This is a genomic window from Bacillus nitratireducens, from assembly GCF_001884135.1.
GTDB classification, from domain to species: Bacteria; Bacillota; Bacilli; order Bacillales; family Bacillaceae_G; genus Bacillus_A; species Bacillus_A nitratireducens.
Genome location: NZ_MAOC01000091.1, coordinates 1 through 230,686 on the forward strand (window position 1 = coordinate 1; position 230,686 = coordinate 230,686).

General features: G+C 35.0%; 225 protein-coding genes, 11 pseudogenes, 4 riboswitches and 1 other annotated feature (1 of these 241 cut by a window edge). Of the genes and pseudogenes, 63 read left to right on the forward strand and 173 right to left on the reverse strand.

Features of this window, described 5'->3' with window-relative positions:
* Positions 1 to 27: 27 nt before the first annotated feature.
* On the reverse strand, positions 28 to 1,233 hold the full coding sequence (locus BAU23_RS24850) for a M20 family metallopeptidase (protein WP_000501384.1): 1,206 nt from the start codon (positions 1,231 to 1,233) through the stop codon (positions 28 to 30).
* An 88-nt stretch (positions 1,234 to 1,321) separates the two neighbouring features.
* Positions 1,322 to 1,423: riboswitch (SAM riboswitch) on the reverse strand.
* A gap of 75 nt (positions 1,424 to 1,498) precedes the next feature.
* Positions 1,499 to 3,808, reverse strand: coding sequence for an AAA domain-containing protein (locus BAU23_RS24855; protein ID WP_002076530.1), 2,310 nt, complete (start codon positions 3,806 to 3,808; stop codon positions 1,499 to 1,501).
* 111 nt (positions 3,809 to 3,919) lie between these two features.
* Between BAU23_RS24855 and BAU23_RS24860 the strand changes: the two genes are divergently transcribed.
* Positions 3,920 to 4,312, forward strand: a complete 393-nt coding sequence (locus tag BAU23_RS24860) for a VOC family protein (protein WP_001145281.1) — start codon at positions 3,920 to 3,922, stop codon at positions 4,310 to 4,312.
* 276 nt (positions 4,313 to 4,588) lie between these two features.
* Positions 4,589 to 4,912 (forward strand): hypothetical protein, encoded by a 324-nt coding sequence (locus tag BAU23_RS24870; protein WP_071735332.1) that lies wholly within the window; start codon positions 4,589 to 4,591, stop codon positions 4,910 to 4,912.
* 214 nt (positions 4,913 to 5,126) lie between these two features.
* Here BAU23_RS24870 and BAU23_RS24875 read toward each other — a convergent pair whose 3' ends face one another.
* Complete coding sequence (locus tag BAU23_RS24875; RefSeq protein ID WP_001120970.1) at positions 5,127 to 5,459, reverse strand: DUF1904 family protein; 333 nt, start codon at positions 5,457 to 5,459, stop codon at positions 5,127 to 5,129.
* 83 nt (positions 5,460 to 5,542) lie between these two features.
* On the opposite strand from BAU23_RS24875, the pseudogene BAU23_RS24880 reads away from it, so the two are divergent.
* Positions 5,543 to 5,919 (forward strand): annotated as a pseudogene (locus BAU23_RS24880) (transposase); the annotation flags it as partial.
* On the opposite strand, the pseudogene BAU23_RS24885 reads toward BAU23_RS24880, so the two are convergent.
* From BAU23_RS24885 to BAU23_RS24900, 4 genes and pseudogenes are all read right to left on the reverse strand, one after another.
* Positions 5,918 to 6,160 (reverse strand): annotated as a pseudogene (locus tag BAU23_RS24885) (IS4 family transposase); the annotation flags it as partial. The pseudogenes BAU23_RS24880 and BAU23_RS24885 sit on opposite strands and share 2 nt — an antisense overlap.
* Positions 6,161 to 6,371: 211 nt before the next feature.
* On the reverse strand, positions 6,372 to 6,884 hold the full coding sequence (locus tag BAU23_RS24890) for a HEAT repeat domain-containing protein (protein ID WP_244159732.1): 513 nt from the start codon (positions 6,882 to 6,884) through the stop codon (positions 6,372 to 6,374).
* A gap of 272 nt (positions 6,885 to 7,156) precedes the next feature.
* Positions 7,157 to 7,480, reverse strand: a complete 324-nt coding sequence (locus BAU23_RS24895; protein ID WP_000912130.1) for a PepSY domain-containing protein — start codon at positions 7,478 to 7,480, stop codon at positions 7,157 to 7,159.
* Positions 7,481 to 7,500: 20 nt separating this feature from the next.
* On the reverse strand, positions 7,501 to 7,971 hold the full coding sequence (locus tag BAU23_RS24900; RefSeq protein ID WP_071735336.1) for a hypothetical protein: 471 nt from the start codon (positions 7,969 to 7,971) through the stop codon (positions 7,501 to 7,503).
* A gap of 176 nt (positions 7,972 to 8,147) precedes the next feature.
* On the opposite strand from BAU23_RS24900, the gene BAU23_RS24905 reads away from it, so the two are divergent.
* Entirely contained in the window at positions 8,148 to 8,822 is a 675-nt protein-coding gene (locus tag BAU23_RS24905; protein ID WP_071735337.1) for a response regulator transcription factor, read from the forward strand.
* Positions 8,819 to 10,192, forward strand: a complete 1,374-nt coding sequence (locus tag BAU23_RS24910; RefSeq protein WP_016129878.1) for a sensor histidine kinase — start codon at positions 8,819 to 8,821, stop codon at positions 10,190 to 10,192. Before BAU23_RS24905 ends, BAU23_RS24910 begins: the two co-directional genes overlap by 4 nt.
* A gap of 860 nt (positions 10,193 to 11,052) precedes the next feature.
* On the opposite strand, the gene cypD is transcribed toward BAU23_RS24910, so the two are convergent.
* Positions 11,053 to 14,250, reverse strand: coding sequence for a bifunctional P-450/NADPH--P450 reductase (cypD, locus tag BAU23_RS24920; protein WP_071735341.1), 3,198 nt, complete (start codon positions 14,248 to 14,250; stop codon positions 11,053 to 11,055).
* Between the two features lie 740 nt (positions 14,251 to 14,990).
* On the opposite strand from cypD, the gene BAU23_RS24925 reads away from it, so the two are divergent.
* Positions 14,991 to 15,848 (forward strand): PhzF family phenazine biosynthesis protein, encoded by an 858-nt coding sequence (locus tag BAU23_RS24925; protein WP_071735343.1) that lies wholly within the window; start codon positions 14,991 to 14,993, stop codon positions 15,846 to 15,848.
* Positions 15,849 to 16,112: 264 nt separating this feature from the next.
* On the opposite strand, the gene BAU23_RS24930 is transcribed toward BAU23_RS24925, so the two are convergent.
* Positions 16,113 to 17,591, reverse strand: a complete 1,479-nt coding sequence (locus BAU23_RS24930; RefSeq protein ID WP_071735345.1) for a DHA2 family efflux MFS transporter permease subunit — start codon at positions 17,589 to 17,591, stop codon at positions 16,113 to 16,115.
* A gap of 529 nt (positions 17,592 to 18,120) precedes the next feature.
* Between BAU23_RS24930 and BAU23_RS24935 the strand changes: the two genes are divergently transcribed.
* Positions 18,121 to 18,726: a hypothetical protein gene (locus BAU23_RS24935; RefSeq protein WP_000554422.1), complete on the forward strand. Its 606-nt coding sequence runs from the start codon at positions 18,121 to 18,123 to the stop codon at positions 18,724 to 18,726.
* A gap of 544 nt (positions 18,727 to 19,270) precedes the next feature.
* Here the strand turns inward: BAU23_RS24935 and BAU23_RS24945 are convergent.
* From BAU23_RS24945 to BAU23_RS24985, 8 genes and pseudogenes are all read right to left on the reverse strand, one after another.
* Positions 19,271 to 19,669, reverse strand: coding sequence for a DUF1259 domain-containing protein (locus BAU23_RS24945; protein ID WP_000614146.1), 399 nt, complete (start codon positions 19,667 to 19,669; stop codon positions 19,271 to 19,273).
* A gap of 316 nt (positions 19,670 to 19,985) precedes the next feature.
* A complete protein-coding gene (locus tag BAU23_RS30335) occupies positions 19,986 to 20,147 on the reverse strand; it encodes a hypothetical protein (RefSeq protein WP_000441003.1) in 162 nt (53 codons plus the stop codon).
* Positions 20,148 to 20,770: 623 nt separating this feature from the next.
* On the reverse strand, positions 20,771 to 21,400 hold the full coding sequence (locus BAU23_RS24955; protein WP_071735349.1) for a LysE family translocator: 630 nt from the start codon (positions 21,398 to 21,400) through the stop codon (positions 20,771 to 20,773).
* A gap of 209 nt (positions 21,401 to 21,609) precedes the next feature.
* Positions 21,610 to 21,825 (reverse strand): hypothetical protein, encoded by a 216-nt coding sequence (locus BAU23_RS24960; RefSeq protein WP_001104090.1) that lies wholly within the window; start codon positions 21,823 to 21,825, stop codon positions 21,610 to 21,612.
* Between the two features lie 357 nt (positions 21,826 to 22,182).
* Positions 22,183 to 22,344 (reverse strand): annotated as a pseudogene (locus BAU23_RS24965) (zinc ribbon domain-containing protein); the annotation flags it as partial.
* 105 nt (positions 22,345 to 22,449) lie between these two features.
* Positions 22,450 to 23,301 (reverse strand): DUF2935 domain-containing protein, encoded by an 852-nt coding sequence (locus BAU23_RS24970; RefSeq protein WP_001078039.1) that lies wholly within the window; start codon positions 23,299 to 23,301, stop codon positions 22,450 to 22,452.
* A gap of 333 nt (positions 23,302 to 23,634) precedes the next feature.
* Entirely contained in the window at positions 23,635 to 25,080 is a 1,446-nt protein-coding gene (locus BAU23_RS24980; protein WP_071735351.1) for a L,D-transpeptidase family protein, read from the reverse strand.
* A gap of 214 nt (positions 25,081 to 25,294) precedes the next feature.
* Positions 25,295 to 25,717 (reverse strand): YhfM domain-containing protein, encoded by a 423-nt coding sequence (locus BAU23_RS24985; protein ID WP_071735353.1) that lies wholly within the window; start codon positions 25,715 to 25,717, stop codon positions 25,295 to 25,297.
* A 135-nt stretch (positions 25,718 to 25,852) separates the two neighbouring features.
* Here BAU23_RS24985 and BAU23_RS29495 point away from each other — a divergent pair.
* Positions 25,853 to 26,825, forward strand: a pseudogene (locus tag BAU23_RS29495) (IS1595 family transposase).
* 79 nt (positions 26,826 to 26,904) lie between these two features.
* Here the strand turns inward: BAU23_RS29495 and BAU23_RS24995 are convergent.
* Positions 26,905 to 27,648, reverse strand: coding sequence for a class I SAM-dependent methyltransferase (locus BAU23_RS24995; protein WP_071735357.1), 744 nt, complete (start codon positions 27,646 to 27,648; stop codon positions 26,905 to 26,907).
* 328 nt (positions 27,649 to 27,976) lie between these two features.
* Between BAU23_RS24995 and BAU23_RS25000 the strand changes: the two genes are divergently transcribed.
* Positions 27,977 to 28,267, forward strand: a complete 291-nt coding sequence (locus BAU23_RS25000) for a hypothetical protein (RefSeq protein WP_001176324.1) — start codon at positions 27,977 to 27,979, stop codon at positions 28,265 to 28,267.
* A gap of 290 nt (positions 28,268 to 28,557) precedes the next feature.
* Here the strand turns inward: BAU23_RS25000 and BAU23_RS25005 are convergent, their stop codons facing one another.
* The 6 genes from BAU23_RS25005 to BAU23_RS25030 all read right to left on the reverse strand — a co-directional run bounded on the left by BAU23_RS25005 (position 28,558) and on the right by BAU23_RS25030 (position 34,587).
* Positions 28,558 to 29,187 carry a class I SAM-dependent methyltransferase gene (locus tag BAU23_RS25005; protein ID WP_071735359.1) on the reverse strand — a complete coding sequence of 210 codons (630 nt, stop codon included), beginning with the start codon at positions 29,185 to 29,187 and terminating at the stop codon, positions 28,558 to 28,560.
* 131 nt (positions 29,188 to 29,318) lie between these two features.
* Positions 29,319 to 30,314, reverse strand: a complete 996-nt coding sequence (cuyA, locus tag BAU23_RS25010) for a D-cysteate sulfo-lyase (RefSeq protein ID WP_001046627.1) — start codon at positions 30,312 to 30,314, stop codon at positions 29,319 to 29,321.
* A gap of 200 nt (positions 30,315 to 30,514) precedes the next feature.
* Entirely contained in the window at positions 30,515 to 31,753 is a 1,239-nt protein-coding gene (locus tag BAU23_RS25015; protein WP_000710419.1) for a DUF4073 domain-containing protein, read from the reverse strand.
* 403 nt (positions 31,754 to 32,156) lie between these two features.
* Positions 32,157 to 32,615, reverse strand: coding sequence for a VOC family protein (locus BAU23_RS25020; protein WP_000615632.1), 459 nt, complete (start codon positions 32,613 to 32,615; stop codon positions 32,157 to 32,159).
* Positions 32,616 to 33,153: 538 nt separating this feature from the next.
* Positions 33,154 to 33,789, reverse strand: coding sequence for a LysE family translocator (locus BAU23_RS25025; RefSeq protein ID WP_000637404.1), 636 nt, complete (start codon positions 33,787 to 33,789; stop codon positions 33,154 to 33,156).
* A gap of 216 nt (positions 33,790 to 34,005) precedes the next feature.
* On the reverse strand, positions 34,006 to 34,587 hold the full coding sequence (locus BAU23_RS25030; RefSeq protein ID WP_000756894.1) for a DJ-1/PfpI family protein: 582 nt from the start codon (positions 34,585 to 34,587) through the stop codon (positions 34,006 to 34,008).
* Positions 34,588 to 34,729: 142 nt separating this feature from the next.
* Here BAU23_RS25030 and BAU23_RS25035 point away from each other — a divergent pair, with 142 nt between their 5' ends.
* Positions 34,730 to 35,167: an Lrp/AsnC family transcriptional regulator gene (locus BAU23_RS25035; protein WP_000372086.1), complete on the forward strand. Its 438-nt coding sequence runs from the start codon at positions 34,730 to 34,732 to the stop codon at positions 35,165 to 35,167.
* 96 nt (positions 35,168 to 35,263) lie between these two features.
* Here the strand turns inward: BAU23_RS25035 and BAU23_RS30340 are convergent, their stop codons facing one another.
* From BAU23_RS30340 to BAU23_RS25045, 3 genes are all read right to left on the reverse strand, one after another.
* A complete protein-coding gene (locus BAU23_RS30340; protein WP_000007788.1) occupies positions 35,264 to 35,437 on the reverse strand; it encodes a hypothetical protein in 174 nt (57 codons plus the stop codon).
* A 29-nt stretch (positions 35,438 to 35,466) separates the two neighbouring features.
* Positions 35,467 to 36,387: a class I SAM-dependent methyltransferase gene (locus BAU23_RS25040; RefSeq protein WP_002076561.1), complete on the reverse strand. Its 921-nt coding sequence runs from the start codon at positions 36,385 to 36,387 to the stop codon at positions 35,467 to 35,469.
* 190 nt (positions 36,388 to 36,577) lie between these two features.
* Positions 36,578 to 37,051, reverse strand: a complete 474-nt coding sequence (locus BAU23_RS25045) for a DUF4188 domain-containing protein (RefSeq protein WP_000501003.1) — start codon at positions 37,049 to 37,051, stop codon at positions 36,578 to 36,580.
* 351 nt (positions 37,052 to 37,402) lie between these two features.
* Here BAU23_RS25045 and BAU23_RS25050 point away from each other — a divergent pair, with 351 nt between their 5' ends.
* Together BAU23_RS25050 and BAU23_RS25055 are read left to right on the forward strand one after the other, a co-directional pair.
* Positions 37,403 to 37,984 carry an ATP-binding protein gene (locus BAU23_RS25050; protein WP_071735361.1) on the forward strand — a complete coding sequence of 194 codons (582 nt, stop codon included), beginning with the start codon at positions 37,403 to 37,405 and terminating at the stop codon, positions 37,982 to 37,984.
* Positions 37,985 to 38,129: 145 nt separating this feature from the next.
* Positions 38,130 to 39,266, forward strand: coding sequence for an LPXTG cell wall anchor domain-containing protein (locus BAU23_RS25055; RefSeq protein WP_071735363.1), 1,137 nt, complete (start codon positions 38,130 to 38,132; stop codon positions 39,264 to 39,266).
* Between the two features lie 72 nt (positions 39,267 to 39,338).
* On the opposite strand, the gene BAU23_RS25060 is transcribed toward BAU23_RS25055, so the two are convergent.
* The gene (locus BAU23_RS25060; protein WP_000202609.1) at positions 39,339 to 40,010 is read right to left on the reverse strand and encodes an ABC transporter ATP-binding protein; all 672 of its coding nucleotides are present in this window, start codon (positions 40,008 to 40,010) and stop codon (positions 39,339 to 39,341) included.
* Positions 40,010 to 41,074, reverse strand: coding sequence for an ABC transporter permease (locus tag BAU23_RS25065; RefSeq protein ID WP_000477779.1), 1,065 nt, complete (start codon positions 41,072 to 41,074; stop codon positions 40,010 to 40,012). The genes BAU23_RS25060 and BAU23_RS25065 overlap by 1 nt, the downstream gene beginning before the upstream one ends.
* Positions 41,075 to 41,258: 184 nt before the next feature.
* Here BAU23_RS25065 and BAU23_RS25070 point away from each other — a divergent pair, with 184 nt between their 5' ends.
* Positions 41,259 to 41,882, forward strand: coding sequence for an ArsR/SmtB family transcription factor (locus tag BAU23_RS25070; RefSeq protein ID WP_000803869.1), 624 nt, complete (start codon positions 41,259 to 41,261; stop codon positions 41,880 to 41,882).
* A gap of 216 nt (positions 41,883 to 42,098) precedes the next feature.
* Positions 42,099 to 43,358: an MFS transporter gene (locus tag BAU23_RS25075; protein ID WP_000353375.1), complete on the forward strand. Its 1,260-nt coding sequence runs from the start codon at positions 42,099 to 42,101 to the stop codon at positions 43,356 to 43,358.
* A 233-nt stretch (positions 43,359 to 43,591) separates the two neighbouring features.
* On the opposite strand, the gene BAU23_RS25080 is transcribed toward BAU23_RS25075, so the two are convergent.
* The 8 genes from BAU23_RS25080 to BAU23_RS25120 form a co-directional block, all read right to left on the reverse strand.
* Positions 43,592 to 44,062 (reverse strand): DinB family protein, encoded by a 471-nt coding sequence (locus tag BAU23_RS25080; protein WP_071735365.1) that lies wholly within the window; start codon positions 44,060 to 44,062, stop codon positions 43,592 to 43,594.
* 263 nt (positions 44,063 to 44,325) lie between these two features.
* Positions 44,326 to 45,702 carry a sensor histidine kinase gene (locus BAU23_RS25085; RefSeq protein WP_071735367.1) on the reverse strand — a complete coding sequence of 459 codons (1,377 nt, stop codon included), beginning with the start codon at positions 45,700 to 45,702 and terminating at the stop codon, positions 44,326 to 44,328.
* A gap of 1 nt (position 45,703) precedes the next feature.
* Positions 45,704 to 46,381 carry a response regulator transcription factor gene (locus BAU23_RS25090; protein WP_000781976.1) on the reverse strand — a complete coding sequence of 226 codons (678 nt, stop codon included), beginning with the start codon at positions 46,379 to 46,381 and terminating at the stop codon, positions 45,704 to 45,706.
* A 180-nt stretch (positions 46,382 to 46,561) separates the two neighbouring features.
* Entirely contained in the window at positions 46,562 to 47,401 is an 840-nt protein-coding gene (locus BAU23_RS25095; RefSeq protein WP_000747487.1) for a YitT family protein, read from the reverse strand.
* Positions 47,402 to 47,977: 576 nt separating this feature from the next.
* Positions 47,978 to 49,330 (reverse strand): MFS transporter, encoded by a 1,353-nt coding sequence (locus tag BAU23_RS25105; RefSeq protein WP_083583410.1) that lies wholly within the window; start codon positions 49,328 to 49,330, stop codon positions 47,978 to 47,980.
* Positions 49,331 to 49,370: 40 nt separating this feature from the next.
* Positions 49,371 to 50,063 carry a LutC/YkgG family protein gene (locus BAU23_RS25110; RefSeq protein WP_071735371.1) on the reverse strand — a complete coding sequence of 231 codons (693 nt, stop codon included), beginning with the start codon at positions 50,061 to 50,063 and terminating at the stop codon, positions 49,371 to 49,373.
* A 1-nt stretch (position 50,064) separates the two neighbouring features.
* Positions 50,065 to 51,477, reverse strand: coding sequence for a LutB/LldF family L-lactate oxidation iron-sulfur protein (locus BAU23_RS25115; RefSeq protein WP_071735373.1), 1,413 nt, complete (start codon positions 51,475 to 51,477; stop codon positions 50,065 to 50,067).
* A complete protein-coding gene (locus tag BAU23_RS25120) occupies positions 51,474 to 52,202 on the reverse strand; it encodes a (Fe-S)-binding protein (RefSeq protein WP_071735375.1) in 729 nt (242 codons plus the stop codon). Before BAU23_RS25120 ends, BAU23_RS25115 begins: the two co-directional genes overlap by 4 nt.
* A 183-nt stretch (positions 52,203 to 52,385) precedes the next feature.
* On the opposite strand from BAU23_RS25120, the gene BAU23_RS25125 reads away from it, so the two are divergent.
* The gene (locus BAU23_RS25125; protein ID WP_071735596.1) at positions 52,386 to 53,258 is read left to right on the forward strand and encodes a LysR family transcriptional regulator; all 873 of its coding nucleotides are present in this window, start codon (positions 52,386 to 52,388) and stop codon (positions 53,256 to 53,258) included.
* A gap of 436 nt (positions 53,259 to 53,694) precedes the next feature.
* Here BAU23_RS25125 and BAU23_RS25130 read toward each other — a convergent pair whose 3' ends face one another.
* Together BAU23_RS25130 and BAU23_RS25135 are read right to left on the reverse strand one after the other, a co-directional pair.
* Positions 53,695 to 53,964 (reverse strand): 2TM domain-containing protein, encoded by a 270-nt coding sequence (locus tag BAU23_RS25130; protein WP_000438998.1) that lies wholly within the window; start codon positions 53,962 to 53,964, stop codon positions 53,695 to 53,697.
* 180 nt (positions 53,965 to 54,144) lie between these two features.
* A complete protein-coding gene (locus tag BAU23_RS25135) occupies positions 54,145 to 54,786 on the reverse strand; it encodes a F0F1 ATP synthase subunit alpha (RefSeq protein WP_016129888.1) in 642 nt (213 codons plus the stop codon).
* Positions 54,787 to 55,059: 273 nt separating this feature from the next.
* On the opposite strand from BAU23_RS25135, the gene BAU23_RS25140 reads away from it, so the two are divergent.
* A complete protein-coding gene (locus BAU23_RS25140; protein ID WP_000905891.1) occupies positions 55,060 to 56,091 on the forward strand; it encodes a S66 family peptidase in 1,032 nt (343 codons plus the stop codon).
* 212 nt (positions 56,092 to 56,303) lie between these two features.
* Positions 56,304 to 56,699: a DUF3224 domain-containing protein gene (locus BAU23_RS25145; RefSeq protein WP_000454079.1), complete on the forward strand. Its 396-nt coding sequence runs from the start codon at positions 56,304 to 56,306 to the stop codon at positions 56,697 to 56,699.
* Positions 56,700 to 56,930: 231 nt separating this feature from the next.
* Here the strand turns inward: BAU23_RS25145 and BAU23_RS25150 are convergent, their stop codons facing one another.
* The 9 genes and pseudogenes from BAU23_RS25150 to BAU23_RS25190 form a co-directional block, all read right to left on the reverse strand.
* Positions 56,931 to 57,308, reverse strand: a complete 378-nt coding sequence (locus BAU23_RS25150) for a hotdog family protein (RefSeq protein WP_000776362.1) — start codon at positions 57,306 to 57,308, stop codon at positions 56,931 to 56,933.
* 114 nt (positions 57,309 to 57,422) lie between these two features.
* Complete coding sequence (locus tag BAU23_RS25155) at positions 57,423 to 58,670, reverse strand: DUF1015 domain-containing protein (protein ID WP_016129889.1); 1,248 nt, start codon at positions 58,668 to 58,670, stop codon at positions 57,423 to 57,425.
* Between the two features lie 13 nt (positions 58,671 to 58,683).
* Positions 58,684 to 59,856: a 3-phosphoglycerate dehydrogenase family protein gene (locus BAU23_RS25160; RefSeq protein WP_000490220.1), complete on the reverse strand. Its 1,173-nt coding sequence runs from the start codon at positions 59,854 to 59,856 to the stop codon at positions 58,684 to 58,686.
* A gap of 12 nt (positions 59,857 to 59,868) precedes the next feature.
* Positions 59,869 to 60,951 (reverse strand): 3-phosphoserine/phosphohydroxythreonine transaminase, encoded by a 1,083-nt coding sequence (gene serC, locus BAU23_RS25165; RefSeq protein WP_016129890.1) that lies wholly within the window; start codon positions 60,949 to 60,951, stop codon positions 59,869 to 59,871.
* A gap of 209 nt (positions 60,952 to 61,160) precedes the next feature.
* A complete protein-coding gene (locus BAU23_RS25170; protein ID WP_000670797.1) occupies positions 61,161 to 61,352 on the reverse strand; it encodes a DUF378 domain-containing protein in 192 nt (63 codons plus the stop codon).
* Positions 61,353 to 61,440: 88 nt separating this feature from the next.
* Positions 61,441 to 62,508 carry a glycoside hydrolase family 113 gene (locus BAU23_RS25175; protein ID WP_033656607.1) on the reverse strand — a complete coding sequence of 356 codons (1,068 nt, stop codon included), beginning with the start codon at positions 62,506 to 62,508 and terminating at the stop codon, positions 61,441 to 61,443.
* A 719-nt stretch (positions 62,509 to 63,227) separates the two neighbouring features.
* A complete protein-coding gene (locus BAU23_RS25180; protein ID WP_000018400.1) occupies positions 63,228 to 63,680 on the reverse strand; it encodes an SMI1/KNR4 family protein in 453 nt (150 codons plus the stop codon).
* A 14-nt stretch (positions 63,681 to 63,694) separates the two neighbouring features.
* Positions 63,695 to 64,150: pseudogene (locus tag BAU23_RS25185) on the reverse strand (HNH endonuclease); the annotation flags it as partial.
* A gap of 35 nt (positions 64,151 to 64,185) precedes the next feature.
* Positions 64,186 to 65,067 (reverse strand): CPBP family intramembrane glutamic endopeptidase, encoded by an 882-nt coding sequence (locus BAU23_RS25190; protein ID WP_071735378.1) that lies wholly within the window; start codon positions 65,065 to 65,067, stop codon positions 64,186 to 64,188.
* Between the two features lie 359 nt (positions 65,068 to 65,426).
* Here BAU23_RS25190 and BAU23_RS25195 point away from each other — a divergent pair, with 359 nt between their 5' ends.
* The 3 genes from BAU23_RS25195 (at position 65,427) to BAU23_RS25205 (ending at position 69,587) form a co-directional block, all read left to right on the forward strand.
* A complete protein-coding gene (locus tag BAU23_RS25195; protein WP_071735379.1) occupies positions 65,427 to 66,752 on the forward strand; it encodes an erythromycin esterase family protein in 1,326 nt (441 codons plus the stop codon).
* A 354-nt stretch (positions 66,753 to 67,106) separates the two neighbouring features.
* Complete coding sequence (locus tag BAU23_RS25200) at positions 67,107 to 67,685, forward strand: sensor domain-containing protein (protein WP_000842202.1); 579 nt, start codon at positions 67,107 to 67,109, stop codon at positions 67,683 to 67,685.
* 114 nt (positions 67,686 to 67,799) lie between these two features.
* Positions 67,800 to 69,587, forward strand: coding sequence for a helix-turn-helix transcriptional regulator (locus tag BAU23_RS25205; RefSeq protein ID WP_071735381.1), 1,788 nt, complete (start codon positions 67,800 to 67,802; stop codon positions 69,585 to 69,587).
* A 263-nt stretch (positions 69,588 to 69,850) separates the two neighbouring features.
* Here the strand turns inward: BAU23_RS25205 and BAU23_RS25210 are convergent, their stop codons facing one another.
* From BAU23_RS25210 to BAU23_RS25230, 4 genes are all read right to left on the reverse strand, one after another.
* Positions 69,851 to 72,241, reverse strand: coding sequence for a penicillin acylase family protein (locus BAU23_RS25210; RefSeq protein WP_071735598.1), 2,391 nt, complete (start codon positions 72,239 to 72,241; stop codon positions 69,851 to 69,853).
* Positions 72,242 to 72,348: 107 nt separating this feature from the next.
* Complete coding sequence (locus BAU23_RS25215) at positions 72,349 to 75,786, reverse strand: DUF4132 domain-containing protein (RefSeq protein WP_406911037.1); 3,438 nt, start codon at positions 75,784 to 75,786, stop codon at positions 72,349 to 72,351.
* A 117-nt stretch (positions 75,787 to 75,903) separates the two neighbouring features.
* Positions 75,904 to 76,674, reverse strand: coding sequence for a DnaD domain-containing protein (locus tag BAU23_RS25220; RefSeq protein WP_071735385.1), 771 nt, complete (start codon positions 76,672 to 76,674; stop codon positions 75,904 to 75,906).
* 441 nt (positions 76,675 to 77,115) lie between these two features.
* The gene (locus BAU23_RS25230; RefSeq protein ID WP_000113336.1) at positions 77,116 to 77,697 is read right to left on the reverse strand and encodes a TetR/AcrR family transcriptional regulator; all 582 of its coding nucleotides are present in this window, start codon (positions 77,695 to 77,697) and stop codon (positions 77,116 to 77,118) included.
* Between the two features lie 221 nt (positions 77,698 to 77,918).
* Between BAU23_RS25230 and BAU23_RS25235 the strand changes: the two genes are divergently transcribed.
* A complete protein-coding gene (locus BAU23_RS25235) occupies positions 77,919 to 79,166 on the forward strand; it encodes an MFS transporter (RefSeq protein ID WP_000338943.1) in 1,248 nt (415 codons plus the stop codon).
* 145 nt (positions 79,167 to 79,311) lie between these two features.
* Here the strand turns inward: BAU23_RS25235 and BAU23_RS25240 are convergent, their stop codons facing one another.
* Positions 79,312 to 79,770, reverse strand: coding sequence for a hypothetical protein (locus tag BAU23_RS25240; protein ID WP_016129895.1), 459 nt, complete (start codon positions 79,768 to 79,770; stop codon positions 79,312 to 79,314).
* A gap of 331 nt (positions 79,771 to 80,101) precedes the next feature.
* Here BAU23_RS25240 and BAU23_RS25245 point away from each other — a divergent pair.
* Positions 80,102 to 80,792 (forward strand): annotated as a pseudogene (locus BAU23_RS25245) (DNA alkylation repair protein).
* 95 nt (positions 80,793 to 80,887) lie between these two features.
* Here BAU23_RS25245 and BAU23_RS25250 read toward each other — a convergent pair.
* Positions 80,888 to 81,220, reverse strand: coding sequence for a DUF3895 domain-containing protein (locus BAU23_RS25250; RefSeq protein WP_071735387.1), 333 nt, complete (start codon positions 81,218 to 81,220; stop codon positions 80,888 to 80,890).
* Positions 81,221 to 81,700: 480 nt separating this feature from the next.
* Here BAU23_RS25250 and BAU23_RS25255 point away from each other — a divergent pair, with 480 nt between their 5' ends.
* Entirely contained in the window at positions 81,701 to 82,801 is a 1,101-nt protein-coding gene (locus BAU23_RS25255) for an S-layer homology domain-containing protein (protein ID WP_071735389.1), read from the forward strand.
* A gap of 646 nt (positions 82,802 to 83,447) precedes the next feature.
* On the opposite strand, the gene BAU23_RS25260 is transcribed toward BAU23_RS25255, so the two are convergent.
* The 6 genes from BAU23_RS25260 to phaZ form a co-directional block, all read right to left on the reverse strand.
* Complete coding sequence (locus BAU23_RS25260) at positions 83,448 to 84,179, reverse strand: M15 family metallopeptidase (RefSeq protein ID WP_033656609.1); 732 nt, start codon at positions 84,177 to 84,179, stop codon at positions 83,448 to 83,450.
* A gap of 48 nt (positions 84,180 to 84,227) precedes the next feature.
* Positions 84,228 to 85,463 carry a CapA family protein gene (locus BAU23_RS25265; protein WP_071735391.1) on the reverse strand — a complete coding sequence of 412 codons (1,236 nt, stop codon included), beginning with the start codon at positions 85,461 to 85,463 and terminating at the stop codon, positions 84,228 to 84,230.
* 572 nt (positions 85,464 to 86,035) lie between these two features.
* Positions 86,036 to 86,236 (reverse strand): NETI motif-containing protein, encoded by a 201-nt coding sequence (locus BAU23_RS25270; RefSeq protein ID WP_000166302.1) that lies wholly within the window; start codon positions 86,234 to 86,236, stop codon positions 86,036 to 86,038.
* Positions 86,220 to 87,416, reverse strand: coding sequence for an MFS transporter (locus tag BAU23_RS25275; protein WP_000062777.1), 1,197 nt, complete (start codon positions 87,414 to 87,416; stop codon positions 86,220 to 86,222). Before BAU23_RS25275 ends, BAU23_RS25270 begins: the two co-directional genes overlap by 17 nt.
* A gap of 119 nt (positions 87,417 to 87,535) precedes the next feature.
* Positions 87,536 to 87,763, reverse strand: a complete 228-nt coding sequence (locus tag BAU23_RS25280) for a hypothetical protein (RefSeq protein WP_000549478.1) — start codon at positions 87,761 to 87,763, stop codon at positions 87,536 to 87,538.
* A gap of 60 nt (positions 87,764 to 87,823) precedes the next feature.
* Positions 87,824 to 88,726 (reverse strand): intracellular short-chain-length polyhydroxyalkanoate depolymerase, encoded by a 903-nt coding sequence (phaZ, locus tag BAU23_RS25285; RefSeq protein WP_000594865.1) that lies wholly within the window; start codon positions 88,724 to 88,726, stop codon positions 87,824 to 87,826.
* Positions 88,727 to 88,914: 188 nt separating this feature from the next.
* Between phaZ and BAU23_RS25290 the strand changes: the two genes are divergently transcribed.
* From BAU23_RS25290 to BAU23_RS25305, 4 genes are all read left to right on the forward strand, one after another.
* Entirely contained in the window at positions 88,915 to 89,334 is a 420-nt protein-coding gene (locus BAU23_RS25290) for a MarR family winged helix-turn-helix transcriptional regulator (protein WP_000343682.1), read from the forward strand.
* 15 nt (positions 89,335 to 89,349) lie between these two features.
* Positions 89,350 to 90,549 carry an MFS transporter gene (locus BAU23_RS25295; RefSeq protein ID WP_071735393.1) on the forward strand — a complete coding sequence of 400 codons (1,200 nt, stop codon included), beginning with the start codon at positions 89,350 to 89,352 and terminating at the stop codon, positions 90,547 to 90,549.
* 99 nt (positions 90,550 to 90,648) lie between these two features.
* Positions 90,649 to 91,908, forward strand: coding sequence for a serine hydrolase domain-containing protein (locus BAU23_RS25300; RefSeq protein ID WP_001101273.1), 1,260 nt, complete (start codon positions 90,649 to 90,651; stop codon positions 91,906 to 91,908).
* Positions 91,909 to 92,067: 159 nt separating this feature from the next.
* Positions 92,068 to 92,439, forward strand: coding sequence for a cupredoxin domain-containing protein (locus BAU23_RS25305; protein ID WP_000111942.1), 372 nt, complete (start codon positions 92,068 to 92,070; stop codon positions 92,437 to 92,439).
* A 162-nt stretch (positions 92,440 to 92,601) separates the two neighbouring features.
* Here the strand turns inward: BAU23_RS25305 and BAU23_RS25310 are convergent.
* Both BAU23_RS25310 and BAU23_RS25315 read right to left on the reverse strand, forming a co-directional pair.
* Positions 92,602 to 93,156: pseudogene (locus BAU23_RS25310) on the reverse strand (alpha/beta fold hydrolase); the annotation flags it as partial.
* 475 nt (positions 93,157 to 93,631) lie between these two features.
* Positions 93,632 to 94,861 (reverse strand): serine hydrolase domain-containing protein, encoded by a 1,230-nt coding sequence (locus tag BAU23_RS25315; RefSeq protein ID WP_000531369.1) that lies wholly within the window; start codon positions 94,859 to 94,861, stop codon positions 93,632 to 93,634.
* Positions 94,862 to 95,286: 425 nt separating this feature from the next.
* On the opposite strand from BAU23_RS25315, the pseudogene BAU23_RS25320 reads away from it, so the two are divergent.
* A pseudogene (locus BAU23_RS25320) lies at positions 95,287 to 95,568 on the forward strand (recombinase family protein); the annotation flags it as partial.
* On the opposite strand, the gene BAU23_RS30755 reads toward BAU23_RS25320, so the two are convergent.
* Positions 95,463 to 95,708, reverse strand: a complete 246-nt coding sequence (locus BAU23_RS30755; RefSeq protein WP_016129901.1) for a small, acid-soluble spore protein, alpha/beta type — start codon at positions 95,706 to 95,708, stop codon at positions 95,463 to 95,465. The pseudogene BAU23_RS25320 and the gene BAU23_RS30755 overlap by 106 nt on opposite strands.
* Positions 95,709 to 95,836: 128 nt before the next feature.
* Entirely contained in the window at positions 95,837 to 95,959 is a 123-nt protein-coding gene (locus BAU23_RS30855; RefSeq protein ID WP_000541014.1) for a hypothetical protein, read from the reverse strand.
* 409 nt (positions 95,960 to 96,368) lie between these two features.
* On the opposite strand from BAU23_RS30855, the gene BAU23_RS25330 reads away from it, so the two are divergent.
* On the forward strand, positions 96,369 to 97,784 hold the full coding sequence (locus BAU23_RS25330) for a S8 family peptidase (protein ID WP_000743643.1): 1,416 nt from the start codon (positions 96,369 to 96,371) through the stop codon (positions 97,782 to 97,784).
* A gap of 10 nt (positions 97,785 to 97,794) precedes the next feature.
* Here BAU23_RS25330 and BAU23_RS25335 read toward each other — a convergent pair whose 3' ends face one another.
* The 12 genes from BAU23_RS25335 to BAU23_RS25390 form a co-directional block, all read right to left on the reverse strand.
* Complete coding sequence (locus BAU23_RS25335) at positions 97,795 to 99,249, reverse strand: sensor histidine kinase (protein ID WP_000914412.1); 1,455 nt, start codon at positions 99,247 to 99,249, stop codon at positions 97,795 to 97,797.
* Entirely contained in the window at positions 99,249 to 99,929 is a 681-nt protein-coding gene (locus BAU23_RS25340; protein WP_071735396.1) for a response regulator transcription factor, read from the reverse strand. The genes BAU23_RS25335 and BAU23_RS25340 overlap by 1 nt, the downstream gene beginning before the upstream one ends.
* A gap of 63 nt (positions 99,930 to 99,992) precedes the next feature.
* Positions 99,993 to 101,840 carry an FtsX-like permease family protein gene (locus BAU23_RS25345; protein WP_016129902.1) on the reverse strand — a complete coding sequence of 616 codons (1,848 nt, stop codon included), beginning with the start codon at positions 101,838 to 101,840 and terminating at the stop codon, positions 99,993 to 99,995.
* On the reverse strand, positions 101,815 to 102,594 hold the full coding sequence (locus BAU23_RS25350) for an ABC transporter ATP-binding protein (RefSeq protein ID WP_002128192.1): 780 nt from the start codon (positions 102,592 to 102,594) through the stop codon (positions 101,815 to 101,817). The genes BAU23_RS25345 and BAU23_RS25350 overlap by 26 nt, the downstream gene beginning before the upstream one ends.
* Positions 102,595 to 102,619: 25 nt before the next feature.
* The gene (locus tag BAU23_RS25355) at positions 102,620 to 103,378 is read right to left on the reverse strand and encodes an ABC transporter permease (protein WP_000646187.1); all 759 of its coding nucleotides are present in this window, start codon (positions 103,376 to 103,378) and stop codon (positions 102,620 to 102,622) included.
* 19 nt (positions 103,379 to 103,397) lie between these two features.
* Positions 103,398 to 104,228, reverse strand: coding sequence for an ABC transporter permease (locus tag BAU23_RS25360; protein WP_001214556.1), 831 nt, complete (start codon positions 104,226 to 104,228; stop codon positions 103,398 to 103,400).
* Positions 104,225 to 104,959: an ABC transporter ATP-binding protein gene (locus tag BAU23_RS25365; protein WP_071735398.1), complete on the reverse strand. Its 735-nt coding sequence runs from the start codon at positions 104,957 to 104,959 to the stop codon at positions 104,225 to 104,227. Before BAU23_RS25365 ends, BAU23_RS25360 begins: the two co-directional genes overlap by 4 nt.
* 115 nt (positions 104,960 to 105,074) lie before the next feature.
* Complete coding sequence (locus BAU23_RS25370; protein ID WP_001072911.1) at positions 105,075 to 105,683, reverse strand: flavoprotein; 609 nt, start codon at positions 105,681 to 105,683, stop codon at positions 105,075 to 105,077.
* A 25-nt stretch (positions 105,684 to 105,708) separates the two neighbouring features.
* Positions 105,709 to 107,064 carry a lanthionine synthetase C family protein gene (locus tag BAU23_RS25375; protein WP_001177658.1) on the reverse strand — a complete coding sequence of 452 codons (1,356 nt, stop codon included), beginning with the start codon at positions 107,062 to 107,064 and terminating at the stop codon, positions 105,709 to 105,711.
* A gap of 17 nt (positions 107,065 to 107,081) precedes the next feature.
* On the reverse strand, positions 107,082 to 108,965 hold the full coding sequence (locus BAU23_RS25380) for an ABC transporter ATP-binding protein (protein ID WP_000809627.1): 1,884 nt from the start codon (positions 108,963 to 108,965) through the stop codon (positions 107,082 to 107,084).
* Positions 108,937 to 112,152, reverse strand: coding sequence for a lantibiotic dehydratase (locus tag BAU23_RS25385; RefSeq protein WP_000627255.1), 3,216 nt, complete (start codon positions 112,150 to 112,152; stop codon positions 108,937 to 108,939). Before BAU23_RS25385 ends, BAU23_RS25380 begins: the two co-directional genes overlap by 29 nt.
* An 86-nt stretch (positions 112,153 to 112,238) precedes the next feature.
* Complete coding sequence (locus BAU23_RS25390) at positions 112,239 to 112,379, reverse strand: gallidermin/nisin family lantibiotic (RefSeq protein ID WP_000606628.1); 141 nt, start codon at positions 112,377 to 112,379, stop codon at positions 112,239 to 112,241.
* 239 nt (positions 112,380 to 112,618) lie between these two features.
* Between BAU23_RS25390 and BAU23_RS30345 the strand changes: the two genes are divergently transcribed.
* The 5 genes from BAU23_RS30345 (at position 112,619) to BAU23_RS25410 (ending at position 117,867) form a co-directional block, all read left to right on the forward strand.
* Positions 112,619 to 112,792, forward strand: a complete 174-nt coding sequence (locus tag BAU23_RS30345) for a hypothetical protein (protein ID WP_001030236.1) — start codon at positions 112,619 to 112,621, stop codon at positions 112,790 to 112,792.
* Positions 112,767 to 113,735 (forward strand): polyprenyl synthetase family protein, encoded by a 969-nt coding sequence (locus tag BAU23_RS25395; protein ID WP_016129906.1) that lies wholly within the window; start codon positions 112,767 to 112,769, stop codon positions 113,733 to 113,735. Before BAU23_RS30345 ends, BAU23_RS25395 begins: the two co-directional genes overlap by 26 nt.
* On the forward strand, positions 113,728 to 115,869 hold the full coding sequence (locus tag BAU23_RS25400; protein ID WP_001244598.1) for a sensor histidine kinase: 2,142 nt from the start codon (positions 113,728 to 113,730) through the stop codon (positions 115,867 to 115,869). Before BAU23_RS25395 ends, BAU23_RS25400 begins: the two co-directional genes overlap by 8 nt.
* Positions 115,841 to 116,449: a response regulator transcription factor gene (locus BAU23_RS25405; protein WP_000022202.1), complete on the forward strand. Its 609-nt coding sequence runs from the start codon at positions 115,841 to 115,843 to the stop codon at positions 116,447 to 116,449. Before BAU23_RS25400 ends, BAU23_RS25405 begins: the two co-directional genes overlap by 29 nt.
* 854 nt (positions 116,450 to 117,303) lie before the next feature.
* Entirely contained in the window at positions 117,304 to 117,867 is a 564-nt protein-coding gene (locus BAU23_RS25410; RefSeq protein ID WP_000553354.1) for a GNAT family N-acetyltransferase, read from the forward strand.
* A 319-nt stretch (positions 117,868 to 118,186) separates the two neighbouring features.
* Here the strand turns inward: BAU23_RS25410 and BAU23_RS25415 are convergent, their stop codons facing one another.
* The 3 genes from BAU23_RS25415 to BAU23_RS25430 form a co-directional block, all read right to left on the reverse strand.
* Complete coding sequence (locus BAU23_RS25415) at positions 118,187 to 118,855, reverse strand: protein kinase family protein (RefSeq protein WP_002076388.1); 669 nt, start codon at positions 118,853 to 118,855, stop codon at positions 118,187 to 118,189.
* 922 nt (positions 118,856 to 119,777) lie between these two features.
* The gene (locus tag BAU23_RS25425; RefSeq protein ID WP_000049565.1) at positions 119,778 to 121,418 is read right to left on the reverse strand and encodes a M20/M25/M40 family metallo-hydrolase; all 1,641 of its coding nucleotides are present in this window, start codon (positions 121,416 to 121,418) and stop codon (positions 119,778 to 119,780) included.
* A gap of 75 nt (positions 121,419 to 121,493) precedes the next feature.
* Positions 121,494 to 122,243: an IclR family transcriptional regulator gene (locus tag BAU23_RS25430; RefSeq protein ID WP_000250741.1), complete on the reverse strand. Its 750-nt coding sequence runs from the start codon at positions 122,241 to 122,243 to the stop codon at positions 121,494 to 121,496.
* Between the two features lie 264 nt (positions 122,244 to 122,507).
* On the opposite strand from BAU23_RS25430, the gene BAU23_RS25440 reads away from it, so the two are divergent.
* Both BAU23_RS25440 and BAU23_RS25445 read left to right on the forward strand, forming a co-directional pair.
* Positions 122,508 to 123,932: an amino acid permease gene (locus tag BAU23_RS25440; protein ID WP_071735404.1), complete on the forward strand. Its 1,425-nt coding sequence runs from the start codon at positions 122,508 to 122,510 to the stop codon at positions 123,930 to 123,932.
* Between the two features lie 174 nt (positions 123,933 to 124,106).
* Positions 124,107 to 124,454 (forward strand): VOC family protein, encoded by a 348-nt coding sequence (locus tag BAU23_RS25445; RefSeq protein ID WP_000589586.1) that lies wholly within the window; start codon positions 124,107 to 124,109, stop codon positions 124,452 to 124,454.
* 218 nt (positions 124,455 to 124,672) lie between these two features.
* On the opposite strand, the gene BAU23_RS25450 is transcribed toward BAU23_RS25445, so the two are convergent.
* On the reverse strand, positions 124,673 to 125,443 hold the full coding sequence (locus BAU23_RS25450) for a putative protein N(5)-glutamine methyltransferase (protein WP_033657020.1): 771 nt from the start codon (positions 125,441 to 125,443) through the stop codon (positions 124,673 to 124,675).
* Positions 125,444 to 125,868: 425 nt separating this feature from the next.
* Between BAU23_RS25450 and BAU23_RS25455 the strand changes: the two genes are divergently transcribed.
* On the forward strand, positions 125,869 to 127,215 hold the full coding sequence (locus tag BAU23_RS25455) for a short-chain fatty acid transporter (RefSeq protein ID WP_000490043.1): 1,347 nt from the start codon (positions 125,869 to 125,871) through the stop codon (positions 127,213 to 127,215).
* Positions 127,216 to 127,395: 180 nt separating this feature from the next.
* Here BAU23_RS25455 and BAU23_RS25460 read toward each other — a convergent pair whose 3' ends face one another.
* The 4 genes from BAU23_RS25460 to BAU23_RS25475 form a co-directional block, all read right to left on the reverse strand.
* Positions 127,396 to 127,758 carry a hypothetical protein gene (locus tag BAU23_RS25460; protein WP_001003776.1) on the reverse strand — a complete coding sequence of 121 codons (363 nt, stop codon included), beginning with the start codon at positions 127,756 to 127,758 and terminating at the stop codon, positions 127,396 to 127,398.
* Positions 127,755 to 128,330: an NAD(P)H-dependent oxidoreductase gene (locus BAU23_RS25465; RefSeq protein ID WP_016129912.1), complete on the reverse strand. Its 576-nt coding sequence runs from the start codon at positions 128,328 to 128,330 to the stop codon at positions 127,755 to 127,757. The genes BAU23_RS25460 and BAU23_RS25465 overlap by 4 nt, the downstream gene beginning before the upstream one ends.
* Positions 128,331 to 128,359: 29 nt before the next feature.
* Entirely contained in the window at positions 128,360 to 128,743 is a 384-nt protein-coding gene (locus BAU23_RS25470) for an SWIM zinc finger family protein (protein ID WP_000271519.1), read from the reverse strand.
* Positions 128,744 to 129,007: 264 nt separating this feature from the next.
* Complete coding sequence (locus BAU23_RS25475) at positions 129,008 to 129,328, reverse strand: hypothetical protein (RefSeq protein ID WP_002094492.1); 321 nt, start codon at positions 129,326 to 129,328, stop codon at positions 129,008 to 129,010.
* Positions 129,329 to 129,366: 38 nt separating this feature from the next.
* Positions 129,367 to 129,465, reverse strand: a riboswitch (SAM riboswitch).
* Between the two features lie 123 nt (positions 129,466 to 129,588).
* Between BAU23_RS25475 and BAU23_RS25480 the strand changes: the two genes are divergently transcribed.
* Positions 129,589 to 129,780 carry a hypothetical protein gene (locus tag BAU23_RS25480; protein WP_000284539.1) on the forward strand — a complete coding sequence of 64 codons (192 nt, stop codon included), beginning with the start codon at positions 129,589 to 129,591 and terminating at the stop codon, positions 129,778 to 129,780.
* A 30-nt stretch (positions 129,781 to 129,810) separates the two neighbouring features.
* Here the strand turns inward: BAU23_RS25480 and BAU23_RS25485 are convergent, their stop codons facing one another.
* From BAU23_RS25485 to rraA, 7 genes are all read right to left on the reverse strand, one after another.
* Entirely contained in the window at positions 129,811 to 130,533 is a 723-nt protein-coding gene (locus BAU23_RS25485) for a YwiC-like family protein (protein WP_071735406.1), read from the reverse strand.
* A 193-nt stretch (positions 130,534 to 130,726) separates the two neighbouring features.
* Positions 130,727 to 131,428: an ECF transporter S component gene (locus BAU23_RS25490; protein WP_000044912.1), complete on the reverse strand. Its 702-nt coding sequence runs from the start codon at positions 131,426 to 131,428 to the stop codon at positions 130,727 to 130,729.
* Positions 131,401 to 133,062 (reverse strand): ABC transporter ATP-binding protein, encoded by a 1,662-nt coding sequence (locus BAU23_RS25495; RefSeq protein ID WP_071735408.1) that lies wholly within the window; start codon positions 133,060 to 133,062, stop codon positions 131,401 to 131,403. The genes BAU23_RS25490 and BAU23_RS25495 overlap by 28 nt, the downstream gene beginning before the upstream one ends.
* Positions 133,035 to 133,913 (reverse strand): energy-coupling factor transporter transmembrane component T, encoded by an 879-nt coding sequence (locus BAU23_RS25500; protein WP_016129915.1) that lies wholly within the window; start codon positions 133,911 to 133,913, stop codon positions 133,035 to 133,037. Before BAU23_RS25500 ends, BAU23_RS25495 begins: the two co-directional genes overlap by 28 nt.
* A 28-nt stretch (positions 133,914 to 133,941) precedes the next feature.
* Complete coding sequence (locus BAU23_RS25505; protein WP_071735410.1) at positions 133,942 to 134,769, reverse strand: DUF4430 domain-containing protein; 828 nt, start codon at positions 134,767 to 134,769, stop codon at positions 133,942 to 133,944.
* Positions 134,770 to 134,892: 123 nt separating this feature from the next.
* Positions 134,893 to 136,671 carry a DUF4430 domain-containing protein gene (locus BAU23_RS25510; protein ID WP_071735412.1) on the reverse strand — a complete coding sequence of 593 codons (1,779 nt, stop codon included), beginning with the start codon at positions 136,669 to 136,671 and terminating at the stop codon, positions 134,893 to 134,895.
* A gap of 353 nt (positions 136,672 to 137,024) precedes the next feature.
* Positions 137,025 to 137,510: a ribonuclease E activity regulator RraA gene (rraA, locus tag BAU23_RS25515; RefSeq protein ID WP_000266029.1), complete on the reverse strand. Its 486-nt coding sequence runs from the start codon at positions 137,508 to 137,510 to the stop codon at positions 137,025 to 137,027.
* Positions 137,511 to 137,703: 193 nt separating this feature from the next.
* Here rraA and BAU23_RS25520 point away from each other — a divergent pair, with 193 nt between their 5' ends.
* The gene (locus BAU23_RS25520; protein ID WP_071735414.1) at positions 137,704 to 139,134 is read left to right on the forward strand and encodes a YfcC family protein; all 1,431 of its coding nucleotides are present in this window, start codon (positions 137,704 to 137,706) and stop codon (positions 139,132 to 139,134) included.
* A gap of 142 nt (positions 139,135 to 139,276) precedes the next feature.
* Here the strand turns inward: BAU23_RS25520 and BAU23_RS25525 are convergent, their stop codons facing one another.
* From BAU23_RS25525 to ybaK, 9 genes are all read right to left on the reverse strand, one after another.
* Positions 139,277 to 140,125, reverse strand: a complete 849-nt coding sequence (locus BAU23_RS25525) for an endonuclease I family protein (protein WP_071735416.1) — start codon at positions 140,123 to 140,125, stop codon at positions 139,277 to 139,279.
* A gap of 529 nt (positions 140,126 to 140,654) precedes the next feature.
* Complete coding sequence (locus BAU23_RS25530; protein ID WP_000739901.1) at positions 140,655 to 141,536, reverse strand: 5'-methylthioadenosine/S-adenosylhomocysteine nucleosidase; 882 nt, start codon at positions 141,534 to 141,536, stop codon at positions 140,655 to 140,657.
* 177 nt (positions 141,537 to 141,713) lie between these two features.
* Positions 141,714 to 141,817: riboswitch (purine riboswitch) on the reverse strand.
* A 186-nt stretch (positions 141,818 to 142,003) separates the two neighbouring features.
* Positions 142,004 to 143,029, reverse strand: coding sequence for an alpha/beta hydrolase family protein (locus BAU23_RS25535; protein ID WP_071735418.1), 1,026 nt, complete (start codon positions 143,027 to 143,029; stop codon positions 142,004 to 142,006).
* Between the two features lie 16 nt (positions 143,030 to 143,045).
* Complete coding sequence (locus BAU23_RS25540; protein ID WP_071735422.1) at positions 143,046 to 144,170, reverse strand: helix-turn-helix domain-containing protein; 1,125 nt, start codon at positions 144,168 to 144,170, stop codon at positions 143,046 to 143,048.
* Between the two features lie 285 nt (positions 144,171 to 144,455).
* Positions 144,456 to 144,749: a hypothetical protein gene (locus tag BAU23_RS25545; RefSeq protein ID WP_071735424.1), complete on the reverse strand. Its 294-nt coding sequence runs from the start codon at positions 144,747 to 144,749 to the stop codon at positions 144,456 to 144,458.
* Between the two features lie 450 nt (positions 144,750 to 145,199).
* Positions 145,200 to 145,709 (reverse strand): DUF6141 family protein, encoded by a 510-nt coding sequence (locus tag BAU23_RS25550; RefSeq protein ID WP_071735426.1) that lies wholly within the window; start codon positions 145,707 to 145,709, stop codon positions 145,200 to 145,202.
* 25 nt (positions 145,710 to 145,734) lie between these two features.
* Complete coding sequence (locus BAU23_RS25555; protein ID WP_000875168.1) at positions 145,735 to 145,917, reverse strand: hypothetical protein; 183 nt, start codon at positions 145,915 to 145,917, stop codon at positions 145,735 to 145,737.
* Positions 145,918 to 146,212: 295 nt separating this feature from the next.
* Positions 146,213 to 146,392, reverse strand: coding sequence for a DUF4177 domain-containing protein (locus tag BAU23_RS25560; protein ID WP_000272495.1), 180 nt, complete (start codon positions 146,390 to 146,392; stop codon positions 146,213 to 146,215).
* A 607-nt stretch (positions 146,393 to 146,999) separates the two neighbouring features.
* Complete coding sequence (gene ybaK / locus BAU23_RS25570; protein ID WP_000710871.1) at positions 147,000 to 147,476, reverse strand: Cys-tRNA(Pro) deacylase; 477 nt, start codon at positions 147,474 to 147,476, stop codon at positions 147,000 to 147,002.
* A gap of 340 nt (positions 147,477 to 147,816) precedes the next feature.
* Between ybaK and BAU23_RS25575 the strand changes: the two genes are divergently transcribed.
* Positions 147,817 to 149,109: a histidine--tRNA ligase gene (locus tag BAU23_RS25575; RefSeq protein ID WP_071735429.1), complete on the forward strand. Its 1,293-nt coding sequence runs from the start codon at positions 147,817 to 147,819 to the stop codon at positions 149,107 to 149,109.
* 169 nt (positions 149,110 to 149,278) lie between these two features.
* On the forward strand, positions 149,279 to 149,584 hold the full coding sequence (locus tag BAU23_RS25580) for a hypothetical protein (protein ID WP_001203060.1): 306 nt from the start codon (positions 149,279 to 149,281) through the stop codon (positions 149,582 to 149,584).
* Positions 149,585 to 149,665: 81 nt separating this feature from the next.
* On the opposite strand, the gene BAU23_RS25585 is transcribed toward BAU23_RS25580, so the two are convergent.
* Entirely contained in the window at positions 149,666 to 149,941 is a 276-nt protein-coding gene (locus BAU23_RS25585; RefSeq protein WP_001279875.1) for a DUF1292 domain-containing protein, read from the reverse strand.
* A gap of 168 nt (positions 149,942 to 150,109) precedes the next feature.
* A complete protein-coding gene (locus BAU23_RS25590; RefSeq protein ID WP_071735431.1) occupies positions 150,110 to 151,162 on the reverse strand; it encodes a pyruvate kinase in 1,053 nt (350 codons plus the stop codon).
* Between the two features lie 254 nt (positions 151,163 to 151,416).
* Here BAU23_RS25590 and BAU23_RS25595 point away from each other — a divergent pair, with 254 nt between their 5' ends.
* Positions 151,417 to 153,090 (forward strand): alkaline phosphatase, encoded by a 1,674-nt coding sequence (locus tag BAU23_RS25595; protein ID WP_071735432.1) that lies wholly within the window; start codon positions 151,417 to 151,419, stop codon positions 153,088 to 153,090.
* 83 nt (positions 153,091 to 153,173) lie between these two features.
* Here BAU23_RS25595 and BAU23_RS25600 read toward each other — a convergent pair whose 3' ends face one another.
* The gene (locus tag BAU23_RS25600; RefSeq protein WP_373560940.1) at positions 153,174 to 153,860 is read right to left on the reverse strand and encodes an NAD(P)H-dependent oxidoreductase; all 687 of its coding nucleotides are present in this window, start codon (positions 153,858 to 153,860) and stop codon (positions 153,174 to 153,176) included.
* 109 nt (positions 153,861 to 153,969) lie between these two features.
* On the opposite strand from BAU23_RS25600, the gene BAU23_RS25605 reads away from it, so the two are divergent.
* Positions 153,970 to 154,344 (forward strand): winged helix-turn-helix transcriptional regulator, encoded by a 375-nt coding sequence (locus BAU23_RS25605; protein WP_000625800.1) that lies wholly within the window; start codon positions 153,970 to 153,972, stop codon positions 154,342 to 154,344.
* A gap of 237 nt (positions 154,345 to 154,581) precedes the next feature.
* Here the strand turns inward: BAU23_RS25605 and BAU23_RS25610 are convergent, their stop codons facing one another.
* A complete protein-coding gene (locus BAU23_RS25610) occupies positions 154,582 to 154,809 on the reverse strand; it encodes a DUF3947 family protein (RefSeq protein WP_000465948.1) in 228 nt (75 codons plus the stop codon).
* A gap of 238 nt (positions 154,810 to 155,047) precedes the next feature.
* Here BAU23_RS25610 and BAU23_RS25615 point away from each other — a divergent pair, with 238 nt between their 5' ends.
* Positions 155,048 to 156,010, forward strand: a complete 963-nt coding sequence (locus tag BAU23_RS25615) for a hypothetical protein (protein ID WP_071735434.1) — start codon at positions 155,048 to 155,050, stop codon at positions 156,008 to 156,010.
* 83 nt (positions 156,011 to 156,093) lie between these two features.
* On the opposite strand, the gene BAU23_RS25620 is transcribed toward BAU23_RS25615, so the two are convergent.
* The 5 genes from BAU23_RS25620 to BAU23_RS25640 all read right to left on the reverse strand — a co-directional run bounded on the left by BAU23_RS25620 (position 156,094) and on the right by BAU23_RS25640 (position 160,621).
* On the reverse strand, positions 156,094 to 156,804 hold the full coding sequence (locus tag BAU23_RS25620; protein ID WP_000782568.1) for a hypothetical protein: 711 nt from the start codon (positions 156,802 to 156,804) through the stop codon (positions 156,094 to 156,096).
* 341 nt (positions 156,805 to 157,145) lie between these two features.
* Positions 157,146 to 157,904, reverse strand: a complete 759-nt coding sequence (locus BAU23_RS25625; protein WP_071735600.1) for an SDR family oxidoreductase — start codon at positions 157,902 to 157,904, stop codon at positions 157,146 to 157,148.
* Between the two features lie 57 nt (positions 157,905 to 157,961).
* A complete protein-coding gene (locus BAU23_RS25630; RefSeq protein WP_071735436.1) occupies positions 157,962 to 159,620 on the reverse strand; it encodes a putative ABC transporter permease subunit in 1,659 nt (552 codons plus the stop codon).
* Entirely contained in the window at positions 159,613 to 160,338 is a 726-nt protein-coding gene (locus tag BAU23_RS25635; RefSeq protein WP_000570208.1) for an ABC transporter ATP-binding protein, read from the reverse strand. Before BAU23_RS25635 ends, BAU23_RS25630 begins: the two co-directional genes overlap by 8 nt.
* Positions 160,339 to 160,426: 88 nt before the next feature.
* Positions 160,427 to 160,621 carry a hypothetical protein gene (locus tag BAU23_RS25640; protein WP_000955218.1) on the reverse strand — a complete coding sequence of 65 codons (195 nt, stop codon included), beginning with the start codon at positions 160,619 to 160,621 and terminating at the stop codon, positions 160,427 to 160,429.
* Between the two features lie 329 nt (positions 160,622 to 160,950).
* On the opposite strand from BAU23_RS25640, the gene BAU23_RS25645 reads away from it, so the two are divergent.
* Together BAU23_RS25645 and BAU23_RS25650 are read left to right on the forward strand one after the other, a co-directional pair.
* Positions 160,951 to 161,310 carry a DUF3796 domain-containing protein gene (locus tag BAU23_RS25645; RefSeq protein ID WP_000859232.1) on the forward strand — a complete coding sequence of 120 codons (360 nt, stop codon included), beginning with the start codon at positions 160,951 to 160,953 and terminating at the stop codon, positions 161,308 to 161,310.
* Positions 161,298 to 161,498 (forward strand): helix-turn-helix transcriptional regulator, encoded by a 201-nt coding sequence (locus tag BAU23_RS25650; RefSeq protein ID WP_000896301.1) that lies wholly within the window; start codon positions 161,298 to 161,300, stop codon positions 161,496 to 161,498. Before BAU23_RS25645 ends, BAU23_RS25650 begins: the two co-directional genes overlap by 13 nt.
* A gap of 94 nt (positions 161,499 to 161,592) precedes the next feature.
* Here BAU23_RS25650 and BAU23_RS25655 read toward each other — a convergent pair whose 3' ends face one another.
* The 5 genes from BAU23_RS25655 to BAU23_RS25675 all read right to left on the reverse strand — a co-directional run bounded on the left by BAU23_RS25655 (position 161,593) and on the right by BAU23_RS25675 (position 166,254).
* Positions 161,593 to 162,303 (reverse strand): YjjG family noncanonical pyrimidine nucleotidase, encoded by a 711-nt coding sequence (locus BAU23_RS25655; RefSeq protein WP_071735438.1) that lies wholly within the window; start codon positions 162,301 to 162,303, stop codon positions 161,593 to 161,595.
* 44 nt (positions 162,304 to 162,347) lie between these two features.
* Positions 162,348 to 163,292 (reverse strand): phosphotransferase family protein, encoded by a 945-nt coding sequence (locus BAU23_RS25660; protein WP_001255093.1) that lies wholly within the window; start codon positions 163,290 to 163,292, stop codon positions 162,348 to 162,350.
* Positions 163,293 to 163,520: 228 nt separating this feature from the next.
* Positions 163,521 to 164,552, reverse strand: coding sequence for a tyrosine-protein phosphatase (locus tag BAU23_RS25665; protein ID WP_000437813.1), 1,032 nt, complete (start codon positions 164,550 to 164,552; stop codon positions 163,521 to 163,523).
* Between the two features lie 90 nt (positions 164,553 to 164,642).
* Positions 164,643 to 165,482: a hypothetical protein gene (locus BAU23_RS25670; protein WP_000890612.1), complete on the reverse strand. Its 840-nt coding sequence runs from the start codon at positions 165,480 to 165,482 to the stop codon at positions 164,643 to 164,645.
* 49 nt (positions 165,483 to 165,531) lie between these two features.
* Positions 165,532 to 166,254: a GNAT family N-acetyltransferase gene (locus tag BAU23_RS25675; protein WP_071735440.1), complete on the reverse strand. Its 723-nt coding sequence runs from the start codon at positions 166,252 to 166,254 to the stop codon at positions 165,532 to 165,534.
* A 123-nt stretch (positions 166,255 to 166,377) separates the two neighbouring features.
* On the opposite strand from BAU23_RS25675, the gene BAU23_RS25680 reads away from it, so the two are divergent.
* Together BAU23_RS25680 and BAU23_RS25685 are read left to right on the forward strand one after the other, a co-directional pair.
* Positions 166,378 to 167,217: a DUF2785 domain-containing protein gene (locus BAU23_RS25680; RefSeq protein WP_000355434.1), complete on the forward strand. Its 840-nt coding sequence runs from the start codon at positions 166,378 to 166,380 to the stop codon at positions 167,215 to 167,217.
* Positions 167,218 to 167,234: 17 nt separating this feature from the next.
* A complete protein-coding gene (locus BAU23_RS25685) occupies positions 167,235 to 167,684 on the forward strand; it encodes an NUDIX hydrolase (protein ID WP_000540471.1) in 450 nt (149 codons plus the stop codon).
* A gap of 108 nt (positions 167,685 to 167,792) precedes the next feature.
* On the opposite strand, the gene BAU23_RS25690 is transcribed toward BAU23_RS25685, so the two are convergent.
* The 5 genes from BAU23_RS25690 to BAU23_RS25710 all read right to left on the reverse strand — a co-directional run bounded on the left by BAU23_RS25690 (position 167,793) and on the right by BAU23_RS25710 (position 172,459).
* Positions 167,793 to 168,173, reverse strand: a complete 381-nt coding sequence (locus tag BAU23_RS25690) for a VOC family protein (RefSeq protein ID WP_000687560.1) — start codon at positions 168,171 to 168,173, stop codon at positions 167,793 to 167,795.
* Positions 168,174 to 168,218: 45 nt separating this feature from the next.
* Complete coding sequence (locus tag BAU23_RS25695) at positions 168,219 to 169,259, reverse strand: ROK family transcriptional regulator (protein ID WP_000504458.1); 1,041 nt, start codon at positions 169,257 to 169,259, stop codon at positions 168,219 to 168,221.
* Positions 169,260 to 169,381: 122 nt separating this feature from the next.
* Positions 169,382 to 170,575, reverse strand: coding sequence for an MFS transporter (locus BAU23_RS25700; RefSeq protein ID WP_000417596.1), 1,194 nt, complete (start codon positions 170,573 to 170,575; stop codon positions 169,382 to 169,384).
* A gap of 56 nt (positions 170,576 to 170,631) precedes the next feature.
* Complete coding sequence (locus tag BAU23_RS25705; RefSeq protein ID WP_000845622.1) at positions 170,632 to 171,195, reverse strand: maltose O-acetyltransferase; 564 nt, start codon at positions 171,193 to 171,195, stop codon at positions 170,632 to 170,634.
* Between the two features lie 220 nt (positions 171,196 to 171,415).
* The gene (locus BAU23_RS25710) at positions 171,416 to 172,459 is read right to left on the reverse strand and encodes a tryptophan--tRNA ligase (RefSeq protein WP_002076670.1); all 1,044 of its coding nucleotides are present in this window, start codon (positions 172,457 to 172,459) and stop codon (positions 171,416 to 171,418) included.
* Positions 172,460 to 172,464: 5 nt separating this feature from the next.
* Positions 172,465 to 172,672: a binding site (T-box leader), on the reverse strand.
* 152 nt (positions 172,673 to 172,824) lie between these two features.
* Here BAU23_RS25710 and BAU23_RS25715 point away from each other — a divergent pair.
* A complete protein-coding gene (locus BAU23_RS25715) occupies positions 172,825 to 173,139 on the forward strand; it encodes a hypothetical protein (protein ID WP_000539692.1) in 315 nt (104 codons plus the stop codon).
* A gap of 74 nt (positions 173,140 to 173,213) precedes the next feature.
* Here the strand turns inward: BAU23_RS25715 and BAU23_RS25720 are convergent, their stop codons facing one another.
* A complete protein-coding gene (locus BAU23_RS25720) occupies positions 173,214 to 174,335 on the reverse strand; it encodes an AI-2E family transporter (protein WP_000416919.1) in 1,122 nt (373 codons plus the stop codon).
* Between the two features lie 63 nt (positions 174,336 to 174,398).
* Entirely contained in the window at positions 174,399 to 174,647 is a 249-nt protein-coding gene (locus BAU23_RS25725) for a GlsB/YeaQ/YmgE family stress response membrane protein (protein ID WP_000539733.1), read from the reverse strand.
* Between the two features lie 231 nt (positions 174,648 to 174,878).
* Between BAU23_RS25725 and BAU23_RS25730 the strand changes: the two genes are divergently transcribed.
* Positions 174,879 to 175,346: a GNAT family N-acetyltransferase gene (locus tag BAU23_RS25730; protein ID WP_071735442.1), complete on the forward strand. Its 468-nt coding sequence runs from the start codon at positions 174,879 to 174,881 to the stop codon at positions 175,344 to 175,346.
* A 33-nt stretch (positions 175,347 to 175,379) separates the two neighbouring features.
* A riboswitch (cyclic di-AMP (ydaO/yuaA leader) is annotated at positions 175,380 to 175,524 on the forward strand.
* A gap of 96 nt (positions 175,525 to 175,620) precedes the next feature.
* The gene (locus BAU23_RS30350) at positions 175,621 to 175,764 is read left to right on the forward strand and encodes a hypothetical protein (protein ID WP_000945247.1); all 144 of its coding nucleotides are present in this window, start codon (positions 175,621 to 175,623) and stop codon (positions 175,762 to 175,764) included.
* Between the two features lie 73 nt (positions 175,765 to 175,837).
* Here the strand turns inward: BAU23_RS30350 and BAU23_RS25740 are convergent, their stop codons facing one another.
* From BAU23_RS25740 to BAU23_RS25750, 3 genes are all read right to left on the reverse strand, one after another.
* Entirely contained in the window at positions 175,838 to 178,204 is a 2,367-nt protein-coding gene (locus BAU23_RS25740; protein ID WP_479370986.1) for a BC_3345 family exosporium-associated protein, read from the reverse strand.
* Positions 178,205 to 178,381: 177 nt separating this feature from the next.
* A complete protein-coding gene (locus BAU23_RS25745; RefSeq protein ID WP_000679192.1) occupies positions 178,382 to 179,137 on the reverse strand; it encodes a class I SAM-dependent methyltransferase in 756 nt (251 codons plus the stop codon).
* Positions 179,138 to 179,178: 41 nt separating this feature from the next.
* The gene (locus tag BAU23_RS25750; RefSeq protein WP_001072927.1) at positions 179,179 to 179,721 is read right to left on the reverse strand and encodes a CGNR zinc finger domain-containing protein; all 543 of its coding nucleotides are present in this window, start codon (positions 179,719 to 179,721) and stop codon (positions 179,179 to 179,181) included.
* Between the two features lie 112 nt (positions 179,722 to 179,833).
* Here BAU23_RS25750 and BAU23_RS25755 point away from each other — a divergent pair, with 112 nt between their 5' ends.
* Complete coding sequence (locus BAU23_RS25755; protein ID WP_000834827.1) at positions 179,834 to 181,030, forward strand: MDR family MFS transporter; 1,197 nt, start codon at positions 179,834 to 179,836, stop codon at positions 181,028 to 181,030.
* An 82-nt stretch (positions 181,031 to 181,112) separates the two neighbouring features.
* Here BAU23_RS25755 and BAU23_RS25760 read toward each other — a convergent pair whose 3' ends face one another.
* On the reverse strand, positions 181,113 to 182,027 hold the full coding sequence (locus tag BAU23_RS25760) for a tetratricopeptide repeat protein (RefSeq protein WP_001024435.1): 915 nt from the start codon (positions 182,025 to 182,027) through the stop codon (positions 181,113 to 181,115).
* 369 nt (positions 182,028 to 182,396) lie between these two features.
* Here BAU23_RS25760 and BAU23_RS25765 point away from each other — a divergent pair, with 369 nt between their 5' ends.
* Both BAU23_RS25765 and BAU23_RS25770 read left to right on the forward strand, forming a co-directional pair.
* Positions 182,397 to 182,777, forward strand: coding sequence for a hypothetical protein (locus BAU23_RS25765; protein WP_000727880.1), 381 nt, complete (start codon positions 182,397 to 182,399; stop codon positions 182,775 to 182,777).
* Between the two features lie 73 nt (positions 182,778 to 182,850).
* Positions 182,851 to 183,078, forward strand: coding sequence for a DUF3923 family protein (locus BAU23_RS25770; protein WP_001082013.1), 228 nt, complete (start codon positions 182,851 to 182,853; stop codon positions 183,076 to 183,078).
* 96 nt (positions 183,079 to 183,174) lie between these two features.
* On the opposite strand, the gene BAU23_RS25775 is transcribed toward BAU23_RS25770, so the two are convergent.
* From BAU23_RS25775 to BAU23_RS25795, 5 genes and pseudogenes are all read right to left on the reverse strand, one after another.
* Complete coding sequence (locus BAU23_RS25775) at positions 183,175 to 183,723, reverse strand: DUF2179 domain-containing protein (protein WP_000938445.1); 549 nt, start codon at positions 183,721 to 183,723, stop codon at positions 183,175 to 183,177.
* A gap of 235 nt (positions 183,724 to 183,958) precedes the next feature.
* Complete coding sequence (locus tag BAU23_RS25780) at positions 183,959 to 184,372, reverse strand: ATP synthase subunit I (protein WP_000616833.1); 414 nt, start codon at positions 184,370 to 184,372, stop codon at positions 183,959 to 183,961.
* A gap of 53 nt (positions 184,373 to 184,425) precedes the next feature.
* Positions 184,426 to 185,754 carry a hemolysin family protein gene (locus tag BAU23_RS25785; protein ID WP_000402261.1) on the reverse strand — a complete coding sequence of 443 codons (1,329 nt, stop codon included), beginning with the start codon at positions 185,752 to 185,754 and terminating at the stop codon, positions 184,426 to 184,428.
* A gap of 120 nt (positions 185,755 to 185,874) precedes the next feature.
* Positions 185,875 to 186,282, reverse strand: coding sequence for a MerR family transcriptional regulator (locus BAU23_RS25790; RefSeq protein WP_000285631.1), 408 nt, complete (start codon positions 186,280 to 186,282; stop codon positions 185,875 to 185,877).
* Between the two features lie 142 nt (positions 186,283 to 186,424).
* Positions 186,425 to 186,771, reverse strand: a pseudogene (locus tag BAU23_RS25795) (SH3 domain-containing protein).
* 205 nt (positions 186,772 to 186,976) lie between these two features.
* On the opposite strand from BAU23_RS25795, the gene BAU23_RS25800 reads away from it, so the two are divergent.
* Positions 186,977 to 187,864 carry a DMT family transporter gene (locus tag BAU23_RS25800; protein WP_000814752.1) on the forward strand — a complete coding sequence of 296 codons (888 nt, stop codon included), beginning with the start codon at positions 186,977 to 186,979 and terminating at the stop codon, positions 187,862 to 187,864.
* A gap of 20 nt (positions 187,865 to 187,884) precedes the next feature.
* On the opposite strand, the gene BAU23_RS25805 is transcribed toward BAU23_RS25800, so the two are convergent.
* Both BAU23_RS25805 and BAU23_RS25810 read right to left on the reverse strand, forming a co-directional pair.
* Positions 187,885 to 188,421 (reverse strand): hypothetical protein, encoded by a 537-nt coding sequence (locus BAU23_RS25805; RefSeq protein ID WP_071735444.1) that lies wholly within the window; start codon positions 188,419 to 188,421, stop codon positions 187,885 to 187,887.
* Positions 188,422 to 188,441: 20 nt separating this feature from the next.
* On the reverse strand, positions 188,442 to 189,296 hold the full coding sequence (locus BAU23_RS25810; RefSeq protein WP_000181454.1) for a pentapeptide repeat-containing protein: 855 nt from the start codon (positions 189,294 to 189,296) through the stop codon (positions 188,442 to 188,444).
* A gap of 195 nt (positions 189,297 to 189,491) precedes the next feature.
* On the opposite strand from BAU23_RS25810, the gene BAU23_RS25815 reads away from it, so the two are divergent.
* Positions 189,492 to 189,665, forward strand: a complete 174-nt coding sequence (locus tag BAU23_RS25815; RefSeq protein ID WP_071735446.1) for a DUF1272 domain-containing protein — start codon at positions 189,492 to 189,494, stop codon at positions 189,663 to 189,665.
* Positions 189,666 to 189,735: 70 nt separating this feature from the next.
* Here the strand turns inward: BAU23_RS25815 and BAU23_RS25820 are convergent, their stop codons facing one another.
* From BAU23_RS25820 to BAU23_RS25875, 12 genes are all read right to left on the reverse strand, one after another.
* Positions 189,736 to 190,797, reverse strand: a complete 1,062-nt coding sequence (locus BAU23_RS25820) for a lactonase family protein (protein WP_071735603.1) — start codon at positions 190,795 to 190,797, stop codon at positions 189,736 to 189,738.
* A 137-nt stretch (positions 190,798 to 190,934) separates the two neighbouring features.
* A complete protein-coding gene (gntK, locus tag BAU23_RS25825; RefSeq protein WP_071735448.1) occupies positions 190,935 to 192,476 on the reverse strand; it encodes a gluconokinase in 1,542 nt (513 codons plus the stop codon).
* A gap of 157 nt (positions 192,477 to 192,633) precedes the next feature.
* Entirely contained in the window at positions 192,634 to 193,302 is a 669-nt protein-coding gene (gene fsa, locus BAU23_RS25830; protein ID WP_000667683.1) for a fructose-6-phosphate aldolase, read from the reverse strand.
* A 51-nt stretch (positions 193,303 to 193,353) separates the two neighbouring features.
* Positions 193,354 to 194,247 (reverse strand): phosphogluconate dehydrogenase (NAD(+)-dependent, decarboxylating), encoded by an 894-nt coding sequence (gene gnd / locus BAU23_RS25835; protein ID WP_001263668.1) that lies wholly within the window; start codon positions 194,245 to 194,247, stop codon positions 193,354 to 193,356.
* Positions 194,248 to 194,342: 95 nt separating this feature from the next.
* The gene (zwf, locus tag BAU23_RS25840; protein WP_071735449.1) at positions 194,343 to 195,827 is read right to left on the reverse strand and encodes a glucose-6-phosphate dehydrogenase; all 1,485 of its coding nucleotides are present in this window, start codon (positions 195,825 to 195,827) and stop codon (positions 194,343 to 194,345) included.
* 488 nt (positions 195,828 to 196,315) lie between these two features.
* On the reverse strand, positions 196,316 to 196,792 hold the full coding sequence (locus BAU23_RS25845; protein ID WP_000071889.1) for a heme-degrading domain-containing protein: 477 nt from the start codon (positions 196,790 to 196,792) through the stop codon (positions 196,316 to 196,318).
* Positions 196,793 to 197,097: 305 nt separating this feature from the next.
* Positions 197,098 to 197,664 (reverse strand): SGNH/GDSL hydrolase family protein, encoded by a 567-nt coding sequence (locus BAU23_RS25850; protein WP_071735451.1) that lies wholly within the window; start codon positions 197,662 to 197,664, stop codon positions 197,098 to 197,100.
* 16 nt (positions 197,665 to 197,680) lie between these two features.
* Positions 197,681 to 198,505, reverse strand: coding sequence for an MBL fold metallo-hydrolase (locus BAU23_RS25855; RefSeq protein ID WP_071735453.1), 825 nt, complete (start codon positions 198,503 to 198,505; stop codon positions 197,681 to 197,683).
* A 29-nt stretch (positions 198,506 to 198,534) separates the two neighbouring features.
* Positions 198,535 to 199,092, reverse strand: coding sequence for a DUF7010 family protein (locus tag BAU23_RS25860; RefSeq protein WP_071735454.1), 558 nt, complete (start codon positions 199,090 to 199,092; stop codon positions 198,535 to 198,537).
* A 27-nt stretch (positions 199,093 to 199,119) separates the two neighbouring features.
* A complete protein-coding gene (locus tag BAU23_RS25865; RefSeq protein ID WP_071735456.1) occupies positions 199,120 to 199,968 on the reverse strand; it encodes a phosphotransferase family protein in 849 nt (282 codons plus the stop codon).
* Positions 199,969 to 200,078: 110 nt separating this feature from the next.
* Entirely contained in the window at positions 200,079 to 200,579 is a 501-nt protein-coding gene (locus BAU23_RS25870) for an NUDIX hydrolase (RefSeq protein WP_071735458.1), read from the reverse strand.
* A 5-nt stretch (positions 200,580 to 200,584) separates the two neighbouring features.
* The gene (locus BAU23_RS25875) at positions 200,585 to 201,334 is read right to left on the reverse strand and encodes a Nif3-like dinuclear metal center hexameric protein (RefSeq protein ID WP_071735460.1); all 750 of its coding nucleotides are present in this window, start codon (positions 201,332 to 201,334) and stop codon (positions 200,585 to 200,587) included.
* Positions 201,335 to 201,418: 84 nt separating this feature from the next.
* On the opposite strand from BAU23_RS25875, the gene BAU23_RS25880 reads away from it, so the two are divergent.
* Positions 201,419 to 201,628 carry a hypothetical protein gene (locus BAU23_RS25880; protein ID WP_071735462.1) on the forward strand — a complete coding sequence of 70 codons (210 nt, stop codon included), beginning with the start codon at positions 201,419 to 201,421 and terminating at the stop codon, positions 201,626 to 201,628.
* 35 nt (positions 201,629 to 201,663) lie between these two features.
* On the opposite strand, the gene BAU23_RS25885 is transcribed toward BAU23_RS25880, so the two are convergent.
* The 5 genes and pseudogenes from BAU23_RS25885 to BAU23_RS25905 all read right to left on the reverse strand — a co-directional run bounded on the left by BAU23_RS25885 (position 201,664) and on the right by BAU23_RS25905 (position 206,252).
* Positions 201,664 to 202,563, reverse strand: coding sequence for a PhzF family phenazine biosynthesis isomerase (locus BAU23_RS25885; protein WP_000849354.1), 900 nt, complete (start codon positions 202,561 to 202,563; stop codon positions 201,664 to 201,666).
* A 99-nt stretch (positions 202,564 to 202,662) separates the two neighbouring features.
* Positions 202,663 to 203,378 (reverse strand): annotated as a pseudogene (locus BAU23_RS25890) (SDR family NAD(P)-dependent oxidoreductase).
* On the reverse strand, positions 203,375 to 203,938 hold the full coding sequence (locus BAU23_RS25895; RefSeq protein WP_000775359.1) for a GNAT family N-acetyltransferase: 564 nt from the start codon (positions 203,936 to 203,938) through the stop codon (positions 203,375 to 203,377). Before BAU23_RS25895 ends, BAU23_RS25890 begins: the two are co-directional and overlap by 4 nt.
* Positions 203,939 to 204,082: 144 nt before the next feature.
* A complete protein-coding gene (locus BAU23_RS25900) occupies positions 204,083 to 205,585 on the reverse strand; it encodes a class I adenylate-forming enzyme family protein (RefSeq protein ID WP_001259973.1) in 1,503 nt (500 codons plus the stop codon).
* 133 nt (positions 205,586 to 205,718) lie between these two features.
* On the reverse strand, positions 205,719 to 206,252 hold the full coding sequence (locus BAU23_RS25905) for an NAD(P)H-dependent oxidoreductase (RefSeq protein ID WP_033656777.1): 534 nt from the start codon (positions 206,250 to 206,252) through the stop codon (positions 205,719 to 205,721).
* 124 nt (positions 206,253 to 206,376) lie between these two features.
* Between BAU23_RS25905 and BAU23_RS25910 the strand changes: the two genes are divergently transcribed.
* The gene (locus BAU23_RS25910) at positions 206,377 to 206,700 is read left to right on the forward strand and encodes a winged helix-turn-helix transcriptional regulator (protein ID WP_001072960.1); all 324 of its coding nucleotides are present in this window, start codon (positions 206,377 to 206,379) and stop codon (positions 206,698 to 206,700) included.
* 256 nt (positions 206,701 to 206,956) lie between these two features.
* On the opposite strand, the gene BAU23_RS25915 is transcribed toward BAU23_RS25910, so the two are convergent.
* The 10 genes from BAU23_RS25915 to BAU23_RS25960 all read right to left on the reverse strand — a co-directional run bounded on the left by BAU23_RS25915 (position 206,957) and on the right by BAU23_RS25960 (position 213,642).
* Positions 206,957 to 207,232 (reverse strand): ArsR/SmtB family transcription factor, encoded by a 276-nt coding sequence (locus BAU23_RS25915; RefSeq protein WP_000660067.1) that lies wholly within the window; start codon positions 207,230 to 207,232, stop codon positions 206,957 to 206,959.
* A gap of 189 nt (positions 207,233 to 207,421) precedes the next feature.
* Entirely contained in the window at positions 207,422 to 208,669 is a 1,248-nt protein-coding gene (locus tag BAU23_RS25920) for an anti-sigma-I factor RsgI family protein (protein ID WP_071735463.1), read from the reverse strand.
* Positions 208,662 to 209,384 carry an RNA polymerase sigma factor SigI gene (gene sigI / locus BAU23_RS25925; protein ID WP_016130000.1) on the reverse strand — a complete coding sequence of 241 codons (723 nt, stop codon included), beginning with the start codon at positions 209,382 to 209,384 and terminating at the stop codon, positions 208,662 to 208,664. Before sigI ends, BAU23_RS25920 begins: the two co-directional genes overlap by 8 nt.
* 26 nt (positions 209,385 to 209,410) lie before the next feature.
* Positions 209,411 to 209,668 (reverse strand): hypothetical protein, encoded by a 258-nt coding sequence (locus BAU23_RS30355; protein WP_165615105.1) that lies wholly within the window; start codon positions 209,666 to 209,668, stop codon positions 209,411 to 209,413.
* A 305-nt stretch (positions 209,669 to 209,973) separates the two neighbouring features.
* The gene (locus tag BAU23_RS25935) at positions 209,974 to 210,519 is read right to left on the reverse strand and encodes a hypothetical protein (protein WP_001045012.1); all 546 of its coding nucleotides are present in this window, start codon (positions 210,517 to 210,519) and stop codon (positions 209,974 to 209,976) included.
* Between the two features lie 4 nt (positions 210,520 to 210,523).
* Positions 210,524 to 211,123 carry a TetR/AcrR family transcriptional regulator gene (locus BAU23_RS25940; protein ID WP_001124458.1) on the reverse strand — a complete coding sequence of 200 codons (600 nt, stop codon included), beginning with the start codon at positions 211,121 to 211,123 and terminating at the stop codon, positions 210,524 to 210,526.
* Positions 211,124 to 211,420: 297 nt separating this feature from the next.
* A complete protein-coding gene (locus tag BAU23_RS25945) occupies positions 211,421 to 212,053 on the reverse strand; it encodes a LysE family translocator (protein ID WP_000253403.1) in 633 nt (210 codons plus the stop codon).
* Between the two features lie 196 nt (positions 212,054 to 212,249).
* A complete protein-coding gene (locus BAU23_RS25950) occupies positions 212,250 to 212,501 on the reverse strand; it encodes a DUF3963 domain-containing protein (RefSeq protein WP_071735465.1) in 252 nt (83 codons plus the stop codon).
* Between the two features lie 165 nt (positions 212,502 to 212,666).
* A complete protein-coding gene (locus BAU23_RS25955; RefSeq protein ID WP_016130003.1) occupies positions 212,667 to 213,176 on the reverse strand; it encodes a hypothetical protein in 510 nt (169 codons plus the stop codon).
* Positions 213,163 to 213,642: a GyrI-like domain-containing protein gene (locus BAU23_RS25960; protein WP_000801057.1), complete on the reverse strand. Its 480-nt coding sequence runs from the start codon at positions 213,640 to 213,642 to the stop codon at positions 213,163 to 213,165. The genes BAU23_RS25955 and BAU23_RS25960 overlap by 14 nt, the downstream gene beginning before the upstream one ends.
* A gap of 110 nt (positions 213,643 to 213,752) precedes the next feature.
* Between BAU23_RS25960 and BAU23_RS25965 the strand changes: the two genes are divergently transcribed.
* Entirely contained in the window at positions 213,753 to 214,715 is a 963-nt protein-coding gene (locus tag BAU23_RS25965; RefSeq protein WP_000755031.1) for a helix-turn-helix transcriptional regulator, read from the forward strand.
* A gap of 272 nt (positions 214,716 to 214,987) precedes the next feature.
* Here the strand turns inward: BAU23_RS25965 and BAU23_RS25970 are convergent, their stop codons facing one another.
* From BAU23_RS25970 to hcp, 8 genes and pseudogenes are all read right to left on the reverse strand, one after another.
* A complete protein-coding gene (locus BAU23_RS25970) occupies positions 214,988 to 216,307 on the reverse strand; it encodes an aromatic amino acid transport family protein (protein WP_001014147.1) in 1,320 nt (439 codons plus the stop codon).
* Between the two features lie 1,189 nt (positions 216,308 to 217,496).
* Positions 217,497 to 218,459: a tubby C-terminal domain-like protein gene (locus BAU23_RS25975; protein WP_000955148.1), complete on the reverse strand. Its 963-nt coding sequence runs from the start codon at positions 218,457 to 218,459 to the stop codon at positions 217,497 to 217,499.
* Between the two features lie 122 nt (positions 218,460 to 218,581).
* A pseudogene (locus BAU23_RS30010) lies at positions 218,582 to 218,704 on the reverse strand (short-chain dehydrogenase); the annotation flags it as partial.
* 445 nt (positions 218,705 to 219,149) lie between these two features.
* On the reverse strand, positions 219,150 to 219,899 hold the full coding sequence (locus BAU23_RS25980; protein WP_000837807.1) for an ABC transporter permease: 750 nt from the start codon (positions 219,897 to 219,899) through the stop codon (positions 219,150 to 219,152).
* Positions 219,900 to 220,661 (reverse strand): ABC transporter ATP-binding protein, encoded by a 762-nt coding sequence (locus tag BAU23_RS25985; protein WP_000063328.1) that lies wholly within the window; start codon positions 220,659 to 220,661, stop codon positions 219,900 to 219,902.
* A gap of 168 nt (positions 220,662 to 220,829) precedes the next feature.
* The gene (locus tag BAU23_RS25990; RefSeq protein ID WP_000891991.1) at positions 220,830 to 221,171 is read right to left on the reverse strand and encodes a DUF1048 domain-containing protein; all 342 of its coding nucleotides are present in this window, start codon (positions 221,169 to 221,171) and stop codon (positions 220,830 to 220,832) included.
* A gap of 75 nt (positions 221,172 to 221,246) precedes the next feature.
* A complete protein-coding gene (locus BAU23_RS25995) occupies positions 221,247 to 221,567 on the reverse strand; it encodes a PadR family transcriptional regulator (RefSeq protein WP_000429486.1) in 321 nt (106 codons plus the stop codon).
* Positions 221,568 to 222,058: 491 nt separating this feature from the next.
* Positions 222,059 to 223,345, reverse strand: a complete 1,287-nt coding sequence (hcp, locus tag BAU23_RS26000; protein ID WP_033670458.1) for a hydroxylamine reductase — start codon at positions 223,343 to 223,345, stop codon at positions 222,059 to 222,061.
* 276 nt (positions 223,346 to 223,621) lie between these two features.
* Between hcp and BAU23_RS26005 the strand changes: the two genes are divergently transcribed.
* Positions 223,622 to 224,653 (forward strand): hypothetical protein, encoded by a 1,032-nt coding sequence (locus tag BAU23_RS26005; RefSeq protein ID WP_000639899.1) that lies wholly within the window; start codon positions 223,622 to 223,624, stop codon positions 224,651 to 224,653.
* Between the two features lie 460 nt (positions 224,654 to 225,113).
* Here the strand turns inward: BAU23_RS26005 and bla2 are convergent, their stop codons facing one another.
* Entirely contained in the window at positions 225,114 to 225,893 is a 780-nt protein-coding gene (bla2, locus tag BAU23_RS26010) for a BcII family subclass B1 metallo-beta-lactamase (RefSeq protein WP_071735467.1), read from the reverse strand.
* Between the two features lie 147 nt (positions 225,894 to 226,040).
* Complete coding sequence (locus tag BAU23_RS26015) at positions 226,041 to 226,322, reverse strand: MazG nucleotide pyrophosphohydrolase domain-containing protein (protein ID WP_001026769.1); 282 nt, start codon at positions 226,320 to 226,322, stop codon at positions 226,041 to 226,043.
* A 122-nt stretch (positions 226,323 to 226,444) separates the two neighbouring features.
* Between BAU23_RS26015 and BAU23_RS30360 the strand changes: the two genes are divergently transcribed.
* On the forward strand, positions 226,445 to 226,585 hold the full coding sequence (locus BAU23_RS30360; protein ID WP_165615106.1) for a DUF3784 domain-containing protein: 141 nt from the start codon (positions 226,445 to 226,447) through the stop codon (positions 226,583 to 226,585).
* 331 nt (positions 226,586 to 226,916) lie between these two features.
* Here BAU23_RS30360 and BAU23_RS26025 read toward each other — a convergent pair whose 3' ends face one another.
* Entirely contained in the window at positions 226,917 to 227,198 is a 282-nt protein-coding gene (locus BAU23_RS26025; RefSeq protein ID WP_071735470.1) for a hypothetical protein, read from the reverse strand.
* Between the two features lie 184 nt (positions 227,199 to 227,382).
* On the opposite strand from BAU23_RS26025, the gene BAU23_RS26030 reads away from it, so the two are divergent.
* Together BAU23_RS26030 and BAU23_RS26035 are read left to right on the forward strand one after the other, a co-directional pair.
* On the forward strand, positions 227,383 to 227,577 hold the full coding sequence (locus tag BAU23_RS26030) for a hypothetical protein (RefSeq protein ID WP_000819647.1): 195 nt from the start codon (positions 227,383 to 227,385) through the stop codon (positions 227,575 to 227,577).
* A 118-nt stretch (positions 227,578 to 227,695) separates the two neighbouring features.
* Positions 227,696 to 228,733, forward strand: coding sequence for a serine hydrolase domain-containing protein (locus BAU23_RS26035; protein ID WP_071735472.1), 1,038 nt, complete (start codon positions 227,696 to 227,698; stop codon positions 228,731 to 228,733).
* Positions 228,734 to 228,769: 36 nt separating this feature from the next.
* Here BAU23_RS26035 and BAU23_RS26040 read toward each other — a convergent pair whose 3' ends face one another.
* The 3 genes from BAU23_RS26040 to BAU23_RS26050 all read right to left on the reverse strand — a co-directional run.
* Positions 228,770 to 229,018 carry a hypothetical protein gene (locus BAU23_RS26040; protein WP_000666936.1) on the reverse strand — a complete coding sequence of 83 codons (249 nt, stop codon included), beginning with the start codon at positions 229,016 to 229,018 and terminating at the stop codon, positions 228,770 to 228,772.
* Positions 229,019 to 229,297: 279 nt separating this feature from the next.
* Positions 229,298 to 230,341, reverse strand: coding sequence for a flavin-containing monooxygenase (locus BAU23_RS26045; RefSeq protein WP_000653881.1), 1,044 nt, complete (start codon positions 230,339 to 230,341; stop codon positions 229,298 to 229,300).
* Positions 230,342 to 230,477: 136 nt separating this feature from the next.
* Positions 230,478 to 230,686, reverse strand: the 3' end of a protein-coding gene (locus BAU23_RS26050) for a metallophosphoesterase family protein (RefSeq protein ID WP_071735474.1). It continues 529 nt past the right edge of the window; only the last 209 of its 738 coding nucleotides appear in the window; the start codon falls outside the window, past its right edge; the stop codon is at positions 230,478 to 230,480.

Genomic DNA, 230,686 nt, shown 5'->3' on the forward strand with positions numbered 1-230,686 from the left:
AATGAAAAACCCACTCCCTTTAACCACCTATCCCTGATTCCGCTGTTCCTCTCTAAACTCCTCCTTCACCTTCTCTAACAACCCTTCTTCCGTAATTAATCGATACGCTGTATTTGCTAGTGCTTTTGCCGATGTAATTAACGCTTTATCTCCAAGTTCTGAACGTGCTGCTTCTCTAAATTCATTCGTATGTGCAATTAAGTTATCTGGTCCGATTTTAATGTACGGATGAATTGTCGGTACGACTTGACTTACGTTTCCTGCATCCGTTGAGCCGATTCCTACTCTTTCTTTACGGTTTACATCTTCACCTAATAGTTCTAGTTCTTCGGCTACGACGTCATTAAATGTTTTTGTCACGAGCAATTCATCAATTTCATTTTGGAATTGATGAATTTTTACTTTTGTGCCTGTTGCTAACGCTGCTCCCTCTGCGATGTTTCTTACTTTTTCTGTTACTTCCGCACATCTTTTTCGCGTTGCTGCGCGGATGAAGAACCTTGCTGATGCGTAGTCTGGAATAATATTAGGTGCTTTGCCGCCTTCTGTAATGATTCCGTGAATTTTCACATCTGACGGAAGTTGTTGGCGAAGTGCATTAATACTGTTATACAGCTGGATAATCGCATCTAATGCGTTAATTCCTTCTTCTGGTGAAGCTGCTGCATGAGCTGTTTTTCCGTAAAAATGAAAATCAAGTGGATCGACCGCTAGTGATGGGCTCGTTGGAGCTGTTTTTCCGCTCGGATGAATCATAAGCGCCGCATCAATATTTTTAAATAAACCAGCCTTTACATAACTTGCTTTGGCGCTACCATTTGGCCCACCCTCTTCTGCCGGTGTTCCGAACACGACAACTTCTCCGCCGATTTCCTCAAGCGTTTCTGATAACGCGATTGCTGCTGCAACGCTAATTGTTCCAATTAAATTGTGACCACATGCATGACCAAGTCCTGGTAAAGCATCATACTCCGCTAAAAATGCGATGACCGGCCCTTGTTTTCCTGAACTTTTTCGCGCGATAAAACCTGTTTCATGTCCAGCTATATTGTGCTGTAATTGGAATCCTGCACTTCCTAGCAGCAAACTTAACGTTCTTGATGCGTAAAATTCTTGGTTACCAATCTCCGGATTCGCATGAATATTATGACTTGTTTCTATGTACTTTTCCTTACTTCTTTCTATACTCTCTTCAATTGTTTTTCTTTGTGACGTTACTCCAGTCGCTCCCATTTTTCTTCCTCCTTTTATTTTCACGTAAAAAAGCCTCTTTCTAAAAGATAGAAAGAGGCTTCTGTATATACAGTCAAAATGAGCTTCTTTCTTATCTTTCAAGTTACCTTGCTGGAATTGGCACAGTATTCATAAAGAATCCGCTGCCGAGGTGTCATAGGGCCAGTCCCTCAACCTCTCGTGATAAGAATTTTCATAAAATTATATTAAATTATTTTCATTCTAAATTCATTCCGAATAAAAGTCAAGGAATTCCTATCCGAATTTACCGAATATCTAAAAATCCTTTTAATACACCAATTGTTTCCGGTGCTTGCAGTCTTGCACATATGTACGGAAATTCCGTACTACCTTCAAACATCATTTGAGATGTGAGAGGTGCCCCTGCCCAAAAGATTTCATCATCGATTACTATAAATGGGAACGCTTTGTTTTGCCTTTGTAACTTTACATTCTTTAATGGAACTGGTCCGTCACTATATACCGTTACTTGTGCATTTGTACGCATTAACGCTTGCCATACTCGTTTATCAACTTGCCTTGTACTTGGAAGGGAAATGATAATTTTTCGTTTTGCCGCTAATATATCTTTTAATAGCCCTTTCGGCTCTTCAAGATTCATTTCCATAAACCAGCGTAAACGTTTCGAGATTTTTCGCTCCCACAATTGTCTTGATGTCGTGCGATCATACACATCTCCGTGACGTTCTATATGAGCTGTTAATTGTGATAACGCTTGTTTCCTCGAAAGATTCTTACGCATGTAGTGGCAATCTGATAATTGAATGAACTTCCCTCTCGCTCTCGTAACCGCTACATTGACGAGACGATGGTTTTTATGATCAAAGAATAACACACCAGGACGTTCTTGCGGATAACTATCAACCGTATCAAAGATCATCATATCTCTTTCAGACCCTTGAAACTTATGAACTGTTGCTGCTAAAACTGGTATGTGTTGATATTTCGTTTTCTGCAGCATTTCTCTAATACACGTTGATAAAAAGCGAGACTGTGCTCTGTAAGGTGTAACAACACCAATCGATTGAACACCATCTAACAGTCCGATTAACATCATTTGCATCGCTACTAAACCAGACATAATATTAAAACGAGAACCGGAAGCCGCGTCTTTTAACGAAAATGCTCCCATTAAGCTCGTATCAAATAAAACACTCGCCTCATTTGCGAACGGCTGCAATTGCGCAAGTTCTTTACGCTCTGAAACAGATGGATGATCGTATACTCTGTTTTTATAAATAAATGAATTCGTAAACTTCGATATATCCGCATGCATACGTCTTTGTTCCTGCAGCATAAAAAGGTTGGGATGTGCTTCTGATTTATTTACAGACTCAACAATCCCTGCGTGATAAAACATATCTTCGCCGAGCCATTTTCGAACGAGTTCATGGTTTGCCATCGCAATTGGAGGTAACTGTAAAAAATCACCACAAACGACAATACGTTTCCCAAGCGAAGCAGCTAATGCGATTTGCGGAACATAAGCCATACTTACTTCATCTACTACAACTAAATCAAATGTACGCTCATAAATAAGTGAATCAATGGCACATTTCGATAAAGTTGCGCCGATTACTTTCGCATTTTCAATGTATTCTTTTTCTACTTCTTTAATTTTCGCTTTTTGCTTTCGAAGATCACTTTCAATCTCTTGTATACGCTTCTTATCAGCAGAAGTCGCTTTATATGATAAAATCTTTTCACGAAGATCTTGGCGTGTTTCCTCTAAATAGAGTCTTTCCTCACCCCATGATCCATTCGTCGTTTCAACTAACTTCGACGTAAGTAACGTTTCATGATTTCGTATATGCTCATGTTGACTATAACCGTAACGAACGATTTCACCAGGTGTCCATTTCTTTTTCTTTTCAATTTGCTTCGTTACTTCGCTCATTAATACATCTACTGCTGCATTACTATGAGCTAACACAAGTACCGATTTTCCTTTTTGATAATGCGCCGAAATAATACGTGATAAATTGTAAGACTTCCCTGTTCCTGGTGGTCCCCACACGTACGTTGTCGGATTGTAAAATGAACGATACGCCAATTCATTTTTCGGATTTTTCATCTTCTCAATATGCTTTGGACTACTCGTCCCATCAACAAGACGCTTTATACGATTACGTTTCAGCTTATCTTTATGTGCCTCTTTCAATCGCTCTTGCAGTTGCTCTAACAATTGCCACGGTTCACTGTATAAAACGGCTTCTCGTATTTCGCCTTGTATATAATCATTTAACTTCAATTCGATTTCTAATCCATGTACGGATAATACTTCTCCCGTCGCTTCCTCACCATCGAACTCAATTCGAATTGGTGAACCTTCAGGTAAACTTACTTCCGATATAAGCTGAAATACGTATACTGTACTTTCATAATCTGTATATAAAAAACGACCGTTCATGATAGAGATTTTACTACCACCTATCGTTTTCCAATGTTTAATTTCATACGCTAATGCATAATGCCACTCTTTCATCGTTGCCGATAATGAAGGAGTTTGAGTAGGTGTATTCATCGTATAATCTCCTTCCTTCTCCCCAAACATACTTTCTCACTATACCATATAACACGCTAAAATTTGTAAGGTTTTTATCTTGCTTATTTTCTTAATTTTCAATAACATATTGTATATAATTTTCAGAAAGAAGGAATCTACATGCCAGTTAGAAGAATAGAACACGTTGGACTTATGGTTGCAAACTTAGAAACATCTATTTCATTTTATGAAGAAGTAGTTGGCTTACAGCTCATTAAACGTATGGGGCACCCGAATCCAGACTTAAAACTCGCTTTTTTAGGTGTAGAAGAATCGAAGGAAACGATACTCGAACTCATTGAAGGTTATAACTCTTCTCTTCCGGCAGAAGGAAAAGTACATCACATTTGCTTTAAAGTGGATTCATTAGAGGATGAAATCGAAAGACTAAAGAAACAAAAAGTAACCTTTCTACTAGGAGAAGAAATTGAAACATTACCAGATGGAACACGTTACATATTCTTCGCTGGCCCTGACGGAGAGTGGATTGAGTTTTTTGAAACGGAGAGATAAAGTGAAACTTTAATCAGTGGGGTTTTGTTCATCCCCCACTGATTATTAGTTGAACCAATCGGGCTTTTACGGGCAGTTGATCCCCACCTAACTTCTGTGCTTCCTCTGGATTTTGAGGTGGGGTCTTACTGCCCGTTAATGCGGGATAAAGTAAGACCTTAGGATAGAAAAGGAGCCGGAATTCCGGCCCTTGTTTTTAACTAGTAACAATGAAACATATCTTCAACCCGAAGAATCACCCAGATTAAAAAACAATCATTTTATTAGGAGTAAAGAATGATAAATACAATCTATATTATTGTTTTTTGGATACTTATTCTATTTCCAATCCTGTATGTAATTAAGATAAAGCGCTGGAATATAAAAGTGGCTGCCGTGTTTGTTGGAAGAATCCTATTAAGTATTATCTTTTTCATAAATGGAATAGTTTTAGGAATGCAACGAAATTGGGCAGAGCCTCCCTATGAAACAGAATGGGATTTCTTTATACAGTCTTTACAACATGGAAAAACTGATGCGCTTATAGAAGTATTACTTCTAATTATTATCATTACTTTGGATTTAGTAGTTATATTTTATTATAGAAATAAAAAGAAATAGGATATTCTCTCCTATTTCTTTTCTTAATGGGGTAGCGCCACATATCCATTAAGCTAATATTTTGATGTCCCCAAAAACAAAAATTTTATCTCTTCAAAGTTAGTTGTCTATGAGAATTGAGTTCATTTTTTTGTTTTTGGATATTTGCTTTACTTAGCTTGATAGCAATGTAGTTCTACCCCTTATAAATGTTATAAAAATCTTTCAAATAGCTCTAACTTGCACAATGCTTCCCGTTAATATAATACGCTGATTCTGTGAAAACCGTAAATACAACCTCTACTTCTGGAAGTCCAAAATCCATTACATATGTAGTAATGGCCTTGGCAAATCGATCACGAATTTCCTGTCCACGCTCGAACCATTTCACTTCAATAAGAGGAAACGCTTCTATTTCTTCTCCATTGAATACAAACGTAGAACTTGGTAGTTCCAAGGTGAAATTATCCGTACCACACTCACAGATATCTGCGAGCTCTTCTACTAATGGCTTGCTTATGCTTTTTAATTGTTCAGTAGTAATTCCACGAAACACAACATGCGGCATGTGAATCCCTCCGTTAGATAGCTTTATATTTGCTCATATCATAACACAATTTATTTTGCTGCACTAACATCTATTGGTACATTCATAAGGCTGGCGTGAAAATCCAACTTGAATATGACCTTTTAAGTGGACAGTTCCTTCTCATACAGGACCAGGTAAACAACATGATCGAACCTACGGTTCTTCGTGCGTTCCGACAGTGAAAGCAAATAACCTGTGTATCCGAGATTTAGGTTATTTTCATCTCAAAAATCTTCAACATATACATGATAAGAAAGCCTATTATATCTCTCGTATTAAATCCAATACACATATTTATCAGAAAAATCTCAATCCAGGCTACTTTCAAGATGGAAGAATAAAGAAAGGTACACAATACATTCAGTTAGATATGGAGAAGTTGATGAATTCCATGCAGCCAGGACAAACTTATGAAATAACAGATGCTTATGTAGGGATGATTTTCTCCCGTTTTTTTCTAAAAGATAAAACAAACACAGTAAAACTTTTGATAATTCATGGATGTCTTTTTGTAACCCTTCATAAAACAATAGATAATAATTCTTTATCATATAGATGGATTTGCATTCACTTGGCTCTTTCTTTTTCTTATCCAAGAGTAACTGACGCATTTTGAACATCGTCGATGAACAGAGTAAAATACTTATGAGTTGCCCATATAAATGACACTCTAGGTGTTCTATAACGTGAGGAGACATATGTCGTTGTAATTCTTCAGCAATCAGTTGAAGTTCACTTTGAATCGAAATATTCATAAAGAAACGCCATCCTTTCCTATGATTTTACAGAAAGGATAGCGTCTTTTTTACTTTGTGAATAGTGCAAAACCTTAGCTTTATAGCGATGTAATGGCCTCTCCATATAGCCGTTTAATATTTATTTCTATTACCTTTATTTAAACCTTTCTAGTTTTGAGATGGCTTGTTTTAATTCTTCACAGACATCTTCATTGTGTTCCTTTAGTAATCTATTATGTAATACAGGCAAAACTGACTTATCACCAATCTTACTTAATGCGTAAGCTACATATTCTCGAATTTCATCGTTTGGATCTTCAATACAAGTCAATAAAGAGCTAACTAATCTTACATCCGGAAAGAATTTAGCTAATTCTGTTCCCCAGTACCTTCTACCTTCATGTTTATCTTGTATAGTTCTAATTAGGTGTGGAACTATCTCATCATTATTAAACTCACATAATACACCTGTTGCATGGTCATATACACCATAACAACCATCTAAACTAAAGGTCATCATAATAGGCTCTATACAACTTGGATGTGGATTCTCTTCAAAATATGTAATTGCACTTGCGTATTCATCTATCATTTCTTCAGTTAAATCCTCGTCATCAGGCATAGGAGAGTATTTTTTAAGTATTTGAATGGCTTGTTCTCGATTCATAATTTTCATCTCTAATTTATTGTATACCATATTCATGTGAAGTTAACATATCATTATCAATAGTCAATAGAATTTTAGTTATGGGGAGATTATGATTCTTTAGGTTGATGGCCATGGGGTAGCGCCATCAACCTAAGATTTTTAATTACTCCCAGAACGAAAACTTTATGCATCATTGACTACTGATAATGAGAATTATGTAAATAAGCTGTCCATATGGACAGCTTATTCGATTTTTTCAAATACGTAATATTTTATTTGTCGATAATTTTTTAATCTTCTTTATTGATTTCTATTGTACCTGTTCTAGCACTAACCTTTAAAATATTTAACAGATTATCAGGTGTCTTGATTTCCACTTCATATTCAAATTTTGATTGTGCTAAGTTGTCATCTTCTAATTCGAATTCTTTTTTCACATTAATAATTTCTCCATTTGTATGAGCTAAAGAAATTTCACGAACTTGTTTCTCTGTGTAGTTTTCATTCTTTTTGGCATAATTGTAACCCATACCATAATATCCACCAACAATAGCAATACCACTTACTAAAATAGCAATTACACTTATAATTATTTTCTTTTTATGTTTTAACATTTTTATCCACTCCTTAATGATTAATCATCTATTCCAAATCTTGCTTCAAGTGCATTTTCTGCTTGCTCTAATTGATCTTCAAGTATATCTTGTTCTCTTTCTTGTATTTGATATTGTTCAACAGTTATCGTTCCAGCGTGAAAATCTGCTTCTAGCTGATCATCAGATAGATCTATCTTGTCATCTAATTGGTCAATTTCTTTTTTTGTTGCTAAGTACGTATTTAAGTTATCTTCTTTTGTTCCAACTGGTTTCGTATTATTTGCCTTTTCTACAATAGATGTGACTTCGTTTTTGAAATCTTGTGTTTGCTTAGTATCATTCATAGCAGGCCCTGTTTTGTCTGGTTCTTGTTGTAGTTGAGCACCTTCTTTTTGTGATTTATCGTTTTCTACTTTCAGTTGTTGTACTTCTGTATCGTTATCAGCTTGAGTCGAACAAGCTGTTAAGAATAAACAAGACATTGCTCCAATCATCATCCATTTCCCCATTATGTTCTCCTCCCTTTACATGTGCACCTTATCCATGTCTTTATATTACTGAACAAACATTAAAGGAAGATTAATGTGCAAAAAAATAAAATGATATAATTAAATAGTTTCTAATCTTTCTTTAATGTTCTGGAATTATAGTGATACATATAAATAAGAAGAAAAGGAGAATGTTAATGCGAGTTCTTATTGTCGAAGATGAAGAAGACTTACAAAATATATTAGTAAAAAGATTAAATGCAGAATATTATAGTGTCGATGGATGTGGGAATGGCGAAGATGCCTTAGATTATATAAGCATGGCTACCTATGATTTGATTGTGCTTGACATTATGATTCCCGGAATAGATGGTTTACAAGTATTACAAAGATTACGCGCGGACAATAATACAACTCCTGTCTTGCTTCTTACAGCTAAAGATACAATTGATGATCGCGTAAAAGGACTCGACTTAGGCGCGGACGATTATTTAGTAAAGCCGTTTGCTTTTGACGAACTGTTAGCAAGAATTCGAGTGTTGATGCGAAGAAAAACAGGAAATACATCTAATGTGTTTGAAATCGCTGACCTAGTGGTAGATTGTAATATGCATAAAGTAACAAGAGGAAACCGAGTTATCACTCTTTCCAGTAAAGAATTTGCTATTTTAGAATATATGATTCGTAATAAAGAAGTTGTGTTGACACGAGATAAAATTGAGCAACATGTTTGGAATTACGACTATGAAGGTGGCTCGAATATTATTGATGTTTACGTCCGATACCTTCGTAAAAAAATTGATAGCCAGTTTGAAACGAAGTTAATTCATACAGTACGAGGAACTGGTTACGTATTGCGAGTAGAATCATGAAAAGACTATCAATAAAAATGAGAGTGACCCTATGGTATACGGGGCTAGTTGTAATTATTATGGCACTCGTGTTAGCTTTTATTTTAACTTCTTCAGATAAAGTTTTGCTTTTTAATATGAAAAATCAATTGAAGAGCACAGTAAAAGAAAGCATTGAAGATATCGAATATAAGCATGGACAGTTAAAGATTGACGATGAATTTGAAGCCTTAGAAGATGGAGTAAATATCATCATTTATAGTAAACAAGGTGAGCTGCTGGCAGGACATAATCCAACAACCTTTAATAAAAAGGTATCGCTTAAATCCGATGAAATACAAACCATTAAAGACGGTAATAAGGAATGGATAGTATATGATTTTCTCCATAATGTAGGCGGCGATGAGCAAGTCTGGGTTCGTGGCATAATGACCATGAATCAATTATCATCGACCATGAATACGCTTATTGTGGTAACACTCATCTCATTTCCATTGCTTATTCTCATTGCAGCAGCGGGAGGATATTTTATTACGCAAAGAGCGTTTCGACCTGTGCAACAAATGAGTGATTCAGCCAGTGAAATTGGTGATGGTAAAGATCTGTCGAAGAGAATTAATTTACAAGGTTCACCAAAAGACGAAATGTATCATTTAGCACAAACCTTTGACAAAATGTTTGAACGATTGGAGACATCATTCGAAAGTGAAAAACAATTTACATCTGACGCATCTCATGAATTAAGAACACCAACATCTGTTATTATTTCGCAATGCGAATACGCTTTATCGCAGAGGAATACTCCGAAAGAAATGGAAGAATCGTTAGAAGTAATTTTAAAGCAATCACGTAAAATGTCCGCGTTAATCTCACAACTCTTATTATTAGCAAGAGTTGACCAAGGAGAGCATAGTACTTTTCAATTTGAATGTATCAATATGAGTGAATTAACGGAAATCGTTGTAGAAGAGCTTTCATTAATGGTTCAGGAAGCTTCGATTGATATAACAACTAATATAGAGGAAGACCTGTTCATTAAAGCAGATCAAACATTGATGATGCGTTTATTAATGAATTTACTAACGAATGCAATTGCTTATAGCAAAGCGAACGGCATTGTGAATATGCAACTGTTCCGTGATGAAACCAACATAATAGGTAAAGTCTCCGATAATGGCATAGGCATCAGCGAGCAACATATTGCGAAAATATGGGACCGCTTCTATCGAGTTGACGCAGCACGAACATCTTCAAACATTGGAAACACAGGTTTAGGATTGTCGATGGTAAAATGGATTGTCGAACTACACGGAGGAGAAATTACCGTTGAAAGTGAATTAGGAGAAGGCAGTACTTTTACATTTAAACTACCAATTGAAAACCGAGCATAATGTATGCTCGGTTTTCGATTTAGAATAAAGATTGATTAAAAAGCTCTCTTCAGTCCTTATTTAAAAGTAAATACAAAACTCCATTTTGAAAAAAAGCGATCAAAATGGAGTTACTCTTTTTAGCTATATATGAGATTTTACAAAACCATCTACTTAAATCCATTTTCCAAGTATACCATTCAACAATCTGAAATATTCTAATCAATACAATCACTCATTTAACTAAAAAAATTGGTTAATTGCATAACGTTCTTCTGACTTCTTTTTGTAAGAGCGCTACCCATCCTAGACATAAAATGAGCTTTTTTGTTACAAGTAAACACAAAATCTCGTTCTGGAGGTACTTTAAAATCTTAGCTTGATGGGTATGTGGCGATACCCCTACACACTAAAAGAGGCAGTAGAATCAAAACATATAATGAATGTGCAACGCTACTAATAGTGCCGACACACTCAAAATACACGTTAAGGTACGCGAGTAATTTAGTAACGTCCACCGTGATTCAAATCTGACTCTGAGTTCATCCCATACGTTATAGAAGGTATACTTAATTTGATAAATTCCCCCAGCGATTTGACACTGTCCTAAAAACTGTTCAGCCAGTGTGCAAAGGTTTATTTTAAATTTCAAATTGCGTCAAGAAATTGGTTAACACCTTGCCCATTAAGCTAAGATTATATAGCTTTGATTTCATATGATATTTTTTCTTTTTCTACAGTATCAGTCCAGCTTATTAAAAATAAGAAAATCCCGTATTCAATAAAAATACGGGATTTTTATAAATAAGTTTATTTTTAAAATTAACACTGATTCGAAAGAAGTTCATTAGTTACATATTACTTATCTAATTAAGAAAAATTCATATACCAGCCCAAACATCTTTTCCATATCGCCCTTCATCTTGCACACGATCCAACCAATTCCTTGCTTCTTGTTCACTGACTTCATGAATTTCTTGATATGCTTGACAAAGGGTGTCTTCTACATCAGGAGCCATTTTACTTCCATCACCACATATATAAAGATGAGCTCCATTATCTAATAACGAAATTAAATTGATTCTATCTTGTTTTATTAAATGCTGTACATATGTTTTAGGATTTCCTTCTAGGCGAGAAAAAGCTGCGTGTAAAGAGATTAATCCATCTCTTTCATCATTTTCTAGTTCTGTACGATAGAGATAATCCTGTTCAGGATGACGACAACCAAAATATAGATGTGCTTCTCCTAAGTTAATACCTTTTTGCTTTTGAACACGACGTGCTTGTATGAATCCACGGAATGGTGCAATTCCAGTACCTGGTCCAACCATGATAATTGGTGTTTCTGGATTTTCAGGTAATTGAAAGTTTGATTGTGGCGTTCGAATGAAACAAATAATCTCATCTTTATTATGACGCTGAGCTAAATAATTAGAAGCGACTCCTTCATATGTCCCTACCCCACTCCATGCAGGTGCATTAACAACACCAACCGTAATGCTCAGACGATTCTGTGCAACGAGTGGAGAGCTTGAAATAGAATAGTAACGCGGTTTGAGCGCAGGAAGAAGTTCTAAAAAGCGTTCAAATCGGATTTCACAAGCCTCATACTTTTCAAGAAGATTCAACATTGACATACGTTTCTTTAATATTTGTTCATGATAAACTCCCTCTTCCAATAATGATTCTAATTCCTTTTTATGAGGAGGGCATGCTGTAAATGTCACCATTTCTCGTATTTGTGCTCGGGTGGCTGCTTCTTGAACTTCTACACTATAACTAAGAAGGTCAAATAAACTAACAGGACTGTCTAAAGGTATGTGATTTACACTGCGTCCACTTGCGCTCAGTATGACTTGATCTTTCCCGTTTAATCCGAAGCGTTTTAAAATTCGGTTGACATTTTTCTCACTATTAATTGGCAGCACCCCAAGGTGGTCACCTTCTTGATACGTAGCGCCTTCTGGCAAGGATATCTCAATATGTCGCGTGCTTCTTTCACTGCTAGATGATTGAAGTTCACGATTTTCTAGTATAGATGCATAAACTGCTTCATATGTTCGCGCAAGAGGAGATCCTCCAAGACGACTAACAAATTGTAAACTTAATGTACTACGTTCTTTCTCAATGTTTTTGTTAAGTTCCAATCCAAATGCCTTCATCGCATCAGACCACATGCTTTGTTTCCATTGCTCGAGTTGTTCCTCGAAATCACCACTTGCATCCGCTTCTCCACGTGTAGAAAATCTTGTTGCTCCTTTTTGAGCCATTTGCTCATCAATGTATCTTGGAATTCGCTGATAAGTACTAGCCCAATTATGATCTCCGCAACCAAACACTGCATATTGAACACCTTTTAGCTCATCCGCTTTTAATTCCTCCAACCATTGCACAAACTGCCCTGCATTACTTGGTGGTTTTCCATTATAAGAAGAAGTTACAATAAGAACCCCTCCTTCTTTTGGCAGACTTCCAATTCGATCGTTAAGAGCTACCACTTCCGTTTGAACACCTTCTAAACTAGCCGTATCTGCTAATTCTCTTGCAATACCTTCTGCTACCCCTGTATCCGAGCCATACAAAACAAGAAGCGAAAGATTGTCGGCTCCAATAATAGAAGGAGTCTTCTGAACTTGCTGTTCGATTTCATCGTTTTTCAGTTTCTCCTCTATAGGCGCAAGAACAGTAGTATGGCTAATAGTTTGATTTCGGGGTAGAATCCTAATTTTAAAATCACCAGGCTTTAGCGTTAATGTTTGTTTTACGTCCAGCTGATAGTCTTGATAATCAATTAATTCAAAATGTTGAAGAAGCATTCCCATTACGAGTGTGGCTTCATGAAGTGCAAACTGCATACCGATACATGCTCGTTGACCATTTCCAAATGGCTTATAAGCATGATGAGGAACCTTATCCAGCTCTTCAAATCGTTCAGGTTGGAATTCTTCCACATTGTCTCCCCACGCGTCTTTATCCCTATGTAGCTGTGGAATAAGAACAGAAATACGATCTTCTCCTTTCTTAATTGGATATTTCCCACCAATCACTGTATCCTCTTTTGCATAGAGACTGAATGCTGGAGCAGTAGGCCATAGACGTAGCGATTCATTTAAAATCATCCGGATATACTTTAGTTTCATAACTTGTTGGTATGTTGGAGTGGGATCTGTTAAAACCCGATCTACTTCTTCATAGGCTTTTTTCAATTTATCTGGATTCTTTAATAAAAAATAGATTGCAAAAGATAATAATCCACTTGTTGTTTCATGCCCAGCTATTAAAAAAGTGATAATTTGGAAACGAATATTTTCATCATCTAATTTTTCACCAGTTTCCGGATCCTGCACATTTAACATACGGGAAAGTAAATCATTTTCTTCCTGATTTCCACTACTTTTACGTTCAGCAATAATATTATCTACTAAAGAAAACATAGATTGAATATCATGCTGAAATTGACGTTTCGTTCTCCACATGAGTTTGTCTTCTATATCCAGTCTCTGTAATTGGTGCATCGCCTCATCTAAAGCACGACTCATGCTAGTAATAAAAGGATGAGAGGTCTCACGATAAAAGCTATTAAATCGGTAATTAAAACCACATAGACCAATTGTATCCAATGTAAGGCGGGTCATATCCTCCGGAACATCCACATTTTCATTTGGATTAAGTCGTGCCCATTTTTGAACGAGTTGTACGGCAATATCAACCATCATGCCATGGTAATCTTTCATTGCCCGTTGACTGAATGTAGGCATCAAAATATTATGAGCTTTTTTCCAGTTAGGCTCGTCAGTCTCACTTGTAAATAATCCGTCCCCAGCAAAGGCACGAACTTTTGCTAAAGCACCATCTATACTTTTATCGAACCGTGTTTCGTCACAGACTTCTGCTACCAGTTCATGTCCAGAAACGACAATGATGGCATCACTTAAAGTTTGAATTCGAAAAATGGGACCATACTCTTCCGCTATCTTGATAAAGGATAGGGTCGGTTTATCTTTATCGATTAATGGGAGATTCCCCAGCAATCCATATGTTTTCGGTTGAGGAATAGCAGATACTTTTTTATCCATTAAAAACACCCTTTCAAAAAAGCATGAAATAAAATATCCCATTCAATAAAAAGAAGATAGCAATGAATCGCCTGGGATAAAGATATGTAATTGATTACCTTACTTTATCTTTTCCCTAACTATTCACGATTATGATTTTGCTTATAAGGTTGGTAATCTAAGTTGTTTGTTGATATTAGATTTATAACTTGCAGAGAAAATACTAAATTAAAATGAAGCGAATTATTATAATTGGAGCATTATAATGTTAGTGTTAAAAGATAATCTAAAATTATTAATGTTTATGAGAAATTGCAAAACGGATGTCATCTCTTGTATTTGTTTATAAAACGCTCATTTTGATTCATCTTTTTTATAAATCAAATTCAACCTAAAAACTCCCCACATATTTTGATCAAACTTTATTTTACAGCTACAGTTGCACTACATATCCGTCAAGCTAAGAAAAGCGAATACCCAAAACAAAGAAGTTGACGAGCTTAAGATTGTAGTATTTGGAAAGCCCATAGTTTCTAATGTCCATTCAAACAAATACGATAAGCAAGTAATTGTTTGACTAGTAAAAAGGATCTGATATGAATATCAGATCCTTTTAGACTATAGACAAACTATTTTTGGAGAGTTCAGATGCTAAAAAATAGTTTGTCTCTTGCTTTATAGCAAATTTATCCAACAACATTTATACGTAGTGCTTTCTATGCTACAATTTACTATAAGTGAGTGAGGAAGGCAGGTGTCTTATGAAAATATCCGTTTATGTTGCAAGTGCATTTAGCAAGGATCATAAAGGCGGAAATAAAGCAGGAGTGGTATTTATTGAGAATACATTGACCACTACTCAAAAAATGGCAATAGCCAAACAACTGGGCTATGCGGAAACCGCATTTATATCAGAATCTGAAATTGCTGATTATAAATTTGAGTATTTTACACCAAAAGAAGAAGTTGATTTATGTGGTCATGCCACAATTGGTTCTTTCGCTATACTGATGCATTTAAATAAACTTTTCAGGAATCGCTATACGATTGAAACGAACAGCGGTGTTCTTACTATTACCATAAAAGATGACATGATATTCATGGAACAAAACAAACCGATATTCTATGATGTTGTATCTCCAAACGAGTTCATCGACTGTTTTGACATTAAAGCTATAGACAATACATATCCAATTCAGATTGTCTCCACGGGCTTAAAAGATATTTTAATTCCTATAAAAAGCGAAACACAATTACATGCACTGCAACTTAATTTTGAAAAAATTAAAGAAATCAGCAAGTATTATAATGTTGTCGGGATGCATCTATATACTTTTAATGACAATCGAATTATATGCAGAAATTTCGCTCCACTATACGACATCAATGAAGAAGCAGCGACTGGAACTTCAAACGGTGCATTAGCTTGCTACCTTTATGAACAGCACTACTTGCAAAAAGAAGTCTATGTATTTGAACAAGGTTATTCTTTACACTCGCCTTCCGAAATATTAGTTAAATTAGCAACCAATAGCAAGAATGCAATAGAAAAAGTTTATGTTGGCGGCAAAGGCTATTACTGTGAAACTAAGTGTTTAAATGTAGAAAATATTGAGTGAAAATAAAAAAAACGAATAACAAGGTTGAGAAGGATAGAGAAATAGATAAAAAAACAAACACATTATTTAATTGAACAATGTGTTTGTCTTCAATTTGAAAGGGTCTGATATGAATATCAGATCCTTTTTACTATATATAATTATTTCACTGGTTCTTTTCCAAATTTAAATACCAGCGCCTTAGCAGCAGAAATTTGCATTTCTTCATAGTCTAACTAAACAGTAAAAACTTATAGGAATCATGATCTAAAGTTTTATTTTACTCTACCGATTTAACCTCTCGACAGCTTCCGCGCTTGTATCTACACGTTTAACGAAAAAAACTAATAGTAGGGCAACAATATTCATGCCAAGCGCTACATAGAACGAATATTGAATTCCGGATAATAAAGCCTTCTGAGTTAATATTGCCTTCGTAGTTTCTGTGAAGGTTGTTGGATCTACATCAGCCATTAGACTTTCAGCTTTTGTTTTTGTTACAGAATTCATAATCGTAACAAGGATAGCAGTACCAATCGAACCGGACACTTGTTGGGCTGTATTATTAACAGCTGTACCGTGCGGATTTAAGCGAGTTGGCAATTGATTAAGGCCGTTTGTCATAAGTGGCATCATCACCATCGCCATCCCAAACATCCGCAGTGTGTAAATAAGAATAATATGTGTGTGACTAGAGTCGATTTGCAGATTTGCCAGCATATAAGTTGAAACAGCTGTAATGGAAAGTCCTACTATACCAAGAATCCGAGGGCCATATTTATCAAATAGTTTACCTGTAATTGGTGACATAACCCCCATTATTACCGCACCTGGCAGCATCATCAGCCCAGAGCTCAGCGGCGAAATACCGCGGACGTTTTGTACATAAGCTGGTGTTAAAATCATACCCGAAAACATGGCCACTGCGTTGACAATTGCAATTACAGATGCAAGTGCAAACATTGGGTACTTGTAAACACGTAAATCCAATAACGGTTCATTCATTTTTAATTGGCGGATAATGAAAGTAATTAGGGAAATAGCGCCTATGATTAAGGTCGTTAAGACAACTTTATTCGTCCAACCGTCGGAGCTTGCAGAACTGAATCCATATAACAAACCGCCAAAACCGACAGAAGATAATAATAATGAAAGATAATCTAGTTTTGCATTTTTGTTTTGTCTCATGACATTCTCCGATTTCCAAATCCCTAACAGTAAGCTAATGATTGCTAACGGTAAAATCATTTCAAAAAGCAAACGCCAGTCATAATACTCTACAATATAACCTGATAGTGTCGGTCCAATTGCTGGAGCTGTAATCATAACTAATCCAAAAATCCCCATTGCTGTTCCCCTTTTTTCTCTTGGAAAGCTTACTAGCATAATATTCATTAACAAAGGCCCCATGACTGAAGAGCCTGCTGCTTGAACCATCCGGCCAGTAAGTAATAAACTAAAGTTCGGTGCTAAAGCCGCTAAGGCCGTACCAAGAATAAAAATCACCATAGATGTAATAAATAAGCTCCTATTGGAGAAGCGGGTTATTAAAAATGCTGATGCCGGAATTAATATACCACTTACAAGCATATACCCTGTAGAAAGCCACTGGATCGTTGAATAATCTTTAATGTCTAAATCCTTCATTATTGATGGCAAGGCTACATTTAAAAGCGAGTTGTTGAGAAATGAAACAAATGCCCCAATAAAAAGGATTACAAGCATTAAATATGGTGGTTTTCTTTTATGTAATGTTTCACTCATATATTTATTTGCCCCTTCATTATAAATTCCATTAATTCGTTTAAGTCGTTTGCATATCTGCACAAGAATACATTGTCCTTGCAGTATTTTGCCAAACTCTTCGAAGGGATATTCTCTTTTTAGCAATTCTAATTACTCAACATAACATTTTTAAATCTTTTTTATTGATTAAACCTTTATAAACATTTAAATAAGATTTTGAATGAATATTTAAATACATTTGTTAACCGAAATTACATTAGGCTAAAATAAACAAAAGGAGCAACTGAAAATACCCTTCTAAAATAAAGTGAAACTTTAATTAGTGGGACTATTACAGGCAGCCCAACCCCCATCAAACTTCTTTGCTTTCGCTGAATTTTGAGTTGGCGGCGTCTTACTGCCCACAAATAGCGGAATAAATCAACAAGACCACACACCCATTCTTTTAAATACGGGCTTGTAAATCTAGTTATGTAACCATCCATAAAAAGGAATATTACATAGGCTAAGTCTAACATTACATTTTTAAAGTGAGGGGAATAAGCTTATGCACCAATATTGGTATTTGAATGCAGAGGGAAACGGTGAGCAATATAATAACCAAATTTCAATGTCATCATTATATTCACAGCCCCAAATAACTAAAGCTGAGGAAATGAATGGTCTGAAGATTCCTGAGAATTGGAGTTGTCGAGTCTATCCATTTGGTTGGGATTCATCAGCCAATTATACGGGTTTCAATCACGAGCCCCCTCCCTTCTCTTGGGGTCAGCCAATCCATTATGCAGGGATGATGCCCCAAGGACATCCTGCTAATTGGACTCCATTACCAGGCCATGCAGGTTTTAATTTTCAAAAACCTCCCTTCCCTTGGGCCCAACCATTCAATCATACAGGGATGTTCGCACAAGGTCATATTGCCGCTTTACTATCACCGCCAGCCAAGCCTTTTCATTTTAATACCAATAATAACTGGGGTATTTTGGGGAATTCTCCAGGATGGGGAGGACAGATAAGTCCCATGGGATGGGGAAATAACGGAGGTAACGGTCAACCAGGAATGCTTGGAAACTTATTGACGGTAGGAAAAGGCACCATGAATGGAATCGGAATGCTTAGTAGTCTAATCGGTATGGGAAAATTCTTCTTTTAGTTAATTAGAACGGGAGGATAGGTCCATAGCTCAAACATGTCCCCTCAATGTATTTATTGTATGGTTCTAGTACTCCCTCCAAGTTCGTTTCCTCTCCTTTCAAATTATAAAAACATCTATTACCTTGTATGTGATAACTTGATAGAGGTGTGGTTGCATCAACAAAACGCAAATTTCGTACGCTAAGCAAAACGCTACAAAAAACCGGTTCCTTTACGAAAGAACTGGTTTTTTGTAGCGTTTATTTATTTGAAAAGTAGTCAAATCTTTTTTGAAATATTTAATGAATCTGGGCAAAACATAATAAAAAGTACAATACCAGCTAAAATAAATGAAGAAGGACACACCTCTAATACCTCATCCAGTTCTTGTTGTTGTAAAATAAGTAGCATATAATCAATTAAAATAATGTAACAACCCACATTAGAAAAAACAACAAGAAAAGACATTCCAAATATGGAACGTCTTCTTTCACTTTATAAAACCATTCAACAATCCGAAATATTCTAATTAACAAAATCACACATTTAACGAAAGAAACTTGTTAATTGCATAACGCTTTTCTAACTTTCCTTGCGAAAGTTAGTGGATCCTCAACGTCTTCAATATTAACGTAAATCAAATTCGGATCATCACATAACCACTCATTGTGTATAGATGAAACGATTATTCCTTGTTTAATAATTGTAGCAACAAATCCATTGACCTCTCTTTGCAATAGCGCTACCCGGCCTAGACATAATGCTCGTCCAGTTTTATTATCTCGTGATTCGAATGAGAAGGAAGTTGTTACTCTAAAATGTTTTCCTAAGATTGTTGCTTGTATTTCATCCCGATTTATTGTTGCCACGCATTTTCCACCGGCGAATCCTTCTTGGCCACCGATAATTCTTGCAAACTGTTGACAAATTAATTCATCATGAAACGCCATACCTTGAATCATCCCCCCTTTTACTGTTAGGTTATGAATGACTACATAGGTCTGAAACGGCAATAAATCTATTTTACAAAAAAGATTATCGCAATCTATTAACTCAATGATTCTTGATTATTTGAATTAACTCGGCTATTATATGGTAAAGCATTTTTAGAGAGCATAAAAAAAACACCCTAAGGTGCCATCCTCCGATTTGAGAATCATATCTATGTATGGAGAAATTTAGAAAAGAGAAGCTTCTAACTATAATTTATAGAGCTCTTATACCATGAATTACTTACATACATATTTCCTTATTTACCCGAAGAAGAATCCCGTTATATTACTTTCTGATCAGTCTCGTTAAAGCCATCCCAATAAATCCAGCACCCATCCCTATTAGCCATCCAGCATGAGTATCACCTAATATAGATCCCACTCCTCCGCCAAGAAACATGCAGCCAACGAATACTAATCCTCCAATTCCCCAATTCGGCCGTTCCATAATTCAATCACATCCCTTCAATAAAACATATGCGATTAACTAGCCTAACTTTCTTGCATGGGATAGTTAATTATTTTGCTTAAGTTTAGCACTTCAGGGAATTCAAAAGACGCGGAGATTGAGCCATTTGAATGGATTGCAGAAGGTGAATTTAATTTTTTTATATTATAATAACTTAACGAAATCTGTTAGCTCAATTATTCTTGATCATATGAATTGTTACCAGAGTTTAAATGGTGCAGAATTTTTTTGTTATAAGGTGTTTTTCCTTTTCAGCTTGATGGGTATGGGGTGCTACTCCATCGCTATTAAGTTAAGAAACACATTCTTTCCCAAATGTTCAGTTAAAAAATGTCTTAGACTGCATTTAGTTGGTATAACTAGATTCCTCTATTCTAGTTTTCTAAATGTAATGCTGGAAAAGATTTAACCTTGTCATTGGAGGGCACATATATTCATGACAATTAATTAAAATAGATCCTGCACTATGAAATAAATTTTTAGATAAACCAAAATAACAAGCAAAAAGCCCCTTCCAACTTGAAGGGGCTTTTAGTATATAGAAATTAGCTTAAATCAAAGATAACATTTCTTGAAAGGGGGCATTTTTATATGATTCAGGTTTATTGAGGAGCCTTCGTTTGAAGCAACTTTAACCCCATACCAATAAAAATCATTCCAGTTACTTTATTTAGAATCATTCCTACCTTTTGATTTCCTCTTAATTTTTTCGTGACATATGAAGAGAAATAAGCAACAAATAAACACCACAATAGTCCAGTTACTGTAAAAGTAATTCCTAAAATGATAAAAGGCATAGGACCTGAAGCTTTTGTATCTATAAATTGCGGAAGAAACGCAATAAAGAATAAAGAGACTTTTGGATTCGTGAGACTTGTTAAGAGTCCTTGTAAATATATCTTTCTAATGTTCAATTTATTGGATGAAGCTTGGAAAGCTACATTTGTTTTATCAAGTATCATTTTAATCCCTAAATATACAAGATAGATAACACCTATAACTTTAATGGTGTTAAATAACACAATGGATTTTGTAAGTATAATAGATAAACCAAAAGCAACCAATAACGTATGAACTAAAGAACCAGTAATAATACCAAAAACAGAATACACACCTGCTTTTCTACCTTGTGAAATACTTCTCCCCATAATATACATGGTGTCTGCGCCAGGAATTAGATTTAATAAAATCCCTGTTAGTAAAAACACTTCGTAATTAATAATACCGTACATTTTAGCACCTCTATCTATTTTTTTGGTGCCCTTATTGATATTAAATGAAATAAAAGAAAAAGAAAAGTGTTTTCTATTTATTCAATAAAATCAATGATTTTTTGATTTACAACCAATAAAACTGATGGAGTGTATCATTCGTATTGCGGACCCAAAACTCACTATTGAATAAGTAAAACCCCAGAAATCCAAAGATCTCTGGGGCTTCATTATATATTTAGCTCTTTTTGCTTTTTATTTTGTTTATGTCTATAAAGCAATTTTCGACTTATGAGAGAAATCAGTAATAAAATCAGTATTAGTATGAAAAGTTGCATAAATGATAAATCAAAATATTTAGCACCCGTAACTATTAAAAGTGTAGAAATCGTACCTTTTACAATGAAAAAAATAATAATCCATAATCCGCCTTTTTTCCAGTTCATTTTTATATTACCCTTTCCTACGTTTAAATTCTTAAATGGGACACCTTAATAGAAATCTATTATATTAATAAAAAAGTAAACTTTTTCACAAAAATCATGTCCAATTACATGTGACGATTTCATAATAAATGAAAATGATATTCACTGTCAATTTTATTGACTATTTTAATTCTGATCATCTCCATAATAGGACGACTTGAATATCCATTTTTTCATCTCAATCTCTTTCCACTTTGTTTCTTCTGGGGAATGTGTAAGGAGATAATAAAGTTCTGTGAACTACCCACCACATAGTATCTCTTATGAGCTTACTTGAAGTGGTGACTTCTCGGTTAATCGTTACTTTTGATAGCTGCATTAATCACGACTTATTTTTAGTCCACACGAACACTCATATGTTCTTTCAGATAGTGGCATTTCTTTTTTGTTTCTACAACCGCCACACACTTTTGTAGAAGGAAATCACTTATCTATTTTCACAAGCTGTTTGCCTTGGTCTTGTAGCTTATACGCTAAGTATGCTTCATTACATTGCTTGGAAATATTAAAAATTACAAAGAAAAGAAGCTAACAATAAATTGTTAACTTCTCAGCTAAAGGCAAAATAGTATCTTTTCTTATTTTTTAATATCTAGGTTGTGATTTAATATTGGTAAGATGAGCATCAAACATATCAATTATTTCAAGAAATCTATCAGCTTCACGAAATACATGGTCTGCTAATAATGGATGAATGATACTCTTTATTTTACATTGCTCAATTAAATCACGTGCCGTTTTCTTAAAATCCCGAAGAGATGTTACTGATACACGATTTTGATCTAAAAATTGATCTAAAAGAGGAACTGTTTGAGATTGTGGTTTCATAGATTCTAAGTCAATTGCTTGATACATTAATTCATCAAAATCATTGCTAAAATTCCGTGCTGTATCTACAAGCTTTCTTTCCGATGGATCAAGAAGATGACCAATAAATTTAGCATGGTCTGCCATAATCCTTAAAAAGAAAACATTTTCTTTAATAATAGCATCAGGAAGGGCATCTAATTTACCTTCATTTAATTCAATTAAACGTTTTCTAAAATAATCGGCTTCCCTACTTGTATGGTCAACTAACAGTGGAAAATTATTTTGCCCTGGCAATTTACATGTGAGAATTAATCCTAGAATTTTTCGTTTAAATCCCCAAATATTAGTTGCAGCTTGTTGTACTTCTGAATTAAATTTTTTTATTTGCCCAGGATCTGTTTCATTTGTATAGGAATACGCTATTTGTTCGATATGTTCAAACAATCGATAAAATTGATTAGCTTCTTCGATTAGTTGGGTATCCTCACATCTAAACCCCAATCGAAGAAAAAAAGAATGCTCCTTCATGATTCTAGACCAAAAACGAATCTCATTTAATGACCGTTCAACAAACATTACAGACGTAACACCCGTATCAGGATGTAATGAGGTTTCATCCCTATTCATTCTTAATCCCCCCAGTAAATACTAAGCTAGTTCTATTCTTATGAGTCAATATATATATAAATGCCATTAATAAAAATCCATGATGATATTGAGCAGGTCCTTTTGGAAATAAAGAAAAGACACCATCGGGTGCCTTTCTCTGACTTGATAACCACATTTTATGTTTAAATGTACCTAGCTTATATTTTGTATTTTTTATAACTATCCCCCTGCACACGAGAAGTGCATAGTATAAATAATAAAAAAGAAGCAGAAAATCACTCACGATTTTCTGCTTCTTTTTTTAATTTAAGTTCTTGATACATACATCGCTTCACGCAAGATTGCTATTTTCTAGTACACAATAACTGGATCATTAGTGTTCAAACTATCATATACAGTTTTTGCAACATTAGGAAGAAGGTTTACACACCCGCCTGATCCCCCTGCTAAATAAGCATTATTTGCCCAGTCTTTTCGCCAGCCTGCATCATGGAATCCTTGGCCGCTATTTGTGAATGGAACCCAGTAATCTACTTTAACTGCATAATCAGCTTTACCTACTGCGCTGCCTCTCAGCGTGTATGGAGTTCGTTTATATAAAACGTACCACACACCTGGTGATGTATCTTCACCCGTGCTATGTTTACCAGTTACTACATTTGTTGTGACTGCTAATTTTCCGTCTTTGTAAATCCAAATTTGTTGCTCTGCAATTGAAACTTCCGCATACGTGTCTCCGATGCCATTATTCGATGTTGTTTCATAACCGATACCTTCCTTCTCCCAACCATTTCCATGGATATTAGAAGCAGATAGCGATTTTTCACCCTTTTCAAAAGCTTGTTGAACTTGTTTTGTTTCTTTTTCAACATCTAGTGCCCAGCCGTAGCCTTGTCCTTTTACTGATATGACCGAACCGGAATGGGTTTTAAAGCTGAAATTTTTATTTAATGTTGATTTAGCATTATTAATTTCAGCAATCTTTTTCTTAATATCGCTCGCATCGATTGTAACCTTCATATCCTTTGACATAGAGGCATTTTGAATTAAATCTTTCGCTTTTAAAGGATAAACTTCATTCTGCACTTTATATTCAACTGACTGCCCAAGAAAATTTTGTAATGCTTCTTCCTCTTTTTTGACAATCGGATCGTCTTCTTTAATAGGTTCTATGTATGTAGACTTCAGATAAATTTCACTTTTATACTTCTGCTTGTCGTAATCTTTCAGTAGACTAGTAACGTCATACTGTTTTCCATCAACGCTCTTCGAAATAACAACTTTTCCTTGTTCAAGCTTCGCCATAGCATCTTGAGGCGCTTGTAATTTTTCATTCATAGAGATGAGCTTTTCTTCTACAAGTTTTTTCATCGTTTCACTACGATACTGATCCGCCTTTTCCGGTAGCACTGAATAATTTTTTTCCTTTGAGGAAGGGAAAAATGTCCACTGGCTTTTTAATAGTTTCTTAACTTGTGGCAAATCTTTTTCCGTAAGTTCTGTTTTTGTCTCTTTTTCATCTAAAATTTGTTGTTGATCGACATAGACTTTGTTTGCTAGTCCAGATGTTTTTAATTTCTGTATTGCCTGATCAGCACTCATACCACCAACTTTTGTGTCATTAATCGTAACATTCGAATTGAAGTGAGTTGCCTGATAATAACTCATTCCCCCAATGAGAAGTGCAATTATACCAATACCCGCTACGATAAACTTCCAATTTGTAAAACGTTTGCTTGATCTTACTCGTTTTCTATCAACTTCTTCAACTGATTCATTTACAGTATTGTTGTTCATCAATCTTTCCCCCATATACATTAACGTCAATCGATTTTAAACCAAAACCATTGACTAGTGTACCTTATTTTTCCTGAAATTTCATTATTTTTAACTAGATTTTATCGCATTTAATTAATCAACTTTAGTTTTTTAATAGAACAACACATTGAATAGTCCCTTACAAGTAATAAATCGTTACAATAAACACCAAAAAGTTAAGTACCATATACTTTTATTTAGCTAACTTCTCTCCGGTAACAATCTGAAACAAGGTGTCTGCATTTTTTCCTTCTAATTGAGCATACCGATTATCCCCCGCCATTACTTCTACTTTATCTTTATTAGGACTAATCCAAATTTGATATGACACAGCTTTCGCCTCTATTTTCGGATTTTTAAACTGCAAAATAAACTGATAATCAGCTGAACGCGACATTTCCGATTTTTTATTTTCATAATGAATATCATTTAATATTTTCTTTACTTGCAACACCTGATTATTGTCTGTCACTATCTTAAGATTTTCATATTTATCATCACCAACATGTTTTTGCACTTCGATTCTTTGATCTTCATTTCCTAGTATATTTGAACAGCCTGTTACTATGAATATACAAATAGCAACAAAAACTAAAGTCAAATTTCTAATTCGCATATTAGTCCCCCTCTTTTTAATAGCCTCTTTTTGTATAGATTGTTGCTATTTTGACCATCCTTCTGAGAGGTAATAAAATTCTCTTTCAGGAGGGATTTTATTATGTAGAAAAACGTTTATGCCAATTTTTCAGATTTGCCAAAACATGAACAAATCAAGCTATTTAATCTATTAAAAGAAGATTTTTTTCTAACGATGAAGAGAATATGAAGGATGCTTTTACCACCATTAGGGAAATGCGTTTTAAAGAAAGGTTAGGTTGTGTCCATTGCGGTAGTGTAAAGGTAAAGTGGAACGGCAAGTATAGAGATAGACAGCGTTATCTCTGTCGTGACTGTGGAAAATCTTTCAATAACTTATCTAATACCCCTATTTCAGGGACACGTTATCTTGGAAAATGGTCGAAATATTTTCAAATGATGGTCGAAGGTTATTCCCTCCCCAAAATTGTGGAACGTCTAAACATCCACTTATCCACCGCCTTCTATTGGCGACATAAAATCCTGTATTCCCTTCATTCGATGGGGTTTCAAATGTTGAAAGGGATTATCGAGAGCGATGAGACCTTTTTTAAAGGGTCTTTAAAAGGGCGTAGTAGTTTAGATAGAAAGCCCAAGAAACGCGGAGGAAGAGACGAAAAGAGAGGGATTAGCAATCTTAAAATTGCCGTTGTGGTGGCTCAGGACCGTAATGGACAAGTTATTGTCCAAAAAGCTGGAACTGGTCGTGTGAGAGCTGAAGAAATTGATGCGGTTATCGGATGCTACATTGACCCTTCTTCGTTGCTATGCACGGACACAGCAACTAACTACAAGAAATTTGCTCTAATTTAAGCTCTGAAACACGAACCTATTAATCTAAGCAAAGAAGGATATGTAAAAAAGGGCATCTACCATCTCCAAAACGTCAACAACTATCACAGGCGATTAAAAGGCTGAATGGATAGGTTTCAAGGAGTAGCAACCAAATACTTGGACAATTACCTTTATTGGTTCAACTTTCTTCAACAAAGCAAAAAATTGGCGGAAAAAGAACAGATAAATCAATGCTACTTAGTGCCTGTCAAAATTCTAATCAAATCACTGTGAATTTTCTGCGTGAATTATAAAAAACAGTCATTCCTTAGTGAAACGGCTGTTTTCGTAATTCAATAAAATCTCCCAGATTGCGGTAGATATTTTTAAATATTATTTTGTTTTTTTTGACTTGATTATAATAAAAGATGGACTTCGCGATTCGTTTATTAAATCTGGCATTTTCTCTATCCCTGCCAAAATTGATTGTGGTTCGATTATTTTATCCAGCGAAAGCCCGTGTTCAATCAAAGTATTTATTAATGTGGCAACAGTTCTATGATAAATAACCACACTATCGTCAACAAACCAGTTGTGTACTCTGATACCTTCTTCTTGATAATTATCTAATGCCCAGTGTGATTTATTACCATCCTCAGTTTTTATCCAATGGTTGCTTCCTTTGCGAGCTGTTGCTATTGGATGTTCGGTTGAAAAGATAAATTCACCACTGCTTTTTAATAGTTCATTAATCTTTTGAATCATTGCCGAGTAATCTTCAATGTAATGTATAGAGAGGGAACTTATAATCAGGTCGAACTTTTGATTGGTTAGTCCCATATCCTCCATAGGAAGGCACATAAATTCTATATTATCATCCTGATTTAACTTTTTAGCACGTTCAATCATATTTTTGGATATGTCTATACCTATTACGTTTTTTGCACCATTTTCTATACAATACTTTGAAAAATGACCATCACCGCAACCCAAGTCTAATACCGATTTTCCTTTCAAACACAGAATTAATGATTTGATTGCTGGCTGTTCTATGAAGTCATTAGCGTTTATTCCACTTTCACGCAATGCTGTGTAGTTTTTGAAGAAATTCGGATTATCGTAAATATTTTGTTTCACTTACATCACTCCTCTGATAAGGTTTTCATAGATTAAACTGACTTCTGTTTCCAAATTATCATACTAACCATAAAAATTTTGTCATCCTTTTATTATAGTAATGGTTTTTAGGAAGATATCTCGAACTCAATACTTTCACAATCCTGCCCGTTTGCTGAATAATCTGCTGTAAATATTATACCGTATTAAGAAAATTAACCTTTATTTTAATTAAAAGCAACAATCTTTATGAAAAGAGCCTTTTAATTAAAAGTATCTCTAATTGTAAAATAAAGGTAAACACCTTAAATTAGACATATAAACACTAATAAGGAAGGAGTGCCATTCCATGCAACTGAAAACATACACTTGGAAAAGTTATACGTTTCTCATTGTAAGTATATTCGTTACTATTAGTCTATTTCTCTTCTCACCTATTTTAGACAGATTTGGAGTAGAATACGTGGTTCCTTTCGCATACTTCATATTAGCTTCCACTGTTATAGCAATTATATTAGCAGTTATCTCTTTTTGTAGTCGTACCGAAAAGAAAATTTTATCTATTATCGGTTTAACCTTTACGTTATTTAATACAGCAATTATTTTATTTTCCCTTTGGTTCGGTTACCATTTCACGTAAAATATAAATATAATCCGTAACCTAAAAGAAGTATTAGTATTATAGAAATGCTGAGTATCGTGTATATGACCCATCTTAATGTTGTACTCATATAATCACCCCTCCCACATTCCAATAATTCCATTATATAACAAATGATTCATTAAAAGTTTAAAACGTGCTTTAAAATAAATTAAGCGAAGTAAGGGACGCCATTTGACTCCCCTTACTTCGCCTTTAAAGAACAATGAGTGAATAGCTTACTCAACCAACTTATTAAGTAACCTTTCACTATTTTTACACAATGGTAATTATATTGTTTTTTGACATTTGATCATTATAAATTTAAATGGAGGTTTACTTGCCATATTTTTATGTGGCTCCACAATTTCCGTAGTTTCCATCAGTCCATATTTTCCAAAGTCTTGTTGTACCGAGTCAACATCATAAAAATACATTTTTACCCCTTCCATTATCTCGAAGTAGTCTTTACCAAGTTGTTTTCCCTTCCCAAACATTGGGGCATCTTTAGAAATAGTAGTAAAAATCATATATCCGTTTGGTTTTAACTGACTATAACAATCTTTAATAAACTTCTCTCTCTCATCCCTATTCAACAAATGAATAAGTGCATAAGAAAATATGCCATCATACAGTTTGTTATCAAAAGGCATATCCGTAACTGAACCATGGAATAAATTAGCATTAATTTCATTTTCCCTCGCCAATTCAATCGCCGTTTTTGAAATTTCAATACCTGTTACATGTATTCCGTTATCAATAAAAACCTTTGCATTTCTTCCATATCCAATACCAGGAATCAATATATCCTTCACTTTCTTTTCAAGGAAAAAATCCTTCGTCAATATTGCGGAATCTGCAGCTTCAAATCCCCACATCATTTGATTTTCTATAAAACTTGCTTCCCAAAATTCTGTCATACATCAATCTCCTTTATATATATCGTTGTTTACCGTTGAATGTTGAAAAATCAGCGCATATTCACGAAATTGTATCAAATTTCAACATTAATTCAAAACAAAAAGCATTGGATACCCAATGCTTTTTACACTTACGCAAATAGAGACGTATTCGCATATAAAGCTGGTGAGCCACCTGAATGTACGAATAAAATGTTGTCCTCTTTATTAAATTTACCTTTTCTAATTAAATCGATTAGTCCCGCTACTGCTTTACCTGTATAAACTGGATCAAGTAAAATACCTTCAGTTTTCGCCAGTAACTGTACTGCTTCAACCATTTCTGGTGTTGGTAAAGCGTATCCTGGTCCTACATATTCATCAAAGCATGTAACTGCTTCGCGTGAAATAGAGTTTGGAATACCTACGTGAGCTGAAGTTTCATCTACAAGTTTTGCTACTTTCTCTTCTTGCTCCGCTTTTCCTCTACTTACGTTAATTCCGATTACAGGAATTTTGCTTTGCGTTCCAGAAAAACCAGTAATTAAACCAGCATGCATACCAGCGCTACCACTTACACAAACAACTGAACTGAAATCAATTCCTTGCTCGAATGATTGCGCCATAATTTCTTGCGCACAAGCAATATACCCCATTGCACCAGTAGGATTTGATCCACCAACTGGTATTACATATGGTGTATTACCTTTTTCACTAACTTCTTTCGCTACTTTATGCATCTCTTCCATAAGATCTGCTCCGTTTGGCACAACAATTACGTTTTCAGCACCTAATAAATGATATAAAAAATAGTTTCCGTTAAAGTCTGGCTTTTCTTCTGGCTCAAGCCCTTCTTCTAGCACAAGAATACATTTCATTTTTTCTTTTACCGCAGCTGCAAGTGTTAGACGGCAATGGTTTGACTGAATACCACCAGCTGTAATTAACGTATCTGCACCCTTTTCCTGTGCATCCGCAACTAGAAACTCTAACTTTCTCGTCTTATTACCGCCAGCTGTTAAACCAAGTAAATCATCTCGTTTAAAATAAATAGTCGGCCCACCAAGTACTTCAGAAAAATTGTTTAATTTTTCAATTGGTGTATATGATTCTGTATATTTTTTTCTCGGGAATTTAGCTAAATTCATTGTAACGCTCCTTTTGTACTTCTTTCACAATATATGTAACGATACTATTATTACATGGAAAAATGGTGAAGTCATCTTTCTGAATTTAAAATGTATTGAATTTCAATACGGTACATGAAATTTACATCGACGTTTTTTTAATATATCGACTTATTAACAAAATAAAAAGAGCCTTATCTCATTAGATAAGGCGCACCCAATCACTTATGTACCGAAAAACGAAGAAGTTGTGTTAATCCTGGCTCTAAATTCATTTCTCCTTTGTGACGTACGTATACGATTTTGTCGCCATCAAATTTCGGCGGTTTTCCTGGATTATACGTATTCCACTCGTTCGTTCCTTCTACAGAGTACTCCATATATTCTGTTGCACCAACGATTATATTTTTACTATCATCAGCGGTTACATTTGGTGCCATTTGTGCGATTTTTGCATCACTAATTGATAATTTCTTTATATCCTTATCACGTTTATAATCGTAAGCCGTTACGACTACATCGTTACCATATGCTTTTATTTGTAATCCTTGTTTGAAAGAATATCCATCCGGCGCAGTCTTCTCGCCACCATTTGGTCCAGCCGACATCCAACCAGTTTCAATTCCGCCCGTATTTACAACCGTAAATCCTTTTTCATCTCCGCCTGTAATTTTCTTTTTACCAGCCCAGTCCGGCAAATTTAAATCCCAATGCGTATGACTCGTGAAGAAAACAACTTGCGGATAGTCTTTTAATATATCGTACAATTTATCAACGTTTAAATAGTCTTGTAAATACGGGTTTTGTCTTGATCCAGATACTGTATCAGGTAAAACGTGATGAGAGAAAATGAAAATTGGCTTATTTTTATCTTTTTGACTATATTCTTCTAAATTTTGTTTTAACCAACCTAATTGCTCATCACTCATATATACTTCATCCCACATTTTTGAATCATGGTATTTCATATATTTTTCAGTTCCTAAAAATAAAAGCGGATAACCATCTAATTCTTTTTTATGATATACCTTATCTTGTCCGCTAAATTTTAAATATCGATTAAACAATGTCTCTTCCGTTACACCATTTGGCCATGTATTTTGAGAAAGTTTCCCATCAGCTGTCCATTTACCAGCGTAAAATTCATGATTCCCAACAGTTGACCATACATTTTCCGGATGCTTATTTTTGTTTAGCACTCGCTTTACATCATCATATTGTGACTGCTGTCCAGTTGGTGTTATATCCCCATTCATAATAAGCGCTCTAGAAAGTGGTGTCACTTTGTTCATATCTTTTAATACGTGATCAAAATCCCCTAAATCCCCTTGAATATCACTAATAACATTAAACATCGTCGCTGTTTTCCGTGCTTGTGCTTGTTCTTTTCCCTCAGCATTCATCGAAAACGTTGGTAATAACACTGCCATAACGGCTAACGAAGCAACTGCCTTTTTCATACAATTTCTCCCCCCTAATAATAGAATGTATAAACTGACATGTTCTGCGTTCTCTTAGTTGCTTGTCCAATTCATATTATAAAGAGGGATTGTAAAGATTAATGGAGTAAAAATTTAAGTATTTTTTAAGAGATTTTGTCTTTTTTTCGCATTCCACAATTATCGATTCGCGCCAATCTAACTTTCTACCTTTTAACATTAATTAAATGTAAATTTATTTAATACATCTTTTAGTTTAATACGTTGTCTTTTAATCTCAGTTACATTACTACAACAAAATACTCTACCTTTTTAAGTTCTCTTCATTTAATCCGAATAACTCTGGTAAAGTAAAACGTCCATCTTTTCTGTATATTTTCCACAAAAAAATAACGTTTTTCCCCTTTTATAGATACAATCTCATTTATTTTTCTTGGTGCTCCGCTTCCCACTCACTTAAATAAGATGCATATTCTAATTCATCTGGATTATCATGTAACATAGAAATAAACTCTAATTTATTCCCATCACAATCCAGAAAGTATACACTTGCAGCTGGCATCCACCTTTGGACAATTGGCTCTTGATTTCCTTTCCCTTGGCTTCCCACCACTTCTATTCCACGATTCTCTAACCACAATTTAGAAGTCTTTAGAAATTCTAAATCTACACCAAAAGCAAAGTGTTTTATCTCAAAATCTTCAATATTATGTACTTCCCATAGTCCAAGCATTTGCTTTTTACTTTCTCCTACCCAAAAGAAGGCCACCTTTCTTTTGGATAGTTTTCTTGCTAATGCTAACCCCAACTTATTTTGATAGAAATCTATCGCCTTTTCTAAATCTCTTACATGTAAATGCGTTTCATATATGTTCTGTATCATTCTGCTTATTCCTTTCTTTATTAGTTAAGTAGTTACTGTAATTCTAAATCTGAAGTATGTATAATCATTGTAATTTATCTTCATATCCGATATACCTATTTACTATTCTATCGAAATTGAAATATGATAAATCCAACTGAGGTAGTAAATTCAAGTAAAAATTCTACTAATTTTGGAGGAAAAATCTCCAATACATTCAGATGAAATCATATTTAAATAATAAAAAAAACGTTATTCTTTTAGTAAGAATAGCGTTTTTGACTCTTGGAGTTAGTTAATATTTTTCAGTAAATAGGTATGTGCAATTACCCCATCACTATCAAGCTAAGTTCATACACCGTCAATTATAGTAGAGGTTGTTTCTTTTTTAAAAGGCTATGTGTAAGGAATTTAACCCTCCCCCAGGAATCAAAAAATTTCTGAGGGGATGCCTACGTAATATAACATATTTACAATTACATTGCGTTTAGGTTTAAAATGCGTATCTTTTTCATCTATATTTCAACTACCATATTTAAGTTTATAAGAGTTATGCTTTTTAAATAAAAGTAATTACTTGTTTTATAAACTCGTAACCAAAATAACCACTAAATCCGAATAGTACTATTGCGGCAAATATAGATACCCATTTAATAAAGGTTGGATTTAGAAACCGTCTAGTAAAATGAACAAAGCTTAATAAGACCATATCATGCATAAAGATACCTAATAAAATACCTACAGCTATTAATATAAATGTTGATGTACTTGCATTACCTAATGAAGAAACTAGAACCGGCCCAAAGATCCCTATCCAAAAGACAATATTAGCCGGTGATATAGCAATCATAAAACCAGACAAATAAGCTGTTAATAAAGATTTATTAGGATCTTCTCCCTCTATGTTAACTTCTGACTTTGCTTCTTTAATACTTTCTATTCCAATAAACATTAAAAACCCAAAACCTAGTAACCACATAACTGCTTCCACCCACGGATTGGTTAATACACTAGAGAACCCTAGATAAATCAGAACTATTAAAGATAAATCTACAGTCATTCCTCCTATACCTACAAACCAACCATGTACGAAACCATTTCTCATTCCTTGTTTAGTCATTTGGACAGTCATAGCACCTGCAGGTATTGATAAAGATAAACCTAACAATATATATGTAAAGAGTGTTACAATCATAAAAATTCTCCTATTTTAATCAATTATTATTCTTTGTATTAAATTATGCATGAAAAGGGCACTTACCTTTGATCGATTCATTACCATCTGTTATTACATATTATTTCCATTCTCTTTTATCTGGAGCAGTCACCCAATTAGATGACCACTCTTTTGGACCATGTTCGTTAAGATATTTTAAAATACTCCAAGTACCCCTTTGTTGAAGAGCAATGCCTAAAACCCCATAAGATCCTTTACATGTTTAGCGTTCTTTTTAGATGTTAGTTTTTCAAGTAATAAAAATGCAACATCAAAAGCTGTACCTGGATTTGAAGATGTAATAATGTTTCCATCTTGAACGATTAAATCATTTTGTACTATTGCACCGAAATTCTTTAACTGCTCTTTTCGTTTACTCGTTGGATGACTGTATGTGGTGGCTTTTTTATCTGTAAGAATTCCGCTTTTTCCAAGCGCTAATGATGCGACACATATACTGGCAATAGGCTTCTGCTTGGCATAAAAATGTTGAATAACATGTAAGAATTCTCTACTATATGCATCCCGATAAAAACCAGCTTCTTCAAAACCTCCTGGAATAGCTAATGCATCAAACTCATCTAATTGAATATCATCAATCGTTTTTTCGGGTATAACAGTAAAATTCCAAGTACAGGTTAATTTATTCCGAAGACCAACTGTTACGACCTCAGTTGATCCATCTCCCTCCCATTTATTCCAACCTAGTACATCTGTAAATACACTAGCTTCTACTGCTTCAAATCCATCAGCTAATAATAATAAAACCTTTTTCATATCGTAAATCGCCTCCTGTTATCCTTATTTTATACAAATATATAAGGCTGATAAATAAGTTCAATAAGGATATTCGATCATTTGGCTTTATTATATAAGGAATTTAGGTTATTCTATTTTATAAAAAAAGGTTGGATGATTTATGGATCAAATTGATAAAAAAATCGTGGGATTATTACAGTCAAATGCAAAAATTTCAATGAAGGATCTAGCAGAAGCCGTTCACTTATCTGCTCCGTCAGTAACCGAGCGAGTACGGAAGTTAGAGGAGCAAAAAATTATTGAAGGTTACCATGCACATGTTTCTCTAAAAAAAATAAACCGTCCAATTTCTGCACTTATATTGTTTAAATCAAAGGATTGTAAATCATTAGCTAACTTTTGCTATAATCATCCAGATGTACTTGAGTGTTACAGAGTAGCAGGGGAAATTAGCTATATTGTCAAATTAGCAACGTATTCTGTAGAAAGTTTAGAACAATTTATTGATGATACAATGCAATATGGTACACCATCAACGAATATCGTGTTATCTTCTTATGAAAAAAAAATAATTGCTCCTTTTATTAGTGAAGAATAAAAATACTGGCACAATCAATTAACTATTACTTACTCAATAATCCTTAATCCTTTAAAAATAGCCCTGATTTTTTTGACTGTATAAAAACCAGGGTCTCTAATCATTTTTATCGTTTTTGGGTAACCCATTTTTATTAGCTGGATAACGATGTGCAATTACCCCTATATAAACATTTAAATTATTCTTCACAATCCCTCTACTTCCAATAGCAACATGCTTATTACTTCCCATCACTACACCCCATTTCCTTTTTCCCACAAAAAAAGACACAGAGATTTCTCCCCATGTCCACTAATTCCTTACTTCTTCACCGCATGCACATAATGCACCGTCTCAAAAGCTTCTAAATAATCGTTTCGTCCCTCAAAATATAGTTTATTAATATCCTCTGGTGATAAGTGCTCATAAATAAGTAAACCCGCCTTTTCTAATAGTGCTTCCATTTCGGCATAAGAAAAACATGATTTCATCGGTTCTCCGCCTACCATAGCCATTTTCACCATGTTTTCAACCCGATTAGATAAACCTTTTTCCGTAAATAAGTTTTCATCAGGGTAATCAAAAACGATAGAACTCCCTTTTGGAACCATCTCGAATAAACATTCTATTAAACTGGAAAGTTCCTCTTTCGTTAAATAGTACGTAACACCTAAAAGGCTAAAGAAATTCTTTTTATTTTCAAATCCTTCATTTACTAATTTTTGCTTAGAGAAATCCTTAGTAAAATCCATCGAAACAAAATGAAGATTGCTTGGAATTTCTAGACCTGATTCTTTCACTCTTTGTATTTTAAACCCTTGCGTAGAAGGATGATCCACTTCAAATATTTCTATTTTATTTTCTAATTCTCGGTGTCTAAAACTAAACGTGTCTAAGCCTGCACCGAGTATGACGTATTGCTTCGCGCCTAATGCAATTTCATGTAATAGCACTCTTTCACAATATGCCGCGCGTGCCAAAGGTGTTGGTGATAATTGAACTTGTGTAATCCATTTTAAAATTTCTTTCGGATTGTCTTGAAGCTGCTTTGCAATGTCTTTATTGAAAAAATGTATTCCTTGAACCATGTTCATTTCAATATCATTACGTTCTTTTTGTGAAATAAGATCTTTAGCTACATAATCATCAAAGATTTTAGAACTATCAAATTCACTATGATACGCCCTTCCGAAAGCTGATACTAACGACGTTACACTTGCTTCACCTTTTTTCACGCACATACACTCTCCTTCATTTCCACAACAAAAATAGGGTCCCCCTGGCCAGGAGAACCCTATTATACACTTTATTTTTATATTGGTAAATTATAGCATAAATAAGTTTTTTTGTCAAGTTTTTAACCTGCTACTACTCCGACACTTTGTATATTCTCTGGCAGGAAAACCGAAACTACATACGGAACTTTCCGAATTATTTATCCATTCTTTTTTGAGCAGTATTAGTATCTTGAGATACTGGTATGTGTTCGGTAGCTCTAGATAAACCGGTTTTTGGCATATTAACATAGATTGCTTCAGAAGCACCTTTTTCTATTTGATAAGTTTCGTGAAAAACACCGACACTCCCATTATCTTTAATCTTATTATTGTAGGATTTCCAAGCAGATGAATGGTTTTTTCCGTGAGCGTAGTTTACTAATTCATCGAATCCCTTCCAGTATTGAATTAAGACCACCTTTCTCCAACTAAATAAGAATTCGGTATGTAAGAAACCCCATTGTGGGTTTTGATACAATTCTTTAATCATAGGTCCCATAGCATTGAAAACTGGTAGCCACTTCCAAAATTTTAATAGGTTATTAATACGCATACCAATAATAAAAACAACAAATTCTTGATCCTTGCTATTGGCTATATGCCTGCCGTTAAAAATTTTAGCCCCCACTTTAATCCCCCTTTTTTACTGAACATAAATAATGTACAGCTCCCAAATAAACCATAACACTTTCCCCTGAATTTTCCAATTAATTTAACATAGATTATGAAAGGCCGTATTTAACAATAAAGGGTATATGTTTCCTACCTTATTATTATTTATTCTAAATCTCCTTTTCACCAGGTACATTTCCATAATATATTTCAATAACGATAGCATTGCCGCCCCCTTTCTAAACAGAATATTTTTTTGTAAAATTTTCAGCCCATTACTACTCAGCCACTTTGTATATTCTCCGGCAGGAAAATTGTCGATTCACATCGAATGTTCCAAATTATAACAATACATGTGGAGGCCAATATGAAACGATTAGTCATTATTACAGTAGGAAAAACACACAGCGGAAAAACTACATTTGCAAGAGCGTTAGAAAAAGAGATACCCAACTCTTTCGTTATGGATCAAGATAACCAAGCCGAATTTATTAACACGCATTATGAAAAATTACAGCTGACTAAGGGCCCTAATACATTTAAGCATGGTCTTTCAAAATTCATCGTTGATTATGCAAAAGAATATACAAATTTACACCTTATCATTTGCAACTCAAATAGAAGCCGAAACGGCCGGATGTATTTACTAAATGAACTGTTTAAGAAAGAGAAATATGTACGCATACTCGTTCATTTTGACATTCCAGATGATGTACTTTATGAAAGAGTAGCTCGTAGTAAGCGAAGTACAAATATATTTAGAGGTAACTATTCTAGTTTCAAAGAGGTACTCAATCGCCAACAGGCCGAATCACTGCATGAAGATGTAGTACATCCTGTAGAAAATGAGGCTGATTATTTGTTTGTTATTCGCGATAGTAAAGATGTAAAATCTACTATAGAAGAAATTGTTCATCTTGCTGAAGATTTGTCCCCTATCCCAAAATAAGAGACTATAAGAATCACATAATCATAGATTATTATGCAAATACTTCCTCTAAGCGCCGAACATGGTATATAATGATAAAATATTCTACTTCTATATGCTCAATTTTACACAATAGAGTTCACTCATAGGAAAGAGGTACAAAAAAATGAAAACAAAACAAACAATCGCTGCGTCTACACTAGCTTTAGCAATGATTGCGGGATCTACCCCTACTCATGCAGAAGTAAATGATGCTACTCCCCAGCAAAGTACGGGAGATCGCTTAGCTGAAATTAAGCAACATAGACAAGAGTTAGATGCGAAATTACAGCAGCACAAAGAAAATGTGGATCAAACATTAAATGAACTTAACCAAGTTAAGGAAAATGTTGATACAAAGGTTAATGAACTACATGAACGTAAACAAGTTGCAGATGAAAAAATCGGCGAGATTAAACAACATAAACAAGAGTTAGATGCAAAACTTCAGCAAGACAAGCAAATCGCCGAAGATAAAATTGCTGAAATTAAAGAGCATAAAAAACAAGTAGATGATAAAGTTGCTGAAATTAAAGAACATAAGCAAAATATCGATAATAAGGTTACTGAGATTAAAGAACATAAACAAACTGTCGATGAAAAGGTTAATGAAATTAAGCAACATAAAGAGAACATCGATCCAAAGGTTAATGAACTTAAAGAAGTAAAAAAACAGGTAGATGAAAAATTAGCTGAGTTAAAAAAAGCGAAACAAACTGCTGAGGACAAACTTGCTGAGCTAAAAGAAAATAAGCCGAATACTGGGAACACGTTAGAAGAACTTAAGAAAATTAAAGGCAATTTAGATAGTCTTTCCGCTAACTTAGAACTAGCTAAACAAGATGTAAAAAACAAACTTGCTGAATTACAAGAAGCTAGACAAGATTTACTAAATAAAATAAACGAAATGAAACAAGCGAAACAAACTGTTTCAGATGATTTATCAAAGAAAAAACAAGACTTAGATATTAAAATAAACGACTTTAAACATACCGAGAAAAAAATTGACGACAAATTAGCTGAGTTACATACAACGAAGCAAAATGTTGATAACAAAATTAATGAAGTATCACAACCAAAACAAACGACAGTGAATAGTAACACTACTACTACACCTTCTACTGTTCCAGCGAAAAACAATGCTAAAGAACTTCCTAACGCTGGTAGTGAGCAATCAAATAATATGGCTTTAGGTATGTTATCTATTCTAGGTGGAATTTTATTAGTAACACGCAATAAAATTAAAACGTTATTCTCAAAATAAAGCCATTATATCTATTTTAAAATAATCATACAAAGGCCAACTGCACATATATGTACGGTTGGCCTTTTTTCTTTATATTAACTGTCCATCTCTAAGTGTCAATATACGATCACATACATCAAGCATTCTTTCATCATGTGTAATCATAATTGCTGCTTTTTGGCTCTCTTTCACTTCACGTTTCATCATTTCAACAACTTCACGTGCGCGTTTTGAGTCTAAGCTTGCAGTTGGTTCATCCGCTAATATTAAATCTGGGTTGTTCATGAACGCACGAGCGATTGCTACCCTTTGTTTTTCCCCGCCAGATAGTTGATTTGGATAATGACTTTTTCTTTCTCCTAATCCAAATGCCGCTAATAAATGATCCGCACGCTTTTCTGAGTCTTGTTTGTTTTCTTTTTTAAGCTTTGCAATGTAAAGCAATTGTTCTTTTACATTTAAATATGGAACAAGATTTGCGAACTGGAAAATGAAGCCGATTTTTTTCAAACGAATGTCTGTCATTTCCTTTTCTGATAACTGCGTAATATTTTGTTCACGAATGTAAATATCCCCTTTTGACGGTGATAGTAAAGCACCCGCGATTGATAATAACGTACTTTTCCCTGATCCAGAAGGACCGACGATCCCGATAAATTCTCCAGCTTTCACATCAAGCGACATCGGATGAAGGGCTGTTACTTCCGTATTCCCTTCTCCGTACACTTTACTTACTTTGTCTAATTTTAATAATGAAGTCATTACATCCCGCCTCCAATTGCTTCTAATGCATCAACTTTTAATACTTGGTATAACGAAATAAGTGTTCCTAAAATACTAATTACGATAAAGATTGCTGCATATTGTGCAATCATCGGTGTTGTTAATAAGAACGGCATACCCGCTGGTAAAATTTGTTCTAATCCTTGTACAAGAACAATACTGATCACCATCGCAACGACTGATAAGAATAACGCCTGCACGACTAAGCTATTTGCTAAATAAGAATTTTTCGTTCCAATTGCTTTTAGTACACCTAATTGCTGTGTTTTTTGCAGTGTAATTACGTAGAAGAATACACCGATTAGTAACGCAGCGATAACAAGTAAGAATGCAATGATCATCGTTAATGTCCCTTGCTCTTCTTTAAATCCTGGAATACTTTGCAGTACTTCTTTTTTGTCGATAACATGTGCATTTTTAATTTCTTTATCTGTATTCAGCGCAATTGCACTATAATCTTTTTGGTTTGGTTGTGAAATAGCGCCCCATACGTCTTCATTTACATAAACGACTGGTGTATGGCTAAACATTTGATCTTTCGTAAATCCAACGATTGTAAATTCTTTCTTTGAAACAGGGTCGATAATTGTATCTCCAATATCGATTCCTTTTTCTTTAATTGATTCATCAGCAACCATTTCGTTGTTTGCTGTACCTAATTTCTCACCTTTTACAATTTTCGGTTCTAAAAATGAATCACGTTCACTTGAGAAAATAGCAACATCCACTTTTTTCGAACTATCTTTCTTTTCATACGTTGAAACTTTCACACGAAACGGCACTGCCTCTTTCTCGCCTACTTGACTTACTACATTATCTACATCGTCTTTCTTAATTTGTGAACGAAGTAATTTATTTTCCGCATCATCTGCTAAAACGAACTTATTTGCCTCCATATTTTGAATCGATGAAGCATTATCATATGATAGTCCATTTGCTAATCCTGAAATGACAAGGACTAAAAATGATAATAACACCATAATAAGTCCGATTAATCCATATCTTAATTTTGATTGTTTTAATTCACGCAGAGCTAAAAACATTTCGCTCGCTCCTTCCTGTTACTTTCTATGCACTTATCATAAAAAAGAAATATGAACGGAGTATGAACGGAAGATTACAGAAGAAAAATTAAATTTTCAGAAAGTATTGAAAATAATTAAAATCCTTGATACAATTCAGTCAAATAATCTTGACCGAGTAATTTTATTTGAGGAGTTGATCATTTTGAAGCCCATGTTAACACTAACTACTTATAGCCAACTAAAAGCAATAAGCGATCCACTACGTGCCGAAATGATGATGCGTCTATGCGAACGTCCTTATACAGGACAACTGCTATCTGAGAAATTCGGCATTTCAAGGGCGAAAATTCATTATCATTTAAAAGAATTAGAAAAGAATGGCCTTATAGAAATCGTATATACAGAAGAAAAGAATGGCATCATTCAAAAGTTTTATCAATCTGTCGCTAAAGGCTTTACCCCTGCTGCAGAACTATTACCTCATGTAGAAATATTAAGTGAATCAGGTCGCCAAATCTTTTTACAAATGACGGAAATGACGAAAAGCCATATTCTCGCTGCGCCAGAAGAAGCTTTTACATTACGAAAAGTAAGTGAAGATCCAGCTGAGTGGAATTACGTTTCATCTTGCTGGGAGTTTGATGCTACGCCAGAACAATTTCAAGTGTGGGTGAAAAAGTTTTATAAAGTGATGTCTGAATTAAACGAGATCACAAAAGATGCAGATAAAGATCCAAATAGTAAATCTTATTACATTTCTACTACTGCACTACAAATCGAAGAACGAGCAATGCAGCGCTTTGTGAAAAAAGAAGAAAAATCGTAATACGATTTTTTTTACACTAACGGTCAAAATTATTTTACCGAATAAATTTACCCGGCAGTAACGGGCAGTAAGAATCCCCCCTGAAAATTCAACTGGAACAAAGAAGTTAGATAGGAGATTAACTGCCCGTAAATGCCCGATTGGTTCAACTAATAATCAATGGGAATAAACCTCCCACTGATTAAAGTTTCACTTTATTATAAAGGAGTAGATTAAATGGACATATTAAAAAACCGGAATTTCCTCTTATTATTTTTAGGGAGAATTTTTACAAACATAGGAGATAGCTTGTATTATGTAGCAGCGATGTGGCTCGTATATAAATTAAGTGGCAGTCCTTTCTATTCTGGATTAGCTGGTTTCCTTACATTATTACCTTCTGCACTTCAATTTCTTACTGGGCCATTCGTTGATAGATGGTCAATCAAAAACACCCTCGTCATCACACAAGTTCTGCAATGCGTCCTAATATTAATCATTCCTATTACACACTACTTCGACCTATTAACTGTTCAACTACTACTTATCATCATGCCCATCGTAGCCTTTATCGAACAATTCGCCTATCCCGCACAATCAAAAGCTTTACCTCTTCTACTGAATAAAACACAATTATTAAAAGGAAATTCACTCTTCTCATTTGCGTATCAAGGCATCGATTTAATTTGTACGACTCTTTCTGGAATATTAGTAGCACTACTTGGCGCAATCACTTTATATGTAATCGACTCTTTTACATTCGCGATTACTGCCCTTTTGTTCTTTTCATTAAAAATGCCAAAACAAACCGAAACGGGCACATCACTGTCAACTAAGCAATATTTCTCTGATTTAAAAGAAGGTTTTTCAATCGTCTTCCGTTCATTAATGGGCGTATTCTTAATCGGTTCAGTAGTCGCTAATTTTTCAATCGGTATGACGATGGCGATACTCCCTTCTTTCGCTGATTCTTTAGGAGGCGTGAAATCATATGGCTTCTTCTTAGCTGCTATATCAGCAGGTAGTCTCATTGGTGCATTATTCAGTTCATGGGTTGGCAAACGTAATGTTGGCCGTGTCTCTATTATTGGCTTTGCGACTGGCGCTATCTTTTGGTTTCTCTCTACGATTGTACCGTTTCAATGGCTGTCTATTTTCTTATTCGGCCTAGCTTGGATTCCAATTGGTGCCACCAACATATTATTTGCGACAATTAGTCAAATTGTAATTCCAAATCAATACCTTGGACGCATCAATTCAGTCACACGGAGTATGGGCACAATCGCTATGCCGTTCGGTTCTTTAATTGGTGGATACACTGCAAATGTATTTAGTAGCCAACTCATTTTCGCGCTCGCTAGCATCGGGATTTTATTCATTTCTCTCGTATGGCTACTTCATCCGAAATTACGTTCATTGCCGAAAGCTGATGAAATTACATCGGATACTTTTGGGCTTCGGTTTAAGGAGGAACGTGGGAAAGGTGCGGCTTTATAGCAGAAAGAAAATATTATCTAATCCGTAATGTGTAGTTATAATAAAATTATTTAATTTTATTATCTCAAATAAGCATAACCCCGTTCTAAATATAGGACGGGGTTAAAAATATAATTATTTCATTTTGTATGTAAGATACTTCACTTCACTAAAAAATATATCAATAAAGTTGTTTAAAAATCTAAGTTTTATTCAACAATAGCGCCCTTTAATGGAATAACTAAAACGTTCAGTTAACGATTTGATGGCCATACCCTCTGCATTTTCCTTAATTGAATAATTTGGCCTGTATGATACGCATCATGAAGCATGATGTCCAGTAATTTACCCTCAAATGAATTTTGTTCAAGCTCTTTTTCGGAAATTGCACTCAATACCTGTCTTAAATTACTTTGAGCATCTTCAGAACGTTCAACGACTTTCTTCCATTCCTTATCATCATTAGATTGATTTGTAAGATAAAAGGTTTCATCACCGTCGAGATTATGTGTCCATTCACGGCCTTCCAAGTTTGCTGCAAGCCTCTCTTTGTAATAAATGAGATGATTAACGTTCTCCCAAATGGTTTTCGTTCCCTCTCCAGGTGGTTTCCAGATAGCCTGTTCAGCTGTAAGTCCTTCTATAGCATGTTTAAACGGTGCATACCAACTCTCTTTATCGAATGTTGAATCTAGTGCGTTTAAAAGCAAGTCAATTCGTTTCAAAGTAATCTCCTCCCTAAATAGTTACAGTTTCAATAAAACCCTTATAACTCTGTAGGGATTCTACATTTCCAAATAAACTTCCTGCTAATCTTATTCCACAAACTAGTCCAATTGTAGAATAGAATGACTCGCATTTTTTTAACAATTCCATTGCAAATTAAACACCTTTTCTCACTTTACATGTAAGTGAAAATATATCGACTAACCAACAAAAAAATGACAAAAGAGAAGAGGCTGTTTCCAAACAGCCTCTTCTCCTACACTTATTTCGGAAGCTCCACCTGAACAGTAGTCCCTTCCCCTTTCGTACTATATACCGAAACGGTTCCTTGATGCAGTTCAACAATCTTCTGCACAATCGATAATCCTAAGCCGCTACCTTCTACGTTTCTTGCTCTTGCTGTATCTACTTTATAAAAACGATCAAATATACGATCCATCTCTTCTTTTTCCATACCAATTCCGTTGTCTGATATAGAGATCATCACACTTGATTCTAATTCTTCTACAACAAATTCAACGGTTCCGCCATCGTTTGAAAACTTAATGCTATTCGTAAAAATATTACTCCATACTTGATGAAGTAAGTTTTCATCACCGTTTATAACGATATCCGGCACATCAAATTCGACAGCGATATCTTTTTCACGCCATTTCCATTCGAGCATAAAAATGACATCTTTAATTTGCTTTTGTAAATGAAACTTTTTCATTTGTAGAACTTTCTCTTCTTTATCTAATGAAGCGAGCGTAAGTAACTGTTTACATAAACTAGACATCCGCTTACTTTCGCCCTCAATAATTTTCAAGTAACGTTTTCTTTCCTCTTCACTCATATTCTCCGATTGTAATGTTTTCGAAAAACCTTGTATGGAAGAAAGCGGAGATTGGAATTCATGAGAAACGTTAGAAACGAACTCTTGTCTCATTTGATCTAATTCTTTAATACTCTTTGTCATCTTTTGAAAATTAGTCGCTAGTGTACCAATTTCATCTTTTCGATTTTCATCTAATTCGATATCATATTCACCACTTGCAATCTTTTGAGTCGCTCTCGTAAATGTTCGAATTGGACGAACGATATAACCTGCTGCAATCGCTATAAAGATAATACTTAATAGTACGATAAACCCAAGTAATACCGCTAAGAAAATTCGCATCTCGCCAAATTGGTTCTGAATGTCAGGACGAATAAATAAAGCGTACTGTTTATCACCGTGTTGCACTGGTACGCCGACACTATTTATTAATTCATTATCGAAAAAACCTGTAATAAAGAGACGTGTTGGATACGTAGAAACACCATTAAACGTTTCGCCATTCAATACTTTATGAACGGTATCATCACTAATAGACGTCTTACGAAACGCATTACCGATACGTTTTCCATTCTTTTGATCATCGACAATATAAATTTCATACCCTAATTTCGCAATAGACTGTAAGTATGCCTCTTTATTTTCTTCACTTTGTTTTTCATATAATGATTTTACTTCCTCAGCATACATTAAAATCTTTTCACTATTGTACGGTTTTAACTTTACTTGATAATATACATTTGTTAATAAAAAGCCAATTACACTACTAAGTAGCATAATCCCTACCGTCATAAAAACAAATCTAGAATACAATGATTTCATCTTACTTCAACTCCAACTTATAACCGAGCCCGCGCACTGTCGTAATTTGAAAATCATCTGTTCGTTTTGAGAAACGATCTCTAAGACGTTTTACATGAACATCAACTGTTCGTTCGTCCCCTTCAAAATCCATTCCCCATACTAATTCAATTAATTCTTCTCTCGAAAATGTTCTTCCAGGATAACTAGCAAGTTGTGATAATAACTCAAATTCCTTCAGCGGTAGTAAAATCGTTTGACCGTTACACTTCACCTCAAACCCTTTTCGGTCAATTGTCGTTCCGTGGAGTTTAATAATATCAGCACTAAGCATTTGATAACGACGCAATAGTGCTTTCATGCGGAAAATTACTTCAGCTGGTTCAAATGGCTTTACAATATAATCGTCCGTGCCAGAAATGAATCCTTTTTCTTTATCAACTAACTGATCTTTCGCGGTTAATAAAATTACAGGTATATCATGATACTTCCTAATTTCCTCACATAACGTATAGCCATCAATAAACGGCATCATAATATCCACTATCGCAAGATGAATATTTTCTTTCTCTAATATGCCTTGAGCTACCTTTCCATCTTCAGCCTCAAAAACTTTAAACCCCTCTTTTTGTACATGGTAATGTAATAACTCTCTAATATGCTTGTCATCATCAGCTAATAAAATATGTATCATCTTCATTAAACCCTCTCTTGTTCATCCTTCTACATTCTTACATTAAGAAACAATTGGTTTTTTTGCAAGAAAAAGAAAAACGAACCAACATTTTAAGATAAATAAAAAGAATCTATTTTGAAAAAAGATTATTCAAAATAGATTCTTACGTTTTAGTATTAAGATTATTTTAATGAAAAATAAGTTCTAAGCCTTAGAAATATCAACAAATCCTTCTCCAAATACGTCACGAACATCGTGTATAGCGATGAACGCAGCTGGATCTGTAGTTTGAACAATCCGTTTTAGCTTCACTACTTCTTGCTTATTAATAACAATATAAAGAATTTCTTTCGGAGTTTTCGTGTAATAGCCATGACCTGAGTACACGGTAACTCCTCTGCCCATTAAGGTAGTCACCTTCCCGGCAATTTCATTCGGGTTATCAGAAATAATCGTAATGGCCTTCTTCGGATTTAAACCTTCAATTACAAATTCCATCACTTTCGTTGCTACATATAGCATAATAATTGTTATCATCAGTTTTTCTGCACCAATGATGAAATAAGATGAAAACGCAACGATTAAATCGAAGAACAGTAGACCGTAGCTAATGCTCCAGCCTAAATATTTATGCGTCATCCTTGCTAAGATGGTAGTACCTGCTGTTGTTCCACCAACACGAATGATGAGACCAATCCCGCATCCAATAAATATTCCACCGAAAATGGCATTTACGAGCATTTCATCCGAAGCAATTGTCCATCCTTCTGTTAAATGAAGAAATAGCGAGTTCGTAACTACAGCGATAATCGTATAAATTGTTGTAATCTTATTTAAAAATTTATAACCAGCTATTAACAAAATCGCATTTAAAATTAAGTTAACTAAGCCTGGTGACCATTCAAATAAATAATACGTAATAATCGTGATACCTGTTACCCCACCCTCACCAAACTCGTTCGGGATAACAAACAAATTGACACCTAACGCAAAAAGAAATGCACCGATAATAATAAAAATAATGTCTGTCGTTCTTTTTTTCATATAGTACCTCACTTCTTATGTAAATATTTATTCTGTCATAAACTCTCACCATTATATCGTGGAATATTCAAATCGAACAGTGGTTTATTTTTATTTTAATATAGGATGATAAAACAACTTTATCCTATACCCACATGTCATTAAAAAAGTAAAACAACTGTATTTATTATGTACGACAAATAAAGTTTTGATTTCACAAGTAATTCACGCTAAAAAAAAAGAGTATGAATACTCACTCGTACTAACTTCGAATACAAAGCAAATAGGCGAAGCTATAGAATAGACTTCGCATCAAGCGTCTGATCATAGAGATTTATATGTCATTTTATCCCCGCTTATACCTCAGTATTGATTACTATCACTGATATCCTCTTAATTGGATTCTACATTTTGTCTTCCCACACTTTTGGATGTAGATTCGAAAAAAAGATTCATTCAAATGCTTTCTTTTTGTTTCATTGACCACTTCACTTTCTACTTTTTTTCTTCAAACAAAAAAACTCCATTGAATTTGCATACTTAGTATGCAAATTCAGGAGTTTTTTCATATACCACTATTCAGATTCACTTCATTACTCATTCAAAATTAGCACGAGGTTCCTCTAACCCCTTCTTATTTCTCCAGTTAAATAAGCTTTCAGTCTTAGTTTGCTGCCCTGGTTTCACAAACAACATTGCCCCCATTGCAATAGCGGCCAAAATGGCAGCTACGATAAACATAGAAGGATAGCCATAACTTACAACTAAGTATCCAGTTAAAGTCGGGGCTAAGATTGTCGCGATATTAGCGATGAAATGCATAATTCCACTATATGTTCCTGAGTAAGCAGGAGCCGTATCGACAATAATCGCCCAAAATAATGAACTCGGTAAAAAAGCAAACGCGTTTCCAAGCGACATAAGCGCTAATACAGCTACATAATTGTCCATCGCGGGAATGAAGCTAAAACAAACTGCTGTAAGGAATAAAGCAATAATTGGTAACCCTGTTCGAGCTAAACGAAGATTCCCTGTTTTACGTAAAATACGATCAGATAGCTTCGCCCCTAGCGGCAATGTTATACAAGCTCCGAGCCAAGGAATCATCCCAAGATACCAAAGGGACGATAATTGAAAATGGAATACATCTTGCAAATATTTCGGTGTCCAAGTTAGTATTAAAAAATTGATATATTGGAAGCAAAAATATGCTAGCGTAACCATAACGAATGTCGGAACTTTAAAAAAGGAGTACCATGGCTCTTTTTGAATTTCTTTCTCTGCTTTTACGGATTGAAGTACACCTTCCGTACTTCGTATTTCAGCTAATTCTTCTTTTGTCACTCGTGGATGATCCTCAGGCATATTCGTAAAAGTAAAATACCAAATAATCGCCCATACAATCCCAATTATACCAAGGATAAAAAACATTACTTTCCAGCTAGTGAAAGATAGCAACAGAACCGCTACAGGTGCAGTTAATACTGCACCTAACGGAACACCAACAAAACCAAGGGATGTTAGAAAAGCCCTTTCTTTTGGGGCTGCCCAGTTTGCTGCTGTCTTATTCGAAACCGCGAAAGATGGCCCTTCTGTTAATCCAAATAAAACTCGGAAGATAGCAAATCCTATTAAAGCAGATCCTCCAAAAACAGCGATCCCTATTTCTCCAGCAAAAGCGGTCGCGATTTCAAAAATAGACCAAGCGGTTGCTGCTACGATCCATACAAATTTCGGTCCTTTTTTATCTGAAAAAATACCTCCTAATAAAGAACCAATCATGTAACCGTAACCAAAATAACCTAATATAGCTCCCCATTCCTTCGGGTCAAAGCCATATTCTTTTATAATGAAAGACTGCGCATAAGCGATGGCCCCTCGATCAATATAATTCACCATCGTAATAAACGTGAGCATTGTAAAGACATAATAACGAAATTTATTCTTCATCAAAATCCCCACTCCCCCTCGTATTCTTTTGTTTTTCTCTCTAATCCTTTAATAAAATGACATGAACCTTTCCAGGACCATGCACTCCAAAAGCTAATTCCATCTCAATATCACCTGTCCGGCTAGGCCCAGTGATAAAATTAATACAGGCAGGTAATCCATTCGAAACCTGTTCGTGAATGCTAGTTACTCCTTCTGTTAAGCGCCTATAAATTGTATGTTCTGAGAGAATTGCTACATAAACTGCTGGCAAAACGCTAACTAAACGTCCACGTCCGCCACCATTCCATAAAACAACTGTTCCAGTCTCAGCAAGTCCCATTTCGGCATATGTAATTCCCATATCTACTTGAGCTGTATAATCCCGTAGTTCTCTTTCACCTTCTTTACTTTGCCAAATTCGATGAGAAACGAAATTTCCTGTTAAATACTTTCCTATTTCAAGCTGATGTAATCTATCATCATCCCAATACACCGCAGATTGAACATTAAATTTATGTACAACGTACTGAAGTGCACTCTCTATTTCTGAACGGTATATATGACTTACTTCTGTATGTAAAGTATGCAAATTTGCAATAAACTGCTCTACTAAACTTTCGTGGTCTATCTCTTTAGGAAAGTGTCTGAGTGGATTGTTTTTCCACCTAGGAGGAGTGACCCCCGAGCGACGTTCTCGGTTTAGTTTACATGCGATATTGTTTAAAAAAGATTCTTGTACATCCATATTCATATTATGAATCCCTCTTTTCTTTTTTCCACCAATCACGGAATGATTGTTTCGCAGGTTTTGGAAAATCTCTACTTTCTGTCCACCCTTTTAACGGGCCTGGGCCATTCGCAATATATCCATCTTTTGCAAATATCGATAAACCTGTATGTGCCATTTTAATAGCTTTCTCATAAACGAATGGATGACTCGCCATAAACGTGAAACCTTTAAAGGCCAACTGCTCAAATTTCGTTATAAACCCTAGTTCCACCACATCTTTACGATGTTCAATGAGAAGGTCATGTAAAGGAATTTTCACGGGGCAAACATCTGTACACGCTCCGCACAAACTGGATGCAAAAGGTAATTCTTTTAATTCTTCATATCCTTCTAATAAAGGCGCTAGTACTGCCCCGATTGGTCCGCTATACACACTTCCATAAGCATGGCCCCCAATATTACGATACACAGGACAAACATTTACACAAGCTCCGCACCGTATACACTTTAATACTTCTTCATAAGCAGTTCCTAAAATATCAGAACGACCATTATCTAGAATAATTAAATGAAATTCTTCAGGCCCATCCATATCATTAGGTAAACGTGCCCCATTAATTCCAGTTACATAAGATGTAATTTTTTGGCCTGTAGCACTTCTTGTTAACATCGAAACGACTACATCAAGATCTTTCCATGTCGGAACGAGACGTTCCATCCCCATAATAGCAATATGAACTTTTGGCAATGTCGTAGTAAGACGAGCATTTCCTTCATTACTTATAAGAACAACTGATCCAGATTCCGCTACCGCAAAGTTACAACCAGAAATACCAATATCAGCTTCTAAAAACTCTTTACGCAATTGCTCCCTAGCAAACTGTAGTAATTGATTCGTATCAACTGGGATTTTCCTTCCAGCTTCCTTAGAAAAAAGCTCTGCTACTTGTTCCTTCGTCTTATGAATGGCTGGAGCAATTAAATGGGATGGAGCTTCTCCAGCTAATTGAATAATATACTCCCCAAGATCAGACTCTACTACTTTTAACCCTATCTCTTCTAAGCTTTTATTAAGGTGTATTTCTTCTGAAACCATAGACTTAGACTTAATTACTGCTCTCGCTCTTTTTTTCCTTGCGATTTCAGAAACATATGATACGGCATCTTCTGCTTTGAAAGCGAAATGAACATGTCCCCCATTTTTCCGAACATTAGTAGCTAATTGTTCCAAATAACTATCTAAATTTTCAATTGTATGCATCCGAATTTCAGATGCCGCCTCACGCCATTCTTCAATATTTCCTAATTCATGTGTAGCTTGTTCCCGTCCCATCCGAAGCCTATCTTGTGTCAATGGTACCGCGCTTCTCATCTGCGGATTTTGCAACGCTTTATCTACTCTTTTCAAAAATTTTTGTTCCCCCGCCACACTCATTTATTCAGCCCCTTTGCCAGTACTTCTGCTACATGTAACACTTGAATGTTTTTATTTTTTCTGCGCAACCTTCCTCCAATATTCATAAGACATCCCATATCTGCTCCAATTAAGAGATTTGCTTCTGCCGCCTCAATATGTTTTATTTTTTCATCAACCATCGTTTGAGAAATCGAGCTCATCTTTACTGCAAAAGTGCCACCAAACCCGCAGCAATCTTGGCAATATGGTAATTCTTTTACGTCTAAACCTTCTACTTGCGATAATAACTTAAGTGGTTCGTCTTTTATCCCAAGCGCACGACTCATATGACAAGATTGATGGAAAACAGCTTTCTCAACCAACTTAGATTTCAAATCATTTTTTCCAAGTACATTTATTAAAAAAACCGTCAATTCATACGTTCTATCCGCTAAATGAACCGCTTTTTCATACCATTCACTATCATCTTTAAACATCTCTTTATAATAATGATGAACCATGCTAGCACAAGACCCTGAAGGCGTCACAATATATTCACTATGTTCAAATGCTTTTATCATTTGCTTTGCTGCTAGTTTTGCTTCTTCTTGATATCCGCTATTGTAAGCTGGTTGCCCACAACAAGTCTGTCCTTCAGGAAAATCTAGTTCCACTCCACATTGTTTCATAATTTCTACGACACTCTTACCTACTTCAGGAAAAAACATATCTGATAAACAAGTAATAAATAACGAAACTTTCATAAAAATCCCCCCTCAAAACGATACGATCTATTATCAAGTTATTACTCTATCGGTTCGAATTTTAAATTTTTAGAATTTTCTATTTTTAAAACTTTTTGTTTATGATATCATGTGGGATATTATATGAAAACTATCTATAAGGTTGTTTTTGTATACAAAAAAGGTATAGAAAGGGACTTTCAAATGGATATAAGAAAACTTCGTTACTTTATTGTAATCGCTGAAGAAAGACAGCTTACCCGTGCTGCCCAGCGGCTTCATATGGCACAGCCACCTCTAAGTAGACAACTATCGCTACTAGAACAAGAATTATCCGTAAGCTTATTTGAAAGAAACGGTCGAAATATGCATTTGACTGAAGAAGGTAAAATTTTATATACGAAAGCTAAAAATATTATTCAACAATTAGAAGAAACCATTACGGAGATTAAAGATACCGGTGAAGGGCTAAGGGGGAACCTCTCTATTGGAGCATTCCATTCTTGCATTCCTTTTCTCTCTGAAAAAATCCGCTATTTTCGAGATAACTATCCAAATGTGAACTTAAAAATATGGGAAGGTGGCCCTTTATACTTAATAGAGCAATTAGAAAATCGGTATATCGAACTTGCTATCTTGCGCGCGCCCTTTAATAAAGATGTTTTTTCTAGTATTAGTTTATCAAAGGAACCATTCGTATTAGTCATGCCTGCTAAATGGGAACTATATCACTCACAGCTTCCAATCCCTCTAACTGAATTAAGTCATATTCCCCTCTTACTTTTACATAAAGATACAGAAAACAGCTATCATCAACTCATCATTGATGAATGCAAGAACCTTGGTATTCAATTAAATATAGCATGTGAATGTCCTGACTCAGCATTTATTCTTATGCTTATCATGACTGGAATCGGCGCCTCTATCTTACCTAAAAGCGCTGTATCTCATATCCCGCAAGAATTTATAAAAATAGTAGATTTAATGGATTTTCCTTATCAGTCCGAATCATCGATTATATGGCTGAAAGATCGGAACCTTTCTAAACGAGCCCAACGATTTATAGAATGTACATGAATTAAGTTTAGAAGTATAGCGATGCATCTCTTCGCTTCTCTATCGTTATTACCTCATTTACAAAATTATTTCTCCTATTATTATTGGGCATGTTATATTAGCCACTTATGTGAATACGAGAATGGTTCATTAATCCTTTTAAACAGAAAAACAAAGACGCGAAGTCATAAAAGAGACTTCGCATCTTTGTTTATTTAAAGAGATTTATATGAATGGAGACCCTCCGTAAGGTCTTTACCACGAGCGTCACACCTTACTGCTTTGTATCCCATTTTTTTAAACTAAAACAAAACGATAACCTATGCTCAGTATTATTCTGAAAATAGAATAATCAAATTACATTCCTTATCAGCAGATTCAAGTTGATTTTTTTATAAATATACTATGTTCTAAAAGATACTTATACTATTGTAATTCATAAATTCCAGAAATAAATTTACTTATCTTTCTCCATATATTCTTTAATTTTTCGTTCTTCCCACTCTTTTCCGAATATCCCAAATGGAAAAGTTGTCAATCCGTGTATAACGATACCAATCCCCCAACCTGCAAGTGGATATAAAAACCATAATTTACTTGAATCAGAGCTTATATTTATAATAAAAAGCATTAAGTTCACTAGAATATAGACCGTTAAATGAATATAAAACGCTTGTAAATTCTCTACCCTTTTTTTAGCTCGTAAATAAACCTCATCTCGCTCCACCCTTAAACACCTCTTTCCATATTGTTTTTTTCAACCTTCGCTCCAGTATTAACATCATATTCTAATCGGAAATCCGTTATTCTCAAAAAAACATAAAACAAAAAAGTACCCATCGAATTATCATACATATGATGATTCGATGGGTACTGCATGATACATTTGTTATTTACAAGCGTCTAATTAAGACCAAATCCAAACATCATCATTATTTTCAGCGTTGCTCTTTACCTCATGAACTTTTTCAATGTTGTCCGTTGTGTTCCAGTTAATAGAACTTCCGCCCCAGCCCACATACTTCATATCAATTTTTACTTTCTCACCCGAATTAAATACTTGTCCCTTCGTTAAGAAAACATCAATAATATCTTTTTTCCCGTTTAGCGATGGATACTCAACTACGACATATTTAGTAGAACCGTCTCCCCCATCTTCCATCGTTCCTACTTTTGATACTTCCCCAATCACATAATCAGGAGAACCGTCTTCTTTCATGTGCATGCCTAATTTATTTGAAGTATTTTCAACTGTATTTGCAATCATATATTCCGTAAAATTACGCATCATAGATCCAGTAGCTTTAACCTCATCCCCTACTTTCACATTTGAAAGGGAATTTATATACACACTAACAGGTTCCTCATATTGCTTAGATTTCACAACAATTACACCGTTATCTACTTCTACTACTCGCCCTTCTAACGTCGAGAAATTTGATTCAATAGAAGCGGCACTCGCTTTTGACAGTTCTAACCCTGGTAAATTCGTTCCTGATAATGCTGCGATACCTAAAGCACCTGCTAAAATTAATTTTTTCATACCCATATGTAACATCTCCATTCATGATGATTGTATTTTTGATTGGATACGACCAACCTGTAACTATTATAGTTACAGGTTGTAGAAAATAGCAACCATCTTTCTTATGCAATGTTGCATACTGTAATTCTCAAATGCAATTCAACACTAAGACTGAATTCTTGAATCACAGCAGGTAAACTGATTAATGATGAAGAAACTAATGTCATGCATCATATTTTTTCAAAGCTACAGTTTGTATAGTCGTAGTCCATTACATTATGTAGGAGCGGAGTTAACATGTTAATAAAACCAAACAGATTACAGCCAGGTGATATTGTGGCAACAGTAAGCCCTTCATGGGGAGGCGCAGGCGATTCTGAGATAAGATGGCGGTATGAACAAGGAGTAAAGCGATTAGAAGAAGTTTTCGGTCTTACGGTTGTCCCAATGCCAAATAGTTTAAAAGGTAGCGAATTCATTTATAACAATCCTGAGGCTCGTGCGGAAGATTTAATGACAGCTTTTAAAGATACGCGCGTGAAAGCAATTATTGCGAATATTGGCGGTGAAGATGGCATCCGCTTACTTCCTTATATAGATTTTAATGTGATCCGTGAAAACCCGAAAATTTTTATGGGGTACTCTGACGTTACCGTTTCACATTTGTTTTGCCATAAAGCAGGAATTTCCTCTTTTTACGGTCCAGCAATCTTAACTGATTTTGCCGAAAATGTAGAGATGGATCCATATACTATCGAAATGGTAAATCGAACTCTCTTTTCAAATGAGACTATTGGCGAGATTCAACCAGCTCATGAATGGACGAGTGAGCGTTTAGAATGGATAGAGATAAATAAGGATAAAAGGCGTACAATGCAGCAAAACAATGGCTATGAACTACTTCAAGGCTCTACTACTGTACAAGGACGCTTAATTGGTGGTTGTATAGAAGTATTGGAATTTGCAAAAGGAACGGAGCTTTGGCCTGAGAAAAAACATTGGGAGAATAGTATCCTTTTCTTTGAAACCTCTGAAGATCATCCAGAACCAAGTTATATAAAGTATTGGTTACGAAATTACGCAGCGCAAGGTATTCTGCAAAAAGCAAAAGGCATCATTTTTGGTAAACCAAAAGACGAAACATATTATGAAGAATATAAACACGAAATACTGCAAGTAATGAAGGAGCATAATTTAGAAGATTTGCCGATTCTTTATAATTTAAATTTTGGCCATACCGAACCGAAGTTTATTTTGCCTTACGGTGCGATGGCAGAAATTGATTGTGAAAATGGATCTTTCTCTATTTTAGAGAGTGGCGTGGAATAAAGAGCAACTTTTAATAAGTATAGCCATAAGTTTTATAATTATGTTTTCCTGATCCTACAGAAAGAATAGCGTATTTTTTCATTTTAGGGAGTATTTTATTTTATTAGCTTGATAGCGATATGGCAGGACCCCAATAAATAAAATCACTCCTATGAGATATGACTGTGAATTGATACTTTTTAAAAGTATATAATTGGAGGGAGATTACGTGTATGGAAGTAACATTTACAGTAAGTAAATGGGATGAAAAACTAATTGATGATACTAGAAAAGATTTCCCTATTAATATTGCCCATGTTGAATATGATATTGATGGTGAATTAAAAGGAAAAGCTTTTGTTGAATACTTATTATATTATTTAGACTCAAATATAAATGATGGTCACTTGGCTACTGCTAAAATTTCTGGATTTTTACACTTTGAAGGAATTTATAAGGGGCAACAAGGGACATTTACAGCTATAGAGCAAGGAATATTTGATAAAGGAAATCTAGATTCCCCAGGAACAATTATTAAAGCTACCGGTAACTTAGAAAATCTGAGAGGGTCCTATAATTATCAGTTTACAGGTCAAACTAGTAAACTAATTTTAGAGTTTGAATTTTAGCGAAATATCCCATAATTTAGTGGAAAGGACATTTCTTGTAATACTAGGAATGTCCTTTGTGTTGACGAGCTTATCCAACTATTCTTCTAATAGTTAAGAAAAGAACAGAGTATATTACATAACGTCTTATTATCAGTATTCAACGATGCATAAAATTTTCGTTAGGGGGGAATTAAAAATCTAAGCCTGAGAGGCATGGGGCCCCCACTTCTTCATTACTTTTCCTACTAACTAAAGAATAATCCCCGAAAAACTCCCCTTCATTACTTCCTTTTCAAGTTGATTCCTACATATAAACATTGCAATAATCTTTGTCCGATTTTTTTCATCGGGCTCAAATTGTTCAATGGTTACGTCACAACGAATCGTATCACCACTATAAACAGGGCGTAAAAATTCAAAATCCATCTTGCGCGCTAATACGTTATAATCACCGCCCACTTTCGTAGGCAGTGTTGATGTTAAAAGTCCTTGTACAACAAATCGTCCTTGCTCATCTGGTGTAACATGATGGATACCCTCATCCTTAGATACTTCTGTAAATAAAACAACATCTTCTTTTGTAAAAGTTCGTTCAAAGGTGATTTTTTCGCCTACTTGCAATTTCATTCATTCCCCTCCTTAAAAACAGTTCCTAATTAACTAAACTGATGTTTCTTTTTTATATAAGAAAAACCGAAATTAAAAATCATCTCGGTTTTTCAAAACTATAGAAGTCTATATTTATTTTAGCGAATGAACAAACAACCCGCTGCGCAGTTTTGGTTCAAACCACGTTGATTTTGGTGGCATAACTTCTCCAGCATCCGCGATTGCTAATAAAGCTTCCATTGATGTCGGATATAATGAGAAAGCTGCTTTATAATCACCGCTTTTCACAAGACGTTCTAGTTCTTCTAGCCCGCGGATTCCTCCGACAAAATCAATGCGTGAATCAGATCGCGGATCATGTATTTCAAGTACTTGGCTTAATAAATGATCTTGTAAGATAGAAACATCTAAACCTCTAACGAGATCATTCGCATCAAACGTTTCCTCTTTCACTGTAAGCTTATACCACTTCTCGTTTACATACATACCAAATGTTTTTGGCTCATTTGGTTTATATGGAGAAATCCCTACTTCTTCTACATAAAAGTATTGTGCAATTTGCTTTAAAAACTGTTCCTCTGATAAGCCATTTAAATCTTTCACAACTCGGTTATAGTCCCAAATAGATAGTTCATCATGAGGGAATAAAACAGATAGGAAGAAGTTAAATTCCTCTTCTCCTGTGTAATTCGGATATTGTTCTCTTCGCATAACTCCTACTTTTGCAGCTGATGCTGAACGATGATGTCCATCTGCAATATAAAGGTTAGGAATATCTTCAAATGCGTTTACTAAAGTAGTAATTACATCTTCATCAACTATTTTCCAAGCAATATGCTCCACACCATCTTCTGCTGTAAATGTATAGATTGGCGCATGTTCTTCTTTCCAGCTTGCGATGATACGTTTCACATCTTCTTTTGTACGATACGTTAAAAAGATAGGACCCGTATTTGCATCACACACATCTACGTGGCGAATACGATCTAGCTCTTTTTCATGACGCGTTCTTTCATGTTTTTTAATTGTATCATCTTCATACTCGTCAATAGATGTACAAACGACAAGGCCTGATTGTGTTCGTCCTTGCATCGTCAGTTCATAAATATATAGTGCTGGCTCTTCATCTTGAATGAACACTTCTTCTTGTATAAATTGCTTTAAATTTTCACCCGCTTTTTCATATACGCGATCATCGTACGGTGAAAGTGCCGGATCTAAATCGATTTCTGCTTTATCAACATGTAAAAAAGAATATGGATTCCCTTTTACAACTTCTCTTGCCTCTTCACTATTTAATACATCGTAAGGTAAAGCTGCAACTTGCACTGCTTTTTCTTCTACTGGACGAATAGCCCGAAACGGTCGGATTTTTGCCAAATTCCTCTCTCCTTTACACAATCATTCGAACGGCTACAACACCTGTAATTTTGCTTATATTTTCTACAATATTCTCTTTAATTATATCATCAATTCCGTTATCAATATCAATCATTGTGTATGCCCAAGAATGTTTACTACGATTAATCATATCGGCAATATTAATATGATGTTCTGCTAAGCATCCTGTAATTTGTCCTACCATGTTCGGAACGTTTTGATGCATAATTGTAATACGTTTCTTTCCGATATACGGAAGCTCTACGTTTGGATAGTTTACTGAATTACGAATATTTCCTGTCTCTAAATATTCACGTAATTGACGAGCTGCCATTACTGCACAATTTTCTTCAGACTCAGACGTAGATGCACCAAGGTGAGGCGTCGCTGTTACATTTTTCATCTTTATAACATTTTCATTCGGGAAATCTGTTACGTAATGTGTAATAATATCTTCTTCTAACGCTTTTTGAAGAGCATTTTCATCTACAAGTTCTCCTCTTGAGAAATTGAATAGACGCATTCCTTTTTTCATCGTCTCTATAGCGTGTTCACCAACAATCCCTTTCGTTTGATTCGTAAGTGGAATATGCAGTGTAATATAGTCACAAGTTGCAAAAATTTCATCTAGGCTAAACGCTCTTTGTACTTGCGTAGAAAGGCGCCATGCTGTTTCAACAGATATATACGGATCGTATCCGACAACATCCATCCCTAAAGCTAACGCATCGTTCGCAACTAAAGCACCGATTGCGCCAAGACCGATAACACCTAAACGTTTCCCCGCAATTTCTGATCCAACGAATTGCTTCTTCCCTGCTTCAACAAGCTGGGGTACTTCTTCTCCATCCAACTCTTTCGTCCAGCTCACTCCGTTTATAATATTACGGGAAGACATAATAAGGCTTGCGATAATAAGTTCCTTCACTGCATTTGCATTAGCCCCTGGCGTATTAAATACTACAATCCCTTTTTCCGTACAACGCTCAACAGGAATATTATTTACACCGGCACCAGCTCTTGCAATCGCCTTTAAATCTTCTGAAAACTCTTCTTGATGTAAAGAATAGCTGCGAAGTAAAATACCATCTGGATGACCTACTTTGTCTCCAATTTCATAGTGATTTCCATCAAAAATTTGCAAACCCTTTTCCGCAATTTGATTTAACGTCTGAACACGAAACATATTCCCATCTCCCTATCTATTTTCAAGCTCAAATTCCTTCATATAAGCTACTAATTGCCCAACACCTTCCACTGGCATCGCATTGTAAATACTTGCACGCATACCACCTACTGAGCGATGTCCCTTTAGCGTAACGAAACCGCGTTCTTTTGCTTTTTGTAAAAACTGTTTGTTAAGCTCTTCTGACGGTGTTGTAAACGGAATATTCATAAGTGATCGATACGTAGGATCAACTGGTGAAGTAAAAAATTTAGATTCATCTAAAAAATTGTAAAGAAGTGAAGATTTCATTCTATTTTGTTCTTCAATCGCAGATACCCCGCCTTGTTCTTTCAACCACTCTAGTACAAGTTTCGCTACATAAATACTAAAAGATGGCGGTGTATTATATAAGGAGTTATTTTTACTGTAAGTTTCATAGTTTAACATTGTAGGGCAAGCACTATTTGCACGGCCAATCAAATCTCTTTTTATAATTACAATCGTTAAGCCCGCTGGCCCTAAATTCTTTTGCGCACCCGCATATATGAGGCCAAACTTCGTAACATCATATTGTTCTGATAAAATATTTGAGGACATATCCGCAACGAGCGGCACTCTTTCTAAATGTGGAATATCCACATATTTTGTCCCCTCAATTGTATTGTTCGTTGTAATATGTACATAATCTAGTTCTTCATCATTTGGTAAATCATCCATTTTAGGAATCGTAGTAAATTTCTCTTTTTCAGAAGAAGCAATCACTCGTACTTCCCCTAATTTTCCTGCTTCTTGTAGCGCCTTTTTAGACCATGATCCTGTCAGTACGTACCCAGCTTTTTTATACGTACTCATTACATTTAACGGTATCATAGAAAATTGTAATGACGCACCACCTTGTAAAAATAAAACTTCATACTCATCAGGAATGTTCATTAATTCACGAAGTAAGCTACTAGCTTCATCAATAATACTTTGGAAATAAGAAGATCTATGGCTCATTTCCATAACAGACATGCCTGTCCCGTTATAATTCACAAGCTCCTTTTGCACTTTCTCTAAAACTGGCAAAGGGAGTATAGATGGTCCTGCTGAAAAATTATACACTCTCTCCATCACCCAGATAACCTCCCTATTTCTCTTCTTTGTTATTATTTAAACTTTCTGAATTATAACCCATATACAATATACGGTCAATTTGTTTTCCGTTATTATGGCGTAAGACGCAATGGAATCGCTTGCATGTGCACCTTATTTTTTATAAACATACAAAAAAGTGTTAAGTACATAATCGTACTTAACACTCTAGTAATAAATTATAATAGCTACTTACTCGTAAAGAACCGATCAAAAATTTGATAAATAGCTGAAAGACCAAAGAGCCAATAAATGGTATCCACAAGCGCCGGCATAGAACCAAACCATTCCTCAACTACATTATAATCTAACGCCACAAACAACCAATTCAAACCGCCAAGAATCACCAGTATTACTGTAAGGTAAGACAAAAATTTCATTATGATTGCCCCCTAGGTGATAAGATGGTGAAAGGCCTTTCACTAAAATATATGTAATGGATTCTAAAACTTACCTATTTTATAAAAATTATTTTCGATACCATCCATTAATAACTGCCTCTGCTTCTTTACTATGTATTTGATACGAATGATTACTATCATTAGAGCCAATAAACCATATTGAAAAACCTTTAAAATACGGCTTCGGTTCTAATACATCACGGTAAGCACGCCACCCGTTAAGTTGTACATCTTTTGAAAACACATTCGTAACATCTGGGTTCCACGGATTTTGCAGTCCAAGTTCACGTGCTGGAACGTTAAATCCACCAAAATAAACTGGCTTTCCTGTTGTTTTATGTAATTTCTCAAGTTGCTGAACGACATTTTGACCACGATTGTATACTGTCGTCGCAAATAAACTTTGTTTTACTTCTTCGTATGATGGATTTCTTTTTCCTGAAACTTCAAACCAACTATCAATACTTACGATGTCCACCTTTTTTAAATACGGACGATTTATTTTTTCCAGAAACTTCGCTTCATAAGATGGATCCCAACTTGCAGTTAACCACCAGTTCATTTGATACAAAACATTTCCTTTATACTGTTTACGAACAAAATCAATTGTATCGCTCCAGTATCCTTCTGCATATTCCATATTCACGAAATTAGAAGCGATCTTGAGTCCATACACATTGTATTTACTAGTAATGGAATCAAAAATATCTTGTAAAACAACCGTTTTCCAATTCCAGAAAAAATCGTTAATATTACTCGGGTTCCATTCCGTCTCTCCAATATTTCCTTGCTGAATAAATGGGAATGGTTCCACTATAACTTGAATATTACGCTTTAATAATTCTTGAATTAAAATAATAGCTTGTTGCTTTTGCGCCTGATTAATTACCATATTAGCAGAATTCACATTCGGAATATCAACTTGGACCGGTACATTCACCGTATTTAAATTCAAACGTTCTACATCTGCTAACACTTTCTCTACATTGCCTACTTCCCATACCGTTACGTTTCCTGATTTTATTTTTCCGGATTGAACAGTATTTACATCTGCCTGTACATTTCCCTGGAAACAAAAAGAAAACAACATGATACACACTCCTAAAAAACTTATTAAACTCTTATTTTTTTTCACAACTTTCCCCCATAATTTTTGACTTTCTTGATTATTTTATACAACATTTCACATATATTCCAGAAAAAAATTAAATACATTTCCATTAATAAAAGTGTTATCCATATAATTCCCCTAAAAATAGTAAGGTAAATAAAAAAGGAGCGTATTTCCGCTCCTTTTTTATCTTTTCACAATTGAAGTTATTGAATTTTCTCTGATAATCTAATCACATCTATTTTTTTCGTATAAATAAATTTTTATCTATATTCGCTTTTGTTTGTATTACTTTTATATTTACTTCATTATTTACCTTTATAGTTAATAATTTCTTTGTTCTTTTTTCAAAAATCACACCATCATACAAATAAATTCATAATTGTGTGCAAAGTACTAATTACTTCTTTAAGAAGTACCCATTTTCTTGTCTCAATATATGGACAAGAAAATGGGTACCAAATGAAAGGTGTCTATAGTTAATTCAGCATTCTACACTGTATAATTAGTTCCTACTTTCATGTCTTTCTACATCACAGTTATTGACTTTCTTGAATCCATATTGTTTCCGTATCTCCAGTAATCTTGTTTAAAGCTCGTTCAGCTACAATAACTGTTGATGCTGTAATATAAAGGTAATCCAAAAAAGTAATCGTAATTAAACTTGAGAAAGCGGATGATGGTTAGAAAATTAGTAAATCATAAAAAACGTCCTAGAATTCTAGGACGTTTTTTTAGTTCCCTCAATCTTCTTCTTCGAAATCACGTAGACTAGCAAGCAATTCTGTAAATGTTGAGCAAACAGGATATATTGCTTCCTCTATGTTTTCTTCCTCATGATCCCAGAATACGATTATTGGTGAATCAGTGTTGTTTCGATAATCAAAGCATAGAAGATTGCCGAATGGATCTCTAGCAAAAGGATATATTTTGTCAGGTAATCTATCTTTCGTACTATTATATGTTTCTAGAATTGAATATTTTCTATCAGAATCTAAGGTTAAAAGATTATTAAGTGAATTTTCATCTTGATTTGGAATGTTAAATGTATCTGGCGTTGGATATCCACCATCATATTTTTGTACACAATCAATAAAATCATTAGGAAATTTAATATTTAAGTATTGTTCTAATTGTTTTATTTGGTCATCTGTTACTCTTTTTTCATTTACATTAATCCATGTAATGTGACTCATGGCTAAATACCTCCCTATTTATCGCTATCTTTTCCCCAAATTTTATATCCACCTGTATGACCAGTATCATGATGAGTCTGATAATCTACAAGTTGCATCCTTCCAGTGTCTTGATGATGATGCCATGTATAATGCTCTGGAGTTTTTCCCATTTTAAATAATTGAATTTCTTCATCCGTAAATTTTAAAGCTAATTCAGGATTTCCCATTATTTGTTCATATAATGCCTTACTACACTTTCTAGACTGTGTTGTTCTAGACTTTTTGAAATCTGCCTCTTTTAACATTACCTCGCCTTTTGATTCAAAAATAGGAAATCCTTCAGCATCATACGGAATACCTGTAACAGGGTGCTTATCTCCTGCTAAGTCTCCTTTACGCAAACGAATCGTTTTTGGTCCATTTGCACCTTCATAAGTATACGTAGCTGCTTTCTGTAAATATTGTTGTGTACTACCGACACCTGCATATATTTCACCAGTTGAATTTGAAACACATCCGTATGCTATTTAGTAAGATTTACTATTCGAGACGTAATTATTGCAGTAATTAATATAATAATAGCGGTTATCAAGCCAGATTCTCCAATCCAAATCTCAGTTTGATACCCTGTACTTGCACGTGTGAAAGGTCCTTGAATAATGGCATTCCAAGTAGCATGGATGATAACCGAAGGCCAAATGCTACCTGTGATAAGTCGTAAATAAGCTATAATATAACCGAATGGTACAATACAAAGATAGATACCAAGTACTGAAAGAACGACAGATGGTCCCGCTACATATAGACCAGCAATAACTATTGGAACATGCCACGTTGCCCAAATCAATCCACTAATAAGGATGGGCCGTGAAAACTCTGCATCGACTAGCCTTGTGAGCATATAACCTCGCCAACCCATTTCTTCTCCCAAAACTGGGATTAAGTTAAGCAAACTTCCGAAAATGCCGCTCAATACCACTAGATAAATGAAGCTGAATGGTGCCGTTACATACTGAAGCCCAAGCATATTGTAGATCGGTTCTAACATCATACCACCTTCGGGATGCTGAAACCCTGCAATTCCACTCAACCAGGCGATAGAATAAGTAATTCCACAAATAATCATAGGTATTAGCAGAGCAAAACCGATCCCCTTCCATATCTTTAAGTTACCGAGACTAAAAGATACATCTTTAAACCCTTCTTTCAGTATTATGCGAGTCAAAATAGAAGATAATGCTGGGGTAAACATATATACCACAATAAGCGTCTTACTTTTCGTAATCATTACTACTACATTTAGGATAATAGAAGTAATGATTAAGATACTCAGAAAGAGTTGAAGTCCTATTTTAGCACGTTGGATTTTATCTTTATTGTGGAACGGTTTTGCGTGTAATATCATTGTAATCCGCCCTTCCCCTATAATTCACTTGTTTATCGAATTTACTTCTTGTCATTTCTACAGACACAACTTAGAATAAAAATATTTTTGTATACAGATTCATTCATCTTTAAAATCCCTCCCAAATTTATAGTCTAGTCTTACTTACGACTCATCAATGTAATTATTATTTATAAGTTGTCATGGCCGATAGTACAAAAGTGTAATGATTAGTCTATGACCTGTGTCAATTAACCTTATGACAATATGTAACTAGAAAATATGATATGGGATAGATAACAATTGAATTAAGGCAATTGATTCGTGCAAGTACATGAATCAATCTTGCTTTTACAAATAATTCAATTGAGGTGGAAAAAATGAATAAGAAAAGCATAATTGCAATGGTTAGTACAGCTTTATTAGTCACAGGATGTGTAGAAGTAGGAAAGGCTCAAACAGTAGCAGTCGAAAATTCAGGTCAATCAATCCAAAAAAATATAGTTAAATCAATACAATCACAGGCTTACCCATTAAAAACGATAGAGCCGTCAAAATCATTTGAGGATTTAAAACCACTTAAGAAAATGATTGGGAGCGCACAATATGTAGGATTAGGAGAGAATACTCATGGAAGCTCTGAAATTTTCACTATGAAGTTTCGCCTTGTGAAATATTTGGTTACTGAGATGGGTTTTACAAATTTCACAATGGAAGAAGATTGGGGAAACGGCTTAAAACTAAATGAATATATCCAAACAGGAAAAGGAAACCCTAGGGAATTTTTAAACTTGTTATATCCTACTGATGAAATTATAGCCATGGTTGAGTGGATGAAAGATTATAATGCTGATCCATCCAATAAAAAAAAGATCCAATTTATTGGGCTCGACTTCAAGGAGTTGGACCAAGGTTGCTTTAATAAAGTAATTGATTATGTAAGGCTGCATCGACCAGATTTGCTGGCAGAAGTAGAAGAAAATTATAAAGAATTGTCGGCTTTTAATGGAGGTTTACAGGAATATATGGACCTTGCTCCTGAAATAAAGGAAAAGTTCAAAGCAAACGCTGAGAGAGTAGCCCAATTACTAAAAGATGAGAATGGGCAAGCCAAAACAGAATTAGTTTCACCCGAGTACATCTGGGCGAAAGCAACGGCAAGTGTAATAGAGAAATATACCACAATGCTAATTCCTAACGACTATCCAAGTGTGTTAAAGCTACATGAGCAATACTTGGCCGATCATGCAATGTGGGCGCAAGAGACATTGGGTGGTAAAACGATGGTATGGGGACACAATATTCATATAGCTAAAGGAATTATCGATGAGAAATTATACCCTTATGTTGCGGGGCAGTATTTAAAGGAACGTTTAGACAATAATTATGTCACAATTGGCAGTACAACTACGGAGGGGAATTTCACCTTATACAACGACACCCAAGATAAAATTATAACGGATCCGATTCCACAAAATGTAAATAGTTTCAATTATACCCTCGGAAAAGTACCATATAAAATGTTTTTATTGGATAACCGTCACCTTAAAGGACCAGCAGAGAAATGGGTTAAAGCAAAAAGACCATTACTAAGTATAGGAGCACGACTCTTACCGAACGAATCGGCATACTTTGATACGTCATTGCTTGAGCAATTTGATATTATTTTTCATATTCGAAAAACAAGTCCATCTCATATTAAATAAAGTGAAACTTTAATCAGTGGGGATTTTCTTCATCCCCCACTGATTATTAGTTGAACCAATCGGACTTTTATGGGCAGTTGATCCCCCACCTAAATTCTTTACTTTCGCTGCATTTTGAGGTGGGGGTCTTACTGCCCATTAAAGTGGGATAAAAGTACAAAACAATCCCGTTCTTGCAGATGCAAGAACGGGATTGTTTTATGGTGATTCATATAAGCATCTTTTTTAACCAGAAGTAGGTTACTCTCCCCTTTTTAGCATCATTTAAAAATGTCATATGACACTTTTACACTAGTGAGAATGACAAAAAAAGCAGTACAATTCGGTTATTACATAGATAGGAGCGAGAACTTTATGAAGTCAAGATTCATCCAGAATGGTTATTTTTTATTGCTAACTTTCGTTACAGGATTGTTTTATTTTTGTTTTTATCTAATAGCTCTGCTATTCAGTTTCACCCTTTCATTTACGGTAATTGGGATTCCACTAGTTATACGCGTACTACAGACTACGACACCTTTTATCCAATTCGAGCGCATACAGACGAAAATTTATACAGATATTTCGACCGACACTTACGATAGAAGTATAAAAATGGATACATCAAACTGGGCTCAGGTGAAATTAGTGCTTACAGATCGTCGTACTTGGTCTGCTGTCTTTTGGTTAATGCAGAAATTAGTGATTGGCATTTTCAGTCTCATTAGTGCAATCATTTTTTATGTAATGCCACTTATGTTGCTGTTGGCGCCACTACTGTATCGCTACATTGAAATGAATATTATATTCATACAGATAGATACGTTTGCTAAGTCACTCTTTGTAATGTTTATAGGTATAGCATTTACCGCCATAAGTATTAAAATAGTAGATCGTTTGACTAAGAAACTTGGGGGCTATACACGTAGCATGATTCGGCAACTAAATCGATAGAAGTTTGCCTTTTGTGAGAGAATTGCAGTGTAAAATTAAAAAGTATAACAATGTATGAAGGATTAATTTATAATATAGGAAGTAAAAAGGTAGGCTACTTAGGGGGTAAATGACTTGTTAGATATGGTTAAGTATTGGTTTTGGTACGATTGGATTATGTTAGGAGTCCGTATACTTGTTAGTGTCTCTATCGCCATAACCACATTCGATTTTCAGAATAGTTTAACATTACCACTTTGGATTATTATTCTTTGGGAAATTATTGCCTTCTCTGTTCCATGGGTAGCCTTACTATTCAATTATAAATATTATTTGTTCACAGAAATACTGCTATATGGTGGACTGTGTATATATTTAACTTCTTTATTTCCGGGAGCTAACGTTACATTTCTTATATCGGCTTTTCTGATTGCTGCGAATAGTCAGCATTTGTCCTATTATTGGACAGCTCCAACAACAGTTTTTATAACAACTGGAATTTTCTATGCGGTTGCGCCAAGTAATAGCTATTGGATTATGGTTACCTACTATGGACTTGCTTATGTAATGGGCTTCGCTTTCCATTTATTAATCGTCAATCATAAGCAAAATGAAGCGATTCGTAAACAAAACGCGGTACTTGAACAATATATGTCTCAGATTGAACGCATTACACTGGCAGAAGAACGGAACAGACTGTCGAGTGAGCTTCATGATACAGTTGGTCACGCTTATACTTCTATTATTATGGGGATGGAAACGTTGCGTACCGAACTTGCTACTGAAATGGGTATACAGAGGCTAGATTCTCTGCTTGAAATGGGACGTAAAAGCATCGAGGACGTGAGAGGTTACCTACATCAAATGGATTCTCCGTGTCAATCGTCTTCCTTGATTCAATCTCTACAAAATCTTGGAGCCGAATTTCAGGAGCACGCTCAGGTAAATGTAAGTTTTAGGACATTCGGAGAGGAATATCAACTATCTCGGCAAGCGAAGATCGCATTCATTCGTTGCTTACAAGAGTCCCTTACGAATGCAGTACGTCATGGTCAGGGGACTGAAATTATAGTTTCATTGCAGTTTGAACAACAATATACGAGGTTAGAAGTTCAAGATAACGGAAAAGGAAATGTAGAATGGCAGGAAGGCTTCGGTATGAATGCGATGAAAGAACGGGCAATAAACTTGCAAGGTCAATTGTCTGTATATACAAAGCCAGAGGAAGGAATGCTTGTTACATGTACCATACCGCGACAAACTGAAATAAAAGATGGACTTATTCGTTTGTTAATTGTAGACGATCAACCATTTGTTCGGGAAAGTTTGAAGACACTACTCGATAGATATGAAGATTTAAATGTAGTCGGTTTAGCTGAGGATGGCAATCAAGCCATCGATTTGTGCGGGCGCCTTCAACCCCATGTTATACTTATGGATTTAGATATGCAGCACATGGATGGAATCGAAGCAACCAAAAAGATTAAGCAACAATGGCCACATATCCGCGTATTGATTTTTACAACGTTTCAAGATACCGAACAGGCATTGGAATCACTTCGCAACGGTGCGGATGGTTTTTTACTTAAATCTATTGAAACGTTGGAGCTAGCTAATACGATCCGACTTATTCACAAAGGTGGGACACTAATTGATCAGGGAATGTCTCACAAAATATTTGAGAAGTTTGATGAGCAAAAAGAGACACCACAATCAAAAGCAACCGCTTATGAGCTAACAGCTAGGGAGATAGAAATATTGCAGCTAGTAGCAAAAGGACTTCGATACACTACCATAGCATCAAGGTTATATTTATCGAATGGTACGGTCAGAAATTATGCTTCCACAGCTTATACAAAGCTAGGAGTTCGTAACAAGGAAGAAGCTATCCTCAAGGCTCTAGAAATTGGAATTATTGAATAACAAAATGTTTTGCGGTGTATAAAAATGAGTACCAAAGAACCAGAACAAACGCTTTGTGTGGTTTCTTTTGTAACAGAGTAAATAAAGCCCGTTATCGTATAAGTAAATGTTAAAACATTTACTGTTTTGTAATAATAAAATCATTGAATCTTATCCTCTAAAATACAAAAGCCTACTATCCATTTAACTGATAGTAGGCTATTAAAATTATTTAAGAACTGGGTTATGCTCTAATTTATAAGCTTTCATCAGAGGAAATATTATCACTTCGGCTCTAAAGTTAACACTTTCCCCTCTATCCCCTCCGTATTCAATGTAGTCGTATGATACTCACCATTTACCCAATCATCTATTTGATCGTGATACCAATCGCTTCTAAAGTTTCCTGATTGTCCTGGTCCTACTATATGATAACCGTTTGACATATCTTTCGTATCAATAACGAATCGCCAAGATGCCCCGTGATTGACAATACCGTTATCTCCGTAACTCGCTGCTTGAACAGTAACTTGACTTCCGCCTATTGGAACTGGTTTCTCACGATTAAATGCGAGTAATGCTAATATACTAGATGATCTCGAAATTGGATGTGTAAAAGCAAGTTGATGGTAATCGCCCCACTTCCACTCCGCAACATCGGGTCCATATTCCTTCTGCAATTTCTTCATTACATTTTCATACGATGTATGCACAACTTTTGTGAATCCTCCGTACTTCGTAAACCAAGCGCTATTTTCTCCTGCTACTTGTTTTCGAATTAATTCATCAACTACTTGTGACTTCCCTTCAAATAACTCCATCACATCTTTCGGTATTTCTTTTGAAAATAACGTATTCGAAATTTCTTTCATTAACAAATGGAATATTAATGGTGCCGCTTCATCTTTACTATCGTAAAAATTCCACTTTGTTAATTGTTTTACGCCTTCTTTCTCTACTTCATTTAAAGATGTTTTATTTAACTCTTTTAAAAATATAGGAGCAAATTCTTTCCCGTATAAATTTTTTTGATCCATCTGTAAATCTTCTAAATCTTTCACCGTATACTTATCCTTCTCTTGCAAAAACTCTTGAATACGCATTTGCCTATACGGTTGCGCCCACGTATTACTAATATGGTACGGATAATTATCATCAACAATTTTATTATTGGCAGTTGAAATAAACCCTTGTTTTGGATTTATTACTTTTGGAAGCTGATCAAACGGAATATATCCTTCCCATTCATATTCATCTGTCCATCCGGGAACTGGCAAACTCCCATCGCCTTTTTTACGCACTGGTATATTTCCGTTCGCTTTGTAAGCAATGGTTCCGTCATTTGATGCATATACAAAGTTTTGAGTTGGTGTATGAAAATCTTGAAGAGCAGTTTCAAACTCATTCCAGTCTTTCGCTTTATTCATATTTAATACAGCCTTTAATTCAGCGGAAGGTTCCAAAGCAGTCCATTTCAAAGCGAATACTGTTTTCGTTTTCTCTTTCCCTTTATCAGCAAACTCTGAAATGACTGGACCATGCCTCGTAACCGTCACGTTATACGGAATTGTTTTCCCGCCTTTTACTTTAATAGATTCATCAACAACCGTAGCTTTTTCCCACTTATCGTTATACAAAAATTCATTTTCATTATTAGGATTTCGCTTCTCAATATATAAATCTTGCACATCAGGACCAGTATTCGTAACACCCCATGCTATTTTGTCATTGTGGCCTAATATAACACCTGGCACTCCCGCGAAAATAACGCCACTTACATTTAAATCTTTCATTTCAAGTTTCGATTGATACCATATGGAAGGCGTCGCAAGCGATAAATGAGGATCATCCGCTAAAATCGGCTTACCAGACGCACTCTTTTCACCACTTATGACCCAGTTATTACTACCATTAAACTCTGGTGGAATGATCGTTTTTGCAAAACTCTGTGCTACATTCACATTTGTATTTTTCAGTTCAGCTAGCAATCTAGGTGCATCTTTCGGATATGTAGGAAATAACTCATTTGCTTGCTCTTTCGAAAGATTTTTCAGCGCCCAATATCGAAACGCCTGTCCATGCCAATGTCCGCCTAAATCAAACGCCATATACTTTCCAATTGTTAGAGAATCCACGATTGACCATTCAGCAGGCTCATAACCTAATATAGTAAACTCAACCGGCAATCTCTTTTCCTCTTTTGCCTCGCGTATAAAAGCGTTCACTCCATCAGCAAATGACTGCAGGGCATATTTCGCTTCCCCATCATATTGACTAACAGACGCTTCGGCTGCTCGCCGTAAACCGAGCGTTCGAAACAACTTATCTCGATCAACAGCTGCTTCCCCAACAACCTCACTTAACATACCAGAAGCTTGTCTTCTACTTAAATCCATTTGAAACAAACGATCTTGCGCTTGTACATACCCTTGCGAGAAATATAAATCATGCGCATTTTCCGCTTTAATATGCGGTACACCTTTACCATCCCGCTTCACCGTAACAGCATGTTGTATATCCTCTAGCTTTATCGTTCCATCTATCTTTGGCATAGATCTCAGCGTATATATGTTCAAAAAAATCGCTGTACAGATAACTAACAAAAGAACGATACTACTAGACCAAATAAAAATTCTCTTACCCCTAGTTCGTTTCTTCTTTATGACGACTTCCATATCCATATAACCCCTCCTTTCTCAAACTATTCGCTTCTATTTAAGGAAGAACCTTTTAGAAAAGTTGAAAAACCCCCTTCATTTTCCTACAAATGAAGGGGGACTTCTTAACGTTTGTTACGCCAGCTTTCATTATGACCAAGATTTGACTCGGTCGCTAATTGCACATCATATAATACTTCACTAAAGAAGCGCTTATCTACTTGTTTTGGTACAATGCGTCTCTCATCATCAATTTCGTCATATTCATATGAACCACGGTTCACTGTACCCGCTTTATAAAATTGAATCTCAAATACACATACATCTTCTTCACCTTCATATCCAATCGGCGCTCCGCTAAATGAAAGCTCTGCCCCTAATCCAGTGCGAGTATCTTCTTTATAAAATGTATAATAAACACCGCCATCTTGAACCGATCCGCGAGTCCATCCAAGTTTCGTCATCTTACCAAATAACGAGCGACCATTTAACAAAATACCGCCAAATCTCTCAACATCAATCTTATCATTTTCCTCTACTACAAACACTGGACGTTCAATTTGTAGAAATGGCTGCACAATTCCGGAATTTGTCAGTTGCTCTTTCCATAGCTCCTTTTCCGTTCCTGATAATTCTAACGGATGAATTAAACCAATAACATTTCCAGGTGAAAGTTCAGGGTTCTCTCCTATCATTGAATAAAATGTATCATCCGCCGCATAACGGAACATTTTCCGCAACGTTCCTTCCGTATATTCACCCCAAACAAGCGAAATAGCAAATTGCTTCATAATTGGATTTTCCAAAAATACCGATTTCCACGTATCATATGACCAGTAGCGTTTTCGTGATAGAGCGTCTTCCAAACGTTGTTTCTGCATAGAAAGAGCACTTCGAAGTTCTTTCTTTAATACGGCTAACTCTTTCTTAGCCTCTTCAGCTTTTTCTATATCATCTTTTGCATTCGGCTTTGGAAGTGACTTCATACGTTTTCCTTCTTCTGTCTCTAATTCAATTTTCGACTCAGAAGTTAAAATAGCAGTAAAACATCTATTCCCAAAATCAATCTCCTTCTCACCACTTATATTGAAGCCAAGATCTGGTGCCAGTTGATCTTCCAACTCTTCTTCTGTTATACCACGTGTTTTCGCAGCAAGACTTAGTGCTTCTTTTGCCGCATTACGCACTAACTTATGCTTATATTTAAATGCCATCGCATGAATAGACACAAGTGCAAGCTTAGATGAGGACAACCCTAGAGCCCGAACAGCATCTGCTGCAATCTTCCCTCTCATATCAAGCACCCATTCATCAATTTGCTTTTTAAGTATACCGACCATTTTATCATCACTATACATGCCATATAACGAAAGAATACCACGTTTCTTCACATCTGCATCTTGAGAAATCCATACTTGATATATTTCTTGTACATATTCCTTCAAGTCTTGTTCATTCAAAATAGTACTAATTACTTCAGCCGCATCTTTCTTCTCAATAACGGAATCTGATACATACTGATTTACATATGCTAGCGGAAGTTTTACATCGGCTATTTCATTTGAATTACGAAGACGAATTTGTGGTTCGTTCCCAATCCATTGCACAAATGAATTTCTTTTTTGTTCCGTTACTATACGACTGCAAAGTTCTTCTATATTTTCTGAATCTCCACCCACTTCAAGTAACGGAGCAAATTTCCCAACAAAGGAAGCATTCTTCTTTTCTTGTAAAGCTTCCTGTACAAGTTGTATATATTTTTCAATCTTATACTCTATTAGTATCTTCATCACATTTTCACGAACAATTTTCTTTTTATTATGAAGTTCAGCTGCTACATCTACCGCAGCTCCTACATCTTTTGAAAGAATTTCCACTACAGACTCACGCATTTTTTTAGATGAATCTCCTAAGCATTTGATCAAAATGGGACGCATTTTGATCATGTTATCCTTTGCTAACTCTTCTAAAATATACGCTTTGGCCACAGCAGAATACTCATCAAATCGTTCAATTATGTACGCTTGTTCTTTTACAATGACATGAACAAGCGCTTCCTTCGCCTTGTTTCTCTCTTCACTGTAGCATGCAGCTTGTTCAACTGCATAAGTGATAAGCTTTTCCTTACTTAATCCATACGAAAGAAGATCTTCTAATACTTGTTTCGGTTCTATCCCTCTGACAGAACATTCGTACAGAAGTTCGTATAAATTAACGTTATATTCATCTCCGAATTGCAGTGTAAGTACAGCTTCCCTCTTCGCTACATCATCTACATCCCAAAGGAGCGCAACCTCTACTACTGGCATCCCCCAATACATACTTCTATACTTAGGATTTTTAAGTATTTGCTCCATATCCTCAAGTGACAATTTCCCTAGTAAATAATCACGATATGTATCACGTATTGTAGACAATTTAATTTGCAAAGCAGCGACAAAAAATTCTTCTCGCATTCTCCCTCTATTTAACTCATACCCTTTTTCAGCTAACGTTCGTGCGATAATGAGATAATTAATTTTACTTACATATTGCAAAGTACGTTGAACAAATTCAGGATTTTCTTCCGCCATGAAGCATAGCAATTCATATTCATACGTCTTACAAAATTCTCCATTATTTAAATCATGTTGCCTCAAGCGATGTGCAAAAAAACGTTCCTCAGAAATCCAAAACTGTTTACAAAAACTTTGAATTTCATCATAGGTTTTCTTATTTACACTCCCTGTTCGTTTATGGTTTTGAGGCTGATTGAGAGCTTGGCACACATAACGCGTAGCATAGTTTATAAAACCCCAAACATTTTTCTTCGCTACTATTTCAACATATCGCTTCGCAACATTTGAATACTTATGAATACTAAATAATAGCCGCCAAATGTATTCTGGTAAGCTTCCACCTAAAAATAATTCCCTATCACTTTCACCTTTTATATATCTTTCAACTGCTTCAATCTTTTCCTTTTCTCCATTCAAATTCAATATAAATTCAGCATGTTCTTTTAATCTCTCGTCCAATAAAGAGCTATATGTACAGAATCTCTCATAATCTACTTCAAACATTACGAGAAGTAAAGATAATTGCTGCTGATTTGGTAAAGTGTGTAATTGTTCCTCTATATAGTTCGGATTCTCTTTTGTTAGCCCTTTAAGAAAAACATACGCTTCATCCACATAACTTGAAATATTAGTTAAATATTTACATGCAATTCCTACAAGTTTATCTAAAGGCAGTGCACTTTTTTCTAAATAAATCTTCATATTAGCAAAATCCACATATTTAAACCTTATTATAAGAACATTTAACAATTGCTCCCCTAGCAAATAATAAAATAATCGAAAGAAAGCCGGATCTTGTTTATATACTTTTCTAAAATCGCTTATAAACTGCTCTGCAAAATCGGCTCTCTTTTGATCTCTAATTGTCGTTAGTTGAATAGCTTTTAAAATTGCTTCTTCTCTCGATTCTAAATATCGCAGCGCTAATTGTTTCTGCTCTTCTGTCATATTAATATATTGAAACAACTTTGATGTACTGTTTGTCAAACCCTGTTCCTCCCGCATCTTTTTATCTATTTATAAAAAATAAAATACCCATATATAATTCCTCTATCATTCAAAAATAGTATAGCATATAATCCACCTAATACGAACGTATATTCTATATCGTATTTATATAAATTAAAAAACACTACTCAAAATACTTCTCCTTCGCTCTAAATTTCCCATCACACTCTTTTCTTCACCAGCATTCTCCGCCTTTTTATTACACCAATTCCTCAAAATCCCCTGCACATAATCGAACGTCCCCTTATTATTCTCAAACGCAATTTTAAGTGCCTCTAGTACTTTATCTCCTGAAACTCTTTGTATCCACCCCTTTAATCCCTTCACGATATATGGAGATAAACTACTAATATTTTGTTCGTAAAACTTGTAAACTTCACTATGCAGAGTGACCTCCTCTACTATTTCTACCTCTTCCTTCTCTTGAATAATTACTTGTTGTGAATTACTACTAATCTCTTCCTCTGGCATTCCAAAATACTGAAGTAATAACGGAATCTTGCGTCCTTCTTCAAGACATTTACGCAAAAACTTATGTAGGAACTCTTTACTTTTTACCATCTTTAGCTCACGTAATACACATTTCTCTATGTTCGTATTAAAAATAGGATTATATTGTAACCAATTTATAATGAATAACTCTTTCGTTTCCGCATCATATAAAATCTTCCCGTATTCCACAAACCGGTTCAATAACTTCTCAACAGTTTCCATACTGTAACCAGTTTCAAGCTCTGCCAAACGCTTTGGTAATATGTAAATACCACATTGCTTCGTTTTCGTACCAGTTAACAAATATATGTAAAAATAACGCTCTTCTGGCGTTAAATCTAAAATGAATTCATCTTGCCAAAAGTTCACTTGCACATTACGGTACACCGCCATCAGTTTCCCTCCCGCTCTTTACTAGCAAATAGGAAAATTCCAATCCTTCAATATAAATATAGGAATGAGCAAAAGGTTTTGGCATTCGAGTTCCAATTTTTTTACTACTACCACGCCGGTTTTATTTTTTCGCACTTGTTTTGTTCTTGTAGTTGTTTTTGTTTTGTTTTTTCTTAGTGATTTATTACTTGGTAGGTGCTTATGAGGGGCTTTGAAAGGGCTTATATTGTTTTCATTCCCCTCTTGTCTGATGTCTAATTACAAATGTCGCCAACAATCTTCATACATTGCAGGCCATCATTATGATTCACCTACTCATATTTACCCGAAAACAAAAAGCACCCGTTGCCTTCGTAGACAATTCAGTGCTTTAAGGTTGAAAGTTTATAAATAAAAGTGTCTATAATCGTAATAGTTGATTGAAATACAATTCTGTTACATTTATTTTAGTAACGATAATATGATACATACCGTATTATCTACAACTGAACGTTCTGGGCGAGATTTCATTAACACTGTTAATCCAATTAATGAAGTGACTAGCGTTTGCGCCAATGCTTTAGCATTCACATCACTTTGTAATTCTCCAGACTGAATACCTTTGGCAATCAATTCTTGAAATATAACTGAAAGATACATTTGATGTTCTCTAGTCAACACTTCAAATTTTTCATTATGAGGAGAAAGCTCCACCATTGTGTTAATACAAAAACAGCCTTTATTTGATTCTCTTTTATATTCCTCTTCCACCATATCTTCAAAAAATGTACGAATGGCCTCTTTTACAGATTGTTCCTTTTGAAGTTTTGTTCGAATGCTAGTCGCATGTATATTTGTGTATCTCCGTAGTGCAGCTTCAAACAGCCCTTCTTTATCACCAAATGCTGCATATAAACTCGGTCTTTGTATTTCCATTTTAGCAGTTAGATCGCTTAATGAAGTAGCGGCGTATCCTTTTTCCCAAAAAAGTTGCATAGCAGCATCCAAAGCTTTTTCTTTATCAAATTCACGTAGTCGAGCCATTTAATCCCTCCTCTTTCTTCACCTGTTTTCTAACTTATACATCACGTTTTTATGTACTAATCAGTATATTATATATTGTATTAAATTATAAATGATATGTCAAAATAAACTAAAAATTATCCACAATTCACTTGACACAATAACTTATCCCTGATTATATTTTAATTAAGAAATAAAATACCGTTCGGTACATTATTTTAAAAACAAAAGGAGATGATATTATGGATGCTAAAGAAAAAATGACAACCGCTCTTACACAGAATAATGATCAGTTCCAATCAACTATCAATACAATCATGCCCCGCTATATAACTCTATTATTTTCAATAGCTTGCGGGATGGCTGTGGCGAATATATACTTCGCTCACCCTCTACTTGATTCTTTATCAAATGAGTTTAAGATCAACCATTCAACTATTGGTGTCGTTATTACTATTACTCAAGTTTGTTATGCACTCGGATTACTTTTATTAGTTCCACTTGGTGATTTGTTAAACCAAAAAAGACTTATTATTGTTCAAATGCTTTTATCCGTTTTCGCTTTAATTGTGATCGGATTCGCTCCTTCAAGCACCGTACTTTTTATAGGTATGGCCTTAGTCGGAATCCTTGCGACTGTTACGCAGACACTCGTCGCATACGCATCCATTTTAGCTAATCCAAAAGACCGTGGGCGAATAGTAGGTTTCGTCACGAGTGGTGTCGTAATAGGAATTCTACTTGCACGTACATTTGCCGGAACATTAACAGATCTAGCCGGATGGCGTTCCGTTTATCTTACCTCTGCTGTACTTATGCTCTTCGTAATTGGTTTGTTATATCGTAATTTACCTAATTTTGAACATAAAAAAACAGCTATGACCTATCGTAAATTATTACATTCCGTTCTCTTATTATTTGTAGAAGAGCGCCACTTACGCATTCGCGGAATATTAGCATTGCTCATTTTCACTTCATTCAGTATTTTATGGACTTCATTAGTTTTACCTCTAAGTGCTGCACCATATAATCTATCACATACAGCTATCGGAGTATTTGGTCTTGCTGGAGTTGCTGGTGCATTAGCTGCCACTAAGGCCGGACAACTTGCTGATCGCGGATTCGGAGAAAGAACTACTGGCATAGCCTTATCCTTATTATTACTTTCATGGCTCCTAATTAAATTAATGAACCATTCTCTATTCCTACTAGTTATCGGTGTTATCCTTTTAGATTTAGCTGTGCAAGCTGTACATGTCACCAATCAAAGTATGCTTTTCACAGTGCGTCCAGAAGCGAGAAGTCGCCTCACTGCCAGTTACATGATTTTCTATTCTATCGGCAGTGCAACAGGTGCGATTCTTTCAACCAACATTTATGCAAGCTACGGATGGAACGGAGTTTGTATATTAGGTGCATCCGTTAGTGCTTGTGCTCTTTTATTTTGGGCAATGACCTTACGGCGATCATCACAGCTGAACGAAGAATAATTCATTTATGTTTAAATACGTGTTTTTCTACAAGACTATAAAATAGTATTTACTTTTTAACACAAATCAACGGCATTTTTATATGAAAAATGCTGTTGATTCACAATTTCATGATAAAAGATCCTATACTATCGAAATACATCTACTACAAATTCCCTTTAACGTTTTCGACAATCTCATTTATTGTATTTCGATCAAACTTATCACTAATTTCGTATGTATCACGATCTCCTACTAGTTGTACGCCTACGATATCGTTGCGGTCCTTACCAAATTGCACTTCAATAATAGACCCCTGCTCTATCTGTTTCCAAATGTAACCTGCTTCCTCTTTATTATCTAAAATAATACAATCCTCAATATTTTCATCAATTCCAATTAACTTGTTATCATCTATAAACCCAACCTCATATTGTTGACGTTCTTTCGCTTTGCCGCTTACTAATATACCTTTGCTACCATATGAATAATCCATATAGTTCTTTTTCTCAGATTGTACCGCTTTTGTCTCTTGTGTTTTAGTTTTTTCAGCATTCCCACAACCCATGATAAGACTAATTGGCATCACCATAGTTAGTACTACCCTAGTAAACTTCTTTATCATTTAGAATCAACCTCACATATTTAATGTAAAACTCCATTTATTACCTTATTAAAGGATAACATGATACTAAAGCAAAAGCGTCAAAGAGAAAGCATTATTTACATCCCCTCACTATGTGGAGAGCCATACATCCGTATTGTTTCTTCTCCCTTTTATCTTAATGTTGTATCTTCACAACAATAAAGAACTAACTGAATTATCAAGAAATTACAGAAAGTAGACATCCTACTCACATAAGATTTAAAATTGGAAAGTATGGAAGACATGATAAAAGATATAGGTTAACTCGCAATTAAAATGGTCTTTATATTAAGGAAGAAAGTGCACAGCTTTGGATTTTAAAACAGTTATGCAAGAGCTTGAAGCCCTCGGTAAGGAACGAACGAAAAAAATATACATATCTAACGGTGCACATGAGCCAATTTTCGGCGTTGCTACGGGCGCTATGAAAATAAAATTAAATCAAGAGTTAGCTGAGGAACTTTATTCCACAGGTAACTACGATGCTATGTACTTTGCAGGCATTATTGCCGATCCAAAAGCTATGAGTGAATCGGATTTTAATCGTTGGATGGATGGGGCGTATTTTTTATATGCTATCTGATTATGTTGTAGCAGTAACTTTATCGGAGTCAAATATTGCACAAGACGTTGCTGATACATGGATTGCAAGTGGGGACGATCTTACAATGTCTGCAGGCTGGCGTTGCTACTGCTGGCTTTTAGGCAATCGTAAAGACAATGAATTTTCCGAAAGCAAAATTTCCGCTATGCTTGAAATGGTGAAAAATACGATTCATGATTCGCCAGAACGAACAAAATCCGCTATGAATAATTTCCTAAACACTGTAGCAATTTCATATGTGCCACTACACGAAAAAGCAGTCGAAATTGCAAAAGAAGTTGGTATAGTTGAAATAAAACGTGAAAATAAAAAGAGCAGTTTGCTAAATGCTACAGAGAGTATTCAGAAAGAACTTGATAGAGGAAGACTTGGTTTCAAACGTAAATATGTTAGATGATCAAAAAAGGTGTCAATCTAAGCAAGATTGACACCTTTTTTGATGAGAAAAACGAATGAACTCCCCTAGGAAATTATTCATCCCCCCTGTACACCTTATCCGTTAAAAACTTCTTCATTCAATTTATAAACCCTATCTCTTTTCTCATCACTTTTGACAAAAATAAGCTTTCCTTCTTTAACAAAACCTTCTAATAGTAAGCATACTTGTCCATATGCTTTCGGCTTATCCGTAGTGAATCTTTCATCGGGTATTTTACCAGCTCGTATTAATTGTTCGCACAGCTCCAGTGCACTTATTTCTTCAGAATTAAATAATCCTAATATATCTTGTTGCAACGGCGATAAAGGTACTGGTTTTTCAGCTACCTCCACCTTTTCTTTTTCGTTTTCTTCTTCAAATAAATCTTCAAATGAAATTTGATTCATTACTTCTTTTCCTTTCTAACGATTGATTTGTATAACATGAACTGAATCCTATAAAGAGTAGTTATTGTTATGTATTACTTACCTTATTACATAAATCTCAAACTCATGTACATCGTTTCATATAGTATATTTTGATTATACCAAATATACGTTCTGTCTTCTATCGTAGATTGAAAAAAGAAGCATTTTACTGTCCACAAATAGCGAAAAGGTATCTAGATGTTTTTGTTGAATGGATTTATAAAAGTAAATTAAGCAAAAATAACTTCAAAATCAACTTTTATTGTATATTTTTGAGTTACTTTACAGTTCACTCTATATACCATTTTTAAATAGAGATGAATATTTATAGATATTATGATTAAGTTTCATGCAGATTAGTAAAATAGATATTTATTCCATAGAAATTTATGGTAAATACTTATCGTTTACATGTTATAATCACGATGTAAATATCTAATATAACAGGGGGGTTCCAAAATGGTCTTTAAAACAAGTAAAGTTAAAAAAATTTTCGGATTAGTAATAACTGCAGCACTAGCAACTACAACGATGGTAGGCACAGTAAATGCAGAAACAACTACGAAAACAAACTTTAATGAAAATAGCTATAAGGTAGTTAGCAATAATGACAATGTATTTACAGATGTACCAAAGGACCACTGGTCAAAAGTTGCTATCGATTACTTAGCGTCAGCAGGGATTTATAAGGGATATGGAAATGGGAAATTTGGTTTTGGGGACAATGTTACTAGAGGACAGGTAGCTTCTTTAGTCAATCGACATTTAGGTTTAATAGCAGACGATAAACAGGCGAATATGTTTAGTGACATTACAAATCATATGTTTGAAAAGGATATTAAAGCCATTGCGCAAGCTGGAATTATGACAGGTGATGGAACAGGTACATTTCGTCCAGATGATGTATTAACTCGGTATGAGATGGCAGTAGTGTTACAAAAAGCATTTCATTTAGAATCAAAAGGACAAGGGAACTTTAAAGATGTACCAAAAGGTCATTGGGCCTACGAATCTGCCAATGCACTGCGTAGTAACCGTATAGCACAAGGTGACGAGGCAGCTAATTTTAATGGCAACATGCTTGTGAAGCGTGAACAATATGCACAATTTTTCTATAATGCAATAGCAAAGAACAGATCTTATAATTTCAACATCAATTCCAAAGAAGAACTGAAACAAATGTTAACAACAGCTTTACAGAATGGGACGTTTGGTCCATTTAAATTAGATGCACTAGGTAAAGATATATCTGAGGTAAAAAAAGAATTTGGAGCGCCTGATGTTTGGAAGCAAGCACCATGTACAGAATGTGATGCACCTACAACAGCGGTATACGGAGATTATAATATTGATATGTACCCTTCGGACGCTAGATATATATGGGTGAAAATGGATATCTCTATCAACGAATTAAAAGAGTGGTTTGGTGAACCAGATGGAATCGGAGAGGATATGACTAGTGAAGGCTTTATATATAATCGAGGAAGCTATTCTCTTTATTTCAGCTTCTCTGATGGTTATATTCAACGCGCTGAAATATCTAAAATTGAACATCATTAATACATTACAAGCAATATAAAATATATACAGCATAAAAAAATCCTTCAAGAACACCCTTATTCTTGAGGGATTTTATTTTGTTCCTATCTATTTTACATAATACAAAGTTATAAAAACGCCCCAAAGAACGCGATCAAGAGTAAAATTGGTCAATCTCAAGAATATCTACTATTTCATTCAACCAATCTATTATTAACAAAATATCTCTTCACCCTACTCAACTCCTAAAATATTTTCCTTACACCAACTATTTCACCCTGACAAAATTCACAAGATTCTAACAAATAAAAAACACTACCAATCGCAGTGTTTGGGCTACCTCTACATGTCTATCAAGCTAAGAAAATCCAACATCCAAAACAAAAATGATAGCGAGGTTAATATTGTAGCACCAGGAAAACAGGCCGTCTCTAAAGCCTAGTTAAGCAGATTCAGTAGGCAATTATTCTATGTTACGAATGAAAAAGGATCTGATATGAATATCAGATCCTTTTTCACTGCTTCTTTTATAAATTTAATTCCTTGATACATAGGTTCATACGTGCTTACATTATCATACACAGTTTTCGCAATACTAGGAGGAAGATTAACACATCCTCCAGATCCACCTTTTCCGCTGGCTTTTTAATAGAATCAAAGTGTATTTTTATTTGTCGGACTTAATTTTTTCGCAATACTCTTCTAAAGTTAACCCTTTTTCTTTTAGATAAACAGCAACTTCTTTTCCTACGTAACGATAGTGCCATGGCTCATACTTAATGCCAGTAATATTCTCTTTATCTTTTGGATAGCGGAGAATAAACCCATACTCTGCAGCATTCTTATCTAACCATTTGAATGCATCGGTAGTTTCAAATTTTGCATTTAAATCTTCTACAGTATTCTGCCATTCAACTGAAATAATGTCTAATGCTAATCCAGTATGATGTTCACTTGCGCCAGGATACTGAAGATATTCCAATGCCTTAGCACTAGCCTCTTTATCCGACAAACCTTGAGATTTATAGCTTTTAACTGAAGCATCATAATAAGTTTGTTGTAATTTTATAGCTCGATAACCTGATCTTAAATAAAGATTAATTCCCTCTTTTTTTGCAGCTGTTACCATATCCTGATAGGAAGTTGCAATTCTGCTATCGATTTTCATATTTGGCTTAGCATTTTGGGTGATACTTGTTAATTCAATCCCTAGTTCCTTTGGTAACATATGCTCTCTATTTACAAGGATAATTCTCCAATCATTAAGATCAGAGATAGGTAAAACATCTTTTTTATTCGCATTTATCTCATTTTTATTTTTATCGTTATTATTAGTAGTTTCCTGAGATGTTTGCTTTCCACTACAAGCAGCAAGGCTCCATCCCAATGTCAATACCAATGCTAAAATTATAAATTTTTTAATTGTATCTCATTCCTTTTTTGTTTATTAGTCTTTATACCAATTTCCCAACACATCTCTAGGAATATCCTTGAAATCCTCTAAAGAAACGGGTCCGACAAATTTTTTAATCCCATGATTTTTAGAATTTTCATCCGAATAATCTTTTAAAAATTGAATTTTAAACTGTTTCTTACCATCAGCATAGTCGGTTACTGTCGGTACGAGTGCCGCTTGTCGTATACCAAAAGTTTTATCTTCATACTTAACAAATTGTATATAAGATAATCCTCCAACCAATGTTTCTAATTTTTCTTGAGCAGAAATAAGATTTCCAAGAGAATAATAGATTAGCGTTTGATGTCCATCTTTATTTTGTTTCCACTCAATTGGTTGAATTACATGTGGATGATTTCCAATTACTACATCTACACCTAAATCTGTTAAATATTGAGCAACTTCTTTTTGTTGTTTTGAAGGTGTAGAGGTATATTCTACTCCCCAATGCACCATAACAATCACCATATCAGAACTACTCTTTGCCTTTTCCACATCATTTTGTATCGCTTTTTTATCAATTAAATTTAATGCCCAAGACTTATCAGATGGAATTTTAATTCCATTCGTACCATATGTATAATTAAGTAATGCAAAACGAATCCCATTTTTTGTAATCGTTTTTATTTCATTGCGCTCGTTTTGACTCTCATTAATGCCTACCGGGATAACATTTGGATATTTCTTCCAGTATTCTCTTGTATTCGCAACACCTTTAATACCCATATCCATAGCGTGATTTGTCGCTTGAGTCACTATATTGAATCCAGTATCCACTAAAGATTGACCCACTTCTTCAGGTGTATTGAAAGTAGGATATCCCTGTACTTTTAAATTATTTCCTGCAATCGGGGTCTCCTGGTTCACTATAGCAAGATCACTTGATTTAACAGCTTTTTTGATATTTTCATAAATATAGTTATAATCATATGAACCGTCTTTTTGTTTGCCATCTTTAATTACTGCGTCATGGTATAAATTATCACCCGTTGCTAATAAATTCACAACCGATTTTACTTTTTTATCTTCCGTAAAATTAGGAGACTGTTGGATAGGACTTTTATCTACCCAATTTGGTGCTTTTAATGATGTATCTATATTGGATTGAGCCGGTGGTAATGAAGCTTTAGATGTCTTAACATCTGTATTACCACAAGCGGTTAAAAGCACTAAAAAAATAAGACATAATAAAAAAAACTTTTTACTTCTTTGTAAAGTATCTAACATGTGATCCTCTTTTCTGTTTTATTACTTATAACCAGTTCTAACAAATCATTCTTTAAAACAACGTATTTTGGTTTTACCCTTAATTATGGAAGGACACTTTGTTACATCAGCTTCGGAATATACGGATAATCATTTTCCATTTTCTAGCAATCTATCAATTCCATCAGAATTGATAGATTGCTAGAAAAACATGATCCATCAGGATGTCGACTAGATTCTAATCAATCCTCCAGATATTGAGTTTCATATACCTGTTCCAATTGCAGTAACTGATTTAATCTAAACAAGATAGGAGAATAGTTCATATAGCCTCTTCTCTTGCTTTACGTTCGTGAGTGGCTCCAAAAAGAGGGGGTCGTTGCTGTACCCCCTTTGAATATTATGGAATCTTTGTAACTAATTTCTTTACGTTAAGCGACAAATATTATACCGATAAAAACAAGTAAGACCCAAGAACTTATTTTACCAATATACAAAAAAAGTAGCAATCTTTTCTCCGCCCAATATAAAGAAACCATCCAACTCAAACGAATTGGATGGTTGTATACGATAAAGAGGATTTATTATTTGTATTACTTCAATTTCCCCTCAAAAACAATCTTTCTACCACATGGTTCAACTTCTGTTTTCCCGTCTTTCTTCACTTCATGAAAGATTGGCTCTTCCATGCGACGAGATGGTGCGTATCCTTCTTGTTCCATGCGTGCTAAGCAATCTGTAATTGTTTCATTTTCTAGTACTTCAAATTTTTTCTTATTAGGTTGTTTTGTCATGCCCTAACCTACTTTCTATTTTTCTTGATGCGAATTGATTTTTCATGTAAATAATATAAAACATTGCGAGAATACCCATTATAATCATAACTGCAATAAAAAAGCTTGTATACTGTATTTTTTCTATAAATACGCCTCCTAATACAGGACCCATAATACTTCCTAAACTAAAGGCGATTCCAGATAATATATTTCCTGCTGGTAGTAAGTGTCTCGGTAATAAGTCAGTCATAAATCCAAGACCTAATGAGAAGCACGATCCAATTACCATACCAGCTAGAAGCATACAGGCAAAGACGATCCAATAATATTGATCAAATACTGCTGCAAGCAGGAAAATGCCTGTACTTACACTGAACGTCCACGTTAAAATACGGTCTCTCCCGTATTTATCACTTAATATACCGAGTGGAATTTGTGTAATAATACCCCCAACTGCAAACGCTGGTAATAAGAAGGATACATCTGAAACAGACCATCCTTTACGAAGCGCGTATACTGGTAAGTTGCTATTTAACATTGCTTCAAGTACGCCGTATGCAAGTGGTCCTAGTAATGCAATCCAACCTAATCCAACAACTTGTTTATAACGAGAAAATGATGATTCACTCTTCATTTCTTTTTCATCTTGTGCCGGGAATGCATTTTTCGTTGGTAGTAATAAAAGCCATCCTATTAAGCAGAGTATAGTAGATATGATAAATGGTGTTGCAAGACCATACTGAACAGTGCTTGCTAAATACGGACCAACGGCGAAACCAATTCCGAAGAATACACCGTATATCGACACTTGTCTACCTATTTTACTCGGGTCCGATGTTGTCGTAATCCATGTTTGCGTTCCAACATGAAGCATATGATCTCCAACACCAACTAGGAACCTAAGAATAAACCATACCCAAAATGAAAATGTTTGTGTAAAAAAGAATAATGAAATAATAACTAGAAACCCACCAATTACGATAATTGGCTTCATTCCAAACTTTTGCATCGGTTTTTCAAGAAACGGTGAAATAAATAATATCCCAATGTATAATGCCGTCGCATGAATACCGTTAATACTTGAACTAACCCCTTCTTGTTCAAAAATCATTGCAATGGCAGGTAAGAGCATCCCTTGTGACAAACCTGAGATTGCAACAATCCCAACCATAATCCAAAAAGTAAAACGCATCGACATCCTTTTCCCTTCCCTCTCCTTTTCACGCTTTCCACTTTTCATTATAAACTGTTTTTTCAAATGCGTGTACGAATATTGACATAAAAAAAAGAAGCTAAAAGAAGTTACTTTTTAGCTTCTTATCCTTCCCAAACTTGTGCTTTCACATGGTAATGAAAATGTTTAAAATATGGATTTTCATAAAATGAAGGACCATATAAGTATTGATGTGAATGAGCTATTGATGGCTGCTGCACTTGTAAAGGAACTACAGCTGATGCAACTTGCATATACATCGGATTAATAATAATTTTTATATATTGATGATTATTATATGGAGAATGATATATTAAAAACGGTTTATGCATTGACTCTCTCCCCTTATACATACAAATGCTATAGTATATGCACGGTTTATATTTCGGGAATTATTTATTGTCTAACCAATCCTCTACATGCTGTATAAATACATCTAAACAATCAATAAACGGTGAATGCCCGCAATCTTCTAACACCTTCAACTCCGCATTTGGCAAATGTTTCGCTAATTCCTCACCAACTACTTGTGGTACGACATAATCGCGGTCACCTTGTATAACGAGAGTTGGAGCTTGGATACGGTGAATGTGTCCATTTCCTCGCACAACACCATTATGTTCATCTGAAATATTAAATGTAACTAATGAATAATTCACATCAACGAAATTGCGCTGTGTTAACATATCATCTAAATACTTTTCATAACGATCCGGTTCAGGTTGATTATGTGTATATATTAATAGATTCCACACTGTACGGTAGTATACTTTATTCATATTTTTTATTGCATCTAGTACTGGTGCAATTTGCACTGGGTCTTGCGCAATTTCTTCTTTCGTTTTTAATAAACTCGATACGATTGGTTGCCCGTTAATATCTTTTTTAAATATCGGGTATCCTTTCATCCCTACCGATTCTACTAATATTAGTTTTTCTACAAAAGTTGGGTGGCTCGCTGTAAACTCCATCGCAACACCGCCGCCCATTGACCATCCCATTAATGAAAATTTCTTCAAATTTAATTTATCTATAAAAAGTTTCACATCTTCTGCAAAGTCTTGTAAAGAATCTATCGCCTTATTATACGTCGATTGTCCAAATCCTCTTAAATCAATTGCGTAAATATGATATTGCTTTTGTAATTTCTCAATAACTAAATCAAAGTGTTGTGACGATGTCATATTCCCATGAATGAGTACGAGCATTTCTTCATTTTGCCTTCCAACTTCTTGATACGCAATCGTTTCTCCGTTCGATAGTGAAACAAACTCCATTGTTGCAGGCTTAATCATCACAAGTTCCCCCATTCTTTTAATAGAAAGAAAATTCTTTACTTATTTAAAGAATACCATGTAGAATGTACGTTCTCAATACAAAATCTATACGAAATTCCCCCATAAAACAACATGTCTATTACTAGACAATTAAAATAAAAAGGTATATAGTTAGCTAGGTAACTAATTTGAAAGGATCAAAATACATGGACGAAAAACAACATTTTTTCCACATTGTCAGTCAAACTTCTCGTAAGTTTACGAAGAAATTTAATGAACGTGTATCTCCAACAGGATTATTTAGTGCGCAATGGGCCGTTATTTTCCGCATTAATCAAACCGGTTCTTGTACGCAAACAGAATTATGTCAGTATTTAAATGTTGAATCACCAACGATGACTCGTACATTAACACGTATGGAAACGATGGGTTGGATTATTCGTACAGAAGGAAAAGACCGCCGTGAGAAGCTCATTTCATTATCGGAAACAGCACTAGAAATGATTCCAGTATGGCAAGAAGAAGTTGATGCTTTCGAAGAAAAGACGCTAGAAAATATTAACGAAGAAGATTTACATCAAGCATTTGAAGTACTACAAAAAATTATAAAAAATTTAGATGATTAAATTGGAGGGATGACGATGCAAAGTGAAAAACTTTGGACGAAGGATTTCCTCGGAACTTGTTTTAGTAGTCTGTTTCTCTTTTTAACATTTTACATGCTTATGACTACTCTGCCCGTCTACGTTATAGACGGCCTAAAAGGAAAACCTGAGGAAATTGGTTTAGTTGCAACTGTTTTTCTTATTTCATCTGTTTTATGTAGACCATTCACAGGAAAATGGCTCGATGATTTAGGAAGAAAGAAAATATTATTTATTTCACTTTCACTATTTTTAGCCGCTACTGTTATGTATTTCGGTACGCAAAGTTTATTTTTATTACTTGCCCTTCGCTTCTTACATGGTATTGGATTCGGAATGGCAACAACAGCTACTGGAACAATTGTAACTGATGTAGCACCAGCTCATAGACGCGGTGAAGCACTTGCTTATTACGGTGTATTTATGAGTCTACCGATGGTAATTGGTCCTTTTTTAGGTTTAACAATTATTTCTCATTTTTCATTTACTGTATTATTTATCGTTTGTTCAGTATTTTCATTACTCGCATTTTTATTAGGATTAATAGTGAATATTCCTCATGAAAAACCAGTAAGTAAACAAACACGAGAAAAAATGAAATGGAAAGACTTAATTGAACCATCTTCTATTCCGATTGCTCTAACAGGATTTGTTTTAGCCTTTTCTTATAGTGGTATTTTATCCTTTATTCCTATTTATGCAAAAGAACTCGGTTTAAGCGAAGTTGCTAGTTATTTCTTTATTTTATACGCACTTGTTGTTGTAATTTCTCGTCCATTCACAGGAAAAATCTTTGATCGTTTCGGTGAAAATGTACTTATTTATCCAGCTATCATTATTTTCACAATTGGAATGTTCATTTTAAGCCAAGCGCAAACTTCATTTTGGTTCCTTGGCGCAGGTATGTTAATTGGTTTAGGATACGGAACATTAATTCCAAGTTTCCAAACGATTGCAATTTCTGCCGCTCCAAACCATCGACGTGGTTCTGCGACAGCTACTTACTACTCGTTCTTTGATAGTGGTATTGGCTTCGGTTCTTTCATTTTAGGTATAGTCGCTGCCAAATCAAGTTATCATAATATGTATTTTATCGCAGCTATTATCGTTGCGTTCACTTTACTTCTATATTATGGATTACACGGACGAAAACAAAAATTCAAAAAGCAAAGTACAGATGGACAACTATCTGCTTAACGTTCATAAGGAAAGTAAACTTACCCGTTTACTTTCCTTATTTTGTATTTCTTTTAAGACGAGCGTATACTTATAATAGAAACTAAAGGAGGTACATGCATGAATGTAAAGAAATCTCCCCTGCTATTACTGTTACTAGTATTACTATTCGTAGTTACAGGGCTTGGGTTTACTTTTTTAAAAAATAATAAAACGACCCCCACTAAAGATAATGTCACAAAAGAAAACTGGTTAGATGATCCATACTTACGTTGGTCGTATACACATATGAAAGAATTCACTTTAATTAATGAAGTAAAAAACAATCCTGACCAAGTTGCTCACTTCCCTACCGCGTTACAAAACTTAGACGATTTTGCAGTCCAACGTGGATTTGGAAATACGACTCCTCTAAAAATACTTTTAGATGAAAACAAAACAGATGCTTTTGTCGTTGTACAGAATGGTCAACTTGTTTATGAACGATACTTCAATGAATATAACGAGAGTGATCCTCATGGCATGGCATCATTAGCAAAGGTGTTCACTGGTGCCATCATACAATCTCTCGCTGAAGAAAATTTTATTGATGTAGAGAAAACAGCTGACACTTACATAAAAGAATTAAAAAACACACCGTTTGGTAAGGCAACACTTCAGCAATTACTGGACATGCAAGTTTCCGCTGAATACCCTACTCACGGATATATGCAGCTAGGACTAGAAAATCAAGATGCACAACTATATTTAGCTAGTAATATTTTACCCCGAGGAAAAAACTACGAGGGCCCTATGAAAATTTATGATATGTTACTAGAAGCAGAAGAAACTGCACCACCCGGTTCCGCTTTTTCTTACAATAACGGATCAACAGAAACACTCGCTTGGATTATCCGAACCATTACAGGGAAATCGTTAGCTGAAAATGTAAGCGAACGAATTTGGTCTCAAATTGGTATGGAAGAAAACGCGTATTACGTTACAGATGAAACAAAAGTAGAACAAGCAAGCGCTGGCTTAAATGCAACTGCTAGAGATATGGCGAGGTTCGGACAATTACTATTAAATAATGGTCAATATAACGGAAAACAAATCGTCCCTTCTTCTATTACAGAAAGTGTGAAAAATGTACAAGAAGGTGAGCTCGCAATTGGTCGTGGTGCTTCCATTTCTTATCATAATCAATGGTGGATTCCGCACAATGAACAAGGTGCTTTCGAAGTGTTAGGCAGTTATGGACAAACTCTTTACATCGATCCGAAAGCAAATATGGTAATCGTCCACTTCTCTTCTAACGCTGCGCCTAGTAATGAAATTCATTCGGTTTATTCCGATATGTATATTGATATTGCACATCATTTGGAGAAGCTTCCACAGTAGTGGAGGCTTTTTTTATTTACCCAACTCCTACTCCAGTTAGCACTTAGTTAGTAGGATTTGCCGAAAGAATTACTATTTGAACCACTCCTAACCCCCATTTATATTGATAATATTTTAGTAATTTGAAAACACTAGTGCTTAGGAAAGGAGGGATTACGAATGTCTGTGAAAAAGCTATTAACTGGATTAATCATTTCACTTGCGATGATTGTAGGTATGACTACTTTAGGTTCGCTCCGTGTATTTGCCGAATCCGACGCTGTGAGACAGCCTATTGAGGTTGAATTGAATGATGATTACTTTAATCCGAGTACCATCACTGTTCCGGTTGGGAAAACGACAACGTTGCTATTGAAAAACAAAGGAAATAGAGAACATACCTTCACGGTGAAAAAACTCGGAATTGATGCCGAAGTCCCGTCAGGAAAAGAAATAACAATTACCGTAAAACCTGAAACTCCCGGTACATATGAACTAATATGTCGGTTCCACTACTTGAAAGGAATGGATGGGAAAGTAATAGTCAAATAACGAGCGGTACCGGTCCTTACAAGACAGAATTATCAATTACTGAGTATTAATATTCTATAATTGGGTAACAGCTCCAAAACTGATTTTCAATAGAAAAAAGGTTACAAATTCGATTGTAGCCCTTTTTCCAAATGTTTTTGTTTTATGCAATTCCTATAATAATTATAGGAGTGAAGTATGGTTCGAAATAGCGCTGATTGTATGAATCCAATCGTCGCAATGAATCTCGTGCCCCGATCCTTCTAGGGTTAGTAATACAGCATGGAGAATTTCATTAACAAGAGCAAGACCAAAACCATGCTCGTATGGGAGCACTGTATCTTCTGTACCGTGGATAACCAAAGTAGGTATATTAATTTCTTTTAACTTCCCCTCATAAGAATCATCGCCTTTAAGAAGTGAGTGATTAAACATACTGAGTAGGTTATTTGCTCGTTTTATTTCTTTTTCTACCTGCTTATAAGCCCTCTTCTCATCGAACTTATGCTTTGAACCACAGAGTAACACTGATCCTGTAACCAAGTAATTTGCAACAGATTCTTCATCCGACGAATTTAGTTTGGCCCCATTAGCATGGTAAGTGAGTATCTTCTCATCGATCGGAGGCAAATTCCGTTTGTTGTCTTCAGAGCCAAAAATACTTGATGCAATCAAAGTTATACTTAGAAATCTCTGAAGGTTCCTCAAGGCTACAATTTGAGCAATCATTCCACCCATTAGAAAAAGCAGGAAAATAATATTAAATTGGCTTCCATTCGCAGGAGTTTAGGCCTTGCATTTATGACTATTTGGTTGAGCAATCGATATGTTGTGCTGAAACGTCAATATATTTAAAAAAGGATCTCTCTTGATAAAGAGAGATCCTTTTCTTATTTCTTCTTCTTTTCTGTCGGTTGGCTTTGTTTAGCGAAATTAGATGAATCATCGAAATTCGGTTGCTTTTTACCAGCATTATTACTTCTACCTTTTCCCATATGTAATGCACCTCCCCTCACCCTTACTATTCCCAAATAAAAAATCCTCTTACATCCAAGAGGATTTTTTATTTGGCTCTTATTAATAATGCCAAACTGTTCTCATAGCATTTCCAACACTTCCCGTCCTGCCATACCTTTTAACCATGGTGTTGATGGTGGCCATCATGCGTATAATTGTCTTGGAGTTCTCCTTTAAACAATACCTAAGTTCGGTTTCAGTCTTCGATTGCTTGGTAGACTGTGGTCCAGAAGTCTTGGATAAGATGCGATGAGGCCGGAGTGGACATCCCAACCTGGGTGAACAGAATTCCAATAAACTGTTTGTCTGGATCAGCGTAAGCTGTAGTGCCAGTTCCGCCATCCCAGCCGAATTGACCGATAGACGCGTAATCTCCAAGATAGGTACGCACCGCCATCCCAAAGCCCCAGCCACCTTGTATCCCTTGTCCAAACGACAAATGGACGTTGTTTTTGGCCAAATCGTCTCGGTATACTTGTTGTTCAAGAGTAAGACGGTTGGTGGTCATCAACTGGACTGCGGGCCTAGACAGAATCCGTTTGGTTCCGTGCATCCCTTTGTTCAACAGCATCTGCAAATACGCATGATAATCGTCGATGGTTGCGAGCAGCCCACCACCGCCTGCTTGAAATGCTGGAGGTTTGCTGTAACGTCCGCCTGCACCCTCATCCCACACGATGAACTCACCTGTCTGCGGATCGGGATTGAAGGCAGGTGGAAGCCGATCAATCTTGAGCTCAGGCACATAGAAACCAGTGTCCTTCATTCCCAGTGGATTGAATATGCGTTCGCGCAAGAACGACTCGAATGTCTGACCCGTGATCCTGGCAACAAGAATGCCGAGCACTTCAATACTGATATGATACTGCCACCGCTCTCCGGGCTGGTAGCTTAGCGGAAGTGCACCTAGGCGACACATAAACTCATCTGGATCGGGCATATCCTGCCCTGGCGTGTCGAATATCCCACTCTCGAAGAACGCGTTCATGATCGGAGAACCCATCAACGTGAGATCCACTCCGAGCCCGAATGTGGAGGTCAACAGGTCTCGTACAGTGATAGGACGCCGTGCTGGGACGGTCTCTTCCAATGGACCATCGGGTTGTTTCAACACCTGCCGGTCAGCGAGTTCGGGCAGCCATTTGTCTACTGGGTCGTCTAAATGCAGTTTGCACTCGTCGAGCAGAACCATTACTGGTGAAACTGCGATCGGCTTGCTAGTGGACGCCAATCGAAAGATCGTGTCCCGACGCATTGGTGCACCACCATCATGCCTCATTGTTCCAAGCGCTTCGACGTGCGTCTCGCCGTTTCGGCTGACTAAGGCGACGAGCCCAGGAATCTTTCCAGAATCGACATGCTGCGCCAGTACATTGCGCATTTTGCGCAATCCTGTTTCAGAAAAGCCTTTATTGTTTTGTCCCATTTTGTTCTCCTTTAGTTTAGATTGAGATTTCTAATACATATCGACAATCAATTATTAGTTCTTCAAATAGAAAAATTCCCCTTTTTAATAATTTCGACAAAATGCATTTATGTATATGGAGGCATCATACATCACTATCAACCTAAGATAAACTTATATCCATACTTCATAAAGAACGTTATTCTTTTTGTAGACATATACAGAAAGGATGGCGATGTATTGCTATCCCATTGTAGATTAAGTAGGAAGAGGCACTTTGAGGATAGTGCCTTTTCTTTATAAAAAATCCAAATGCTGATACATAATGAATTAATAAAGATAGGCTAATTTAAATTTATAGAGATTTAATAATAAGGATAGTAGACTTATAAAATCTTAGTTAAGAGCGTCTCATAAGACTTAATCTCAAAAAAGGGGGTGATGTTTTGCGGAAAATCGGTTATATACATGTCAGTTCGACTAGCCAGAACCCTTCGAGGCAATTTCAGCAACTGAACGAAATTGGAATGGATATTATTTTTGAAGAAAAAGTTTCTGGAGCAACAAAGGATCGCGAGCAACTTCAAAAAATGTTAGAGGATTTACAGAAATGTGACATTATTTATGTTACAAACTTAACTCGGATCACTCGTAACACACAGGATTTAATTAAATTAATTGAGTTTATACGAGGTAAAAAAGCGAGCTTAAAATCACTAAAGGATACATAGCTAGATTTAGCAGATGTTTCTGGACCAAGTGTAATCCCTAGTTCACGAGCAAATTCACATTTCATCTGCTCGATTGCACTTGCAACAGCGGAAATATGAATTTCATTATTATTATTTTCGTGTCTTTGAATATTCATAATTACACCGCCATTTTATTCGTATATAACATGTGCGTGATTATGATATTTATACATAACACGATTCATTTCTGTCTCATATTCTGTCTAGTAAATTGCTTTTCTTTTTTATACTCGATTAGATGAATTTAGAACGCATCCGAATCTTTGATTCCTAAAACATTCATTTCTTCTTTAAATAAACGCCATGGCTCTACTATTATTGCTTTTTCACGACCATCCCTTAAGGTGAAAACTCTTAAATATCCCATCATACACTCTCCTAAATATTTAAATTCACATCTCATTTTTATTGCTATTGCTATACATATTTATAACCTTCAAATACAAAAACAATAAGTTTTCTACTGAATAAAGACCTAAATACAGATACTCCCTATTTACTTTAGGATACTTTTTTAATTTCATTCACTCATTAGAACAAAAAAATTGATGGCTTCTCCACCAAAAGAATTATGCTTCTGTTTTTAAAGTAACTCCAAAGAAAGTAATATTGCGCTAAATACCACTTATATGTACGGTATATACAGATTTGAAATTCTGAATGATTTGTTACCTTATTTATAGGATCTAAGTGGAATTATAAAGTGGGCAATAGGGCCTTGTTCTGCGGTTCATCTTCAAATTCCAACTCCAATTTATAAAAGTAAGGGGATAATTATGAAAAAACAAGCAATCACTGTCATTTCAACCGCGTTAACATGTTTTTTACTTTCTAATGTAGGACATGCTCAGGAAAAACCTAAGCAATATTACACCGTTTTATTAAAAGACCCATCAAAATTTGAGCAAGGCATCACTGAGATAAAAAAGGAGAATGGAGAAATTACTTATACTGTCCCGGAGATAGGACTCATTCAATTCAAAGGAGATACACAAATTTCTAAAAATCAATCTCCCTTATTTGAATCAGTTAATCCTTCTTTGCAAGTCGAAAAACCAGAGGTTCCTCATTCCATAAAAATGCCTAATTTATCAACTCTTTCAACAAAAACATTAGATACAAACCTACCTCCCTTATGGGATATGCAATGGGACATGAAGGAAATTACTCATAATGGAGAAAGTTATAAAAAAGAAACTGGCTCTCATAATGTGGTTGTTGGAATTATTGATTCAGGAGTCGATGTGGATCATCCTGACTTAGTAAAAAACCTTATTCCTGGATCTAAAAACTTCGTTCCAAAGGGAGGATTGAGAGGTACTGAACCTGAAGAGACAGGTGATATTAATAATATAAATGATATCAATGGCCATGGAACTCTCGTTTCAGGATCTATTGCTGCAAATGGGGAATTAAAAGGCGTTGCTCCTGATACGGGAATCAGAGCATATCGTGTATTTGGAAATAAATCAGCTGATGCAGCCTGGGTCATTAATGCCATCATCGAAGCAGCTAAGGATGATGTAGATGTTATCAACCTTAGTCTTGGTTCCTATTATGTAAATGGAAAAGTCTATGAAAATGGAAAACTTGTAGACAATGGATGGGCAGAAGTAGAAGGTTACAAACGTGCTATAGAATATGCCAATCAGCATGGTAGTGTAGTAGTAGCTTCTGCAGGAAATGATTCTGTAAACGTGGCTAATAAACAAGAGCTAAATAACTTTCTTAAACAAAAATATGAAAAAGAGGGGAAAATATTTACTGGTGTAGGAATAGAAGCACCTGGGGAATTACCAGGTGTAGTAACAGTGTCATCAACTGGTCCAACCGGACAACGTTCTGTATTCTCTAATTACGGAGAAGGGGTCATTGACATATCTGCTCCAGGAGGAGATTATCGTTTATGGCAACAATATGGCGAAGAGGTATGGTGGAATACTGGTCTTTTCCGACAAGAGGAAGTACTGACAACTTTTAATACTGGAAGATACTTATTTGCCGCTGGTACATCAATGGCAGTTCCGAAAGTATCCGCTACACTAGCTCTAATTATCAATCACTATAATTTTAAAAATCAACCGAAAAGATCAATTTCACACCTTTACAAAAACGGAATAAAGAAAGATATAGCACCTGATAAAGCCTCTTGGGGGAACGGACAGCTGGACGTATATAATGCTATTAAATAATGAAAAGGAACTATGACAATTCATAGTTCCTTTTTTCGTTACTAAAAAGAGAATGTATCGTGAATGAAATGCATGCCCCTTGAATCTCATTATTTTCAGCATGAATTTCTCCACCGTGTTTTTTAACCAATTTTTCCACGATATACAAACCAAGTCCATGATGTAGTTGATTTGACCTTGAAAGGTCACCCTGGTAGAATTTGCTAAATAAAAACGGAATATCTTTTGTATTAAATCCAACCCCAGAATCCGAGATAGAAAAAGACATAACGTCTTTTTCTATCTCCACTTGCACATCAATTCTTCCTTTTTTTGGAGTAAAACGAATGCTATTAGAAATAATATTCGTAAGAATTTGATGCAAACGATTCGGATCAAGTGCAAACTTAAGATTTTTTTCTTCTGATTTAATAAGTAAAGTATAGGTTAATTGTATATCTTCATTTTCTGCCAATTCCTTAAACTCTTCAAGCATTTCTGGAATCATTTCAGCTGGAGCTATATTGCAAATCATAAGAGTGAAATCAGGGTTGTCCACTTCAGAGACTCTCCTCATTTCTTCTGTTAAATGCAATACTCTTTCTGTATTATTCTTAATTGTTTGCAAGTAGTGATGAATCCGTTTTTGATTATTCGGCATGGGTTCCATTAATACTTCTACATGAGACAAAATAATAGTTAACGGTGTTCGCAAATCATGTGCAATGGAAGCAACTATATCCCGACGTTCCTGTTCTAATTTCCATTGAACATACAATGAATTTTTTAATTCTTCCTTCATACTATTGAAAGAATCAATTAATATACCTATTTCATTTTCACTTTCATATTTTATTTCAAAGTCTAAATCCTTGTTTTTAATTTTTTGTGAGGCCATTACTACCTCTTTGATAGGTTTATTCAACTGTTTTCCTAAACGCTTAGCTAATAAATAAGAATAAAGCGTTAAAAATATAAAAGGAACAAGAAAAGCAATAATAAATACATATTCTATGTAATAATCAATAGATGCAGCTAATATGTATCGTGCAGCAAGCACACCAACTAGTTTACCATGACTTATAATTGGAATGTATTTTGTAATTAGTTTACCATTTTGAGTAGATGTATTTATTTTATGATACACTTCTTTATCATTTTTCAATAATTCATCGCTTAATGTACCATATAATCTATTTCCATTCGTATTCATAACTTGATAAGTAATTCCTTGCATTGGAATCACTTTCTCTAGTTTTTTTTGATAGGATAAATCTACTATTTTATCCCCATTCATTTCTACAAATTTTTCAATGCTAGGCACTTGTTTTTCATAATGGTTGGCAGGTAAAACAGATTTTTCATTATAAATAAAAAGAAACGAGTATATTAAAATTAACGTACAAACCGTACTGACAATACTTAAAAATATTACAGCTGCAAATGTTAGAATAAATTGGTTTTTCAACGATAATTTTTTTAACATTAACATTTCTCCAACTTATAGCCAACTCCCCATACGGTTTTAATATGGTAAGTTGACATACCTAAACTTAACTTAGCTCTTAAGTTATTAATATGTACTATTATTGTATTGAGATCCCCAACTGCATCCAGCCCCCAAATTTTTTCATAAATTTGTTCCTTAGAAAAGATTTGTCCTAGATTTACCGTTAAAAGCTCTAATATTTTAAACTCTTTACTCGTTACATCTATTTTTACTCCATCAATGAAAACATCATGCTGTGAATAGTTAATGGTCAAGTTTCCTAAGAAACGTTGATTTTGCAAGTTTACACGTTCTCTTTTCTCACGCCTCAAGTGGGCCTCAACACGTGCAATTAGCTCCCTAACTTGGAATGGTTTTGTAATATAGTCATCTCCACCTAAAGTAAAGCCTTTTACTTTATCTATTTCTGAATGTTTAGCACTCAAAAATAGAATCGGGCATTTTATTTGTTCACGAACGACCTTACAAAATTCAAAACCGTCCATTTTAGGCATCATAATATCTAAAATGACTAAATCAACTTGTGTTTTTAAATGATCTAGCGCTTGTTCTCCATTGTAGGCCTTGAGAACTTTATAATCACGATCAGAGAATATATCAGAGAGTACATCTACTATTTCTGACTCATCATCTACAACAAGAATCGTTCCATTCATAAAAAAACACTCCTTTCTAGTTTAGATTAAAAATCTTATTATTTCGTAAAATATATTTTCTTGTTAATTAATATTCTTTTCATGAACAACTTTTTTATAGTAATAGTGGTTTGAAATGAAGAAAAATATCAATTGGAAGACTAAGAAAATAAAAAATATTAATATTATTGAGTAAATTTTAATTCCTCCCAATATATTTTGCAAGGCATAGATTGCTATAAACAGATTTATCCCCCCCAGAATAATTGGTACAAAGAAAATTATAGCAATTTGAACCCTTAATGTTTTTTTTATTTCATTGAAATTCAAACCAATTTTTCTTAAAGAGTGAAATATTTTTCTATCATTAGATATATCTTCATATAACTTAAACCAAAGAAGACTGGATAAAGCAATTAACAAGATAAAACCGATAAATAATGCTATTATCCATAAAACTGAAGTTAATTGAACTGTATTTTCATAATGTAGAAGACGAACACTGGACTGTTCCTTTATCTCTAAAGGGAGTGTCTCAAATAATTTTTTTAGTGCACTATAACCTTTATTATTTTCCTTGAAATCTAATGTGTAAAATGAAACATGTTGAGTAGGTAATGATCCCTTCTCTAATTCATTAAAAGTATCTGCTGGTACAAAAGCTACATTATCTATCCAAGATACCGAGTTAATCGCCTGTTTTTCGACCATATTTTTTACTATCAATTTTGTATTACCGTTATTTGTTTGGATATGCAACTTATCGATATTCTCATTTTTTTTACTAAATAACAGGTTATCTTTTTTTGTTTCTGTCCAGTCCTTTATAAAGAATGAATCTGTTTGTAGTATAAAGGTTTTACCTTCTCCCTTTGATGAATTCAGTAATATACCTTCCCATTTTTTCTTATGAAATCCCTCAACCTCTCCTTTGAAGTTTTTCTCTAAAGCAGATTCTAGTGTATTCTCTTGTTTTTTATCAACAATAAATATAGCTGGCTGTGGGTGGCTATTTCGCATTCTTTGATCATTCAACTCTGAATATAAATATATGGAGCTGATTAATATCATTATCATTGATAAGAGTATTGAAACAAGGAAGATAATTTTAGCATTATAATAAAGCTTTTTCCTTAGACTTATAAATATTAGCATTCGAATGCCATTTAAATGCTTTTTTTCTTTATTGATTAAATAGGATACAGTCCCTACTAATCCGTGCGAACAAAAAAGGTACGTTCCTAATAATAAAAGAGTAGCTACAGGTAGAAAAGAGAATAATAGTACGGGTAAAGATGCATTAAGGATAAAAACATAAGAAATAACCAAAATTAACAGGGAAATAATGAATTTCTTCTTTGAAAACCTAGGTAAATCCTTTGGTTTTCTTGTCTCTTGAAATAATTCCAAAACAGAAATGCGTCCGATTTTATAATAACTACGCAATGAAACAAAAAAGAACAGAACTCCAAACAAAATAACTGTAAAAAAGGTAGCAATTGGAGAGAAGAAATAGGAAAATGACTCGCTTAAGAAGAGCGATTTCCCGATGAAATCAAAAAAGCTTTTGGATAGTACTATACCAATCATAATCCCAATTAAGATAGAAATTGCTCCAATTATCGAATTTTCTAAAACTATGATAATAAATAATTGTTTTTTTGAAGCTCCGAATGTTTTCCAAATACCAATTTCCTTTTTCCGTTCAGTAAGAAAATGGTCATAAGAATATGAAATGAAAAAGCATGAAAATAGCAAGATGATGAATTCACACGCAATTAACAGTTGCTCTATTCCAGAAACTTTTGGATATGCAAGAAATGCTGCGTACATATAAAAAATTGTAACTGATAGAATACAACTTACAAGATACACTATATACAGTGAAAGATTGCGAGTTATATTTTTAAGTGCGAGTGAAAATATTGACATCATTCTCCCCCACTTCTTTAGATATATAGAGTAGTATACGTTGATTGAAACTGAATTGCTTTTCTTCATGGGAACGTTGCATCTCATGAACAATCTTGCCATCTTTCAAAAATATGACCCTGTTGCAAAAACTAGCAGCTACAGAGTCGTGAGTTACCATTAAGATTGTTGATTTATGTGTTTCATTCAATGTTTTTAGTATATTCAATACATCATAAGCAGATTTTGAATCTAGATTTCCCGTCGGTTCATCAGCAAATAACAGATAAGGATCGTTAATTAACGAACGAATAATAGCAGCTCTTTGCTGTTGTCCCCCAGAGATCTCATAGGGATACTTTGGCAAAAGCGGTTCAATATTTAGTTCATTCACTAATGTTTCGAGTTTATCCCTAACACCCTTTTTGCTCCCCATTCTTAAAGCTGCGGGTAGAAGAATATTTTCTTCAATTGTTAAGTGATCTAACAAATTGTAATTTTGGAAAATAAAACCAATATTTTCACGACGATAATTGCTTAATTGATCACTATTCATATTAGTTAAATTCTGTCCCTTAATTGTAATTTCTCCATTTGAAGGAAAATCAAGAGAGGAAAGCACATTTAAAAGTGTAGACTTTCCACTCCCTGAAGGTCCCATAATCCCTACAAAATCTCCTTCATGAACAGTTAAGTTGACATTGTTTAAAACTGGATATTCTTGGAAATTAGTTTTATAAACTTTCTCAATTCCTTTAGCTTCTAACATAATCATGGTAAACCTCCCTTCTATCCTTTTATTAACATGTAAATTCTTTTTTATTCCAAATGCTTATACAAACGCTAACACTAATAATCATGATACCTAGAATCAGGACGTATAAAGTGTTACTTCCTGTGCTGAGAGCATGGAAGATACTTTGAACGGATAATAAAAAGAACGATAACTGACTTATGTACAAGCAGCCGATGTAAATTCCAATCAGAAGGAAAAAGCTAATAACTGCATTTGAAATTATGATACTTATTAAACTAGCAATAGCTAAACCACACATTTGAATAACAAAAAACAATCCATATACTTGTACCGTATAGAATATTGCTTCTATAGAGGTCTTTTGTTGACCGTAGAAAGTAAAAGCATCATCTGCTTTAAAAAACACCAACCCAAGTACTATGCCAATAAAAAGAACAACAAATAAGTAGAGTAATACCATTACAGAAAGAGAAAACCATTTTGACATAAGAAAGGTTAATCGTTGAAAAGGCCTAATTAAAAATAGACGATATGCTCCTGAGTTGTATTCTACATTTAAGCTATTCAAGAAACATACAGGCATGAAAATCAAAGTAATTAAGAAAGAAGATTCCTTTAATAAAAACCATGAAAAATTCCAAGAATTTAGTGGCACTTGTTGCCCATCATTATAAATCCCAACCCCATAGTACTTCAAAAACCAAGCTTGAAGAAAAACAATAACAGTAAAAATCCCCAACATCCATTTACTTTTTTTCTGATTCCATAGTCGTTCCCATTCACTTATAACTAATGCTTTCAATTGAACTCCCTCCTAGTTTTCAAATAAAATAATCTCTTTTCACAAATGATAAGTATGCGAACACTCCAAATAGGAAAATATAAATCGCTTCCACTATAACAATGTAAATGTTTATACTATTACTTGATGAAAGTAGAAATGCTATACCTGTATGCTGAATTTTAACGATTGACATGTACATAAGATGTAGTACAGTATTAGCGCTAATTATCGTTTGGCTAGAGAATTCTAAAATCTGTGGAATTGCAATAGCAAAGAAAATAAAGGCCACCCCTGATCCAAGAGTAATCATCGTACTTCTACTTAACGCCCCTATTAATGTAAATACAGAAACAATACAAATCATAGTAATGAAACATGCAAAGAAATACTTTAAGTTATATAGTATCGCCCCTGCAATAGAAACCTTGGTTTCATCTATAAATGTTATTAATGTATCTACTTTTGGAAAGAATAAATAGCCTGCTATGGAATTAAAAATCCAAAACAAAGTTAAATATAGGAACATGGTAGTTAATATAGTAGCAAGCTTAGCTACAAAAAGTTGTGAGGTAGAAAATGGACGAATCAAAATCATTCTTAATTGTCCATTTTCTACTTCATGCGCTATAACAGTAGAAATCAGTATTATAGCAATAATATTAAACGAAACCACAAGATGCTCAGAAATACTTATTATAGGAAAATTTAAAGCAGTAACGTAATCTGGTCTTCCAGGAGAAGTATGTTGATTCCAGTTTAGATAATATTTAACTGACGCAACTACCATTAAAGGTAAGAAAAACAAGATTATCCAAGTTATTTTTTGCGTCCAAAGCCTTTCAAATTCAGAAATAAAAAGCCCCCTCATGATGTCATCATCTCCACAAACACATCTTCCAACCTTTTTGTTGGATCTGTAATTAACTCTTCTTTCCTTCCTTGGGTGATAAGCTTTCCATTTCTAATTATGACAAGGCGGTCACACATTTGCTGAATTTCATCTAGTAAATGGCTTGAAATAAAAAAGGTTAAATTTTTCTTTTCACGAAGTTCAAGAATTAATTCCCTTAGCTCTCTCATGCCCATAGGATCCAGACCATTGGCTGGCTCATCCAATAAAATAACATCTGGATCACCTAGAAGAGCTTGTGCAATCCCGAGTCGCTGTCTCATTCCTAATGAATAATTTTTAATTTTCACATCTGCATCTTCAGTTAACCTTACAATAGATAGTATTGCTTCTACTTGTTCCAATTGCTCCTTTCGAGAAAGAGCAGGGTATAATCTCGCTAAATTTTGTAGCATTTTTCTACCCGTCATATATGGGAAGAATATTGGTGATTCGATAATTGCGCCCATATTCATCAAAGCCTGTTGTCTATTTTGATTTACATCTTGACCACTTATTTTTATGACTCCTTTTGTCGGGCGAATTAATCCTGTAAACATACGCATAACAGTTGTTTTTCCTGCCCCATTCGGCCCCAGAAAACCACAAATATCTCCTTTATATATTTTAGTTGAAAAATCATTTACTATTGTCTTGCCACCTACAGTTTTTGTTAAGTAATTTGCTTCTAAAACTATTTCATTATTCATATAAAATCCCTCCTTATGGACTAATATAGAAGACAAATATTAAAAAAAAATAAAGAAAAGAAAAAAAATAAAGAAAAGAATAAAGAAAAGAAAAAAACTCACAATAATGTGAGTTTTAGTACATTTCAACCGTTTCATGTACAGTTACTGACTTTCTTTTCTCAAATTCCTTAAAGAGTATATGCAATACTTCTTGATTATTAGGTAAAACATAGTTCGGTTTCAAAGACATAGTCGCAATTTCAAAAGCTGTTGTTTTCAAAGGCGGAATCACTATATGATCATATTCTTTTAAAAGTTTAACATTATTCTGAACTACTTTTTTCTCCCACATTAATTTGTTCATATTAGGAAAAAAGAGAACTGGTTTATCATGAGCAAGAATGACTGTACTTAATAAATCATCAGCTAAACCATGAGCTACTTTTGAAATAGTATTTCCTGTAGCTGGTAATACCATTAGTAAGTCTGCCCATCTAGCCAATTCCACATGACCTGGTTTACCACTTAGGGTAAGTTCCTCATCGATAAATACCTCATTACAATATAATTTCACGGTTTCTGCAGGGATAAGTTTTATTGCACTTTTTGTCATGATAACCTTTACTTCACTAAAATTCGCTTTCAATATAGCTAAATATTGAAAAATTCCAGCTACTGCAATAGAGCCGCTTACTCCTACTAATATTTTCTTAGAATTAAGCAATTGATTCATTTGGTTCATACTGTAACATCCTCTCAATTCTTGATTAGGAAATTAGAAATACTCCGTCCCACCATGGTTCCTCTATTGCGCTTAGACTTAATAATGTTAAAAGTACACCACTTACACCTTCCAATAGTCCTACCTTGTTTAGCTCGTTTGAAGTCTGCTCATTGGATTGTAAGTCTTTAAAGCCAAATGGTGCTTGAGGATCATATGCATCCATTACATAATCTATTAATTTTGTAATGGATTGCATCGATATTTCCCCGTCTTCATCTTTTGCCATCCTAATAGACATTTGTAATAATCCCGCTCTTCCATGACAAAATGTTGGAGACGATAAATCCCATTCTTCCTCACTTTGTAAAAGTGTATCTTGATAAGAACTTAATGCAACTTTCATGGCCTTCTGATCCTTCAAGGATCTCCCAGCCAGATAGAGAGCTCTTGCTACTCCTGGATTTCCATAGCACCAGCCTTTTCGCTTCGGATACACGTGGTATGATTGGTCATTGACCACTTCTTTAAAACTAAGCCTCGCAGGCCACGAACCTTCATCTTGCCATTTTATTAGCCAATCTATCATTTTACGAATCGCTTGCTTTTGTCCAGGAACTTCAATTCCTTGTTCGATAGCCAACGCCATCAAGGAAAGTGGGCCAGGCATTCCATGAGCATGGCCGCAATTGAAATTCCCATCCGGAAATAGTATCTTATCTGTTTCCAAAAACTGATTGGTGTACGGTACGTACCAACCAGGTAGAACTTCTCCATTCACCTCAATGTCATTAGACATATTAATAAAACAATTGAGAATTTGTTTGAGTGCTTCCAAATTTGATTCAAGTTGAATATTTTGCAGCAAATAACGCCCTACTCCAGTAGCACCTTGGATAGTATCGTACATAAATGGATGAACACCACATTCTTCTTTCCCGTAGTTCAATACAAGATGTAACTGCGAAAGTACAAATTCATTTAACTTTTGCAAAAATATATGATATCTTTCATAGTTACGCGAAGCATATGATGTCGCATACGCAATACCAGAAACACCGCCAAACATAGAAATACTATTCACACCTTGTTTTTCTATTGCCTTTTGTATTTCTACCAAGTGACTATGTGCAATAAGATCCCATCCCTCTTTTGGAAACTGTCGATCTAATTCTGCAAATAACATTATAGTACCTGGATAGCCATGGGATAAAGTAATGGGGTCCCATGGATGAAGTGTTCCTCCATTTGGTATATTATCAGGCTCCATAACAATTTTTTCTACATACATCGGATCCTTTAATTGCTCTGCTATATCACGAACTAACTTTAATGCTTTATTTCTTTTTTCAATACTAATTCCCTGTAACCAAAATGACTTTTTTTCTGTAGTTAATTGCATAGTTTTCTCCTCTCTAATTAAACATTCACTTGAATTTTGGAATAATCTATAAAGTTTTTAGCTTGTAACTCAAATAGTCTTGCGTATATTCCTTTTATCTTTAATAGTTCATTATGAGTACCTAGTTCCACGACTCTACCTTTATCAAGGACCATAATTTTTGTAGCATGCCTTACAGTTGAATACCGATGGGATATAAAGAGCCCCATACAATTCTTTGTAATTTCTTTAAAATCTCTAAAAACCTCTTCTTCTGCTTCTGGATCTAATGCGGCAGTAGGTTCATCTAGAATATATAGGCTCGCATCCCTCATGTATGCTCTTGAAATGGCGATTCTTTGCCATTGCCCTCCAGATAACTGAATTCCGTTCGCAAAAGTTTTCCCAAGTTGTGTATCCATTTGGTTAGGCAAACTATTAATCATCTTTAATGCTCCAGATTTTTTAGCAGCAGCTTGTATAGCCATTACTTGATCGGCTTTTTTATAGTCACCATAGCCAATATTATCTTTAACATCTAGTTCATATCTAACAAAGTCTTGGAAAATAGCACTAATCTTATCCTGCCATTCGTTTGTACTGTATTGATGAATGGGTTTTCCATCTAATAGAATAATCCCTTCAAAGTCCGTATAAAGTTTTGTAATTAACTTTACAATCGTAGATTTACCCGAACCATTAGATCCGACAAGAGCCAATGTTTCACCTGGTTTTATGTGAAAATTCACTTTTTTTAATGTATACTCTTTTTGACCAGGATACTTAAAAGAGACATTTATAAATCGAATACCTTTTTCCTCAAAAGAGATGCTATCTAAATAAGTATTGTCTCCATTATTTGAAACATCCCTTTCTTCAGGAACGTCCAAAAATGAGAATAGTTGAGTCATATAAAGATTGTTTTGGTGCATATTAAAAATCATATACATTAATTCATTAGATGTTTTTTGTGTAGTATTTACAGCTTGAAAATAAGCGATAAGACTTCCAATAGCAATAATCCCTGTTACAGCATCCATAACCACCATAAACTGCACAAACATTACAAAAGCCACGCTGATTAATTGAAAAAATAGGTCAATCCTCATCTTTTTTAAAAGCAGACGTCTATCTTGCAGATAAAATCGATTGAACATATTTGAATAATTTTTTAGAAGTAAATTGCCCAATCCAAATAATTTCACTTCTTTTACTGTGATGTCTGTCGTTAGCAAATAGTAGTAGTAAAATTGTTTTCTTGTTTCTTCGGCACGCTTATGACTAATTAAAAAAATTTCTTTTCCAATTTTCATGATTGACCAGGAAGAGATTAGTGGTAATAGAATTAAAATTAGGGTAAACTGCCAGTTCCAAATCATTAAGATACCGGAAATAGAAATCACAGTTATTCCACTTTTTATAATCCCCATAAGTTCTTCAAAAATAGCAAATGGTTTATATGTGGAATCTTGGCGCGCCCTTTGAAGTTTATTGTAAATTTCTGGGTTCTCGAAACTGGAATAAGGTAATCTTTTTGCTTTTTCTATTAATTTTACATTGATTTTATTAGAAAGAAGATTTCGGTAAAGCTGTTTATATGTTTCCAAAACTGATCCTGTAACACCCGTTAAAATTGTAACTAGTGCAAAGGCTATAAAAAACGGTAAAACATGAGTAAAATAATCATCCTTGTACCCATTCTGGTAGATGTTTTGTACTGTATTAACAAGGTATTGGATTGTCAAAATCAATGCTGCAGGTAATAATCCATTTAAAAAATTTAAGGTAAGCACACAGAAGAAATATCCTCTGTGCGTTTCCCATAAAAGTTTAAATAAACCAGGCCAATAATGAAAAGACTTTAAAATATTTGAAAATGATAGTTTCTCATCTTCAGGTGTGTGATTGAGTATCTGTTTCATTCTGATTCCTCCAATATCGCTGGCTTGATAAGATATGCCGCGTAAAGGCAAGTGCTTTTTTTTCTAGTTCCCGATTAGCTCCCAATAGTCGATTACAATGCATATGAATAATTGCTCCCATAATTGTTTGCTGTTTATTCCAGAGCTTGTCTTCATTTTTATATTGTTTAATACTGGAAACATATTCTTTTAATGATTCTCTCCGAACTAATAGACTTTTATAAATCTCTAGTCCAATTGATGAATTGTAATTACGTAAATTATTCCAATCACCTTCAGGATTTCCAATGTTACTTAATAATTTTCTCATTGGTCTAAATTCATCCATGAATTCATATTTATCTGTATTTCTTTCAATAGTTTCCAATTGTTGTTCATAAGTTAAACCAAAATTCTCCATAATCTCAATTATGTTTAAGGATGCCAGTGCATGTACTGGCAGTTCAGCTTGTTGTCCGATCACATTAAGAAGCATTGTTACTGACCTACTATCGTAATGGAAGAAATTCTCGGCCAATTCTATCAGATACGGACCACCATATCGCTCTACTTCTCGTTCATACGTATCAATCGTCATTTTGTGAATAAATCCAGAGTTCATTAAATTATTTGCCCAATCCCTTAAATGAGTAAGAACAGATGCATTCAACTTCTTGGGATCTCCATAAAATCGCAAACGAATATGAGCATCTGGATCACGATATCGCATGAAGAACCATGATTGAGCCAAACCATTTTGTACAATATTATTAGCAAATGATGTCATATATTTTGAAATAAATTCATTTTCTCTTGCTTGTGGAACATATAGCTTAACATATAGCCATTCACTTCCGGGCAAACGATAAATCATTTTCTCACTAACCATCTCTTTTTTTCCGTCTTCAACAGCTCCTAAACTCTTCCTTTTAGCGACATCGTTCATTTTTTTCAACGGAAATACAACTTCCATTGCATGACTACCCAGCGGGCTGCTAAGGCAATTTTTATTGATGTCATGTAATGATTCCCTCAACTGTAATCTACCCTGCTTAAAAAGTTCATTCTTTAATTCTCGAAGATGAAGAATATTTTCAAGATCAATTAAAATTCTATTGTCACTATACGTCATAAATACATAGCGTGGAACAGCCCATTTCACTCTCCATTTTTCAAATAGGATTAAAAATTCATCATCACTTTTAGGTTTATTTTTCATACCAATAGTTTCTCTATTTAACTTCCAAATTGCAGGAGACAGAATGATATTTTTGTAACGAATCCTTGGATAATAAGGTGAAGATGTCATATTACCCCAATTGAATGTTCTCCAGTGGTCTAAATCATTTAGGGAAACTTCTCTCATAAAGCGATAAATATTAGGGCCACTTTGGTAATTTAGTACATTACCAGCTACCACCTTAATTCTTTTCCCTAATTTTTTAGATTTCAGATAAAAGTTTTCTAATGATGCTCCAACGACAATATCATCAATTGGAATTTGCAAAGTATCTTCATCTCCATTTGTTCCAAGGGTTACAGTTACTTCTCTTGTAGTTTTTCCAATTGCCACATTCGCTGAACGGCCAGTTGCCGGAAGAAAACTTCCCTCTACCATAACGACATCATTATTAAATTGATGGTCAATCTCCACTTCTTGTTGCTGAATTTCACGTCTAACATTTGGATCTAAGATATCTAAAAATCGACCAAATGTGCTTCCTGCTGCATGAGACCCTGGATTTGGGCTTAGGCATAAATTATACTTTCCATTGTCTAATTCCTTTTGCGAAGTAGCATACAATTCTCCATATACTTCAAATGAATCTGGAGCGTATCGAGTATCTTTTTCTATTCCAATTCTGCTAATTATTTCATCAGTAATTTCAATTTCTTTTTGCTGATTATGAATAGCTTCAATAAGCATATATGATAATTGGACATTACGTTCTTCATCTAAAGGCGGCGTAAAATTTTCTCCATCCCTATTTCCTTTTGGATTTTTATATGTCGCGGGTGCTCCAAGCCCTAATTCCTCACTTAAAAGTTCTACCAATGGAACCTCCCTAGTTGTTCCGTATTTTTCTAAAAATTCAATATGATATTTTTGGAGATGAGGAAATCCAACTCCGCTATCGGCTATGCTCCATAACACTTGAGCTGCTTTACTAACATCATTTGCTACGTTTTTTCCTATAGCTAAATCATGCATATTTAAAGCGAAATCTACTTGAAGAGGCGTTGAAACTTCATAAATCCCCTTCATTAATAGGATAAGATCGTTGTATATAGAAAGCCCCTTTCCAAGCTGTAATTGATCATAAACAAGTATTAAATCTTTTACCTTCAATAAATCTTCCCATATTTGATTTTCACCAACTCTTACTTTTAACTTGTCAATCACATAATCAAATGGGGAGTCATATGTAAGTGGCGGTCTTAGCTCAGTTATAAGGTATTCTTGCTCTACCAACTGGAGAATAAAGTTTTCCATTACCTTTATATCTGTGCCTGGATAGTCATTATTCAACTTTTGGAGAAGCTCTTTCACTGTAATATGTGTTTCAGCTAAATCTAAAACTTTCTTAACAACTTCACTATATGTAATTGAAATATTTTCTTTTTTCTCCATATCTTTCTTACGAAGTTGTCCACATTCAGTTGAAAAAGGTAAATATAGGCGGTTTCCGACACGATAAGTAGCATGATTTTTACTAACCATTAAAAATTGGAGAATACAAGGATTTTTTTCAAGTGATGAAACCACTCCCAATAACCATTCCATATCAGGCCGAGTTCTTTTCTTAAATTGTTCAAAATGGCTCATTTCAAGTAAAGATTTTTCTTTAAACTCTCCGGATGCTACCCCGGAAAAAGCTCCAAAAGGTGTTGGGCGTGTTGTCATTCTTAACATATATCGTAATACAGAAGATATTACTTGTTGTGTTTTCCTATTACTTAAATCACCATGTATATATTTAAGAGATTCAAGCAATGAAGGACTTGCAATGGCAATGGCTTCCTTAATGTAATCCATTTCTGCATATTCCCTTAATTTTTCAATCAATAATTCTTGATCCTTAATTTGATATAGTGCGTTAAATGGTAAAAACGGGGATCTAATCATAAAAAATGGTAGAGGTTCAAATATATTATTACATGCGGTTTTATTTGATGTATGAATAGTCTTCCTTTTTTCTGTAATCATTTGGAATCTTCCCTTCTGTTCTAATCAAATATTATAATAGGAGAAAAAGAGGGACACATCTGTGTTCCCTCTTTTTGGGCATTCAATTAGCAACAGAAGCTATTGAATGAACCTGTGTTTCCACAGCCAGGCGTACAAGCTGAAATACTTGTAATTTGTGGATCTACATCACCTGAAGCTGTTGTTACTTGAACATCTAAATCAAAAAGGTTTTTTTCGTTAATCATTTTCTTTTCCCCCTAAAATTTTTATTAAGACGTTATGTCTTATGTGTCTAATTTATCAGATAAATATCCTAGTAGAATCCGTATATTCCGCAAGTTTATATTGTAAATTCACGCATAATAAAAAAAATATATGTAAATTAAGTATTAAAAATTTAAGGACTATATTGAAAATATCCCGTTTTTATTGTATTTTTTTATATAGAACTAAAATACAGAATATTTGGAAAGAGGGTTTTTTTATGAATAAAGCAATATGGGAATTTTTAATGGAGATGAAAAAAAACAAACTTACCTTTGAAACTTATGAATTATGTCCTTCATTGGAGACACTATCAGTTGAAGAGCGAATTGTATTAGATGAGTATGCAAAGGATTTCCGGGTGAAAATTGATGGTGGAAATCAGTGGGTTTAAAGATTGTTTAATCAATCATATTGATTACCATATCTCCTACCGTAATCAAAGTGATGAATCTGAAATACTTCTACTTATTCAGAAATGTCTTTCTCATAAAGGAAAGATTTTAAATCCTGAATCTTCTGGCTTCTCATGGGGAGAGCTATATCTAGCTCTTTCTTTTTTGACCAAACGACAACCAATAACAAAAAGAGAATTAGATAAGGCAATGGGGGTTGAATTTATCTTTTTATCAGCGGATATAATAGATGATTTGTGTGATGGAGACGTATTAGATCCATTATATTTTAAAAACGAATATCCTCGTTTTTTGTTAGTTTCTCAATATTTACTTATGCAAGGACTGATATACTTAACTTATAAGACAAAAGATACTGCAACACGAGATCTTCTCCAACAATTGATACATTCGTGTTGTGGAGAATGGAAAGATATCCAATTTTGTTTTTCAATAGATAAAAAAATAATTTTAAGTGAAGAAGAATATATGAAACTTATTGAAAAGAAATCTGGTCTACTCACAGAAATTATCTTTCGAACTATTAATCCTGAAAATAGATTTTTAAAAGAAATCACATCTTATATAGGGATAGCTGGTCAGCTAAGAAATGATGCTAATGATGCCATGACAGATAATAAAAATGACCTTCAGGACTTAAAGGCTTATCTTCCTTTTTTAAAAGCTTATGAATATAGTTGCAAAACACAGGATAATTTTTTTGAAAATTTAACGGATAAACAAATATCTTCTTCACCTGAAGTTCGGGCATTAGTCCGGGATTACATAGAACAATCTGGAGCACTACACTATTGTCGTATCCTATCTCAACTATATTATAGAAAAGCATTTGCACTCTTAGAAATGCATTTTGTTCTTTCTAAAGACGAAATGACTTATTTTCAAATGATGGTTATGGGCAGAGGTCACTCCTATGCGTAATATTTGGTTCTGTATACCTTTAAGCATTTTATATTTATTAATACTTTTAATAAATAACTACTATTTTCACTCTAGTAATTTTAAAGAAAGCGTTAACTCTTTATTAATTAGTCATTTTTATATGATCAGCGTTATTAGTCTTATTTTTTTTACTATAGGATTAATTAGCTTTTTAAAAAAAAGACAATCTATTGTAGCAAAAAAATTCTTTTCTCTAACATCAGTCTTTGGGATAGCTATTTTAACATCCTTATTATCTAGCTATGATATAAATATTTTTAAAGCTATAGAGGTGAGTAGTATTTTTATGCTTTCTTATCTCTTAATAAGTTTTTTCTCTAATTTCCCTGTATCTACCAAACCAAAATATGTAAAAATATTCAACCTTGTATCATTTGTAATTTCAACAGGATTGACAATTATTTATATAATTTTTTGTTGTTTTGGATATATGTCTAACAATAATTTTAGCTTTTTATTTAAAGTTTTACTAATTACTAACCTATTTCTGAGTATTAGCATCTGTGTTTTTCTTGTTTCATTACATTTACGAGAAAATAATCTTAAGGTGAAAAGTCAATTATATATTCTGATTTTTGGTATTATTCTTAGTTTTTTACCTATTGTTCTACTTAATCTGATTCCCGGTCTACTTTTTGGGGAATCTAAAATTCCATTTACATATTGTTTACCTAGTATTATTATATTTCCTTTAACTATTTCTTATTTATTAATAAAGCAAGAAGTTATCGAATTTGAGATTAGAATTTCTAAATGGCTAACAAACTTACTCTTTTACTTGCTCAATTTCTTATTTTTTAATTTTTCAGTTGAGCAATTCATAGATTTGTCACAAAAAGAAATATTTATACTATGCAGCTTAAGTGTATTATCTGTTGTACTCTCTGTATATATATATAAACTTATTCTCTCATTATTTAGGTATTTAAACATAAAAAAGGATGCACAATCAGGTTTACATAAGATTGAGCTTTTTCAAACACTCTCGAAGGAAAAACATGCTAAAGAGCTTGCGAAATTAGTCGGACAGCTTATTAACCAGATGTTTAACATTAACGGCGTTTCCGTAATATGGAACTCAAATAGTATTTATCATTCATTATATGAGACAGGTATTTTTCAGGATATGGATAAATTTGAGCTGTTTAACCAATTGAATCAACTTGAACAGAATTACTTACTAAAGGAAGGTACTACTCCAATTCATATTCAGTTTGAAAAATACCACTTAATTTGTTTTCCAATACTCATTTACCAAGGCATGCAGGGAGCTATTATTATTGGTGAAAAAAATGATTATACATTATTTAAACCTCAAGAAATTAATGAACTTGAAGAGGTTGTAATAAACTCGGCAAATTTACTATTAAGTGTTAATACTCTCAATAGTAATAAAAAAGAAATTCGAAAAGCAAAGGTAAAAGCTCAAAACTGGAAACAATTTAATTATCAGATTATTCAATCTCTAGAGAGTGAAAGGAAAAGGCTTTCGATTTTCTTACATGATGAAATTCTTCAAATTCTTATTTTGCAATTAAACGAAATAAGAATGCTTCAGACCAAAAGAAACTTTTCTATAGACATATTAAATTCAATGGATGAGCAACTTGAAGATATTATCTATAGTATTAGAAAAATGTGTCATAATCTTCACCCTATTATCGTAGAAGATTTAGGTTTAGAAGCGAGTTTACACACACTAAAACGCGAGTTCGAATTAAATTATCGCATTCTCATTCATATACAATTTAATTGCAAATTAAAAATTCTCTCGAAAAATATCGAAATACAGATTTATCGTATTATAAAAGAGCTACTGAATAATGCTATAAAGCATTCCAAGGGGAATAATGTTCAAATACATATCATAGAAGAAAGAGGCTGCTATGTTTGTACTGTAGAAGATGACGGCATAGGCTTTTGTGTTCCGAACAGTTTTTCTGAATTTAGTACAAGCAACCACCTTGGTCTAATGACCATCCAGCGTCAAATTTCCGAGTTGAACGGAAATTTGAGGATATCTTCTGAAAAAGAACATGGAACATTAGTCACATTTACCATACCAGTAAATTGGGAGGAAAATAATGAGTATACATACACTACTAGTGGATGACCATTTGTTGGTTATGCTAGGCATCCAAAGACTACTAGAATCTGAGGAAGATATTGAGGTGATTAATACCGTTCACGATCCTTCCATATTAATTAAAACTGTGGAAGATACCCGTCCTGATGTAATTGTTACAGACATCAGGATGAAGCAGTATAATGGTATTGAACTTACAAAAGATTTATTGTCAAAATTTCCGGATGTAAAGGTTGTAATTCTATCAGGATATGATCATGAAGAATATTATAATGCGGCCTTTGAAGCTGGAGCAAGTGCATACATTACGAAAGAAAGATCAGCATTTGACCTAGCTAACGCAATTCGTCAAAGTCACATGGGATATATACTATTTTCTAAGAATCAGATTATAGGAAATAATATTGAAGCACTAACTTCTGCTGAACAAAGAATATTACTCTTAATCTCAAAAGATAAAACAAATTATGAGATTAGTACGGACCTTTCAATCAGTAAAAGAACTGTAGAATATCACATTTCTTCAATTATTAGAAAACTGGGTGTAGATTCAAGAGTTGGAGCAGTCGTAAAAGGGATTAAAAAAGGATTAATTGAAGGTTTTTAAGGATAAGGGGACATTGCAGAACTGTTATGTCTAAAAGTTTATTGATAAATACAGAGAAACAGAATCATAGTATATAACCACCAATACCTGCAAATGAAGAAATAGGACTCATGATTGGGTCCTATTTCTTCATTTGAGATAACTTTAACCAGATAAAAATTACAATCTTTTATTATATTCATAAATTCCCTCCCCATTATATTTTAAATTCATTCTGTATATGTTCCCACCACATTTCTCTCAGGCTGGAAAAGCAAAATCTTGCTCAAAATGAAAACACGCCATCCTTTCCTATGATTCTACAGAAAGAATAGCGTATTTATTCATTTTAGGGGGATTTTATTTTGTTAGCTTGATAGCGATGTGACGCTACCCCATTATGCAAAAGACAAAAATTGGAAGATAATAGATGAAAAATAATAATTCCTTATTCAACTAACGCATGCATGAGTTGAATAACCTAAGGCTGCTTCGGTAGCCATTTTTTCGTACCAACTGGCAGTTTAGTTTTCAATATGTGAAAAGGGATTTCTAAGTGATGAATTGAATATATATTTATTGTTTACTAATTTTTGGGATGTCCCTTTATGGGAGATAAGTTTTACTGTATTGCTGTATATCAAGTTCTTAATGAAGAAAGACTAGGAGCTTCGCACGGTTCTATAATAACTTATAGTGATGCTGTGACAGGATTTCTTGTTAGTGAGATAGGGTATTTTTTAATTTATTTATTATAGTAACGTACCACGAAATTGCAACTCTCGTCCTCAAGAATTATTTCTTTTGGGTGAAAGTTTTTTTATTATATAAGTTTCATTCTGTCATAATTTAAAGTTTTCGAGAGGAGAAATGATATGCATCCTATTTTATTAGATGTTCCGTTACAAATAGAAACAGACAGACTAATTCTTCGATCACCACTTCAAGCTGGTGACGGGAATGTCGTACACCAAGCTATTAAGGATTCAATTAGTGAGTTAAAGCAATGGTTGCTTTTATTCCAGTCAATCCCCACTGTTGAAGAAACGGAAATTATCCTGAGAAATGCCCATATAGATTTTTTAAAAAGAGAAAGCTTTCGCTATCTTATCTATCATAAGGATACTAATGATTTTATTGGAACTGCTAGCCTTCACCGAATTAATTGGAAGATTTCTAAATGTGAAATCGGATACTGGATTAACACGCAATTTAGTGGCAATGGATATATGACAGAGGTAGTAAGTGAGTTAACAAACCTTGGATTTCAGTTACTTAAATTTAGAAGGATTGAAATAAGATGTGAATCTACTAACACGAAAAGTCGTGCGATCCCTGAAAAACTAGGTTTTGAGCTTGAGGGGATATTACGTAATGAAGATCTTTCAGCTGACGGTAAAAAACTAATTGATACCTGCATCTTTGCAAAGGTAAATTAGGTTAAAATTTTAATACTCAATTGAGTCTGTGTACATAGTTTATCCCCTTCTAATCCGTTATTGTGATTTGTTTAGAACTATAGTACATCAATATGTTTAAAATGTAATGTACTGAAATGGGTATTTTCTATTAAAACAAGAAGATTTACTTCTCATAATAATATCAGTATTATATACAAATGTTACAATCATTTTATAAATAAATTGCTTCATGAAATGATAAAATTAGGACCGTACATATTAGACATATCTAAAATGTACGGTCCTTTTGTTTACTAGTGGTTCACTTATCTAACCTAAAGATACGTATGTGGGCCTTTTACAATTTGAATTTCTTTTTAAGCTTCTTATATTTTCTATATGAACGTCTAACAATGTTTAACATGAAATATGGTATTTTAACAGGGAAAGGCAATCTATAAATAAAAGGCAAGTAAAATGTAAAATACGCCTTTTCTAAGTCTCCCCACTTACTATCTTCTTTTGTTTTTAAGAAATCAGATACATCGACTACATATCCCCTTCCGTTTTCCATCATCACATTTTTCCCGTGAACATCACAAGGAGTTAATCCTTGCTCCCTTGCATACTCTATAGCCTCATTGATATCAAGGATTACCTGCTTAGGAATTTTAATCCCCTTATGGATAGCATCATATAAGGTAATTTCTTTTAAACGTTTCAATACTATGAAATTTTCTCCTTTATATATAAGCTTTGAATAAGAAGGATGATTTCCGATTCTTCGGTATACTTCTGACTCTTTTTCAATTCCTTCTCCTTCTCGCGCGTAAACTTTCACTACCCAATCTTTGTATTTTTTGTGCATAAATACTGCGGCATAATTACCTGTCCCTAAACACTTCCAAAGTCTAGGAATATCTTTAACTACTACAGGTTCGAATTCATCCTCGCTTCTTATGCTTACCTCTTTTAATAATTCGTCCTTTATCAATCTCACAAAACTATTTATACTCATCATTTCCACTCCGGTTTTGCTAAAAGGTGTACTACCCCATACCCATCAAGTTAAAAAGTACATCCTTCCCTAATACGAAAAAAATGAGCAAACTTCACTAAGTAACTAACTTTAGAGAAATTAAATTTTCATTTAGGGGGGGTACTTCAAAAACCTTAAAATGGATATTCTACGCAAATATATACTATTGATACAATATGTTAACTTCACATGATTATATTATACAAAAACTCAGCAAATACCGTTACAAAAAGTGTACAAGCTACATTTATTAATAATATACAACTTATACAAGTTGTTCAATGAAGAATATTTCGCAGATAAAATTGACTGTTTTAAACCAGAAACTTTTAAAAATTCACTCCCATATACTCAAGGAGTTAACGAATGGATTGGCTTATTTTTTGCCTAAGGAAATAGATTAGCAGATGGAGAAAGCACTGGGTGCACTTTATGTGTACTGATTGTTCAGAATGGTGAAATAACCGATTCCCAAGCTAATATTGTTGTCACTGATGAAGCAGATCATTTGTTACTTGCTCATGAAATCGGACATGCACTATTTGCTAGAATAGTAAGGAACAATATAGAAAGCACAGCACCTTGTTGTCAAAATGATCCTACAGGTCATAGTAACGAAGAAAATGATCTAATGCTTCCGATAGTACCAGCAATTCCTAATCCTATTCTCACACAAAAAGAGGTAGAAAAAGTTCTGCAAAGCCCTAAAGCTTTTTATGTTCAATAATTAATATAAAAAAGAGGACAAGAAAATTCTTACATCACAATTTTCTCCCCTTTCTCTACTTATCAAGTAACATTAATAAATGAGGTACCGTCACATTCTCATAAAACTAAGGCTTCACACTATTCATTCAGCAAAAAAAGACCGTATTATTACGGTCTTTTTTCTATCACCCTTACACAGAAACTATGACTGTGTAACTTTATTAGAAACAAGTAATTTTTCAATACATATAGGTAACATATCTAATAGCGTTTCAAATGCGTAATTTACGTCCAGACGCTCCGTCCATTGATGTGCATCTTTTCCTACTGGCCCCATATTTAATACTGGAACGTCAAACTCTTCTAATTCCTGAAGTGGAATCGAATAACCTTTATCCCATAATGGCATATTGTCTACAAGGGAACTCATTGAATCCAATGGGTTTTGTAAGCCCACATAGCTCAAATCTGAAATTCCTCCAAAATAATTTTGATTTTCAAATGTAATACTATGATTATAGTAGGCATACTTTTCCATTTCTACAACTACCTCTTTAATGAAAGGATTGTTGCGTGAACTCACAGCTGGATAGTATGGCGGCGCAAAGAAAAGTACAATCATCGGAGCCTTTTCTTTACATAAGATAGATAATTTGTCTACTAAATCAATAGTTACCGCACGATCATCTTTATCTTCTCTATTTTTTATAATATCGGATTGAATTTCATCTATTTTTCCTTGCCCATGTTGTTCAATTGCATATGCAATAAGCTCTTCATACGTTAATACATTTACTTTAAGATTAGGCGGTATGAACGGATTATGCTTAGAAAAATGATACGCTCGCTCCTCATACGATTCTTCAATTTTCTCTGCTACTTTCGTTACCTTTTGACGTAACAACGAAACTACATCTGTCATCGTTTTTTCTAGTAAAAACAAATTAAATAATGTAACAGCACGATGAGGAATTTGTACAGAATAATCCTCCTTTAAATCTCTTTGAAGCAAGTTAGTTGGTGGTGGACTCGCTTCACCATCTACAATATCACAAAGGTCAGTATTCAACTCTAATTCTGCTGTTAATAATGCAGCCATATAACTCCCATTTAATCCTGCAAAAGGTTCGCCTACATGTGTCTCTTTTCCATAGCAAAGGAAACCAGGTAACACCTTACCAATAGAACCAGTATAAATATACTTATTTTGGTCACCAGGATGTCTTGAAAACATAGGCTCTGAATTTAAGACCGTTTTATACTCTAAGTCATGTTCTTTTGCTAAATCTAATAATCTCGGAACTGCAGCTCTCATCCCTACAGAGTTCACTTCTTCATCTGGAACAGCCAATAAAAGAACATTCCCATCAAATCTTCCTTCACAAGCTTGCTCAACCATCGCCATTTGTAAAGCTAGACCACATTTCATATCCATCGTTCCTCTACCAAAGAGCCAATCTCCTTGCTCTATATCTTCACGTACATGATCTGGTAGCTCATCTTTATGAGAATAAAACATTGATGTTAATTTTTTAGGGTTAAATGCATCTTCTTTCCACACTCCATAATCTTGTACATCTACAACATCAAAGTGGCTAACAAGAATTACGGTATTTTTCGTACTATCGCTTTTCTTTACTAGGGCTGTAACAAAATATCGTCCATCCCCCGTCGGATTTTTTTGCAAATGATGTGGATTTTGTTTGAAATACTGTAAGTCAGATAATTGTTCTACAACAAAGTCTGGCAATATAACTTCAGCTTCTGAACCTGTAATACTAGGAATTTCAACAAGATTGCTTAATAATTGCACCAATTGTTCTTTAGATTGCCACTTTGACATATAAATCCCCCTATTTTTCCGCATTATGAAAATCAATTCCAATATATGAATAAAAAATGACGACAGTTATCAAAATTATACTTCTGATGTTCTGCCGATTTTTATTGATATTTCATGAGCAGCTTGTTTTACCTTACTAATAAGAAAAGATAGTCGATCATCATTAATGCGATGACTAATCAATCCGATACTTAATGCTCCTACTACTTTATGATTAAATCCTATAATAGGTGCTGCTACTGAAGCTGTCCCTTCTGTTTTTTCACCATAACTCACAGCATATCCTTCGTTTCTTATCTGCTTTATTTGATCGAAAAGAATTTGCTTTTGTTCTGGTAAAGAAGAAAGTAAATGTTCTACAATGTGTTCCATTTCATTCGTGTTCATATTGGCAAGCATCGTTTTATTTGCGGCGCCAATCGAAAGTGGAATCTGCTCCCCTAAGTTATCGATAACTCGAATTTTTAAAGGGCTATCAATTCTTTCAATGATAATAGAATGTGTTCCATTTGGAATGTTCAAATAAACACTCTCTTCAACTTCAGAGGCCAAACGCTTCATCACTTCTCTTGCAACAGATCTGTAGTCTACCTTCTCCAATTGACGTAATCCTATTTCCATCCACATTGGTCCAATCTTGTACTGTTTTGTCTCTGAAATTTGCGTAACTAATCCATGCTCCATTAGAGAGTTCAGTAACCTATGTACTGTACTAACCGGGAGATGTGTTCTATCAGCTATATCAGAAATAGCCCAATACTCTTTTTCATTTGTAGAATTCAACAACTTAATAATACCTATCGCTCGATCAATGGACTGTACCATAACTCGCCTCAACTTTACTTGTAGTATGTTTAGCCTAATTACCTATCAATTTAACAAAAATTTAAACTGAAATCAATTAATTTATTTAATTTTCTAAAAATAGAGATATAACACTATCAAAAAAATGAAAACGCAAACAAAAAAATATTGACTTTTCTTTTTAATTATCTGAAAATTAGAACAAGATTTCACATCACGGAATACATTCCATAATACGGAAAAACATCAATTTTCATACTACCAATTATGAAAGTGAGGAAAACAATGACGCAAGTAAACAATACAAACAATGAATTAAAGCGCACGATGAAAGGTAGACATTTATTCATGATTGCACTCGGTGGTGTGATTGGAACGGGGTTATTTAACGGATCTGGCTTTATTATTAGTCAAGCTGGACCTGGTGGATCCGTACTTGCCTTTATGGCCGGTGGATTATTAATGTATCTTGTTATGTTATGTCTTGGTGAGCTTGCTGTAGCAATGCCTGTTTCAGGATCTTTCCAGGAATATGCTACCAAATTCATTAACCCTGCAACTGGGTTTACAATCGGCTGGTTGTATTGGCTAAGCTGGGCGAATACGACTGGTCTTGAATTTACCACTGCTGGTATTACAATGCAGCGCTGGTTTCCTGATATCCCTGTCTGGGTTTGGTGTTTAATATTTGGTGTTACAATATTTACTATTAACGCATTATCCGCTCGTAGTTATGCAGAAACAGAATTTTGGTTTTCAAGTATAAAAGTATCTGCCATTATTGCTTTCATTATTCTTGGCGGCGCCGCTATGTTCGGCTTTATTGATTTAAAAGGAAACGAACCCGCTCCGCTTCTTTCAAATTTCGTAAATCATGGTGGTTTATTCCCAAATGGACTTGCCGCTATCTTATTAACAATGGTTACAGTCAATTATTCCTTCCAAGGTACAGAACTTGTTGGAATCGCAGCAGGTGAAAGTGAAGATCCAGCAAAGACTTTACCTCGTTCTATTAGAAATATAATATGGCGCACGATGTTTTTCTTCGTTTTAGCAATCTTTATTCTTGTGGCCTTAATTCCTTGGGAAGAGGCAGGATTAACTAAGAGTCCGTTTGTTGCTGTATTTGATAATATCGGTATTCCATATGCAGCTGATATTATGAACTTTGTTATTCTTACTGCTGTTCTTTCTGTCGCAAACTCAGGACTGTACGCTGCAACTCGAATGCTTTGGTCATTATCAAAAAATGATATGGCTCCAGCCTTTTTAAAGAAATTATCATCACGAGGGATACCTCTAAACGCTTTAATCTTAACGATAGCTATTTCTGCTTTTTCTCTTTTGACAAGCGTTGTAGCTGCTGAAACTGTTTACTTATGGCTCATTTCAATTTCTGGAGTCATTACAATTATTGTTTGGATGTCAATTTGTGTTTCTCAATTCTTTTTCCGTAAACATTATTTAGCCGACGGTGGAAAATTAGAAGACTTAAAATTTAAAACTCCACTTTATCCTCTTGTACCAATTCTTGGTTTTGGATTGTATGGCATTATATTAATAAGTCTTATCTTTATCCCAAGTCAAAGACTAGGAATCTATTGCACTGTACCATTTATCATCTTTTGCTACATCTACTATCACTTTAAGGTAAAGAAAAGAATTGCTACTAACACTCATACAGAGACTAAAATTAGCGAAACTTCGTAATACTGTACGATATTTAAAAGACCGCACATTGCTTTTACTTCATGTGCGGTCTTTTATCATTGCTTTATTCATTTTTCCAGGCCCCCTATTTCCCACTTACTATTACTCTTTTGTTTTGATATATTGAATACATAGTCACATTAAAAATTAAAAGACAGACAGGAGTTAAATACAATGATAAAAGGTTTCGGAGGAATATTTTGGAGAACTAAAAATCTTGATGTTATAAAAAAATGGTACAGTGAAGTGTTGAAGATTGAAATAGAAAATTGGAATGGGACTGTGATTAAACCCGAATTAGGAACAGAGACTATCTTTTCTTTCTTTACTGAGAATGACAGTTATTTTCCAACAGAACAACAAGTAATGCTGAATTTCCAAGTACATAATCTAAACGAGACTATTCAGCATCTTGAACATATTGGTGTACCTCTTGAAAAGAAAGAAGAGATTAGTGAATTTGGAAAGTTTATTTGGATTAAAGATCCTGAAGGTCGATTGATTGAACTTTGGGAGAAATAGTGGATTTTAATCCTTTGCTATTAAGCTAACAGATGCCTTAGTTCAATAAGGTAAATAAAAAAGTGCATCTCCGTTTATTAGACACAGTCTAACAATCGGAGATGCACTTTTTTATGGATTAACACTTCTTAGTGTTGTAAATCCGTAGTTCCCTGATTCTACCCCTTGTAGAGATTGATTATCAAAATGATTATATTCATTGAATAGTGCTTATTTACTCAAAAGCTAGAATTAGAACCGATAATGACAGTAGCGTCCATTTCCTTGTTTCTAGCCACTTTTGCGCTAAGCCCAGCAGCAGCAAAGATTTCACAGGCCTGAGGTGCCTGAACTTCGCTCGCCTCTATCAAAAGATGTCCATCCAAAGCTAACCAGAGTAAAGCTTCTTCTGCGACTCTTCGCAGAATGTTAAGACCATCCTCACCTCCGTCAAGCGTCACATTTGGTTCATGTAGGCGTGCCTCCCGGGGGAGAAACTTTATTATTTCGGTAGGAACATAAGGTACGTTCGCGACTAGGATATTTACATGGCCCTTAAGTGAGTCTGGTAGAGCTTTATACAAGTCACCTTCAAAAGCATGACCGCCAAAATTCGTTACATTACGGCTAGCGCATTGTACTGCGATAGGGTCAATGTCAACAGAATATAATTCAACTCGTCCCAAAGCTGATGCCAGTGCGGCACCCACAGCACCTGATCCACAACATAGATCAACAATGATATCGCTAGAACGTGACAGAGCCTCTGTTTGATGAACAAGGAACTCGGTACGTTTACGCGGTACAAAAACGCCTCGATCCACTTCTATTCGTAGACCACAAAACTCCGTGTATCCAACAACGTATTCCAGAGGTAAACCGTTGACTCGCATTTCTACCATTTTCATAAGGTCCTCTGGAGTTAGTGCCTCTGACATAAGTAACCGGGTCTCATCTTCTGCAAAAACACAACCGGCACTTCGAAGCTTGCTAACTATATATTTTTCCATTTTCATATCCAAAAAGAAATTTGTTTTATTCTCTATATTATCTCACCACTTTTGATAAAGTTTGTTTGTAATTCAAAATTCGTTAAAAATAGCTAATATCCTTCTTCAATAATCCGGCTCTTACATCAACTTTAATCTGATGGACATATTCATCTATGACCACCTCTTTCCCTTGTATATAGAGCATTGTTTTCAATTTCAGTTCAAAATGAAATAACATTTCAACATAGACTATCAATCTACCTATTCATTACGAAAACCAACTATTAAATATCTGAATTTTCTATATATTGAAAGGTATTACTCAAACAACCTCGAATATTGTAATACAGTGAAACTTTAATCAGCGTGGGGCTTTGTTCATCCCCCACTGATTATTAGCCCGCAAATAGCGGGATAAACATACATAAGGAGGTTGATCTATTTTGTTTCGTTCATTTACAAATGGATGTGTTGCCCTTGTGCAGCGTTTCTTGCCAGAACCGTTTATTTTATCATGTTTATTAACTGTTTTCGTTATCTTCTTCGGCATGTTTGCCACGCACCAAACACCGGTAGAAATGATTACGCACTGGGGCAATGGAATTTGGGGACTTCTCGCCTTTTCTATGCAAATGGCACTTGTACTCGTGACAGGATCTGCTTTAGCAAATGCCCCACTTATTAAAAAAGGGTTAACGAAAGCAGCGAAACTACCGAAAACGAATGGCCAAGGTATTATCGCAATTTCAATTGTAAGTTTACTAGGAGCATACATAAACTGGGGATTTGGTATTGTTGTCTCTGTGTTATATGCAAAAGAAGTGGCAAGACAGTTAGAAGGATTAGATTATAGGTTAGCAATCGCTTCTTCTTACTCTGGATTTCTCATTTGGCATGCAGGCCTTTCTGCTTCTATCCCTCTTACGTTAGCAACAGGCGGCGAAACTTTAATCAAAACGACGGCTGGAAGTATTAAAGAAGCGATTCCAATAACAGAAACTTTATTCTCACCATACGCTCTCGTTCCAGTTATTATCTTTTTAATTACGATGCCTCTCATTAATAAAGCAATGCATCCGGATGAAAAACATACGATTACAGTGGATCCAAGTGTATTCCATGAAGAAGCTGCAGCTCAAGAAGTAGGACAAAAAACATTTGCTGAAAAAATGGAAAATAGTATGATTATTACACTTTGCATTGGATTATTAGGTCTTATTTATATTTTTAACTATTTTAGTACGAAAGGCTTTAACCTTACACTTGATATCGTTATTTTTATGTTATTGATTGCGGGTCTTATTTTCCACCGTACTCCGATTCAATATATTCGCGCTTTCTCTGACTCAACAAAGAGCGCTTCTGGTATTTTACTTCAGTTTCCGTTCTATGCTGGAATTATGGGCATGATGATTGGAGCAAATAGTGAAGGGCTTTCGCTTGGGGGAGCCATTTCTACTTTCTTTATTAGCATTTCAAATGAAACCACATTCCCGCTCTTTACATTTTTAAGTGCTGGAATTGTTAATATTTTCGTTCCATCTGGAGGCGGCCAATGGGCAGTGCAAGCACCAATTATGATTCCAGCTGGCGCTGAACTTGGTGTACCTGCTGCGAAAACAGCGATGGCAATTGCATGGGGCGATGCTTGGACAAATTTAATTCAACCTTTTTGGGCATTACCGGCATTAGCGATAGCTGGTTTAGGCGCTCGTGATATTATGGGATTTTGTGTTGTTAATTTACTTTATGCAGGATTTATCATTAGTCTGTGTTTCTTATTTATTTAAACGAAAAGCTAGTTTTATACTAGCTTTTTTATATAATAATTCATTTACCCCGCTATTCTTGGGCAGTAAACTCCCACCTTATATATCCACCTGAAGCAAAGCAGTTAGGCGGGAGATCAACTGCCCGTAAATGCCCGATTGGTGAAGGCTAATAATCAGTGGGAGGGAACCCCCCACTAATTAAAGTTTCACTTTATTTCCCATGCAATTTATAATCGTCTTCCACTCTATCTCCGTAAGATTTAATGCCGCAAATGCAAAAAAATCTTCACATACTTTTTCAATCAGATGTGGATTTCCCCTCAAGAAATTCCACTGTAACGCTTTAGGAAGACAATACGTTTCATATTCTTTACTTCCCCGTACTACCTCATCAACTTCTCTTTCACAAATCCCTCTTATTAAGTAATCATTTCTTAATTGAATCTTCATTTGCTGAAACGTTTCACTACATTTTTTCAATTGAAGTAAACATGTAATATACGTCCGAAAAAGTTCATTATCATACTGACAACAATTTATAATACGATCAAGTTCATTCATAATGTACGAACCTTTTCTTCTATTTGTAATAACCACTTTTCCCGCTTCTCTAGTTTACTCGTTTTCACAGATTGAAAAACAGACCGTTTTATATCGCGAATGCCGCAAAAACGTAAAACACCTCGTTTCATCATAATCCAATCCGCTGATCGATATAATAGTGCCACGTACCATAACGGTGAGTCTAACGTATTAATAACCCATGCTTTCTTTCCTTTCAATAAACCTTTCGGCAGGGCTCCTTCATATTTATAAGCAAATCCAGCTACAAAAATACGATCGATAAATCCTTTTAAAATAGCAGGCATGCCCCACCACCATATCGGATATATGAAAAGAAGAGTATCCGCCGCTTTCACTAAATCTCTATATCGCTTCGTCTCTTCTTCATATAGTAAATCCCGTCTTTTTTTCTCTTCATTAAATACAAGCACTGGATCAAATTGTTCTTTATATAAATCAAGTAACGTAACAGAATGATTTGTTTCCCCAAGTCCTTTTTGCACATGCTCTAAAATCGCCGCATTAAAACTTGAAGGACTAGGGTGAGCGTATATAATTAGTACGTTCACTACAAAGCAACTCCCCTCTACAGTTAAATCTACCCTTTCTTTAACATCTTCTCTACGATTTGGACATTTTTCGAACTTTGTAACAAACGATTTAGTACTGTTAGTAACTCTTCTTTTTCTAAGCCTTTCAGTTGGTCTTTTACTGTACTCTCACCAGCACCTTGAATATCATACACAACTGCCGCCATATGCTTACAATAGTTTTCATACGGACACTCGCAGCTACTTTTTGTAAAATCAGTAAGGTCAATGATCACTTCATAGTTTCCCGCATTTCCAGTAACAAAAGCAACTACTTTCTTGTCTTGTATTTCAACATCTTCTACATGTCCAGCTTCATAATATTCATAACCTTTATCCATAATGTACTTTGGAATCCATTTCGTTATATCTTTTAATAAGTAAGCGTACATAACAACACTCCTTCCTTTAATTCCCTTTTGACTTCAAAAACCCTGCATGTTATTCTAATTACTGTCAAGTAGCGAGTCTACATGACAAAACGACTGACACCTATTCGGCGAAGGTGTCTCTTTTCATTTGCAGCCGATAATGAAGTGCCTCTTTCAGGCACATTCAATCTTTGACACTACACACTCAACACCATTCCCTTGTATCAGGCTGCTTTAGCAGTCTTTTACTCTACATACTTCGTTATTTCAAGAAAAAAAGAGAGCCTAGCTCCCTTTTCCCGCTTTATAAAATACCCCTTTTTCAGTAAAGCGATATTCATCATCAGCTAAAGTAATTTTCCCATCCAGTTTGAGTTCATCTAATAATCTCGATAAATAAAATTGATGTAACATTTTTTTCGTGAATTTTCCTTCATGATGCGAAACGATATGTTCTTGAATATCTAACAATGATATTGGCTTATCTTGCTCTATCATATATTCATAAACTGTACTACGCAGTTTTACGTATTTTTCGAGTGTCACAGTACTTCGCAACCCCTTTCTTCTTATTATATGTTTTCGTAATCGGTTTTTTTGCAACAAAAAAACCTCTCCGATAAGAAGAAGTTACGTATATCTTCGTCTTATCTCCCAGAACAAAAATGTTCTGCTGGAATTAGCACCTGCATCGCGGTTGCTGGGTTTCATCGGGCCAGTCCCTCCACCTCTCTGGATAAGAAAATATTCACTTTATAATAAACTATACGTAATTTCATTTTAATTGTCAAATAAATATAACAAATTATATTTTTCTCCTCAGCGTTCATACTACATGTATATGAGTAAAAAAGGAGGACTATGAAATGTATCAAAATGCCCGCGGATATGTACAAGATTCTTTTCAATCATTAAAAGAAGCAAAAAATTGTTTAGAAGAAGCACTACAAACAGTTGAAAAAGATTTTAATCGCGCACGTATTGAACAATCCCTTTACGCCGTAGAGCAAGCATTGCAAAGATGTGATTATACCGTTCACATTTTAGAACAAGATTGAAAACTTCCCATCAATAGATGGGAAGTTTTTTCAAATGGCATACTTCATTATTATTGCCGTTATGATTAAAAAATATACAGAATTAACAATTTCTAAAACCCCTACTTTTAATATAGAAATTTTTTTGCCATACAATATAATTGCTCGAATGACACTTGGTACGAATATAAGAGAACACCATGGATTGATAGCAAATACAATTGCCGTCAATACAATATGATACCCCCAAGATATGAGACGATACTTCGGATTATTTTTCTCACGAATCATTGTTTTCACATAAAACGTACTTCCTAAAAAATACAAAAATGAAATAAGCGCAATGAATACTGCTGTTTTATCGATTTGCTTCATTGAAAAATAATAACTGATTAAACCACCTATACAAAACACTATAATCGCACAAATATCATTTAGTAATGCTCGTTCATTTTTTTGACGAGCGTAATACATATTTACAATAAACAATGGAATCATTAATACTGCGAATAAAAGAATTCTCCATTCATATAATAAAGAAATCATCCCAAATACAAATGCAGTGATAGAATACACAATTGCAGCGTGTAAAAACTCTTTTTTTCGTCTTTGCCTTATGTACATGAGAAATGGATACGTAGCGAGATAGATAAAGAACCAGGCAAAAAACAGCGGGATATGATAAATAGTAGGTTTCCCAAGTATGATACTTAATAGAAATGGTATAACAAGCATGGCCCATGCTCCATGCTGCTTCGGAATAACTAACTTCATTAACTATACACCCCCCTCTTGAAAATAATTCTCACCTACTATTATACAAATAACATCATATGAAAACGAAGACATATTACATCTATTCTTTGACACTTTTACAATAAAAAAATGCTCCTTACAATATGTAAGAAGCATGAAAGAGGCAAACGAATATGTAAGTCGCGACCCTACCTTATATGAGTATGCTTTTCTATGTCACGTTATGCTCATCTAATATACCGTATTTCTTTTTAAATCTTGTGAGGATCGTAATCCATGACGTACTAAATAGCAGAAGGAAAATAACATTCGATATCGCATGACTAAGATCGAATGAAAAACTTGCGGCATAGTACGCAATGACAGTTTCCCACGTTGCCTCCTGTATAAAACCGAGAAGACCCCAAAAATTCATAATCCATCCAAATAGAAATCCAACGACGAATCCGTACAACAATCTTCCCCATAGTTTTTTCATCAAAAATGTATTTCGGAGTAATCCTGCTATAAAACCGATCATGCCCCAAGAGAACATTTGCCACGGCGTCCACGGACCTTGACCTAAAAAGATGTTAGACACGATAGCTGCCGTTGCCCCAATCATAAAACCAGTTTCGCTCCCAAATACAATTGCAGAAACGATAATAACAAAAGAAGTCGGTTGTACACTCGGTAATATCGAAAATGGCACCCGGCTAACCGCTGCAATTGCCGCTAACACAGCAACGATAACAATTTCACGTGAAACAAACGCCTTCCTTTCAAAACGGACGTAGAAAGGTAACATAATAACAGCTAATAAAAACAAACTACTTAACATGTAATATCCATCCATGATAAGTGTAGTAAAGAGTAATGTGCCTATTATTACTGTAAAAATACAAATTATAAATGCAACATATCGTTTGGACACGCTTCGTACACATCCTCCCACGTTAATGCAAACGGTAACTCTTTACGGATAAATCGATTAATAGATGTTGTATAAAAGAAGTTACCACTAAAGAACTCTTTCGGTGCATCATTCATAATAACTTTCCCATCAAATAACATCATGCATTGATCTACATATTTTGCTGCAAACTCAATATCGTGCGTTGCCATTACAATTGTTGTACCTTCTTTTTGCAACTGTTTAAACAGCTCTCCTACTCTTTCCTTTTTCCATGGATCTAGCCCCTTTGTCGGCTCATCGAGTAATAATAAAGTTGGCTTTGATAATAACGTTGTACATAATGCAAGTAGTTGTTGCTCCCCGCCGCTACAATCATGCGGATGGCGCTCTTTAAGCGAATGTAACCAGAACTTTTCCAACATTTCTTCTGCTATTACTTTTCCCTCTTCGCCATATAATTCACGCGCACGCTCATAAACCTCTTCCCACACTGTATCAAATGTAAAATGATAATACGGATGCTGTGATACATACCCGATACTTTTAAATCGTTCTTTCGAATCAATTTTATGTATCACTTTTCCATTCCACTTTACCTTACCTCTTCTAGCTTTTTGCAATCCTGCTAAAATCGTTAACAGTGTAGACTTCCCAGTTCCGTTTTTCCCAACTAGAGCTGTCCATTTTCCTTTTTCGATGTTCACTGTTAAATCTCGTAAAATAAGTGGACTATTTTTCTCATATTGAAAAGATATATGTTCTGCACTTAAAATTACTTCTTGCTTTTCACATTGTTCTACTTGCCCATTCCTATAGGATATCGCTGAAAAATCATTCATTTTCATTTGCGCTTCTCGTACTGTAAACGGAATATCTTCTACATTCCACTCTAAAAACAATCTTGGAATTTGCGGAATAAATGGATGGAACTTTTCTACTTCCCACATGTTCGCTATCACACTTTTAGAAGTACCATCATAAATGATTCTGCCATTATCCATACAAATAACGCGTGTTGCGAGCGGTATAACTTCATCTAAACGATGTTCACTTAAAACTATCGTAATTCCAAGTTCTTCATTAATACGTTTTAACAATCCTAAAAACTCTTTTGCAGCAATCGGATCTAGCTGCGCTGTCGGTTCATCCAGTAATAGTAGCTTCGGCTGCATGACTAATACTGCTGCTAAATTTACTAGTTGTTTTTGACCACCAGATAACGTATGAACAGATTGGTGCAATAAATCTTGAAATCCTAAAAAGCTAATGAGTTCTGCTATTCTTTTTTGAATAATATGTGATGGTAACCCAATATTTCCCAAAGAAAATGCTAGTTCTTGAATAACTGTATCCATTACGAGCTGATTTTCTGGGTTTTGAAATACCATACCAATTTCTTGTGCGGATAATAAATCTGGTACATCTTCTAATAAAGCACCATCGTAATATGTATGCCCAGAACGCGTGCCAATTGGAAGTAACTCCTTTTTAAAATGCTTTAATAAAGTTGTCTTCCCAGAACCTGAACCACCAGCAAGTACTATAAATTCTCCATTTTGAATAGAAAGAGAAATATGCTGTAACGCTTCTTCATTTTCATCAGCATATATAAATGATAAATTCTTTATTTCTGCATGCGCCACCATATCCATTCCCTTCCTTCCATCATAATTGGTAAACTAACAAACATCATAAATAATAAAAACATAACTCCATCGTATTGCTGGAACAGTATTGATTCCACTTTCGGATAGATAATCAATTTCCCTCCGCCATAATAACTAAATATGAATGAGGCTATAAATAGAATACTTAAATAACTTAGCGTGTACCAATCGCGTCTTTCCATTCTATACCGAATATAAGTCGTACGCTTCATTACACCAAACCCACGAGCTTGCATAGAATCTGCTGTTTGTAGTGCATCTTCTAACGAACAAACTAATAACACTTGCAGTAATTTCATCCCATTTTTTATACGCTCAATGAGTGAACCTGAATCTAATTGTACACCTTTCGTTTTTTGGACGAGTGTAATTTTCTTTAACCGCCTAATAAACAAAGGAACAAACCTCACTGTAATCATCGTTAACAATGCTACTTTCGGTGAAATTCTTGAAAATAAATATAAAAATTTATGACTCGAAATAATATCGTTATAAGAAGAAAACGTAAACATAATCGCAACTAATAATAACCCCATAACAAGTCCATACATACAGGCCTCAAGCTTAATCCGGCTATCTCCTAAATGAAATAACGTAGTCGCTCCTCTATGTGTTAATAAAGAGTTAAATAAAATAACCATTAAAAAGAACACGATAGTACTAGGTAGCATCTTTCTTATTTTCCCGCCATTCCCTTGTACTATATTTAAAATTACTATTAGTATAATCGCTCCAATTAAAAAAAGAGGATGAAGACACATCATGCATAGTATCATCACCCCAATATAATAGAAAAAATTCACAAAAGGATGTAAAGAAGAAAAACTTATTTTCATAGTCCTTTACCGAAGATCCTTTCTTAATTTAGTATACATACACCCATTCAACTGTATCTCCTGGTTTAACTGTAACTACACCAGCACTACGGTTTGGAAACGATCCGTTCACACGATATTTCCATCCGCTATTATCATTTACATCTTTTTCATATAAATTTTCAATACCTTTTACGTAAACATCACCTTTAGATCCACTCGCATCAACATCTAATCCTGTGCCCGTTAGCACACTATAAACAGTGTCGCCTTCTTGTACATCAACCTTTTTCGCACCTAATAAGTATCCTTCATTTCCTTTTACGGAGATAGTAACTTGTTTCGCTTGCGGTTTCGGTACTGGTACTGGTACTGGTTTTGGTTTTGGTGGTTCAGGAGTTGGTACTGCCGGAGTCGGTATCGTTTTCTCCTCTTTATTCGGATCTTCCTTTTGCTCCTGCTTTGGTGTTTCTTTCGGTTGATTAACAACCTTTGCTTCTTCTTTTACTTCTGGAGCTTTCGGCGGCTGTGGTTTCTCTTCTTGTACTTTTTGTTCCGGTTGTTTATTTGCAGCAGGCTGTTCCTTTGGTTTCTCTTCTTTCTTTACTTCAGGTTGTTCCTGCGCTTTTTCTTCTTTTTGTTTCTCTTCTACTTTTTGTTCTTGTTTATCTTTCTGCTCTTCTTGTGGTTTCTGTTCCGGTTCAGCTTGTTTCTCTTCCGGTTTCGGTACATCTTTTTGTTCTTCCTGTTTCGCTACTTCTTTTTGCTCTTCTTGCTTCGGTTCTACCTTCTTCTCAGGCTTTACAGCCGTTTCTTCACATCCGGCTAATAATCCCAATGAAAGAATTAAAGAAATGAACCATTTCATCTTACTCATGCTGTCCCTCACCTTTCTTATTAAAGTGAAACTTTAATAAGTGGAGATTTTGTTCATCCCCACTCATTATTAGGCCTCACTTTTATAATAAAATTAGGAGCAAATGATTGCTCCTAATTTTTGTTAAGCTGCTTTACGTCTCCATAATACATATGCAGAAGCGATACATAATACACCCATACCTACTTGTGTAGCTGCACTATGAGAAGTTGCTCCTGTTTGTGGTAATTGATTCTTATTCTTGTTTGTTTCTTTATTAACTCGTTCGTTATCTACAACAACTTTTAGATTTTCATCTTTTGGTTGTTTTTGTAACTCTTCTTGTTGTTTCGGCTGTTCTACAACTTCTTTTTCTTCTACAGTTGTCTCTGGCTCTACAATTGGTTTCGTATCGATTTCATTCTCTACTACATTTGACCAATCATAAATCGATTTTCCAAGATCTTTAAACTGAAGTAACGCTAAAAATACTTGCTCTGTAGCCATTCCGCTACCTTTTTGATCACTCGGTAACCATTTGAACTCACCATTTGGAAGCTGGTATGACATTACATTTTGTACTGCTTTATTAAGACGATCGTGATCTACATCTTTAACTAGCGATAGTCCAATAATTGCTTGTGCAGTACTATTAGAATTCTCTTGTCCATCAGCGGCAAAACCACCATTACTTAGCTGCTGCTTGTATAAATAATCAACAGCTTTTTGGATAGCTGGCTTTACATCCGTTTGATCTTGATAAGGAGCTAATGCTGCTAATACCATACTTGTTACATCAACGTTACTAGCACTTTCTTTACTACTTGAACTATCATACGTCCAGCCACCATCTGTATGCTGCGTGTTTAAAAGTGCTTGTACTAAAGTAGCTCGATTCCATTTCGCTTCGGCCGGAACCTCATATTTCTTTGTATCTAATGCAAGTAATGTAAATGCATATCCTGTAACAGAATTCACTTTATCTGATTCAAATAAATTTTGCACTAAATTTTGTCCCTCTACCTTTGTAGGATCTACATTCATTGCATTCATCATAATAATCGTTCTAGCTAAATCTGTTGCTGAAAAACGATTTAAACGCTTCTTAACCTTTTCAGCTACTGGCTGAACATAGTTTATTTTCGTTTCAAGTGGAATATTTACACCTGAACGAGCAAGTCCAATCGCAACCCAATCACTACCAATTCCATCTTGTAACATCTTTTCTGACGTTTTAGAAATTGCTTCATTTAATTGTGCTGCTGGAATTTCAACTTTCTCTTGCTTTGGTTGTTCTGTTGTTTTATCTTCTGGTTTTTCTGTTTTATCTTCTGGTTTTGGTTCTTCTGTTTTACCGTCTGGTTTTTCTGTTTTCGGTTCTTCTGGTTTTGGTTCCTCTGTTTTACCATCTGGTTTTTCTGTTTTCGGTTCTTCTGGTTTCGGTTCCTCTGTCTTTGGCTCTTCTACAGTTTTACAAGTGCCAAATTTATCTAACGTTTGTTGCAACGTTTCTTGACTCATATTACTCCAGTCCGCAACGTAACGAAATGCAACAACATCCCCAGACTCTAATTTATAACTATCTGCCCCAACTTCTGCAGATTTGTCATTTACATCATACAACCAACCGCTCGTTGCTCCGGCCATTAATCCGTCGATGCCCTTTATATACGTTCCAAATGACATGCTTTCAGATATTACTTTGTCACCCATGACTTTTTGCAACAAACTAAAAGCTGTTTCTCCATCTTCAATCGAAACTTCTTTTGGACATAACATAATTCCTTTTTGTGATTCACCAATAATTGCAAGTTTCGCTGTCTTTCCTTCAGCAAACGTAATATGTACTGTATTCGCAAAAGAGACAAATACAAGTGCCACTGCCATTAATGATGTAAGCAGCCATTTCTTTAACATTGCCATTCCAAAATTCCCTCCCCTTACTAACATTTACACAAAAAAAGACCCTTTAAGGGCGTGTGATTGACACTCTCTTTTTGTAAGTGTCGAACAAAATGCACAACACCTCCTACCCGCATTATTCGCGGCTATATTTGTATAGGAAAAATAATTTCGTTTATGAACGCACCATTGTGATAACATTCACTTTTCTAGGCACTACTTACTTCCATTTCAGTTATCGTAAAACGATAAACCTATACATTCTGCAAATTTTGATTTTCTGTATTATTTTACTATTGACAAAGATTTTTGTCCATGCTTTATCAGATTTATTTTCTAAGAATAATAGCTTAATAAGCTTTCATTAATAGAAGTCATCCCTCACTATGTAAGCTTTTATCACTAACAATAATCCCATCTTCATCTACATAAACATATTCATTCGGCTTCCATTCAACTTCACCAAATTGCACCGGAATATTTCTTTCTCCTTTTCCTTCTTTTACACTTCTATTTGGCATTGTCCCTAACGCTACAATACCAATATTAATATTTTTTAATTCACTAGAATCACGAACATACCCATTTACAATAATTCCTGCTAAGTTTCTTTCTTCCGCAATAGCTGCCAAATTATCACCGAGTAACGCACAATTTTTAGAAGCTCCGCCATCAACAACTAATACTGTACCTTCCGGCAGTGTTTGTAACCCCTCTTTTACTAGTACATTATCATCCTTCACTTTTACCGTTGCGATTTTCCCATAGAATTGTTCCTTCTTCCCAAACGACTGAAAAGACTGGCGACATATTTGTAATTCCTTTTCAAATTCATCACATAGATCCGTAGTTTTCCACATCTCGTTCCCTCTTTTCTTTTTATATTACATATTCTTGGATTTTTTTCGTTTCCCTGTCTAATGTTGCAATAATTTGTATGTGTAAGAAAAGGACAGAAAAACTATTGCCTTAAGAAGCCACCTTTATTATAATCTATTCCACAGATAAATTTCAGAATATTAAAAATTAACTAAGTGAAAAAGGAGGGGTTTTATGCAATTACAGACCGAGGCAAAAAAACAGCCTAGTAAACGAAAGTTTAAAATGCCTGACGCGTACGTACTACTATTTTTTATTGCTTTACTTTGTGCAATAGCTACATATTTCGTTCCTGCTGGAGAATTTAAAAGAGTCACAAACGGTACTGTTACAACGACAATACCAGGAAGTTATCATTCTGTTCCACAATCGCCGGTAGGGTTTGTTTCTTTTTTTACCGCTATTGAAAAAGGAATGACACTTGCTGCTCCTATCATCTTCTTAATTTTATTTACAGGTGGAGCCATTGCAATTCTTGAAAAAACAGGTGCTCTTGACGGCTTAATCTATCATGTAATTAACAAATTTCGGAATCAGCAATTACTTTTCATTTGTATTGTCGCCGCACTCTTTTCTATTCTCGGAACGACTGGTATTATCGTGAACTCAGTTATCGGCTTTATCCCCATCGGCATCATAGTTGCACGCACATTAAAATGGGACGCTATCGTCGGCGTAGCAATTATTTATTTAGGCACTTATGCTGGTTTTAATGCTACTATTTTATCTCCCTCACCTTTAGGCATTTCACAAAAAATCGCAGAACTCCCGATGTTTTCAGGAATTGGTTTACGTACGGCAATCTATATCTCTTTTTTAATTGCTACCATTTTGTATATTAATTGGTATGTAAAACGCTTAAAAAAATCGAATAAAGGAAGCATACTCGGAGATAACTGGTTTCCAAGTAATGCTCTTTCAAGTGAGAAAGAAACAGAGAAAACAGAAGTTCCTTGGACAATACGTCATAAATTAATTTTACTCGTTTCAGCTTTATCATTAATTGCATTTTTAATAGGCGCTTTTCGTCTACATTGGACGGACGCAGAAATGACCGCTACTTTTATATTCATAGCAATTACAGCGGGAATAATAGGTGGTATGAAAGCAAACGATATTGCTTCTACTTTTCTATCAGGTTGCCAAAATCTCATATACGGTGCTTTGATCGTCGGAATGGCTCGTTGTATTTCAGTCATTTTAGAACAAGGCAAATTACTTGATACAATTGTTAATCAGCTAGCACAGTCTCTCGAAGGACATAGCCCTGTATTTGGCGTTATCGGTATGTATGTAAGTAGTGCCGCATTACATTTCCTCATTTCATCCGGAACAGGAGAATCTGTTATTTTCATTCCGATATTGGCTCCATTAGCCGATTTCATGCACATTACACGCCAAGTTACAGTACAGGCTGTTATGCTTGGAGAAGGTGTAGTGAACTGCCTCAATCCAACTTCCGGTGTTTTAATGGGCGTTCTCGCAGCGAGCGGCATTTCTTACGGAAAATGGATTCGATTTATGGCTCCACTTGCATTCATTTGGTTTATCATTGGACTTATTTTTCTTATTGTTGGTGTGAATATTGAATGGGGACCGTATTAAAAGACTCATATTATACTTAACTTAATAAAATATCTATTCTATTCTCCAATCCTATAAAAATCACTTATTCTAGTATAGATATAAACAGGGATTGATCATAGTGATCAATCCCTTCTCTCAAAGTAAAATACCTTTAAATATTTTAATTCCAAATTTTATTTACCCATTCCGGATGATCAATAAAAGGATTACGATTATGTTGATATTTCGTAAAAATCACTTCATTACGCTTTCGCTCTAAATCATCTACAGGGTCTTGTTCATTCCATTTTAGTAAAACGGATAGTTTGCCCATGTATGGATCTTTATTGTTATTCACCTTTTCATTTAATTCTAAGTCTATTTCGCCGTTGTCTCCTTCATAACGAACAGCCATGTAAAACAGCATTCTAGCAATATCTCCTTTTACACTATCACGAGGTTCCCAAGAATCACTATCATATTTACATTCTGTCGCTTCCGAATGGTTCATACCACCATTATCAAAATCCAGATTTCCACGTGAACTATTTACAGATACATCTGTCGCTCTTAAATGATGCAAATCTGTTCCTGGTCCTGCAGCCGTTCCAAAATCACCGTGTGATTTTGCCCAAACATGCTCTCGGTTCCAGTTATCAATTCCTGAACCATTCGTAAGTTTTCCTTGCGAACGCCCAGTATATAAGAGTATCACATTGTTTTTATTATTTGGATCTTCATCAGTATCTCTTAGTGCTTCCCAAACCGCACTGTATGATAACTTTGTATGATCATCAATAATATTATGAAGTTCCTTCTTTAATTCTAAACCCGTTTTTCCTATTGCATTATTATAATATGTATCGTCATAGTTTTTCACAGTAATCTCTTGTGCTGAAAACGTATCTACTTGTGGAGAAGCAGAAACTACTTCACCATGTATGATATCTGTAAATGATAGAGATGCAGAACCTAAAATAAAAAAAGAAGATAGTGTAACCATAGCAAGTTTTGTGTTTCGGAACTTCATATACCCATTTCCCCTTTAAAATATAATTTGAAACTATTAACTAAAAAATGCTTTCTAACCCCCAAAAACTTTTAGAAAGCCATACCCACCCTTTTCTTTTTATTTAATACAAAACTCTATTGGGTCTGTATCATTTCCACACTTTTGATTTATCTACTTTTCAAGCAATTTCACTTTTCACAAGAAATATCCTTCTCTAGTAAAGGTTATTAAAATATTCTTTACAATTAAAAAGTAGTTTAATGTTAACTTATAAATTTCAATTTTTTTCATGCAATTATGCATATTCGATAAATCGTTCAAAAAACATTTTGAATAAAAATTAAGATGATAGTTCGACTTTTCCTTTTTCTATAATTGTCTTTATTTTTTTGTGTAAACCCCTTCTTCCTCTGAAGAATAAATACAAAAATAGATTGGATACCATGTAAGGCACCAATCTATTTTAATTAAAGAAACTTTGGTAATTCTGAGTTCATAACACATTGTGCAGTAATGATAACATTTTTATATTTGGACAGAACTACTACTATTTATTTGGCATCGAATCTATATACTTTTTAACTACTTCATATACATATTCTTGATTTGCCGCTGCTGTGTTTGGGTTGTATTTTCCGCCGTTTGTTTTATTGTTAGATAATACGCGAATCCCTAAAAATGGTACGTCATACGCTTTGGCGATTTGCGCTGCGGCAGCGCCTTCCATTTCTTCAACAGATGTACCGTATTTTGTATGGAACCATTTAATTCTATCAACTTCATTATTCCAAACATCTGCTGAACCAATCGTACCTTCCACTACTTTACCTTTTGTATATGTGTCTTTTACCGCATTCGCTGCTGCAAGTAAGCCCTTATCTCCCTCGTAGTATCGGATTTTCTCAGCATTTGGATCTTCTCCTGCACTCCCTTCAGAAGCCATCAGGTCCATAGATATCCATTTTTCCGGTTCAATTCCTTGGTTCTCATTCATATTTGTTGTTTTTAGTGAACCTATATTCGCGACTTGTTTTCCTAACACAATATCAAATACATTTAAATTAGGATCGTGTCCACCTGATGTTCCTTGGTTAATAATCGCCTTAGGCTTATATTTTTCAATAGCCACTGCTGTAGCGGCTGCTGTATTTTCCATTCCTTTACCTGTTTTCGCAACGATTACAGGATAATTGTCTACAGTTCCTTTATAAAATACAAAACTCCCAGATTTTTCTTCTTTCACATTTTTTAACCTTTTTGCAAATTTTTCAGCTTCTATTGGCATTGGGCCTTGAATTAAGATAGGGTTTTGATTGCTTTTCGCCTCAGCTACTTGTTTTGGACTAGCATTACATCCTGCAAGTATTGAGAATGATAATGCGATAGTAGTTGCTAGGGCACCATATTTTTTCAACAGATTTTTCTTCATAAATAATCTCTCCTCTTTCTCTTGTTGTTTTCTATACTCGATGTTTTGGTCCAAAGAAAAAAGCTCTAGAAATTGTAGAAGAATCTCTACTTTCTAGAACTACGGTAGTCAAAGTTAATTAAGCAAAAGATGAGGCCATTGCTAAATTATAGATCGGTAGCGGCTCAATACAACTAACGACCGAATACTTTAACCCGTAGTCCAGTTCTTTCATTGGGAACTAGGTAGAAACGCTCGGACCATATTACCGAGTATATACGAGTGATGTTATTTAAAATTATTATATTGGTAATATAACAAACTATTAGTGTACACGCAATCTAAAAATGAACATTTTTAATAAAAATAATAAAAATGTTCGTTTTTAAAACTTAAATCATTAGTATTTTCCATTTCAAAATGGAAAACGACGATAAAAAACTTATAACCCATATACTAAACTAGATCAACCTACAACAACCGATCTTTTACAGACAATTACTCTCCTTTCCAACTTCCTCACCTTCGCCTAATATTGAGCTGAGAGTCTTACTGCCCGCATATTGCGAAATAAAATGCGTATCCATCCAATTCACAATAATTTCTTCTAGCTTTGGATGAAGCGGCTTATCTGCACCTTCCGCATAAATCTTTTTAAATTCCAACGCTTTAAAATCACCTTCAAAACATTTTAAGGTATGATCCATATTTTTTATTACATATACTTCAGAATCACCTTGCACATAATCACCAATTCTCTTCGCTTTTTCTGGATTCGCCTGAAAGTCTTTATCACCAGCAATTGCTAATACTGGACATTTTACTTTCATTAAATCTTTATAAATGTCATGCTGAAAGTGCTCTCTAAACCATTTTGAATTCATTGGCTTAAAACCAATTTTAACAATATCTTTTTTGGAGTTTATCATTTTCTCTGTTGCTTTTTGCGCCTGCTTTTCTCCCCGTTTCTCAATATTGAGAAGACGCATTAACTTTCCTTTTATTCCTTTTTGCTCTTTTAACTCTTTATAAATAATCTCTCTTTGTCTTTTAGTAGCTTCTTCTAATGATTCCGCAGCCCCTGTAAGAAGTATGAGCCCATTAACTGGTGTTCTTGCGTTTACTACTGTCGCTAACATACACCCTTCACTATGACCAGCTAAAATGATATTTTCCGGATCAACAAATGATTGTTCCTTTAAATACGTAATCGTAGCCTCTATGTCACTAACTAAATCCCACATTCCAGTCTTCTGAAATTCCCCTTCACTCTTTCCTACTCCGCGCTTATCAAAGCGGAGCGTCACTACTCCAAGTCTCGCCATTACATGTGCTAAATCTTTATATATATTCGATTCAAGCTTTAGCGGCACTATCATTCCATCACGATCAATTTCTCCAGATCCAGCAATAATGACAACAGCTACATACTTCCCGTCAGCTTTCGTTTTAGTAATCGTACCGAGCAAAGTAAATTCACTATTTATCGCTACTTCATATTCGTCAAAGGTCATTATATTTATCCTCCCTCTATTCTTTTATATCCAATTTAAATTTCAAACTCGCTATTATATTTTTGTACTCTCTTACATCTTTCATCGATGCGAAAATCGGGTTCTCTGCAATACCTTGTAGCATACTCCGCTTTATAATCTCTTCATTTCTAACCGTTTTAGCGCCAAGCGGAAATTCTGCAAACCATCCATCAATTGCGTCAAAATATGAATCGCCGTGTAAATGCAGGCTATTTACTGTAAAACTAGCTGAACAAACTGCTACATACTTCCGTAGCATTTCTAATGCACGTTCAAAATTTTCTTGCATACAATATACTTGTGCAGCAGCATAGTATACTTTTAAAGTCATATTAGGATGTAGTTTTTCTATTTCATACATGTCTATTAACATAAAAGCTCTATTTAAAATTACCTCTACCTTTTCAGCTCTTGAGGCATTTACTACTACATAATTCGGTATTGTTGCAACGAGTTGTATTAAATGTTGGTACATACTAATTTGCATCATTTCATTCGCCTTTTCAGTATTTCCAAGCATTTGATACGCCTGCGCGATCAGATCTTCCTCTGGAACTTTAGGACGTATCGTTTCGCCAAGCAATTGCAACACTTCATTTGGTCTATTGAGTATAAGATAGCAAGTTGCTTTAAACGATACCGCCTCTTTCACAAGAGAAACATCGTCACTTTCTTCCTGCACCCTGCTAAAGAGATACATCGCCTCTTCTAAAATTTTAGTTCTTTTATCCGTATCCACTGTTAACATATGGTGGTTAATAAAAAGTAGTCCCATTTGAAGTAATAATGGAAAACAAGAATAATATTTTTTGATTATTTCCCTGCACTCCATCATTACTTCATCAAACGGTTCTTCACTAAAAGCTTCCGCTAGTCTATGATATAAATTTTTAATATCTTCCTGTTCCATTTGTGGTGTATAACTAATTAGTTCATCAATACTTATGTTAAAGTACGATGCTAACAGTGGTAAAAATGTAATATCCGGATAACTCTGCCCAGTCTCCCATTTGGAAACAGATGCCTTTGTAATACCGATATACGCCGCTAACTCTTCCTGTGTAATTCCCTTTTCTTTTCTCTTATCCGCAATAATTTTATGAATATGAATCTCTCTCACTGTATCACCTCATACTTTTATTATATGTACTATATTCTATACAAAATATGGATTTAAAGTCGACTTTCGTTAACAAAATCAACTGTTAGGAAACATCTCTCTAAAATTAAAGGCAGGAACATATTTGAAATGTTCCTGCCTTTTTATTGTGGGGTACCGATACATAGCCATCTAGCTAAGATTTTGAAGTGCTGCAAAATCAAAAAATTCATCTCACCACCGTTTTCTATGCGAATCCAGTGACCAGCTTATTTGCATTGTTTTCGATATAGGAAATTATCAAAGCTATTCAATTAAACCAACTATATCAAGAAAAGTTATAGTAGTTATTATTGCGATAAGTGCTATAAGAAATTTAAATCTAAATTTAATCTTAATACCTAGCTTCTCTGGAATAAAATATATTCCCAAACCCATACTAATACGTCCTATTAATAAATATAATTGAAATAAAAATTCGTTATTTATTTTTTCCTTAATATATACTTTACTGTAATCAAACAATAGGAAATATATTAAAACAATAATTAAGTAAAGAATAAATAATTTCAAATAGTTTCTCATTTTAGTTTTTTTCAAAATACTTTATACTCCTTTTAGATGCTCAATCAATTTATAAATTTTAAGCTATTATTTCTCCCCTTATCGATGCCCAAAATTGTTTAAACATGTGATGCCCCTTATTATCAAGCCGTTCTCTATTATAATAGATTCGTGTAAGTAGTAAAGAGCTCCTCTTGTATATTCTATACAAATCTAATTGACATAACTTCTCTCTAAAATTAAAGGCAGGAACATATTTGAAATGTTCCTGCCTCTTTATTGTGGTACCGATACATAGCCATCTAGCTAAGATTTTGAAGTGCTTCAAAATCAAAACTTGTATCTCACCACAGTTTTCTATGTGAATCCAATGAACAGTTTATTTGCATAATTTTCGTTATCAGAAGTAACTTTAAGTTATTTTTAAAGTAAGTATACCTAGTACAAATTTCTAAGTTGTGCCCGTTTGTTGAAATTTAATTTTCATTATACTTTTTGTACTGAGTCCAGCGCTTTTTTTAATTCGTCTGGTTTTTGAGTGCCGATTACCACTGTGTTATATTTCAACTTTAACTCTATACCTTTATTTCCATTCATGTTATAGGCTTTTTCATTCTTAAGGTTAAAACGAATTCCCCATCCCCCAAATCGTTTTAGTGGACTGTAAGTAATGCATTCATAATGATGTATATTTTTGAAAAGGTACTGTTTATATTGAAAATGAAAAGGAACAAAACGAACATAAAGACCGTTTTCACGAACCTCAATGATCAGTTTCAATACACCAAGCATTAATATAGGGAAGACAATCCCGAAAAACAACCACAAAACAATTAATACACCATTAGATGCTGGTTTATCGCCAAACGGGGTATCAAGAATAATTTGTTGAATGAATCCATACCACATCAGCATGGCGATCCCTAATATGAGTATCCATGCCCAAATTGGGGATCGCTGCACCTCACGAAAGATAACTTGTTCTTGTTGCTTCATTTATGATTGTCACCTCCTAAGTGATTTATTTTTTCTCACTCATTTTAAACCGTTTTGCACTTCCGAAAAAAGCACTTCCAATTATGAATATAACGGAAGAAAGGTACATTGTTATCCCTGAGTATTTATTATCAAACATTGTAATATTAAGCAAATTAATGAACATCATCAATATAAGTGATATGTACAATCCATTAATATATTTCACTTATGCCCCCTCCTTACTTTACTTTTTTTCGGAAACCCCTATGTGATAAATAGTGGTTCTAACAGTATTATTCAGAATGTTATTTTCCCTATTTAACATTTTAGAGAGTTGATATGTTGTTTGTTTTCGGTTGAATATTGTATACATACTTGATTAACATTACGTCTCATTATTGGAAGTTGATTAATATTAGCTTATTTGTCTTATAAGTTAAATTGAGAACAATTAGATTCCAAAATATTTCAGTTCTTTTTGTATGTTGTTCAAAGCAAATCCCTCTCGTTCTCGAAAGGGGTTATTTGATTCGTTCGAAGATAATCTCAAAATATTGCGCGTATCCTGCGATTGATGGTGCAAAGATTTGAACAAATTTCCAACCGTCTTCAGCATGTTCGGCGATAATACGCTTATAATCTTCTTTAGGTTCCCCTTTCCAGTTATTAACTTCGACTTTCACGAATTTGTAATCGTACATATCCTTTCCCCCTTTTCCTAATTGTACCATTTCGAAGAATCGATTTGTTATGATTTTTGGATGTATATGGTATTCGCATTCAGTTAATATAACGTAACATTATCGGTAGCAAGGAAAAAGGAGAACCCTGCTCTCACAAGGGAATCTACTTTTTTAGTTCTATGAATCTATACATTTTTTTATACATTCCTATTCTGGCACGGTTTCAGGGTTCTTGTTTGTTACTGGATTAGCCAGAAAACTATATAAAATCTTGCATACTCTTAGCGTGGGGGGTTTCCAAAATACTGGCATCTCCCAATATGTGCTTTCTTATGGGGATTTCTTGACCCCTCATTAAAACACTCTCCCGTCCTTTGTCTATCTTTAAGAGTAGCTTTGCTTGTTTATTTAAAGTCCTTGCAACGAGGCATTGTACTCCTCCTAAAGCCAAACAAATGATTAAAATTACACATCCATATTATACTGATTAAACTAAAAATTTAATTTCTTTTTATTTCATTCATTATGTAAATAAAAAAGGATAATCCGTCCTCATAATGGACTAACTATCCTATAAATTATTATTTAAATTCAATAAAACTAGAACTTCTTTCCCTATGTATCATTATTTCGTTATTTCACCAAACTGCGCTCTCGTCACTTTTTCCAAGTCATCCACTTTCAGCTCAATTTGCACGCCAATTTTCCCGCCACTTACAATGATCGTTTCAAGCGATTGAGCACTCGCATCAATACATGTAGAAAATAACTTCTTCATTCCTACTGGTGAACAACCGCCGCGAATATATCCTGACACTTTCGTAATATCTTTTACTGGAATCATTTCAATTTTCTTTTCACTTACTGCTTTTGCGGCAGCTTTTAAATTTAGTTCCTCATCTACTGGAATGATAAAAACGTGATAATTTTTACTATTCCCTTGAGCGATTAACGTTTTATATACCTCTCTCACTTCTCGTCCAATTTTCCCTGCCACTGATACGCCATCAATTTTTCCATCGTCCGGATCATATGACATCATCGAATATTCAATTTTTTCTTTATCTAATATTCGCATCGCATTTGTTTTATCTTTTTTCATAGCGGTCTCCTTAAAAGGTTATTTCATATTATTAAGTTTTATTATACACCCTTTTCCATTCCTCCTACATAACTTCACTTATATTTCAAAACTAAAAATATTGATAATTCAAAAATCATCTGATATAATTTGGAAAAACTTATGTTAAGGAGAGATTTGTAATGCGAAATTTTAATACTTCTTTCCAACTTCATCATCATACGTAACGCCGTGTATCCGAAGAAAAATTTTTCTTCGTGGGTACAGGGCTTTTCCTGTTGACCCACGAAGCGTTCATAAAGCTATGTGGGTATTTTTATACCTGCATAGCTTTTTTTAATTTAAAAAAGGAGAGATTACAATGGAAATGAAAAATGTAAAAGGAACGAAAGACTATTTACCAGAGGAACAAGTATTACGAAATAAAATTAAAAGAGCTTGTGAAGATACGTTTGAACGTTATGGCTGTAAACCGTTAGAGACACCAACGTTAAATATGTATGAGCTTATGTCTTACAAGTATGGTGGTGGCGATGAAATTTTAAAAGAAATATATACACTTAAGGATCAAGGAAAACGCGATCTTGCCTTACGTTACGATTTAACAATTCCATTCGCAAAAGTCGTGGCAATGAATCCGAACATCCGCCTTCCTTTTAAACGTTATGAAATTGGGAAAGTATTTCGAGATGGGCCAATTAAACAAGGAAGATTCCGTGAGTTCATTCAATGTGACGTTGATATAGTCGGTGTAGAATCAGTCATGGCGGAAGCTGAACTCATGAGCATGGCGTTTGAGCTGTTCCGAACGTTAAACTTAGACGTAACGATCCAATATAATAACCGAAAATTGTTAAACGGTATTCTCGAGTCAATTAACATCCCTACTGAACTAACGAGTGACGTAATCTTATCATTGGATAAAATCGAAAAGATTGGAATTGATGGTGTACGAAAAGATATATTGGAGCGCGGGATTACTGTAGAAATGGCCGATACAATATGTACTACCGTTTTATCTTGTCTAAAGCTTACAATTGCCGACTTTAAAGAAACCTTCAATAATCCACTTGTCACCGATGGAGTAGAGGAACTGCAACAACTACAGCAATATTTAAGCGCCCTCGGAATAAATGAAAATACGATATTCAATCCGTTTTTAGCAAGAGGACTCACGATGTATACAGGTACCGTGTATGAAATCTTTCTAACAGACGCTAGCATTACATCTAGCATCGGTAGCGGTGGTCGATACGATAATATTATCGGAGCATTCCGTGGTGATAATATGAACTATCCGACTGTAGGGATTTCATTCGGATTAGACGTTATTTATACAGCACTATCACAGAAAGAAACCATATCATTTACAGCGGATGTATTTATCATCCCACTCGGGACAGAATTACAATGCTTACAAATTGCCCAGCAATTACGTTCTACTACTTCCTTAAAAATCGAACTTGAACTAGCCGGGCGTAAATTGAAACGTGCCCTTAATTATGCCAATAAAGAAAATATCCCGTATGTACTAATAATAGGTGAAGAGGAACTATCTACAGAAACAGTTGTATTGCGTAATATGAAGGAAGGTACTGAAGTGAAGATTTCCCTCTCTTCCTTGGAAAATAACACATTTAATAAATATATATAATAAGCACCACCCTCATTTGGGTGGTTTTTCTAGTGCACAAATAAAGAACTATTTAGTTTACATAATATTATTATAGAATTCTATAAATGTGAATCACAAAAAACATATCCATTCACCACTATATTTGGTAACATATTCATACGTACATATTATTTAGGAGGAATTAACTTTGAGGGCAGTCGTAAAAACATTGAAGTGGACTACAGGTATCTCCCACCTTTTATTAATTCCTTGTTATTTATTTCAAGGACTAGTTGACTTATACGGGATACCACTACTTATAGTAATTACTTTACATATCATTACAATTTTATTAGCTAAAAAGGAAGGCATGAAAACCTATGCTAATTATATAGGAATCCTCACTATTCTAGTTGCTTTCTTTCCCTATATACAAATCGCTATACATATTATAGCGTCGATTTTCCTTCTATTAGATGCTGCTTCCGTGAAAACAAAAGAATTTTATGATTAAAACAGAAATTAGAGAAATATTTTTCAACCATATACAAAAAAAGAGGGCAGATATGCATCTCCCTCTTTTGTCTAACTCTTATTATTCTTGTTCTTGCTCGTCCAAAATCTTCTCAAACGCAGCAGATACTTTTTCAAATATCTCGTCACTCTCAATGTATGAGAATTCACTATCTTCTTCTACTTTTAAAAAGAAGATATCAATGTCTTCCTCAGTTTCTGTTTGAATATCTTCAACAAAGGCAACCGCAATATATTCTGCTCCTTCGACATCCATCGCTCCAAGTACTTCAACTTCTTGTTCTTCATTATTCTCGTCGCTAAGGCTAAAAACTTCGCCTACTTCAATATCTGACATATTCATTCTCCTCCTATTACACTCTAAAAAATAGAACGTTCAAATCGTATACTTACTAACATATCTTTCCATAAAAAAGTTAAATTCATACAGAAAGAACAACAAATTCTTGCTGGTTCAGCATATGTATTCCATTAATACTATAAACGATAAATATAAATTTTCATATTAAAGAGACTTATGCAGCAATTCCAGTACATCTTTCATCGCAAAAGGCCCATCTTTTTTCACATGCTCAGCGAATTCCGAAACGAGACGTAACGTTTTCACACTTTCGATTGGATGCTCCCCTGACGCACTTTCAGCAGAAAGCATAACAGCATTCGTTCCGTCCAGTACAGCTTGAAATACATCCGTCACCTCAGCTCTTGTAGGAATAGAATGATCTACCATAGATTGAAGCATTTGTGTCGCTGTAATGACATATGTATTCGTTCGATTACATTCACGAATCATCATTTTTTGCAAAAGCGGAATAAATTGATACGGTAATTCCACACCTAAATCTCCCCTTGCAATCATAATGCCATCCGCTTCTTTGCATATGTCTTGAAAATTCTCGATTGCTTCCATCGTTTCTATTTTTGCAATTAAATTAGGAGATGTTTCTTTATGTTCATGTATAAAACTTCGTATTTCCTTTATATGGCTAGCTTTTCGAACGAAAGAACACGCAATAAAATCAACTTCCTCTTCTAGAAGAAATTGAATATCTTTTTTATCTTTCTCGGTAATAGCCGGTAAACTAACAATTGTACCTGGTAAGTTCACCCCTTTATGAGAGGAAATATTGCCACCTGTTTTTACTCTTGTTTCTATTTTTTCCGTACTTACCTTTTCAACAATTAATTCAACTTCTCCATCATTAATAAGAATTCTACTTCCAACTTTTACGTCATTCGCAATCCCCACATAATCAACACTTGCTTCTTCTTTATTCCCTTGAACTGGATTGGTATGTAAAGTAAATAACGCCCCTGCTTCAAGTGTAATTTGTTCCTCTTTCATTTCACCCAATCTTATTTTAGGACCTTGTACATCCCCTAGAATTTTAATAGAATCGTCTAACGATTTTACTAAACGCATGATTGTTTTATGACTTTCATGCGTGCCATGTGATAAATTCAAACGAACAATTTTCATACCATTGTTTATTAACTGCGCTAATGTTTCTTCATTATTACTCGCTGGCCCAATTGTACAAACTCGATCAATTGTCATGTTCCCACCATCCTTTTTCTAATGTTTCCCATAAAATAAAGAGAAGATTCTTTTTATAGGAAAGACTGTGTAACTTAAAGATGCACAAAGGTTTTATATGAGAAGAAGCGATTGCTGAATAAGTAGCTTAAATTTAACTTTTTGACTTAATAGTTATTGTTAGTTTCGTTGCAATAGGGTACTACTAATAATAAATCTTGTTTACATACGAACGGTAGATTGGGATATCGAAAACAACCTATGGAGGAACCACAATGACTAATCTTCGTAAAAAAATAATGGGACTAACATTAGCGGGAATGGTAGCACTAGGTTCATTAGCAGCAGGAAGCATAATGAACCTTAACGAGGTAAAAGCTGATGTAAAGAAATCAGGAAAGCAACCCAAAAATGTAATTTTCATGGTTATAGATGGGACAAGTTCTTCTGCTACAACATTGGCACGTTGGTATAAAGGCTCCCCTCTTGCACTAGATCAAATTGTATCTGGAGGTGTTCGTACGTATTCCGCAGAATCTGCTATTACGGACTCTGCACCGGCAGCCACAGCTTTAGCGACAGGAAACAAATCAAATTCAGGTTACGTGGGTGTATTACCTTCTGTTGTGAATTCACCTGGCTTAGAACCAATGAAAGAAGAATGCAAGTTTCGTCCAGTTGCCAACGTCTTAGAAGGCGCAAAACGTTCCGGCCGCGCGACAGGAATCATTGCTACGTCAGAAATTCAGCATGCTACTCCGGCTAGTTTCTCTGCTCACCATGCTAACCGTAAAAATTTCGAAGTACTTGGTGAACAGCAAGTTTATCAAAATATAGAAGTTGTATTAGGTGGTGGAAAAGCAGCACTTCTTCCTATGACAAGCAATGGAATTCGTAAAGACAACGAAGATTTAGTAAAGGTAATTCAAGATAAAGGCTACGACTTTGTCGAAACAAAAGATGCGTTATTAAACTCCAAATCAAATAAAATCTGGGGTTCTTTCTCTAATACTGCCCTTGCGTTCGATATGGATCGTAAAATAACCAATCCTAAGCAGCCTACTCTTTCCCAGATGACAAGCAAAGCAATTCAAACATTATCAAAAGATAAAGATGGTTTCTTCTTATTCGTAGAAGGCAGTAAGGCAGATTGGGCAGCACATGCAAATGACCCAATCGGGATGATTAGCGATGTATTGGCATTTGATAATGCGGTTACAGAAGCATTAAAATTTGCGAAGAAAGATGGTAACACTATGGTCATTGCATTAGCGGATCATGGTAATAGCGGTATTTCCATTGGTAACAGTAATACAACAAAAGGATATGATACCACACCAGTATCAGCTTACATTGACCCACTAAAAAAGGCGAAAATGACACTTGAAGGTGCTACAAATAAACTAAAAGATGATTTATCTAATATAAAAGAGGTCGCTGCACTTTACGGTTTAGACAACCTAACTAATGATGAAAGAGAAAAGTTAAAAACTGCAAATAAGAAAACTAATGTAGGTCCAATCCTTACTAAATTATTGGCCAACCGTGCGAACATCGGTTTTACAACTGGTGGTCATACGGGTGAAGATGTATTCTTATACTCTTACGGCCCTCAAAAGCCATACGGTTTAGTCCAAAATACAGACATTGCGAAAATAATGGCCAAAGCAATGGGCTTTCAATTAGAAGAAATAACTAAAAAATTATTCTTAGATGCTGAAACATCCTTTAAACAAATTGGTGCAAATGTAATGATTGACAAGCAAGATGCACTTAATCCGGTGCTTGTAGTAAAGCGTAATAATACGGAGGCCAAATTGTTTGTGAATAAAAACATTATCTATATTGGTGGGAAAGATTATGAATTAGGAGGCATCGTTGTAGAAAGCAACGGGAAATTCTATGTACCTGAAAAAGCAATTCAACTATTCACAAAGCATTCTCGCTAAATTTAAATACAGACATAAAAAACGCTATCCTTTCTATAGAAAGGATAGCGTTTTTTTCGTTATATGAATACAAATTTATCTTATTAAATCCATTCAACAATAGTATCCAAAGTTTGTCTTGTTTTATTAAATTTTGGTTCTCCTTTACGGTATCCGAATGCAACCATAACTGACACCTCAAGATTATCATCTTTTAAAATTCCTTCTTGACGAAGTAAAGAATCTACTTTTTCTTTATCGAATCCTTCCATTGGACAAGAATCAATACCGATTTGAGCTGCACTAGTCATCATATTAGCTAAAGCAATATAAGATTGCTTTGATGACCAATCAAATACAGCACGTTCGGAGTCTAACAATTTAAAATCCGATTCTTGGAATTTTTTGAAGAATTCATATCTCATCTGTTGAGCTTCTTCAGGCAATCCAATAATATCTTTCATCATATGCTGAATATACTCTGCATCATAGTGCATATCTTTGATGTTTCTTGAAAGAACAATAACAAAATGACTTGCTGTTGAAAGTTGCCCACCTGCTCCCCATGAATATGGTAATAGTTTTTCTCTTAATTCTTTATTTTGTACCACAATAAATTTCCAAGGCTCATATCCAAAAGAAGAAGGAGATAATCTTCCTGTTTCTAAAATAAACTTAAAATCATCTTCTGAAATCTTCTTCATAGGGTCAAACTCTTTACATGCATGTCTAAAGTGAAAAGCTTCCATAATTTTTTGTTTTGTGTTAGTCATAAAAAGTCCTCTTTTCATTAATTTATTATTCAACTAAATTATATTTTTTAAGTATCAACGTTACAAGTACGCACATTTATGTGCTATAGTATCAAAAAAGATACTATTGTTAAGGGAGAGTCTTTTTATGATTAGTTCAAAAGAAGATGATATAAATTATCCATTTTTAAATAAATATTCTTGTCCCGTAGAAGCTATCGTCGAGGTTATTGGTGGGAAATGGAAAGGAGTTATTCTTTATCATTTGTTAGATGGTAAAAAACGATTTAATGAATTAAAAAGATTAAAACCTAATATCACCCAGAGAATGTTAACACTTCAACTTCGAGAACTTGAAGCAGATGGCATCGTACATCGAGAGGTATATCGTGAAGTGCCTCCTAAAGTAGAATATTCGCTAACCGAACTCGGCGAGTCACTACGTCCAATTATCCTTTTAATGATGGAATGGGCGACTAATAATATGGAGCAGGTTTTGGAAAGTAGAAATAACACTAAATAGTATTTAAAACCTGTAATGAGCCATTACAAACAACTCAAAAAAGATTGCCTCTTAGGATACAGGTAATCTTTTTTGAGTTGTTTAGGTATGAAATTTTTGTCTTTGTAGCCTATATCCATCAAGTTAAAAGTTTTTTGTTCTCCATCAAAGAGCTATTTCTGTTTTGGCATTGTTCGCTATAAAACATATACAGTTCCATACGGTAACGATCGAAAATAAATTCCATCCTTGTGTAATCTACATCGGGTAATATGATTGTGATGGGTAATACACCTGTGGTGGATAATAAGACTGTAATGAATGATACGATTGTGGTGGATAATAACTGTGTTGCATGTGTTGCGCTTGTAATGCTTGTTGCTGTGCTTGTATAGCATGATGAACAGCTTGAATAGTGCTTTGCGCAGGACCCTGCCCTCCTAAAGGGCGCATTTGCGTTTCATTGTAAAAATAATTGAAAAACATTCTTTATTCACCTCACCTCTGTATATATTTTTGTCTTCATGTTTCATACTATGTATATTGAATTAAAGTGGATAATTCCTGAAACTTATCATCTTGCAATCCATAAATTTCTTTCTATTCAATAAGATGAATCAAATGTAAAATAAAAGTTAATTTCAAGACAAATCATTGAGAGTTTTAAAATTTTCATATATTGTTTTAATTAGGTTTAAACTCTCGAATGTAAGAGGTGTTATTTATGAAAAAGATATATATTATTATCGGTATTTTACTAGTTTCGATACTTATAATTTATATTTTGTTCAATACTTCATTTATACAGAGCCCGAATCTATCTCATGCACCTTCTAAAGAAAAGATGAAAAAAGAAAAACAGAGAGAGCCACAAACTAACACCGTTTCTTATGGCTTAAAGGATGACCAAGGTCAACATATCGACAATGGAAGTGAAATTACTAGTGAGAATAATAAGATCAACGTATCGTTATCATTTGTACATAATATTAATGAAGACCGAAAATATGGATTAATTGTTTTAGAAGATTACGAACAAAAGCCTTTTAAAATAGATGACACTCCAAATGCGGTATCCCACTATTCTTTTGATATAAAGCCAAACAGTTCGATCACTACTAAAATCCATTTACAAATTTCTCCTACCGCTAGTGAATTAACCTTTTTAATAATTAAAAAACCTGAATATAAATTACAAGATAATGACCTAAATAAAGCCGCTATATTAGAAGAGGTTCTAAGTATGCGATATTCGATTAATACTCATCATAAAGATAATGAGAAAATAAAACCTACTCCTGTACAGCCGAAAACTGTTTTAAAAGATGATCTTTATGAACCATTATTTGTTACTAGAAATGAGGAAAAACTACAAGTGGTGCTTTCTGAGAATGAAGGTAAAGAGCTAACTATATCTAGCGGAAATGAAACGACAGAAGAAATGAGTTATGCAATCGTGGCCTTTAAAGATTGGGAGCAAGTTGAACTATTAAATAACAAAAAAGTTGCTTATACTACGGTCGCTCCTGAAACGAGACAAATTTTTAATTTCACATTACCTATAGTGGAACAAGAAAGTAATTTCCAATTAGTTGCTTTTCCATTTCCTTATAAAGTCAGTAAAAACAATTATATGAGTCAACAAGCCTTCGGTTCATTTCGCATCGTAATTAAAAATGAACAATAAATTAAGTCAGACTGGATGTAGCGAGCCACATATACTACCCGAGCAAACTAAAAAGGCCTACTCACACGAGTAGGCTTTTGAAACTATGAAAGTTTCGTTAATAATTGATTTAAATCCTTTTTCGTTTTTGTCGTTAATGACTTCATTTTATTAACATCTATCTTTTCTTTCTCCGCTCCTACAATTAACGGATACATACTTTGGCCAATTGTTTTATATTCAGTCGGATGTGATGCTTCTAACTCTTTTTCAATGACATCCCACTTCTCATTAATTTGTTTTCCAAGCTTATTCACTGTTTCTAATTTAGGATTTGCAGCTAATTGCTTGTCTAAGCTTTCAATTAATGTAACTACTTCTTTTACATTTGTTTTTACAGCTACACTTTTCTTCGGATCTTTCGTTGTCTTTCCGTTATTATTTGTGCTTGTGCTTTGATCTGTTGTTTTTCCGCTAGTCGTTTGATCATTTGTTTTTCCTGTCGTCTCTTTTTCTTTTGTTTTCACATTCTCGTTTTGAGTTGATGTTTTGCCGTTACTTTCTGTTCCTGATGATTCCTTTGTATTTTTTGTATCTTTATCTGTTTTTTCATTCGAAGAAGTATTTGTGTCTTTTTCACTATCTTTCGTTGTTTTTGACGCTTCATCTGCACTTGTCGTTTTTGATTGCTCTTCATTTTGTGTAGTAGCTTGATCCTTCTTCGCTTCCTCTTTATCTGTGAAGCTACTACAAGCTGCCATTGTAAGCATTGTACCAATTGCTACTGATGCGATAGCGACCTTTTTCATTTTCATATAAATCCCCCTATGTTTACTTAATTATTTATCCTCCCCTTTACGATTCTATTTCCCCTTAAAAAATCCCTTTTCACACGAATCACCATCTTTCCGACAGTAATCTTCATAATAATACGTACAAAAAACGATAAATTCATTTTAATATTCGAGTTTCTTCTACTTCATTTTTCTCCTCTGCAGCAAAAGAAAAAGAGTATATTGTCACATGAAGATTTGCAATCTACAAATGACAACATACTCTCCTATCAATTTTTTATCTTTCTTGACATTTTATTTATACAAAAAAATTAAATATTTTATAATATTTTTGTTTCTCAAGACATGTTTACATAATATTATTATGAATAACCTCCGTTCGAATGAATGACTTGCCCAGTAATCCACTTCGCTTCTTCACTTACTAAAAAGGAAACTAAACGGGCAGCATCCACCGGTTCTCCAACTCTACCTTGCGGGAATTTCCATACTAAATGATGCTGTAATTCCTCTGTAATCCAACCTGTATTCGTTGGTCCTGGATCAACAGCATTGACTGTAATCCCCTTCTCCATAGCAACTGGTGCAACAGAATTTGTAAATGCTTCTATCGCTCCCTTTGTTGCTGCGTATGCCAATTCATCTGGCATTGGTTCCAATGATTGCCCAGAAGTAAGATTTATAATACTACCACTCGTTTTAAGTGAAAAATGTTTAATAAATAATGAACTTAATAACATAGTAGCCCGAACATTAACTGTATAATGTTTATCCAACTGCTCTACATCTAATTCCCCAATTTTCGTATGAGTAGAATACACTGCATTATTAATTAGAATAGATGGATCACCTAACCGTTCTGATACCATATAAAACAAACGATTTGGCGAATAAGACTGCGATAAATTGATTTCTGCCATTTCACATCGAACACCGTAACTTTCAATCTCCTTTTTCAGCAAAAAGGGTTCTTGATCACTCATTCCCCATGGCATCGCTTTATCATACTTTGGCCAGTACGTGAAAAAAATGTCTATCCCCTTTTGAGCAAGCACCTTGCATACAGCTGCACCAATTCCATTCAGACGAGTTGCCCCTGTTACAATTGCTATTTTCTTCACCTTTTTCTCCTCCATCTATACGTAGATCCCCTGCATGAATACAGAGGATCTATCTTCTTATTGAATATTTGACAGTATACGTTCAGCACCTAATTTTAACACTTTAATAAAGATATAGTTTACAATCGTAAACATTACAAATAAAACGATAAACATAATCCACAGTCCTACTTCAAGGAAGAAGTATAATACACCTACACCCGCTACAATAACTAAAGCTATTAAAATATTAGCTAAAAAATTCCACAAAGTTGTATATCGACTTTTAAATAATTTCTGTTCTGTATCCCAATGAATATCTGCAGTTTGTGCATCCCAGCGTGTTCCAATTAAATTAATTAATAACAATCCGTTCGCACTTAGTAAAAACCACAGTATCATGAAGACTGGAGAAATCCCAGCTACGATTGCCATCGTAATACCGAATACTGCTAAAATAATCACATTAATTAGCCAAGCAGTGATTGCTTTCGCAAAAAAGATATCCGAAGCCTTTACTGGTAAATAACGATTCACAAACCAAGAGCTTCCATCTCGTGAAAATGATGTTGTTGCAATAACGTTACTCCCCATTAAAAATAACGATGCACAAAGCCCTACACCAATCGCCAAACCTGCTGATTCTGGATTATTAATGTATCCTGTAATCCACTTTAAATTTCCATCTTGTACGAATAAAACAAAGAACAGCATAATCGGCATAACGAAAGTTTGTACAATGCAATTTAAGAAAAATTGCGGTGTACGGAATAACGTTTTAAATTCTTTTTTCACATATGCTTTTAAATGTGAACTTTGTACCGTTGATTTCTGTAAACCTTCCGACGTAATAGCTTGTTTCTTTGCTGTACTCGTTGAAAGTCCAATAACCCCTTTTAAATATGTACGCTCTGCAATGTAATAAAACAACACAAAGAATACAAATGAAATAAGTGCAAAGATGATTACGTATAAAGGACCCTTCCAATTTGCATTTTCTACTAATGCCACTGCTCCAAAATATGTAGTTGGAAAATAATTTGTCATTTGTACTAAAAGTGAAGATTGGTTGTTCGCAAGATAATTCGTAAGTGCATCTTCAGAAAACGAACTTTTATTTTTCCACTGTAAAAATACATTAATTCCTACAATAAATAGTATACTTACGATTCCAATAAATATATTGCCTCGATCTTTATTTTTCGCTATATTTGTATACCTCATAATAACTGTCATCAGTAATGAAGCTAATACTAACGGCACAATCGGGAAGAGTAAGTAAATAAAAATCATGTATATGTAATATGTAATAAATGCGCCACTTTTTAACCCGTACGTAATAAAGATTGGTAATAAAATGAATGAACTCATTACGTATTGTGTTATTAATACTGTTAAAAATTTTGCCGAAATAATTTGAGCTGGTTTTAATGGTAACGGCAATAACATTTCAATATCATTACTGTAGTAAAATACAGTTAAAATGTTCGTAATACTCATTAAAAATACCCATATACTCGCAATCGCAAGCCCCATTGCGATAATCATTCCTGGGTCTTGCCCTAATTGTTTCATACCTTCATACATTCCGTGCGTCATCGAACCAAATATTAAAAAGCCAACAAATAAAATGGCTGCAAATGAAAATACATACGCCCATCGCTTCTTCTTATCTGTTATAAAATCTGCATAATTTAATTTTAATAATACTTTCGTTAACGTCCAAATTTTACTCATTGCCCGTCATCTCCAAGAACATTTTTTCAAGTGATTCATTGGATTTAAAATGATCTCTCATTTCATCTAAATTCCCTTTAAACTGCAAATTCCCCTTATTAATAATCGCAACACGGTCACATATTTTTTCCGCCACTTCTAATACGTGTGTAGAGAAAAATACAATCTTTCCTTTATCCGCATGTTCTCTCATCATTTCTTTTAAAATATATGCGGATTTCGGATCAAGCCCCGTTAACGGTTCATCTAAAATCCATACATCTGGCTCATGCACGAGCACACCAATAATAACGATTTTTTGTCTCATACCGTGTGAATAACTTTGAATTTGATCCGATAAAGCATTATAAAGATCAAATTTCTTCGCTAAAGACTCGATTCGTTCTTGTCGTACTTCTTTCGGCACCTCATACATATCTGCCATAAAGTTTAAATATTCAATTCCCTTTAATCGTAAAAACATATCTGGACTATCTGGAACATAGCCAAACGTTTTTTTCGCTTCCATCGGCTCTTTCATAATATTTTTACCGTTAATCGTAATGGTCCCTTTATCTACCCCATGGATACCAGTAATCATCTTAATTGTCGTTGATTTACCAGCACCATTCGGTCCTAAAAATCCAAATATTTCTCCGCTAGGCACAGATAAACTTAAATCTTTTACTGCATAGGTAGACCCATTATAACTTTTTGACACATTCGTAATTTCAATCATTCCATCCAATCCTTTCCTTAATTACCAAATAACTATATTGATATTATAGCATACCTCTATTTTTAGATTTTTGTATTTTTCAGTTTTTTTAACCTTTAAAATAAATATACACGCCTAATCCAACGATTAAAACGACAGCTAGTATAATATAAATCATCGTAAGCCGTTTAATATTCCCTTTTGTCGCTTTACTATAATTCGCATCACCATTTCGCCCAATTAGAACCGTTGCAATTACAGTAATCACTACAAGTAATATAACGATCATGATCCCAGTTAACATTCCTTCCTCCCCCTCCTTACAACCATTTTACAATATTATCCTCTTTATTTCGCAGTATATTTAGTCTTTTTACTATTATTATGAAAAGAACTGGAAAACTATTATTACCATTCATATCCATATGTGATATATTTATAACATAACGTGATTTATCCCGCATTAACTGGCAGTAAGACTCCCACCTCAAAATTCGTCTGGAGCAAAGAAGTTAGGTGGGAGATCAACTGCCCGTAAACGCCCGATTGGTGAAGGCTAATAATCAGTGGGGGATGAACACCCCCACTGATTAAAGTTTCACTTTATTTCTAACATTGAAAGGAGAATCTATCGTGAAAACAACTTGGATAAAATATTTAGGATTTCTCGGTTTCTTTGGGTTTCTCGGATTTTTTTATGAAAAAGGATTGTTTACTATGTTCTGTTTCTTCTCCTTTTTCACAACATATAGAACGGTTCAACACGATGAACTGTTTGAACAAATCGTCAATAAGTCGTGCCGCAATGCATTTATCGTTACGTTATTAACTACCGCTATCATTATGTTTATTGAAATGTTATTTCCAAACCCGGCGCTACAAGAGATTGATATCGCTCTTATTTTTGGCACACTTATTCTTACGTTCGGCTTCTCTATGTTCTTTTACGATAAACCTGTTGATGAAATGGAAGATGCGCCATGGCGTTCGTAACGAAGATAAAAGAATACCGTGCCAAATTGAATATGACACAAGAAGATTTAGCGAAAAGTGTTGGTGTACGCCGTGAAACGATTAGCCATCTCGAAAAAGGAAAATACAACCCTTCCTTGCAGCTTGCTCACGATATTGCGAAGGCACTACATAGTACGATTGATGAGATTTTTATTTTTGAGGATTAATGTAAAAAAAGCCCTTATAATAAAGGGCTTTTTTGTCATAACATGTCGTTAAATCGATATCTCTTGTCTAAACGTCGATATAATTTCATTCAGATTAGGAACAGACTACACTTTTTTCCGCAATATCTACAATTCCTAAAATTTGCAGCAAACTCTCCACTTCATAGGTCGGTTTAACACTTGTCTTGTTTTCTTTCAGACTCGGATTATACCAACAAGTATCAATACCGTAATCTTCTCCGCCTTTCATATCAGAAGTTAGCGAATCTCCAACCATTAGTACACTGGATTTATCAGTAATTCCAAGCTTTTCAAATGCATAATCAAAAATCTCACGTGCTGGTTTTTGATGGCCAACCTCTTCTGAAATAATAATATGATCAAAGAAGTTACATAAAGGCGAATTTCCAATTCTTGATTGTTGCACCTTCGTATATCCATTCGTAATAATACCTAGCTTGTAATCTTGAAGGTTCTCACATAATTGTACTGCACCTTCTATAAGGTGTACTTCTTTCCCTAAGTTTTCAAGGTAAACGTCACTAAATTGCTGCGCATCTACTTCGATATTATGAAGTGCAAATAATTGTCTAAATCGGTCTACCGCTAATTCACTTAGCGTAATCATTTTATTCTCTAAATCTCTCCATAATCCATTACTAATCTCTTTATAACTTGCAAGATAATCATCATATCCTGTAGGCATGCCGAACTGTACAAACGCGTTATGTAATGCGTTTCTTTCCGTTTCAGGGAAATCTAATAATGTATCGTCTACGTCGAATAGTATTACTTTGTATTTCATTATGCTCTCCTCAATTCCTATATTAAACACTTCTTATAGCTTAATTATAAGCTTTTATATATTTCATTATAAAGCGCTTTGACTCGCTCTTTATAGAATACACCTTTATCTTCTATTTTCAAATGTGCTATAAATAAGTTTGCAAGCATGACCGCAGTATCTAATCTATAAAACAAACTAACAATATGAGAAGTAGCGCTAAAGATATTATCATTCTTATATCCAGCTTTAAATTCATCCCAACTAACCTCATTCGTTTCAGCTATTCTCATAAGCTCCAATAATGGATGACCAATTAGAGCGTTATCCCAATCAACTATCGCTTTAACTTCTCCGTTATATCCAATTAAATTGGCTGGTCGAATGTCCATATGCAATAAACTCTTTACATGGTCAGCTGTACTAAGAATATGTTCAATTGTTTTTGTCTCTGGAAGTTTAACTCCACAGTTCGTGATTGCATTAAAACCTTCTATCCGTTTCACAATGCGTTCCGATATATACTTACTAATCGGCTCTCTAATGTTCTGCTCATATTGTAAACCATCGATTGGTATACTATGAAGCTCACTAACTAACTTCCCTATTTTACATGCAGAAATTGGCATGTGATCAGTAGATACATGATCCGATATTAAAAAATCAAGTTCGGCAGAAAGATGCAATCCATGTATCTTTGGCACTGGAATACCTTTTGAATAACAAAACTTAGAAAGCTCTGTTTCCTTTTGCAATGAAATCCGACTATTAAATAAATCTTCATTTATATTTTCTACTTCTCTTTCCCACGGCACTCGAAAAGCTAAAGCTCCCTTTTCTGAATCTCCGCGAAAAACAATATTTTGCACTCCCGTTCCAATCACCTTTAAATCCTGAACAGCTAGTTCCTTATAATCTTGACTTAGTATTGTTGCTAACTTTCCTCTTAACCCCTCTGCTTTTAAACGTGTATGAATCATTTTATCCCCCGATTCGTAAGTTCTTCTCATCCATTTTCTCCCCGGTGCACAACACTCCTCATAAACAAAATTATAGCAACAATAAGAAAAGGAGGCTAATCCAATCAGCCTCCCTTCTCATTACTTATCCCGCATTAACGGGCAGTAAAACTCCCACCTCAAATTCGGCGAATGCGAAGAAGTTAGGTGGGAGTCGGACTGCCCGTAAACGCCCGATTGGTGAAGGCTAATAATCAGTGGGGATGAACCCCCCACTGATTAAAGTTTCACTTTATCTTCTAGCAATAACACTTTCATTTCCTCTAACGATTCTTTCGTAAAGCCAAAAGCTTTTTCAGCATACGCTTCAACTGATCCATATTGCTTTTTAACTTCATCAATCGCAGCTTGTAAATATTCAGCACGTGCCTCAAACATCGCACCTAATATTGCTCTACTTTCATCGTTTTGTAGTTTTGCACCTAAAAAGGCCATCATTTTTTCATTTAACTTTTCACGGAAACCGTTACTTAGTAAGTAGTCTTCCATTACTGTTTTTTCTGGTACACCTAGTAACAGTAATAGTAATGCTGATCCAAATCCAGTACGGTCTTTTCCAGCTGTACAGTGGTTTACTAACGGTAAGTTTTCTGGGTTTTGCGCTAAGTTTAAGAAGCTCACGAATGCTTCATTACCACTTACGAAATCTTGATTCATTTTCACAAGATACTCGCCTGGTTTCCCTAACATAGAAAGGTCACCAACCTGGAAAAATTCATTTATGTTCAAGTCTTTCGCCAAGTCTTGCATAACTGGTAAGCATACTTGACGAGCACCCGTAATCTCTGGATTCGGCTTATGCTTCACTTCAAAGTCTGTACGGTAGTCACAAATTAACTTCAAACCAGACTTTTGTAAATAGTCGATGTCCCATTCTGTTAATCCTGCTAATTCTTCAGAACGATACAATTTGCCCCATTTTACTTTACGGCCTTCAGTCGTTTCATATCCTCCCATATCACGGAAGTTAAACGCGCCTTGTAATGGTAATCTACGCTCAGCTACTGTCACTGCTTGTCCATTACTTCCTACTAACCTAAAATATGGACGCTCATTTTCACTCGGGTTTTCAATTGTACATGCTGAATCCCCACTTACTGTTACAAGTAATTCTCCATTTTCTTCAATATGATCTGGTGAAGTACTCCAATAAATACGAACTTCTTCTATATTATTTTCCCACTTTATATGTAACGTATTATCTTCATTTCGTTCTACAGTTGCTTGTAGCCAATTTCTTTGCTGCTCCATTCTCTCACCAACACTTTCTTTGTATAGTCTAATCCTTCTTTATTGTATTATAGGAACGCTTACTTTGTCGTTTCGATTTTTCTTTTTATCTTACAAACATGCAAAAAGTTCTTTTATTTGTTCATAAGTTGTACACGGATTCCCTCGAAATACATATGCGATTTGCTCATCATCTAAATCTTCATATACAACTGTTCCACGATCTGGGTGCGAATAAAACTCTAACCCATTTATCATCTTTTTAACACTATAATTCGTTGTCCATGAAGAAACAGGATAGTACGCTTTGTTTTTATGCCTACAAACCCAAAGTGCATATAGTTTACTATTTTCATCCCAGTATACATACTGCGTTTCGTCATTTCCTAATCCGACCGATTCGAGCTTCCAACTTAACTTTTCATGAATTGGCAATTTCGAATAAATTACGTCATCTGGGGCATTCCAATCACGACATTTTCCTATCTCACCCATTTCACCTCTCTTCGCTTGAAAGCTTAATAAATGAAATGGTGTATGTAATATCGTTTTCGCGAACTCCATATTTATAGGTTGTAACCCGAATAGAAATTTTTCCATTTCATCTTGGTTTACATATCCATGATCAATAGAAATTTCAATTTGCGTTTTCCATTTTGATGTAACGTAACTTTCTTTTCCCTTATAATTTACACCTTTCCAATACACAAGCCCTTTATATTGAAAACAAGCTCCTTTTGCTTGAGAAATACAACTATCTGGAAATACCGGCTCCATTATATCGAGGAAAAACTCTTTTACGCGAAACATACTAGTTGGCGTAACAACTTGAAACCAAACTGTTTCCCACTTTTCACCCTCATAACGCTCTGAAACTTTTTCGATGTTCCAACCTTCTAACAAGATCTCTGGATACAGTAAAACAAAAGAATGAAATTGTTTTTCCAACATATATAACCCTCCCGCTAAATGAGTTCGAGAGAGTAAGCCATCCATCCTTCTAAAACCTTCTCACATATCGCTCAGTAGAGCTCAGCTGCTGACATCCGTTCTTTTCAAAAACATCCTTCATCCACTCATTTTGTACATTTGTCTCGCCAATATAATAAGATGCACCTATTTCTTTTAAAACAAACATTGCTCCTGTAAAGAATGCCATTTCATACCCTTTATTTCGCATATTTGGAGCGACTGCGAAATACATAAGTTTTCCCTCTTCTAACGTACCTCTTTCAATATGCGGGATTACAATTCCTATTGGCTCTTCATCAATACTCGCTGTTAAACAATGTTCTTTCCATCGCCCACCAATTTCTTGTAGCATCGTATTTACAAATTGATCATAATCGATTTGTTCTCCGGTCACTTCATTCCACAGTGAATAAAAAGCGTCTTCGCCTATCTCTTCAATAAGCTTAAAATCAATTTCACTTTCTATATCTTCAACTTCATATATATCCTTACATACAATCATGTTTTCAGTAATATATTCAAATGAATACGTTTCGAAACATTTCTTATACACATCATAATTTGGGCTATTTGAAGAAATCTCAAATTGCAATTCTTCTATTCCATCTTTTTCAGCTTCAACAACGCAATATTGTATTATCTCTTCTAATTGCTCTTCTGTAAAAACCTCTGCATTATTTTCTTTTATCATTATAGAAGAAGCATTTCTTCTTATTTTAAAATGTTTCTCTAACTGTTCTATAGTCATCATATACTTCCCTCATCTATGTCATTCTCGAATTTCTACTCGTTCTCCTTGCATGAGCAGGATTGTCCTTGAATATATAGAATACTAGAAAACATCGCATCTTTAAAGTGCGGAGGAGGTTCTCCATTGGATATTACAGCATTGCAACAACAGTTAGAGCTTATACAACAAAATGACTATACGCAACTGCATCATATAGATGTAAATGAGTTAACTTTGAACATGCTTCAGTATATTGGAACGACTGATAGTTATGTCCGTTATCAACTTATATATAAATGTTTTGTGCATTTTATTCATCATGAATTCCTTATGGACGATCAGCTGAAATTACTTTTACAAACTTGTTTAAGTGATGAGTATTTATATTGTGACATTCACTCCCCACATACAGATGGGGTTTTCACACGTTCTTATACTGTTTCGTTAATTGCGTTAATACTCCAATTCGCTAACTCGCACTATTTTTTTACAGAGGAGGATATCGAGGAAATAAAAACCAAACTCATTACATATATAAACTTGGAAATGGATTTTCGAGGCTATATTGAAAATAAAGGATGGGCTCATTGTCTTGCACACGTATCTGATGCCTTCACTGAAATTGTTCACAATTCCTATACGACCTTTGAGTGGTACGAAGAATTAATTCATTGTTTATTAAATAAAATGTTCATTCCATCGGATCTATTTCATAATAACGAAGATGAACGCATTGTTACACCGTTACTATCTATGCTATATCATGATTTCCCGCAAGATGAGTTAATTTCAATTATTTATAAAAAAATAAAAAGGCTTCCTCAAATTAGAAAACGCCTTTCCCTTAATGAGTATTGTATTTTATGCGCAAACATTAAAATCTTTTTACGCACATTATTTTTTAGAACAAAAGATGATCATAACTTAGCATTTACAGCACGTAAAACAGAAAAAATGTTAAAAGAACTGCCTAATTATTATTAAATATAAGGAGAAGAAATATGGGCTATATTGAAGACATGAGAAATCTAGTAGGAAATCATCCACTCATTTTAATCGGATCACACGCCATTATATTAAATGAGAAAAATGAAATATTATTGCAGCTCCGTACAGATTTTAATCGCTGGGGCATTATTGGGGGCGCCTTAGAATATAACGAAACGTTAGAAGACGCTTTAAAGCGAGAAGTATATGAAGAAACTGGACTTATCATCAAAAAACCAGAACTATTCCGTACATACTCAGGACCTGATTACTTTCAAATCTATCCAAACGGCGATCAAGTACATGGTGTACTCGTTGTTTATATTTGCCGAGAATTCCACGGTGAGCTTATATGTGATCAAACTGAGTCAAAAGAATTACGCTTCTTTCCCCATGATGAGTTACCTATTACTCTTCATCCAGTAATTGAGCGTATTATTAAGGAGTTTCAGCACTCCAATTAAAAAACATCACATATTGTATATAGAAATAAAACACCCTCATTTCCCGTCATTATAACGTGAAATGAGGGTGTTATCGTTCACCGTAAATCCGAATTGTCCCCTTAGTAGCTAGATTGTTATCTCAATCTGATTTCCTTCAGGATCATTTACTACACTTTCATAGTAACCATCCCCTGTAGTACGCGGGCCGTTTAACACAGGATATCCAGCTTCTCTTAATGTATTAGTTAATTCATTCACTTTTTCTTTACTACCTACAGAAAAAGCAATATGCGCATATCCTACTGTTTGTGTTTGTATTTTATCGTCTATCCCTACTTGCCTCATAAGTTCTAGACGCGCTCCACCTTCAAAAGTTATAAAATAAGATTCAAACTGTTTTTTCGGATTGTGATATAATGTATTTTCTTCACCACCGAAGTACTGTTTATAAAAGTCACGCATACCTTCTAAATCATTCACCCAAATTGCTACATGTTCAATTTTCATAATCGACACCTTTTCTTTTACAATATTCAACCAACAATTTGATATTTAATTTTCTTTGCTTGTTCTTGTAATCATAAGATCAAGTCCCAGGCTTTTTAATCCATATAAATAATCTTCTTTCCAATCGCTCACTGTTATTTGAGGAATATGTTCTGCTGGAATGTACTGCGGACAACTTTTTACAATTTGATCTATTACAAATTGATTCACTTCATCATCACAGAAAATAAACGCATGTGGATTAATAATAGCTATAAATGTAGAAATTAATCGGGTAATAGCATCTATATTATATTCCTCTGGATTATTTGCATCGTTAACTTCGTCTCCACTTCTAAAAGCTTGTAGGAAATTTTTATTATCATACTGCGGAACGAAAGATATCTCTCCTGAGAAAAAGGTGCTTCCTCGTACTACATCTCCATTTATCATAATCCCTGCCCCTGGACCATTTTGACCTGAATACAAATATACAAGAGAGGAATTATCATGATTTCCAGTGTTTTTATAATAACCAAGCACTGCGGCATTCATATCATTTTCTATTACTACAGGTATAGAAAACAGATCCTCCAAATGACTTTTCAAATTAAAATTTTGGAACTTTTCATATCCAGGAATGTAAAAAATACGCCCATTATCGACCGCACCAGGCACACCAATTGATATAGAACTTATTTTCGGAAATGTAGCGATAAGACTTTCTATATGTTCTGTCAATAAATGTAAACCCGTATCCATCAATACACTTGAAGTACTTCCTTGTTCTTTTACTTCCCCTAAACAGTTAAAAATTGTATAGTTCGTCTCATTTTTTTCTAAAAATATCGCTAATCCTAACATATATTCCGGATTATATACATATCGTTTCGCTCTTCTTCCGCCACTTGAATCATCTAAACCAACTAAAGTGACTTCACCATCTTGTTTCATATTTTCTATAAATTTACTTATCGTTGGAAAACTAATTTCTAATGTATTACTAAGTTCAACTTTCGTCGCACTTCCTTGCTCTAGAAGAGCTGTACGAATGCCGCGAAGGATCGTCTCTTTAATCGATTTTTGAGTAACAAATTGTTCACCCAAATAGCTCACCACCTTAATCAACATACTTATTAAACACTTTTAATAAGTTGCGTTGACAATATATCATACATCATTTTCTAAAGCAATAGAGATGATATATTTCCGCTGCATGCCATTCTTATTTAACTCGATGTATTCTCTCTCGTAATAGATGATACAATTCCAGACAAAAGAACAAATAATAAAACCGCTAGCAAGGCATTACGTATTCCGAATGCTTCTCCAAGTATCCCTAAAAATGGTGGTCCGACTAAAAAGGCTGTATAACCAATGATAGAAACTGCAGCAACATTAGAAGTCGCATTTTCACGATCATCTCCAGCAGCTGACAGACCAATCGGGAAACCTAATGCTGCACCAATCCCCCACAGTACTACACCTAATGCTAGAAAATACGAATTACTCCCAAATATTACGATTGAAATTCCTATGATCGCCATCATAATAGTAGCACGTACAACAACGACACGACCGAATCGATCAAGGAAATAACTACTACACATACGAGCTAACGTCATTGCCATTACAAAAACTGTGTACATAATAGAACCTGTCACTACACTTTGTTCATGTCCGTCTACCATCACGATAGGTAACCAATCATTTGCACTTCCTTCTGCAAAAGCCATTCCAAGCACAAAAAGACCAATTAAAAGCACCTTTTTTTCCATACGTAAGGAAGTACGCTTCGCTCTCTTTTTGTTCTGCGATTTCTCCTTCTTTCCTGTTCCATACGGAAGAAAACGATACACCATACATACAAGTAATACAAACACGACCGAAATCGCAAGAAACTGATACAGAATTGGGATGTGAAGCGACGCTGCGATAGAACCACTGAGCGCGCCTACTAAAGTTCCTACGCTAAAAAAGCCATGGAATTTCGGAAGAAGTGTTGTTCCTAATTTCCGCTCAATGGAAGAACCTTCTACATTCAATGCGACTTCTGCTAACCCATATCCTACTCCAAATACTAGTAAGCTACTAAAAGCCCCCATGCTAGAAACAAAATAAATATTTATACCTAAACAAATCAATCCAACAATCATAAAAAACATACTACCTATAATAACGTCTCTAGCTCCCTTACAGTCAATGAAGTGACTTGCACTCAGTAGACCCATTATTGAACCGACAGATAATCCGAACAAAATCCAGCCCATTTCTGCATTTGACACTGCTAAAATATCTCGAGTAGCTGCTGTTCTTGAAATCCATGTAGCAAACGCGACACCTGGCAAAGCAAATAAGAGAAAAAGAGCGTTTCGAGAGGCAAGTAATGTCTTTGTATGATTGTCCGCACTATATTTCTCCATATGAAACACCTTTCAAATTGTCTATACGATAATGTACGAACTGGCGAAAACGCCCTTTATTCGTCTATCGTTTTAATAAGTTTAGCTGGATTACCACCAACTACTACATTATTAGGTACATCTTTTGTCACAACTGCCCCTGAGGCAATTACAGCATTATCACCAATTGAAACGCCAGGGTTAATAATAGCTCCCCCACCAACCCAAACATTGTTACCTATCTTTACCGGTTTTCCATATTCTTTTCCAGAATTCCGCTCCACCGGATGCAACGGATGCGTAGCAGTATAAATGTGAACACCAGGTGCAAACATACAATTATCACCGATTCGCACTTCACAAACGTCTAAAATAACACAATTAAAATTTGCGAAAAAGCTCTTTCCAACGTGGATATTGTAGCCGTAATCACAACGAAAATCAGGATTAATTTGGGCTTTCCCGTCAGCTGAAGAACCTAAAAGCTGATTTAATAAAGTAAAACGCTCCTCATTTCCTGTCTCCATCGCCTCGTTATAAAGGCGTGTTAAACGTTTTGTCTCCACCCTATCAGCCACTAATTCTTCGTCATCCGCAATATACATTTCTCCCGCCAACATCTTCTCTTTTTCCGTTTTCATACAATCATCTCCTTCGTTATAGAATGAATGTAACTTATTAAACAACTTTAATAAGTGACTTTAATTTTACTTATTAAACATGTTTAATAAGTATCCCTATATTAGCATATTTTTTAATATATGCAACTAATAAGTTTCGAAAGAAAATGTGAATTCCTTACTTCACTTAATGATATTACGCAAAAATTATTAAAATTCATATCGCAAAACAAGGGAACGCTTAACGTCCCCTCTCAAATCCAATTCGTTTTTTAATTTCCGCTAAATTTACCTTCGCAATATCTCGTGCCCTCTCAGCACCTCTCTCTAACGCTTCATATAATAAATGCGGCTCATTCATATACATCTCATAATTCTCACGAGGTCCAGCTAATTCACGGTCTACAACGCGAAACAACTCTTTTTTCACATCGCCCCATCCAATGCCGGTCTCATACTTTTCACGCATCGACTGCATTTCATCTTCTGTCGCAAATTCTTTATAAATTGTAAATAACGTCTCTAGCTCTTTCGGTTCATTCGGAAGTGAAGAATCTGTTTTGATTTTAAAAATTAATTTTCGTAGTTTTTCTTGCTCTGCAAATAACGGGATAACATTCCCATAACTCTTACTCATCTTTCTTCCATCAAGCCCCGGTAAAATTGCACCATCTTCTTGTATCACAAACTCTGGAAGCGTAAATGTCATGCCAAATGTATGATTAAAATACGTCGCAATGTCACGAGCGATTTCAATATGCTGAATTTGGTCTTTCCCTACTGGCACATGAGTAGCTTGAAATAATAATATGTCAGCTGCCATTAAAATGGGATACGTGTATAACCCCATATTCACACCTGCATCGTTCTCTAATCCTGCTTCTTTATTATGCTCTACCTTCGCTTTGTACGCATGGGCACGGTTCATAAGACCTTTCGGAGTTAGGCAAGATAGTATCCACGTTAATTCTAAAATCTCCGGTATTTCTGTTTGGCGATAAAAAATAACGTCTTCACTAAGTCCAAGCGATAACCAAGTTGCTGCTACCTCTTTCGTATAATTATTGAACTTCGCCGGATCATGCACAGCATTTAACGCATGATAGTCAGCTATAAAATATAATGCTTTTCCTTCATTATTTTTTGACATTTGTAATGCTGGTTTAATTGCACCAATATAATTTCCTAAATGCGGATAACCTGTCGGCTTAATTCCTGTTAACATTATTTTTTCACTCACACTAACTCCTCCTTCCTCAAAATAAAAATAAAAAGAGCCCCTCATCCTATAAAAAGGACGAGAAACTCCCGCGGTACCACCTTAATTAGCTATCATTAGCTCACTTCATACTTCGATAACGTGAAGTAACCGTCTTTACCTACTCATTTCAGCGAGAAGCTCCAGAGCCCATTCCATATTCATCCCTTACTGATTTCCACCACACATCAGCTCTCTAAAAAGTTTCGAATATGTACTCTTCTCTTTCATTGCTTTTAGTTATTTTTTACAGTTTATCACATTTGTCGTTCATCTAAAACTGAATTTTCTTTTTTTGTTAGATTTTAGCAATAGTGATTACCAATTTATTCCGAACAATATATAATCAATATATATAGAATCGATTTACAATAAAAAAACGAGGTGATGTCATGGGTTGGTTTACTAAAAAGAATGATACGTTTAAGATTGATGTATTTAAGAACGATGATAAAAGTCAAGATGATACTTTAGGGGTAATTATACATTTCACACCTATCGCTATATATTTATACACTTGCGATGAGTACATAGAAACATTTGACGGTGCGCTCACTTTTGAAAATGAGAACGGAAATCAAGTAGAAATCGGGGGTACCTTCATTTCTCTTGAAGTAGATGCTAATTTTCGCATGGACGATTTAATATTTGATTACAAACTAAAGGAAAGCAATCTACCTATTATTGAGTTAAAAGCCTACGCATAAGGTGAATTTGTTTACTATAACAAGACTATAAATGAAAAAGAGCTAAAACAGTTTTATCTGTTTTAGCTCTTTTTTCACGTATTCAACTTAACAAATCTATACCCATGCGTTACTAACACTTTTAATATCGCATATCCTGGAATTGCTAAAATAATCCCCATAATTCCAAATAAATTTCCGGCAGTTAAAATAATAAAAATGATAGTAATCGGGTGAATGTCTAGTTTTTTCCCCATGACTTGCGGAGAAATAAATTTACCTTCTGCTAATTGTACAACCATCATAACGATAATTACTTTTAACACCATTGATGGCGAGTCAATAAACGCGATAATTAATGCTGGTGTAATTGCAATGATTGGTCCTACGTACGGAACAATATTTACAATCATTGCCAAAATAGCGAGTAGTACTGCATATTTAATACCAATAATAAGGTAACCGATTAATAGCATAATACCGATAAACAAGCTAACAATAATTTGCCCTCTAATATACGAGCTAATCGCATAATGCATATCATCTAGTATTCTCATCGCTGCTGGTTGTCTTTGCTCTGAAATAAACTTTAAAAAGTGATTCGGTAATTGCTCACCATCTTTTAAAAGATAGAACAATATAAACGGAACCATTACAAACGTTAAAACGACCTCTGTAACAGTACTTAAAAATCCAGTTACATTTCCAGTTACTGATGATAATGATTTCGTAAAATCAACTGTGTAGTCTTTTACCATACTCGCTACATCAATATTTAAATTCTCCTGAATTTTTCCTAGTAAATTACTTTCCCCGAATCTACGTGCTGCTCGTTCAATTTCATGACCGAAATACGGTAGGTTATCTATTAATGCATCGATTTGATCTTTTATAATCGGTATTACTGTTACAACTAAAAATACAAATAATCCTAGTACTATTATATATATAGAAGCTATTGATACGATTCGTGAAACACCTTTCTTTTCTAAAAGCGAAACGAATGGATGTAAAATATAAAATAGCACACCCGCTAATAATACCGGGAAGAAAATTGTTTTTAAAAAGACGATAAACGGAGTAAAAACAAAAGAAATTTTCGTTAGCAATAATATGTTGATAAACAATAATGCAAACCCAAGTAGCACCGCTAAATAATTTTGTTCTCTAAAAAACTTTTTCAACTTATCTCTTTTTCTTATATTTACTTTTTCCAACTAAACCACCTCTTCGAATGATGAAAAGCCCTTATTCAGGGCTTTTCGTCATGATCTATATCTTTATTTCCTTGCAGCTTTCACTACAAATGATACAATAAGAATTAATACAATTGCACCTAATAATGCTGGCACGACATGAATCCCACCAAATGATGGTCCAAAAGATCCAAATAATCTACCACCTAACGAAGCACCTAATAAACCTGCTATAATATTTCCGAACATACCACCTGGAAAATTTTTACCCGTTATAGAACTAGCAATTGCACCTATAATAGCACCAACTATTAATGTGATAATCCATCCCATTTTTAGTCCTCCATTTCTATTATAGTTTGTATGATCAAACATAAGGGTAACCAAACTCTTATATAAGATTATAAACTCATTTACACTAAATATATTCTACTATAGAAATATAGCTTAGAATAATATATGTATGGAGATACATATATTATATGCAAAAAAGAAAAATATTGTCAAACTTAGCCAAAAAGGAATTATATTAATATATCATATATAAAGGAGGTTTCTTGATCTATGATTCACAAATTACATTCCAGTTCTTTTGAGGTAGCATCATCCATATTACAAGTTCAAATCCCAGCCTATAAAGTTGAAGCATTCTATTTAAACAGTACTGCAATACCCCGTTTATATGATACTGTAAACGATATTCAAAGTTGCGATGAAACATTCTATGGATATTTTTCTGAAAATAAACTTGTCGGTTTTATTTCCTTTATGCAAGAAGAACAACGAATTGATATCCACCGACTCGTTGTATCGCCTGATTTTTTTCAAAAAGGAATCGCAACGAAACTGCTACTTTTTATTTTTAACATGTTCCCTTCTTCAATGACATACATTGTACAAACAGGTAAAGCGAATACCCCTGCTATTACATTATATAAAAAACACGGATTCATTACAGTATCAGATACAATACTTCCTAATGGTATGATTCTTACACAATTTAAAAAAGACAGAAAACATAAAATAATTTGACTTAACTGTTTGTTCATGTTATTTTTTACCTTATAAAACCTTTTGCTGAGTCCAAATTTTGGAGCGGGGGAACCACTTATGTAGCTTTTTGCTACTTGGGGCGAATCTTTTTTAAGTAGGGAAACTCTCACTTCCCGAGTCCGACAGCTAACCTCGTAAGCGTAATGGGAGAGGAAGGTGCTTTTTGCCTATGTTACACAGTATGCCTCCTTAGTTATAAATATGGGAACGATACCAATAGACACCTATATTTATAGAAAAGGAGAAATGTATAATGTTACGTTTATCAGATCACGAAATAAAAATGATGGAACAAAGACTTCGACTAGAACAACACCGCACATATCAAGCAAATAAAGTTATAGATAACTTACATCACAAATACTTCTTTCAGCATATTTTTCAACCGAAAAGATAAAGAAAATGTTTATTTAATATTAAAAAACACAAGGTGTGTCTTACAAAGACATTCCTTGTGTTTTTTATATTCTTTATAAAATTCTCACTACATTTAAACTTGCCGTAATCGCGCCTGCTATAGTGGTCACATGCCCTACACCTAATGGGCCATTTTGTAATATTAACGTTGAATTGGCACTCGCTACATTTACAAGAAGTGTATTTGAAATGGCTGGTTCGATTACTACAGTTGATGTCGTTACGTTTTGTATAAAACTCCCTGTCAATTGGCTTCCATTTAGTAGTAATCTGACAGATACTGTCTCATTCCCAGCACTTGCATCCCCTTGAAAATAATAGCTTACTAAATATATTCCTGGTGTAGATACGGTAACGGTTGTCGCACTAGTTAAAGATACACCTGCTCCATATACGGTAGATCCACTATTAATTGGAATATTGGCATTTGCCGCAATTGCACTCGTTGATGTAGAAAAGAAATAACCGCCACCTGTTGATATTGCAGATGATCCAGTTGCACCTGTCAAGCCGGTTGGACCCGTGGCACCAGTTGGGCCTGTTACTCCCGCCTGACCAGTCGCACCAGTTGCTCCTCTTATCCCTTGTAACCCTGTCGGGCCTGTCGCACCAGTCACTCCCGTCGCTCCAGTTGCTCCGGTTGATCCCGTCACACCTTGTGGACCTTGTATTCCTTGTATTCCTTGTGGACCCGTTACTCCCGTCGCTCCGGTCGCTCCCGCCTGCCCCGTTATCCCTTGTGGACCTTGTATTCCTTGCACCCCTTGTGGACCAGTTGCTCCCGTTGGGCCTGTTGCTCCCGCCTGCCCCGTTACCCCTTGTGGACCTTGAATTCCTTGTATTCCTTGTGGACCAGTTGCTCCCGTCGGTCCTGTTGCCCCGGTTAGACCAGTTGGACCTGTTGATCCGGTTATTCCTTGTATTCCTTGAGGTCCAGTTGGGCCTGTTGGACCAATCGGACCTTGTATTCCTTGCAGACCTTGAATGCCCTGTGGACCGGTTGGGCCTTGTATCCCTTGTATTCCCTGAATTCCTTGCGGGCCGGTTGCACCAGTTGGACCTGTTGGACCTTCTGGACCTTGTACGCCTTGGATTCCAGTCGCTCCGGTTTGACCTATACCTCCTTGTGGCCCCTGAATTCCTTGAATTCCTTGCGGGCCAGTTGGACCTGTCATACCACTTATCCCTTGCACTCCTTGTAAACCTTGAGGACCGGTTGGACCTATTGGACCTTGGATTCCTTGCAGACCTTGTAAGCCTGTTGGTCCGGTTGCTCCCATTACTCCTTGCTCACCTTGAATTCCTTGCACTCCTTGTGGACCGGTTGGACCTATTGGCCCCTGTGCCCCTTGCACTCCTTGTGGACCTACCTGGCCAGTTGCTCCTATCGGTCCCTGTACTCCTTGTAAACCTTGTAAACCTGTTGGACCGGTTGCTCCCATTACTCCTTGTGGCCCTTGAATTCCTTGGTCCCCCGTTGGACCGGTTGCCCCCATTGGTCCCTGTACGCCTTGCAAACCTGTTAAACCGGTTGCCCCGGTAGGTCCCATTACACCTTGAACACCTTGAATTCCAGTCGCTCCGGTTGCCCCTGTCGCCCCAGTTGCCCCCGTTGCTCCCGTTGCCCCAGTTGGGCCTCCTGGTGATCCGGCTGGACCCGTTGGGCCGGTTGGGCCTCCTGGTGGACCGGTTGGACCGGTTGCTCCTGTTGGACCCGTTGCAGATCCAGTTGGACCGATTCCCCCAGTTGAGCCTGTTGAGCCTGTTGGACCTGGATCCCCTTGCAAGCCCGTTACTCCTGTTGGTCCTATTCCCCCTTGTACTCCTTGTATCCCCTGAGAACCTGTTGGACCGGTTAGCCCCATCTCACCTTGCGGCCCTTGTAAACCTTGAACGCCAGTTGCTCCTGTTGGTCCCATTGGCCCTTGTTCCCCTTGAATTCCTTGAGAGCCTGTTGGACCGGTTGGACCAATCGGACCCTGAATGCCTTGTATACCTGTTACACCTTGTAAACCACTACTCCCTAAATCCCCTTGCATACCTTGTATACCAGTATTTCCTGTTGGACCAGTCGGACCTAATTCGCCTTGCACTCCTTGTATACCTTGTATTCCTGTTGGACCCGTTGGACCAATTTCACCTTGCATACCTTGAATGCCTTGTATTCCTGTTAGACCTGTTTCTCCCATTGGACCAGGTATTCCTTGGATACCTTGAATTCCGGTTGGACCGGCTGGCCCCCTTTCTCCTTGTATACCTTGAACACCTTGAATTCCCTGTGGACCTTGTGGACCCGTTGCCCCTCTAGGACCGGTGATGCCTGGAGGACCGACTGGACCTTCATGGCCTCCAGTTGGACCAGTCGGACCACTGTTACCAGCTGGTCCAATTGCTCCCACAAGCGGAAGAGGCAGTGCCACTCCGAATTTTTTGCAATTTCTATGATGACGCACAACAATCCCCCTTCCCAAAAATAATTACACTTTTTATATGAAATGCATTTTTATATGAAAAGTACACATTCAACCTCATTTTTTTTACATAAAGAAGCCTATCATTTCAAATATAAAATGATAGGCTTCTTTATTTTCAGCAAGTTATTTCCTCGCCTTAATAATAAAAGTAGTTGGCACCATTCTAGCTTTATATAAAGAATAATATTTCGTAGAAGGTGTAGCTACTTCTTCATCAAATACACGAGACGGTTCAGGCTCTTCTATTCTCTCAATTGTAAATCCCACTCTATTTAACATATTTATGTATGTACTTATTTTTCTCTTATACAATGTCGCTTGTACATTTTCTCCTTTAAATGTTTCAAACGTAATAGGTGTTTCCTCATGATAAGAAGACTTTAAAGCAATCTCTTCTGTACCATACTGTAAGTTTGAATATACTGGATGCTCCCAGCTAAAAATAAAACTTCCTCCTGGCTTTACATATGAATAAATCAGTTCCAACGTTTTTCCTAAATCTGAAGTCCATCCTAATGCATAGATGGAATATACAATATCAAAATACCCTTTCGGAATATCTCCTTCTTCTTCCATTGCTCCGCATATTAACTTTGGATTCCAACACTTTAACGTTTCTTTCGCTGTATTAATTTGTGTACTTGAAAGATCTAGACCCCATAATTCTGCCGCCCCATGTTCAGCCATATATTGCAACGAATGCCCACTTCCACATCCAATATCAAGAACTTTTTTATTTTTGATTGAATCGAACAAATGAATCTCATCTTCAGACGCTGTATACGGGCCATATTTCGGTAAACAATCCACTTGAAAGAAATAAGGTGCAACTGTGTCCCAACACTTTTTATTTAAAGCTAACATTTGTGTACCTTTCATACCCTACATTCCCCCATCCCATTTTCTTTCCCTACTATAAATTACACATTATACCCCGATCTCCCTTTTCTCTTCGCCCGGTAATTTTTCACTTTCGCGATCGTTCCGCACGCTCTTCCTCCTTCTTCTCCAGCATACATACCGCACCATCTTTTACTTCCATTTCGCGAATGATCATAAAATACCCAGCGACAATCTGGGCATGCTTTTAACCTCCCCCACAAATTTTCTTGAATTGACATTAACACAATGCTTAATACTTTTGTATATACATTCTCTTCGTGCACAGGCTCATATGTAATACCTTTCATATCTTCCTTTACATGTACATGAAATGGGTATTTCTCTAACCACTTTTGCAATGATCCTTCGCCTTCAACCGTTAACCGAATATCTTCTCGAAAACTTTTTAATTCCTCTATCGTATGAAATGGAACCTCTTTATGAAAATATTTTTTCATAAAAAGCTTTATATCCTCTTCTGTTTGCAGCATGTCAATTGGCTCTCTCGTATCGTTTGGTATTTTCCATGTATTTAAAAATTCCCGAATATATTCTAATTCATTTGGTGCATTTTGATTCAATTCCATCCACCTTCTTCTTAAAATTTACTTTTTTCTGACTTTATGTATAATTATAATATAAATTAGTTAACCATTAAATGATTTTACTGGTTACGATATTAGGAGGAGTTCTATGAAAAGTTTCTCAATACCGATACGTTTCATGCTTATTTCTTCATTCTTTATGTCTTTTGGGTATTTTGCAGTATACGCATTTTTAGCTATTTATCTATTAAGCTTTCTTCATTTTTCTGCTGTTCAAGTAGGAACAGTGTTGACGGTTATGACAATCACATCACGAGTTATCCCATTATTCTCAGGATTAATTGCTGACAAAATAGGCTATATCATTATGATGATAGCCGGATTATTTTTAAGAGGAATCGGGTTTATCGCTTTAGGAATATGCTCTGATTTCTATACAATTTCTATTTCTTCTGCACTTATTGGCTTCGGAACTGCATTTTACGAACCTGCTGCGCGCGCCATATTCGGCTCACAACCAGCTCATATGAGAAAAAATCTATTTACATATTTAAACCTTAGTTTTAATTGCGGTGCAATAATCGGACCAATTGCAGGAGGGTTCTTACTCTTACTCGATCCAATCTATGCTTTTTCTCTAACAGGATCTCTTATGCTGTTATTCGCTTTTATCTTTTACTTACTTAAAAATCACTTCCAAGTCACTACTGAAAACACGTCTATTACATTAGGGCTACAGGCTATCTTACAAAACAAATCTTTCCTTTTGTTTTCATTTATTATGATTTTCTTCTATATTATGTTTACTCAGCTTACTGTCGCACTTCCACTTCATATGAAAAACATTAGTAATAGCAACCAGCTTGCTACACTAGTTATTACGATAAATGCAATAACAGGCGTCATATTTATGGTGTTATTCCGAAAACTATTTCATAAATACAACACACTTTTGATTATTAAGTACGGTGTTTTATTAATGAGTATTTCCTTTTTACTCATTCCTTTATTTCAACACCCATATTGGCTATTTATTTGTGTAATTTTATTTACAATCGGTGAAACACTCGTATTACCTAACGCTGATATCGCTATTGCAAATTACAGTAACGAATCATATACAGCTACTTACTTCGGATTTTATCAACTATCACTCGCATTTGGTTTTATCATCGGCAATTATACCGGTACATCTTTTACATCCAACTTAAACGGAATGTATACACCATGGCTTATTTTCGGGGGAATAGGACTTATTGGTTTTATTTCACTACATATTTTAAATATTAAAAAAGGGAGCTCTAAAGAGGATATATACCTATGTAATGAGACGAAACATCTGTAACACATTACAATTGAGATGGTACCTTTAGACAAGCAGCCTATAATAAAAAGATTCGACCATCATGTTTGACAGTCGAATCTTTTTATTTTTCATATTCAAGATGATTATGTCTTTTACAACCAAACAAATAGCAAGCCCCTATATGATCAGTTTCAAATTCTAAACCTGGAACATATCCAGATTTGATACGTTCTATCATTTTTTTATAACAATTATTCTCTTCTGTATATTCCTCAATTAACTCTTTCTTATCTTTTTCTGTCCAGTTTTCTTCTACTTCTTCATTCTGAACATCTTCTATATCTGCTGTTTTCGCTTCGATAGATTCCCGTATAACTTCATTTATACGGGAGAAATTATTAGCTTTATATAGAGCATAAACAAATCTACCAATCCAATTGGGGCTTTTCCAAACTTCTTTGTATCCCTTTTCGAACCATTCAATTGCTTCTTTATAGCAATTCAACTCAACATATAAATCTGCTACATTAATTTCTCCTACAAAATTATCAGATTTCCTGTTAAAAGCATCTAACTTCTCTTTCGCTTCTGTCGTTCGCCCTAAATCAATTAAACATTTTACATAGTTATACATTATATAGTCCGAATCCCCTGCAACACGCAAGAAAAATTCCAAAGCTTTTTCCAGCTCTCCAAGATTATAATGAGCTACAGCTACATTGTGATATGCTTCATTGGATGGTTGAATCGAAATAGATTTTTGTAATGCTTCTTTCGCTTCTTCCCACTTTTTTTGTTTCATGTAAATTTCTCCTAAGATGTTATAAGGAAAGTATGAGGAAGGATTCAACTTAACAACTTCTCTTATTAATTCAAGAGCTTTATCATCATTCTCTTCCTCATATAAGTACATCCAAGCAAGATTATTGAGAGATTGTACATCTCTAGATTCACGTACTGCTTGTTGAAACAGTTCCATTGCTTCCTCATATTCATTTTGTTCAAACATTTCAATTGCCTTCTCATTAATGTTCAAGTAACTACCTCCGAAGTGAATGAATTCATCTATTCTATATTATTTTAAAATGTAAAAATTGTAATTTCCATAAAAATAAGAGCGCTTCATATTAAGTTCTTTCTCCTTTCTACATTTCATCATATATTTGGATATCCAATTCGTAATGATTTTAGTAACACCGCTTTCTAAAGAAAATAAATACCTACTGTAAAAATACTGATTTACAACAATAAATAAACTTTTCAATCCCACTTAAAGTAGATATACAGCCTATTAAAATTTACATATTATGGTACAATTAAAAAAGAGCGCTAGTTAAACATTTACGTTCCACACTAGCAGTCTAGCAATACCAAAATCAAAAATCACTTGAAATTGGGGGATGTTATGAAAAAGAAATTAATTGTTCTTCTATTCATCGGAATCATATTATCCGGATGTTCAATTATAACAGAAAATTCTTTAGAAACTGGAAACGGCAGTATTGAATTATTAACACCAATGATTACAACAACAGATAATGAATTAGAAATTAAGACCGAGGGCATTGATGAAAATAAAGTAACTTTTATTTACGTTGCCAATAAAAAAGTCTTTGAACAAAAAATAAAAAATGATGAATCCTACAAACTTGATATTACGAGTATCAAGGATGCTCATAGAACAGATTACAAACCAAGGGTCCAACTTTTACAAACGAAAGATGATACTCAAGATGGAGACATGGTAACCTTTAAACAAGTTAGATATACAGTTGAAAAAGAGTAGTTTTATAGTTATCGCATTTTAATATAACGAATAAAATATATTTTAAAAGAGAATACATCTGAGAGGTGCTAATATGAACAGACGATGGATTTATTGGTGGATTGGTAACATATTTTGGATTATCACTTTCGGGATATTGGCAGCTATCATTTGGCTAAGAGAGGTTGATGGTGCTGGTGTTACTCAAACACCTGAGCTTAAATCAGTGGCATTTATCGTTTTATTAATTGCATTTATATTACCAATAATTATTCAAGTTGTATGGTTAATTGTTAATCTGAGAAAGAGCAGAAAAAAATAACATATAAAAAAGAGAGGAATCTTTTTTAAAATAGATTCCTCTCTTTTTTATATGGGGATTATGCCGTGCTTTTAAAGCTGCACTACTCCCCTTTCTTTACGATGCATGTTCATCTTTCTTCTTCATTAACGCTCTCTTCTTCATCGCTTTCGTTAAGTATCCGCCTTTAAATGAACGAATTTCATAAGAAGACATAAATGCTTTTGGTGCAATTTCATTAATGATTTCTAACAGTTCTTTTTCTCTAGAACGCTTTGCAACGATATCTAAACGATAACGGATTGAATTAATACCTTCACCTTCAAATACTGTAACACCAAATCCAGAGTGACGTAATTCATCCACTAATTCATTACAACGGTCTAGTAAACTAACTTGATACGTAATATAACCAATTGCTAATTTATTCTCTATATAACCGCCTAATAATAGTCCCGCACTAAAGCCAATGACATAGGCAATGATGTTCATCCAATTCGATAAATCTTGAAACACAATACCTAAACTGACAATATAAATTGCACCTTCTAACAATCCTACACCTGCAGCGGATCTTGTTTGATTCTTTACAAGCAAAATCGTACGGATTGTTAAAGTTGGAACGTAAATAATTTGAAGCACAAAAATAAGTAAAGCTTGTAACATTGGTATCCACCTCTTTCGCAAATTCTTTTGTCATGATAACATACATAAGCTTTCGAAATCGATGGGTTTTTAAATTTTTTCAAATTTTTTTCCACACTATTGAAAAACCTAAAAAAGAGGCGTATTATATTGGGTCGTAAATTCAATTGTCATTATTAAATCGCTCATAGTACATTAACTATTGCGCAATTTATTCTCAAACACAAAAAAAAGGAACCCCATTAGGTCCCTTTCATCATAGCTCTATGTTTTTCGAAGCTTGTTCTCTTTGCTTCTCTTCTTCTTTTACTAGCTGCATGTTTGCATAGGCTAAATTCGCAATCATTAAAAAGTGTCCACCTAAAATACCCGTACCAAATGCCCACATTTCCATTTCATGCTCAATTTCATACATAATGATAGCCCCTAATATTGCGGCTGCAAATCGGTTTAAAACTCCTAATCCAGGAGCCTTTTCTTTCATCACGATACTTCTTCCTAGTTTCTCCACTCTACGAGCTAATAACCAAAGACAATATGCGCTAACTGCTAAACCAATACCAAACCCTGTCACTTGTTTTCCAAATGGAGTAATCGCCCACATTAGTAGTAAACCACTAAAGATTGTATACAATTGTAATCGATATACACGTAAGGCTACTTGAATCAAAATATCCGCTCCTAATTTCACATTTTATTATGTGTCAGAAGAAAAGCAGCAACTTACACAGTTGCTGCTTTCTCTTGTTCTTGTTCATGATCCATTTTTTGAATTTCAACACGTTTAATTTGATAAGCATCTTTTTCTAACACTTTAAATTCATAACCTTCTGCTTCAACGTATTGTCCTTCTTCGATTTCATGATTTTGCATCATAATCCATCCACCGATTGTATCCACATCATCTTCTTCAATGTGTAATCCAAACAAATCTTTTACTTCTGATATAAGCACTTTTCCATCAACAATTTTATGGTATTCGTTCACATGTTGAATTGGTGGTGCTTCATCTTCATCATATTCATCACGAATTTCGCCGACGATTTCCTCCAATATATCTTCAAGCGTTACAATTCCAGCTGTTCCTCCGTACTCATCATATAAAACAGCCATTGGAATTCGCTTCTTCTGCATTTGCAGTAATAAATCATGAATTGGAGTAGTTTCCATAACTTCAATAATCGGACGCATATACGTGCGAATCGATGATAAATCTTCTTTATCGTTGTTCATATATCGAATAAAGAAATCTTTCACATTGACCATACCGATAATATCATCTTTATCTTCTCCAAAAATCGGATAACGTGTGTATCGTTCATTTTGGATTACTTTCATGTGTTCTTCTACTGAATCTTCAAGATAGAAACCAACGATTTCCGTACGCGGTACCATGATTTCTTTCGCAATGCGATTATCAAATTCAAAGATATTATTTACATACTTGTATTCAGCTTGATTAATTTCTCCACTTTCGTAGCTCTCTGAAAGAATAAGACGTAACTCTTCTTCTGTATGAGCTACTTCATGTTCAGAAGCTGGCTTCAAACCGAATAAACCAGTTACAACACGAGCAGAACCATTCAATACCCAAATAAATGGATACATAGCTTTATAGAATATCATTAACGGACCTGCTAATAACAATGTCACTTTTTCAGCTTTTTGAATTGCCATCGTTTTCGGAGCTAATTCCCCGACTACAACGTGCAAGTACGTCATCGTCATAAATGCAAGACCAAATGTTAATACTGATGAGATAGACGGATTTAAATTCCATTTCTCAAATAACGGGTGTAATAATTTTTCTATCGTCGGTTCACCTAACCAACCAAGTCCCATCGCTGTAACTGTAATACCTAATTGACAAGCAGATAAATATTCGTCTAAATTTGTTGTTACTTTTTTCGCTGCTAATGCGCCGCGTTTCCCTTCCGCAACAAGCTGATCAATGCGACTTGAACGTATTTTTACAATCGCAAACTCTGCTGCTACGAAAAATCCAGTAAATGCGATTAAAATCGCAACCATGACTAAATTAAATATTTCCAATGAATCCCCTTAGTTAAAAAAACTAAGGTGTCCACCTCCTGTATACTATAATGTTTTCTTATTTGTTCGTTAGAAAACATAGCCCGATACAAAAATTAAAGAGGTCGGATTTCACTTATTCTATAATAATAGAGCAAGTGTCTGTAATAAAGCTGTCGTTTGACCTGATAAAGATTTCGATATTTTTTCACGTTGTGAATCAGTCAATTCATCTAAAAGAGGCTTTAACTCCGTTAGTTCTGCTTCTAATCTATGAATATGGTCTGTCACTTCATTCACATGTTTCGAAACGTGTTCATTGATACCGAGCAGCTTTTTCTTCTCCTCGATTTTCTCTTTAATCTCACAAAGCGGCATATGCATTTCTTTGCACTTCTCAATAAATTGTAATGTCTCAAATGCTGTTTCGTCGTAATAGCGATAATTAGATTGAGATCGCTCCGCTTTTAGGATACCTAGATTCGTATAATAATCAATCGTTCGTTTCGACACGTGAGCCATGAGAGCCAACTGTCCGATTCGATACACCTTCCCAACGATCTTCCCCCCTTGTTTATATTACTACAATCATACAATACATAAACTGTACAGTCAAACGTGACGGTTTGTTATTCACAATTTATACACAATTTCACGTCTCATCTTATACTATTCAAAAATATGTGTCCTATTATTGCTGCAAATTTTCTTTCGGTACCCATCCAGCTTCACCATTTACCGTTTCAAACCAATCCATCCATTCAGTTCTGCTAACCCAATTAGTATTTCTCCACTACTCAATTGTAATTCTTTTGCAGTATGTCGCTTTATAATAACTCCACTTTCATCTGTACACTTACTTATTATTTGCTCTGGTACCCAGCCTTTCCTATTATAATTCTCCTCCGAACAACGCACCCAGTTATCCAACTTTTTTGGTCCCTTATGCTTTTCACTAACAGAAACAAGATCTCCCTTCTCTAAACGAATTGGATCCGGATAATCACTGGCATGCAACTTAATAGCAATATTTTTCATAACACTCTACAATAATCAGAAAATTAAGTTATAATGTCATTATAAAAAAAGAAAGGAGACTACGCTCATGTACTACAACACTTCATTCGAAAACGATCAACCTGTAGTCCGTCTATAATCTAAGACGGGCATTCATATAACAAGTGCACTATGCCTCGTCTTAGGGAATAAATCATAACCCTAAAAATAGACGGAGGTAATTCAAATGAAACAAACAATTTTAGGTGCTATATGTTTATCTCTAGCAGCAAGTATATGGGGCGGTATGTACGTTGTTAGTAAATACGTACTCGACTTTATCTCGCCACTTACACTCGTTTGGCTACGCTTTATTATCGCTTTTGTTGTTTTATATGTAATTTTGAAAATAACTGAAAAAAAGCAAAAGAAAAAAGTAACCATCCACAAAAAAGATTGGCTATTATTTGCTTGGATTGGATTCATCGGGTATTTCATTTCAATCACATGTCAATTTATCGGAACGAAATTATCCGATGCTCATACAGGCTCCTTAGTGACATCAGCTACACCTGCATTTATGGTTATATTTGCAGCGCTCATTTTAAAAGAGAAACTAACTACTCGTAGACTTTTATCAACTATAATAGCGACACTCGGTGTCATTATCGTTATCGGATGGGATATTGAAATCGGCTCCTATTTTATCGGTTCAATCATTTTAGTTGGAGCTGCTATTACGTGGGCTTTACTGTCCATTTATGTAAAAATCGCTTCAGCTCGATTTTCATCTTTAATTATTACAACGTACGCAATATTTTTTTCACTCTTTTTCATTACACCTTTTATGGTATGGGAAGTTCAAACAAATCCTATTGAACATATGAACATGTATGTAGTATTGGGCGTACTCTATTTAGGAATCGTCTCAACTGCAGGTGCATTTTTCCTTTGGAATAAAGGATTAGAATTAATGGATGCTAGCATCGGCTCATTATTTTTCTTCTTTCAACCTATCGTCGGTTCAATACTTGGCTGGCTCCTATTAAATGAGACGTTAAGCAGTAACTTTTTCATTGGTGGTATCCTTATTATATGTAGTGTTATAATTACTACTTTTGAAAAGCAAAAATAGTATAAAAAACAGGCAGAGACTTAGTCTCTGCCTGTTCGCATAATTGGCTCTTGGTCGTGAAAACCGATGCAAATTGGTATATTACTTTGTAATCCACTACATGCACTTATAAAACTACACACTGTTCTTGCAATTAAATATAAAGTAATACCAATTGCCTTTTCATTTGTATCAAAGCCATTTTCAGCATACAAATCTGCTAATTCTACTGACCTCGGTCCCTCAATATCATACGTCCATTCACAAGCCCAATCATCATCCTCTTCCTCAAGTGGAATGTAATCGTCACAAACATAGAACTGACTATTCCATTCATTATCCAAATCATACTCAAAATAAATTGCTTTTACCTCTTCACTTGCAGTAATTTCTAAAGCTTCTTTCAAACCTATCCTCATACTTTCCCTGTATGAATCTAATGAAATCAATTTAATGCGCTCCGCATCCTCACTTGACGCTAGTGTGCGACAAATATCATAATACTTCGATTCTATTTGAGATACTGATAACGAAAATACATCTTCCTGCATTTCCTCTAAATACTGAAACATATCCAAACTATTTCACTCCATACTCTTTACGCACTCCAATGCGATGGACGGGACAATAATTTCGGCAATTTCGTATGTTTGTCCCCTTTCGCCGCGTTAATTTGAACTTGCGTAAGAAAAATACTATTTGTAAAATCCGTCCCGCGAATATCTGCATCTCGCAAATCTGCTCCGATGAGATCCGCTCCCCTTAAATTTGCATCTCGTAAATTAGCCGCAATAAGATAAGCTCCTCTTAAATTTGCTCCTTGTAAATCCCTCTTTTTAAGGTTAGCTCCCATAAGATCTGCCCCTCGGTGACTGATTCGTTTTTTACGTGCAGCATTCATTTCCTTCCATACTAATTCACTCGTCTCTAAAAGGAGAACATTCACTTCCGCTCGGTGTAATGGCACATTTACTTCCATTAACTCATCTGGACTTAAATTAGAAAGACGCTCAGTCTCTTCAATTGCTTCCTTCAGCTCTTTATGAATTGTCTGTGTCGCCTTTAATAGAATAGCCTCATTCAAATACCACAGCATTTCATGAAGCTGATGCATAACCGGAAAAGCATCATACATTTCTCTCGCATGCTCGGCATCTGTCCGCCAATCAATTCCTTTAAACGTAACTTGAGAAATCTTTTGCCCAGCACCGAAACATTCAAATACTGTACAACCTTTATAGCCTTTTCCTCTAAGATCTCTATGTATACTACATTTATAATCTGATTGTAAATTTGTGCAAGGTTTACCACCATCTTTATTCACCGCGAAATCTACTGATGCTGCAAACGGTAATGCCACACAACATAATCCAAAACATTTTTCACAATCCGCTTTTAAACTATTGTAATTTACATCCTCTTCTACACGAAAATAGTCGTTATGATTAGTCAAAATATATACCCCCTGTTGTCTTTTGACTATTTCATAATATTCCAACTGCACTAAATAATCAATTTTAAAACAAATGGACCTATTTCATTTCAAACAACAACATAATCCATCTATTTCTTTTCATTTAAAAAGGACACCCACTACAATATTAATTATAATTAAATTAAGAACTTTCAAATAACGAGGAGGATTACAATGGCATTAGAAATGAAAACAAACTGTCAAATTTGCGACTATTCCCTTCAGCCTGATTCTGAAGCATACATATGCGTGTATGAATGTACATTTTGTGCACCATGTACAGAGGAAAGACAAAACGTTTGTCCGAATTGTGGCGGCGAACTAGTGCGTAGGCCGAAGAAGAAATAGAAAAAAGCAAAGCGATATCGCTTTGCTTTTTTCTGTTTTTGGGGTATATAGAAATTCTACTAATCACAAATTAAACGTTTAAAAACTTCACACAAACAGGCTCTGGTACAACAACATCAGATTGTAACAGTGTTAACTTCCCTGTCGTTTCATTTCTTGAAAATAGTACAAGATTATGTGACTTTTCATTTGTAGCAATAAGAAATTTCCCAGTAGGATCTAACACAAAGTCCCTCGGCCAATTTCCTTCTGTAGATGTATGTTCCACAAATGCAAGCTGACCTGAATTTTGATCCACACTGAAAACAGCAATACTATTATGACCACGATTCGCTACATATACAAAACGGCCATCAGAAGAAATATGAATAGCACTTCCTTGACTATTTCCAGCAAATTCTTTTGGAACAGTAGAACTATACTGCAACTCTGTAAAGGACCCTTCTTCCGGATGATATGTTAACACAATGACTTCCGAACTAAGTTCAGTCATCACATAAGCGTACTTTCCGTCCGGGTGAAAAGTAATATGCCTTGGACCGCTTCCTGGGTTCACAGACAAGCTATTCACTTCTTTTAATGTACTATCTTTTATTCCATACGTAATTATTTTATCAATTCCTAAATCAACACCTATCACATATTTTTCATCAGGAGTATATCCCGCGTAATGTGCATGTGGTTTTTCTTGTCTTTCTTTATTTGGACCTGAACCTTCATGTGTAACAATAGATTTGGCAGCATTTACAGTTCCAGTTTCTTCATTTACTACAAAAGACTCAATCGTTCCTTTATGGTAATTTGCTGTAACTACCGTATGGTTTCCACTATCCACACTAATATGACAAGGCGAAGCCCCTTCTACTACTTGTCTGTTTTTCGCCTGTAACTCTCCAGTATGACTATTAATCGAATAAGCAGCTACACCACCAGATTCGCCTTCCTTAACAACAGAATAGAGATATTGATTATTTTTGCTAATCGTTACATATGTAGGGTTATCCAGCTTAGCCGCAAGTGTTACATTACTAACTTTTTGTGCTTCCGTATGTAAAGTAAAAGTATATATCCCCTTACTATTTTCTTTCGTGTAAGTTCCAACATATCCAATAAGCTCTTTGTTTTCCGTCATTTTCATAACCCTCTCCCTATAGTTTTTGTTCATCATACTTCTTTTTAAGCAACCTAAAACTATTTTTCATTGAAAGAATATCCTAAAAAATCGGAGTACCTCTTTATACGTTACCATATTTTTCTGCCAAATAGCCTCTAAACCCACTTTTTCTGAAAAGCTGCTATACTTTCATATTCTTCTTCCAAGTGACGGGCCAAACGAATATAGATCGGTGTTAAATCTTTATATTTCTCCACACTTCCCATGTTTGGCTCATGATAAAAATTGGCACCTACCATATTAGAAACTACATGTAATGTATCTACTTCACCTAAGCTATATAAACCGAGGATTGCCGCTCCTAGGCAAGAACTTTCGAAACTTTCAGGAACGTATACGTCTTGATGAAAAATATCCGCCATCATCTGTCTCCAAATTTCTGACCTTGCAAAACCACCTGTCGCTTGAATTTTTTTCGGTTCGCCAATTAGTTCTTTTAACGCAAGAAGAACTGTATACAAGTTATAAATGATTCCCTCTAAAACAGCACGTATAAGATGCTCTTTCTTATGATGTAGTCCAAGCCCAAAGAAAGATCCCCGCGCATTCGCATTCCATAAAGGAGCTCTTTCGCCTGCTAAATATGGATGAAATAATAAACCGTCAGATCCAGGATTCACTTTTGCCGCTATTTCCGTAAGCACTTCATATGGATCTTTTCCTAAACGCTTCCCATGCTCAACTTCTAACGTACATAATTGGTCGCGAACCCACCTAAAAATCATACCACCATTATTAACCGGTCCACCAATTACCCAAAGGTCCTCAGTTAACGCATAACAAAAAGTCCTACCTTTCGGATCCGTTACAGGATGATTTGTGACAACTCGCACTGCACCGCTCGTACCAATTGTAATAGCAACTACTCCAGGTTCTATTGCATTTACACCTAAATTCGATAGTACCCCATCACTCGCACCGATTATAAAAGGAGTAGTAACAAGTACATTCATCTCTCTTGCAAGTTCTTCATTTATCCCTATTAAACTGTGCGTCGTTGGAACAACTGTAGATAGCTTTTCATCGGTAATTCCTGCAACACGAAGAGCTGCCTCATCCCATTTTAAAGATTTCAAATTGAACATTCCTGTTGCTGATGCAATAGAATAATCAATTACATATTCCTTAAATAACTTATAGAAAACATACTCTTTAATAGAGATGAATTTATAGCTTTTTGCAAATAACTCAGCATGTTCATTTTTAAGCCAAACTAATTTTGAAAGTGGTGACATAGGATGGATTGGTGTTCCAGTACGAAGGTAAATTTCATGACCATTCATATCATTTTTTATTTTTTCTGCCCAGCTTGCACTTCTATTATCTGCCCAAGTGATACATCTCGTTAACGGCTTCCCTGCTTCGTCTACAGCAATGACACTATGCATTGCCGAACTAAAAGAAACACAAAGAATATCAACTGGCTGCACATTACTTGATTGTATAGTTTCTTTAATCGTATGTATGACCGCTTGAAAAATCTCTTCTGGATCTTGTTCTGCTGTTTCTGGTGCGGGAGAATATAAAGGGTATTCAATCCCATGACTTGTAATAACTGATCCATCCACCGAAAACAAAACTGATTTTGTACTAGTTGTCCCAATATCTACACCAATCATATATTTCGAGCTCACCATGTAACCCCTTTCATATTATTCCTATAACAAAAGAGCACCATGATGTATACAAAAAAGACGCTCCCTTATGAGAGCTACGTTTTAATAAACTTCTCTCTCATAAGGAGGTCCTTTTCATAACTATAGTGCTATTTTGAAAAGTGAAATCTTCATTTCATTATAACTTAGGCGCTTTCGCCCAATCCGCAGCAAACTTTTCAATACCTTGATCGGTTAGTGGATGCATAGCAAGTTGTTCAATGACTTTATAAGGAATTGTAGCAATATGTGCACCCGCCATCGCTACACGAGTTACATGGTCTGGGTGTCTAACAGAAGCCGCAATAATTTGTGTATCTAATAGATGAATATCGAATAATTCAGCAATTTTAGCAACTAATAGTACGCCATCTTCAGAAATATCATCCAAACGGCCTAAAAATGGAGAAACGTACGTTGCACCTGCTCGAGCAGCTAAAAGAGCTTGGTTCACAGTGAAAATAAGTGTAACGTTCGTTTTCACACCTTTTTCAGTAAGGTAACGACAAGCTTCTAATCCTGCTAGTGTCATCGGCAGTTTTATTGTAACTTTTTCATCGCCACCGTTAATTTTAATCAGTTCTTCTGCTTGAGCGATCATCTCTTCGGCTGTAACAGCATCTGGCGTTACTTCTGCCGAAACAGATTCAACGTTAGGCACTGCCTGACAAATTTCTGCAATACGGTCTTCAAACTTAATGCCCTCTTTCGCTACTAAAGAAGGATTCGTTGTAACGCCAGCTAAAACCCCTAGTTTATATGCCTTTTTTATGTCCTCAAGATTTGCAGTATCAATAAAAAACTTCATGATTCATTCCCTCCATTTTTTAAACGCTAACGAGTTATAATTTTAAAATGTTTATTTCTTTTCTACTGCATGTCCGCCAAATTCATTGCGCAGTGCTGCTACAACTTTTCCTGTAAATGTATCATTGTCTAATGAGCGGTAGCGCATTAATAGAGACATTGCGATAACAGGAGTTGCTGTTTGAAGGTCTAATGCTGTTTCTACTGTCCATTTTCCTTCACCAGAAGAATGCATAACGCCCTTAATTTCATCCAGTTTTGCATCTTTAGAAAATGCATTTTCAGTTAATTCCATTAACCATGAACGAATGACTGAACCGTTGTTCCATACTCTTGATACTTTTTCATAATCGTAGTCAAATTCACTCTTCTCTAAAACCTCAAATCCTTCACCAATAGCAGCCATCATTCCGTATTCAATTCCGTTGTGAATCATTTTTAAAAAGTGACCACTACCAGCTTTTCCAGCATATAAGTATCCATTTTCTACAGCTGTATCTCGGAAAATAGGTTCAACGATGTCCCAAGCTTCTTGGTCTCCTCCGATCATGTAACAAGCACCATTACGAGCACCTTCCATTCCGCCAGAAGTTCCTGCATCCATAAAGTGAATGCCATCTTTCTTTAATTGCTCATATCGGCGAATAGACTCTTTATAATGTGAATTACCGGCTTCAATTAAAATATCTCCTTTTGATAATAGAGGTGTAATCTCATTAATAACAGAATCAACAACAGCGTGCGGAACCATAACCCATAGAATTCTTGGTGATTCTAATGATTGAACAAGTTCGTTTAAACTAGACGTACCTGTAGCCCCATACGCTTTCATTTCTTCCACTGCACTCGTATTTAAATCGAATGCAGCTACTTCATGTTTATGATCGATTAAATTCTTCCCTAAATTTAATCCCATTTTACCTAAACCAATTAATCCTACTCTCATAATATAATTCCTCCTTGAATTACCTTTCATCATAAATACATGTTAATAAAATGATGAATATCTTTTGTCATATTGCTTTACTTATAAGAATGTACTTATTTTTTCAATCCCTCATCTAACCACCATTTAAATTCACTTTCTTGTAATAGAGCATGAGCAGCATCCGGACCATACGAGCCAGACTCATATTCATGAAGAGGTAACAAGTTTTCGTCGAACGCTTCAAGGATTGGCTGCACCCATTCCCATGACAATTCAACCTCTCTCCAGTGTGCAAAGAATGTAGAATCTCCACATACAGCATCATAGATAAGCCTTTCGTAAGCTTCCGGTATTCCCACTCCTGTTTGTTCACAAGTAAAATGAATACGAATCGGTTCAAGCTCTCCATTGTTCAATGGATTTTTACTATTTAATTGGAGTGAAACATTTTCATTTGGGCTAATTTCAATGATTAACAAATTAGGTTCTGCATTTGGGTTACTATCTTGATATTGCTGTTTTAATGTATTTTTAAACTCAATTACAATACGAGTAGACTTTTCTTTCATTCTTTTTCCTGTTCGTATATAAAAAGGAACATCAGTCCAAAATGGGTTATCAATCCATAGGCGAGCCGCAACAAATGTGTCTGTTTGAGAAGAAGGATTTACTCCCGGCTCCTCTTTATACGCTACAACTTGTTGTCCTTTTATCTCCCCTGAAGCATATTGCCCGCGAATGATATGGTTCTGAACATCTTCTTTTGTCACTTTACGAAGAGTCTCCATTACTTTTCGCTTTTCCTCACGAATTTCACATGCATTTATCTTTTCCGGCAAATTCATAGCAGTCATCATTAATATTTGCAACATATGATTTTGAACCATATCGCGAATGGCTCCTGCATGATCATAATATGCTGCCCTTTCTTCTACCCCAACCGTTTCACTAGCTGTTATTTGTACATTCGCTATATGTTCTTTATTCCAAATCGATTGAAGAACAGGATTTGCAAATTCAAGTGCTTCAATGTTTTGAATCATCGGTTTACCTAAATAATGATCAATACGGTATATTTCGTCTTCTTCAAACGTTCGACTAAGCCTATCATTCAGCTCTCGAGCAGATGTGAGATCATGACCAAACGGTTTCTCAATCATTAGGCGCTTCCATCCATCCGTTTTATCCAGTCCACTTTCTTTAATATTTAAAGCAATGGTCTCAAAGAAGTCAGGAGTAACTGAAAGGTAGAACATTCTATTCCCTTGTATATTTTGTTCTTCTTCCCTTTCACGAACTACTTGTAATAACCTTTTATAGTCTTCTGGCTTATTCACATCTAACGGACAATAACGAAAATACTCTAAAAAATCTTCTATTTTCGGAGTGCCTTCTTCTCTGCGACGAGAAAAAGTTTCTATGGATTCTTTTACTCTTTTTTGAAAATCTAAATGAGATACTTCACGTCTTCCAAGCCCGATAACGGATATTGGCTTTGGAAGCTTTTGATCTCTATATAAGTTATATAGCGCGGGGTAAATTTTTCTTTTCGCTAAATCCCCTGTCGCTCCAAATAAAACAAAGGTCATCGATTCCAATTTCAGTCCTCCTCGTGATGTATAGTCATTGCCACCTTAGTAAAAATGCATTGTACAGAAGCTACTATTATTGTTGATCCAATCTTACTTCTTAACTTCTAATGTTTTATAGTTGTCGCTTTCTAATTGTCCCCAATATTAATAGTGGCAATTCAAAGCATTTTCCCCACATCCTACTTACTTAGTTAAACTTACATAAAATAACTTAATTATTAAAAGTAATTAAGTTATTTTATGTCTATCATATTAACTACATAGATTATTATCGTCAAGAAAAGTGTCTTGAATTGAAGATTTTTTATTTCGTAATATTTTTAAATGGTTGTTTACTAGGAAAACGTTGCCCCTTAGAATCCACGCTACATTCTCTTTGTACTTTTAGGGATATCATCTCCATGTCCATTTCCTTAAATAAATAATAAAAAGGCAAAAACGAACAGGAATATGTTCATTTTTGCCTTTTTATTTAACCTTTTAAATTACTTCTATTATTGATTTAAATGATTTTTAACTGCTCTTATAACCAATTCATGATCTACTTCTGGTGGTAATCCTGAGACTGTTATCATCCCAATAACCCCTACGTTTTTTATTTGAATAGGAAAGCATCCACCAAACGCAGCATATTCCGAGCCATCTAAACGGTATTTTTCATGATATGGAACTCCGCTTATTTCACTTTCTATCTGCATATAATACGAGCTATGATTATGCAGGGAAACGACCCGTTTTTTACGCTCAATCCATTTCGTATTTTCCTCAGTTGTCCCTGTCATCTTGAAATGAAATAATTGCACACCATTTTTTGCTATATCAACAGCAATCAATTTCCCCTCTCGCTTTGCTGTTTCAACGATAAATAAACCTAATTGCAAGGCATCTTCATTTGTAAAAGAGGAAAATTGAAGTGTTTCCTCCTCTATTAATATTTGTTTACTTATTTCACTCAAATTTGAATTACTCATATCTTTAACCTCCCTAATTGTCCTAGACCACATTGTCATTTTTTAGAATTACCAGACTCTATAGTACCGTAACGCTTGTTTTCTTCTTAATGGTGCTATTATGAATTATATTTAACACTTTAAAAATGTATGTTCTTTAAAGTGCTATAGGTATTAAACATTTAGTACAGGAATTGTCTACTTCCTTGATTAATTAAAATATATTAAGGTGTTTGCATTTTTGCAGTGCTACAATGCCCTTGCGAAAAGATACTATATTTTACTTATGTGAATACAAAAAAAGCAAAGCGCCCACGCTCTGCTTCCTACAAAATCCCTTTTAACTTTTCACAAATTAACTTCGCTAAATATTCATAACCTTGTGGTCCGAAGTGTAAACCGTCTTTTTCATCATCTTCTACAAATCTCTTATAATCCTTTTCTTGAATCATTTCAGCGTACAAATTTAGAAAATGACTTCCTGTTTCTTTCGCCACTTCCTCAACCACATTTGCATATTGACCGAGTACTTCATTCGTTCTATTATGTTGCCTTGCTTCATCAACTGGTGCAGGACTAATAAGTAATACTTTTTCTGATGAAATCGCACTTACAATTTTCTCTAAATTTTCTTTGTAAGATTGTAATGGCACTGGATCAAATAACACCGAATCATTCGTACCAAAAAAAACTGTTACAAAGTCTGGTTTATGTGTTAATACATCACCTTCAATCCTATGTAATGCATCGAACGTATTATCACCTGGAACACCCGCATTAACCACTTTCCAATTTGGAAACAGCTCTTGCAAACGTGGCGTTAACCTCGGCGTTCCACCAAAAAACGTTTCTTCAGCTGTAATACTATCACCAAAGCATACTAACGTTTTCATTAATTTAGCACTCCTTTTACGTATGAAACAACTTTCCTTCTACCGCTTTCACATATCTTTCCGCAGAACGTTCAACTGCCTCATTTGCATTTTCTTTTACTACTCGGTGAAAGGCGTTATATAGACGATTAAATTGTAACGGTTTCACTCGATTCGCCATTTCTTCCACTTTCCTTGCTGGTAGTGGAATTAAGTTCGGATAGCTGTACATGAAACTCACCCACCGCTCATCCGCTACAACTTGAATAATATCACCTGTTAATAAAATACCTTTCCCATCATTACCTTCTTCCCAATGTAATACAGAACCGCCACTAAAATGCCCTCCGAGACGATGTATAGTAATCCCATCCGCTAATTGTAAAGACTCACCAGACCAATAAATAATACGACTACTTGGACGCATCACCCACTCTTTATCGTCTTCATGTATATAAATTGGTACATCGAATGTTTCTGCCCATTCTACTTGGGTTGAATAATAATGCGGATGCGACAGTGCAATCGCATCTAATCCGCCCCACTCTTTTATCTTCTCAATTGTCGTGTCATCTAAATAAGTAATACAATCCCATAACAAACGATATGACTCTGTTTTTACTACAAATGCCGTTTGACCGATCGCAAATCCTGGTTTTGTCGTAATACTATACAGTCCATTTTCTTCTTCTATAATTTCATTTTTATACGTATCACTCGTTCTCAAGTTTTCTAAAGTTGTCCATGACTGCCCTTTCGGATTAACATATTGTCTCTCCTCATCACAAATAACACAACTTACCGGTTCTTCCACACCCGCTGCATACTGCACTCCACACGTTGTACAAACGAAATTATTCATAGTTATTCCCCTATCCCTTTAATTTTTTATTAAGCTGATATTTGTTGATCGTTTTCTGCTTTTTTATTTTCAAGTGATACGCTTATAAGAGTAATAAAGTAGACAACTGTAACCGCCATCGGAATTACAATAAATCCTTTTTCCGCAAAAAGAATTCCACATACTGACGTTACTAATACAGTTCCTACTGATAAAAAACCATAACTTTTACTTTCATAAATCCATACATATGGTAAAAAATGAACACCTATTAACATCGCTACTACAAAAGGTAACCACTCTGGAAATTGAAAATATGCAAGTAATACAAACAGAATATTCAATACATTTATCCCACCAATTACTCCAGCTAAAGTCCCTAGCGGGTTTCCTTTCGCAAACATGTCAATTTTTAATATAGCAGCTATCATTAAACCGAAAGGAAACACACAGCCCATACCAATTAAATATACCCACACAACTTGCTTTTCTGAAAGAAGAACACCAGTTACGCTCGCTACAATCCAAAATAAAAGACCAGCTATTATAACAGGAAATCCCTTCTTCGTTTTTTGTGCTAAATCTCTTTTTGCTTCTGAAATGTTCATTTCACTATCTCCCCAAAATTATTTGTGCTAAAAAGCTAGCTCAATTTCACCTATCCAATAACGCCAAGCTACTAAGTAATCTTCTAAATCTTTTGGGTGGTGTCTTATACACGTATCTATACGTAAATATAAACCTATGACTATTTCCTCATATAAATCTCGTTCGTTTTTATGAAATACACATTGTTTCATCACATAATCAATCGTTTCTTTTGTTACATCGTCTGGAGTTGAACAGAACGCGTAAATTAAATCATATATAGGATCTCCTAGCACTGGTAATGGATCAATTACTCCATACAGCTCATTCTCTTGGAATATAAAATTATGAAACCCGAAATCACCATGTAATAAAAATGGCTGATTTATTCCAGTCCCTCTATTTGGACTATTCGCTAGTTTAAGAACAATTCTATGCTCTTCCTCACTTATGTAACGTCTTACATTTTCATAAGCTTCCATCACATTTGCCGTTAAAAATTCATTCCAAGATTGAACCAGACTTTCTTTCCACCCCCAGCCATCTGCACCTGGAACAAATTTATACTTATTGATAACTTCTTTTACAAGTGTAATAAGCGTACTTCGTTTATATCCTTGTTCGCACGAAGTACTACCTTCAAGGAAAGAATACACGAAATATGTATGTAAAGGTTCTTTATACAAAAGCTTTGAAAATAACGCATTCCCCTCATAAAAAGAAAGAAAATTAGCTTCTTCACGTATTACTTCCGATCCATTTGACTTCACAACATATTTTCCATCCAACAAATATACAGTACTTGTCGTTCCTCCGCTCAAAACTTTCATGCTATTTGGATAATGTGAAATAACCTTCTCATTAACTAGTTGTTCAGCGATTACTGAAATGTTCATTCACTCACCCTCGTATCTGAAGATTCCCTCAATTCAAAAGACAGCTTCACTATTATTTGACAATCGCAAGAGAATCCCTTCTAACATCTTAATATTGCAGAAATTAATTTTTATTTTATTAAAACGGCTTCCTTCAAGATTTCATCATATAATTCATTCCATTTATAATGATGCGCTGCACTCTCTTCTACTCTAACAAACATCCTTTTATCGGATTCATACTCACCGTCAAACTTATGCACTTCATTAATCTCCATCTGGTAGAACGGCTGATACCCTACTTTTGGATACGGACTATTTTTATTCCAATTTGGATTATCACTATGGTCAACGATAATATATCCAAATAAAGTACATTTTCCTTTTACATAACCTTCTTCCCACGCTTCTCTTTTAAAACATTCTTCTGGTAGTTCCCCTTCTTCTATATGCCCACCAGGAAAGTCCCAACCACGCTGCTCATGGTCTATTAGTAAAATCTTATTATTATTATTATTATGAAAACAAAAACCGTGAACACTCGTAATTCTTTCGTATTCTGGCAATATACAATCTTTTTTCCACGTTAACTTCACTTTTGATTCCCCATAATTTGCATATATAGTTACCATTTCCCTCACTCCAAATGATCTTCATTTAATCTAGTAATTTCTATTGAATTATCTCTTTCTTTTATCTTACGAGCCAAACTTTCTACACCAAACACTTCTGTAAATGTGTGACTACCTACAATTAAGTTAATGCCTTTAAATTTCGCATGTTGCACCGTATATAATGTTTTTTCTCCTGTTATGTACGTATCACAACCTTTTTCTAGTGCACGCTCAATAAGATTTGTATTGTTCCCTGCACCTGTTAAAATCGCAATCCGCTTTACTGGTTTATCATGATTTTTCCAACTCTTCACTTTCTCTTCCATTCTCTCTTCAAGTTTTCCAACTAAGTTTGAAAAGGGAATCGCTTCTTTATATTCTCCTATTCCCGGTAGCTCTTCTTCCTCATACGTGGAGTACTCCAGTATTGTATGTATCTCAATTTCATTAAACAACGACGTACACGTGCCAAACTTTACGAAATCTAATGGCAAATGAATCCAAAAATGATTCATTTCATATTCTTTTAATTTCTCAATACAAGCCTCTTCCATACCGAATAAAAAACTCCACGGCGCATGATGTGTAACTATCATATCGACACCATTTCTATATGCTTCTTCAATTGTCTCTAGCGTCAAATTTGTCGTGTAACCTATTTTGTGAAATTCCTCTTTACTAATGTGAGTGAAGCCATACTCATCATCACCGTATTTATTAAGGTGCTCTTCAAAAAGTGATGTAATATGTTCTTTAAACTGCGTTATATTCATTTTCATTTCTCCTTTCATTTACTTTTATATTTCAAAAATAAGGAAATACTATTTAACGACGTTACATACATATAGGAGGACAATATGAAACCTGAATTTTTAAAAGCTATACATGAAGCGATTGGAAATGTTGAGCATATTCATATAGAAGAAAGTGGTGCAGATAGTTTACTCATTCATCATGATGATGCACAGCAATTAAAACAAGTTGCTGAAACGTTAGAACACAACAATTTCCGCTCTACAATTCGAACAACTGGGGGTGCTTCGTATATTGAAGTGTTGAACAGATAAAGAGAAGTCCCAGCTATGTGCTGGGCTTTATTCTTTTATATTGAAATTTCCAACTCTTTCACATATACCGCTGTTCCCGCAATATCTATTTGCAACTTCTCATTTTCTACATCTTTCGTTACATAAACCGTTACACGACCATCCTTATTTATTTCCTGTCCTTGCTCAACGATTAACTCCAGTTCATGGTCAAAATCTTTCTCCAAATACGTCGCATAATACGCTCCCATTACACCTGATGCTGTTCCTGTCACAGGATCTTCAATCGTTCCAGCATAAGCTGATGAGAAATGACGCCCATGCATTTGCACCTGTTCATCATAAGTTTCTAAACAAACTGGATGGATAGAAGCGTTAGGTATTTCTTTTAATACCGATGGAAACGCCTCATTTTTAGGTTTCATTCTTTCACATGCATCTAGATTTTTAATCGGTACAATTACAGTCCAGTTCCCGGTACTTCCATATACAATCGGTACACTTGCATCTAAATCCGTTACTTCTAAACCGATACTATGAGCTAATTCTTCTTTTGAACCTGTAAAACCTTTAAACTGAGGTACTGCCTGCCTCATTTTAATAAAGGTTTCTCCATTTTCATGTGCACCTATTTGTATTGGTAAAATACCTGCCTTCGTTTCAATCGTAAGGTTTGTTTTTTCTTCTAATAAACCTCTTTCACGCAAGGCATATATAGTGCCAACTGTCCCATGACCACATAAATCCATTTCAAACCCTGGTGTAAAATAGCGCATTCTTATATCTGCTACTTCTGAAGAAAGAACAAAAGATGTTTCGTTAAATCCAACTTTTTCAGCAACACGCTGCATGTCCTCTTCCGTTAATCCATCCGCCTCTAATACAATACCTGCTGGATTGCCCATATTTGGTTTATTCGTAAATGCGTCGTAATGAAATACGTTTATAGTCTTCATTTCTTTATCCCCTAATCTTCTTCTAATTTTCCAATTGTTAATACATACAGCAAACCATTTCATACTCTTCACTAAAATCCAGTAAGATCGTACCGTACTTTACCACTTCAATTCCCCTACACCCGGCTCAATAAACTTCCCTGACACATCCTCATTTGAATCTATTACCCAATCATATATATTTTGTGCTCCTTCAGCAGGAGTCATATTCGCATCAAAAGCACCAATGTCAGTCTTTAACTTCCCAGGGTGAATTGCGGTTACACCAATTCCTTCATTCTCAAACTCCTGTTGTAAGCAGAGCGTTAACATATTCTGTGCATATTCTGTGCAGCTTTTGCGATCCGATATGAATATGAGAACTGCCCTTGTGGAAATTCTTTTCCGGCCATTTTATGTAATGAACCTAAACGAGAGGATACATTTATTATTCTTGGTTGATTCGACTTAGTTAAAGCCACATATGTACCTTTTACAGCTCGAATAATTCCTAAGCAATGAACATTAAATAGTTCCATTAACTCTTCTGAATTTGTACGTAAAATCTCGGTTTTCTTCCCAGTAATTCCAGCGTTATTTATAACTAAATCAATATACTCTGTATATTCCTCCAGCTGGTTCTTAATTTGCTCAGTGCTCTCATCAGTCGATAAATCTGCTAATATAGGAAAACATCTAGAACTAAACATTTTCTTCAATTTCATTACCGAAACCTCAGTTCTAACTAACGGATAAACAACATGTCCATTTTCATGAAATACTTTTACTAACTCTAGCCCTAATCCACGATTTCCACCTGTAATAAGTACCTTCATATATCCATCTCCTTATTTTTATAATAAATAAGAAAATTTGCCCACTTACCATTCCCCATAGAAAATGCCTCTCTCATACATTCAAATGAAAAACCAGCTCTTTCTGCAAGACGAATAGATGGCTCATTATCGATATGTATATGTAATTCAATTCTATGAAATTGAAGGCTATTAAAAAATAACGGCAGCGCAGCTATTACACTTTCTACTCCGTATCCATTTTTCCAATATTGATTATGAATAGAGTAGCCCATCATTGCCCATTGATAGTCCATACGTAAAATTTTTATAAGTTCTAGCTTTCCAATATTGGCGCCATCTTCTTTCTGAAAAATACCTAAAACGTACATTTCATCCCGTCTTGCCGCCTCATCAAATCCTCTTATCCATTCCGTGAACCATTCTTTTGTTGAAGACGACATGTCATGATAGCCATCATCGTATTTATATTGAGATGGTAACCTCTTATTGAATCCATCTAACCAACTTTCATAATCCTCTTTTTGAAATGGACGGATAATAAGCCTCTCTGTCTCTACTTGTAATAGTGGCAGCTTCATTTATATCTCTTCCTTTAATTGTTAATTGAATATTCTTTATTATCTTACACAAAATACAAATTCTAGTAAATTATTATGTTTTTTATAAACAAAAATCCAGTTATGCTTTATACATAACTGGATTCTTTATTATTTAATAACCTTTTATTTTACAAGAAAAACATCCCTTAATTCCCTCTTCAACACTTTCCCTAAAGCGTTTTTCGGTAATTCGTCCATAAATACAACTTCTGGTATTTTATAGCTTGCTAGTTTTTCTTTACAATGCTGAATAATCTCTTCTTCTGTTAAAGACGTTTGAATGTCCTTTACAAGGTAAGCTGTTGGAACCTCCCCCCAAAAGTCATTTGGAACCCCAACTACTGCAACTTCTAAAACGCCATTTATTTCATGAATTACATCTTCTACTTGATCTGGATATACGTTGTCACCACCGCGTACGATAACGTCTTTATATCTTCCCATAATATGTAGAAATCCATCATCATCTATCATACCGGCATCACCCATGTTAAACCAATTATCTTTTACTACCTTCTTTGTTGCCTCTTCATTATTCCAATATCCTTTAAACATGTACGGGCTTTTCACATGAATCTCTCCAACTTCATTTGTTGTTAGCTCATCACCTGTTTCTGGATGAACAATTTTCAGCTCTACATGTTTCAAAGTTTTCCCTACAGAAGACATTTTTTCTTTTCCCATATTTGGATGCCAAGAAGTTACTACCCAACCTTCTGTACTCCCATAACCTTGCACCATATAAATGCCTTTTTCCATATATTTTTGAATGAGTGTTTCTGGCACTTTTGTACCACCACTTTGTGCTACTTTAAAGGCCGAAATGTTGCGCTCTTTTTTATCTAATTCATCAAGCATGTAACTATAAACAGCTGGGAACGCAAGCATCGTAGTAATTTTCTCTTCTTCAATCTTATCCCAAATAAGAGTAGGATTCGAATCAGCTAAAAAGACCATCGTAACGCCATGATAAATACAATTTAAAATAGAAAGCACGCCACTCATATGAAACAATGGGTGCACTGATAAAAAACGTTCACCTGCTGGAATTTCTCTTTGCCCCGCAATTTCAGTAAAATAATGGTGTAAGTTTTTATGACCAATTACACATGCTTTTGCCTGTCCAGTCGTTCCTGAAGTAAATAAGTAAATGGCATCATCATCTTCATGAACTTCCACATTCGGCTCTGTTGTTGGCTGTTCCTTTAATTTTAATTCAAATGAGCCAAATCCTTCTTTTGTCGTCTCAATTACATAAGGAATTTCTTTAACTGCATCAATCTTTAATACAACTTCACTAAATTCATCATCAATAACTAATACTTTTAATCTCGCTTCTTTTACAATCGATTCTAATTCATAAGCAGTAAGCTGATGATTAAGCGGAATAAATACCGCTCCAATTTTTAAGCTTGCCATCATAACGCTTGGAAACGGATGGTTATTTTTGCATAGAATTCCTATACGATCTCCTCTTTTCACACCGGTATATAACAAATAATGTGCAAGCTGATTTACTCGTTCATTATACTGCTGAAACGAATACCTTTTCTCTCCACCGAAAAGCGCTTCCAAATTTGGTGACTGCATTGCTCTTTTTTGTAATAATTGTCGCATCGTTCTCAAGTAAAACTCCCCTTTATATATGTTAGGTTTTTTATTTTACCAGATTAACTATTAATTTACTAAAGATTACACTTAGTGAATATAAAATCAATAAAAATAGCCATCTACTTAACAAGTAAATGGCTATTTCCTCTTATATATTAGTATACTGCTTATTCATCACATATCGTACATACTCAGGTGCACTTTTATTAATCTCTTCATCACTTAGTTTATATTCTGCACCATATAAATAAAATGAAGGTATAAATTTCATGTCTGTATATAAGCACGTAGCTTGAAATGGTTTCGTCAACTCATCCATCATAATTCCGCTATTTTCATAGTCTTTTTCTAATCCACCTATAGAAATAGCTAGACCAAATTCTTTCCCCTTCACTTTATCCCCTTTTGATCCGTACGCAAATCCATATGTTAATACATCGTCAAACCATTTTTTCAATAATGGTGGTGAGCTGTACCAGTAGAGCGGGAATTGAAATATATATCGGTCGTGTTCTACTAACAGCTTTTGCTCTTCTTCAATATTAAACTCCCAATTCGGTGCCACTTTATATAATTCATGCACCGTTATTTCATCCGAATATTTCTCAAGTTCTTCTACCCATCTTTTATTAATTCGAGATTTTTCAATATCAGGATGTGCTACAATTACAAGTGTTCTCATCATTCCCCAGCCCCTTTTTAAATTATTCAATCCTTTACGTATTAGTATGAGTGAGTCACATATAATTGAAAAGTACGTACTTTAAAGTGCTATAGGAACCTTAAAGTACCTTTGGAGGTGTTATATGAATCAAAATGATGACTGCCCAATTGCAACGACACTCGATGTAATCGGCGGAAAATGGAAAGTTCATATTTTATGTGTTTTGGCGGATGGAAAAATGCGAACAAATGAAATCCGACGAGAAATCCCAAATATTACACAAAAAGTTCTCACACAACAACTTCGGCAACTTGAGGCTGATGGGATTATCCATCGTACTGTATATCAAGAAGTACCACCAAAGGTTGAGTACACAATAAGCGAACATGGAAAATCTTTAATGCAAATTATGGATGAACTATTTGAATGGGGAAAAGACCATCAGATCAAAAGATTAAATGACTAAAAGAACCCTATCAACTTTGTTACATCTTCTATGTCAAGAGTTCTTCTGAAATTTTATAATAGGGGTATGTCACATCACTATTAATCTAGCAAAAAATACCCCTAGAATGAAAAAAAGCTTATTTCTCAAAGGAATGAACTGTAGTAAAAGAAAATTACATATTCTTATACATATAGCTCTTATGTAAAATTCTAAAAAGTTATGGGAACGGAATTACTTTCGTATCCTCTTCTTAATTTTGTAGTCTAGTCAGCATTTAGAACAAACTTAATAATATCGCTTTTGTACGATTGTCCGTTACTTCATAAAAAATTTCTAATCCTTTTCGAGTACCTGTAACGATTTTAGCAGCTCTTAGTTTGGATAAATGTTGACTAATTGTACTTTGAGGCATTTGTAATGTTTCATACATTGTTGTTACATTAGTAGGGCCTTTTGTAAGCATTATTTCTACTAAGGATAAACGGACAGGATGCGCCAATACCTTCAATACTTCAGTAATCTCTTCCAACATTTCTTTTTTTTCTTTCATATTTCTTTCTCCCCTTTTATATAAACATTAATGATATCCATATATATAATTCGGACGGATATATGATTTTGTGTCCGTCATTTTAAAAATTTAAATATTAAAAACCCTTTTAGCTTGAAACTAGAGGGGGTTATTACCACGAAATGAATTCCCATCTTCAATATTCTATAGATTCTTCTTTCCATTCCCTTAATGTTGTGTGGCAGAAATGTTTTTCTTCTCCTTTTCAGGCCCGTTATTTCCGCTTATATTTCCTTGCTCAGACCCTCTACCGTTGTTTTCTTGCTGATGTCCATTATTTCCTTGAGACTCTCTACCGTTATTCTCTTGCTGATGTCCATTATTCCCTTGAGATCCTCTACCATTATTCTCCTGCTGATGTCCATTATTTCCTTGAGACTCTCTACCGTTATTCTCCTGCTGATGTCCATTATTTTCTTTTTGAGGTCCTCTACCGTTGTTCTCTTGTTGATGTCCATTATTTTCTTGCTGAGATCCTCTACCATTATTCTCTTGTTGATGTCCATTATTTTCTTTTTGAGGTCCTCTACCGTTATTTCCTTGCTGATGTCCATTATTTTCTTTTTGAGGTCCTCTACCGTTGTTTTCTTGTTGGTGTCCATTATTTTCTTTTATTTGCTTCGGTTGCTGTTCCTTGGATTGCTTTTGTTCTATATGCCCCTGCTTCTCGTATCTTTCTTCTTTTGCAGGAGACGAATCCGATGATACATCAGGAGATGACTTTGGTTGCTCTTGATTAGACGGCGGTACAGGAGGAGTAAGCGATTTCTGCTTCTCATTCTCTTGTTTTATATAAACACCTGTGCCAACTCCTGCTTTCTTAGCATTCTCCCGTATTTGCATCGTACTGCTTTGATATTCGACTGTAATATGTTTTATCTCATACTCTTTCCTCAATTCCTGCATAGCCTTTTCCAACTGTGGTTCTAGCGACTTGTCCTTTGTAACAGCTGTTAGCATAACTTGCTTATCATTCGTTAAGTACTTATCCTCTTGACTCTGCTTTATAATAGTGCGTATCACATCTTGCAGATGCTTATTTTCCCACCCTTTCATTTCTTTTAAAATACGCCTTCCGTCATCATTACAAGCCCTCAAATCTATAACACGAAGATCTTCCGTTACGCTCGCCTCTAAACTTGGATTTATATCAACTGAGACATAAGCAAACACTTTTTCTTCTGGTTGATTGTAGAAAAACAGCAATACGCATAGAAAACCAGCAACAATTACTGTTGTAGGCTTTAAGAAAGGTGGCATTGAAAAACGCGGTGCTCTTTGTTCTTGTTCGTTAAACGAGATTTCCTCTCCAATCATGTAAGAGTGTACTTTTCTTTTAAACGTAATAAACTCTCCATTTGGAGTTAAAACAACTACGTTATGTTTTTTTATATCCATCACAATTCCTTTATTCATCATGCTTCTCCCCTCTAATATAATCCAGAATATATGTATAGTTGTTTGCAAAGATAATACACATCGCAATAATGTATTTTCTATGTCGCTCCAACGTTTTACGACTTACCCTAACACGTGGTTCAATATGTTTAAGGGGTAACTTTTTCTTTCGGAACAGCTCTTCCATCATTTTCTCGTCTTTTATAATAATCTTTACAATTTCTATTAAGTGCTCACGCGTATCACGATGTTTAGGAGATTCCTTAGCAAGCTCTGAAAATGTGATTTTAAACTCAGCTAGTACACTTTGAAAATGAAGAATTTCCTCCTTACGGTTACTATTTTCTATCTCTTTCATATACTCCGTAAGCGACACTTGCATTTCTAACATTTCCTCTTGCTTATCTTCTTTTAAAAAGACAAGGTTATGTTTAGACTCCTTGCGTATATAGTCAATTACATCTCTTTTTATAAGAAGATCAGCAAACGCTAGAAAAGATTTTCCTTTTTTATATGAATACTGTTCAATTGCTTCGTTAAATGCAAATAATCCAATGCTATATTCATCATCCTGCTCTGTAATATATCGGCGGCAGACAGACGATATTGATTTTCTAATAAACGGCTGATACTGTACGATAAAAGCTTCCTTATCTCCACCGTTGTTTTGTATGTTAAATACGATATCTTCTATTTTCGTTTTTTTTAAGATTTTCATTACTAAACTCAACACTAGTAATCTCCCTGCCTCCTTCTGCTTCAAATTGCAAAATGGTCACTAAACAAGTGACCATTTAACCACATTTTCTTAGTACTTTTCTTTGGGCTTGTCTTCTTGCTGTTGCTCATATTTTTCGAGACCGACTTTTTTATATGACTATTTTTTCCACTTGTACCAAAGTGAAGTCTGTATGTTGTACTGCTTCTTTTGCAATACCACTTGCTCTTTTCTATTTTAGCTGCAATCTTTGAATAACTCTTCGCTATATTTTTGGTAATTTTAGCTTTTTCTTTCATTTGTTTTCTTCTACTTATATATATTCGAAGGAATAAATGATTTTATGGGGGTTAAAAAAATATTTTTTCAAAAATAAAACCATCAATTTGAAAAAAGATTGTTCAAATTGATGGTTTTATTGTTATATATTATTTTTTTATAACCAAGGTTAATCATTTCTTTAATTTATTATCGCTATTAGACTAAAATTCCATAGTACCCCCAGAACGAAATGTTGTACTAACTTGTAACAAAACAGCTTATTTTGGATTATTAGTTTTTCTTGACTTGCTGGCAATTGCCCATATAACAACAATTAGTTACATTAATATTTTATTCGTTGTTTTATTTCTTTAAAACGATCATGTATTAATTTCTTGATATCCGGGTGATCCTTATATAAGGTAACGGTATACATGATGGAAGATGCAAGAATAGTAGACCATATTAACCAATCTCCAGCATGAGAAAGAACTTGAATTATTTCACTCGTAAACTGTTCCTGTCCCGCATGAAATGTCGATATGAGCGAGTTAAGATTGAACAACAATAAAATAACAATCCTGCCCAAAAGCATAATAATCCATCCGATAATATACGTATAGCCTCCAACACTACATAATTGATTATTATGATGAAAAACTTTCACCCTCTTAGCTTGCCAATAACCAACTATCGCTCCTAATATAAGCAAGCTAATTAATTCAATTGTAATAATATAGTCCAATCTATTTGGGAGACCCATATAAGTTCTAATTATAGCCATGATTGGTATACCAAGAAGATCGAAGCTATCTACTTTCTTCGGGATAAGCTGCCTAATAATCAATACAATAACGACTACAAGAATAATAATGAAAACTTTATTCATGCGATTAATCCCTCTTTTTTTCTTTTAAATAATACTCAATAAGTTGATTTACTTTTTCTTCTGGATATGATTCTGGTGTTTGAAGGACATGAATTACTAGCCCATCAATAAATCCGTACAGTATCTCTAATTCAAATTCTCTATTGTGACCTGGTGTGACGTATCCGAGATCCCTCATTAAATCTAGAATTATTCCCATAAGATACCTCGTATGGTCATCCATTTTCTTCCGAAGTTCAATAAGTTCTGGGGAACTAAAGGATATACCCAGAAATGTAATCCAAACCTTCCCTTCCAACATTTCTTCTTTATTAAAAGGAATAATAAATTTCATTAATCTTCTAAGTGCTTCTTCTTTCGTTCCCTTAAATTCACTTGTACGAGTGTTTGCCCGTTCTTCCATTCGATTCAATACTAAATTCATTGCATAATGAATTAATTCATTTTTAGACGAAAAATGATGCTGAACAAGTCCAACCGAAATGTTTGCTTCGTCAGCGATTTGCTGTATAGAAGCTTTATCAATACCTTTTTCTAATATTACACGCCAAGTAGCAGTGGCTATCTGATTCTTCCTTTGTATTTGATCAACTATTTTAGGCACTCATATCCTCCTCCTTTTTTATAATATGATCATATTATAAAAAAAGTACCTAAAATAATATGACCATATTATTTTAGGTTTCACATTGCTATCAAGCCAACAAAACAAAATTCCCCTAAAATAAAAAAATACGGTATTCCTACCGTATCCTCTAAAAAAAGAAACAGCATATACTAGCATTTTTGACAAAACGTTAGGTAAAAGTAAGAACATACAGTAGCTGGCTTTATTTTTAATATCCTTCTTATTCCCCTTACAATCGTTTCAAAAAGATAGTAAATTTTTTCAAGAAGGCTCTTACTGTCGACGTTCAAAAGCAAGACGTACAGCAAGACCTGTCAAAACGCTTGCCATAAGCCAACGCTGCACCCGCAGCCACGTTGGACGTGTGCCAAACCATTTGGCAACTCTACTTGCTGTAAATACAATTAGGAGGTTGACTATAAAGCTAACCGTTATTTGCGTAAAGCCCAGAACTGCACCTTGTAGAAGCAACGATCCTTTCTCAGGATCTTCAAATTGAGGTAGAAGTGACACATACAAAATAGCAATCTTAGGATTCAGAAGATTCGTCATAAGTCCCATTAGAAATAATTTCCGCGGCGGCTCAATAGCAATAGTACGAGGTTCCATAATAGATGTAGCACCAGGCTTAATCGAACTCCATGCGAGCCAGAGCAAGTAAGCGGCACCTGCCCACTTAACTGCTTCATAGAGAGACGGAACAGCAAGGAAAAGAGCTGTAAGCCCGAACATCGTTGCGATTATATAGATTATGAAGCCAAGCATGATACCCAAAAGAGAAATGAATCCTGCCATACGCCCCTGCGTAATCGAGCGAGAAATGAGATAAATCATGTTAGGCCCAGGTGAACAAACCATGCTAAGTGAAACAATTGCAAAAGCTAGCACAGTACTAAAGCTGACCATGAATCTTCCCCCTTTATCTTACATAAATTTCTTATCGTCCATTTTATCATGATTGAGGAGAAAAAAGATTAATGTATGCCTATTCATATAAGGTTAACATAGCGTATTATTATCGGGATTCACTGTAAGTAGTAACTTTAATATCACTATGGATAGGTTACTTTTAAAGCCTTGTGATCACGAAAGTCCCCTAGTTTTAAAAAATGGAGGACTTTTCATAGTCTTCTAAATACAGGACAAGAAGAAATATGATATTTCGAATCCACTTTTGTATATCATCAAAATACCGTTCTATAAATGCAACGTTGATATAAAACATGAGAAATACAACAAAGAAGGCAAAGTCACCAAATTTATCATTCAATTTTTCATTAGTAAATGTGCTTACATGAAGGAATAGTAAAGCAAAAGTTACTAAGAATAACTCAAATAACCTTTTTTTGCTCACGCCACCACCACCCTACAGTAATTTCCTTTCGTTTGATTTTATCAGAACGTAGTGTGTAGTAGACTACGCTTGTTATACTCATGTAAAAAAAGGCTAACAATTCAAGATCGTTAGCCCTACTTTCCATATTCGTGCCTTTTAAAATACATTAAAAGACTAAGTTCTTCAACTTACACTATATTCTCCTTTTATTACAAAAAACGAACCTCGAATTGTTCCAGCAAGTTTAGACTTTTGCCTAGCAAATTTAAACTTATCTTCTAACTCCTTTGGTATCTCCATTCCTTCAGAAAGCTTAAATCCAACGGCCCGCTTTTTCGGGTTATCCAACGTATACATGACGTTGACTGCAAGACCATCCTCATAAAAGACATAGGCAAATTTAATATTTTCCACTTGAAAACACGATGTTTCTAAAGGTTTGGCCGCAAACTCAATATCACGTTCTTCTTTCAAAATACGATTCACATAATCAAGAGTCTCCCCGCTTTCATTAGCTGGTACAACTGTAAATTCATGTTTGTATTTGTTCATAAAGTAACGTGCTTCATGGGCACGTAAACCAGCAAGTGCTTCTGCTACAGGTGAAGACTCTAAGCCAGCTATAGTTACATTTTTAAAATCAACGATACCGGACAATTCCACCCCTCCTTTAATCTCTTTACTTCCTAACAACTGGAATCCACATTTCACCAAATACTAAACCGTTTTGCTGCCCCATCTCAACCGTTGTATTTGGTCCACCAACATAGGCAAAATCATTTACTTCTGGTAAGACTTGACCAAAAGCAATGCCAGTAAGCTTATTACTTAGCTCCTCAGCCGTCTTACCTTCCCCTTTAACTACTAAATATTTCCCCCTAGGAAACTGGATAACTCTAGATTCTTCTTGTATCGTTTCCTCTGTCATGACACCAGCATAATACATCATCTTGTTATTCACCGCTTCACTCACAGAAAAAATGTAATCATTTGTGGCTAAAGCTTTTAAAGTGTCCAGCCTTCCATCTTCTTTAACAGCTGACCAAAAGTCTTCCTTTTCTTTATTTATTCCAGCAAAGTCTGTGTATTCACTCTTAATTTCAGTTCCAATACCTAACACGATAAAGCTATCTTTTTCTTCTAGCGTATAATTTTTCATATTCAAAACCTTCCTCACTTTTAAATTAATCAAGTAATTTATCTTTTCTCTTGATGAGTTTATAATAACCTTAAATCATGTCAAAAAATGATACTGTTTAGGAGACCAACATGAAAAAAGTTGAACGGATTAATACCATCATGCGGTATATCAATAACCGCTCTCACTTTACAATTTCTGAAATCATACGAGAATTTAACATCTCACGATCGACAGCTATTAGAGACATTAGAGAGATTGAAGCCATGGGGATGCCACTTGTCGCTGAAGTTGGAAGAGATGGGGGATATTCTGTTATGCATAACTCTATTCTGCCCGTTGTTCGCTTTACTGATAACGAGGTCAAAGCTCTTTTTATTGCCTTTATGGCCACAAGAAATCAACAACTTCCCTATCTAAAGAGTCGTCAGTCTTTAGCTGAAAAACTACTAGGACTCATCTCAGAAATCCAGCAGGATGACCTTGTTCTTTTAAATCAACTCTTACTTTTTGAAGGGACTAATCCCCACAATCCCGACTTACTCGAGCTTTCTGACCTCCCACATCCTATGTTAGAAAAACTCATCCAAATCCTTCTTTTGGATAGCCATTTATTGATTACCCTAAAAGAAGAGGCGGAAATCAAGTCTTATCCAATTTATCTACTGCACCTTTATCAAGAAAAAAGCCATTGGATAATTGAAGGCTTTGACGTAAAAGAAGAAAAGAAGAAGATGTTTCCTGTCGATCATCTCATCAATGTCGAACCCTATACGACAAAAAAGAAATTAAGTAAGAAAAAGGTTTTAGAAAAACTCAGTAAGAAAGACGAAGCAATCAACCTTGTACTTGAACTCGGTCCAAAAGCAATTGCCCAGTTCAAAAAATATCATCCTTTAAAAGTTTCAATTTCCTATACAAACCCTTACCAATCCACAGCCATTCTAAAAACTTTTATCAATGTTAACAATCTCGATGAATTAACAGAGATAACAAATTGGCTACTTTTCCTAGGTAAGGATATCAAAATGAAGGCAATGCCTGAAGAAGTGTTACAAGGCTTAAAAGAGAGATTATGCTTATACTGCCCATAAGCGGTGACCAGTTACACCCCCAATAATATTGAGGTGTAATAGATGACAGTTACCTCGATTTTCAAGCATATAGAGAAAATATTTTATTTACTATCGCTGCTCTTCTAGGAATAAAGCCAACACAAAAAAAGACATGAACTAATCTTCGTTCATGTCTTTTTATATTAGAGTTTAATTTCCGTTAAAATTCGAGTGTGGATTTGTCTTATCCATAAGATTTTTCATTCTTTTTTCATATTTCACTATTTTGAACTAAAACCAACAATAGTGAATTAGAATAATGACTTAATACTTGCTAAGACAGTAAGTATACCTACAACAATGACAAATACATTGCTCATTTTCCCTCTGTATTTAGCTAGTACTGGTACTTTACGGATCGCATACATCGGTAATAGACACAAGATAGCAGCAACTAACGGTCCGCTAAGGGCATCAATGATTCCAAGAATACTTGGATTTGCATAAGCAACATACCAGCATGTTAATACGACAAAAGTAAGGATCACTGTTTTAATTGTTTTTTCTTCTATATTTTTTCCGCGTGTTTTACCAAACTTCATAATCACGTCACGCATTACCTCATATGCTCCTATATAATGGCCAAGGAAGGACTTAGTTATAGCCACAAAAGCAATGATAGGAGCTGCAATAGTGATTACTGGTGAATTCAGCTCATTAGCTAGATACGATAGAATTGATAAGTTTTGTTCTTTAGCCATCATAAGATCTTTTGGAGTTAAACTCAGTGCACTACTCCAAACAAAGAACATAACTACTACGAAAGTCATGATATAACAAACTTTTTGTATTTGAGCACATTTGGCATCAGTAGCTTCTATTCCATAGGTAGCTCTCTGCTTTATAACAAATGACGAAATAAGAGGAGAATGATTAAATGAAAATACTATGATTGGTAGTATCATCAAGATCACTCCAAAATACCCTGTTCCTGTTGAAGCAGTAGTAGCACTTGAAAAACTAAGCATTGACGTATTCCACTGTGGGATTAAAGATATTGAAATAAAAAGTAAAGAAGCAATAAACGGATATACTAGCATGCTCATTATCTTTACAATGATATCTTGACCAAAATTTAGTATAGCGATAAGACCGAGTACTAATACAAGCGATAAAATGGCCCTTGGAGGCTCCTGCATGTGCAATTGATGCACGATAAAACTACTTGCAGTATTTGTAAGTGCAACCGAATACATTAGCACGATCGTATAAATTGAAACGAAATATACTATGTTAAAAATTATACTTGCCTTATTTCCGAAATACTCTCTTATTGTACCTGTAATCCCCTCATCAGCAGAATTAGAAGCGTATATCATTTTAGCAAGTGCCCTATGTGAATAATACATAACAGGAAATGCAAGTATAGTGATTAACAGTAATGATAATAAACCACCTGAACCTGCATTAATAGGTAAAAAGAGTACTCCTGCTCCAATTGCTGTTCCAAAAAGGCTCAATGCCCAGGTAGTATCTTGTTTATGCCATTTTTTAGGATCTAGATAGTTCTCATTTTTCACTGCAGTATTTTCAGCTTGAAATTCTATTTTTTTTGCAGTATTCCCATTCATATAATAAATCCCCCTTGTATCCTATTCTTATGTCTCTTTTTAGGCTTAAGAATATAGACCATTCTTAAAAAATGAATCACTTACTAGATGCGTCACATTGTAAACGATTCCACCTAAACCTGTTGCAAGGCATTTATCCTCCAACCCTATACTTCGTCAACATTGATGATATTGTGTACACCAGCTAATACGATGTCCGCTGCTACTAAACTCTCTTGAAGAAATTCTCCTTCTGGTCACACACCCTTCTGTAATTAATCGTTTCAGTCTGTCCAACTTTAAAATGTTTGATATTTTCTCCGTAGGTAATCGGTTACCTCTCGACGCCCTCATTATAACGTTTATATTTGCGAGTCTAATATTTTTTTATTTTTAGAAAGACTGAATAAACAGAATAATGAATAGATAATAAATCACAATTGGTATGTAGCGATTGTGTCCATTGTTTGAAGCTGTATTAGTTAGTAAAAAGGGGAAAATAATACAGATATCATTTTTGTTATCACGTTGATTATATTGGGAACTCATTATAAAGATAGTTATATTCCCCTTTGCTGAAATATCTTATTTTGGACGTAAAAACTGTTATAATAAATAATCATTGTAGATATAAAGGAATAAATTAAGAAAACATAAAATCACAAAACTGAATATTTATCACTAATTTCGAATCAATATACATTTTTCAGAAAAAAAGAACTTCTTTACAGAGGAGCCACCACATCTTCTATAATGATTGACATGTTACGCCTTTTAAGAGAATAACACCATAAGTTTCCATTTACCATATGTAATATTTATTAAGTGTAGTTTTTTCTAAATATGCATAATTGCATATTTAGAAAAAGATAGTATACTTTCGTATTTTGTAAACGGGTTTATGCTGTTCAGAACTTTGCAACAGACCCGATTGTTGAACAAAGAAATACACTACAAAATAGATCTTCTGATTAAAGTTTTTACAAATTATCAATCTTTATTCTTAATGATCAGACTGATTTATAAATTATCGAACCTTATTTTAAACCCACAGTAGTTGGAGGAAGTTTGACGCTAACAGATGATACACCTCCTGAAATATCAGAAAGATAAAAAGAACCGGCATCCTTCCCATGAAGAATACCGGTACTTCTCATTTATCCCGCTATTTGTGGGCAGTAAAACTCCCATTGATTAAAGTTTCACTTTATCACCCATACAAAATCGCATGAAATACGCCTAACAGTAAGTATTGATCTTGTATATAACCCTCATCATATACATTCATCTCGATGTAATACATATCTTCCTCAAGACGAATATTCCAATCTGCGATTACATAGCCCTTTCGTAATAGCTTTCCAAGCCCAAGTGAAGTTTTGTGAACAACATATTCTTCTGTCTTATATGTAAAGGTAAATAAGAAATTTGCATCCAATAACTTTCCGTCACATACAATTACTTCATGCTCTGCATCATTATTATCGATGTACGTTACTAAAATCTTTCTTTGACGCTGCCTACTTATATCCTTTGCAATAACGCGAATATTGTCCTTACTATCCTTTATTTCATAAATGATATTACTACCAACTTTCGGAATGAAGTCTAGCACTTTCATCAGCGCATTTTTATAATACCCCCGTACTACGCCTACTTGCTCGCTTTCATTGTAAACCTCTATCGACGTCGTGTCCGCTTTACTATCACACAGTCGTTTGTAAGAAAGCTGCATCATTCGCTCTCCTCTTAAATACTGATCAAACGTCACAGGATATTCTATCGCGCGGAGTTCCTTATTGAGCCCATACAAATAGCGTTGAACGCTCTCTACTAATGTTGTAGTAGATATACACTCCTGAAGTTCTAATTGTTGCCAACTGGAAGAAACCCTCCACTGATTGTCCTCTTCATAGAAGAAACCAAGAATTACGTCAGCACGGTCACTCGTTTCATAATTCATATGTACGTTCTGTCCGTGTTGAATTTGTTCCATCCACTGTCCTAAATAAATGCCCAGCTCTGCGACCTTCATGCATGACTTTTGAAAAAATACTCTGTCACCCACACAAATCGTTAAATCCCCTTCGATAAAGCCATTTGCATAAGCAACATACCGTGGCTCATCCTTCTGTGGAATATCCTTGTCTATTTCAAACGAAAACGTTAACATCCTTTACTCACCTCTAGTTGTTACACAGCTCACACCTGACATCGCATCACTCTGAGAAACTATGTATATACATATATTTAATTAACGCACTATAACGTGTGAATGACCTTAGCATAGTAGCGCTATTTTTTCTTCGCGAATTCCCTCAAAACAATATACTCCCACCATCTCCAAAGAAGTAATTTTTTCATCACAATAGCAAACTTTACCCCTTTTCCAATCGGATAACGAAGCGTAGTTTTTTTGCGATTGTAATAGGAACAATTGAAATGCATGTAATGAGTGTACATCTAATTGTTCAATTTGTATATGTTCCGCAAGATGTAGTGCGGTAGCTGATTCTGGTACAAACACTCCTCAACGTTTGTAAGTAACCATATAAACTTAGATATACTGATACTAGTACTATAAAAAAGGATCCTGATTAGTCAGGACCCTTTCTTCTCTTTTATAGAGGCATTTTGTACATTGATTTTATGACGATTAGAATTGCAGTCAAAACATTATCTCTTCCCATTTAACTCTCTCAGGCTGATTTTTCTCAACGTCTGAACCTACTTACGTACCAACTGCGTAACCAGTAAGAATACCAATAATTATAGCAATAACTAAGAATCATATGATTTAAATCCATTTTCCCACATATATTTTTCCGGAAAGTTTAGTTTCCATAGAGAACCGATGGTGCACTTACCCTAACTGACGTTTAAATGCTTTACCTGCGAAGAAGTAAGCGATAACCATAATGCCCACACACCAAGCAAGTGCAATCCAAATATCGTTGCCAACAGACCCTTCATATAAGAGGGCACGAATCGCATTCACGATTGAAGTCACAGGCTGGTTCTCAGCGAATGCACGAACAATTTTTGGCATAGTTTCAGTAGGAACAAAGGCCGAACTAATAAAGGGCAGAAAAATTAGTGGGTACGAATAGGCTGTCGCCCCTTCCATAGACTTCGCCGTCAACCCGGGAATGACAGCCAACCACGTCAGCGCCAGCGTAAACATCCCGAGTATTCCAGCTACTGCGAGCCAATCGAGAATATTAGCACTGGAACGGAATCCCATTAAGAGCGCAACAAGGATAACCACCACGATAGTAAGCGCATTAGCAACAAGTGATGTTAATACGTGAGCCCATAATACCGACGAGCGCTTGATGGGCATCGTAATGAAACGTGCCATCAGTCCACTCTTTACATCCGTAAACAACCGCACAGAAGTGTAAGCCACACCGGATGCGATAGCCATTAGCAAGATTCCCGGCAATAAATAATTGACGTAGTTATCAGTTCCTGTCTTTATAGCCCCACCAAATACGTAAACAAACAACAGCATCATCATAATCGGTGTAATCGCTACCGTAATAATCGTATCCGGACTGCGCATGATGTTGCGCATTAAGCGCCCTAGTAATACCCCTGTTTTGCTTTTCATTTACATCTCCTCCTTTTTGCCGATGATCGCAAGGAAAATTTCTTCCAATGTCGGCTGCTTCTCGATATACTCCACTTTTGCTGGTGGGAACATCTCTTTCAGTTCAGTAAGAGTACCAGTCGTAATGATTTTTCCGCCATGCAAGATCGCAATACGGTCCGCTAGTTGTTCTGCTTCCTCCAAGTACTGAGTCGTGAGCAAGATCGTTGTGCCGCCGCCGGCAAGTTCCTTGACTGTATCCCACACTTCAATCCGCGCTTCAGGGTCAAGCCCTGTCGTTGGTTCGTCGAGAAAAATGACTGCTGGCGTCCCGATCAAGCTCATAGCGATATCAAGACGGCGCTTCATCCCACCTGAATACTGATCTGCCCTCTGGTTGGCTGCATCGGTCAGGCTAAATCTTGCAAGTAAATTATCAGCGACTTGAGCAGGACTAGAAACTCCACGCAACTTGGCGATCATTATTAAGTTTTCTCTCCCAGTGAGCATGCCGTCTAAAGCTGCGAACTGTCCTGTCAGGCTGATGCTTTGACGAACATGATCCGGTTGACGCTGGACGTCAAAACCGCAAATACCTACTTCACCGCCATCTTGCTTCATCAGTGTCGAGAGTATGTTCACCGTCGTCGTCTTGCCCGCTCCATTTGAGCCCAGCAGTGCGAAAATTTCGCCACGCTGCACCTCAAAATCCACCCCTTTTAATACTTCCTTGTCTTTAAAGGATTTTTTTAACCCTTTTACCGAAATCGCTGCATTGCTCATACTTTTTCCCCCTTATTAAAATAATTGGCAAAGATAAAATACTTACGACATCTATTTAGTATCACTGATAATCTGTATTACTTAGTACTGATTTAAAAATATAACTGAATAGCGATGGCGGCAATTCACATTTGTAACCAGCTAATCAGTCGGTATTACTTATTACATTTATTTTTTTCTCAATTGCTTCATGATACTTTCATTCAAATCTTCACGATACTTAGAGACATACGTTTTAGCGTTTGCCACTAGTTCGTCAGCAAAGGATGCTACGTCCTCCCCAGTAATGTCAAGCACTTGTCTGCCTTCCGCTGCACCGGCTTCAAACAAATCGATTAATTCATACTGTATGTGCAGCATATCCATCCCATTACCCGCTGAGAAATTCCACATGTAGTTTTGAATTTTCTTAAACACAAACTGATAGTCCTCTGGCAATGCTCCAACACGTGCCATCATCATTTTGTACTCTTTTTTATCACCGATTAATTTTTTGAACATTTCCAACATCTTATTTTCCTCCTTTTTTATAAAGCAGAACAAGAAACTCTCCAAATATGATCCGGAACATTTTATATTATGAGGCTAGTTTGACTTCAAGACGTTAATTTTTGAAGAAACAAAATCCCATTTTTTCCAAAACAATTCAAGTTCCTGACGGCCATCCTCATTTAATGAATAAAACTTACGAGGCGGTCCCATATCTGATGGCTTCTTTTCAATATTCACAAGCTTTTTCTTTTCTAATCGTACGAGGATAGTATAAACCGTCCCTTCCACAACTTCGGTAAACCCAAGATCATTCAGGTGGCGGGTAATCTCATAGCCATACGTTTCACGGCGACTAATGATTTCCAGCACACACCCTTCCAGTGAACCTTTTAGCATTTCAGTTAAATTTTCCATGTCCTGATCCTCCTTTACCCCCTATTCTGTCTGACTTATATTCAGTATCACAGAGTACTAAGGCGAATTTTTACTGAATAGCTTTTGAGTAAAACCACACTATTCAGTATTACTTATTACAACTACATTGTATGACTAAGTAGCGATGGATGTCAACTGATTTTCAATTTTTTTCTAAAATCCGCTATTACCTATTGTTTACTGAAAACATTTTGAGAAACAACACTACTCAGTATCACCTATTACAACTACATTGTATGACTGAGTAGCTGTAAATGTCAACTCGATTTTAATATTTTTCTAAAATCAACTATTCCCTATTAGATACTGCCGATTTTCTTTTTAAAGAAATTACGTCACATACCTATCCCGCTAAGAAAAGAAAATACCCCAAAACAAAAATTCTACATTTTTGTTTTGGGGCGCTATACTATACCGAAGTTAATGAATACGGCTAGATCTTCTTATTAATAAGACAGATCATCCTTTTGTTACGATAACATCATTTCCATATCTTCCGCTGCATTTGTAATCAGTTTCAAACCGAATGTTTCTTGTAATACATCAAGCACGCCAGGTGAAATAAATTCAGGCGCCTTTGGACCGATGCGAATATCTTGAATCCCAAGACTAAATAGTCCAAGTAAAATCGCAACCGCTTTTTGTTCAAACCAGGATAGGACAATACTAACTGGCAATTCGTTCACTTCGCATTCAAATGCATCTGCTAAAGCGGCCGCTATTTTCACTGTTGAAATTGAATTATTGCATTGCCCTAAGTCAATGTAACGCGGAATCTCTGTACCAGGTACAACACCATAACTCACATCATTAAAACGGAATTTCCCGCAAGAAGTCGTTAAAATAACTGTTTCTGGCGGAAGTGACGTTGCCAATTCACGATAATATTCCCCGCCTTTTCCTGGTGCATCACAACCTGCGATGACAAAGAAACGTTTTATTTTGCCTTCCTTTACTGCATCAATAATTTCCGGAGCTAATGATAATACTGTATCGTGATGGAAACCTGTTACTAACTGCTCATCCGATTCCATATGTACTTCTGGAAGTTCTAGCGCTTTTTCAATCAATGGTGCAAAATCATCATTTTCAATTTTTTGTACACCCTCTAGACCTGCAATATCATATGAAAAGAATCGATCAGAGTATGATCCTTTAATTGGCATAACACAGTTCGTTGTCGCTAATATGGCACCTGTAAATTTTTCGAAAAGACGTCGTTGATCATACCATGCCTTACCAATATTTCCTTTTAAATGTTTATATTTTTTCAGCTGCGGATAACCGTGTGCTGGTAACATTTCAGAATGCGTATAAATATTAATTTCTTTTCCTTCTGTTTGCTTTAATAACTCTTCTAACGCAAATAAATTATGACCAGTAACTACAATTGCTTTACCTTCTACATGGTTTTGCGTAATTTGAACAGGCTCTGGAACACCAAAGTGATTCGTATGCGCCTCATCTAATAACTCCATTACTCGTAAAGCTGATTTCCCTACTTTCATAGCCATATCAATATGTTCTTGTTCATTAAAATTAGAATTTGTTAATGTCATGTACAGTGCTTCTTGCGTTGTAGCATCTACAAATGCATCGGTATACCCTAGCTGAGCAGCATGCGTACGATAAGCTGCAATTCCTTTTAGCCCAAACACAATCGTATCTTGTAAACTTGCAATTGTTTCATTTTTACCACAAACACCCATCACTTTACATCCACCCGTTGGCGTTTGTTCACATTGATAACAAAACATGATCATCCCACCCTCTCCCAATCATTCCTTACAAATCAAGCATAATACCCATTAGGAAAAAAGGATGTGATATCAATCACAATAACATATAAAAATTTGTGATAGTTCACATTGTCGACATAATATTTTTACTGTCTTCTGATATTCATACTTGCACATCATTATTTATTTGCATATTATATCGGCGCACTTTTAAGGAATACAAATATCATATCCATCTAACATTTCACAAAATTTTCCTTACTGATGGTACAATTAAAGTTATGGAGGGATAATATGATATATATGATGTTTTATTACGGAATGCTGTTTCTTATACTCGGTATTGCAGTATTTCTTTTTATTATGGCTGGGTCACGAAAAATTAGGAATAAAAATCTTTCATTCGTATTGATCGGTTTAGGGATAAATACACTTGCAAGTCCAGTGGCACTTTTTATAGGGGTGATGGCAACAGATTCTCCATATAGTACTAGACTAGATTTTTGGAAAGGATTTCTCTTTATTCAAGGAATACCTCTTTTCTTACTACTTATAGCTTTCATTTGGTGGCTTATTCGCCCGCCAAAAGTAACGGTTCAAACGAGTATTGAAAAAGAACTTGAACAAAATAGTAAAAGCACTAAGAAAAAAGCGACACGGGGACGTCCCATTACTGCCTTACGGGTTGTAATTCCAATTATTTTAGTAGTAGGCTGTTTGTCTTACATTTTGTATTTACAGGACATTACACTTAAAAAAAGCCATTCTCCAAATAATAAAAATACGATTAAAGTAGTGAAAATAGATTCAGACTCTTCTCATGGTTCCTCTCCCGTCAGAATTAAATACGGCTTATGGGAACATTTTGACACTAGTATTGCAAATGACGGGGAACGTCTCGATTCCTCAAACGTTTCCGTAGATTGGAAAAACGATTACGAAGCAACAATAACTCTACGAGAAAAAGAATCCGTACCTGAAGTTGTGGAATTTAACATATCAAATAAATCCAATGGTCCTGTTTTTAAGAAGGTACAAAAAGTGGTCAGTTCCTTTACCTTTCAAAAAAGTGAATCTCCAAATCTAATAAATATTATTGAGTTTAGAGAAACAATAAAATCAAAAGGACCAAGTCCCAGCTCAACTGTAAGAATCTATTATGGGAAAAGAGGTAGCATTTTAGAAAAATATAAAGAGGTCACTCTTAAAGAAATGTATACGACAGAGAACTTCAATATCAGTTGGAGAAACGATGAACAAGTACAGGTAGAAGTATTAGAGGAAAATGTAGTAACAGCTAGCATCGTGATTGATGTGTCAAAGTAAGTTTTTTTCACATGTTATAATTGTTTTCTACCCCGCACACGAGAGATACATAGTATTTACAAATTAAAAGCTTTATAGACATTATGAACACCCTCTTTCTTTACAATACATTTACACTTTCTTAACAATGTTTACATTATTTATATGATATATTTATATAGAATCTACTTAAGAAATTTCATGTACATTGTTATCTTTATAATCTCTGATCTGATTGATAAGAGATTATGTTATATTTTCATACCAGGGGTGAATGAGGATGACTGAAACTTTAAAAACACTTATAATGCTTGATGTTACTTACATTGTTATAGCAATTATGACGGTACTGGTATTTGTATACTTGGAATTAAAATCTCAGTAAGGTATGCAGGCATAATTGATAGCTTCGCATTTAAATATAGTTAGAAGAAAGAGAGGAGAAAATTGTTTCTCCTCTCTTTTATATTCCCACAGTTTCTTATTTCAACAAATCCAATGTATGTAAAAGTAATCCTCTGTTCCCTACTTCCCCATGACCAGGCACTACTAAATTTATATTTATATTTCCATATCGTTTCAGCACATTCTCAATCGATGTGGACCATTCATTTACATAAGCATCAGCAACGTTTCCTAAATCTTTAGCTTCCGCAGATTTCACTAAACAGCCTCCCGCTAAAATGTTGTATTGCGGTAACCATACGACGATATTATCTTCTGTATGTCCTTTCCCTGGATAGAACGTTTCTACTTTCATATTTCCAAACTTTAATTTCGTAATGGTTTGTAAGTCTCCAAGTGGTTCCTCATATCCATTTTTCTTTGCTAGTTCCGCAGTTAATGCTGTACTATGCGCTTTAATGCCTCTTTCTTTCAACGTTTTTATTCCGCCAATTCGATCAGCATGCGCATGTGTAATAATAACATCCGTTACGCGCTTCTTAAATTTCTTTTCTACCATCTCTATTAATTCCTTCGTTAACTTATCATCCCAAGAAGAATCGACAAGTACTAACCCTTTAGAAGTAGTAAGAACTAGACCGTTCGAAGGAACTGCTACTCCATTAAAATAACCTAGCTCAGTATGAACCCATACATTTTTGTTTAACTGAGAAAGTGAAATAGTTCCTATCTCATTCTTTATTACTTTTTGCTCTACCGTTCGTTCTGCTTGTACAGAAGAAATTGTACTAACAAATTGAGTTGCTCCTAGTAAGCTTACACATACCCCTACTTTTAATAACGAATGCATTTTCATTTTCTCCACCCCTTCTTTCAAACTAAATATTCATTACCTATATTAGACAATTCATTTCAAATGTTTGTTCCATCTTCACTTGCATATTTTTCATGAAATTAATAAAAGCGCACAAAATTTTGTACGCTTTTTAATTTAACTTTCTTTTTACCATTCACGTTTTTTATTAATCATCATTTTTTCTTCAAACGCCTTCTCTAAATCAATTTCTAACTTGTTTGCTAAATCACATACATTCCAAATTACATCAAACATTTCTAAACCAATCTCTCTTTTTGAATCTTGTATTTTATCACGCTTTAATATAACTTCCGCTAATTCACCTAATTCCGCCATCGCATACATCGTACGCTCTTCGATTGTTGTATCTTGAAACCCTTTTTCGTTACTGAAACTTGATACATATTGCTGGAATTCCGAAATATTCATGTGTAATCTCCCTTCATCGTAAATATCTCATTTTTAATAAACTTAAAATCAAAATTGTATTTTGTTAAATTATAACATTCATACTATAATTTATTTATAGCCCCTTAACGGAGGTGTTTTCAATGACTCTCTTCTCTTCCCCATCATTATTCATACTAGCAATCATTTCATTTGCACTAGCTTATTTCATCGGAGTAAAACAATACACTTGGCTCTTATCCGGTTTCAATGAACGCCGTGTGTCAGATAAAGTGAAACTTTAATCAGTGGGGGTTTTCTTCATCCCCCACTGATTATTAGTTGAACCAATCGGACTTTTATGGGTAGTTGATCCCCCACCTAACTTCTTTGCTTTCGCTGAATTTTGAGTTGGGGGTCTTACTGCCCATTAAAGCGGGATAAAGTTAAGTTATCGAAGATAGTTGGTCTTTATAATTTAACCGCCGGTGTTATCGCCACAATTGGTAGTGTCTTCACTACCCCTAATGCCAAAATCGTATTTCCTATCATTATAATTGGCCACGTTATAATAGCAGCTTATGTAAATACACATATGGTGCAGTGAAAAAAGATCACCCAAATGGATGATCTTTTTTATAATTTATCAACATATTGCTTCGCTTCTAGTAAGGAAAACCCAAAAGCCTCTCTTACTCTCTTAATTGCCGTAACTGTTTTCCCTTCTTCCATAAGCTGCCGCAACTCTTTATTAATTTCAGGTTCTCTATCTACAATTCCCATTTCTTTCGAAATTAATTGTAATCTATCTTCCATCCGCTTTAAACGCGCATCCGTTTTCTTTTCGCTTTTATTTAATTTTTCAACGATATACATAAACCCACAGACCGCTATCGGTATGATCATCCAAAATTCCAAGACTATTCCTCCTCATTAGCTTTCATTTGTTTTAATTCACTAACTTATGTAAATTTTACCACGAAACACATTTAATGTATAATAATGATATACAACACTGTTGATAAAGTGAAACTTTAATCAGTTGGCGTTTTACTGCCCGTTAATGCGGGATAAAACCTTTTACTTTAAGGGGGGATACTTTATGAAAAGATTTTTAAATACGTTACTACAATTTGTAGTTCTTTCAATTGCACTACATTTATTATTTGATATCGTTGGCTGGCTTGTTTTCAATGCACCAATTAAAAACAAACAAATCATTATTTCCTTACTAACAACCTCATGGCTTATGTACATGTACCGAGATAAATTTTTCAAAGCCTTTACTTCGAATTAACTTAAACTAAGAAAACACTTCATCGATAATAGATGAAGTGTTTCTTTTTCTCTCCTTCTCTCTATTTATTACTGTATAATAAAACTAATATTCTGTCTTTTGAAAGAAAGGAGTCACTATGAACTTAAAAAACAACAATATATATGAGAAAATGAACCAATATTCCGTTGCAGGATTAAGCCTTGCCGTTATACATGACGGTAGACTTGATGAAACTACTTCCTTCGGAACACTTGAATCTGGAACAACTAGAACTGTCAATACGAATTCCATATTCAATTCTTGTTCTATTAGCAAATTCATCACTTCAATGCTCGTACTAACGCTATCAGATCAAGGAATCGTACATTTAGATGAAGACGTAAATGATAGACTCACATCTTGGAACATCCCTACCAATCTATTTACTTCGCAGAAAAAAGTCACGTTACGAAACTTATTAAGTCACCAATCTGGAATGATTGATCCTCCTAATAGTTTTGAGCATTATACCCTTGCACAAGGGCGACCAAACATGTCTGAACTCCTCGCTGGTAAAACATCATATTGCTCCGTACCTATTGAAGTAACTTATAAACCAGAAAGCGAATTTCACTACTCTGACGCAAACTTTTGTATTATCGAACTACTACTTGAAGATATAACTGGAAAACCATTCAACCTTTCACTTGAAGAATATATCTTTCAGCCACTCCAGCTGAAGAATAGTAAGGTATTCTCTACTAAAGATATAAATAAATTAGATATATTTGCTTGTGGACATAATAAAGATGGCACCGTTACAAATGAGAAGTATCCATTTTATCCATTCGCAGCAGCTTCAGGCGTTTGGACAACACCAACTGACTTATCAACTTTAGTACTCGAACTCATTCATTCCTTACAAGGAAATAGCAAACTAAAACTTTCTCAAAAAACAGTACAAGACATGATTTCTCCTCAAGGTTGCTCAAAATGGACTGGACTAGGTGTTTTTCTAGATGATTCTAATAAAAACTTACAAATTTATTCACTTGGATGGGGCGTTGGATTTCAATGTATGATGGTATGCTATCCCTACCGAGGTAATGGTGCTGTTATTATGACGAACGCTGACTTAGGTGTTCATCAAATGGAAGGGATTATTGGTGACGTTTTAAAAACGTTATCCTTATAATGAAAAGAAAGAAGCTGTTCCTTCCAGCTTCTTTCTTTATATAACATTTTTCGCAACAATTTTTATATGTTCTGGTGCGATAATCTCCGTTATACTTTCTTGGAAATCTTCATGCAACAGTTCTTCAATATGTTCTAACTGCACTTCGACATGTGTGCATTCTAAATTATGTATGTTTAATAGTGCATAATGATCTTTTTTCTTAATTACTAAATATTGATTTTCTTCTGTTACGAGTATCGATCCTAATCGTACTCCTAATAAGCGTTGATCATCAAACTTCATAATTACTTCTCCTTCCCTCACATAAATGAAATCAAAATGAAAATAATTACATTTATGGATAATACTCTTTTTTAGACTATATCATAATTTACTAAAATATAAATATCATTTTTCCTTTTAATAAAAATTCCTATTCTTTCATATATTTCGATACAAAAAACTTTCTCAACATAAAATTAGAATTTTCAGTTTTTATTCTTATAAAAATCTATTATAATAAAGTTAATAAATGTTTGACCTCTCCTAATTCATGTACATATGGATGATCAGTAGTTGTTGCTACTGATCTATTTTTTTGATTTCAGAAAGCAAATACGCTGCATCCATTCCTACACCACAAATAAGTGCAGACCCCCTTTGAGATTGCCATGGCAATCCGATATAATATAATCCTCTTACTGGACTTATTCCCTTTAGATAATTAGGAAATCCATTCTCATTCACTGCCTTTTCTATTTCAATCCATTTATATTTCTGATTAAAACCAGTTGACCATACAATACTTTCCCCACTATACGTGCCACCATTTTGAAACATAATGCTATTTTCTGATGCACTAACCACTTTTCCCTCTAGTTTTATTGCTCCACTACGAATAAGTTCCTTACCTTCAAAACCGAAAATGGGATCCTTTCTCTTCTGAAACCATTTCCCCCTCTTAGTATGTACTTCAGCATACAATAAACCCAATTTTTCTAACCAATTAAAAATGCTTTTTCTAAAAAGATGTAACGGTAAAAATGTTAATGGATGACTGATAGACATTGTTACTTCATGAGTTTTTGCAAGTTCTACTGCTATTTGCATTCCTGAATTCCCGCCACCTACTACTAGTACTCTTCCCTTTGGAATTTGTGATGGTGATTTATATTGTGATGAATGTATTTGAAAAATATGTGATGAAAGATGTTGTGAAACTGAGGGGATGAATGGGTGCTGAAAACCGCCTGATGCGATAATAACTTTTTTTGATTGTAATATTCCTTCAGAAGTATGTAATTCGAATATATCTTTTTCTTTCTTTATTTTTAAAACTTCAGTTTGCAATTGGACCGGCAATTTAAAGTGCCTTGCATATTTTTCTAAATACGTTGCGATTTCATCTTTATGTGGAAATCCATTCCCTTCTCCTTTTAATATCATACCTGGCAAACTACTATATTCCCTCGGTGTGAAGAGCTGTAAAGAATCATATCGATTTCTCCATGAATCACCAACTCGGTTTCCTGCCTCAAGTAATAAAAAATTATACCCTTCTTGCTTCAAGTAATATCCCATTGTTAATCCCGCTTGACCAGCTCCAATAATAATTAGGTCTTTCACTCTAATCCCTCCTCCTCTTATATATGAATACATGTTCATATATTCATATGTTTCCATAATCATAACATTTTATTTTTATATAATTCAACATCTACATAAAATAAAAAGAGGAGTTTACTATAAAGTAAACTCCTCTTCATTCTACCTTTCCAGTCTTTAGCGCTTGTGCCCAGTCATGCCTTTCCTGTTGAACAGCTAACCGAGCTGCTTCTTCCCAATTATAAGGAACTGAAATTTGTTCAATTATCCATTCTCCCAAAATCTTTTCTATCACTACATATTTTGCGTGCGGAGTTCCTGACTCCATTTTATGCAAAACGGGTAATTCATCTTTGTATGCTGGAA

Excerpts from the sequence above, each read along its gene's own strand:
- BAU23_RS24850 (WP_000501384.1), bottom strand. The coding sequence starts at position 1,233 with ATGGGAGCGACTGGAGTAACGTCACAAAGAAAAACAATTGAAGAGAGT.
- BAU23_RS24855 (WP_002076530.1), bottom strand. The coding sequence starts at position 3,808 with ATGTTTGGGGAGAAGGAAGGAGATTATACGATGAATACACCTACTCAA.
- BAU23_RS24860 (WP_001145281.1), top strand. The coding sequence starts at position 3,920 with ATGCCAGTTAGAAGAATAGAACACGTTGGACTTATGGTTGCAAACTTA.
- BAU23_RS24870 (WP_071735332.1), top strand. The coding sequence starts at position 4,589 with ATGATAAATACAATCTATATTATTGTTTTTTGGATACTTATTCTATTT.
- BAU23_RS24875 (WP_001120970.1), bottom strand. The coding sequence starts at position 5,459 with ATGCCGCATGTTGTGTTTCGTGGAATTACTACTGAACAATTAAAAAGC.
- BAU23_RS24890 (WP_244159732.1), bottom strand. The coding sequence starts at position 6,884 with ATGAATCGAGAACAAGCCATTCAAATACTTAAAAAATACTCTCCTATG.
- BAU23_RS24895 (WP_000912130.1), bottom strand. The coding sequence starts at position 7,480 with ATGTTAAAACATAAAAAGAAAATAATTATAAGTGTAATTGCTATTTTA.
- BAU23_RS24900 (WP_071735336.1), bottom strand. The coding sequence starts at position 7,971 with ATGGGGAAATGGATGATGATTGGAGCAATGTCTTGTTTATTCTTAACA.
- BAU23_RS24905 (WP_071735337.1), top strand. The coding sequence starts at position 8,148 with ATGCGAGTTCTTATTGTCGAAGATGAAGAAGACTTACAAAATATATTA.
- BAU23_RS24910 (WP_016129878.1), top strand. The coding sequence starts at position 8,819 with ATGAAAAGACTATCAATAAAAATGAGAGTGACCCTATGGTATACGGGG.
- cypD (WP_071735341.1), bottom strand. The coding sequence starts at position 14,250 with ATGGATAAAAAAGTATCTGCTATTCCTCAACCGAAAACATATGGATTG.
- BAU23_RS24925 (WP_071735343.1), top strand. The coding sequence starts at position 14,991 with ATGAAAATATCCGTTTATGTTGCAAGTGCATTTAGCAAGGATCATAAA.
- BAU23_RS24930 (WP_071735345.1), bottom strand. The coding sequence starts at position 17,591 with ATGAGTGAAACATTACATAAAAGAAAACCACCATATTTAATGCTTGTA.
- BAU23_RS24935 (WP_000554422.1), top strand. The coding sequence starts at position 18,121 with ATGCACCAATATTGGTATTTGAATGCAGAGGGAAACGGTGAGCAATAT.
- BAU23_RS24945 (WP_000614146.1), bottom strand. The coding sequence starts at position 19,669 with ATGATTCAAGGTATGGCGTTTCATGATGAATTAATTTGTCAACAGTTT.
- BAU23_RS30335 (WP_000441003.1), bottom strand. The coding sequence starts at position 20,147 with ATGGAACGGCCGAATTGGGGAATTGGAGGATTAGTATTCGTTGGCTGC.
- BAU23_RS24955 (WP_071735349.1), bottom strand. The coding sequence starts at position 21,400 with ATGTACGGTATTATTAATTACGAAGTGTTTTTACTAACAGGGATTTTA.
- BAU23_RS24960 (WP_001104090.1), bottom strand. The coding sequence starts at position 21,825 with ATGAACTGGAAAAAAGGCGGATTATGGATTATTATTTTTTTCATTGTA.
- BAU23_RS24970 (WP_001078039.1), bottom strand. The coding sequence starts at position 23,301 with ATGAATAGGGATGAAACCTCATTACATCCTGATACGGGTGTTACGTCT.
- BAU23_RS24980 (WP_071735351.1), bottom strand. The coding sequence starts at position 25,080 with ATGAACAACAATACTGTAAATGAATCAGTTGAAGAAGTTGATAGAAAA.
- BAU23_RS24985 (WP_071735353.1), bottom strand. The coding sequence starts at position 25,717 with ATGCGAATTAGAAATTTGACTTTAGTTTTTGTTGCTATTTGTATATTC.
- BAU23_RS25000 (WP_001176324.1), top strand. The coding sequence starts at position 27,977 with ATGCAACTGAAAACATACACTTGGAAAAGTTATACGTTTCTCATTGTA.
- BAU23_RS25005 (WP_071735359.1), bottom strand. The coding sequence starts at position 29,187 with ATGACAGAATTTTGGGAAGCAAGTTTTATAGAAAATCAAATGATGTGG.
- cuyA (WP_001046627.1), bottom strand. The coding sequence starts at position 30,314 with ATGAATTTAGCTAAATTCCCGAGAAAAAAATATACAGAATCATATACA.
- BAU23_RS25015 (WP_000710419.1), bottom strand. The coding sequence starts at position 31,753 with ATGAAAAAGGCAGTTGCTTCGTTAGCCGTTATGGCAGTGTTATTACCA.
- BAU23_RS25020 (WP_000615632.1), bottom strand. The coding sequence starts at position 32,615 with ATGATACAGAACATATATGAAACGCATTTACATGTAAGAGATTTAGAA.
- BAU23_RS25025 (WP_000637404.1), bottom strand. The coding sequence starts at position 33,789 with ATGATTGTAACACTCTTTACATATATATTGTTAGGTTTATCTTTATCA.
- BAU23_RS25030 (WP_000756894.1), bottom strand. The coding sequence starts at position 34,587 with ATGAAAAAGGTTTTATTATTATTAGCTGATGGATTTGAAGCAGTAGAA.
- BAU23_RS25035 (WP_000372086.1), top strand. The coding sequence starts at position 34,730 with ATGGATCAAATTGATAAAAAAATCGTGGGATTATTACAGTCAAATGCA.
- BAU23_RS25040 (WP_002076561.1), bottom strand. The coding sequence starts at position 36,387 with ATGTGCGTGAAAAAAGGTGAAGCAAGTGTAACGTCGTTAGTATCAGCT.
- BAU23_RS25050 (WP_071735361.1), top strand. The coding sequence starts at position 37,403 with ATGAAACGATTAGTCATTATTACAGTAGGAAAAACACACAGCGGAAAA.
- BAU23_RS25055 (WP_071735363.1), top strand. The coding sequence starts at position 38,130 with ATGAAAACAAAACAAACAATCGCTGCGTCTACACTAGCTTTAGCAATG.
- BAU23_RS25060 (WP_000202609.1), bottom strand. The coding sequence starts at position 40,010 with ATGACTTCATTATTAAAATTAGACAAAGTAAGTAAAGTGTACGGAGAA.
- BAU23_RS25065 (WP_000477779.1), bottom strand. The coding sequence starts at position 41,074 with ATGTTTTTAGCTCTGCGTGAATTAAAACAATCAAAATTAAGATATGGA.
- BAU23_RS25075 (WP_000353375.1), top strand. The coding sequence starts at position 42,099 with ATGGACATATTAAAAAACCGGAATTTCCTCTTATTATTTTTAGGGAGA.
- BAU23_RS25085 (WP_071735367.1), bottom strand. The coding sequence starts at position 45,702 with ATGAAATCATTGTATTCTAGATTTGTTTTTATGACGGTAGGGATTATG.
- BAU23_RS25090 (WP_000781976.1), bottom strand. The coding sequence starts at position 46,381 with ATGAAGATGATACATATTTTATTAGCTGATGATGACAAGCATATTAGA.
- BAU23_RS25095 (WP_000747487.1), bottom strand. The coding sequence starts at position 47,401 with ATGAAAAAAAGAACGACAGACATTATTTTTATTATTATCGGTGCATTT.
- BAU23_RS25105 (WP_083583410.1), bottom strand. The coding sequence starts at position 49,330 with ATGAAGAATAAATTTCGTTATTATGTCTTTACAATGCTCACGTTTATT.
- BAU23_RS25110 (WP_071735371.1), bottom strand. The coding sequence starts at position 50,063 with ATGAATATGGATGTACAAGAATCTTTTTTAAACAATATCGCATGTAAA.
- BAU23_RS25115 (WP_071735373.1), bottom strand. The coding sequence starts at position 51,477 with ATGAGTGTGGCGGGGGAACAAAAATTTTTGAAAAGAGTAGATAAAGCG.
- BAU23_RS25120 (WP_071735375.1), bottom strand. The coding sequence starts at position 52,202 with ATGAAAGTTTCGTTATTTATTACTTGTTTATCAGATATGTTTTTTCCT.
- BAU23_RS25125 (WP_071735596.1), top strand. The coding sequence starts at position 52,386 with ATGGATATAAGAAAACTTCGTTACTTTATTGTAATCGCTGAAGAAAGA.
- BAU23_RS25135 (WP_016129888.1), bottom strand. The coding sequence starts at position 54,786 with ATGGGTATGAAAAAATTAATTTTAGCAGGTGCTTTAGGTATCGCAGCA.
- BAU23_RS25140 (WP_000905891.1), top strand. The coding sequence starts at position 55,060 with ATGTTAATAAAACCAAACAGATTACAGCCAGGTGATATTGTGGCAACA.
- BAU23_RS25145 (WP_000454079.1), top strand. The coding sequence starts at position 56,304 with ATGGAAGTAACATTTACAGTAAGTAAATGGGATGAAAAACTAATTGAT.
- BAU23_RS25150 (WP_000776362.1), bottom strand. The coding sequence starts at position 57,308 with ATGAAATTGCAAGTAGGCGAAAAAATCACCTTTGAACGAACTTTTACA.
- BAU23_RS25160 (WP_000490220.1), bottom strand. The coding sequence starts at position 59,856 with ATGTTTCGTGTTCAGACGTTAAATCAAATTGCGGAAAAGGGTTTGCAA.
- serC (WP_016129890.1), bottom strand. The coding sequence starts at position 60,951 with ATGGAGAGAGTGTATAATTTTTCAGCAGGACCATCTATACTCCCTTTG.
- BAU23_RS25170 (WP_000670797.1), bottom strand. The coding sequence starts at position 61,352 with ATGAAATTTTTGTCTTACCTTACAGTAATACTGGTGATTCTTGGCGGT.
- BAU23_RS25180 (WP_000018400.1), bottom strand. The coding sequence starts at position 63,680 with ATGAGTCACATTACATGGATTAATGTAAATGAAAAAAGAGTAACAGAT.
- BAU23_RS25190 (WP_071735378.1), bottom strand. The coding sequence starts at position 65,067 with ATGATATTACACGCAAAACCGTTCCACAATAAAGATAAAATCCAACGT.
- BAU23_RS25195 (WP_071735379.1), top strand. The coding sequence starts at position 65,427 with ATGAATAAGAAAAGCATAATTGCAATGGTTAGTACAGCTTTATTAGTC.
- BAU23_RS25200 (WP_000842202.1), top strand. The coding sequence starts at position 67,107 with ATGAAGTCAAGATTCATCCAGAATGGTTATTTTTTATTGCTAACTTTC.
- BAU23_RS25210 (WP_071735598.1), bottom strand. The coding sequence starts at position 72,241 with ATGGAAGTCGTCATAAAGAAGAAACGAACTAGGGGTAAGAGAATTTTT.
- BAU23_RS25215 (WP_406911037.1), bottom strand. The coding sequence starts at position 75,786 with ATGCGGGAGGAACAGGGTTTGACAAACAGTACATCAAAGTTGTTTCAA.
- BAU23_RS25220 (WP_071735385.1), bottom strand. The coding sequence starts at position 76,674 with ATGGCGGTGTACCGTAATGTGCAAGTGAACTTTTGGCAAGATGAATTC.
- BAU23_RS25230 (WP_000113336.1), bottom strand. The coding sequence starts at position 77,697 with ATGGCTCGACTACGTGAATTTGATAAAGAAAAAGCTTTGGATGCTGCT.
- BAU23_RS25235 (WP_000338943.1), top strand. The coding sequence starts at position 77,919 with ATGGATGCTAAAGAAAAAATGACAACCGCTCTTACACAGAATAATGAT.
- BAU23_RS25240 (WP_016129895.1), bottom strand. The coding sequence starts at position 79,770 with ATGATAAAGAAGTTTACTAGGGTAGTACTAACTATGGTGATGCCAATT.
- BAU23_RS25250 (WP_071735387.1), bottom strand. The coding sequence starts at position 81,220 with ATGAATCAAATTTCATTTGAAGATTTATTTGAAGAAGAAAACGAAAAA.
- BAU23_RS25255 (WP_071735389.1), top strand. The coding sequence starts at position 81,701 with ATGGTCTTTAAAACAAGTAAAGTTAAAAAAATTTTCGGATTAGTAATA.
- BAU23_RS25265 (WP_071735391.1), bottom strand. The coding sequence starts at position 85,463 with ATGTTAGATACTTTACAAAGAAGTAAAAAGTTTTTTTTATTATGTCTT.
- BAU23_RS25270 (WP_000166302.1), bottom strand. The coding sequence starts at position 86,236 with ATGACAAAACAACCTAATAAGAAAAAATTTGAAGTACTAGAAAATGAA.
- BAU23_RS25275 (WP_000062777.1), bottom strand. The coding sequence starts at position 87,416 with ATGTCGATGCGTTTTACTTTTTGGATTATGGTTGGGATTGTTGCAATC.
- BAU23_RS25280 (WP_000549478.1), bottom strand. The coding sequence starts at position 87,763 with ATGCATAAACCGTTTTTAATATATCATTCTCCATATAATAATCATCAA.
- phaZ (WP_000594865.1), bottom strand. The coding sequence starts at position 88,726 with ATGATTAAGCCTGCAACAATGGAGTTTGTTTCACTATCGAACGGAGAA.
- BAU23_RS25290 (WP_000343682.1), top strand. The coding sequence starts at position 88,915 with ATGGACGAAAAACAACATTTTTTCCACATTGTCAGTCAAACTTCTCGT.
- BAU23_RS25295 (WP_071735393.1), top strand. The coding sequence starts at position 89,350 with ATGCAAAGTGAAAAACTTTGGACGAAGGATTTCCTCGGAACTTGTTTT.
- BAU23_RS25300 (WP_001101273.1), top strand. The coding sequence starts at position 90,649 with ATGAATGTAAAGAAATCTCCCCTGCTATTACTGTTACTAGTATTACTA.
- BAU23_RS25305 (WP_000111942.1), top strand. The coding sequence starts at position 92,068 with ATGTCTGTGAAAAAGCTATTAACTGGATTAATCATTTCACTTGCGATG.
- BAU23_RS25315 (WP_000531369.1), bottom strand. The coding sequence starts at position 94,861 with ATGGGACAAAACAATAAAGGCTTTTCTGAAACAGGATTGCGCAAAATG.
- BAU23_RS30755 (WP_016129901.1), bottom strand. The coding sequence starts at position 95,708 with ATGAATATTCAAAGACACGAAAATAATAATAATGAAATTCATATTTCC.
- BAU23_RS30855 (WP_000541014.1), bottom strand. The coding sequence starts at position 95,959 with ATGGGATATTTAAGAGTTTTCACCTTAAGGGATGGTCGTGAAAAAGCA.
- BAU23_RS25330 (WP_000743643.1), top strand. The coding sequence starts at position 96,369 with ATGAAAAAACAAGCAATCACTGTCATTTCAACCGCGTTAACATGTTTT.
- BAU23_RS25335 (WP_000914412.1), bottom strand. The coding sequence starts at position 99,249 with ATGTTAAAAAAATTATCGTTGAAAAACCAATTTATTCTAACATTTGCA.
- BAU23_RS25340 (WP_071735396.1), bottom strand. The coding sequence starts at position 99,929 with ATGAATGGAACGATTCTTGTTGTAGATGATGAGTCAGAAATAGTAGAT.
- BAU23_RS25345 (WP_016129902.1), bottom strand. The coding sequence starts at position 101,840 with ATGTCAATATTTTCACTCGCACTTAAAAATATAACTCGCAATCTTTCA.
- BAU23_RS25350 (WP_002128192.1), bottom strand. The coding sequence starts at position 102,594 with ATGATTATGTTAGAAGCTAAAGGAATTGAGAAAGTTTATAAAACTAAT.
- BAU23_RS25360 (WP_001214556.1), bottom strand. The coding sequence starts at position 104,228 with ATGAGGGGGCTTTTTATTTCTGAATTTGAAAGGCTTTGGACGCAAAAA.
- BAU23_RS25365 (WP_071735398.1), bottom strand. The coding sequence starts at position 104,959 with ATGAATAATGAAATAGTTTTAGAAGCAAATTACTTAACAAAAACTGTA.
- BAU23_RS25370 (WP_001072911.1), bottom strand. The coding sequence starts at position 105,683 with ATGAACCAAATGAATCAATTGCTTAATTCTAAGAAAATATTAGTAGGA.
- BAU23_RS25375 (WP_001177658.1), bottom strand. The coding sequence starts at position 107,064 with ATGCAATTAACTACAGAAAAAAAGTCATTTTGGTTACAGGGAATTAGT.
- BAU23_RS25380 (WP_000809627.1), bottom strand. The coding sequence starts at position 108,965 with ATGAAACAGATACTCAATCACACACCTGAAGATGAGAAACTATCATTT.
- BAU23_RS25385 (WP_000627255.1), bottom strand. The coding sequence starts at position 112,152 with ATGATTACAGAAAAAAGGAAGACTATTCATACATCAAATAAAACCGCA.
- BAU23_RS25390 (WP_000606628.1), bottom strand. The coding sequence starts at position 112,379 with ATGATTAACGAAAAAAACCTTTTTGATTTAGATGTTCAAGTAACAACA.
- BAU23_RS30345 (WP_001030236.1), top strand. The coding sequence starts at position 112,619 with ATGAATAAAGCAATATGGGAATTTTTAATGGAGATGAAAAAAAACAAA.
- BAU23_RS25400 (WP_001244598.1), top strand. The coding sequence starts at position 113,728 with ATGCGTAATATTTGGTTCTGTATACCTTTAAGCATTTTATATTTATTA.
- BAU23_RS25405 (WP_000022202.1), top strand. The coding sequence starts at position 115,841 with ATGAGTATACATACACTACTAGTGGATGACCATTTGTTGGTTATGCTA.
- BAU23_RS25410 (WP_000553354.1), top strand. The coding sequence starts at position 117,304 with ATGCATCCTATTTTATTAGATGTTCCGTTACAAATAGAAACAGACAGA.
- BAU23_RS25425 (WP_000049565.1), bottom strand. The coding sequence starts at position 121,418 with ATGTCAAAGTGGCAATCTAAAGAACAATTGGTGCAATTATTAAGCAAT.
- BAU23_RS25430 (WP_000250741.1), bottom strand. The coding sequence starts at position 122,243 with ATGGTACAGTCCATTGATCGAGCGATAGGTATTATTAAGTTGTTGAAT.
- BAU23_RS25440 (WP_071735404.1), top strand. The coding sequence starts at position 122,508 with ATGACGCAAGTAAACAATACAAACAATGAATTAAAGCGCACGATGAAA.
- BAU23_RS25445 (WP_000589586.1), top strand. The coding sequence starts at position 124,107 with ATGATAAAAGGTTTCGGAGGAATATTTTGGAGAACTAAAAATCTTGAT.
- BAU23_RS25450 (WP_033657020.1), bottom strand. The coding sequence starts at position 125,443 with ATGGAAAAATATATAGTTAGCAAGCTTCGAAGTGCCGGTTGTGTTTTT.
- BAU23_RS25460 (WP_001003776.1), bottom strand. The coding sequence starts at position 127,758 with ATGAATGAACTTGATCGTATTATAAATTGTTGTCAGTATGATAATGAA.
- BAU23_RS25470 (WP_000271519.1), bottom strand. The coding sequence starts at position 128,743 with ATGTACGCTTACTTATTAAAAGATATAACGAAATGGATTCCAAAGTAC.
- BAU23_RS25480 (WP_000284539.1), top strand. The coding sequence starts at position 129,589 with ATGTATCAAAATGCCCGCGGATATGTACAAGATTCTTTTCAATCATTA.
- BAU23_RS25485 (WP_071735406.1), bottom strand. The coding sequence starts at position 130,533 with ATGAAGTTAGTTATTCCGAAGCAGCATGGAGCATGGGCCATGCTTGTT.
- BAU23_RS25495 (WP_071735408.1), bottom strand. The coding sequence starts at position 133,062 with ATGGATATGGTGGCGCATGCAGAAATAAAGAATTTATCATTTATATAT.
- BAU23_RS25500 (WP_016129915.1), bottom strand. The coding sequence starts at position 133,913 with ATGAAAATAAGTTTTTCTTCTTTACATCCTTTTGTGAATTTTTTCTAT.
- BAU23_RS25505 (WP_071735410.1), bottom strand. The coding sequence starts at position 134,769 with ATGAGTAAGATGAAATGGTTCATTTCTTTAATTCTTTCATTGGGATTA.
- BAU23_RS25510 (WP_071735412.1), bottom strand. The coding sequence starts at position 136,671 with ATGGCAATGTTAAAGAAATGGCTGCTTACATCATTAATGGCAGTGGCA.
- rraA (WP_000266029.1), bottom strand. The coding sequence starts at position 137,510 with ATGTGGAAAACTACGGATCTATGTGATGAATTTGAAAAGGAATTACAA.
- BAU23_RS25520 (WP_071735414.1), top strand. The coding sequence starts at position 137,704 with ATGCAATTACAGACCGAGGCAAAAAAACAGCCTAGTAAACGAAAGTTT.
- BAU23_RS25525 (WP_071735416.1), bottom strand. The coding sequence starts at position 140,125 with ATGAAGTTCCGAAACACAAAACTTGCTATGGTTACACTATCTTCTTTT.
- BAU23_RS25530 (WP_000739901.1), bottom strand. The coding sequence starts at position 141,536 with ATGAAGAAAAATCTGTTGAAAAAATATGGTGCCCTAGCAACTACTATC.
- BAU23_RS25535 (WP_071735418.1), bottom strand. The coding sequence starts at position 143,029 with ATGACCTTTGACGAATATGAAGTAGCGATAAATAGTGAATTTACTTTG.
- BAU23_RS25550 (WP_071735426.1), bottom strand. The coding sequence starts at position 145,709 with ATGAAGCAACAAGAACAAGTTATCTTTCGTGAGGTGCAGCGATCCCCA.
- BAU23_RS25560 (WP_000272495.1), bottom strand. The coding sequence starts at position 146,392 with ATGTACGATTACAAATTCGTGAAAGTCGAAGTTAATAACTGGAAAGGG.
- ybaK (WP_000710871.1), bottom strand. The coding sequence starts at position 147,476 with ATGAAAAAAGATAAAACAAATGCGATGCGAATATTAGATAAAGAAAAA.
- BAU23_RS25575 (WP_071735429.1), top strand. The coding sequence starts at position 147,817 with ATGGAAATGAAAAATGTAAAAGGAACGAAAGACTATTTACCAGAGGAA.
- BAU23_RS25585 (WP_001279875.1), bottom strand. The coding sequence starts at position 149,941 with ATGTCAGATATTGAAGTAGGCGAAGTTTTTAGCCTTAGCGACGAGAAT.
- BAU23_RS25590 (WP_071735431.1), bottom strand. The coding sequence starts at position 151,162 with ATGACAATTGATCGAGTTTGTACAATTGGGCCAGCGAGTAATAATGAA.
- BAU23_RS25595 (WP_071735432.1), top strand. The coding sequence starts at position 151,417 with ATGACTAATCTTCGTAAAAAAATAATGGGACTAACATTAGCGGGAATG.
- BAU23_RS25600 (WP_373560940.1), bottom strand. The coding sequence starts at position 153,860 with ATGAAAAGAGGACTTTTTATGACTAACACAAAACAAAAAATTATGGAA.
- BAU23_RS25605 (WP_000625800.1), top strand. The coding sequence starts at position 153,970 with ATGATTAGTTCAAAAGAAGATGATATAAATTATCCATTTTTAAATAAA.
- BAU23_RS25610 (WP_000465948.1), bottom strand. The coding sequence starts at position 154,809 with ATGTTTTTCAATTATTTTTACAATGAAACGCAAATGCGCCCTTTAGGA.
- BAU23_RS25615 (WP_071735434.1), top strand. The coding sequence starts at position 155,048 with ATGAAAAAGATATATATTATTATCGGTATTTTACTAGTTTCGATACTT.
- BAU23_RS25620 (WP_000782568.1), bottom strand. The coding sequence starts at position 156,804 with ATGAAAATGAAAAAGGTCGCTATCGCATCAGTAGCAATTGGTACAATG.
- BAU23_RS25630 (WP_071735436.1), bottom strand. The coding sequence starts at position 159,620 with ATGAGTAAAATTTGGACGTTAACGAAAGTATTATTAAAATTAAATTAT.
- BAU23_RS25635 (WP_000570208.1), bottom strand. The coding sequence starts at position 160,338 with ATGATTGAAATTACGAATGTGTCAAAAAGTTATAATGGGTCTACCTAT.
- BAU23_RS25640 (WP_000955218.1), bottom strand. The coding sequence starts at position 160,621 with ATGTTAACTGGGATCATGATCGTTATATTACTTGTAGTGATTACTGTA.
- BAU23_RS25650 (WP_000896301.1), top strand. The coding sequence starts at position 161,298 with ATGGCGTTCGTAACGAAGATAAAAGAATACCGTGCCAAATTGAATATG.
- BAU23_RS25655 (WP_071735438.1), bottom strand. The coding sequence starts at position 162,303 with ATGAAATACAAAGTAATACTATTCGACGTAGACGATACATTATTAGAT.
- BAU23_RS25660 (WP_001255093.1), bottom strand. The coding sequence starts at position 163,292 with ATGAGAAGAACTTACGAATCGGGGGATAAAATGATTCATACACGTTTA.
- BAU23_RS25665 (WP_000437813.1), bottom strand. The coding sequence starts at position 164,552 with ATGGAGCAGCAAAGAAATTGGCTACAAGCAACTGTAGAACGAAATGAA.
- BAU23_RS25670 (WP_000890612.1), bottom strand. The coding sequence starts at position 165,482 with ATGTTGGAAAAACAATTTCATTCTTTTGTTTTACTGTATCCAGAGATC.
- BAU23_RS25675 (WP_071735440.1), bottom strand. The coding sequence starts at position 166,254 with ATGATGACTATAGAACAGTTAGAGAAACATTTTAAAATAAGAAGAAAT.
- BAU23_RS25685 (WP_000540471.1), top strand. The coding sequence starts at position 167,235 with ATGGGCTATATTGAAGACATGAGAAATCTAGTAGGAAATCATCCACTC.
- BAU23_RS25690 (WP_000687560.1), bottom strand. The coding sequence starts at position 168,173 with ATGAAAATTGAACATGTAGCAATTTGGGTGAATGATTTAGAAGGTATG.
- BAU23_RS25700 (WP_000417596.1), bottom strand. The coding sequence starts at position 170,575 with ATGGAGAAATATAGTGCGGACAATCATACAAAGACATTACTTGCCTCT.
- BAU23_RS25705 (WP_000845622.1), bottom strand. The coding sequence starts at position 171,195 with ATGAAAACGGAAAAAGAGAAGATGTTGGCGGGAGAAATGTATATTGCG.
- BAU23_RS25710 (WP_002076670.1), bottom strand. The coding sequence starts at position 172,459 with ATGAGGGGCTCTTTTTATTTTTATTTTGAGGAAGGAGGAGTTAGTGTG.
- BAU23_RS25715 (WP_000539692.1), top strand. The coding sequence starts at position 172,825 with ATGGGTTGGTTTACTAAAAAGAATGATACGTTTAAGATTGATGTATTT.
- BAU23_RS25725 (WP_000539733.1), bottom strand. The coding sequence starts at position 174,647 with ATGGGATGGATTATCACATTAATAGTTGGTGCTATTATAGGTGCAATT.
- BAU23_RS25730 (WP_071735442.1), top strand. The coding sequence starts at position 174,879 with ATGATTCACAAATTACATTCCAGTTCTTTTGAGGTAGCATCATCCATA.
- BAU23_RS30350 (WP_000945247.1), top strand. The coding sequence starts at position 175,621 with ATGTTACGTTTATCAGATCACGAAATAAAAATGATGGAACAAAGACTT.
- BAU23_RS25745 (WP_000679192.1), bottom strand. The coding sequence starts at position 179,137 with ATGAAAGGTACACAAATGTTAGCTTTAAATAAAAAGTGTTGGGACACA.
- BAU23_RS25755 (WP_000834827.1), top strand. The coding sequence starts at position 179,834 with ATGAAAAGTTTCTCAATACCGATACGTTTCATGCTTATTTCTTCATTC.
- BAU23_RS25765 (WP_000727880.1), top strand. The coding sequence starts at position 182,397 with ATGAAAAAGAAATTAATTGTTCTTCTATTCATCGGAATCATATTATCC.
- BAU23_RS25770 (WP_001082013.1), top strand. The coding sequence starts at position 182,851 with ATGAACAGACGATGGATTTATTGGTGGATTGGTAACATATTTTGGATT.
- BAU23_RS25775 (WP_000938445.1), bottom strand. The coding sequence starts at position 183,723 with ATGTTACAAGCTTTACTTATTTTTGTGCTTCAAATTATTTACGTTCCA.
- BAU23_RS25800 (WP_000814752.1), top strand. The coding sequence starts at position 186,977 with ATGAAACAAACAATTTTAGGTGCTATATGTTTATCTCTAGCAGCAAGT.
- BAU23_RS25815 (WP_071735446.1), top strand. The coding sequence starts at position 189,492 with ATGGCATTAGAAATGAAAACAAACTGTCAAATTTGCGACTATTCCCTT.
- BAU23_RS25820 (WP_071735603.1), bottom strand. The coding sequence starts at position 190,797 with ATGACGGAAAACAAAGAGCTTATTGGATATGTTGGAACTTACACGAAA.
- gntK (WP_071735448.1), bottom strand. The coding sequence starts at position 192,476 with ATGGTGAGCTCGAAATATATGATTGGTGTAGATATTGGGACAACTAGT.
- fsa (WP_000667683.1), bottom strand. The coding sequence starts at position 193,302 with ATGAAGTTTTTTATTGATACTGCAAATCTTGAGGACATAAAAAAGGCA.
- gnd (WP_001263668.1), bottom strand. The coding sequence starts at position 194,247 with ATGAGAGTAGGATTAATTGGTTTAGGTAAAATGGGATTAAATTTAGGG.
- BAU23_RS25845 (WP_000071889.1), bottom strand. The coding sequence starts at position 196,792 with ATGAGTAATTCAAATTTGAGTGAAATAAGTAAACAAATATTAATAGAG.
- BAU23_RS25850 (WP_071735451.1), bottom strand. The coding sequence starts at position 197,664 with ATGAAAACGTTAGTATGCTTTGGTGATAGTATTACAGCTGAAGAAACG.
- BAU23_RS25855 (WP_071735453.1), bottom strand. The coding sequence starts at position 198,505 with ATGAATAATTTCGTTTGTACAACGTGTGGAGTGCAGTATGCAGCGGGT.
- BAU23_RS25860 (WP_071735454.1), bottom strand. The coding sequence starts at position 199,092 with ATGAACATTTCAGAAGCAAAAAGAGATTTAGCACAAAAAACGAAGAAG.
- BAU23_RS25865 (WP_071735456.1), bottom strand. The coding sequence starts at position 199,968 with ATGAACATTTCAGTAATCGCTGAACAACTAGTTAATGAGAAGGTTATT.
- BAU23_RS25870 (WP_071735458.1), bottom strand. The coding sequence starts at position 200,579 with ATGGTAACTATATATGCAAATTATGGGGAATCAAAAGTGAAGTTAACG.
- BAU23_RS25875 (WP_071735460.1), bottom strand. The coding sequence starts at position 201,334 with ATGAATATAACGCAGTTTAAAGAACATATTACATCACTTTTTGAAGAG.
- BAU23_RS25880 (WP_071735462.1), top strand. The coding sequence starts at position 201,419 with ATGAAACCTGAATTTTTAAAAGCTATACATGAAGCGATTGGAAATGTT.
- BAU23_RS25885 (WP_000849354.1), bottom strand. The coding sequence starts at position 202,563 with ATGAAGACTATAAACGTATTTCATTACGACGCATTTACGAATAAACCA.
- BAU23_RS25895 (WP_000775359.1), bottom strand. The coding sequence starts at position 203,938 with ATGAAGCTGCCACTATTACAAGTAGAGACAGAGAGGCTTATTATCCGT.
- BAU23_RS25905 (WP_033656777.1), bottom strand. The coding sequence starts at position 206,252 with ATGAGAACACTTGTAATTGTAGCACATCCTGATATTGAAAAATCTCGA.
- BAU23_RS25910 (WP_001072960.1), top strand. The coding sequence starts at position 206,377 with ATGAATCAAAATGATGACTGCCCAATTGCAACGACACTCGATGTAATC.
- BAU23_RS25915 (WP_000660067.1), bottom strand. The coding sequence starts at position 207,232 with ATGAAAGAAAAAAAAGAAATGTTGGAAGAGATTACTGAAGTATTGAAG.
- BAU23_RS25920 (WP_071735463.1), bottom strand. The coding sequence starts at position 208,669 with ATGAATAAAGGAATTGTGATGGATATAAAAAAACATAACGTAGTTGTT.
- BAU23_RS30355 (WP_165615105.1), bottom strand. The coding sequence starts at position 209,668 with ATGAAAGAAAAAGCTAAAATTACCAAAAATATAGCGAAGAGTTATTCA.
- BAU23_RS25935 (WP_001045012.1), bottom strand. The coding sequence starts at position 210,519 with ATGAATAAAGTTTTCATTATTATTCTTGTAGTCGTTATTGTATTGATT.
- BAU23_RS25945 (WP_000253403.1), bottom strand. The coding sequence starts at position 212,053 with ATGGTCAGCTTTAGTACTGTGCTAGCTTTTGCAATTGTTTCACTTAGC.
- BAU23_RS25960 (WP_000801057.1), bottom strand. The coding sequence starts at position 213,642 with ATGAAAAATTATACGCTAGAAGAAAAAGATAGCTTTATCGTGTTAGGT.
- BAU23_RS25965 (WP_000755031.1), top strand. The coding sequence starts at position 213,753 with ATGAAAAAAGTTGAACGGATTAATACCATCATGCGGTATATCAATAAC.
- BAU23_RS25970 (WP_001014147.1), bottom strand. The coding sequence starts at position 216,307 with ATGAATGGGAATACTGCAAAAAAAATAGAATTTCAAGCTGAAAATACT.
- BAU23_RS25975 (WP_000955148.1), bottom strand. The coding sequence starts at position 218,459 with ATGTTAACGTTTTCGTTTGAAATAGACAAGGATATTCCACAGAAGGAT.
- BAU23_RS25980 (WP_000837807.1), bottom strand. The coding sequence starts at position 219,899 with ATGAAAAGCAAAACAGGGGTATTACTAGGGCGCTTAATGCGCAACATC.
- BAU23_RS25985 (WP_000063328.1), bottom strand. The coding sequence starts at position 220,661 with ATGAGCAATGCAGCGATTTCGGTAAAAGGGTTAAAAAAATCCTTTAAA.
- BAU23_RS25990 (WP_000891991.1), bottom strand. The coding sequence starts at position 221,171 with ATGTTGGAAATGTTCAAAAAATTAATCGGTGATAAAAAAGAGTACAAA.
- BAU23_RS25995 (WP_000429486.1), bottom strand. The coding sequence starts at position 221,567 with ATGGAAAATTTAACTGAAATGCTAAAAGGTTCACTGGAAGGGTGTGTG.
- hcp (WP_033670458.1), bottom strand. The coding sequence starts at position 223,345 with ATGTTTTGTTATCAATGTGAACAAACGCCAACGGGTGGATGTAAAGTG.
- BAU23_RS26005 (WP_000639899.1), top strand. The coding sequence starts at position 223,622 with ATGATATATATGATGTTTTATTACGGAATGCTGTTTCTTATACTCGGT.
- bla2 (WP_071735467.1), bottom strand. The coding sequence starts at position 225,893 with ATGAAAATGCATTCGTTATTAAAAGTAGGGGTATGTGTAAGCTTACTA.
- BAU23_RS26015 (WP_001026769.1), bottom strand. The coding sequence starts at position 226,322 with ATGAATATTTCGGAATTCCAGCAATATGTATCAAGTTTCAGTAACGAA.
- BAU23_RS30360 (WP_165615106.1), top strand. The coding sequence starts at position 226,445 with ATGACTCTCTTCTCTTCCCCATCATTATTCATACTAGCAATCATTTCA.
- BAU23_RS26030 (WP_000819647.1), top strand. The coding sequence starts at position 227,383 with ATGAAAAGATTTTTAAATACGTTACTACAATTTGTAGTTCTTTCAATT.
- BAU23_RS26035 (WP_071735472.1), top strand. The coding sequence starts at position 227,696 with ATGAACTTAAAAAACAACAATATATATGAGAAAATGAACCAATATTCC.
- BAU23_RS26040 (WP_000666936.1), bottom strand. The coding sequence starts at position 229,018 with ATGAAGTTTGATGATCAACGCTTATTAGGAGTACGATTAGGATCGATA.